Source organism: Pedococcus cremeus (assembly GCF_900111375.1).
GTDB classification, from domain to species: domain Bacteria; phylum Actinomycetota; class Actinomycetes; order Actinomycetales; family Dermatophilaceae; genus Pedococcus_A; species Pedococcus_A cremeus.
Window position 1 is genome coordinate 171515 of record NZ_FOHB01000001.1, and the last position, 227415, is coordinate 398929.

Genomic DNA, 227415 nt, shown 5'->3' on the forward strand with positions numbered 1-227415 from the left:
CGGCGCCCTGCGCGGGTCCGCCAGCACCGCGAGTGCGCCCGGGCCGTCATGACGGCGGACCGCCACGCCGGGCTCGAAGGTGCGCAGCCGCAGCGCGTCGACGTCCACGAGGCAGCGCACCGCCGGGTAGGCCGGGTTGACCAGCTGGAACCCGATGTCGCAGCGGAAGCCGTCGACCAGCTCGGTGCGCACCCGGCCCCCGACCTCCGGCGCGGACTCGAGGACGACCACCGCCAGCCCGGCCCGCTCCAGCGTCCGTGCGCAGGCCAGCCCCGCCAGGCCGGCCCCCACGACCACGACGTCGGCGTCGTCCGCGCTCACCGGTGTCTCTCCCGCACGCACCTACGGTGACACGGCGCCGCCCACGGCGCGCTGCAGGTTGGGGGCGGTTGGGCTCGGCCGGGCGGGCGCGAACCCGCCGCGTGTCGTCAGAGCGGTGCGAGGGGCGTCACCGTGGTCCAGTCGGGGCAGGCTCCCAGTGCACGGCCTTGAGCAGCTGGAACTCCCCCAGCAGGTCGGGCCCGTACCCGCGGCCCTGGCCGCTGGCCCGGCGCGGGTCCGCCGACCCTCCCGGCGCCCCGCCGAAGACCGCGTTGACCTTCACCGTGCCGACCTCGAGCTCCTCCACGGCCTGCAGGGCGTGGCGCTGGTCAGGGGTGAGCACGGTGGCGGCCAACCCGTAGGCCCCGCTGTCGGCTGCGCGCAGCGCCTGCTCCCAGCTCGGCACCACGACGACCGGCACCACCGGCCCGAAGGTCTCCTCCGTCATGACCGGCAGGTCGGCCGCGACGTCGACGAGCACCGTGGGCGCGTAGAAGGCCCCCGGCAGGTCGAGCCGGTGACCACCGGTGAGGCAGCGGGCCCCTCGCGCGAGGGCGTCGTCGACGTGCGACTCGACCACGGCGAGCTGGCGCTCGTCGACGAGCCGGCACAAGGTGGTCTGCTCGTCGCGCGGGTCGCCGGCGCACAAGGCCTCTGCCCGCTGAACCAGCTCGCGCAGCAGCGCGTCGGCGACCGCCTCGTGGACGTAGACGCGCTCGACGCCGGTGCACAGCTGGCCGGCGTTGGTGAACGCGCCGATGGCGACCTGCTCCGCGGCCCACGCCGGGTCGACCCCCGCGTCCACCACCAGGGCGTCCTTGCCACCGTTCTCCACCAGCGCCTTCGCACCGCGGGCGCCGCAGGCCGTCGTGATGGCTCGACCGCCGGTGCTGCTGCCGACGTGCGCGACGACGCGCACCCGTTCGTCGGCGACGAGACGGGCGCCGACGTCACCGTCACCGGGCAGCACCTCGAGCACCCCGGGCGGCAGGCACTCCTGAACGATCTCCGCGAGCCGGATTCCCGGCGCCAGGCTGCGCTCGGAAGGCTTGTGCACCACCGTGTTTCCCGTGACGAGGGCAGCGGCGAGCAGGCCCGCAGCGGCGGGGTACGGGTCGTTCCACGGAGTCAGGACGGCCACCACGCCGTAGGGCTCGGCACGCACCCAGTCGGCGCTGCCGGCAGACCCGGCGAGGGTGCGGCCTGCGACGCCGAGACCACTGACGGCCGCCTCGTCGAGCAGGTCGGCGGCCACCTGCGCCGACGCGACCGACTCACCGTGCAGCCGTCCGGTCGTGTCGCACAGCAGGTCGCCGAGCTCGGCCGCAGCCGCTCGTACCGCGGAGGCGGCCCGGCGCAGCGCTGCGGCCCGGTCCCCGGGTGACGTGCGACGCCACGACGCGAACGCCTGGTGCGCGGCTCCGACGGCACGCTCCACGTCCGCGCCTGACGCGAACGGCACTTCTCCCGGGGAGGGCCGACCGGACGGGCCGGTCGAGGTGTGGGCAGGGCTGACCATCGGCGCCTGTGTCGTCGTCATGGCTGCGTGGTGCCCGATCCTGCGACGGTGAAACATGCCCCGGCGATCACCCATCTCACGAACACCCCGACCAGAGGCCGATTTCCGTGCTCAGGGAGAAGCGGTTCTCGGAGAACCGGAATAGAAGCGCTTCTCCCGGGTAGGCACTTCGCATGCGAGTCCTGGGAGTCAACGCACTGTTCCACGACCCGTCGGCCGCCCTGGTTGTCGACGGGCAGGTCGTGGCCGCCGCCGAGGAGGAGCGCTTCAGCAGGCGCAAGCACGGCAAGCGACCCGTGCCGTTCGCGGCGTGGGAGCTGCCGGAGCAGGCGATGCGCTGGTGCCTGTCGGAGGCCGGCCTGCGACCGCAGGACCTCGACGCGGTCGGCTACTCCTTCGACCCCGCCCTGGCCAAACCCGCCGAGGACATGGGGCTCGACGACCCCTGGGACCACCTGCGACGGGTCTACGCCGAGTCGGCCCCCGGCTTCCTGACGACCGCGCTGCCGGGCCTGGACAGTGAGCAGGTGCGTTTCGTGCCGCACCACGTCGCCCACGCCGCCTCTGCCGCGCTGGCCGCCCCGGTCGACACCGACGAGCGCGCCACGAGCGTGCTGGTGCTCGACGGCCGCGGTGAGCAGGCCTCGCACCTCGCCGGTCGCTACCGTGGCGGCCGTCTGGAAGTGCTTGCGGCACAGGCACTCCCGGACTCCCTCGGGCTGCTCTACGAGTCGCTCACCGAGCACCTGGGGTTCCTGCGCTCCAGCGACGAGTTCAAGGTCATGGCGCTGGCGTCCTACGGCGAGCCGGCGCACCTCGAGCAGCTCCGCGAGACGATCCGCGTGACCGGTGACGGCGGGTTCACCGCCCCCATCCCCGACTGGTCGACGTTCGCGCCCCGGCGCTCCGGTGGCGAGAACGACTGGCCCAAGGAGTACGCCGACCTCGCGTGCTCGGTGCAGGCGCGCCTGGAGGAGGTGCTGGTCGAGCTGGCTCGTTGGCTGCACGAGCAGACCGGCGACCGTCACCTCACCATGGCGGGCGGCACAGCGCTGAACTGCGTTGCGAACAGCCGCATCTGGCGCGAGACGCCCTTCGAGCACGTGTGGGTGCAGCCCGCTGCCGGGGACGCCGGCACCGCGTTGGGAGCCGCGCTCCAGCTGAGCGCCGACGGCGGCGAGCTGGCCGAGCCGATGACCACCGCTGGCCTCGGTCGCCAGTGGAGCGACGACGACCTCGCCGCCTGGCTGCGCCGGGCCGCAGTGCCGTTCACGACTCCGGACGACCTGGCCGGCGAGGTGGCCGACGTGCTGGCCGCCGACGGCGTGGTCGCGTGGTTCGACGGCCGCAGCGAGTTCGGTCCGAGGGCACTCGGGCACCGCTCGCTCATGGCCCACCCCGGTCGGGCCGAGAACCTCGAGCGCCTCAACGACGTCAAGGGCCGCGAGCAGTTCCGTCCCGTCGCACCGATGGTGCTCGCCGAACGCGCCGCCGAGATCTTCCTCGACGGACCGCTGCCCAGCCCGTACATGCTGTTCGTCCACCGGGTGGCACCGCAGTGGCGCGAGCGGATCCCCGCCGTCGTGCACGTCGACGGCACGGCCCGCATCCAGACCATCGACGACGCGGCGACGCCGAACGTGGCGGCGCTGCTGCGCGCGTTCGAGGCCCGCACCGGCCTGCCGGTGGTGGTGAACACCAGTCTCAACACGGCCGGGCGGCCGATGGTCGACGACCCACGGGACGCGCTCGAGCTGTTCGGGTCCGCCCCCGTCGACGTGCTCGTCGTCGGGCCGCACCTGGTGCGGCGCGCCGAGTTCTTCGGGGGCCGCCGGTGACGGCCGCACCCGGGCGCTCGGAGGCGTATGCCGTCGTGGTGCCGACCGTGGGACGGCCGAGCCTCGACGTGCTGCTGAGCTCGCTGGTGTCACACCCCGGCCCGTTGCCCGACGAGGTCGTCGTCGTCGACGACCGGCGCGACCCGGTGCCGCCGCTGGACCCCTCCAGCGCCCTGATCGGTCGCGTCCCGGTGCGCGTGGTGCAGGGCTGGGGTCGCGGTCCTGCTGCCGCGCGCAACCTCGGCTGGCGGCTGGTGTCGGCGCCGTGGGTCGCCTTCCTCGACGACGACGTGGTGCTCCCCGAGGGCTGGACGGAGGGGCTGCAGGCCGACCTCCGCGCGGCTGGACCGGAGGTCGGGGCGACCCAGGGCCGCCTCGTGGTCCCGCTCCCCCGCGACCGCCGCCCCACCGACTGGGAGCGCTCCACAGCGGGGCTCGAGACGGCCCGGTGGGCCACCGCAGACATGGCCTACCGCCGCGAGTGCCTCCTGGCGGTCGACGGCTTCGACGAGCGCTTCCCGCGGGCCTACCGTGAGGACGCCGACCTCGCCCTGCGCGCCCGGCGTGCCGGTTGGCAGCTGGTGCGCGGCGGCCGCACGGCGGTGCACCCCGTCCGCCCCGCCGACGACGGCATCAGCCTGCGGGTGCAGCGTGGCAACGCCGACGACGCGCTCATGCGTCGCCTGCACGGGCGACACTGGCGGACCCTCGCCGAGACCGGGAGGGGCCGACTGCCGTGGCACCTCGCGACCGCCACCGCTGCCGTCCTGGCCGCTGCGGGTGCCGCCGCCTCCAGCCGACGGCCGGGCCGGCTCGTAACGGCCACGTCCGCCATCGGGTGGGGCGCCCTCACCGCGGAGTTCGCCTGGCGCCGCATCGCATCGGGCCCACGGGACCGCGACGAGGTGGTGCGGATGCTGTGGACCAGCGCGGCGATCCCCCCAGCGGCCGTGTGGCACCGGGCGCGCGGCTGGTGGCTCCACCGCCGTGCCGAGGCCTGGCCGCCCCGTGTCAGGGCCGTCCTCTTCGACCGTGACGGCACCCTCGTCCACGACGTGCCCTACAACGGAGACCCCGAGCAGGTGCGGCCCGTCGAGGGAGCTGCCGACTCGGTGGCCCGGCTGCGCGCCCACGGCCTGCGCGTCGGGGTGGTGAGCAACCAGTCGGGGGTCGCCCGGGGGCTGCTCACCACCGACCAGGTGGGAGCCGTCAACGCCGAGGTCGACGGCCGGGTCGGGCCGTTCGACACGTGGCAGGTCTGCCCCCACGGCCCCGAGGACGGCTGCGGATGCCGCAAGCCCCGACCGGGCCTGGTGCGGGCCGCCGCCCGTGCGTTGGGCGTGCGCCCCGAGGAGTGCGTGGTGGTCGGTGACATCGGCGCCGACGTCGAAGCGGCGCGGGCCGCCGGCGCACGCAGCGTCCTGGTGCCCAACGGCAGCACGCGCGCGCAGGAGGTGGCGGACGCCCCGCTCGTGGCCACCGACCTCGCGGAGGCGGTCGACCTCATCGTCGGAGGCGGCCGTGGCTGACCGCCCACCCACGACCCTCGCGGTGCGCCTCGACAGCGACGGCGACGTGCTGCTCACCGGTCCCGCCCTCCGGGCCCTCGCCGCCGGCAGCCGACGCCTCGACCTGTTGGCCTCACCGGCCGGGCACGCCGCGGCGGAGCTGCTGCCCGGCGTCGACGAGGTGCTCCTGGTCGACCCGCCGTGGTCGGGCTACCAGCCGCCGCCGGTCGACCCGGATGCGCTGGAGTGGCTGCTCCACCTGCTGCGGCAGCGCGCCTACGACCTCGTGGTCGTCTTCACCTCGTTCCACCAGAGCGCGCTGCCGGTGGCCCTGCTCGCCAAGTGGGCAGGCGTGCCACGGGTGGTGGCGGCGAGCGAGGACTACCCCGGGTCGCTGCTCGACGTCCGGGTGCGGCGGATGCCGGGTGGGGCGCCTGACGACGGTGGTCCGAGCGGTGGCCACGAGGTGGAGGCCGCCCTCGCCGTCACCGAGGCCGCGGGATTCGCGCTGCCCCCCGGCGACGACGGCCGGCTCCGGATCCGCCCCGTGCCTCCTCGGGGGCCGGATCTTCCCGGCCCGTACGTCGTGCTGCACCCGGCCGCCTCGGTGCCCAGCCGCTCGATGCCGCTCGACCACGCGGCGGCGGTCGCCGCCGCGCTGCAGGACGCCGGCTGGCACGTCGTGGTCACCGGTGGACCCGGGCAGGAGGAGGTCGGTCGACACGTCACCCCTCCGGCCGGGCACGACCTCACGGGGCGCACCAGCCTCGCCGAGCTGGCCTCGGTGCTGGCGGGCGCCTCGTGCGTCGTGGTGGGCAACACGGGCCCCGCCCACCTGGCCGCCGCGGTGGGCACCCCTGTCGTCAGCCTGTTCTCGCCTGTCGTGCCGGCCGAGCGCTGGGCGCCCTGGGGCGTCCCCCACGTGCTGCTCGGCGACCAGGGCGCCGCGTGCCGGCTCAGCCGCTCCCGCGAGTGCCCCGTGCCCGGTCACCCCTGCATCGCAGGTGTGTCCCCGCGCGAGGTGACCGTCGCGGTGGGCCGGCTGACCGGCATACCGGCGGTGCCCGTGCCCGCGCCGGCCCCCGCGGTGGGAGGTGCGCGGTGAGGGTCCTCATCTGGCACGTGCACGGGTCCTGGGCGACCAGCTTCGTCGCGGGCGAGCACGAGTACGTCATCCCCGTCACCGACGACCGCGGACCCGACGGGCGCGGCCGGGCGCAGTCGTGGGACTGGCCGCAGGGCGCCGTCGAGGTGCCGTTGGAGCGGCTGGCCGAGCAGGACATCGACGTCGTGGTGCTCCAGCGACCCCACGAGGCCGCGCTCGTGCGACGGTGGGCCGGGCTGCGCGTGGGCGTCGACGTGCCTGCCGTCTACGTCGAGCACAACGCCCCCACCGAGCACGCCGTGCGCAGCGTGCACCCGGTCGTCGAGCAGCCCGAGCTCGCCGGCTTGCCGGTCGTGCACGTGACGCGCTTCAACCAGATGGCCTGGGACTGTGGTGACGCGTCCACCGAGGTAGTCGACCACGGCATCCACGACCCCGGTCCGCTCTACACCGGCGAGGACGCCAGCGTCGCCGTGGCGGTGAACGAGCCGGTGCGCCGCTGGCGGGTCGCCGGCACCGACCTCGTCATCGACCTCGGGCGGCACCTTCCGGTGCACGTCTACGGCATGGGCACCGACCAGCTGCCCGACGTCGCGCGGGCGCGCGGCGTCGTCGGGTTCGAGGACCGGGTGCACGACCTGCCGCAGCACGAGCTGCACCAGGCCATGGCGCGGCACCGCGCCTACTTCCACCCCTACCGGTGGACCAGCCTCGGCCTGTCGCTCCTCGAGGCCATGACGCTTGGTATGCCGGTGCTGGCCCTCTCGACGACGGAGGCACCGGAGGCGGTGCCCCCCGAGGCGGGGCTGGTCACCAACGACGTCTCGGCGCTGCGCCGCACGGCGCACCGCTGGCTGGCGGACCCGGCCGAGGCGCGCGAGCGCGGCCTCGCCGCTCGCGAGCACGCACTCCAGCACTACGGCCTGAACCGGTTCCTGACCGACTGGGACCGCATCCTCAAGGAGGTGGCAGCACGATGAAGATCGCGATGATCTCCGAGCACGCGAGCCCGCTTGCGGCCCTGGGCGGGGTCGACGCAGGTGGACAGAACGTCCACGTCGACGCCCTCGCGCGCGGGCTGGCGCGGCTCGGACACGAGGTCGACGTCTACACGCGGCGTGACGACCCCCACCTCCCCGAGCGGGTGCCGCTCGAGAAGGGCGCCACCGTCGTGCACGTGCCCGTGGGGCCGGACCACCCGGTGCCCAAGGACGACCTCTTCCCGCTCATGGACGACTTCGCCGACTGGGTCGAGCTGGACTGGGCGCGGCGGGGCGACCCGGCCGTCGTGCACGCGCACTTCTGGATGTCGGGGCTGGCCGCACTGCGTGCCGGACGGGCGCGCGGCGTGCCCGTGGTGCAGACGTTCCACGCGCTCGGCAGCGTCAAGCGCCGGTTCCAGGGAGCGGCCGACACCAGCCCGACCGAACGAGTCGGCTTGGAGCGCAGGCTTGCTCGCGATGTCGACCTCGTGATCGCGACGTGCGCCGACGAGGTCGCCGAGCTGGAGCGCATGCACAGCGGGACCGACCACGTGCGGGTCATCCCGTGCGGCGTCGACACGGTGCACTTCACTCCCCACGGGCCGACGGACACCGGGCCGACGGGCTCGACGGAGCGGCCACGCCTGCTCCTGGTGGGGCGCATGGTGGAGCGCAAGGGCTTCGACGTCGCCATCCGGGCCCTGGCCGACCTCCCGGGCGTGGAGCTCGTCATCGCGGGCGGACCGCCCGTCGAGTCGCTGGACGACGACCCCGAGGCCCGCCGCCTGCGCGCGGTCGCGGAGGAGGTCGGTGTCGCGGACCGGGTGATCATGACAGGGCAGCTCGCCCACGAGGACATGCCGGCCGTCTACCGCTCGGCCGACGTCGTGCTCGCCACGCCGTGGTACGAGCCGTTCGGCATCACGCCGCTCGAGGCGGCAGCGGCAGGACGCCCCCTCGTGGGCAGCGCGGTCGGCGGGCTGCTGGACTCGGTGGCCGACGGGGTCACCGGACGGCTCGTCCCGCCGCGCGACGTGCCTGCGCTGGTCCGTGGCGTGCGCGAGCTGCTCGACGACCCGGAGAAGGGCCGCCGCTGGGGCGCCGCCGCCCGCGCCCGGGCCGTGACGCACTTCGACTGGGGCGTGGTCACCGCCCAGACCGAGCGCGCGCTGCTCGAGGTCGCGCGACGACGTGACGACGGCGCCGACACGGTCGACACCACGGCGGCCTGGCTCGACGCGCACGCCCGGGAGTTCCAGGACGGCATGGCCTCGCTGATGGGCCAGAGCGACGTCGTCCGGTCCTGGGGAGAGCAGCTGGCCACCTGCCTCGTCGGCGGCGCCCGGCTCCTCGCCGCCGGCAACGGCGGCAGCGCCGCCGAGGCGCAGCACCTCACGGCCGAGCTGGTCGGACGCTTCTGCGGCGAGCGTCGCCCGCTGTCGGCGATCTCGCTGTGCGCGGAGAGCTCCAGCGTGACGGCGATCCTCAACGACTACGGGCCCGACGAGGTCTTCGCCCGTCAGGTGGAGGCCCACGGCCGCGCCGGCGACGTGCTCGTCGTGCTCTCCACCAGCGGCACGAGCAGCAACGTCGTGCACGCGGCCAAGCGCGGCCACGAGGTGGGGATGCGGGTCTGGGCCCTGACCGGACCGGCCCCCAACCCCTTGGCATCCATCGCCGACGAGGCGCTCACCATCAGCGCCGGTTCGACCGCCGCGGTGCAGGAGGTGCAGCTCGTGGCGGTGCACGCCATCTGCGCGGCGCTCGACGCCGCGCTGCGGGCCCGTGGCCGGCTCCACGCCCCGACCTCGGAGGTGGTGACCGCGTGACCGCCGAGCGCAGCATCGTGGTCGTCGGCGACGCCGTGCTCGACCGCGACGTGGTGGGCCGCACCGAGCGCATCTGCCCCGACGCCCCGGTTCCGGTGCTCGATGTCGAGGCGGCGACGAGCGGTCCGGGTGGTGCCGGGCTGGCGGCCCTGCTGTGCCGGGCGCCCGGCACCGCGGTGACGTTGGTGACGCCGCTCGGCGACGACGAGCCGGGCCACGAGCTGCGGACCGCCCTCGAGGCCGCCGGCGTCTCGGTCGTGCCGCTGCGGCAGGCTGGCCCGACCCGGCGCAAGACGCGGGTGCGCAGCCTCGGCCAGTCGCTGCTCCGCATCGACGACGGAGGCCCGGGCACGCCCCTCGGACCGCTTCCAGCCGAGGCGCTCACCGCCATCGACGAGGCCGACGTCGTGCTGGTGTCCTGCTACGGCGCCGGCACCACCGCGCACCAGCAGCTGCGCGAACACCTGACTGCGCGGGCCACGGGCCGCCCCGTGCTCTGGGACCCCCACCCGCGCGGTGGGGCGCCGGTGCCCGGCTGCACCTTGGTCAGCCCCAACCTTGCCGAGGCGCGGGCCGAGACCGGTATGCCGGACGGTTCCGGCGACCAGGTCGCGCGCCGCCTGCGCGAGCACTGGTCCGCCGCCGCCGTCTGCGTGACGGCCGGTGCCTCCGGCGCCTGGCTGGCAGCCTCGGCCGGCGAGCCGGTGTACGTGCCCGCGGTGCCTGCCGAGGGCGATCCCTGCGGAGCGGGTGACCGGTTCATCGCCGCAGCGGCCAACGCCGTCGCCCACGGCCGCACCACCAGCGAGGCGGTCGCGGCAGCGGTCGAGAGCGCGAGCGCCTTCGTCGCAGCGGGCGGCGCCTCGGGGTTCCGCCGTCGACACGAGCAGCCCAACCCGTCGCCGGCGGGGGCTCGCGAGACCGGCGCCGTCGCCGCAGGCGCCGAGGGCGCTGTCGTCGACCGGGTGCGCGCCACCGGGGGCTCAGTGGTCGCCACCGGAGGCTGCTTCGACATCCTGCACGCCGGACACGTCAGCTGCCTCGAGGCGGCCCGCAGCCTCGGCGACGCCCTGGTGGTGCTGCTCAACTCCGACGCGTCGGTGCGCCGGCTCAAGGGCCCCGGACGGCCCGTGCAGCCGGCGGCCGACCGGGCCAGGGTCTTGCAGGGCCTCTCCTGCGTCGACGCCGTCCTGGTGTTCGACGAGGACACCCCCGAGCGGGCGCTCGCCGAGCTGCGACCGGACGTGTGGGTCAAGGGCGGCGACTACGAAGGGGCCGAGCTCGCCGAGGCCGAGCTGGTCCGCGGCTGGGGCGGTCGCGTGGTGCTCCTGCCCTACCTGTCGGGCCGCTCCACCACCGCGATCCTCGCCGACGTCCGCTGAGGTCCGCTGACGGCGTTTGACCTCCCCGACAACCGAAGACAACCAAAGACAACCGAGTCCCCCACCAGACCGAGGAGAACCACATGACCCGCGAACGCGACCTGGGAGTCGTCTACGTCACCGGCGGTGCCAGCGGCCTGGGAGCCGCCGTCGTCGAGGCCGTCGCCAAGGCCGGCGGAACACCGGCGGTGATCGACATCGCGCCACCGCCGGACGAGGGCGTGGCCCACGCCATGGCCGACCTGTCGGACTCGTCCGCCGCCGAGGCGGCGGTCGCCGACCTGGTGAGCCGGGTGGGCCCGCCGCAGGCCGTCGTCACGGCCGCCGGCACCGACGCCTGCGGCCCGTTGGCCGAGATCGACACGCAGACGTGGGAACGCGTCGTGCGCGTCAACCTCTTCGGCACCGCCGCTGTCGTGCGCGCCTGCCTGCCGCACCTCGAGGAGGTGCGCGGCACCGTCGTCACGGTCGCCTCCACGCTGGGGCTGCGCCCGGCCGGCGACGCCACGGCATACTGCGCCTCGAAGTTCGGCGTCGTCGGCTTCACCCGCGCGCTGGCCATGGAGCTGGCCGGCCGGGTCGGGGTGACCCTGCTCGTGCCCGGCGGGATGCGCACACACTTCTTCGACGGCCGCACCGAGCAGTACAAGCCTGGGCCCGACGCCGAGCTGAACGACCCCGCCGACGTGGCCCAGACCGTGCTCATGGCCCTGCGCCAGCCGGTCGGGTGTGAGGTGCGCGAGATGGTCGTCGCGACCTCCACGGAGCCGTCGTGGCCGTAGGAACCGCTGCGTGACAACGGTTCTCGCACTCAGGGCACTGGGACTCGGTGACGCACTGACCGGCATACCGGCCCTGCGGGGCCTGCGTCGCGCGCACCCGGACGCCCGGCTGGTGCTGGCCGCACCGGCCGGGGTCGGGGGCTTCCTCGCGTCGTTCGGCATCGCCGACGAGGTGCTCGACACCGCCGGCCTGCAGCCGTTGCGCTGGACCGGCGAGCCTCCCGACGTCGCGGTCAACCTGCACGGCCGCGGTCCGCAGAGCCAGCGGCTGCTCCAGCAGGTGCGGCCTCGCCGCACGGTCGCCTTCGCGTGCCCGGAGGCCGGCCACCGCGACGGGCCGCCCTGGCCGATCCACGCGCACGAGGTGGACCGCTGGTGCGGCCTCGTCCAATGGGCCGGCGGCGACTGCTCGCCCGACGACCTCCGCCTCCCCGGCCGTCGCGAGGAGTCGCACGTGGTGCTGCACCCCGGTGCGGCGTCCGGCTCCCGCCGGTGGCCCGTGGACCGGTGGGCCGCCGTCGCAGCCGGCCTCGCGGGCCGGGGTCGCGAGGTGGTGGTCACCGGGGTGCCGGCGGAGGCCGACCTGTGCGCCCGCGTCGCGGCCGCCCACCCGGGAGTGCGCAACGCGTGTGGCGCCTCGTCCCTCGCGGAGCTCGCCGACCTGGTCGCCTCTGCCGCGCTGGTGCTGTGCGGAGACACCGGGATCGCCCACGTCGCAACGGCATTCGGCACGCCGTCCGTGCTCCTGTTCGGCCCCGTGTCACCGGACCACTGGGGACCGCGCATCGACGCCGACCGTCACCGGGTGCTCTGGCACCCCCACGTCGGTGACCCCGCCGGTGACCCGCACGCGGACCGGACCGACCTGCGGCTGGTGCGCGTGCAGGTCGACGAGGTGCTCGCCGCCGCGGAGGCACAGCTCGCGGTCGCTTCGGTGGGCTGAGCCCACCTCAGCCGCCGTCGGCGGGGCGCAGTGCCCCTTGCGGTCAGCTCGCCTCGAGCTCCACGGTCCTGAACCAGCCGACCGTGCGCTCCAGGCCCTGTTCCCACTCCACCGCGGGCTGCCATCCCAGCAGCTGCTGCGCGCGCGTCGTGTCGGGCCGGCGGACCTTGGGGTCGTCGACGGGCAGGTCGACCAGCTTGATCTCGGAGCCGGACTCCGTTGCGGCGACGACGTCCTCGGCGATCTGCAGAACCGACATCTCGTCGGGGTTGCCGATGTTGACCGGCCCGGGGTCGCTCGTGGCGGCGAACGCCAGGATGCCTGCCACGAGGTCGTCGACGTAGCAGACCGACCGCGTCTGCGAGCCGTCGCCGGCCACGGTGATCGGCTGCTGCAGCAGCGCCTGGCGGATGAAGGTGGGGATGGCGCGGCCGTCGTAGGGCCGCATGCGGGGGCCGTAGGTGTTGAAGATCCGCACGATGCCCGTGTCGACGCCCTCGCTCTCGCGGTAGGCGGTGGTGAGGGCCTCGCCGTAGCGCTTGCCCTCGTCGTAGACGCCGCGCGGGCCGATGGGGTTCACGTGGCCCCAGTAGTCCTCGGACTGCGGGTGCACCTGCGGATCGCCGTAGACCTCGGAGGTCGAGGCGAGGATGAGGCGAGCGCCCTTCTCCTTGGCGATGCCGAGGGCGTGCCACGTGCCGATGGAGCCCACCTTCAGCGTGTGGATCGGCAGCTTGAGGTAGTCGACGGGCGATGCGGGAGAGGCGAAGTGCAGCACCAGGTCGACGTCGCCGGGCACGTGCACGAAGTCGGTGAGGTCACAGGGCACGACGCGGAACGCCTTGTGGTGCATGAGGTGCGCGACGTTGTCCGGGCTACCCGTGAGGAAGTTGTCGAGGCAAACCACCTCGTCGCCCCGCGCGAGCAGTGCCTCGCAGAGATGGCTGCCCAGGAATCCCGCTCCTCCGGTGACCACAGCGCGCACGTCCGTCCTCCTCGGTGTCGACGTATCCCTGCCACGTAGCGACTACCCGGTGGAGGGCGGTGCAAACCCGGCACCGCAGCGCCGCCGCGCCGATCTGCCCGTCCCTACCGGGCGAGGTGCTCGTCCAGCACCGGCTGCACGAGCCGGGCGGCCTTCGTCGGCTGGACCTGCACGACGCGGTACTCGGCGACCCCGCCGCGGACGAACGGGTCCTGAGCGACGACCGCCTCCATCGACGAGCGGTCCTCGCAGGCCGCGAGGATGAAACCGCCCTCGCGCGGAACCTGCCGCCCCGACATCAGGAACGTGCCCTCGGCGTAGAACCGCTCCAGGAAGCGGACGTGGTCCTCCAACAGGGCGTCGACCTCGGGAAGCGGCGCGACGTAGTCCACGATCAGCGCGAACAGCTCGCGCCCACCCCGCTGTGCATCCGTCATCTGGCTCCTCCGTGTCGGGCTCCTCGGGTCCTTGCCGACCGACGACCCCGGGTGAGCATGCCACCACCCACCCGCCGGCCGGGGCGCGGCGCGGCCACGCGGCATACGGTGGAGCACATGGCCAACCGTCTCTCGGCGTCCACCTCCCCCTACCTGCTCCAGCACGCGGGGAACCCGGTCGACTGGTGGGAGTGGTGCCCGGAGGCGTTCGAGGAGGCCCGTCGCCGCGACGTGCCCGTCCTGCTCTCGGTGGGGTATGCCGCGTGCCACTGGTGCCACGTCATGGCCCACGAGTCGTTCGAGGACGAGGACGTCGCGCAGGCGCTGAACCGCGACTTCGTGTCGGTGAAGGTCGACCGTGAGGAGCGGCCCGACATCGACGCGGTCTACATGCAGGCGACCACCGCGCTGACCGGGCACGGCGGCTGGCCGATGACCTGCTTCCTCACCCCCGACGGCGAGCCGTTCTTCTGCGGCACCTACTTCCCGCGCGACCACTTCCTCCAGCTGTTGCAGGCGGTGCACGACACCTGGCGCACCCAGCGCGACCGGGTGCTCGAGACCAGCGGCTCCATCGTCGCCCGCCTGCAGGAGGTCGGTGGGGCCCTGCCTGCCCGCCCGGTCGGCGAGGACGTGCTCGCCGGCGCGGTGGCCCGGTTGCTCGGGCAGTTCGACGACGAGCGCGGCGGGTTCGGCGGCGCGCCGAAGTTCCCTCCGTCGATGGTGCTCGAGTTCCTGCTTCGTCACCACGGCCGCACCGGCTCGCGCGACGCGCTCTACATGGCGGAGCGCACCTGTGAGGCGATGGCGCGGGGCGGCATGTACGACCAGCTCGGTGGAGGGTTCGCCCGCTACTCCGTCGACGCCGACTGGGTGGTGCCGCACTTCGAGAAGATGCTCTACGACAACGCCCAGCTGCTGCGGGTCTACGCCCACCTGCACCGGTCCACCGGTTCCGCGCTCGCGCGCCGGGTGGCGCTCGAGACGGCGGATTTCATGCTGCGCGACCTGGGCACCGAGCAGGGCGCCTTCGCCTCGGCCCTCGACGCCGACACCGAGGGGGTGGAGGGCCTGACCTACGCGTGGACGCCCGACCAGCTCGTCGAGGTGCTCGGCCCCGACGACGGCCCCCGGGCCGCGGACCTGCTGGGTGTCACCGGGCACGGCACCTTCGAGCACGGCAGCTCGACGCTGCAGCTGCGCCGTGACCCCGACGACGCGCAGTGGTGGCACGAGGTCCGCGAGCGCCTGTTCGAGGCCCGGCAGCAGCGTCCGCAGCCGGCGCGCGACGACAAGGTGGTGACCTCGTGGAACGGCCTGGCCATCGCCGGCCTCAGCGACGCCGGGGTGCTGCTCGATGAGCACCGTCTCGTGGAGGCTGCGGCTCGGTGCGCCGAGCACGTGCTCGGGTCGCACCTCGTCGACGACCGGCTGCGCCGGGCCTCCCGCGGCGGCCGGGTCGGGGCGGCTGCGGGGGTGCTCGACGACTACGGCAACCTCGCCGAGGGCCTGCTCGCCCTCCACCAGGCGACGGGCGAGCCACGCTGGCTGGAGGCGGCCGGGCGCCTGCTCGAGGTGGCGCAGGAGCGGTTCGGCGACGCCAGCGGCAGCTTCCACGACACCGCCGACGACGCCGAGACCCTCTTCACCCGTCCCCGCGGTCAGGGAGACAACGCCGAGCCGTCCGGGCAGTCGGCCGTGGCCGGCGCCCTCCTCACGTACGCCGCCCTCACCGGCAGCAGTGAGCACCGTCGTGCCGCCGACGCCGCTCTGGCCGCCTCGGGCCTGCTCGCCGCGCGCGACCCGCGCTTCGCGGGCTGGACCCTCGCGGCCGCCGAGGCGGCGGCCGCCGGTCCGCTCCAGGTGGCCGTGGTCCACGACGCGGCACAGGGGAAGGCGGCACAGGAGGATGCGGCGCAGCGCTTGCTCGACCTCACCCGGCGTTCCCTCTCGCCGGGGCTCGTGCTCGCCCACGGCGAGCCGGACGCCCCCGGCGTCCCCCTGCTCGAGGGCCGGCCGCTCGTCGGCGGCCACCCGACGGCATACGTCTGCCGCGGCTTCGTGTGCGACGCCCCGGTGACCGAGCCGCAGGCGCTGGGGGCGGCGCTGGCCCGGGCGGCCGTCACCTCCTAAGGGCAGGAGCCGGAAGGCGCGGAGCCGACCGGCCGACCGGGGGCCCGGAGACGAACCGGCGGCCAGGAACGAACCGGCGGCCAGGAACGGAGCCGCCAAGCCCCTAGACGGCGACGAGGTCGGAGACCTGCTCCCACGTCCAGTGCGGGCTCACGCCCGGGCAGTCGAGCAGGTAGTCGACGAGGTGCTCGTCGGGGTGCTCGTGGGTCTCCCGCAGGCCCTGAGCCACCATCGCGAGGTACGCCTCCGACGGCGGGTTGTGCGGCAGGTCGGCGTCGTCCGGGCTGGTGAAGGTCAGCACCGGGTGGCCCTCGAGGTCACCGAGGAGGTGCAGCGACTCGTAGCGTCCCGGCCCGAGACTGTGCTTCCGCTCCTCGAGCACGGTGCTGAGGTCGAGGTCCTCCCCCGGGTCGCGATGCATCTCCTGGGCCGCCACGTCGGCGAACTGCCCCTCGGTGATGAGGTAGGCCCGCGCCAGCGCCCCGCCGGTCGACGACGCGTCGTAGAACGCCACGCCGCCGTCCCACGTCGGGGAGTGCCAGCCGAAGAAGACCTGGCCGGGCAGCTCGATCGGCGCGTCGCCGAGGGGGTGGCTCTGGTCGCGGGCGCCGGGGTAGGTGCGGGTGGCACCCTGCGGGCGGCCGCCCCTCAGGTAGCAGAGGAAGCGGTCGCGGGCGAGGTTCGAGCCGTAGCTGGCGTACCAGACATGCATCGCTCCCCACTGTGCCAAATGATCAGGGGGTAGTTCCAGCTGACCATGGACATCTGGCCCGTCCGGGCCATGATTTCGTCCTATAGGACGAGGCCGACGAGCTCCGGTCGAGCTCACGTCGAGCTCACGGTCCAGTTCCTGGTCGAGGTCAGAGGACGAGGCAACGGTATGCCGGTGCGGCGCCTTCCAGCGCCGCCCGCCCCTGCTCGGGGTCGACGAAGAGCGCCGTCGCCCAGACGTCGGCCCACAGCAGCGAGGGGCCGGTCACGGTGGCCGAGCCCGCTCGGTCGACCGGTGAACCGGTGCGCGGGTCGACGATGTGGGCGCCCCGGGCGGCCGAACCCGAGGTGGCCACCGCACCCACCGTGAGCTCGACGGTGGCGGCGACGAGGCTGCGGTCGCGCGGGTCCTCGATGCCGACCCGCCACGCCTCGAGGTCGCCGGCGTCGCGGCCGGCCCCCGCGATGATGTCGCCACCGGCGTTGACGCAGAAGGAGATGCGCGGCACGAGGGCCAGGTGCCGGGCCGCACCCTCGACCGCCCAGCCCTTCACGAGCCCGGTCGGGTCCCAGACGTCCGCCCCGCCGTCGGGGGCGGGCAGCGTCGCCCGGAACAGGCCGCCGGTGCGCTGCTCGGCCTCGCTGCACAGCGCCCGCACCTCACCGACCCACGGGTGGGCGTCGGCCTCGGAGAGCTCGCCCCGGCGCATCCGCATGAGGTCGCTGTCGTCGCGCCAGGCGCTGAAGACGCGGTCGACCCGCCGCAGGTGCGCGAACGCCTGCGCCACCGCGGTCTCCACCTCGCCGACCGGCGCGCGCTCGGTGCCACGGACGTGGATCGAGATCGGCAGGCCCATGACCTGCTCGACCCACACCCGCCGGGGCGGTCGCTCCGCGTCAGCGTTCATCGTGGCCTGCCCGGCCGTGGAGGTTTCGGGAGTGGTCACCACGGCGCTCACAGCCCCGCCTTGTCGAACGCGGACTGCACCGACTGAAGGTAGCCGTCCGAGGTAACCGTCGCACCCGAGATCATGTCGATGTTCGCGCTCTGCGCGGCCACGACCTCTTGGTTGAGGACCGGCACGGCGTAGGAGTTGATCTCCTGGTCGCGGTTGTTCCCGCTCGGCACCTGCAGCGCGGTGGCGCGGGTGACCTTGCCGCCCGCCACGGTGATCTGCACCTGGACCGGCCCCCACTGCGTCATGGCCGTGTCGCCGCTGAAGGTCTTCGTCGAGGACGAGGAGCCCGAACCCGAGGACGAGCCGGACGAGCCTGATCCCGAGGCGGAGCCGGAGCCGTTCGAGGCCGCACCGGCCTGGGCGACGATCGGCGCCGCCGAGGCCCCCTGGCTCGAGGTGGAGGTGTGGTAGCTGAACAGCAGGACGAGCGTGGTGATGGTGCTGAGCGCCCAGAGGGTGATGCGTCGCATGGTCAGGTCCTTGTCGGTGTCGCGCAGGTCGGCAGGGTCGGCAGGGTCGGCAGGGGCGGCAGGGTGGGATCTAGAAGGCGAAGCGCTCGGTGTGGATGTGCTCCTCCGGCACGCCGCACGCGAGGGCGGCGTCGCGGGCGGCGTCCATCCACTCGGGGGCGCCGCAGAGGAAGACGTCGTGGTCGGCCACGTCGGGCACGAGCTGGCGCAGGGCCTGGGCGTCGGTGAGGTGGGCCGCCTGGGCGGGGAGCCAGGTGCGTCGGCCGCGGACCCGGTGCCCCTCCACCACGATGTGGCGGGCACCCCGGGCCACCGCGAGGTCGCGGATCTCGTCGGCCAGCACCAGCCCGTGGCGCGAGCTCCCCCGCTGGATGACGGTGACGTCACCCGGGCGCTGGGGCAGCTCCTCGAGGATCGCCTTCAGCGGGGTGATGCCGATCCCGGCGCCCATGAGAAGCACCTTGCGGCGGGTCCGCACCCCGGCGTGGAGCCGACCGTAGGGGCCCTCCACGAGCACCGGGGTGCCGCGCTTCAGCTCGGTCAGGGCGGCGCTGCCGTCGCCGAGGTGGGCAGCGGTGAACTGCAGGCTGTGGCCGTCGGGCGCCGCGGACAGCGAGTAGGGGTGGCCACGGGTCCAGCCCTGGCCGGACAGGAAGCGCCAGGTGAAGAACTGGCCGGCCTGCACCGGGAGGTGGTGCACACCGCGGCCGGAGACCGTCACGGTCGTGGCCGACGGGCCCTCCGCCCGCACGTCGGAGACCACCAGCTTGGCGCGCAGGGACCGCCTCAGCGGCAGCCCGACCCGGTAGACGAGCACGGCACCGGCCGCCACGGCATACAGGGTCCACCAGAACGCGGTGGCGACGGGCGAGCTGAGGAACTCCTTGCCGGTCCACAGCTGGTGCGGCAGGGCCAGCCCGGCGCCGAGGTAGCCATAGAGGTGGATCAGGTGCCAGGACTCGTAGCGCAGCTTCGCGCGGGCCTTCTTGACCGAGGTGACGACCACCATGACGAGGGCCGCGGTGCCGGCCACCGCCAGCAGCATCCCGGGGTAGTTGACGACGAAGTCGACGAGCGTGCCCCAGAAGCCCTGCGGTGACGCTGCGGCGTAACCGACGGTGATGAGCACGATGTGCGCCCACATGAGGTTGAAGGAGGTGAACCCCACGGTGCGGTGGAGGCGGGCGAGGCCGTCCTGGCCCCACGCCTGCTCGAACCACGGGACCCGCGCCATGAGGAACACCTGCACCAGCAGCAGGGCCGAGGCGACCAGCCCGGTGAGCCGGCCGGTGCTCGTGAAGAAGCCCGACAGCGAGGCCAGGTCGGTGACGCCCCCGCCGCCGACCCAGAGGGCGGTGACCCACAGCAGCACACCCCATAGCGCGGCGCCCGAGGCGTCACGCCACCACGTGGGCACGTGCCGGGGTCGGCGGGGAGCGCGGGCCGCGGCGTGGCTGCGCCGCGAGGACAGGGAGCCGGCGAGGTCTGCGGTGGTCATGCAAGCAGGTTCCGCCCGGAACCTAGGTGCTTGCTGTGAACGCTCTGCGCTCGCGCCATGAGCCTGTGCGACCTGGTGTGCGGCCCCGTGTGCGGCCTCCTTCTCGACCTCCGGTGCGACTTTCCCGACGCGGCGTGGCCAACCGGCATACGGTGGTCGCACGCCGACCGGGGAGAAGGTGTGGACGCCATCAGGTCACGACGGGTGCGAGCGCTCGCTGCCTGCGCGTTGGCGGCGGCGTGGCTGCCGCTGGCCGCAACGCCGTCACCGGCCGCTGTCGCAGGCACCTTCGCCGGCACCTTCGCCGGCACGGCCACGGGGTGGCCACCCGCTGCGGTGGCCCAGGGCTGGCGCGCGGACGCGCCGTTCGACGTGACCTCCCAGATCACCGACCGTGCCGGAGTGCTCACCGGCCAGGTCGACTCCCTGCAGAAGGATCTCGACACGCTGCGCAGCGAGCACAACCTCCAGCTCTACGTCGTCTACGTCAAGAGCTTCAACGGCGCCAGTGGCCAGACGTGGGCCCAGCAGACCTTCGAGCGGTCCGGGCTCGGGGGCAACGACGTGCTGATGGCCGTCGCCGTCGACGACCGCCGCTACGGCACCTGGACCACGCAGGAGTCGGGCCTGACGCCCGAGGAGGACAACGCCGTCCGGACCGACTACATCGAGCCGCGGCTCGCGAAGGACGACTGGGCCGGCGCCGTCCGTGCCGCAGCTGACGGCTACGGCAAGGCCGCGGCCGGCGACCTCTCGGGGTCCGGTGGCGGCACCACGAGCGGTGGGTCCGGTGGCAACGCGCTGCCGTGGCTGCTCCTCATCCCTGTCGTCGGCGTGGCCCTGTATGCCGTGGCACGGCGCCGTTCCCGCCGCCAGCAGGAGCAGGCCGGCGGCTGGCCGCCGGGACAGGGCCCCGCGGCGGCACCCGTGCCGACCGAGGAGCTGCGCCGCCGGGCCGCGGCTGCGCTGGTCGACGTCGACGACGCGATCCGCTCCTCCGCGGACGAGCTGTCGTTCGCGGAGGCCCAGTTCGGCGTGCAGGCGACGCGGCCGTTCAAGGAGGCACTCGAGTCCGCGAAGTCCAGTGCCGCCGAGGCCTTCCGGCTCCAGCGCGAGCTGCAGGACCAGGAGGCTGCCGGGAAGGTGGCCGAGGCGGAGGTGCGCGCCCGGCTGGAGCGGATCATCGAGCTCGCAGGCGGCGCCGACCAGCGGCTGGACGCGCAGGAGGCCGAGTTCACCCGGCTGCGGAACCTCGAGGCCACCATCCCCCAGTTCCTCGGTGAGCTCCGGGGTCGCCTCGGAGAGGTGCGTCGTCGTCTGCCGGTGGCGGAGCAGGAGCTGGCCGGGCTGGCTGCCCAGTACCCACCCGAGTCGCTGCGGACGGTGTCGGGCAACGTCACCCAGGCCACCCGGCTGCTCGACTCGGCCGAGCACTTCGTCGAGACCGGCGAACAGCACCTCAAGGAGCGTGACGACCGTCCGGCGGCCGTGGCAGCGGCCCGGGCGGCGGAGGAGGCCGTCGGCCAGGCCGACGTGCTGCTCACCTCGGTGGGCAACGCCCGTCAGGAGCTGGCCGGTGCCGCGGCCCGCATCGACGCCGCCCTGGCCTCGATCTCCTCCGACGTGGCAGACGCCGAGCGGCTCCACGCCGACGACCAGCTCACTCAGACCGCGCTCGTCGCGGCGCGCTCAGCGATCGCCCAGGGCACGGCGGCCCGCGACGGCGGCGACCCGCTCGAGGCGCTGCGGGTGCTCGCCCGGGCCGAGAAGGACCTCGACAACGCCCTGGCCCGCTACCGCGAGGAGGAGCAGCGGCGCGAGCGCAGCCGGCAGCTCCTCGAGCAGCGGATGGCCCAGGTGCGCGCCCGCCTGGCGAGCATCGACGACTGGATCCAGAGCCGCCGCGGCGGCGTCGGGCACGAGGCGAGGGCCCTCATCGCCAACGCCCTGCGGCTCTACGACGAGGCCACCGCACGGGCCGACGCCGACGCCCAGCAGGCGGGCGAGCTGCTCGACCAGGCGGAGGCCGAGGGCGAGCAGGCCCTGCGCGCCGCCCAGGACGACGTCGACTCGTGGGGCCCGCCGGGCGGGAACATGTGGGGCACCCCCACCGGCCGCGGGCGGCGTGGCCTCGACCCGACGTCGCTCATCCTCGGCGGCATCCTCAGCGGCGGCTTCGGCGGCGGGTGGGGTGGTGGCCGAGGTGGCGGCTGGGGCGGCTCGCAGGGCGGCTTCGGCGGTGGCGGGGGCTTCGGCGGCGGGGGCGGCGGTGGCGGCTTCGGCGGGGGTGGTGGCTTCTGAGAGACCCGACCGCCCACTACGACCAGACCCACCACGACCAGACCGACCGCGACCAGACCGACCGCGCTCGACACGAGCAGCAGCACGACCAGGACAGACACGGCGGAGACGCCGGGAGGAGAAGCAGATGACCCAGAAGACCACGATCCTCGGACGCATCAGCCAGCTGGCCAAGGCCAACATCAACGCGATGCTGGACCGTGCCGAGGACCCCGAGAAGATGATCAACCAGCTCGTCGCCGACTTCACGAACTCGATCGCCGAGGCGGAGGAGGCGGTGGCCCAGACCATCGCGAACACCCGTATGGCCGAGCAGGACCTGAAGATCGACCAGGACGCCGCGCAGGAGTGGGGTGGCAAGGCGGCGGCCGCCTCGCGCAAGGCGGACGAGCTGAGGACGGCCGGTGACACCGCCGGGGCCGACAAGTTCGACAACCTGGCCAAGGTGGCCCTGTCGCGCCAGATCGGTTTCGAGCGTGAGGTGAAGGAGGCCGAGCCCCGCATCGCCCAGATGAACGCGACGGTCGACCAGCTCAAGGCCGGCCTGACGATGATGCGCACCAAGCTCGAGGACCTGCAGAACCGGCGTTCGCAGCTGGTGGCGCGCGCCCGGGCCGCCGAGGCGCAGGCCCAGGTGCAGGAGTCGATGGCGTCGATCGACGTCATGGACCCGACCAGCGAGCTGTCCCGCTTCGAGGACAAGATCCGCACGCAGGAGGCGATGGTCCAGGGCCGTGAGGAGGCCCGGGCGACGACGCTTGAGGACCAGTTCGCCGAGCTCGAGGACCACGAGGACGACGCCGAGGTCGAGGCCCGGCTCGCCGCCCTCAAGGGCGGCGGGGCCTAGCGCGCGCTGACGACGCGGCCGTCGACGAGCAGGACGTCGGCCTGGCCGCCGGTCGGGGCCACCAGGCGCGCGTTGGCCTCGTCGGAGCGGTGCACCCACTCCGCGGCGTCCTCGGCGTCCCGGCCAGCCTCGACGTGGCGGGCGACCAGGCGCTCGCGTCGCACGTCGTCACCGAGGCCGCAGAACCAGACCTCGTCGAGCAGCGCCCGCACCGCCCGCCAGGGACCCTCGTCGAGCAGCAGGTAGTTGCCCTCGGTCAGCACGATGTCGGCCGACGCGGGCACGACCAGCGCGTCGGGCACGGGCTCCCCCACCGCGTGGTCGAAGCTCGGGGCGGTGACCACGGGGCGGGCCGGGTCGCGGACCGCGGCGAGCACCGCGGCATACGCCGGTGCGTCGAAGGTGTCGGGTGCCCCCTTGCGGTCGCGCCGCCCGAGCCGGTCGAGCTCGGCGTTCGTCAGGTGGAAGCCGTCCATGGGCACGTGCGCGAGCCGGCCGGCGAGCGCAGGCCGGCGCGCGGCCGCAGCCAGCACGGCGAGGACGAGTGAGGTCTTGCCGGCTCCGGGCGAACCGGCGACGCCGAGCACGACCCGGCGGTCGTGCGCCTCGCGCAGCCTCTCGAGGCGGTCGAGGAGCAGCCCGACGTCAGGCACCTGGTGCAAGGCGTCGTCGCTGTTCATGGGACGGCTCGTGGGGCGGTTCATGGGCGCCGGTGCTCCTCTCGAGTCGATGTCGTGGTCAGGACCAGAGGCCGAGGACGGAACCGCCGATGCGGACGATGAACGCCACCAGCACGACGATGAACACGACGCGCACGAAGGCGCTGCCCCTGGCCACGGCGGTGCGGGCGCCGGTGTAGCCACCGGCGAGGTTCATCGCGGCCATCAGCGCCCCGACCTTCCACATCACGTGGCCGCCGGGGATGAAGATGACGAGCGCGCCGAGGTTGGTGGCGAAGTTGGCGATCTTCGCCTTGGCGCTGGCCTCGAGGAACGCGTAGCCCATCAGGCCCACGAGCGCGAAGACCATGAACGAGCCGGTGCCCGGGCCCAGCGCACCGTCGTAGACGCCGATGCAGAATCCGGTGAGCATCGCGACGATCGTGTGCTTGTGGCCGTCGAAGCGCAGCGCGGTCTCGTGGCCCATCCGGGGCCGGGCGACCGTGTAGCCACCGACGACGACGAGCATGACGAGGATGATCGGGTTGAACGCGCTCTTGGGGATGTGCAGGCCGATCAGCGCACCGCCGAGGGCACCCAGGAACGCCACCCCGGCCATGGGCAGGGCGGTGCGCAGGTCGGGTCTCACCCGCCGCACGTAGGTCAGCGAGCTGGTGGCGGTGCCGAAGATCGAGCCGAACTTGTTGGTGGCCAGCAGCTGCGCGGGGGTGGCGCCCGGGAAGCCGAGCAGCAGGGCAGGCAGCTGGATGAGGCCGCCGCCACCGACGACGGCGTCGATCCAGCCGGCGCTGAAGGCCGCGACGGCCATCAGCGCCAGGGTGGTCAGGTCGGGGTCGGCCACGCTGCTACCGGGCCACCTCGGCGAGCCACCCGTCGACGATGTCGAGGATGTCGAGCAGCTCGTGCGCCTTCGCGTCGGGCGTGGCGTCGACCGCCACCTGCTGGTCGAGCGGGATGTCGGAGTGCGGCACCCAGATCGCGCGCATGCCGACCTGCTGCGGGCCGTGCACGTCCTCGAAGAGCCGGTCGCCGACGTAGATCGAGCGCTCGGGGCGGGCGCCGACCGCCGCGCAGGCCGCGAGGAACGACTCCGGGTGCGGCTTCACGACGTGGATCTCGGAGGAGTAGACGTCGCCGTCGAGCAGGTGCAGCACGCCGTCGCGCTGGAAGACCTCGCGGTGGTAGGCGCGGGTCCAGATGGTGTTGGAGAGCACGCCCACGCGGATGCCGCGGTCGCGCAGCCCCTCCCAGAGGGGCCGCACCTGCGGGTCGGTGTGGGTGTGCGGCTCCCAGAACCGACGGTATGCCGCGAGCGCCAGGTGGTGCCGGTCGTGGGCCGGGTCGACGCCGGCCTCCTCGAGGATGGCGGCGATCGAGGCGCTCTCGTGGGTGGAGCGCCCCCGCTTCCACGCCCGTTCCTCCGCCTCGTGGATGCGCAGCGCGAGCGAGTCCGCCTCGGCGAGGTCCTCGGCGGGCATCTCGCTGTCCTCGACCGGCAGGCCGTGCACCTCACGGGCGAAGACCCGCCACTGCGCGGGCAGGTCGACCTCGTGCCAGGGCGTCAGCGTGCCGCCCCAGTCGAAGATGACCGCCTCGACGGTCGGGGTCTGCTCGCTCACTCCCCCGCTCCGGCGGGGCCGGCCGCGGCGTCGCCGGTCGCGCCGGTCGTGGCCACACCACCGCGGACGGCGGCGGTGACGGCAGCCACGACGTCGTCGACCGCAACCTCGGTGCGCTCCCCGGAGCGACGGTCCTTGACCTCGACCTTGCCCTCGGCGAGGCCGCGACCGACCACGACGATGGTGGGCACGCCGATGAGCTCGGAGTCCTTGAACTTCACGCCCGGGCTGACGCCCTTGCGGTCGTCGAAGATGACCTCGAGCCCCTCGGCTTCCAGGGCACGGGCGATGTCGGCGCCCTTGGCGAAGACCTCGTCGTCCTTGCCGGTGGCCACGAGGTGCACGTCGGCCGGGCTGATCTCGCGCGGCCACACCAGTCCGAGGTCGTCGTGGTTGCCCTCGGCCACGGCCGCCACGGCACGCGAGACGCCGACGCCGTAGGAGCCCATGGTGACGGTGACGAGCTTGCCGTTCTGGTCCAGCACCTTGAGGTCGAGGGCCTCGGCGTACTTCTTGCCCAGCTGGAAGATGTGGCCCATCTCGATGCCGCGGGCGGTCTCGAGCACGTGGCCGCAGCTCGGGCACTCGTCGCCGGCGCGCACCTCGGCCGCCTCGATGGTGCCGTCGGCGGTGAAGTCACGGCCCACCACGAGGTCGATGACGTGCCTGCCCGGCTCGTTGGCGCCGGTGACCCAGCGGGTGCCCTCCACGACGCGGGGGTCGAGCAGGTAGCGGATCTTGGCGGTGCCCTGCTCGCCGAGCGCGCCGGGGCCGATGTAGCCCTTGACCAGCGCGGGGTTCTCCGCGAACGCCTTCTCGTCGAACGCCTCGACCTCGGCGGGGGCCACCTGGGCCTCGAGCCGCTTCTCGTCGATCTCGCGGTCGCCCGGCACGCCGATCGCGAGCGGCTCGCGGTGGCCGTCGGGGTAGGCCAGCGTCACGATGACGTTCTTGAGCGTGTCGGCCGCGGTCCAGGGCCGGTCCTCGCGGGCGTGGCGCTCGTTGAGGTGGTCGACGAGCGTCTCGATGGTCGGGGTGTCGGGGGTGTCCTCGACGTGCGCGGCGGGCGCGCCGTCGAAGGGCACCGGGTCGGGCACCGGGACCCGCACGGCCTCGACGTTCGCGGCATACCCGCAGCTGGAGCAGCGCACGTAGGTGTCCTCGCCGTGCTCGGCGGTGGCGAGGAACTCCTCGGACTTGCTGCCGCCCATGGCCCCGGCCATCGCCTCGACGATGACGTAGTGGAAGCCGAGCCGGTTGAAGATGCGGACGTAGGCCTCGCGGTGGAGCTGGTAGGCCTTGTCCAGCCCGGCCTCGTCGATGTCGAAGGAGTAGGAGTCCTTCATGACGAACTCGCGACCGCGCAGGAGGCCCGCGCGCGGACGCGCCTCGTCGCGGTACTTGGTCTGGATCTGGTAGAGCGCCAGCGGGAGGTCCTTGTAGGACGAGTACAGGTCCTTGACCGTGAGGGTGAACATCTCCTCGTGCGTGGGACCGAGGAGGTAGTCGGCGTCCTTGCGGTCCTTGAGGCGGAAGATGTTGTCGCCGTACTCCTCCCAGCGGCCGGTCGCCTCGAAGGGCTCCTTCGGCAGCAGCGCCGGGAAGAGCAGCTCCTGGGCGCCGATCGCGTCCATCTCCTCGCGGACGATGCGCTCGACGTTGCGCAGCACCTTCAGGCCCAGCGGCAGCCAGGTGTAGATGCCGGGGCTGACGCGGCGGATGTAGCCCGCCCGGACGAGCAGCCTGTGGCTCGGCAGCTCGGCATCGGCCGGGTCCTCGCGAAGGGTTCGCAGGAACAGGGCGGACATGCGCAGAACCACAGGAGTCTCCTCAAAGGGTGTGGGAACCCCCCGAGGATATCGGTCAGGGGTGCCTGACCCGCACCACGGCGGCGTGCTGGTGCTCGGTGTAGCGGGCGCGGGTGCCGAAGACGGTGAAGCCCAGGTGCTCGTAGAGCTCGCGGGCGGCGGGGTTGTCGACGTTGACGCAGAGCCAGGCCTGGTCGGCGCCCTCGGCGGCGATCGCCGTGAGGCTGCGTGCGGTCAGGTGCGCGCCGAGCCCTCGGCCCCGCCACTGCGGCACGACTCCCACCTGGTCGATCCAGCTGTCCGAGATCGTCACGAAGCCCACGGGCTCCCCCTCGTCGGTGAGGGCGACCCTCGACAGGTCGGGGCGGAAGTCGCGGTCCTCGCGAAGGAAGCCGACCCACTCCGACTCCGTGGGCTCGGGGAACCCCGGGCGGTCGGCGAAGGACCTCACGTATGCCGTGTAGAAGTCGTGCGCGGTGTCGTCGCCGAAGGCGATGGTCCGCACCCCTCCCGGGATCTTGACCCGCGGGATGTCCGACAGGTCGTGGCGCATCACCGTCTCGGCGAACGTCTGCACCATGCCGTTCTCGCGCAGGAGGTCGTCGGCACTCTCTGTGAGGTCTTCCACCACGATGCGCACCGGGCGCCCGTCGAGCTGCTCGCGCGCCCACCTGACGAGCTGTCCGCCGATGCCGAGGCGGCGAAAGGACGGGTGGACCAGACCCAGTGCCGTCATGCCCCCGTCCGGGTCATGGACCAAGCCTGCCGCGGCAACCACCTCGCCGAGCTCGTCGCGGGCGGCGATGCCGGGGCCGGCCAGCAGCCGTGAGCGCAATGTCTCGTCCTGCATGAGCAGCGGCAGCCCGCCGTCCTCGGCGAGACACGCCTGGGCCAGGCGCCGCAGGCCCGGCAGGTCCGCCTCGGTGAGTGGCGCCCAGACGAGGCCTGGCACGTCAGAGCCGTCCTGCCGCGCGCAGGGCGGTGCGGATGAGCGGGACCTGCACCGGCAGCCGGGCCACGGTGGCCACGAAGGTGGCCCGCGACGTCGTGTCCTGGCGACGGACCGCCCGCTTCCCGTGGCTGACGCTCATCTGCACGTTGCCGGGGAACACCGCCAGCAGCAAGGCCGCGCTCGCCCAGCCGGCGACCCGACGAGTGCGCGGGCGCAGCAGCCCGACGGCGCAGACCAGCTCGGCCACCCCTGAGGCGTAGACCAGCCTGCGTGGGGTCGGCAGGGCGCGCGGGACCAACGGCTCGAAGAACTCCGGCTTGACCAGGTGGGTCGTGCCCGAGACGAGGAAGAGCGCGGCCAGCCCGACGATGTCCCGGGTCAGCTCCGGTGGCTGGTCTCCGGTGAGGGTGGCCGGGGCGGCGGGCGCGGTCGTCATGTCGCCATCCTGACAGCGCCGGGAGGCGGGGACGCGGCGATTGGCCGCCCCGACGGCATACCGGCCTGTGCCGGTGGTCACAGGGTCGGCGCGGTCACACCGGGGCGGGGGCAGCAGGTGGCGGGGCGGTCAGAGGAGGACCGTGGTGAAGGAACCGACGTCCTCGAAGCCCACGCGCGCGTAGGTGGCACGGGCGCTGGCGTTGAAGTCGTTGACGTAGAGCGTGACCCACGGGGCGCGGGCGTCCATCACCTGCTCGACGACGGCCGCCATGGCGGGCACCGCCAGGCCGTGTCCGCGCAGGTGAGGGGCGAGCCAGACGCCCTGGATCTGTGCGCAGCCGAGGGCGACCGAGCCGATGTCGGCCTTGAAGATCACCTCTCCGTCCTCGACCACGACGTAGGTGTGCTGGCGGTCGATGAGGGCGAGCAGGGCCATCCGGTAGGCGTGGCCGCTGCCGGTGTAGGGCGCGTAGCCGATCTCGCCGGTGAACATGTGGGCCGCGGCCGGCATGACGAGGTCGACCTCGTCGGCGGTGGCGGGGCGCACCCGGGGGTCGAGCTCGAGGCCGAGCTCGGACGGGCGCTGCATGGTGCTCATGAGGGGCTGGTGCGGTCGCACGGTGCGGGCGGGGCCCCACGAGGGCGACAGCAGCCGCCAGAGCTCGCTCACCTGCTCGGTCGGCCCGAGGATCGAGGCGCAGTGGCGGCGCCAGCGGCGGACGCGCTCCGCGAAGGCCGGGATGCTCTGGGCGTCGGCCTCGACGGGCACGAGGTTGGCGCTGGCCCAGCACATCGACTGGAGGCGGCCCTCCTCCCGGTAGCCGAGGAGGGTGCCGGGCTGGCTGCTCAGCACGCCCTCGAGGATGCGGGCGGCGACGAAGACGTTGGAGGCGAGGTCGCGGCTGCAGAGCTCGAGCGCGTCGTCGCGGTCGGCTGTGGTCAGCGCCTGCACAGGCGACTTGGTGCGCAGCACGTGGTCAGCCTAGGGGCTGAGGCGTGTGGCGGTCGCGTCATTGTGCGCAACCTGGGGTGCATCGTTACCGTCACAGGCATGCGCATCGGCAGGAACCTGGAGATCCGTCCCCTCGGTGGGGCGCCCGGCTGCCTCGCCATGATCCTCGTCTCGGTCGCACTGTCGATCCTGCTGACGGTGCTGCTCAACCTGCTCATCCGCTGACCGTCGTCCACAGGCGGCGGTATGCCGTCACACCGTCCACAGGTGGTGGGGTCCGGGTTGCGGTCGAGCTTCCTGTATGCCGCGAAAACACTTGTCACGCAATGGTTTCCGTTCGCTGTTGCTTGCGACGGGTTGTCGGTGGTCGCCCCTACTGTTGTGGTCATGGAGGGGAACCACAGCCACAGCTTCGGGTCCACGTCGGGTCCGAACGCGGGTGCGTGCCGCGCGAAGATCTCGCAGGCCCGCGATGCGATGGCGGCGCTGCGCGAGGTGCTGTGGCAGGTCCCCTCCGGCGGCGGTGAGGACGGCCTGGCTGGCCTGATGACGGAGGTCGACGCCCTGGGCATGGCGTGTGACGCCGTCCGGGTGGCGGTACTGCGGGAGGCGATGAACCGCGGCGAGTCCGACGGCGGGTCGGCGGCGCTGACCACCGCCCAGTGGGTCCGCCACCACGCGCCGTCGACCATCGCCGGTGGCGCGGCGGCGATCGTGTCGGTGGCCACCGCGTTCGGCAAGCGCGTCAACGCCCCGGTGAAGGAGGCAGTGGAGTCCGGCCGCCTGCCGGTGAAGTCCGCGGCGGTGGTGGTGTCCGAGGCCGACAAGCTGCGCCCCCTCCTGGCGGACGGCGCCGAGCCGCACGTGCTCGAGGGGCTGATCGGGATGGCCGAGCAGCACGGCCCGTCCGGGTGCCGGCTGCTGCGCGACGGGCTGATCGCCAAGTACGGGCGCCAGGACGTGCTCCAGGACCAGCAGACCATGGGCAAGTCCTTCATCCGCCTCTCCCAGCCCGCCGACACGGGAGCGAACACCTTCGAGTACCGGCTCACCCTCGACGCCGAGGGCAAAGCGGTCCTCGAGGCGGCCCTCGGGCCGCTGTCCGCACCGAAGCCCGTCGACGGGGAACGCGACCTCCGACCCTCGGACCGGCGCCGCGGCGATGCGCTCGTCACGCTCGTCCGTCGGGCGGTGGCGGCCGGGGACGAGGTCGGCAAGACCAACAAGACGACCCTGCTGCTGACCATGAGCTACGACGACCTGAAAGACCGGCTCGGGGCCGCCACGACCCTGGGTGGCCTGGATGCGGGCACGCACCTGGCGCCCGAGACGGTGCGGCGGCTGTGCTGCGACGGCTCCGTCATCCCGGTCGTGCTCGGCGCCGGCGGGGAGGTCCTCGACTGGGGCCTGGAGAAGCGCTTCTTCACCGACGCCCAGACCAAACGGTTGTGGCTCCGCGACGGCGGCTGCACCTACCCCGGCTGCGGGGCCCCGCCACAGTGGACGGACGCGCACCACCTGGTGCACTGGGCCGACCTCGGACCCTCCGACCTGACCAACGGGGCCCTGCTCTGCGAGCGGCACCACACCATCGTCCACACCCGCCGCCTGGCCGGCCGGGTTGTGAAGGGGCCCTTCGGGGAACGGGTCGAGTGGGACCTCACCCGAGGCTCCTACGACGAGCTCCTCGCCCGCCGCGCGGCGCAGGGACCAGCGTGACCCCGCCCCACACCCCGCCCACCACCGGCGGCGCCGCAGGCATGTCCCGGGCGCAGCTCAGGCGTGTGTCGCGCGACCAGCCTCGATGCGGGCCAGCTCAGCCGACGGTGACGCTGGGAGCGCCGGCGCTGTCCTCGTCGACCGGCTCGCCCATCTCCTCGGCGATGCGCATGGCCTCCTCGATGAGGGTCTCGACGATCTGCGACTCGGGCACGGTCTTGATGACCTCGCCCTTGACGAAGATCTGGCCCTTGCCGTTGCCGGAGGCGACACCCAGGTCGGCCTCGCGGGCCTCCCCCGGCCCGTTGACGACGCAGCCCATGACGGCGACGCGCAGGGGCACGGTCATGCCCTCCAGACCGGCGGTGACCTCGTCGGCGAGCTTGTAGACGTCGACCTGGGCGCGGCCGCACGACGGGCAGGAGACGATCTCGAGCTTGCGCGGCTTGAGGTTGAGCGACTGGAGGATCTGGTTGCCGACCTTGACCTCCTCGACCGGAGGAGCCGACAGCGAGACGCGGATCGTGTCGCCGATCCCCTTCGAGAGCAGCGCACCGAACGCGGTGGCCGACTTGATCGTGCCCTGGAACGCCGGGCCGGCCTCGGTGACCCCGAGGTGCAGCGGCCAGTCACCCCGCTCGGAGAGCATCTCGTACGCGCGGACCATCACGACCGGGTCGTTGTGCTTGACCGAGATCTTGAAGTCGTGGAAGTCGTGCTCCTCGAACAGGCTCGCCTCCCACACGGCCGACTCGACGAGCGCCTCGGCGGTCGGCTTGCCGTACTTCTCCAGCAGTCGACGGTCGAGGGAGCCCGCGTTGACGCCGATGCGCAGGGACACGCCGGCGTCCTTGGCGGCCTGCGCGATCTCCTTGACCTGGTCGTCGAACTTGCGGATGTTGCCGGGGTTGACGCGCACCGCCGCGCAGCCGGCGTCGATCGCCGCGAAGACGTACTTCGGCTGGAAGTGGATGTCGGCGATGACCGGGATCTGCGACTTCCTCGCGATGGCCGGCAGCGCGTCGGCGTCGTCCTGGCTGGGGCACGCGACCCGCACGATGTCGCAGCCCGCGGCGGTCAGCTCCGCGATCTGCTGCAGCGTCGCGTTGATGTCCGTGGTCGGCGTCGTGCACATGGACTGCACCGAGATGGGGGCGTCGCCGCCGACCTCGACCTTCCCCACCCGGATCTTGCGGGTCTTGCGGCGCGGAGCCAGCACGGGGGCGGGTGCGGAGGGCATGCCAAGCGAAACGGTCATGGAGGAAGTATCCCCTAGGTGTGGTGAAGGGCGGTCAGCCGCCGAGGCGGACGGGGTTGACGATGTCGGCGTAGATGAGCAGGACGGACATGACGATGAGGAGGGACGACACGGCATACGCCACCGGCAGGGCCTTGGCGACGTCGACGTAGCCGGGGTCCGGGCGCCCGCGCAGGCGGGCGACCTGTCGCTTCAGGCCCTCCCACAGCGCACCCGCGACATGGCCGCCGTCGAGCGGCAGCAGCGGGATGAGGTTGAAGACGAACAGCGCCAGGTTCAGCGAGGCGATCAGGCCGATGAGCGTGACGAACTTCGCAGCGGCGCCCCCGTCGATGCGGGAGGTGTCGGTGCTGGCCACCTCACCGGCGACCCGGCCGACTCCGACCACGGAGATCGGGCCCTCGGGGTCGCGGGCGCCCGAGCCGAAGGCCGCCTTGGCCACGCCGACCATCTTCTCGGGGATCTTGAGCACGACACCGGCCGTGCGGGCCACCTGCTCGCCGATGAGCCCCGGGACGGCCGTGACCGGCTGCTTGACGATCTCGGGCGTGCCGCTGGTGCCGAGGAACCCGGCGCGCTCGGTCACGACCTTGCCGGAGGCGTCGGTCTGCGGTCGGCCCTGGGCGTCGTAGACGGGCAGGTCGAGCACGAGCGGCTTGGCCGTGACGGTCTGCTCCTTGCCGCCCCGCTCGAAGACGATGGTCATCGGCTTGTCGAGGTTGCCGCGGATCGCCACGCGCACGTCATCCCAGGTCGACACCTTCTTGCCGGCCACGGAGACCAGGACGTCGCCCGGCTTGAGGCCGGCGGCGTTGGCCGGGGCGACCGGCATGGCGGAGGTGCACTGCTCGGAGCTGTTCTGCCCGGCCTTCTTGATGTCGACGCACTGGCTCACGCTGGAGAGCTTCGGCGTGACCTCGGGCAGGCCGTAGAGGGTGAAGATGCCGCCGAACAGCACGGTGGCGATGATGAGGTTCATCACCGGGCCGCCGAGCATGACGACCAGCTTCTTGGGCACGGCCAGGCGGTAGAAGACCCGCTTCTCGTCGCCCGGCTGCACCTCCTCGAGACTCTGCTGGCGGGCCTCGTCCATGAGCTGGGAGAACCGGCCGGTGCTCGAGACCCGGAGCTTGGTCGGGTCGTCGCCCGGCTTGGGCGGGAACATGCCGATCATCCGGATGTAGCCACCGAGCGGGACGGCCTTGATGCCGTACTCGGTCTCCCCGCGACGGCGTGACCACACGGTGGGCCCGAAGCCGACCATGTACTGGGTCACCTTGACGCCGAACTTCTTGGCCGGCACCAGGTGGCCGATCTCGTGCAGGCCGATCGACGCGCCGATCCCGAAGGCGACGACGAGGACGCCGAGGAGGTACATCACGTGGCGGCCCCAGCGGTGTGGCTGGAAGCGGCGTGCATGTCCGGCAAACCCAACACCTTCCGTGCGCGTGCGCGGGCCCAGGCATCGGCCCGCATCACGTCGTCAACGCTCAAGGCCCCCGAATCACTCCCGAGGGCCGATCCGTGGTCGTCGACGCCGTGCTCCTCCACGACCCGCGAGACCGTGTCGACGATGTCGACGAAGCCGATGGCGCCGTCGTGGAACGCGTCGACCGCCACCTCGTTGGCGGCGTTGTACACGGCAGGGTACGTCCCACCCGCCGCGCCGACCTGCCGGGCGAGCCGGACGGCCGGGAAGGCGTCATCGTCGAGGGGAAAGAAGTCCCAGCTCTGCGCCTGCGTCCAGTCGCACGGCACGTCGACGTCGGCCAGCCGCTCCGGCCACGACAGGCCCAGCGCGATCGGCACCAGCATGCGGGGCGGCCCCATCTGCGCGACCGTCGAGCCGTCGTGGAACTCGACCATCGAGTGGATCATCTGCTGCGGGTGCACCACCACGTCGATCCGCTCGAACGGGATGTCGAACAGCAGGTGCGCCTCGATGACCTCGAGGCCCTTGTTGACCAGCGTCGCCGAGTTTGTGGTGATCACCCGGCCCATGGCGAAGTTGGGGTGGGCCAACGCCTCGGTAGGCGTGACGTCGCGCAGCTGCTCACGGGTGCGGCCGCGGAAGGGTCCCCCGCTCGCCGTGACGACCAGCCGCCGCACCTCCTCGGCGCGGCCGCCGCGCAGGCTCTGCGCGATCGCCGAGTGCTCGGAGTCGACCGGCACGATCTGGCCGGGGCGTGCGAGGGCCTTCACGATCGGTCCGCCGATGATCAGCGACTCCTTGTTCGCCAGCGCCAGCACGGAGCCGGCCTCGAGCGCGGCGATGGTCGGCCGCAGGCCGATGGAGCCGGTGATCCCGTTGAGCACGACGTCGGCGCCGCAGCGGGCGGCGAGCACGCTCGCCTCCTCCCCGACCACCACCTCGGGCCGGTATGCCGCGTGGCCGGCCTCCGCGGCATACCCGGCGACGGCGTCGGTCACCTGCTCGCGGGTGGCACTGGCGACGGCCACCAGGGGCGCCCGGGTGGCGACGGCCTGCTGCGCCACGAGGTCGACGTTGCCGCCCGCGCTCAGCGCGGCGACGGTGAAGCGGTCGGGGTTGCGGGCGATGACGTCGAGGGCCTGGGTGCCGATCGAGCCCGTGGACCCGAGCACGGCGACAGAGCGGGATGAAGTCACTGCCTCATTCTCCCCCATCAACCACACCCTGCCGGACGGGCGTGGTCCCCGTCCGGCAGGGCGGGCTCAGTCGACGAAGATCCGCTCCTCGATGAGCTGCTCCTGCACGATGCGGCCCTCACGCTCGAAGCGCCCCTGCTCGAACCGCTTCTGGAACTCGAGCTCGACCTTGTCGATGCCTCCGCGGTTCTTCTCGATGGTCAGGACCACCCACTGCCGGAACCGCTCGGCCATGTCGAGGTGGTACATCAGGTGGTGCCGGGCCACGATGTCGTACTTGTCGTTGAGGATGAACACGACGTCGGCCTCGTAGGCCAGCGCCGAGGAGCCCCGCAGGTCGTGCACGCGCATGCGCTTGCCGGCGACCAGGCTGGCCTTCTCGGCGGCGACGATGGCCAGCACCGGCGACTCGACGGTGAGGGCGATGTCCTTGAGCTGCTCGACGACGTGGGTGATGCGCTCCTCGTCACCGAGACCCGCACCGGGCACCGGCACCTTCTGCAGGTAGTCGACGAGGACGAACGGCGCCTGGCCGTGCTCCTCCGCCACCGCCTGCACGGCAGCGCGGATCTGGTCGATGCCGGTGTGCATGCCGCTCGAGGCGTGGATGTGCAGCCGGTCGGAGTAGCGCGCGAGCGCCCGCACGGCGTGGGCGCCGCCCCGGGTGTTGGCGAACTGCTCCTCCAGCGAGGTGGCGCGCGTGTGCCGTGACTCGAAGACCTGCCGGATCGTGTTGAGCGTCAAGGCTTCCGAGCCGCCGAGGTCGGCCGCCTCGATGGCGATGAGTCGCTCGAGAACGGCGTGGGCGTCGTGCTCGTAGGAGAAGAAGATCGCCGGCCGGGTGCCGGTGACGATGGCCCGGCGCAGCATCTGCAGCGCCATGGTCGTCTTGCCCAGGCCCTGCGGGCCGCCCATGAGGATGAGCTCGCCGGACCGCAGGCCGCCGGCGAGGGCGGTGTCGAGGGCGTCGAAGCCGGTCGGCCACACGCGGGCCCCGGCCGAGCGTCCCTGCTGGATCTTCGCGGTGGTGTCGGCGAGCACCGTCGTGAGCGACTTCAGGCGGGGGTCATGCGCGGGCGCCGAGGGGCTCGACCCGTCGACGACGACGAGGCCCCCCTGGTCCGCGGTGGAGACCGTGGCTGTCATGGCGCCCATTCGAGCCATACCGGGCACCCGCTGGAAGACGTGTGGGCGAAATCTGCCCGAACGGCCCATCCGCAAAACGGGCGAAGTGGACGAACCGTGCACGACCGGTCCGGGCCGCGCTAGTCCTGCTCCGCGTCCTGCCCGGGCTCCGGTTCGGCATCCCGCCTGGGGAAGCTGATGCCGCTGCTGAGCACGCGGAGCGCGGTGCCGATGTAGATGAGGTTGACGAGCATCTGGACGGTCACGAGCAGGCGGGCGAAGGTGCCGCTCGCGTGGATGTCACCGAAGCCCACCGTGGCCGTGGTGGTCACCGAGAAGTAGAGGGCGTCGGTGCGGGTGGTCATGCCGCTGAACTGGTCCGGGGCGACCGTTCCCGTGATCGCGTAGAGCAAGGCGAAGCTGAGGACCAGCAGGTAGAGGGCGCTCAGCAGCCGTTGGATCCGCACGTACTCGGCGGGCAGGCGCTCGTGGCTGCGGCGGGTCGCCACGCGGAGGAAGACCAGCAGCATCCCCCATGCGACCAGCGAGCCCACCACCCGGCCACCGGCGACCGCCCCCGACCCGGTCATGCGCAGCGGCATCAGGTAGTAGCCGACCGTGAGCAGGACGAGGACCACCGTGGTGTGCCACAGCAGCGCCACCAGCGGCTGGTTCCTCCCCCGCAACGGCACGACTCTTCCGCCTCTCCCCCGCGCCCCGGTCAGGGGGCGATGCCGACGTACTTGGTCTCGAGGTACTCCTCGATGCCCTCGAAGCCGCCCTCACGCCCGAACCCGGAGGCCTTGACGCCGCCGAACGGCGCCGCGGGGTTGGAGACGATGCCCTGGTTGAAGCCGATCATGCCGAACTCCAGCGCCTCGCTGACCCGGATCATCCGCGACAGGTCCTTGGTGAAGACGTAGGCGACCAGGCCGTACTCGGTGCTGTTCGCCAGCTCGAGCACCTCCTCCTCGGTGGAGAACGACGCGATCGGGGCGACCGGGCCGAAGATCTCCTCGGTCATGACCCGGGCGTCCTTGGGCACCCCGGTGACGACCGTCGGCTCGAAGAAGTAGCCCTTGCCCTCGGCGGCCTTGCCGCCCAGCACGATCTCGGCGCCCTTGTCACGGGCGTCCTGCACGAGCTCGGCGACGCCGTCGCGTGCCTTGGCGTCGATGAGGGGACCGACATCGACACCCTCTTCGGTGCCGCGGCCGACCGTGAGCGCCTTCATCCGCTCGGCGAACCGGCTGCCGAACTCGTCCATCAGGCTCTCGTGCACGTAGAACCGGTTGGCCGCGGTGCACGCCTCACCGATGTTGCGCATCTTCGCGAGCATCGCGCCCTCGACGGCCCGGTCGAGGTCCGCGTCCTCGAAGACGATGAACGGGGCGTTGCCGCCGAGCTCCATCGAGACGCGCAGGAGCTGCTCGGCCGACTGCTCGACGAGCTTGCGGCCCACCGGCGTCGAGCCGGTGAAGGTGAGCTTGCGCAGCCGAGGATCACGGATGATCGGCTCCATCACGTCGCCGGTGCGCGAGGTGGTGACGACGTTGAGCACGCCCTTGGGAAGGCCGCACTCCTCGAGCAGCTGGGCCAGGGCCAGCATGGTCAGCGGCGTCTGGCCGGCCGGCTTGACCACCATGGTGCAACCGGCGGCGATGGCCGGGCCGATCTTGCGGGTGCCCATGGCCAGCGGGAAGTTCCACGGCGTGATCATCAGCGTCGGCCCCACGGGGGCCTTCATGGTGACCAGGCGGGTCGCGCCGTTGGGCGACGTCGAGTAGCGGCCGTGGATGCGCACGGCCTCCTCGGCGAACCAGCGGAAGAACTCGGCGCCGTAGGTGACCTCGCCCTTGGACTCGGCCAGCGTCTTGCCCATCTCGAGGGTCATGAGCATGGCGAAGTCGTCGGCGCGGGCGGTGATCTTCTCGAACGCCGCGCGCAGGATCTCGCCGCGGTCGCGCGGCGCCGTGGCGGCCCACTCCCGCTGTGCCGCAACGGCGGCGTCGAGCGCCGCCTTGCCGTCCTCGACGCTGGCGTCGGCGACCTCGGTGAGCACCTCACCGGTGGAGGGGTCCTCGACCTTGATGGTCGCCCCGTCGGAGCTGTCCCGCCAGGTGCCGCCGATGAGCAGGCCGGTGGGGACGGAGTCGATCAGGTCCTTCTGCGACAGGGTCATCAGGAGCTCTCCTCGTTCTTCTCAGGGGTCTCGTCGGTGGTCTCGTCGTGCGCCGTGTCGTCGTGCGCGTATGCCGCGGGCGCTCCCTTGGCGGGCCACGTCTCGTTGTCGTCGTGTGACAGCGCCGTGCTGTGGTGGTGTCCGTGCGCGTGCGGCGTGCTGCCGAACGGCTGGGTGGGCTCGGGAACCCGGCCGGCCAGCAGCGGCTGGGCGGGGTCCCACCGAGTGCCTTCGCGCTCGTCGCGACGCTTGCGCGCGATGGCCGAGAGAGCCTCCAGCACAACGCGGTTCGCGAGGGCGGCGGTGATGTCGGCGTGGTCGTAGGGCGGGCTGACCTCCACGACGTCGATGCCGACCACGGGCAGCTCGAGACAGATGCGGCGCACCGAGTCGAGCAGCTCACGGGCCGACAGGCCACCGGGCTCGGGCGTGCCGGTGCCGGGTGCGTGGCCGGGGTCGCACACGTCGATGTCGACGGAGAGGAAGACACCGTCGCACTCGTCGGTGGCGATGGCGAACGCCTCGGTGAGGCAGTCCTGCAGGCCGCGGTGCACGATCTCGGTCATCTCGAACGAGCGCATGCGCTGTCCGGCCATCCAGTCCAGCGTCTCCGGCGGCGGCCAGTAGCCGCGCAGCCCGACCTGCAGGAACCGGTCGCCGCGCAGGGCCCCTGACTCGATGAGCCGGCGCATGGGCTGGCCGTGACCCCACAGCGAGCCGAACTCGATGTCACCGGTGTCGGCGTGGGCGTCGAAGTGGATCATCGAGACGCGGCCGTGGCCGAGTACGTTGGCCACGCCCTTGGCGTCGGGGAAGGCGATCGAGTGGTCACCGCCGAGCACCACGGGGATCGCGCCGGCCCGCGCCACCTTCTCCACCGCCGCCTCGAGGGCGGGCAGGGCGACCTCGATGTCCCCGGAGTACATCTCGACGTCACCCGCGTCGACCACCCTGAGGTCGACGAGCCCGTCGGTGCGTAGCGCCAGCGACGGCCGCGAGCCGTCGTGTGGCAGGTAGTCGGTCATCCGGATCGCCTGCGGCCCGAAGCGGGTTCCCGGGCGGTGGGAGGTGCCTCCGTCGAAGGGTGCGCCGAGCACGACGACGTCGGCGCCGGCATACGACTCCGGCTCGTCGAGGTCGCACGGCGGCACGCCGAGGAACGTGATGTCGGGCCCGAACTGGGCGCCGTAGCGGGTCATGGCTCGACCCTAGTCCCCGGTCGCGACGGCCGCCGGGCGGTCCTCCATGCCCCACGGGGAGCCGTAGCCCTCCGGCTTGGGAGCCTTCAGCAGGTCGAGGAAGGGGACGGCGTCGAAGGCCTCGGGAGCCAGCACGCCGCTGCCCGACCAGGCACCCGTCGCGAGCAGCTCGAGGGCGACGACCGGGTTGACGGCGGTCTGCCACACGACGCACTGGGCGCCGTAGTCGCGCATCGTCTGCTCGTTGTCGGCGACGTGGTACAGGTACGTGCCGCGCGGCTGCCCGTCCTTGCCGGTGCCGGTGACCCAGAGGCCGGCGCAGGTCTTGCCGGTCATGCGCGGACCGATCGTGGCCGGGTCGGGCAGGCACGCGGCGACGACGTCGCGGGGTGAGACCTCCACTCCCCCGACCCGCACCTTCTCCGTGCGGTCGAGCCCGAGGGTGTTGAGCGTCTTCAGCACGCCGATGAACTCGTCACCGAGGCCGTACTTGAAGGTGACCCGCTTGGCGTCGAGCCAGCGCGGCATGAGGAGGACCTCCTCGTGCTCGACGTTGACGCACTCCACCGGGCCGATGCCCTCGGGGAACTCGAAGACCTCCGGCTCGGAGAACGCCGGAGTGGTGAACCAGCCACGGTCCTTCTCCCACACCACAGGCGGGTTGAGGCACTCCTCGATGGTCGTCCAGATCGAGAAGCTCGGCGCGAACACCTCGTTGCCGTGCTCGTCGTGCACCGCGAGGTTGGCGCCGTCGCGGGTGCCGAGCTCGTCGATCTCCGAGAACAGGTGGTCGGAGGCGTAGCGCGCGAACACGTCCGACAGTCCCGGCTCGACACCGATGCCCACCAGCGCGAGCCGGCCGGCCGCCTCCCACTCCTGGGCGAGCGCGAACTGCTCGTCGCCCAGCTTGACGCCGGTCTCGGCGTAGGGCTGCTCGGGGTGGCGCTGCGACAGGCTCATCGCCATGTCGAGGTAGTCGGCGCCGGCCGCGAACGCCCCGCGGAAGATCGGCATGACGAACCGCGGGTCGACGGCGTTGAGGACGTGGGTGGCCCCGTGCTCGCGGACGAGCGCCTCGACCGCCTCGGCGCTGGACGCGTCGACCTGTGCCGCCACCAGTCGACCCTCCCCGGGGCGGCGGGCGGTGGCCGCCTCGACGGTGGCCTTGGCGCGGGCCTCGTCGTAGTCGGCGACGACGAGCAGCTCGAAGAAGTCGCGTTCGACGGCGATGCGGGCGACGGCGTCACCGACGCCGCCGGAGCCGACCAGGAGGATGCGCACGAGCTATCAGGCTGCTTTCTGTCGTCGGCTGGAGTAGGCCTGTCCGCCCACGACCACGACGAGCGCGATGAGGAACATGATCGTGCCGATCACGTTGATCTGCACCGGTGTTCCGCGGGTGGAGGCGCCCCAGACGTACATGGGGAAGGTGATCGAGCTCGGGCTGGCGTTGAAGTTGGTGATGATGTAGTCGTCGAAGCTGAGCGAGAAGGCCAGCAGCGCGCCGGCGGCGATGCCGGGCGCCGCGAGCGGCAGGGTCACCCGCAGGAACGTCTGCACGGCGTTGGCCCCGAGGTCGGCGGCCGCCTCCTCCAGTCGCGGGTCGAGCGAGGCCACCCTCGCCTTCACCGCCACCACGACGAACGAGAGGCAGAACATGATGTGGGCGATGAGGATCGCCTCGCTGCCGGAGGGCACGCCCATCATCACGAACAGCGTCAGCAGGCTCGAGCCCATGACGACCTCGGGGGTGGCCATCGGCATGAAGACGAGCAGGTTCGTGCCCGCCCGGCCCCGGAACCGGTGGCGGCCGAGGGCGAAGGCCACCATGGTGCCGAGCACCGTCGCGACGAACGAGGCGGTGATGCCGATCCGCAGCGACAGCCCGAGGGACTCACAGATCCCCGGTGTGCCACAGGGGTGCTGCCACGCCTCGGTGGAGAACTCGGTCCACTGGTAGTTGTAGCGACCCCTGGGCTTGTTGAAGGAGAAGATCGCCACCACGACGTTCGGGATGAGCATGTAGAACAGCACGGCCAGGGCCGCGAAGGCCAACAGGTGGCGCTTGACCCACCTCATGTCACACCAGCTCCTCGGTGCCGGCCTTGCGGACGTAGGCCATGACCAGGGCGAGGATCAGCACGAGCAGGACGAACGACAGCGCGGCCGCCAACGGATAGTTGAGCACCCGCAGGAACTGCGCGTCGATGACCTGGCCGATCATCACCGTCTGCGTGTTGCCCAGCAGCTTCGAGTTGATGAAGTCACCGGCCGCCGGGATGAACGTCAGCAGCGTCCCCGCCACGACACCGGGCAGCGACAACGGCCAGGTGACGAACCGGAAGCCCTGTGCCGGCGAGGCGTAGAGGTCGCCGGCCGCCTCCACCAGGCGCGGGTCGAGGCGCTCCAGCGAGGCGTACAACGGCAGGATCATGAACGGCAGGAAGTTGTAGGTCAGGCCGCAGATGACGGCGAACTTGCTCGCCATGAGGTTGTCGTTGGAGGTGAGCCCCACCGCCTGCAGCAGGTTGGTGAGCCCGATGCTGCGGGCGAAGGAGGTGACCGGGCCCACGTCGCTGAGGATCGTCTGCCACGCCAGGGTGCGGATCAGGAAGCTGGTGAAGAACGGGGCGATGACGAGCACCAGGAGCACGTTCTTCCAGCGTCCCGCCTTCAGCGCCATGAAGTACGCCAGCGGGTAGCCCAGCAGGAGGGCGAGCACCGTGGCCGACGCGGCATACCCGATGGAGCGCAGCAGCTGCGGGAAGTAGCTCTGCAGCGCCTCGGCGTAGATGCCGACGTTGCCCGTGAAGGTGTAGCCCTCGTCGATCGAGCCCTCCTGGAGCGACTGCGAGAAGAGGGTGATCATCGGCACGACGAAGAACACGAACAGCCACAGCAGGCCCGGGAGCAGCAGGGCGTAGGGCACCCAGTTGCTGCGCCGGCGCTCCGGCGGCGCCGACGCGCCGGTCGACAGAGCCGGCGCAGTGCCGGTGACGCTGGCCACGTCAGTCCTCCGTGTCCACGCCGGCGTCGGCGTCCTGGTGGGCGTCGAGTGCGAACCCGTGCTCGGCCGCCCACGAGATGGTGACGTTCTCGCCCACCACCGCCCGGGCGGACCCGTCGTTCTGCTGCACGACCGTCAGCTCGCGGCCCCACGGCATCCGCACGAGGTACTGCGTGGCCACCCCCGTGAACGACACGTCGCTGACGGTGCCCTTGAGCTGGTTCGGGCCACCGCCGGTGCCGAGGCGCAGCTTCTCGGGGCGCATCCCGAGGAAGATCTCGCGTATGCCGTCGGGCAGGTGCGCGCGGGAGACCTCGAGGTCGGTGTCGTGGCTGCGGACCACGACGGTGCCGTCCGAGCCGGGCTCGCCGGTCACGGTGGCCCGCAAGAGGTTCGACTGGCCGAGGAAGTTCGCGACGAAGGTCGACCGTGGCGACTCGTACAGAGTCGCCGGGTCGCCGAGCTGCTCGATGCGGCCGCCGTTCATCACCGCGATGGTGTCGGCCATCGTCATGGCCTCCTCCTGGTCGTGGGTGACGTGGACGAAGGTGATCCCCACCTCGGACTGGATGCGCTTGAGCTCGATCTGCATCTGCCGCCGCAGCTTCAGGTCGAGCGCGCCCAGCGGCTCGTCGAGCAGCAGCACGTCGGGCCGGTTGACGATGGCGCGGGCCAGCGCGACGCGCTGCTGCATGCCGCCGGAGAGCTGGACCGGCTTCTTCCGGCCCACCTCCGCGAGCTGCACCAGCTCTAGCGCCTCCTCGGCCTTGCGCTTGGCGTCCTTGTCCCCACGGCGCTTGAGACCGAACGCGACGTTGTCGAGCACCGTCATGTGCGGGAACAGCGCGTAGGACTGGAACACCGTGTTGACGTTGCGCTGGTACGCCTTCGTCGAGGTGATGTCCTTGTCACCGATGAGGATCTGGCCGCCGCTGGGGTCCTCGAGGCCCGCGATCATGCGGAGCGTGGTCGTCTTGCCGCAGCCGGAGGGACCGAGCAGGGCGAAGAAGGAGCCCTGCGAGATGGTCAGGTCGGTCGGTTGCACGGCGGTGAACTGCTCGAAGGACTTCGTGAGCCCGACGAGGCGCAGGTCGCCGGAGAGCTGCTCTGCCATCAGCTCGCGGTCAGCTCTGCCCACTTGGCGGAGTACTTCGTCTCCTCCGCCGGGGTGAGCCCACGGAAGACGTGGGCCCGGGACAGGGTCTGCGGGTCGGGGAAGATCAGCTGGTTCTTCGCCACTGACGGGTCCTCCTTCACCAGGACCTCCTTCGACCCCTTCACGGGCGCGATGTAGTTGACGTAGTCGACGACCTGCGCCATCACCTTGGGGTCGTAGTAGTAGTTGATGAGGGTCTCGGCGTTCTTCTTGTGCTTGGCCATGGCCGGGATCACGAAGTTGTCCGACCAGAGGGTGCACCCGGTCTGCGGCAGCACGTAGCCCAGCGACGGGTTCTCGGCCTGCAGCTGCACCACGTCGCCGGTCCAGGCGATGCACGCGGCGATGTCACCGGCAGCCAGCGGCTTGGTGTACTCGTTGCCGGTGAAGCCGCGCAGCTGGCCGGCGTCCTTGGCCTTCTTGATCTCGTCGATGGCCGCGTTGAAGTCGGCGTCGGTGAACTTCGTGATGTCCTTGCCCATGGCGAGCATCACCAGGCCGACCGAGTCACGCATCTCCGACAGCAGCGTGACCTTGCCCTTCAGGGACGGGTCGGTCAGCAGCTGGTCGACGGTCTCGACCTTCTTGCCACCGGTCGCCTTGGGGTTGTAGGCGATTCCCGCGAAGCCGCTCTGCCACGGGAGGGAGTACACGCGGCCCGGGTCGAACTCGACGTTCTTGAGGGAGTCCTCGACGTTGCCGTGGTTGGGGATGTTGGCCAGATCGAGCTTCTGCACGTAGCCCTGGCGGATCAGGCGGGCGACCATCCAGTCGGTGCTGCACCACACGTCGCGCCCGGTGTCGTTGCCGGCCGCGAGGAGGGGCCTGACCTTGGCGTAGAACTCGTCGTTGTCGTTGTAGTCCTCGGTGTAGTTGACCTTGATCCCGGTCTGCTTCGTGAACGCCTCCAGCGTCGGGCGCTTCTGGGTCTTGTCGTCGACGTCGATGTACTCCGGCCAGTTCGACCAGTTCACCAGCTTCTCGGAAGCGGACATGTCCTGCGCCGACTTGGCACTGGCGCTCGTGCCCCCGGACGCGGAGGGGCTGCGGCCCTTCGACCCGCAGGCGGCCAGCGTCGTGACGCCGAGCCCGGCGGCACCGATCATGAGCGTGCGACGGGAGAGCAGCCCTCGAGCCAGTGAGACGCTGAGGGTGGGAGGGATCTGGTCGTTCATGGGGCGTTTCTCCTGAGAGGGGCGGCAGGGGCGTCGGTGCGCGTGGGGGAAGGGATGCGCGTGGAGGGGGGGCGGGTTGGCCTGGTGGGGGCGTCAGCTCTCGATGTTGGCCATGACGTGCTTGATGCGGGTGTAGTCCTCGAAGCCGTACATGGACAGGTCCTTGCCGTAGCCGCTCCGCTTGAAGCCGCCGTGGGGCATCTCGGCCACGATCGGGATGTGGGTGTTGATCCAGACCGCGCCGAAGTCGAGCCGCTTGGACATCCGCATGGCCCGGCCGAAGTCCCTGGTCCACACGCTGGAGGCCAGGCCGTAGTCGACACCGTTGGCCCAGCGCACCGCCTCGTCCTCGTCGGTGAACTGCTGCACGGTGATGACGGGGCCGAAGATCTCGTTCTGGATCGCCTCGTCGTCCTGCCGCAGGCCCGAGAGCACGGTCGGCTCGAGGAAGAAGCCGTCGCCGAGCGAGGCCACCCGGTGGCCGCCGGCTGCGACGGTCGCGTGGTCGGGAAGCCGCTCGAGGAAGCCCTGCACCCGCTGGAGCTGGTTGGCGTTGTTGACCGGGCCGAAGGCGGCGTCCTCGTCCTCGGGCATGCCGACCTTGGTGGAGGTCCGGGCGAACTCCGCGAGGGCGGAGACGAAGTCATCGTGGATGCGCGGGGCCGCGAGCACCCGGGTGGCGGCGGTGCAGTCCTGGCCGGCGTTGAAGTAGCCGGCGCCGGCGATGCCCTCGACGGCCGCCTCGATGTCGGCGTCGTCGAACACCACGACCGGCGCCTTGCCACCGAGCTCGAGGTGCACGCGCTTGACGTCGTGCGAGGCGCTCTCGGCGACCTGCATGCCGGCCCGGACCGAGCCGGTGATGGCGACGAGCGCCGGGGTCTTGTGGGCGACCACGGCGCGGCCGGTGCTGTGGTCACCGGTCACGACGTTGAAGGTGCCCGGCGGGAGGAACTCGGCGGCGATCTCCGCCATGAGCAGGGTCGTCTCAGGCGTGGTGTCCGAGGGCTTGAGCACGATGGTGTTGCCCGCGGCGAGGGCCGGCCCGATCTTCCAGACCGCCATCATCATCGGGTAGTTCCACGGGGTCACCTGGCCGACGACGCCGATCGGCTCCCGGCGGACCCACGAGGTGTGGCCCTTCATGTACTCGCCGGCCGACTTGCCCTCGAGCACGCGGGCCGCACCGGCGAAGAACCGCAGCTGGTCCACCATCGGCGGGACCTCCTCGCTGGCGGTCAGCGCGTGCGGCTTGCCGGTGTTCTCGGCCTCGAGGCGCACGAACTCGTCGGCGCGCCGCTCGATCGCGTCGGCGAAGCCGAGCAGCGCCTTCTGGCGCTCGCTCGGCGTGGCCTGGCCCCACTCCGCGAAGGCGGCGTCAGCGGCGGCATACGCCTTGTCGACGTCAGCCTGCGACGACACCGGGGCCTTGGCGACGACCTGCGCCGTTGCCGGGTTGACGATGTCGGTCGTGGCGTCGGTCTCCGCGTCGACGTACTCGCCGTTGATGAAGTTGCGCAGGACGCGAGGCGTGGCGGTCAAGGGGCTCTCCCGGTGGCTCGGTGGGTCGCTCGGTCAGGGGCTGGGTCTGGGGCTCGGTGGCGGGCAGGTACGGATTCCGGTGTTTGGAACTGTAGCCAGAAGAACCGCGATTTCAATAGGTTCCGGCGACCAGATCGCAGAAATCAACATGGAATTAACACGAGGACGACGGATTCCGTCGTCTGGGTACTTGCGTCGCCGATGCGGAGACGGCACAGTGGCGGGCGTGACCCGGTCCCCCAACAACCACCACGAGGCGCGCCTCGACGACGTCTCCAAGGCGATCATCGAGCACCTCCAGGAGGACGGACGGCAGTCGTACGCGACGATCGCCAAGTCCGTGGGGCTGTCGGAGGCCGCGGTGCGCCAGCGCGTGCAGCGGCTCCTCGACAGCGGCGTCATGCAGATCGTCGCGGTCACCGATCCCCTGCAGGTGGGCTTCCGCCGGCAGGCCATGATCGGCATCCGCGTCGACGGTGACCTCACTGCCGTGGGGGACGCGCTGACCGAGATGCCCGAGGTCGACTACGTCGTCACGACGGCCGGGAGCTTCGACCTGCTGGCCGAGGTCGTCTGCGAGGACGACGACCAGCTCCTCGAGCTCCTCACCAAGCGCGTGCGGACCCTGCCCGGGGTCCAGTCCACCGAGACCTTCGTGTACCTGAAACTCAACAAGCAGCACTACAACTGGGGTACGAGATGACCACCGAACCGTCCACCGTCTTCGAACCGTCGAGCGACACCCACACGCCGCGCGGCACGCTGCACAGCGAGGCCGCCCGCGACCACCTGTGGATGCACTTCACCCGGCACTCCGTGTTCGAGGACCACGGGGAGGGCGGCCTGGGCCACTCGGTGCCGATCATCACCCGCGGCGAGGGCCACAAGATCTGGGACGACCGTGGCAACGAGTACATCGACGGCCTCTCCGGGCTGTTCGTCGTGCAGGTCGGCCACGGCCGCGAGGAGCTCGCCGAGGCGGCCGCCAAGCAGGCCAAGGAGCTGGCCTTCTTCCCGCTGTGGTCCTACGCCCACCCGCGCGCGATCGAGCTCGCCGAGCGGCTGGCCGCCGGCGCCCCCGGCGACCTCAACCGCGTCTTCTTCACCACCGGTGGCGGCGAGGCCGTCGAGACCGCGTGGAAGCTCGCGAAGCAGTACTACAAGCTGACGGGCAAGCCGACCAAGCACAAGGTCATCAGCCGGGCCGTCGCCTACCACGGCACCCCGCAGGGAGCGCTGTCGATCACCGGCATCCCGGCCGCCAAGGAGATGTTCGAGCCCCTGGTGCCGGGTGCCTTCAAGGTCCCCAACACCAACCACTACCGCGCGCCCGAGCACCTGCGCGACGACGAGAAGGCGTTCGGCCGCTGGGCCGCCGACCGCATCGCCGAGGCCATCGAGTTCGAGGGCCCCGACACCGTCGCGGCCGTGTTCCTCGAGCCGGTGCAGAACTCCGGTGGCTGCTTCCCGCCGCCGCCCGGGTACTTCGAGCGGGTCCGCGAGATCTGCGACGAGTACGACGTGCTGCTCGTCTCCGACGAGGTGATCTGCTCGTTCGGTCGCATCGGGTCGATGTTCGCGTGCGACGACTTCAACTACGTGCCCGACATCATCACCTGCGCCAAGGGCATGACCTCCGGCTACTCCCCCATCGGCGCCATGATCGCCAGCGACCGGCTGTTCGAGCCCTTCAAGAAGGGCACGACCTACTTCCCGCACGGCTACACCTTCGGTGGCCACCCGGTGAGCGCCGCCGTCGCCATGGCCAACCTCGACATCTTCGAGCGCGAGGGCCTGAACCAGCACGTCATGGACAACGGGCCGAAGTTCCGCGACACCCTCGAGCGGCTGCTCGACCTGCCCATCGTGGGCGACGTGCGCGGCGCCGGGTACTTCTACGGCATCGAGCTCGTCAAGGACAAGAACACTCGCGAGACCTTCAACGACGACGAGTGCGAGCGCCTGCTCCGCGGCTACCTCTCCAAGGCGCTCTTCGACGCGGGCCTCTACTGCCGTGCCGACGACCGCGGCGACCCGGTCATCCAGCTCGCGCCGCCGCTCATCATCGGCCAGCCGGAGTTCGACGACATCGAGTCGCGGCTGCGCTCGGTGCTCAAGGACGCCGAGAAGCACCTCTGACGGGTATGCAGCCGCGCCCCCTCTGGTGGGAGGGTGCCCGGGCCAGCGCCGACCCCGACTCGGCGCTGACCGGTGACACCACCGCCGACGTCGTCATCGTCGGCGGTGGCTTCACCGGGCTGTGGACCGCCTACTACCTGCTGCGCCAGGACCCGTCGCTCGACGTGCTCGTGCTCGAGGCCGAGCACGTCGGCTTCGGCGCCAGCGGCCGCAACGGCGGCTGGGTCTCCGCGCTGTGGCCGGTCGGGCCGGAGACCATCGCCCGCACCCACGGTGCCGAGCAGGCCCGGGCCATGGTGCGAGCGCTGCAGGACACCGTCGTCGAGGTCGGTGACGCCGCCCGCGACGAGGGCATCGACTGTGGTTTCGCCCAGGGCGGCACCGTCGTGCTCGCCCGCAGCCGTGCCCAGGCCACCCGCGCGCAGGCCGAGGTCGAGGCAGGCGAGCGGTGGGGTGACGGGACCCAGTGGCTCGACGCCGCGGAGGCGCGCGAGCGCCTCGCCGCCACGGAGGTGCACGGCGGCACCTGGAACCCGCACTGCGCCCGGGTGCACCCCCGGCGGCTGGTCGACGGCCTCGCCGCGGCGGTGTGCCGGCGCGGCGGCCGGGTCGCCGAACGCACACCGGTGGCCTCGGTGGCGCCGGGGACGGTGCTCACTGCGGCCGGCCACAGGGTCACGGCCCGGCACGTCATCCGGGCCACCGAGGCGTGGACCGCGCGGATGCCCGGGCGGCGTCGCACCGTCGCGCCCGTCTACTCGCTCATGGTCGCGACCGAGCCGCTGAGCGCCGCCCAGTGGAGCGACATCGGGCTGGCGTCGCGCGAGGTCTTCGCCGACCACCGCCACGTGGTCATCTACGGGCAGCGCACCGTCGACGACCGCATCGCGTTCGGCGGCCGGGGCGCGCCCTACCACTGGGGCTCGCAGATCCGGCCGGCCTTCGACGAGCACCAGCGCGTGTTCGCCGACCTGCGGGCGACCCTGCAGCAGATGCTCCCCCAGCTCGAGGGCGTGACGTTCACCCACGCCTGGGGTGGCCCGCTCGGCATCGCCCGCGACTGGCACCCGAGCGTGGGACTCGACCCCGAGACCCGCCTCGGCTGGGCCGGCGGCTACGTCGGCGACGGCGTCGCAGCCAGCAACCTCGCGGGCCGCACCCTTGCCGACCTCGTGCTCGGGCGGGACACCGCCCTGACCTCGCTCCCCTGGGTCGGGCACCGGTCGCGTGCCTGGGAGCCGGAGCCGCTGCGGTGGCTGGGCGTCAACGCCGGGCTCCGTATCGCCGAGGCGGCCGACCGCGAGGAGGCCCGCACCGGGCGCCCCGCCGTGCAGGCCCGGCTGCTCACCGCGCTCACCGGGCACTGAGCCCGCACACTGTCGCCGTGGCCCTCGACCCCGCTGACCTCTCCCCCGCCGCTCTCGACTTCCTCACCACCCGGCACCTCGCGACGCTGACCACGCTGCGCCCCGACGGCACGCCGCACGTCGTGCCCGTCGGCTTCACCTGGGACCCCGAGCACCGGCTGGCACGCGTCATCAGCAGCGGCTCGAGCCGCAAGGCGCGCAACGCCGCCGCCGGCTGCCGCGCCGTGCTCTGCCAGGTCGACGGCCGCCACTGGCTGGCCCTCGAGGGGCAGGCCCGCGTGCTCACCGCACCCGACGAGGTGCGGGAGGCGGAGCAACGGTATGCCGCCCGCTACCGCCAGCCGCGGGACAACCCCGAGCGGGTGGTCATCGCCGTGGCCGTCGACCGCGTGCTCGGCAACCTGTGACGGCACACCTGTGACCGCCGACCGGGAGATCGAGACGCTCCACGACCTCGAGCGGACCCTCGCCCTGGGGTTGCCGCTCTGCGGGCTGCGCCTGCAGGACCTCGACCTGACCCGTCACGAGCCGGAGCTCCTGGCGCGCACCGACGTCGAGGGCCTGGTGGTGCTCGGTGGCCGGCTCTCCCCCGAGCTCGAGTCGCACCTGCGGGCCCACCACGCCCTGATCTTCCCCACGGACCCGCATGCCCCGGTGAACCCCTACCGGGCCACGTTGTACCAGCCGAACGAGCTCTACGCGGGGCTGGCCGGGGACGGCTACGACGCCACCCCCGACGCGCTGGCCTACCACTGGTCGCGCGACGCGCAGCTGCGCCACGACGCCTTCGTCACGCTGCTGCGCGCCATCCACGACGACTCCATGAGCGACGCGCTCACCGAGTTCGTCGGCACCCGGCCGGTCGTGGGGGTCATGGGCGGCCACGCGCTCGCGCGGGGCACCCAGGGGTATGCCGCGGCCGCCCGGCTCGGGCACACCCTCGCCTCCCAGGGCCTGGTCGTCGCCACCGGCGGCGGTCCCGGTGCGATGGAGGCTGCCAACCTCGGTGCCTTCTGCGCCGAGCCGGCCCAGCTCGAGGACGCGCTGCAGCGGCTCGCCGCCGTGCCCTCGTTCCGGCCCGACATCGCACCGTGGGCAAGGCTGGCCCTCGTCCTCCACGACGAGGTCATGGGAGCCGGCCGGCCCCGCCGGGTCAGCAGCGTCGGCATCCCCACCTGGTTCTACGGCCACGAGCCCCCGAACGTCTTCTGCGACGGGATCGCCAAGTACTTCTCCAACGCCATCCGCGAGGACGGCCTGCTGGCCCGCTGCACCGCGGGCCTGGTGGTGCTCGAGGGCGCCGCCGGCACCGTGCAGGAGGTCTTCCAGGCGGCCACCCGGCTCTACTACGCCGCCGAGGGCAGCGACCTGCCGCCCATGGTGCTGGTGGGCGCCCGCCACTGGACGGAGGTCCTGCCGGTGTGGCCGGCCCTGCAGGCGCTCGCCCACGGGCACGGCATGGCCGGCGCGCTGCACCTCGTCGACGACGTCGGCGAGGTTGCTGCCCTGCTGCGCACCTGACGCGAGCCCGCACCCGCGGCGGGTCGAACGCGCCCGGGGCTCGAACCTGCCCGGGGCTCGAACCTGCCCGGGTCTCGAACCCGGCCCCGCGGTCAGTCGAAGACGATGGTGCGCCGGCCGCGCAGGATGACCCGGTGCTCGACGTGCCAGCGCACGGCCCGGGCCAGGGCCATCGCCTCCAGCTCCTGCCCGACGCGGGCGAGCTCGCCGGGGCTCATCCGGTGGTCGACCCGGCGGAAGTCCTGCTCGATGATCGGTCCCTCGTCGAGGTCGGCCGTGACGTAGTGGGCCGTGGCGCCGATGACCTTCACCCCACGGTCGTGGGCCTGGGTGTAGGGCTTGGCGCCCTTGAAGCTCGGCAGCAGCGAGTGGTGGATGTTGATGACCCGGCCGGCGAAGTCGGCGCACAGGTCGGCCGAGAGGATCTGCATGTAGCGCGCCAGCACGATCGTGTCGGCCCGGTGCTCCTCGACCAGGCGGCGCAGCTCCGCCTCGGCCGCCGGCTTCGTCGCGGCCGTGACCGGCACGTGGTGGAACGGGATGTCGTGCCACTGCGCGAGGCCGCGGAAGTCCTCGTGGTTGGAGACGATGGCGGGGATCTCGACGTTGAGCGACCCTGTCTCGGCCCGGAAGAGCAGGTCGTTGAGGCAGTGGCCCTGCTGGCTCACCATCACCAGCAGCCGGTGGCACACCGACAGGTCGTGCACGGCCCACTGCATGGCGAACTCGGTGGCGACCGGCTCCAGTGCGGCCCGCAGCGCCTCGACCTCGAGCGGGGTGCCTTCGCGCACCAGGTGCATGCGCAGGTGGAACTCGCCCGACGACGGGTCGCCGAACTGCTGGGCGTCGGCGATGGTCAGGCCCTGCTCGAGGGCCACCCCGGTGACGGCGTGGACGATGCCGCGGCGGTCGGGGCACGACACGGTGAGGACGAACTCGCGACCGGCCTCCGGGGTCGGGGTGGTCTGGCCGTGCACGGCTGCTCCTCGCTCAGGTGGGGGTGGTCCGGGGAGCCGTCACCCTACCGAGCCACTCGTCGAGAAGTTCGCGCGTGACCAGCACTAGGGACGGGTGACCATGACGATGCCGAGGCACATCTCGTCGGTAGTGCCCTCGCCCCAGACGACGTAGCGCTCGGGCTGTCCGGCGAAGGCGGGCAGGACGTCGCGGAGAGCCTGGTCGTGCCGGCACTCCACCGTCAGGGTGTCGCCCGGCTTCACGTGCACCGCGGGGGTGACGGCACGGCTGCCCTGGTCGTCGAAGTCCCAGACGGGGATGTCGAGCACCCGGCGCTCGTCGGGCCGCCCGCGGTTCACCGTGATGCTGATCGAGCGGCCCAGCAGGTGCATGTGCCCCGCGACGGCCCGGATCGTGGCCTTCTCGGTGACCGGGCGGGTGCACCGCTGGGTCGGCGAGGGGCCGACGCCCTTGCAGATCATGTTCAGGAAGTTGCCGGTCACTCCGGCGATCGTTCCGAAGCGCTTCGTGACGTCGGCGACCGAGGCCTCGCGGTTGCACAGCGGGCCGGTGTGCCCGAGCCGGCAGGGCAGCTCCACCGGCGCGGGCAGCAGCACCGTCTGCAGGGTCTTCCGTGAGCCGTCGGCCGGCGCCAGCCGCAGGCGCGCCGCGGTCGTGTCCGGACCTCGCCCGGCGAGCAGGTTGTAGTGCACCTGCATGACGACGCGCGAGCCCTTCTCGAGCGGCATACCGATGTCCTTGGCGAGCACGCGCTCACCGCCGCCCGGTGCCCACGCGCCGAGCCAGGGTGCGGCGTCGAGGCTGTCGCCCTGGCCCTCGACGCCGGAACCGCCGAAGCAGGTCCACCCCTGGCCCGGCTGGGCGGCGTCGAGCGCCTGCGCCCGCGCGACCTGCGCCGGCGGCACCCGGAAGAGGATGACGTGGTGCACGACCTTGGGGTTGCCGGGCAGCACGTCGACGCCGGTCACCATCGCGTCGCGGGACAACCGGGGGTCGAGCAGGAAGCACCGGTAGTCGTCGGTGCCGGTCGACGGCGGTGAGGGCCGGTACGCCGCGGGCACCCGCAGGGTGAGGAACCGCTCGCCCGCGCGCAGGGGCGTGCGCGTCGGCGAGGCCTTCGGCGTGGCGGACGTCCCGTGGGCGTGCGCCGCCGTCGCGGTGGACGGTGTCGCCGGGCTCGAGGAGGTGGCTCGCGCAGAACCGGACGAGCCGGCTGCCGCGCCTGCTGCGCCGGTGGCACCGCCGGACGGCTCCGCGGGACCGGCGCACGCCGCGACGGCGAGCAGCAGCGCACCGCCCCAGGCGGCGGCGCTGCTGCTCAGGCGGACTCGCACGCAGCGAGTCTAGGTGGGCCGCCGCGTCGGCGACCGACTTTCGCTCAGGCGGTGGAGGCGGCCAGCTGGCCGCACGCGCCGTCGATGTCCTGGCCCCGGGTGTCGCGGATGGTGGTCGGGACGCCATGCGCGCGGAGCCGCTCGACGAACTGCTGCTCCACCCCGGGGCGCGAGGCGGTCCACTTCGACCCCGGTGTCGGGTTGAGCGGGATCGGGTTGACGTGCACCCACCCACGGCCGCGTGCGTTGAGCTTGTCGCCCAGCAGGTCGGCCCGCCACGCCTGGTCGTTGATGTCGCGGATCAGCGCGTACTCGATGCTGACCCGGCGCCCCGTGGCGTCGAAGTAGCGCCGCGCGGCGTCGAGGGCCTCGTCGACGCTCCAGCGGGTGTTGATCGGCACCAGCTCGTTGCGCAGCTCGTCGTCGGGGGCGTGCAGCGACAGCGCGAGGGTCACCGGGATGCCCTCGCCGGCGAGCTTGTCGATGGCGGGCACGAGCCCGACGGTCGACATCGTGATGCCGCGGGCCGACATGCCGAGGCCGTCGGGCGCGGGGTCGGTGAGCCGGCGGATGGCGCCGATGGCCGACTTGTAGTTGGCCAGCGCCTCGCCCATGCCCATGAAGACCACGTTGGAGATGCGCGTCGGGCCGGTGACCTCGGGGGCACCGTCCTCGTCGCCGAGCTCGGCGCCCTCGGAGGTGCCGACGCTGGGAGCGAGGTCGCCGCGGCGCAGCTGCCGCGCGGCATACACGACCTGCTCCACGATCTCTGCGGCCGACATGTTGCGGGTGAGGCCGGCCTGGCCGGTGGCGCAGAACGGGCAGTTCATGCCGCAGCCGGCCTGCGAGGAGATGCAGATGGTGACCCGGTTGGGGTAGCGCATCAGCACCGACTCGACGATCGCGCCGTCGTGCAGGCGCCAGGCCGACTTGATGGTCGCCCCGTCGTCGGCGGTGCGCTGCACGTGCGGCGTGAGCAGCGGCGGCAGCAGGTCGCGCACCAGGTCGTCGCGGATGGCCTTGGGCAGGTCGGTCATCTCGTCGGGCAACTCGACGAGCCGCTCGAAGTAGTGCGTCGACAGCTGCTTGGCGCGGAACCCCTTGTGCCCGAGGGACTCGACGGCCTCCTTGCGCTCGGCGGGCGTGAGGTCGGCCAGGTGGCGCGGCGGCTTGCCGCGCCGCGGTGCGGTGAAGGTGAGCTGCCCCGGCCGCGGCTTCTCGGACGACGGCGCGGGCAGGGCCACGGGGGCGGGGTTCTCGGACATCCCCACCAGTGTCTCAGCCCCGGCGCCCCAGCGGAAACGACGGCTGCCGGCCGCGCCTACTGGATGGGGACGAACACCATGAGCAGGGCCCAGCTGAGCGGGGCGGTGACGAGCAGCGAGTCGAGCCGGTCCATGACCCCGCCGTGGCCGGGGAGGATGTGGCTCATGTCCTTGATGCCGAGGTCGCGCTTGATGGTCGACTCGGTTAGGTCGCCGACGGTGGCGCCGATGGCGACCGCCGCGCCCATGAGCAGACCCGCCCACCACGGGCCGTGGAGCCCGAGCGAGATCCCGAGGGAGGCGCCGAGCATGCAGGCCAGGACCGAACCGGCGAAGCCCTCCCACGACTTCTTCGGGCTCACCGACGGGGCCATCGGGTGGCGGCCCCACAGCACGCCGAAGACGTAGCCGCCGATGTCGCTGAGCACGGTGACGAGGATGAAGACGATGACGCGGGCCACGCCGTCGTCGGCCGCGAGCAGCAGCGCGGCGAACCCCGCGAGGAACGAGGGGTACAGCGCGACGAACATGCCGCCGGCGACGTCGCGCACGGCGTCCTTGACCCCGTCGGCCACCCGCCACAGCAGCACGCCGACACAGGTCAGGCCGAAGGTGACCGCGAGCGCCTGGGCGCCGCCCCAGAAGGCCGAGCCCAGCATGCTGACCATGCCCACCATCGAGGGCACGAGCGGCACGTGGATGCCCGCCTGGGCGAGCGCCTTGCGCAGCTCCCACACGCCGAAGCCGACCGCCACGGCCACGATGCCGAGGAAGAGCTCCTTGGCCACGACCAGCGACACGATGACGAGCGCGCCGAGCGTGACGCCCACCGCGATGGCGGCGGGCAGGTTGCGCCCGGCGCGGGACGTCTTGGCTGCCGGGGCGCCGCGGCGGCGGTCGGTGCCCCCGCCCGAGGAGTCGTCGGCGACTGCGGTGGAGCCGGCAGCCCGGCTCTCCCGCAGCTCACGACGGGTGGGGTACGGCGAGGTCATGGCAGACGAGGTGGGTGGCGCGCTGTCGAGGTCCTCAGACCTCGGACAGCTCGGCCTCCTTGTGACGCATGAGCTCGTCGACGCTGTCGACGTACTTCTTCGTGGTCGCGTCGAGGTCCTTCTCCGCGCGCTTGCCCTCGTCCTCGCCGACCTCGCCGTCCTTGACGAGCCGGTCGAGCTGGTCCTTGGCGTGGCGGCGGATGTTGCGGATCGACACCTTGGCGTCCTCGCCCTTGTGGCGGGCGAGCTTGATGTAGTCCCTGCGACGCTCCTCGGTGAGGGCCGGCAGCACGCAGCGGATGACGTTGCCGTCGTTGCTCGGGTTCACGCCTAGGTCGGAGTCGCGCAGGGTCTTCTCGATCGACGACATGGCCGACTTGTCGAAGGGGGTGATGAGGATGGTGCGGGCCTCGGGCGTCTGGAAGGAGGCGAGCTGCTGCAGCGGGGTCGGAGCACCGTAGTAGTCGACGACGAGCTTGTTGAACATGCCCGGGGTCGCTCGGCCGGTCCGGATGCCCGCGAAGTCCTCCTTGGCGACCTCGACGGCCTTCTCCATCTTCTCCTCGGCCTCGAGCAGGGTCTCGTCAATCATGTCGGCTCCTTCGGGCCGTGGGTGCCGGCCTCATCGGTCGTGTCGCGGGGTGGTGCAGGTGTCACGGGGTGGTGCAAGTGTCACGGGTGGTGCAAGTGGTGCGGTCGTCCGGGCGCATCGCCGGCCGACGGGTCGTTCGGGGGTCAGTCGGCGGTGACGAGCGTGCCGATCTTCTCACCGCGGATGGCGCGGACCACGTTGCCCTCGCCCTCCATGCCGAAGACCACCATGGGGAGCTTGTTGTCCCTGCAGAGGCTGAAGGCCGCTGCGTCGACCACGCGCAGGCCCTGCTGGATGGCCTCGCCGTAGGTGATCTCGTCGAGCTTCTTCGCGTCGGGGTTCGTGCGCGGGTCGGAGTCGTAGACGCCGTCGACGCCGCTCTTGCTCATGAGCACCGCGTCGCACTTGATCTCCAGCGCCCGCTGGGCGGAGACGGTGTCGGTGGAGAAGAACGGCATACCGGCTCCCGCACCGAAGATGACCACACGGCCCTTCTCGAGGTGGCGGATGGCGCGGCGCGGGATGTAGGGCTCGGCGACCTGGCCCATCGCGATGGCGGTCTGGACGCGGGTCTCGATCCCCTCCTTCTCCAGAAAGTCCTGGAGGGCCAGGCAGTTCATGACCGTGCCGAGCATGCCCATGTAGTCGGCGCGGGTGCGGTCCATGCCCTGCTGCTGCAGCTCGGCGCCGCGGAAGAAGTTGCCCCCGCCGACCACGACGGCGACCTGGCTTCCCGCCCGGACGGCCTTGGCGATCTGCTGGGCGACGCCTCGGACGACGTCGGGGGCCAGACCCACCTTGCCGCCGCCGAAGACCTCCCCCGACAGCTTCAGCAGCACCCGGCGGTACGAGCGGCTCTCGGTGACGTCGGCTCCGTCAGTGGTCACGTGGCTTCCTCCATGAGGGCTCTCGGGGGCTCGCTGCGGTCGCTCGATCTTTCCACACGATGCGCCCTCGGTTCGACCCGGGCACGTCGCCGGGCGGGAGCGGTCCCCCACATCTGGGAGAATCGTTCGGCCATGCCCGATCCCACCGCCACCGTGCCCCAGAACACCGGACCGCACCCGGTCACCGTCGCCATCACCCGTCGCGTGCGCCCCGAGGACGAGCTGCTCATGCAGGCCTGGGTGCACGCCGGCACCTCGCTCGCCGAGCGGTTCCCCGGCTTCCTGGGCACCGGCTGGGTGCGCCCGGCTGCCGACTCGACCGACTGGCACATGCTCTACCGGTTCGACTCCCCCCAGAGCCTGCAGCACTGGGAGCGCTCGACCGAGCGCACGCGGTGGCTGCGCTCGGCGCAGGACCTCGTCGAGCACACCCGGGTGGAGCACCGCACGGGCATCGAGGGCTGGTTCGACGAGCCGGCAGAGCGCTCGGTCAGCGAGGTGCCGCCGCCCGCTCCGCCGCGTTGGAAGCAGGCCGTGGTGATCTGGGTGGCCTTCTTCCCGACGAACCTGCTCTTCACGTGGCTGCTGACCCCGCTGCTGGGGCACTGGCCACTGGCGCTGCGAGTGCTCGTGTCGACCCTGCTGCTGACACCGCTGATGACCTACCTGGTGCTGCCGCGCGTGACCGCCCTGCTGCAGCCGTGGCTGACCGGTCGGCGCCGAAGGGCCTAGAAACCCCTGGAAGTCCTCGAACGCCTGGGGGCTCTGGAACCGTGGGACCCCCTCTGGAGCCCCCGTGTGAGGCGCCTCAGAACCCGGCGTTCCTGAGCACGAACTCGGTCTCGGTGTCGCGGCCGCCCTGCGGGTCGGGCGCCGGGTCGACCTCCTGCGTGGTCACCGTGTCGGCGATCCGCACGGGTTCCGGCAGGTGCGTGAAGTCCGGCAGCGCGTGCTGCCTCCGCGCCTGGCCTGCGCGGCGTTCGTGCCGCCCCCTCCTGCGCCCCATGACGGCAGTATGCCGCGTGCGCGCGGCGAGCGGGCGGCATACGGTCCCGGGGACGGCGAGAGGCCCGCCCCCGGAAGGGGACGGGCCTCGCGACGTGCGTGCGTCAGGCGTGAGCCAGAGGAGCTCGCTCAGGAGCCGACGCGGAAGCGGGCGAAGGACTGCGCGTTGGCGCCGGCCTCCTCCAGGACCTTGCCGACGGTCTTCTTGGCGTCCTTGGCGAACGGCTGCTCGAGCAGCACGTTCTCCTTGAAGTAGCCGTTGACGCGACCCTCGACGATGCGCGGCAGGGCAGCCTCGGGCTTGCCCTCCTCCTTGGCGGTGGCCTCGGCGACACGGCGCTCGTTCTCCACCGTCTCGGCGTCGACCTCGTCACGGGTCAGCACGGTCGGGCTGAACGCGGCGATGTGCATCGCGACGTCACGGCCGACCTGCTCGTCGCCGCCCTCGAGCGCCACCAGGACACCGATCTGCGCGGGCAGGTCGGGGCTGGTCTTGTGCAGGTAGGACACGACGTTGCCGCCCTCGAGGCGCGCAACCCGCTTGACCTCGATCTTCTCGCCGATGGTGGCGTTGGCCTCGTCGAGCAGGTCCTGCACCGTGCGGCCGTCGCCCAGGGTGCTCTTCAGCAGGGCGTCGGCGTCAGCCGCGCCGGAGGCGACGGCCTGGTCGAGCACCTGCTGGGCCAGCTCGCCGAACTTCTCGCTCTTGGCGACGAAGTCGGTCTCGCAGAGGACCTCGACGAGGGTGCCCACGCCGTTCTCGACCCTGGCGGCGACCAGGCCGTTGGAGGTGGTGCGGCCCTCGCGCTTGGTGACGCCCTTCAGGCCCTTGACGCGCAGGATCTCGGTGGCCTTGGCGCGGTCGCCGTCGGCCTCGTCGAGCGCCTTCTTGACGTCGAGCATGCCGGCGCCGGTCTGCTCGCGCAGCGCCTTGATGTCAGCGGCGGTGTAGTTCGCCATAGATGTTGTCTCGCTTCTCGTCGTTGCGGTTCGGTGCGGGCGGGCTCAGGCCTTGGCGTCGGCGTCGGCGTCGGTCGCGGCCTCGGGGGCAGCGGCCTCCGCCTCGGCGGCGGGAGCCTCGGCAGCGGGAGCTTCGGCAGCGGCAGCCTCGGCAGCGGGAGCCTCGGCGGCGGCCGGAGCGTCGGCGGCGGCGGTCTCGCCGGCCTCCGGGGCGGCGGCGTCGGCAGCCTGGGCAGCCTCGCCACCGAGGAGCTCGCGCTCCCACTCGGCCAGGGGCTCGTCACCGGCGACACCGGCGTCCTCACCGGTCTTGGCACCGGAGCGGGCGATGAGGCCCTCGGCCACGGCGTCGGCGATCACGCGGGTCAGCAGGGTGACCGAGCGGATGGCGTCGTCGTTGCCCGGGATCTTGTAGTCGACCTCGTCGGGGTCGCAGTTGGTGTCGAGGATCGCGATGACGGGCAGGCCGAGCTTGCGCGCCTCGTCGACAGCCAGGTGCTCCTTCTTGGTGTCCACGATCCACACGGCCGAGGGGACCTTGGCCATGTCGCGGATGCCGCCGAGGGTCTTGTCGAGCTTGCCCCGCTCACGGTTCAGGATGAGGAGCTCCTTCTTCGTGCGGCCCGAGCCGGCCACGTCGTCGAAGTCGATCTCCTCGAGCTCCTTGAGGCGCGTGAGGCGCTTGGAGATCGTCTGGAAGTTGGTGAGCATGCCACCGAGCCAGCGCTGGTTGACGTACGGCATGCCGACGCGGGTCGCCTGCTCGGCGATCGGCTCCTGGGCCTGCTTCTTGGTGCCGACGAAGAGGATGGTGCCGCCGTGGGCGACGGTCTCCTTGACGAACTCGTAGGCGTTGTTGATGTACGTCAGCGACTGCTGCAGGTCGATGATGTAGATGCCGTTGCGCTCGGTCATGATGAAGCGCTTCATCTTGGGGTTCCAGCGACGGGTCTGGTGCCCGAAGTGGACGCCGCTCTCGAGGAGCTGGCGCATGGTGACGACGGCCATGCCGTGTTCTCCCTTGTGTCGTTGTCAGTTGCGTCGGTAGACCCGGGTGGTCCCGGCTACCTGCCTGGCGCCTGCACGCACCCCGCCGCACGGTCGTGCGGTGCGGGCCATGAGGCCCGGCCGCACGGCATACGGACTGCCGTGGTGCGCCCCGGTTCGGAAGGTTCCCTCGTCACCGGCGGAAGACGCGCGAATTGTCGGACCGTGCGCATGGGCACACGAGACCGGCTCCCATCGTACGGCCTGCGCGCCTCGGGCGGAAAATCGCGTGCTCAGCCGCCGCAGCCGCGGGTAGGGTCGCGACCTTGTGACCGCCCTGCCCCGCCTGCTCGACCGCGCCACGGAGTGGGCGGTGCCGGCCCGGATGGGCACGGCGTTCCGCTGGAACCTCGCTTCGTCGTGGGTGGGCCAGCTCGGGGACGGGATCGCCCTGGCCGCCGGTCCCCTGCTGGTCGCCTCCCTCACCCGCGACCCCACCCTCATCGCCGCGGCCGCGATGGTGCAGAACGTGCCGACCCTGCTTCTCGGCCTGTATGCCGGCGCCGTCGCCGACCGGGTCGACCGCCGCCGCCTCGTGCTCGCCGCCAACCTGGTGCGGGTCGCGGTACTCGCGGTGCTGGTGTCCACCATCGTCACGGGCACGGTGTCGATCGGGTTGCTGCTCGCGACGCTGTTCGCGGTCGGCGTGGCCGAGCTGTTCGCCGACACCGGATGGCGGGCGGTGCTGCCGATGATCGTGCCGAAGGCCGACCTCGGGATCGGCAACGCCCGGCAGATGTCCGGGTTCCTCGTGGCCAACCAGTTCGTCGGACCGGCCGTCGGGGCGAGCCTGTTCGCCCTCGGGTCCGCCGTCCCCTTCGGGGTGCAGGGTGCGGCCCTGCTGCTGGCGGCAGGACTGTTCGCCAAGGTGCGGCTGCCGCAGGAGGAGGACCCCCAGCGTCCGGAGCAGCACATCGGCCACGACATCCTCGACGGGCTGCGGTGGATCGCGGGCAACGCGCCGATCCGCACCCTCACCCTGGTGATCTTCATCTTCAACATCACCTGGGGAGCCCCGTGGGGCGTCCTCGTCTACTGGGCCCAGGAGCGCCTGCACGTCGGTGCGGTCGGCTTCGGCCTGCTCACGACGTGCTCCGCGGTCGGCGGCGTGGCGTCGGTGCTGCTGTACGACCGGCTCGAGCGGCGGGTGCCACTGGCCCGGCTGATGAGGATCTGTCTGTCGCTGGAGGTGCTGACCCACCTCGCCCTGGCGCTGACCACCGTGCCCTGGTTCGCGATGGCGGTCATGGTGGTGTTCGGCGCGTACGCGTTCGTGTGGGGGTCGCTGTCGTCGGCGGTGCGCCAGCGGGCGACGCCGAACGAGTACCAGGGGCGGGTCGGCAGTGTCTACTGGGTCGGGCTCATCGTCGGGCTGCTCGTGGGGCAGTTCCTCGGCGGCCAGATCGCCGACCGGTTCGGCGCGGCGGCACCGTTCTGGTTCGCCTTTGCGGGGGCCGGCCTCACCCTGGTGGTCGTCTGGCGTCAGCTGGACAACATCGCCCACGCCGACGCGTCGGACCAGACGGACGCCGACGCGCCTGCGGGGGCGGGCGCCGGCGCACCGGACGGAGCCGGCACCGGGGCCTGAGGCGGGGCCGCCGCCGACGCACCCCACGGAGCCGTCGCAGGGGCCGGAGGCTGAGGTCGCCGCGGGCCCGGATCAGTGCCCGGAGCCCAGGCCCTCCCCCGCACCGCGGTCGGACGCCTGCTGGTACAGCTGCTCGAAGAGGTCGACGTACTGCGTCAGGTGGCGGTCGCCGAGGTAGAGGTCGCGCACCCGCGAGCGCGCGGCGGTGCCGAGCCGGCGGGCGTACTCCTCGTCGACGAGCACGTCCTGCAGCCGCTTGGCGAAGCTGTCGAGGTCGGTGGGGTCCCGCAGCAGCAGGCCGCTCTCGCCGTCGATGATCTGGTCCTGGATGCCCCCCACGGCCGAGGCGACGACCGGCTTGGCCTTCCACATCGGTTCGGTGACCGTGAGCCCGAAGCCCTCGACGAGGCTCTTCTGCACCACCACCGCAGCCCGCCGCTGCAGGCAGTTGACCAGGTGGGCGTTCTCGTCGATGTCGTCCATGGGCAGACAGGCGAGGTGCACCCGCGAGCGGCGCCGCGCCGGCAGGGCCTGCCACAGGCCGCGCACCTCGGCGAGCACCTCCGCCCCTTCCGGGTCGTCGCTGACGCCCTGCACGTCAGGCCCGACGAGCATGAGGTGCACGTCCGGGGGGAGGTCGTCGACGTGCTCCGCGAAACCCCTGAGCACCCCTCCCATGTCCTTGAGGCGGTCCCACCGGCTCACCTGGAGCACGAGCCGGGCACCACGGGTCACGGGAGCACCGTCGAGCACCAGCCGCCGGTGCCCGCGCACCGTGCCGGGGGCGCCGTTGCGGCGGGTGAACCGCAGGCTTCCGTGGTCCTGGCTTGTGTTGACCAGCGACGCCTCGCGCAGGGCGGCGTCGACGTCGGCGGGGCTCAGCTCGGTGTTCTTGGCGCTGAACGGGTCCAGCGAGGGCGGGATCACCCAGAGCCGGTCGTCGGGCAGCCATGCCGGCGCGTAGGCACGGCGGGAGAAGATGAACGCGTCGGCGGCCTCGAGGTGCGGCCGCAGGAAGGTCCAGCCGATCTCGGTCAGCTCGGTCGGCTCGTCGCGGCCGATGTGGCAGCGCCAGACGAGGTGCGCGCCGGTGCCGCGCAGCATCCCGGCCAGCCCCGCCGTCTGGGGGTCGTGCAGCAGGACGATGTCGCCGGGGCGGACCATCGACTCGAGCCGGTCGTGGTTGCGGGTGAGCACCTCGCTGTAGTGACGCTGCTCCGCCACCCCGAGCGGGCCACCGTCGCCGGCCATGCCGTGCAGCAGGTTGTGCAGGCGCTTGGTGATCGCGAAGAAGGCCGGGTCACCGTCGAGGACGAGCCAGCGGGTCTCGACGCCGGCGCCCTTGGTGTAGGCCAGCAGGAACTGGAGCATCTCGGCCACCCCGCCGCCCTGGGCGGTCGCGTTGACGTTCCAGACCGTCCGCCCGGCGAGGAGCTCGCGGGCACGCTCGACGTACCGGGCCAGGCGCGCGGCACGCTCCGGCGCCAGCAAGCTGCCCAGCCGGTCGAGGGAGACGGCGTCGATGTCGACTTCCCGCATGACCCTCATGCTGTCACGACCCGGCGACACCGTGCCTGTCTTCGCCCTCTTTGCCCGGCTAGCCTCGGTGCATGGTTGACGGCTCGGGCTCGCCCCTGGTGGCGCGCATGCACGGCTTCGGCACCACGATCTTCGCCGAGATGTCGGCGCTCGCCGCCGAGACCGGCGCGATCAACCTCGGTCAGGGGTTCCCCGACACCGACGGGCCGCGCGAGATGCTCGAGGCGGCGAAGGCCGCCATCGACGCCGGACGCAACCAGTACCCGCCCGGTCCCGGCGTGCCCGAGCTGCTCGAGGCCGTCGCGGCGCACCAGGAACGCTTCTACGGCCTGCGCGTCGACCCGCGCTCGGAGGTGCTCGTCACCGTCGGCGCCACCGAGGCGATCGCCGCCACGGTGCTCGCGCTGTGCGAGCCCGGTGACGAGGTGGTCACCTTCGAGCCCTACTACGACTCGTATGCCGCGACCATCGCCCTCGCGGGCGCCGTGCGCCGCACGTCGGTGCTCCGCTTCCCCGACTTCGCCGTCGACGAGGCCTCGCTGCGGGCGGCGTTCTCCGACCGCACCCGGCTGGTGCTGCTCAACACGCCGCACAACCCCACCGGCAAGGTCTTCACGCGCACCGAGCTCGAGCTCATCTGTTCCCTGGCCCGCGAGCACGACGCCTGGGTGGTCACCGACGAGGTCTACGAGCACCTCGTCTTCGACGGGCTGGAGCACGTCCCCGTGGCCACCCTCCCGGGGATGGCGGAGCGCACGCTGACGATCTCCTCGGCGGGCAAGACGTTCTCGGCCACCGGCTGGAAGGTCGGCTGGGTGACCGGGCCCGCCGACGCGGTGGCGGCGGTGCGGACCGTCAAGCAGTTCCTCACCTTCGTCGGCTCCGGACCGTTCCAGCCCGCGGTGGCCGTCGCCCTCGGGCTGGGTGACGACGTGTATGCCGGGCTGGCCGACTCACTGCAGGCCAAGCGCGACCTGCTGGTCGCCGGCCTGCGCTCGGCCGGGCTGGAGGTCGCGGTGCCCTCGGGCACCTACTTCGTCATCGCCGACACGGCGCCGCTCGGCGCGACCGACGGCCCGGCCTTCTGCCGGCGGCTGCCGTCGGTCGCCGGGGTGGTCGGCGTGCCGGTGTCCGTCTTCCACGACGATGTCGAGGCCGCGCGGACGCTGGTGCGGTTCGCGTTCTGCAAGCGGGACGAGGTGCTGCGGGAGGCGGTGGCGCGGCTGTCCCGGGCCGGCGCCGAGATCAACCGCTGACCCGGACCACCCACCCTCAGCCCACTGACCGTCAGGCACTGACTCTTCGGCCACTGACTCTAAGGCCACTGACTCTCAGGCCACTGACTCTCAGGCCACGCTGCGGGCATGGTCCTCCCGCACCGCCACGGCCACGTCCCACAGCAGGACAGCGGCGTCGCAGACGGTGCAGCAGTACTCGCCCGTGTCGTCGACGGGCATGAGGATCTGCTCGCTGGCACAGTCGCCACAGCGGGCCAGCACTCCGGTCACGAGCATCAGGTCGGCTGTCGTCTCCATGCCCATCACGGTGCCACGAGGCACTGACAACGCCCGCCTGCCACGCCGGGGCGGCCGTCCACAGGCAGGCTCCGGCAGTCCCGTGCTCCACAGCCACGCCCGTCCCCACTGTGCGGCTGGCTCAGGTGGGTCGAGGCTCACCGGCATGGTCAGCCTCGCCCCTGCGCTGCTACCCGTCGCCGCCCTCACCCTCGGCGTCACGGCGATGTCACCGCCCACGCCCGACCCGGTCTCGCCCTCGTCGGCGCCGGCAACCGCCGCCCCTGTCCCTCCTTCCACCCGCACTCCCACCCCACCGGCCATCTCATCCCCTGCTGCAGGCGGCGCCGCACGGTCCGTGGACGTGCTGCGGCAGCGATGGCAGTGGCCCCTCGCGCCCGAGCCCACCGTGGCGAGGCGCTTCGAGCGGCCGGCCAGCACCTGGGGGCCGGGGCACCGTGGCGTCGACCTCTCGGCCACCTCCGGCCAACCGGTGCTGGCAGTCGCGGCCGGACGGGTCGTCCACGTCGGTGTCATCGCCGGACGGGGCACCGTCTCCGTGCTCCACGCCGGGGGTGTGCGCACGACCTACGAACCGCTGACCCCGCGGGTTCACCGGGGCCAGGTGGTGCGCGCGGGCCAGGTCATCGGGCTGGTCGACGGCAGCGCCGCCTCGCACTGCGCCGGCTGCCTGCACCTGGGAGCGCTGCGGGGGCGGGTCTACCTCGACCCGTTGGCGCTGCTGCGCCCGGGGCACGTGGTCCTGCTGCCCCTCGGCACCGGTTGAGCCCTTCTCAGGCGCCGGTGGGGTACGGCCGGCTCAGGCGCCGGTGGGGTACGGCCAGGCCTTGCAGCCCTGCAGGTCGAGGGTCTGCTGGACCATGACCGGCGCCCTCTGCCCCTTCGCGGGGCAGGAACGGTGCTGGTGGCCGAGGCCGTGGCCCACCTCGTGGTTCACCTGGTAGATGCGGTAGCGCTCGACGTCGTCGCCGTAGCTGTCGTCACCGAGCTGCCAGCGGCGCAGGTTGAGCACCGAACGCCCGTTGTTCCAGCAGGAGACCTGCGACAACGTCCTCAGGGGCGCGCAGAGCCGGTCGGTGAGTCCCGGGCTGGCCAGGGTGACCCGGATGTCGACGGCGGCTCCAGCCTTCTCCTCACCGGGGCTCACGTTGACGAACCGGATGCCGTCCTTGCCCTGCCACCCGCGCTCGTGGAGCAGCACCTCGCGGACCGTGCGGGCCACCTTGGTCTCGTCGACCCCCAGGCCCTTCTCGACCTCGACGGTGTAGCGGACGACCCTCCCGCTGGCCGTCGACTGGGGGCCGGGGACCGTGACGACCCGGATCGTGCCGGTGCCGTTCTGGGGCACCTCCACCGTCTCGGTGCGAGGGGCCTCGGTCGTGGTCGAGCCGTCCTCGCTGTCGCCGGTCGGGGTGGCCGACGGCGCCGCCGCCGAACCGCTGGCCGCAGGGCTGGCCTGGATGCCCGGCAGCTGGTCGGCGACCGTGGCCGCCACGTCGGAGGCCTCGTCGCGAGAGACCAGCCGCACCGTGGTGACCACGACCAGGGCGAGGACGACCGCAGCCAGCAGGGTCCGACGCAGGCGGACGCGTCGACTGACCGCACGGCGGCGGTGTCGAGCGGGTGAGCGGTTCACGCGGTCCTCGTGGTCGGGGGGCCGGGTCGGGGCGCCCCATCTTCCCCTGATGGGCGGCACGCGGGCGAGCCGCCTCGCCCATGCACGACCGAATTCCGCCCGCGGCTCAGGCCCGGGGGTGCGCCTGGCGGTAGGACTGCTTGAGCCGGTCGACCGAGACGTGCGTGTAGATCTGCGTGGTCGCCAACGAGGCGTGGCCGAGCATCTCCTGCACCAGGCGCAGGTCGGCGCCGCCCTCGAGGAGGTGCGTGGCGGCGCTGTGCCGGAGGCCGTGCGGTCCGAGGTCGGGGGCGTCGGGCACGTGTGCCAGCAGACGGTGGACGGAGGTCCGCACCTGGCGCGGGTCGACCCGCCGACCCCGGCGGCCGAGGAAGACGGCTGGTCCGCTGTCGCCGGTCACCACCTGGGGGCGTCCGCGGCTGAGCCAGGCGATGAGCGCCTCGCGGGCGGGGGCGCCGAACGGCACCGTGCGCTCCTTGGAGCCCTTGCCCATCACTCGGACCACCCCGGCGGCGAGGTCGATGTCGTCCACGTCCAACGCCGCCAGCTCACCGACGCGGATACCGCTGGCGTACAGGAGCTCCAGGGCCGCTCGGTCGCGCAGGTGCATCGCGTCCTCGTCGTCGGCGGCGACGGCGGCCACGTCGAGCAGCGCGCTGGCCTCCCCCTGCTTCAACACGCCGGGGAGGTGGCGCTGGCGCTTGGGGGCGACGAGCCGCACCGAGGGGTCGGTGGGGATCCGGCCGGTTCGTGCCGCCCAGCCCAGGAACGTGCGCGCCGCAGCGGACCGGCGGGCGATGGTGGCACGAGCCGCTCCCGAGGCGGCCAGCTGGGCCAGCCACGCACGCAGGTCGCGCAAGGTGATGTCCGCGAGGTCGGTGACTCCGCACTCGGACTCGAGGAACCCGAGCAGGCTGCGCACGTCGCCGAGGTAGGCCCGAGCGGTGTGCTCGGAGCGCCCGCGCTCGGCCCGCAGGTGGCGGGAGAACGCCTCCACCGCCTCGGCCGTCGTGTCGCTCACGTTAGGCACCGTCGCAAAGCGGAGACCGGCCTTCAAGCAGCCTCGCCGGGAGGGTCACCACGCATATGACTGGCGTGTCTACTGCTGGTGTGTCGCGGCCCGGGCGCGCGCGTCAGGCCGGTCGGCGCGGTGGACGTCGCCATCCCTCGCCGTCGTGGGCGGCAAGGCCCTTGAGCTGGAGCCGACCGAGGCACCCGAGCACCTCACGCTCGGCGAGGGCCGTGTGCACCGCCAGTGAGGCCACACCCGTCGCGGACCGCACCGGCAGGGCCGCCCACACCACCTTCTCGACCTCGCCGAGGTCGTCCTCCGGGCGGACCTCCCCCCGCTTCACCGGCGCCAGGTCTGCCCCGAGGTAGCCCAGCAGCTCGGCCACCTCGTCGGCGTCGGTCACCAGCTCAGCCTCCCCGCGGCGGATGAGCTCGTGGCACCCTGCGGACACCATCGACGTGACCGGCCCGGGGACCGCTGCGACGACGCGAGCCAGCTTCGTCGCCTCGCGAGCAGTGCTGCGGGACCCCGACCGCAGGCCGGCCTCGACCACCACGGTGCCCCGGGTCATGGCCGCGATCAGCCGGTTGCGCTTCAGGAACCGCCACCGGGTGGGGGCGCAACCGGGCGGCACCTCACTGACGACCGCACCGGTCGCGACGATCCTCTCGAGAAGGCCGCGGTGGGCGTCGGGGTAGGGCCGCTCGACCCCGCCTGCGAGCACCGCGACGGTCAGCCCGTCCACGGCCAGGGCGCCACGGTGGGCCGCACCGTCGATGCCGAAGGCTGCGCCGGACACGACCGTGAAGCGCCGCTCGCAGAGCCCCGCGGCGATCTCGCCCGCGGTCGACTCGCCGTACGGCGTGGCGCTGCGGGCGCCCACCACCGCAGCACTGCGCTCGCACGCCCCGCGGAGATCCTCCGGTCCACGCACCCACAGGCAGTGGGGCGGCACCTCGAGGTCGTCCACGCCGTCGGGCCACTCGTCGTCACCCGGCACCAGCACCCGGGCCCGCAGCCGGGAGACCACCCGGAGGTCCTGCTCGATGTCGAGGGTCTCGACCCGCGGCAGGTACCGTGCCGCGCCTTCGGCCGAGCCGTCCAGAACCGCCGCGAGCGCCTCCTCCGCTCCGTGCTCCCGCACCAGCTTCAGGGCGCGGGCGTCCTCCGGCTCGCTGATGCGGCTCCACGCCATCCGGGCCTCGCGCTCCCCGCGCGGCATACGGCCCCTCATGCCGCCACCGGACCACGGTTGCGCAGCGTGAGGGCCAGCCCGAGGTCGTCACGGTCCGGGCTGTCATGGCCGGCGAGGTCGGCGACCGTCCACCCCAGCCGCAGGATCCTGTCGTAGCCGCGGAGGGTGATCTGCCCGCGGTCGAGGGCGCGGTCGAGGTCGGCGGTGACCCCGCGGGCCAGGCGGAACGTGCCCCGCCGCAGCGTGCTGCCCGAGGCGTGGCCGTTGAGGGTCCACGGCTGCCCGGACCACCGGGCGGCCTGCACCTCCCGGGCCTCAGCAACCCTGGCCGCGACGACGTCGCTGCTCTCGCCGGAGCTCTCCCCCAGGGCGGCGAGGTTGATGGCGGGCATGGCCACCTGCAGGTCGACCCGGTCGAGGAGGGGGCCGCCCAGCTTGGTCATGTAGGCCCGCTTGGCCTGCGGGCGGCACGAGCACTCGGCTCCCTTGCCGAACCCGAGCCCGCAGGGGCACGGGTTGGCGGCCATCACGAGCTGGAAGCGGGCCGGGAAGCGCACGGACGACCGGGCCCGCGAGACCCACACCTCCCCCGACTCCAGCGGCTGCCGCAGCGCCTGCAGCGTGGTCACCTTGAACTCCGGCGCCTCGTCGAGGAACAGCACCCCGTGGTGGGCCTGGGAGACCGCCCCGGGTCGGATCGCACCGCTCCCGCCGCCGACGATGGCCGCGGTGGACGCGCTGTGGTGCGGCGCCACGAAGGGCGGCGTCGCCTCCGCCGCGAGGGCGTCTGGCACCGGGCCCAGCAGCGAGCGCACCGCCAGCACCTCCAGCGACTGCTGGGGCTCCAGCCGGGGCAGCACCGACACGAGCCTTTCAGCCAGCATCGTCTTGCCGGCCCCCGGCGGCCCCATGAGGAACAGGTGGTGGCCACCGGCGGCAGCGAGCTCGACCGCCAGGCGAGCCTCCGGCTGGCCGACGACGTCGGCGAGGTCCTTGGCGCCCCGGTCGGACGCGGTGTCGCGTTCGGCCGCGGGCAGCGGCACCTCCGGCAGCCGCCCCGCCTTCGCCTGGGCATACCGGTGGTGGAGGGTCGCCAGGTCGGGAACGGCGTGCACCCGCACCCCGGGGACCAAGGCGGCCTCCCTCGCGTTGGCGAGCGGCACGACGACGTCGCGGACCCCCTGGGCCGCTGCGGCGAGCACGCTCGGGAGCACGCCGCGCACCGGTCGGATGGTGCCGTCGAGGCCGACCTCCCCGAGGTGCACGACGTCCTCGGCCACCTCGGCCGGCAGCACCTGGGCACCCACCAGGGCCGCGACGGCGATGGCGAGGTCGAACGCCGTGCCCGCCTTCGGGATGGAGGCCGGCGAGAGGTTGACCGTGATGCGCCGCTGCGGCAGCGGCAGCCCGCTGTTGCTGGTGCCGGCCTTGACCCGGTCGGTGGACTGCAGGCACGCGGTGTCGGGAAGACCGCTCACCGCGAAGTGCGGGAGGCCCTGCGCGATGTCGGCCTCGACCTGCACCAGGGCACCGTCGAGCCCGGTCAGCGCCACGGAACGGGTGCGCCCGAAGCCCATCAGCCGACTCCCCGCACGTGGCGCAGGGACGCGGGTCCGGCGTCAGGCCGGAGGATGCCGACCACATCGATCCGCACGCCGGCCGGACGCAGCTCGTGGTCGGCGAGCCAGGCCGACGCCAGCCTGCGCAACCGGGCCGCCTTGCGCCACGTCACGGCCTCCACCGGCTCGCCGAACGCGGTGCTGCGGCGGGTCTTCACCTCGCACACCACGAGGCAGTCGCCGTCGAGCGCGACGAGGTCGATCTCCCCGTGCTCACACCGCCAGTTGCGGTCGAGCACCTCCATGCCGCGCTCGCCGAGGTAGCGCGCGGCGAGGTCCTCTCCGTACCGACCCAGGGTGCGGGTCGGCGACTCCTGTTCCCGGTCTGCCATGCCCCGACCCTGCCGGGGAGGCGACCGGGCCGTCAGCAGTCCCCGCGCCGCCTGTGGACGGTGTGACCCGCGCGGAACCGCTGTGGACGACTAGAAGCCGTTGCCCTTCGGCATCTCGAGCTCGGACTTGGCCAGCTCCTCGACGTTGACGTCCTTGAACGTCACGACGCGCACGTTCTTGGCGAACCGGGCCGGCCGGTAGATGTCCCAGACCCAGGCGTCCTGCATGGTGACGTCGAAGTAGACCTCGCCGCCCTCGCTGCGCACCTTCACGTCCACCGAGTTGCAGAGGTAGAAGCGCCGCTCGGTCTCCACGACGTGGGTGAACAGCCCCACCACATCGCGGTACTCGCGGTAGAGGGCGAGCTCCATCTCGCTCTCGTACTTCTCGAGGTCCTCCGAGCTCATGCCCTATCCCGCGTCTCTCTCGTCCAGAGCGCCACGGTGGCGCCCTTCACCCAGCGTCTCGTCCAGCGCTTCGTACCGCACCTCGGCAAGCTCGTCGTCCCGCACGCCGTCAAGCTCTTCGTCCCGCATGTCGCCACGCTCTTCGTCCCGGATTTCGCCCGGCGTCCCGTCCCGCAGGTTCGGCTCGTCCGCCTCGCCCATCCCATCTTCCACCATGGTCCCGGGGAGACGCCACGAACGCCGGTGGAGGACGCAGGGGCCCTCGGCCTCGAGGGCCGCGACGTGCTCCGGCGCGGCATACCCCTTGTTCTCGGCCCACCCGTAGATCGGGTGCTCGTGGGCTGCCTCGACCATGATGCCGTCGCGCTCCACCTTGGCGAGCACGCTGGCGGCGGCCACCGACGAGCACTTCAGGTCGGCCTTGATCATGGTCGTGACCGGCGGGGTGGCGGGACCGGACCCGGCGAAGGCGAACAGCCCCACCTCCTCCGGAGCGGTGAGCCAGTCGTGGTTGCCGTCGAGGATGACGAGGTCGGGCTCGCTGCCGACCGCCTCCAGCGCCCGCATCCCGGCCAGCCGCAGGGCGGCCATGATGCCGATGCGGTCGATCTCGTCGGCGGAGGCGTGTCCCACGGCGTACCCGAGGCACCACCGCTGGATCTTGGGCACCATCGCCTGCCGCGCGGCGGGCGTCAGCAGCTTGGAGTCACGGACGCCCACGGGCGCGCTGCGACACGTCTCGTCGATGAGCACCACGCCGACCGTGACCGGGCCCGCGAGGGCGCCACGACCGACCTCGTCCATGCCTGCCAGGACGCGGTGCCCGGCACGCTGCAGCGCTCGCTCCACCCGCAGGCTGGGCTTGCGGGTGCGAGGTGGTGCGGCCGGCATCGGTCAGCCGCCACCCGTGGTCGTCGAGTGCGCGGGCTTCTTCTGCTCGCTGCCCGGCGCCGGCACCTTGGCGAAGGTCGCCTTGGGGTTCGACAGCCAGGTCAGGTGGTCCAGCGGCCACACGAGGGCCACGGCACGGCCCACGATGAGGCTCTCGGCCACCGACCCCGTCTTCCCGGTGCCGTTGTCGTGGAAGCGCGAGTCGGAGGAGTCGGAGCGGTGGTCGCCCATGACCCACACCGACCCCTTCGGCACGGTGATGTCGAAGTCCATGGCGGAGGGCGCGTCCCCGGGCTTGATGTACGGCTCGACGAGCGGCACGCCGTTGACGGTCAGGCGCTCCCCCTCGTCGCAGCAGACGACGTGGTCACCGGGGAGGCCGATGACACGCTTGATGAGGTGGTCCTCGGAGTCGTTGGGCAGCAGCCCGACGAACATCAGCCCCTTGCGGATCGTGGTGACGACCTCGCCGTGCGGCGCCTGCGGCAGCGGGTCGACCCAGTTGCCCGGGTCGGAGAACACGATGATGTCGCCGCGCTTGAGCTCGAAGGCCCCGGGCGTGAGCTTGCTGACGATGACCCGGTCGTTGAGGACGAGGGTGTCCTCCATCGACCCCGACGGGATGTAGAACGCCTGCAGCAGCCAGGTCTTGACCACGAACGACAGCACGAGCGCCATGCCGATGACGATGACGAACTCCTTCGTCGCCGCCTTCAGCATCGACCCGACCCCGCCTCCGTCGCGCCCCTCGGCGGAGCGGGAGGCCGCGCGGTCACCCTCGTCGGAGGCCCCGTCGCCGTCCCAACCGCCGTCCGGGTCACGGTCGGCCTCGTCGTCGTGCCGGTATGCCGCCGGCTCGCCGTCGCCGGCGTCCGCACCACCGCGCGGGGCCGGCTCGGTGCCTGCCGCCCCGAGGGGCGTCCCGGGCTGCGGGTCCTCGGCAGGGTCGGCCGGGTTGGCAGGGTCGCCAGAGTCGGCAGGGTCGTGGCGCAGCCAGCCGTCGTCCGGCTCCGTGCCCGACCGCGGGGACTCCCCGTTCGCGGGGGCGTCACCGGCGTCCGTCTCGTCGCCGAAGTCGTGGCGCAGCCAGGCCGGGTCGGCCTCGTGGCCGGCTCCGGCGCGACCGCGCCCCTGGTCCTCGCTCATCGTGTCCCTTCTGCCGCCGGAATCGAACTGAGTGCCGGCGGTGTCGCGAATTCCCCGAGCCGGTTGAGCGGCCAGTAGGTCGCCGAGGCTCGCCCGACGACGTCGCTGGTCCGCACCATGCCGCCTCCCGGGTCACCGAGGTGGGCCCGTGAGTCGGCGGAGTTGCTGCGATTGTCTCCCATGAGCCAGAGCCGCCCCGCAGGGACCGTGACATCGAACGTCGTGTCGCTCGGCCGGGTTCCCGCCGGGAGGTAGCTCTCGTCGACTGGGGTGCCGTTCACGCTGAGTCGGCCCTGCGCGTCGCAGCAGACCACGTGGTCTCCGGGAAGGCCGACGATGCGCTTGACGAAGTCCTGCTCGCCGAGGTCGATACCGAAGAGGGAGGCGGCCCCGCCGAGCGCACGCCCCACCAGTCCCTGCGCCTGGGCGGGGGTGCGGTCGGCCACCGCGAAGGAACGCGTGCCGTCGAACACCACGACGTCCCCTCGCCGGAGGTCGTCGGCGCCCACCGTCTTGTCGACGAGGATGCGGTCGCCGGGCCGGATCGCCGGCTCCATCGAAGCCGACGGCACGTAGAAGGACTGCACCAGGAACGCCCGGACAAGCATCATCACGAGCAGGGCGATGCCCGCGAGCAGCAGCCACGAGGGTCCGCGCGACGCAGAGTCACGCGACGCCGCGTCACGCGAGGTAGGCCCCTGCGCCGTCGGCTCCTCCGCTGACGACGACGCGGCCGCCGCGTCTGCCGAGGCAGACGCGGCGGCCGAGTTCGACTGTGGGGGCTGGGGTCCGGAGCTCATCGAGTCCGGAGCCTAGTCCTCGCAGCTGTGCTGCGAGCGCACCAGGGCACCACGGGCAACAGGAGTGGGATCCGCTGCCGCTCAGCTGGCGGGCGTCTCGCGCTTCTCCTTGATCTTGGCGGCCTTGCCGCGCAGCTCGCGCAGGTAGTACAGCTTCGCGCGGCGGACGTCACCGCGGGTGACGACCTCGATCTTGTCGATGATCGGGGTGTGCAGCGGGAAGGTGCGCTCCACGCCGACACCGAAGGAGACCTTGCGGACGGTGAAGGTCTCGCCGATGCCGCCACCGTGGCGACGGATCACGACGCCCTTGAAGACCTGGACGCGGGAGCGGGTGCCCTCGATGACCTTGACGTGCACGTTGACGGTGTCACCGGCGCGGAACTCCGGGACGTCGTCGCGGAGGGAGGCCTTGTCGATCTCGTCGAAACGCTGCATGGCTGGTTCGCTTTCTCGCAGGTGCCACAGGTCACCAACGGTGTTCGATGGTTCATCGTGATGGGGTGCGCGGTCGCTGGGGCCACGTGCTCCGACGGTGCGGAGCCACTCCCCCTGTGGCAGGGGCCGGGGTTCCAGCGGGCGCGAAGAGCCATTCTGCCACGGTGGCCGCCCCGGCCCGAAATCCGCTGCGCGAGGCTGACGACCTCAGGGCACAGGAGGCACGTTCAGCGCACAGGGGACGTGGGGCGCAGCCAGTATGCCGTGCCACCGCCACTACCGTTGCGGCCGTGACCATCAACCCCGGCTGGCCCGTCGCGGCGGCGCTGCTCCTGCTGATGGCCACCACGCTGACCGCCCACCGGGTGGCGGGATTCGGGCTGGGTCGCTCCGCGCTCGTCGCGGGCCTGCGGGCGTGCCTGCAGCTCGGCGTGGCGGCGGTGGTGATCACCTCGGTCATCGGCAGCCTCCCGCTGTCGATCGCGCTGGCCGTCGTCATGTTCGCCATGGCGGTGCTGACGACCTGCCGCCGTGTCGAGGCGTCGAGCTCCTGGCCGTGGGCCGCCGCCGCCATGGCGGGCGGGGTCCTGCCGGTGCTGGCCGTCGTCCTCGCCACCGGCACCGTGCCGTTCACGGGCCTGGCCATCATCCCCATCGCCGGCATCGTCATCGGCAACGCCATGACCGCCCACACCCTGGCCGGACGCCGCACCTTCGCCGCCCTGCGCGAGGAGCACGCGCAGTACGAGGCCTGCCTGTCCATCGGCCTGCTGCCGGCCCAGGGCATCCTCGAGGTGATCCACCGCCGGACCCCGGAGGCCCTCCTGCCGGGCCTCGACCAGGTCAAGACCACGGGGGTGGTGACGCTGCCCGGCGCGTTCATCGGCGTCATGCTCGGTGGCGGGACGCCGGTGCAGGCGGCCACGGCCCAGGTGCTGGTGCTGTTCGGCATCATGGCCGCCCAGACCGTGACAGCCGGGCTGGCGGAGCGGCTCATCTCCCAGCGCCGGCTGCTCCCCCAGGACCTGCAGCGGGCGCTGGTCGACTGAGCGGCGCCGGCACGGGCGCCGCGTCCGAGCCGGGAGAGGGAGGCGCAGACGGCCCACCGGACCCTGACCGCCCTGCTCGAGGACGCCGCTACGACGGCTGGCTGAGCTCGTCGAGCACCTGGCGGTCGCGGGCGTCGAGGTCCTGCTCGTCGAGGGTGGCCAGCATGTCGGGACGACGCCCGGCGGTGCGCCGCAGCCGTTCGTCGCGACGCCAGCGCGCGATGGCCGCGTGGTGGCCGGACAGCAGCACCTCCGGCACCTCGCGCGCCCGCCAGACGGGCGGCTTGGTGTAGACGGGGTACTCGAGCAGGCCGTCCTCGTGCGACTCCTCCACGAGCGAGAGCGCGTTGCCGATGACGCCCGGGATGAGGCGGGCGATCGCCTCGACCATGGCGAGCACGGCGACCTCGCCGCCGTTGAGCACGTAGTCGCCGAGCGAGACCACCGAGACCGGCATGTGCTCGCGCGCCTCGTCGTAGACCCGCTCGTCGATGCCCTCGTAGCGCCCGCAGGCGAAGGCCAGCCACGGCTGCTGGGCCAGGTCGCGGGCCATCGCCTGGGTGAACGGCACGCCCCCCGGGCCCGGCACGATGAGGTGCGGCGGCGCGTCCGCGGGGCCCTGCGCCAGCACGTGGTCGAGCGCCTCACCCCACGGCTCGGGGCGCATCACCATGCCCGCTCCCCCGCCGTAGGGGGTGTCATCGACCGTGCGGTGCCGATCGTGGGTGAAGTCGCGCAGGTCGTGGACCTGCAGGTCGATCAGGCCCTTGCGCCGGGCGGTGCCGATGAGCGAGAGGTCGAGCGGCGCGAGGTAGTCGGGGAAGATCGAGACGACGTCGAGCCGCACGGTCACTCGCCGCCCTGCTCGCTGTTCCGGTCGGGGTCCTGGTCGGCGTTCTCGTCGGGGTTCTGCTCGAGGTTGAGCTCGAGCAGGCCCGGCGGTGGCGTGAGCACCACCCGGCCGCCCTCGACGTCGACCTCGGGCACGATCTCTTCGACGAAGGGCACGTAGGCCGTGCCGCCGCCGGGCAGCGTCAGCACCAGGAGGTCCTGGGCCGGGCCGACCTCGAGTCCGCTGACCGTGCCGAGCTCGGCGCCGTCAGGGTCCACGGCCCGCAGGCCCACGAGCTCGTCCTCGTACCAGCCCTCCTCGTCGTCCTCGTCCTCGACGACCTCGGCATCGACCAGCAGCCGGGTGCCGCGCAGCCCCTCTGCGCCGGTGCGGTCCGGGATGCCCTCGAAGGCGAGCAGCCAGGTGCCGTTGTGCAGCCGGGCGCTGTGCAGCGTCAGCTCGCGGGGGACGCCGGACCCCGGAGCGGCCTCGGTGATGAACGTGGCGCCGGGCACGAAACGGGCCTGCGGGTCGTCGGTGTGCACCTGCACGGTGACCTCACCGCGGAGGCTGTGCGGCTTGCCGATCCGCGCGACGAGGTACTGCTGGGGGTCGGGCATGGTCGTGATCCTCTCAGGTCCGCGCTCAGTGGCCGTCAGAGGCCTGCGCCAGCCTCCGGACCGCCTCCAGGACGCAACCCGGACGTTCGTGCCAGGGGTAGTGGCCCGCGCCTGGCACCATCGAGCTCCAGGCTCCAGGGACCCGCTCGGCGGTCGCGATCCCGCCCTCCCGCGGCGGTATTGGGCTGTGCTCACCGACCAGGACGCCGAGCGGCACGGCGACCCGCGGGAGCGAGTCCTCCAGCTGCGGCAGCCGTCGCTGGATGTCCGCGAACAGCCCGTCCGCGGCCGGCGCGCTCTGCGCCAACCGCAGGAAAGGCGGCGCGGCTTCGGGGTCGGCGAAGTACCCCGGCCACGCGAGTGCATAGGCCTCGGCGCGCTCCTCCACCGTCAAGGGACGTTCCTGCTCGCGAGCCTCGAGCTCCGCCACCCTTGCCCTCGAGTCGGGCGAGATCCTCGCCATCAACTCGGCCTCGAACTGCGCCATCCCGCCGTCGCCCACCGCACCGAGGGGGTCGACCGACAGCGCGCCACGAAGGCGGCCGGGCGCCGTCACTGCGAAGTGGAAGGCCAGGTGTCCTCCCCACGAGTGCCCGACCACCCACGCCTGCTCCCACCCGAGGTGGTCCAACACGGCCTCGACATCGGCGACTGCCTGGTCGATCGTGAAAGGGCCTTCCTCGGTCGAGGGCGGGAGGCCGCGCTGCTGGAACGTCGCCACCTCGAAGGCCACGGCAAGCTCGTCAGCCACGACGTCGAGGTAGGTGCCCTCCAGACCCGGGCCGCCGTGCAGCAGGAGCACGGGCTCACCGGCGCCCGTGCACCAGCCAGCGAGCGAGCCGTGCGGCGTGGGCGCGAGGAAGGTTCTCCGCTCCATGCTCGGACGATACGCCGCGCATCGCCATGCCCAGGGCTATTGGTGACGGCAGCAGACGGCGGCGTCCGGCATGCCGCGGGGCCGGCCACGCGGCATACGGCTCTTGGGGTGGGCACGCGAAGGGCCGCCGGGAACGTGTCCCGGCGGCCCTTCGACGGCGGTCGCCTGCTAGTGGGTGCGGTCGGTGTCGACGATGTCGATCCGGACGTTGTGCCCGCCGGCCAGGGCGCCCATCACGGTGCGCAGCGCACTGGCGGTGCGACCCGAGCGGCCGATGACGCGCCCGAGGTCGTCCGGGTGCACCCGGACCTCGAGGACCTCACCGCGACGCAGGTCCTTGCGCCGCACGGCGACGTCGTCCTTGTGGTCGACGATGCCCTTGACGAGGTGCTCGAGCGCCTCCTCCAGCACGGTCAGGCCTCGCTCTTCTCAGCCTCGGTGGCCTCGGTGGCCCCGGTGGCCTCGGCGGCGGGAGCCTCGTCAGCCTTGGGCTCCTCGGCCTTCTTCTCGGCCTTCTTCCTGGGGGTGGTCGCGGTGTCCTTGACGGCCTCGGCCTTGCCCGCGGCGGCGACGGCAGCCTCGTACAGGTCCTTCTTGGACGTCTTGGGCTCCTTGACCTTCAGGGTCCCCTCGGCGCCCGGCAGGCCCTTGAACTTCTGCCAGTCACCGGTCACCTTGAGCAGGGCCTCGACAGCCTCGGTCGGCTGCGCGCCCTGGCCGAGCCAGTACTGCGCGCGCTCGGAGTCGATGTCGATGACCGAGGGCTCCTCGGTGGGGTGGTACTTGCCGATCTCCTCGATGGCACGGCCATCGCGCTTGGTGCGCGAGTCCATGACGACGACGCGGTAGAACGGTGCACGGATCTTGCCCATGCGCTTCAGACGGATCTTGACGGCCACTGGTGTGGTCACTCCTGTTTCTGTGTTGTGAGCGCGGCGAGACCGGGTGGGGAACACGCGGGGAGCCGGGAGCTCGGTGTAGGCGTCCAACCCAGCCGAGAGGGTGCTGCGGCCGGACGGGTACAGCTGCCCATTCTGCCAGACCCGTCGGGGTGCTCCTGAACGGCAGCGGTGTCCGTTCACCTTCCAGCATTCAAGACATAACGCCGTGTTAGTTGACCCATAAGCATCCAACCGGTGAACTCCTCCTATTCCAGTCGGAGTTCCTGGCCTCGTTCCTGGCCACGCCGGACGGCCGGCTGGATCTCCCCCCACCGGAACAGGAGCACGTCGTGCGCAAACTCATCCTGCTGGCGATCGTCGGCCTCGGGGCCCAGCTCGTCGACGGCAGCCTCGGCATGGCCTACGGCGTCACCTCCACCACCCTGCTGCTGGCCATCGGCACCAACCCGGCCGCCGCGTCGGCCACGGTGCACCTGGCCGAGATCGGCACGACGCTGGTCTCCGGGGCCTCGCACTGGCGCTTCGGCAACGTCGACTGGCCGGTGGTGCTGAAGATCGGGCTGCCCGGCGCGGTCGGCGCGTTCGCCGGTGCAACCTTCCTGGCCGGCCTCGACACCTCCGTCGCGGCCCCGGTGATGTCGCTGATCCTGCTGGCCCTCGGCGTCTACGTGCTGACCCGCTTCACCGTGCGTGGCCTGCGCACCGACCGGCTCGGCCACCCGCTGCGCAAGCGGTTCCTCGGCCCGCTCGGGCTCTTCGCCGGCTTCGTCGACGCCACCGGTGGCGGCGGCTGGGGCCCGGTGGGCACCCCCGCCATCCTGGCCAGCGGACGGCTCGAGCCGCGCAAGGTCATCGGCTCCATCGACACCAGCGAGTTCCTCGTCTCGGCCTCCGCCAGCCTGGCCTTCCTGCTCGCGCTCGGCTCGCAGGGCGTCAACTTCGCGTGGGTGCTCGCGCTCCTGCTCGGCGGTGCGGTCGCCGCGCCCATCGCGGCCTGGCTGGTGCGGCACATCCCGCCGCGCGTCCTCGGCTCCGCCGTCGGGGGCATCATCATCCTGACCAACACCCGCACGCTGCTGCGCAGCGACTGGGTCGGCGCCCCCGACCAGACCCGGTATGCCGTGTACGCGGCGCTGTTCGTCCTCTGGGGCGCCGCGGTGGCCTACTCCACCCGGGCCCACCTGGCCGAGCGCCAGCTCACCGGGGGCAGCACCCGGACGCCCGTGGAGCAGCCCGAACCGGCGTCCGAGCCGGCCTGAGGTCCGCGGCGCCGCTCGACCGTCAGCCGGGGAGCTGGGGTTTGCCTGCTGCCCCAGTGCGCGCACATCTCAGGAGACGGTGCGGCCCCGCAGCACGATCTGCTGCGGGTGGCCCAGCACCCCGATGTCCCGGCGGGGGTCCTCGGCGTAGACGACGAGGTCGGCGTCCGCGCCCTCCTCGAGGCCCGGGCGGCCGAGCCACTCCCGCGCACCCCACACCCCGGCATACAGCGCCTCGGAGGGCGTGAGCCCGGCGGTGACCAGCTCGGCGGCCTCCTGTGCGACGAGGCCGTGCGGCAGCGAGCCGCCGGCATCGGTGCCGACGTAGACCGGGATGCCGGCCTCGTGGGCGGCGCGCACGGTCTCGTGGCGCCGCGCGTGGAGCGACAGCATGTGCCGGTGGTAGTCGGGGAACTTCTCGCGCGCCGCCTCGGCGATGGCCGAGAAGGTGGCGATGTTGACCAGCGTCGGCACGATGGCGATCTGCTGCGAGGCGAACTGCTGGATGGTCGCCGGCTCCAGGCCCGTCGCGTGCTCGATGCAGTCGGTGCCGGCGGCGGCGAAGTCGTAGAGCGACGCCTCGCCGAAGCAGTGGGCCGTCACGCGGGCGCCCTCCTCGTGGGCGGCGGCGATGGCCTCCTTGAGCACGTCGGCCGGCCAGCAGGGGGTGAGGTCGCCGGCCTCGCGGTCGATCCAGTCGCCCACCAGCTTCACCCAGCCGTCGCCCGCGCGGGCCTCGAGCCGCACCCGCTCGACGAGCTGGTCGGGCTCGACCTCGTGGGCGTAGTTGCGGATGTAGCGACGGGTGCGGGCGATGTGCCGACCGGCGCGGATCACCTTGGGCAGGTCGTCGCGCTCGTCGATCCAGCGCGTGTCCGACGGCGAGCCGGCGTCGCGGATGAGCAGCGTCCCGGCTGCCCGGTCGCCCAGCGCCTGCTGCTCGGCCGTCTCGCGGTCGACCGCGCCGTGGGCGTCGAGCCCGACGTGGCAGTGGGCGTCGACGAGGCCGGGCAGCACCCAGCCGCGCACGGACTGCACGTCGGCGCCGGCGGCGCCGGGGCGCTCGAAGGTGACCTTCCCGCCGACCACCCACGCCTCGGGTCGCTCGTCGTCCGGGCCCACCAGGACCGGTCCCTGCAGGTGCAGCACCGTCGCCGTCATGCGGCCGACCCTACCGAGCACCTGCGCGCTCCGACCGTCAGGCCGATCCGCGCGGGCGGTGGTCGCGCCGAGCTGACGCCGCGCCGGTCAGGCCGAGCCGCGGAGCCGGGTCTCGAGGGCGATGCCCCAGCGGACGAAGGCCCCCCGCTCCACCGGGAAGGACCCCGGCAGGCCGTCGGCCCGTCGCAGCGCCTCGGCGGCCAGCAGGGTGGCCTGGGCCGGCACGTGCCGGAGCTCGACGTGCAGGCGCCAGGCCTCCGCCGGCTCCTGGGCATGCCACGGCAGCATCGCCACGAGCCCGTCGAGCAGCATGACCACCCGGCCGATGTCGTCGGCCGCGGCACGAGGCACCAGGCTGCCCTGGTAGTCCTCCCAGCCGCTCGGTCCGTCGGGGTCGGGACGGCGGGTGATGCTGTCGAGGGCCGCCACGACCTCCGGTGGGGCTCCGACGTCGCGGGCCCGGTGCAGGAGCAGCGGTCCGAGCCCGCGCTCCTCGTCGTCGTCATGGAGGGCTGCCACCACCTGGTATGCCGGGCCGTAGCCCGCCGCCTCCGCCAGCCGTCGCACGGCATACCGGCGGTCACCGCCACGGCGGTGTCCCAGTTCGACGGCCCCCCGATGCGCGCTGTCGGCCAGCGCGATCGCCTCGTCGAGAGTGAAGCTCACGCCGTGACGCTAGAACGACCCTCGCGCGGCCGAGTTCGCTGCCGGCCGATCGGTCCGAACGGCTGAGCCGATCCGTCCCCTTGACCCCGCTTTGTCGCCGCGACACGGCTGGGCAACGTTCTCCGTGCACCTGGGTCGGCTGTCCCACTGCGGGCGGCGCGGCCGGCTCGCAGCAGGGGCCTGCGCCGGCTGGACCGCGATGACTTTCCAGCCCGGCGCGGGTCTGCAGCGTCATGAGCGTCGAGCGAATCGTCTCCGTCAACGGGGTTGAGCTGTGCACCAACGCCTTCGGCGAGTCCCGCGACCCGGCGCTCCTGCTGGTCGCTGGAATGTCGAGCCCCATGGACTGGTGGGAGGACGGCTTCTGCGAGCGTCTCGCTGCCGGACGGCGCCACGTCGTCCGCTACGACCTTCGTGACACCGGCCGCTCCACCACGTACCCCCCAGGGGAGCCCGGCTACACCGGTGCCGACCTGCGCCAGGACGTCATCGCCCTGCTCGACGCCCTCGGGATCCAGGAGGCCCACCTCGTCGGGGTCTCGATGGGCGCGGCCATGGCGCAGTGCGTCGCCGTCGAGCACCCCGACCGCGTCAGCTCCCTGACCCTGATCGACACGACCGCGGCACTGCCCGGCTCACCCGAGGGACTGCCGGGCATGGACCCTGAGCTGTCGGACTACCTCGCAGCGGCCCATGCGCGAGCCGAGCCGGACTGGTCCGATCGCGAGGCCGTGGTCGAGTGGTTGGTTCAGGAGCAGCGTGCGTTCATGCGAGGCGGCTTCGACGAGCCCCGAGTGCGCAGGGTCGCCACGCAGATCGTGGACCGCAGCGTCGACATGGCGGCGATCCTCAACCACGCGCACCTTGATCCCGGCCCTGACCCGGAGGGTAACCTCGCCGACGTCGTCGCGCCGACGTTGGTGGTGCACGGGACTGCCGATCCGCTGTTCCCCCTGCCGCACGGCGAGGCGCTGGCGCGGGCGATCCCGAACGCCGCCCTGCTCCCCCTGGAGGGCGTGGGCCACGAGCTGCCGCCACCCGCGCACTGGGACCGCGTCGTCGCGGCGCTGCTGCAGCACACGTCTGGCGACCACGAGCCTGCGGAGCTGCCGTGCCTGACCGACGCCGCGGGCAGCAGCGACGGCGCAGGGTAGCCCCGCGGCACCTCGCGCGCTGGTCCCCCGAGACCCACCCAGGCCAGCGACCAGTGGGTCTCGTGGGTGGTTGTCGTGGGGCCGGCCCGGGTGCAGCTCCTGGTTCCAGCCTCCCCCGCGCAGCCGCCGTGCGTCAGCGGCCGAGGAACTTCTCGAAGCCCTTGGGCAGGTTCGCCGGGTCGAAGTCGGCCGGCATGCCGCCGTCGCCGTCCCCGGGTGCCCCGAACGCTCCGGCACCGGAGGTCTTGGCCGTCTTCGCCTTCTCGACCGCGGCACGCTCCTCGGCGGCCCGCTTGGCGGGGTTGCCCGACTTCGACTTCTTGCGCTGCGGCTGCTGCTTGCCCTTGCGGCCGCCGCCCATGCCGGGCATGCCCGGCATACCGGGGATGCCACCGCCACGGGCGAGCTGCTTCATCATCTTCTGCGCGTCGGTGAACCGCTCGAGCAGCGAGTTGACCTCGGAGACCTGCACGCCCGAGCCCTTGGCGATGCGGGCGCGGCGTGAGCCGTTGATCTGCTTGGGGTGCGTCCGCTCGAACGGCGTCATCGAGCGCACCATCGCCTCGACGCGGTCGAACTCGCGCTCGTCGAGGTTGTCGAGCTGGGCGCGCATCTGGCCCATGCCCGGCATCATCCCGAGCATCGACTTCAGCGACCCCATCTTCTTGATGGCGGCCATCTGGTTGAGGAAGTCGTCGAAGGTGAAGTCCTCCTCGGCGAGGAACTTCCGCTGCATCTCGGCGGCCTGGGCGCGGTCGAACGCCTTCTCCGCCTGCTCGATGAGGGTGAGCACGTCGCCCATGTCGAGGATGCGCGAGGCCATCCGGTCGGGGTGGAAGACCTCGAAGTCCTTCACGCTCTCGCCGATGGATGAGAACATGATCGGCCGCCCGGTGATGGAGGCCACCGACAGGGCGGCACCACCGCGGGCGTCGCCGTCGAGCTTGGAGAGCACGACACCGGTGAAGTCGACGCCCTCCTGGAAGGCCTGGGCGGTCTCGACCGCGGCCTGGCCGATCATCGCGTCGATGACGAACAGGACCTCGTCGGGCGAGATGGCCGCACGGATGTCGGCGGCCTGCTGCATGAGGTTGGCGTCGACGGCGAGGCGGCCGGCGGTGTCGACGATGACGACGTCGTGCTGACGGGCCCGGGCCTGCTCGATGCCCTGGCGGGAGACCGCGACGGGGTCGCCGAACGAGCGGGTGCCCTCACCGGACTCGAGCACGGCGTCGTGGCCGCCCATGTTGCCGCGCTCCGGGGCGTAGACCGGCACGCCGGCGCGCTCACCCACGACCTCGAGCTGGGTGACGGCGTTCGGGCGCTGGAGGTCCGCCGCGACGAGGAGCGGGGTGTGGCCCTGGTCCTTGAGCCACTTGCCGAGCTTGCCGGCGAGCGTGGTCTTACCGGAGCCCTGGAGGCCGGCGAGCATGATGACCGTCGGCGGGTTCTTCGCCAGCTGCAGCGAGCGCGTCTGGCCACCGAGGATGGCGACGAGCTCCTCGTTGACGATCTTGACGACCTGCTGCGCCGGGTTGAGCGCCTGCGACACCTCCGCCCCGAGCGCACGCTCGCGGATGGCCGAGGTGAACTGCTTCACCACGGGCAGCGCGACGTCGGCATCGAGCAGCGCGAGCCGGATGTCCCGGATCGTGGCGTTGATGTCGGACTCGGTGAGCCGCCCCTTGTGACGAAGGTTCTTGAAGGTGGCGGTCAGGCGGTCGGAAAGGCTGGCGAACACGGGTCACAGCCTAACGGCCGCGGCGGGGCCGCTCTGACCACCGACCCCGCCGCGGCTGTTCCGTTTCCCCAGCAGGGAGCCTCCCTGTGACGGCGGCGGGCTACTCCGCACCGCCGTCACAGGTGTCGATGATCGCCGCCACCGTCTGGGCCACCTTGGCCGGCGACAGCAGCCGGCCACCGAACTCGGTGAGGTAGAAGGTGTCCAGCGTCTGGCCGGCATACGTGGCGATGTGCGCGGAGCGCACCGACAGCCCGGCCTTGGCGAACGCCATGCCCAGCTCGTGAAGCAGGCCGGGGCGGTCCTGGGCGCGGACCTCGAGCACCGTCGCCTCCTCCGACGCGTGCGGCACCACGAGGGCGCGCGCCTGACCGGGGTTGCCCGACCCCGACTGGGCGCTGGTGGGCCCGGCGAACTGGCGGCGCCGGTCGAGCAGCGACAGGGGCGCGCGGTCCCCCTGCGAGAGCCGCGCCAGTCCCCGGGTGATCCGCTCGGCGTCCGGCTCGTCGCCGCTCGGCGACTCCACGTGCCACTCGTCGGCGGCGACCCCGTCGAGCGTGCGCAGGATCGCGGTGCGGACCAGCAGCCCGTATGCCGCGAGCAGGCCCGCGGTGTCGGCGAACAGTCCCAGCCGGTCGCGGTCGAAGATGTCGATGCGGTAGGCGCCACCCTGCGGGCGGACGATGACGCGCGGCTCCCCCGCCGCCACCGCCTGGAGGTCGTCGACGGTGACCTGGGCGCTCTGGACCGCGGGAGCCGTCGCCGCACCCGCGTCGCCGCCCTGGTGCCAGCCGCCCGCGACGGCCTCGGCGAGCTGCCGCAGCAGGGTCGCCCGCCAGTCGGTCCACGCGAGCGGGCCGGCCGCGCAGGCGTCGGCCTCGGTGAGCGCGAGCAGCAGGTCGAACACCTCGCGTGACCCACCGGTGGCGGCTCGCGCAGCGGCGGCCGTGCGCGGGTCCTGGTGGTCGCGACGGGTCGCAAGGTCGATGAGCGTCAGGTGCTCACGCACCAGGGTGGTCACCACCTCCACGTCGGAGGTGGGGTACCCCATCCGGGTCGCGACGGCGGTGGCGACCGGCGCACCGCTCGAGGAGTGGTCGTGGGCGCCCCGCACCTTGCCGATGTCGTGGAGCAGCGCACCGAGCAGCAGCAGGTCGGCTCGGGCGACGCGTCGCACCAGCCCACTGGCGTGCACCACCGTCTCGACGAGGTGGCGGTCGACGGTGTGCCGGTGCACCGCGTTGCGCTGCGGGCGCGAGCGGACGGCCGCCCACTCCGGCAGCCACGCGTCGACGACGCCGGCCTGGTCGAGGCCCTCCCAGACCTGCACCAGCCCGGGCCCGGTGGCCAGCAGGTCGGCGAAGAGGTCACGGGCCGCCTCCGGCCACGGCGTCGGCAGCGTCGGTGCGGTGCGGGCCAGGTTGGCCAGCGTGGTGGGGGCGATGGGCAGGTTGTGCCGCGCCGCGACGACGGCGGCCCGCAGCGGCAGCAGCGGGTCGGTGGCCACCGCGCTGCGCGGGCCAAGCACCACCTCACCGTCGTGCTCGAAGAGCCCGTACCCGAGCGGGTTGAGCCGCGGACGACGGGGACCCACCCGGAGGGTGCGGGCGCGCTGCGCCTGGCCCGCGCGGCGGACGGTGCCGTCGAGGGCGTAGGCGACCGTGCGCGAGGCGTTCGACACGGAGGTCAGGAGGTCGTCGGCGTCGCGGTGCCCGAGGAGCGCCGCCACGGCGTCGTGGTCCTCGCGGCCGAGGCGGTCGCGGCCCCGGCCGGTCACCACGTGCACGGCGTCGCGCACGTCGAGCAGCACCCGGTATGCCTCGTCGACGGCGCCGTGCGGGCGGTCGGCCAGCCAGGCCTCGGCCAGGGCGCGCAGCACCGTCATGTCGCGCAGGCCGCCGCGGGCCTCCTTCAGGTCGGGCTCGAGCGACTGTGCGAGGTCGCCGTGCCGGGTGTGGCGCAGGTGGAGGCTGTCGACGAGCTGCGGCAGCCGCTTGCGGGCCGAGGCCCGCAAGTCGTGGGCGATCACCGAGCGGGTCGAGGCCACCACGTCTGGGTCGCCGGCGATGCCGGTCAGGTCGAGCAGCCCCACGGCGGCGCTGAGGTCACCGGAGGCGACGGTGCGGCACTGGTTGACCGTGCGCACGCTGTGGTCGAGACGCACCCCGGCGTCCCAGATGGGGTACCAGAGGCGGTCGGCCACCTCACCGATGTCCTCACCGCCGAGCGACCGGCCGTTGTGCAGCAGCACGAGGTCGAGGTCGCTGAGCGGGCCGGAGTCACCCCGCGCGAGGCTGCCGACCGCGGCGAGCGCGATGCCTTCCTGCGGCCGCCCGGCCAGCGCCTCGTCCCAGACCGAGACGAGCCACTCCCGCGTCAGCTGTCCCATCCCCTGCCGTCGCGCCGGACCGGCGCCCGGGGCGTCGAAGCCCCGGGCGCCGGCCAGGTCGAGTCGCAGGGCTGCCAGTGCGCCGAGCCCAGTCGTCATACGGCTCAGAGCGCCTCTGCGCCGTGCTCGCCGGTGCGGACCCGCACGACGTCCTCGACGGGCACCGTCCAGATCTTCCCGTCGCCGATGCGGCCGGTCTGGGCCGTCTTGAGGATGACGTCGACGACGCTGCTCGCGTCGATGTCGTCGACGAGCACCTCCAGGCGCACCTTGGGCACGAAATCCACGGTGTACTCAGCACCGCGGTAGACCTCGCTGTGGCCCCGCTGGCGGCCGTAGCCGGACGCCTCGCTGACAGTCATGCCCGAGATGCCGTAGGCCTCGAGGGCCTCCTTCACCGCGTCGAGCTGGTGGGGCTTGATGATGGCCGTGACGAGCTTCATGCCGTTGCTCCCTCAGGGGTCTTGGCGCCGTGCGCCGTGGTCGGGACTGCTCCGCCGCTGCCGAACCGGCCGCCGGAGACCCCGCTGATGTCGTAGGCGGTCTCGCCGTGGACGGCCGCGTCGATGCCGTCGGACTCGACGTCGCGGCTGACCCGCCAGCCCAGGGTGGCCTTCAGCGCCAGCCCGATGACCGTGGTGCCGACACCGCTGATGAGCACCGAGACCAGGGCGATGATGGTCTGGATGGCCAGCTGCTTCACGCCGCCGCCGTAGAACAGGCCGGTCGAGGTGGCCAGCAGGCCGGCGCCGATGGTGCCCCACAGGCCGGCCACGAGGTGCACGCCGACGACGTCGAGCGAGTCGTCGTAGCCGAGGCGGTACTTCAGCCCGACCGCGAGCGCGGCCAGCGCACCGGCGACGACGCCCAGGACGAGCGAGCCCACCGGGGAGAGCGCCCCACAGGCCGGGGTGATGGCGACCAGGCCGGCCACCACGCCGGAGGCGGCACCGACCGAGGTGGCGTGGCCGTCACGGAAGCGCTCCACCACGAGCCAGCCGAGCATGGCCGCGCAGGTGGCCGCGGTCGTGTTGAGCCACACGGTCGAGGCCAGTCCGTCGGCCGCCAGCTCCGAGCCGGCGTTGAAGCCGAACCAGCCGAACCACAGCAGGCCCGCGCCGAGCATGACGATCGGCACGTTCTGCGGCCGCATCGCCTGCGTGCCGAAGCCGAACCGCTTGCCGACGAGGAGGGCGAGCACGAGGCCGGCCATGCCGGCGTTGATGTGGACGACCGTGCCACCGGCGAAGTCGATCGGCAGCACGTTGGCCACCCCGTCGGTCGCGCCGAAGAGCTTGGCCGAGAGGCCGTTCGCGGCGCCGGAGAGCAGGCCGCCGCCCCAGACCATGTGGGCCAGCGGGAAGTACACGAGGGTCACCCAGATGCCGGCGAACACCATCCAGGTACCGAACTTCACCCGGTCGGCGATGGCGCCGCTGATCAGCGCCACGGTGATGACCGCGAAGGTCAGCTGGAAGCCGACGTAAATGGTCTCGGGGATGAAAACGCCCACGCCGAACGGGTCGACCAGGCGGGTGCCGTCCTGGCCGAAGAGGCCGCTCAGGCCGAAGAGGTGGAACGGGTTGGCGAACACGCCGCCGACGTCGGACGAGCCGTCCTGCAGGTTCCCGAAGGACATCGAGTAGCCCCACAGGATGTAGATGACGCCGACGACGCCCATGGCGCCGAACGACATCATGATCATGTTGAGGACGGACTTGGCCCGTGTCATGCCGCCGTAGAACAGCGCGAGCCCGGGGGTCATGAGGAGCACCATCGAGGCGGCGACCAGCATGAACGCCGTCGCCGCCTCGTTGATCTTTGGCGTCTCTGCCGCGAGGGGCAGGAGTGCTGCTGTAGTCATGGCGAACACTGTCGGCCGCCGCGGTTTCAGTCCGTGCGGCTGCGTGTTACAGCCGTGTTAGCGCGGCTGACGTTGGGTAAGCATCAGGTAACCGATCCGGGGTGGTCCCGCATCGTGGGACGCGCGCCGCCGTGAGCGGCACGAGCGACGCTATGCCGGGTGGCCGGCTCAGGTGCCGGCTCACCGGCGGTGCGGCACCCCTCAGAACGCGGAGATGCCGTTCTCAGCGCGCTGGGGGCGGGCCAGGGCACGCACCAGCGCGGTCTGGCCGTGCCGGCGCGCGGCGACGCCGCCGAGCAGCCCGAGCACGGGTGTGATGACGTCCTCGGCGTAGGTCGGGGTGGGCACGCCCACGCTGCTCGCGAGGTCGTCGCCGTGGACGACCATCTCCATCATCCGCGTGGTGAGGAAGTCGTCGGTGGACAGCGACCACCCCTGCCACGGGATGAAGATGATGTCGGGGTCGCGTGGAGCGGCGAGCAGCTCGGGCAGGGCGTCGATGTGCTCGCGGGCGGCAGCCAGCACGACGTCCGGGCCGGCGAGGGCACTTGCGTTGTCGGTGTCGCGGATCTTGGCGTTGACCTCGTCGTGGGGTCCTGCCTCCACCCACGCCGCCCCCGCGTAGTGCTCGAGCAGGGCGATGGGTTCCGGGCTGCCCGCGGGGTCGGCACGCAGCGCCCGGGCGGTGTTGACCCCTTGGTTGAGCAGGTGGTGGGTCAGCCCGCCCACCGTCATCCCGGCGCAGGAGCTCTCCCGGCCCCACGCAGCGAGCACCTCAGGGGTCGTTGCGAGGTCCCAGGACTGGTGGACGGCCGAGAGGAAGGCTGCGGCGTGGCGCGTGGTCGCCATGGCTCAGTCGATGAGGGCGTCGACGAAGGCCTCGGCGTCGAAGGGGGCCAGGTCGTCCGGCCCCTCACCAAGTCCGACGAGCTTGACCGGGACGCCGAGCTTGCGCTGCACCGAGACGACGATGCCGCCCTTGGCGGTGCCGTCCATCTTGGTGAGCACGATGCCGGTCACGTCGACGGCCTCGCCGAACACCTCGGCCTGGCGCAGGCCGTTCTGGCCGGTGGTGGCGTCGAGCACGAGGAGCACCTCGTCGATCGGCGACTGCTTCTCGATGACGCGCTTGACCTTGCCGAGCTCGTCCATGAGCCCGACCTTGTTGTGCAGCCGCCCGGCGGTGTCGATGAGCACCACGTCGGCCTCCATCTCGGCGCCGGCCTTGACAGCGTCGAAGGCCACCGAGGCGGGGTCGGCCCCGTCGCGGTCGGACCGGATGGTCGGCACCCCGACCCGTCCGCCCCAGGTCTCGAGCTGGTCGGCGGCCGCCGCCCGGAAGGTGTCGGCGGCGCCGAGCACGACGTCCTTGTCCTGGGCGACGAGCACCCGCGCGAGCTTGCCGACCGTGGTGGTCTTGCCGGTGCCGTTGACGCCCACGACGAGCACGACGGCGGGCCGGCCCGCGACCCGGCTGGAGGCGATCGAGCGGTCCATCGACGGGTCGACCAGGGCCAGCAGGTCCTCGCGCAGCCAGCCGCGCACGGTGGCCTCGTCGGTGGCGCCCTCGACCTTCACCTTGGAGCGCAGCGACTCGACGAGCTCGGTGGTCGCCTCCACGCCGAGGTCGGAGGCGAGCAGGGTGTCCTCGACGTCCTCCCACGCCTCCTCGTCGAGGCCGCCGCGGCTCAGCAGGCTGAGCAGGGCCTTGCCCAGCGCCGTGTTCGAGCGGGCCAGGCGGGCGCGCAGGCGCTGCAGCCGGCCGGCGGGCGCCTCGGGGCGTTCGATCGTCGGGGTGGGCGCAGGCTCGGCCAGCACCTCCGGCTCCGCGGGCGGCAGCGTGTCGACGCCGCCGCGGTCCTCGATCGTCCGTGTGGGGGTGTCCCGTGGTTCCTCGGCGTCGTCACCGACGCCGGGCAGGACCTCCTTCTCCCGGGGCGGCGCCGTCGGGGCGCTCTTGGTGCGCCCCCCTCGGCCACGCAGCAGCCCGAACAGCACCCCGCCGAGAATGACGAGGATGCCGACGGCGATGGCGATGTACTCCCACAGCTGATCGATCACACGCGCCATCCTCTCAGAGCAACCCGGTCCGGGCATGACCGAGGCCGCCCGGACGGGGCGGCCTCGAGGTCAGATGTGTCCCGGGTATGCCGGGTGGCCGGCACCGCGTGCGCGGCGCCCGAGCCTCAGCTGGCCCGGCGCTCGGGGGTGTCGCCCGCGGCCCGGCCGGCCGGGGTGGCCGCGGAGCTCGACGGTGAGGTCGAGGTGGCGGTTGGGGCGGAGGACGCGGAACCGGCCTCGGGTGCGGTGGCCGGCTCCTTGGAGGCGGCGTTCACGATCGACTCGCTGACCTTGTCCTTGGTCGCCACGAGCGCCTCGCCGGTCTTGTCAAGGGCGTCCTGGGTGCGCTCCTTGGCCATCGCGACGATCTCCTCGCCCTCGGCGGTGAGCACCTCGCGGCCCTCGCGTCGTGCGGGGATGGCGACCAGCGCCACGACCGCAAGGGCCAGAACGACGCACAGCAGCATTCCCACGATGAGCACGACCATGGTTTCAAGAGTGGCCGACCTGGCGGACATCCTCAAATCGACCCGCCGCGCAGGTGGGCAGTGTCACGTCGCCGTGACCGACTCAGGCGCTCTGCGCCGCGACGTCGCGGATGCGCTGCGAGACCACCGTGGTCACGCCGTCGCCCCGCATGGTCACGCCGTAGAGGGCGTCCGCGACCTCCATGGTGCGCTTCTGGTGGGTGATGACGATGAGCTGGCTGGAACCGCGCAGCTCCTCGAAGAGGGTGATGAGGCGGCCGAGGTTGGCGTCGTCGAGTGCCGCCTCGACCTCGTCCATGATGTAGAACGGGCTGGGCCGGGCCTTGAAGATCGAGACCAGCAGGGCCACGGCCACCAGTGAGCGCTCGCCACCGGAGAGCAGCGAGAGCCGCTTGATCTTCTTGCCCGGCGGGCGGGCCTCCACCTCGATGCCGGTGGTGAGCATGTTCGAGGGGTCGGTGAGCAGCAGGCGCCCCTCTCCCCCGGGGAAGAGCCGGCCGAACACCTGCTCGAACTGCGCCGCCGTGTCGTGGAACGCCTCGGTGAAGACCCGCTCGACGCGCTCGTCGACCTCGCGGACGATGTCGAGCAGGTCGCGCTTGGAGCTCTTGAGGTCCTCGAGCTGCTCGGTGAGGAACTTGTGCCGCTCCTCGAGCGCGGCGAACTCCTCGAGGGCGAGCGGGTTGACCCGGCCGAGGGCGTTCATGGCCCGCTCGGCCTTGCGCAGCCGCTTCTCCTGCACCTCTCGGACGTAGGGGGCCGGCTCGGGGAGGTTGTCAGGGTCGTCGTCCGGCCCGGGTACGTGGGGCACCAGCTGGTGCGGGCCGAAGTCCTCGACCAGCACCTCGGGGTCGGTGCCGAGCTCCTCGACGGCCTTGGCCTGTAGCTGCTCGATGCGCAGGCGCTGCTGGGTGCGGGCCACCTCGTCGCGGTGCACGCTGTCCGTGAGCTCGCGCAGCTCGTCCTGCAGCGTCGACATGCTGCGCCGCACCTGGGTCAGCGCCTGCTCGCGCTCGGCGCGCTCCTGCTCGGCCCGGGTGCGCTGGGCCTCTGCCAGCTCGACGGCCGAGGCGAGGTGGGCCGCCGCGTGTGCGGCACCCTTGCGCACGGCCTCGGCGACGCTGGCCTCCCGCTTGCGGCGCTCCTGTCGCGCGGCGAGGCGCTGGCGGGCGGCCAGCTCGTTGCGGGCGGCACCCTCGAGCGAGTCGGCCCGGCCGTGCAGCGCCCGGGCCCGCTCCTCGCGGGTGCGCAGCGTCAGGCGGAGCTCCGTCTCGGCGGTGCGCGACTGGCTGGCGACGAGCTCGAGCCGGTCGCGCTCGTCGGTGGAGGGGTCCGTCGACTCGTCCGGCTGCGCCTGGGCCTCCTCGAGCCGCTCCTCGAGGCCGGCGAGCTCCTCGCGGTCCTTGTCGAGGGTGCCGGTGGCGGCCGCGATGGCCTTCTCGGTGCGCTCGGCCTCGGCCCGGGCGGACCGGACCGTGGCTCCGAGCTGGCCGAGCTTCTCGGCGACGGCCGACATGCGCGCGTCGGACTCGTGCAGTGCCTCGAGGGCCTCCTCGACGCGCTCGCGAGCCTCCCGCGCCTTCTCCTGAGCGGCCGCGAGGGCGAAGCGGGCCTGCTCGCCGCGCCGGGTGGCGTCGGCGACGCGCTCACGGGTCTCGTCGACGGCGGACTGGACCTCGATGAGGCTCGGCGCCGAGCTGCTGCCACCGCGGACCCAGCCCGGGGCGAAGACGTCGCCCTCGGCCGTGACGGCGGTGACGCCGTGCCCACGCCTGACCAGCTCGGCCGCCTGCTCGGCGGTCTCGACGATGGCGACCCGGTCGAGCAGCTGCTCGACGGCGGGCCGTACCGAGGCCGGGGCCTCGACGACGTCACGGGCCCACACGGCATACGGCTCGAGGGCCGGCCACTGGGACGCGTCAGCCACGACCGCGGTCTGGCCGACGAGCAGGGCGGCACGCCCGGCGTCCTCGTCACGCAGGGTGGTCAGCGCACGGGCCGCGTGGTCGACCGACTCGACCGCGAGCGCATCGGCGGCCCAGCCGAGCGCAGCGGCGACCGCGCTCTCGTGGCCGCCCGTGACCTGCAGCAGCGAGGCGACCGACCCGACGATGCCGTGGTCGGCACCCTCCTCGGCCGCGGCGAGCAGGGCGGCCGCGCCGTCCTTGCGCGACAGGCTCAGCTCGAGCGCCTCGAGACGGGCGGTGCCCGAGGTGCGGTCGCGCTCAGCGGTGCGCTCCTCCTCGCGCAGGCGCTCGACCTCGGCCTCGACGGCCTGCATCGCGGCCTCGGCGGTCTCGTAGGCCGAGTCCAGCCCCTCCTCGCCCTCCTCCTCGACGGCCACGGAGGCCTCGAGGGTGGCGAACTCCTTCTCGGCGGCGGCGGCGCGGGCGAGCGACTGCTCGATGCTGCCGCGAAGCCGGCCGACCTCGGCCTCCCCGGCCTCGATGCGGCTGCGGCGGGCGGCGACCTGGCCCTGCAGCTTGGCCAGGCCCTCGCGGCGGTCGGCGGCGGCCCGGGCCAGGCGCTGGAGGCGCTGCTGCTCCTCCTGGAACGCCTTCTCGGCCGCGGCGCGGCGCTCGATCGCGGCCTGCAGCTCGTCCTTGGCCTTCTGGACCTCGGCGAGCAGCGCCTCCTCCTGCTTGCGCGCCTCCGCGGCCTGCCGGCGCAGCTCCTCGGGGTCGCGGCCGGAGGTCGTCTCGTCCTGGGTGTCCTGGCTGAGCAGGCGCACCCGCTCGGCCGCCAGCGACTGGGTGGACGTCAGCTTGTCGCGCAGCGACTGCAGGGCGAACCACCGTTCCTGCGCGCGGGTCGCCCGGGGACGGGCCTCCTCCGCCTCCCGCTCGAGGGCGGTCAGTCGCTCCCGGACCGCGGCGAGGTTCTCCTCCACCTCGGTGCGGCGGGCGATGAGGGCGGTCTCGTCGGCCACCTCCTGCTCGAGGGTGGTGGTCAGCTGGACGAGGTCGTCGGCGAGCAGCCGCAGCCGCGCATCGCGGGCGTCGGCCTGGATGACCGCGGCCTTGCGGGCCGCTTCGGCCTGCCGGCCGAGGGGGCCGAGCTGACGCCGGATCTCCCCGGTGAGGTCGGTGACCCGGGTGAGGTTGGCCTCCATCTGGTCGAGCTTGCGCAGCGCGCGCTCCTTGCGCTTGCGGTGCTTCAGGACGCCCGCCGCCTCCTCGATGAACCCGCGGCGCTCCTCGGGGGTGGCCCGCAGCACGGTGTCGAGCTGGCCCTGGCCGACGATGACGTGCATCTCGCGGCCGATGCCGGAGTCGGACAACAGCTCCTGCACGTCGAGCAGGCGGCACGGGGTGCCGTTGATGGCGTACTCGGAGCCGCCGTTGCGGAACATGGTCCGCGCGATGGTGACCTCGGTGTAGTCGATCGGCAGGGCGCCGTCGGTGTTGTCGATGGTCAGCGCCACCTCGGCGCGGCCGAGCGGCGCGCGCCCGGCGGTGCCGGCGAAGATGACGTCCTCCATCTTGCCGCCGCGCAGGCTCTTGGCCCCCTGCTCGCCCATCACCCACGCGAGGGCATCGACGACGTTGGACTTCCCGGAGCCGTTGGGGCCGACGATGCAGGTGATGCCGGGCTCGAGGCGCAGGGTGGTCGCCGAGGCGAAGGACTTGAAGCCCCTCAGGGTCAGGCTCTTGACGTACACGAGCGGGTCGGCTCCTCGACTGGCGGCGGCTGCGGATCGCCCGTCACTGTACCTGCGGGGTGGGAGCGCTCCGGGGACGCGCGGGGCGGCACACCGCAGGCTGGGGCTGCAGTGACCCGAGTGACAGCAGCGGCGTCACGGCAGGGCGAGCGCGTCGAAGTCAGGCCGTCAAGGGTCAGAACCGGGGCGACGAGGTCACTGCTGGGTCGAGCGGCCGTCGGCCAGGGCCTCGTGGTGGTGGATGACCTCTTCGATGATGAAGTTGAGGAACTTCTCGGCGAAGTGAGGGTCGAGACCGGCCTCGTCGGCGAGCGCCCGCAGCCGGGCGATCTGCTTCTCCTCGCGAGCCGGGTCGGCCGGCGGCAGGCCACGACTGGCCTTCAGCTCACCCACCTGCTGGGTGCACTTGAACCGCTCGGCCAGCAGGTGCACGAGCGCGGCGTCGATGTTGTCGATGCTGGCACGCAGGCGCAGCAGCTCGGCCGGTGTCTCAGCGGGGACGTCTGAGGCGGGTGAGGTCACCCGACAATCGTAGGCACGGGCGCCGCAGCGGCGTCCGCCCGTCTCAGATCCTCTCGCAGCTCCTCGTCCAGATCCTGACGAAGGCGGTCGTTGTCCCGCTGCAGGCGGTCGACGAGTCCTTCGAGGTCCCGGACCCTGCGCCGCAGCTCGACGGTCTCGAGCATCAAGCGCTGGTCAGGTGCCGTGCGGTAACCCAGCAGGGCCTTGGCCATGGTCTCTCCTTGGTCCGGGGCGCGACGATTCGCCCGCGGCGATGCCCGATCGGGGCACTTCTCAGAGTGACAGCCCGGTGACGGATCGGTCAATGCGGGCCACCGCCTGATGGCCCACACGGGCTGGCCTCCCGACCCGCCGCTGTCACTTCTCGATGAAGTCCTCGAGCCCGTCGCGCGGAGGACCCCACGTGGTCACACAGGTGGTGACCTCGCCGGGACGGAGCCGGGTCGACGGCTTCTCCTCGAGCAGGGCCACCAGCTCCTCGACGCGCTCCTTGGGGCCCTGGGCGAGCACCTCGACGCGCCCCCCGTCGGCGTTGCGGGCGTGCCCGACCAGGCCGAGCTCGAGAGCCCGGGCGCGGGTCCACCAGCGGAACCCGACGCCGTGCACCCTGCCGTGCACCCAGATGACCGCCCTCGCAGGTTCGTCCGGATCCATGTGCGCCACCTCCACCTGTCTCGCACGTCCCTCTTCGGGACGGTTGTCATCCCACTCCTCAGTTGTACCGTGCCCGGACACGCGACGACCACCGCCGAAGACCCCCGACAACGTGACGAATGCCGTAGCGTCCACGGGTCGCACGGGGCGCGCAGGGCGCCTCGGGCTGGGCGCCTGGGGGGCGCCGGGGGGAGAAGAAACCATGACTCGTCGCATCGTCAGCACCGCCGTGGCCACGTCGGTCTGCGGCCTCGTCGCCTCGGGGGCGCTGCTCAGCAGTCCCGCGTATGCCGCGGCCACCGCGGGTGCCACGGCCTACGCAGGGCACCTCGCCTCGTCCACCACCGCCTCGTCCATCACTGCATCGCGTGCGGCGACGGGCCCGGCAGCGAGCGCGTCGGCCACCACGACCCGCCGCCTTGCCGGGGCGAACCGCTACGAGACCGCGGTCGAGGTCTCGAAGGCCTCGTTCCCCGCCCCTGTGGCGGCGGTGTTCGTCGCCTCGGGCGGCGACTTCGCCGACGCGCTCGCAGCCGGGCCGGCAGGAGGCAGCCTCGGCGGCCCCGTGCTACTCGTGCCACCCACGGGCACGCTGCCCACCGCGGTCGCCCGCGAGCTCGACCGTCTCGACCCCTCCGACATCTACCTCGTCGGGGGCACCGGCGCGGTCAGCACGCCGATGGCCGCACAGGTCGCCACGCACGGGCGCGTCACCCGCATCGCCGGTGCGGACCGGTTCGTCACTGCCGCGAAGCTGGTGCCGTTCCACGTCTACACCGACGGCGCCGACGGTGGCACCGAGGGCCCGGCCACGGCGGTCATCGCCAACGGGCTCTCCCTGGCCGACGGGGTCACCGCGGGTGCCCTGGCATCGCACCGCCGCAGCCCCGTCCTCGCCTCCCCGCTGCTGCTCACGACGGCGACGTCGCTCCCCGCGTCCACCCGCGAGGCCTTGAAGGGGTTCCAGGAGGTCATCATCGTCGGCGGCACGGGGGCGGTCTCCTCAGCGGTCGAGCGTGAGGTCCGCGCGGTGGTGCCCAAGGCCCGGTTCACGCGCCTGTCCGGGGCCGACCGCTACGCGACCGCCGCCGCCGTCTCCCGGTTCTCGCTCCCGCAGACCCCGGCCCAGGACATCTTCCTCACCAGCGGCACCAGCCTCTCGGACTCCCTCACCGTGGCGCCCGTGGTCTCGCCCGCGAGCGTGCGGTACGCCCTGCTCCCGACGAGGAAGGACTGCGTGCCCGCGGTCATCCTCGCCGAGGTGAACCGGCTCCAGTCGCCGCGTCGCACCGCCGTCGGTGGCACCGGCGTCGTGTCCGACGCGGCCCTCGCGCTCAAGCCCTGCTGAGGGCAGTCAGCGACCGAGCGTGCGAGGTCGTGGCTGGCAGCGGGGGCAGGAGAAGCTCGAGCGGTTCATGAACGACTCGCGCCGGATGAGCGTGCCGCAGCGCCGGCAGGGCCGCCCCTCCTGGCCGTAGGCGTTGAGGGACCGGTCGAAGTAGCCCGACGCGCCGTTCACGTTGACGTACAACGCGTCGAAGCTCGTGCCGCCCTGCCCGAGCGCCTCGAGCATGACCTCGCGGGCGTGGTCGAGCACGCGGTGCAGGGTCGGCTTGGTCAGGGTCGAGCACAGCCGCTCGCCGTGGACCTGGGCGCGCCAGAGCGCCTCGTCGGCGTAGATGTTGCCGATGCCGGAGACGAGGTCCTGGTCGAGCAGCGCGCGCTTGACCGCGCTGTGCCGCTTCTTCATGGCGGCCACGACGGCCTTGGCGTCGAAGGCGGCCTCGAGCGGGTCGGGCGCGATGTGCTCGATGGCCTCGGGCACCCCGTCGTCGTCAAGGTCGGACAGCGCCATGCCCCCGAAGGTGCGCTGGTCGACGAAGCGGAGCTCGGGCCCCTCGTCGTCGAACGTGAACCGGGCGTGCAGGTGCTTCTCATCGGGTGCGCCCGGGTCCTCGACGAGGAGCTGGCCGCTCATGCCGAGGTGGGTGATCAGGCCGTGGCGCGAGCCGTCCGGGGTGTCGAGCACCATCCAGAGGTACTTGCCGCGGCGCCGTGCCTCGGCGACGTGGTTGCCGCCCAGCTGCTCTGCCAGGTGGTGCGCCCCGGGCAGGTGCCGCCGGGCGACGCGGGTGCCGTAGAACTCGGCGCGCGCCAGGGTGCGGCCGACGACGTGGTCTTGCAGGCCGCGGCGGACGACCTCGACCTCGGGGAGCTCGGGCACGGGAGGCCGGCTCCGCTCAGGCCGGGGTGGCCGGTGCCGAGGCGCCGACCGATGCGCTGGCTGAGGTGCCGGCCGAGGTGCTGGCCTGCGCGCTTCGTACGCTGAGGTGCTTCCAGGCCTCCTCGGCGGCGCGCTGCTCGGCCTCCTTCTTGGAGCGGCCCACGCCCTGGCCGAGCACCGTCGCGCCGACCACGGCCGAGGCGGTGAAGGTCTTCTCGTGGTCGGGGCCTTCCTCCACCACGCGGTACTCGGGAACGCCGAGGGAGTCGGCCGCCGCGAGCTCCTGGAGGCTGGTCTTCCAGTCGAGGCCGGCGCCGAGCCGGGCGCTGTGCGCCATCAGCGGGTCCAGCAGGTGGTGCACGAGGGCGGCGGCGTGCTCGAGGCCGCACGACAGGTAGACCGTGCCGATCACGGCCTCCATGGTGTCCGCGAGGATCGACGCCTTGTCGCGGCCTCCGGTGGCCTCCTCGCCGCGGCCGAGCAGAAGGTGGTCGCCGAGGCCCAGGGTGCGCGCGACGTCGGCGAGGGCGCGCATGTTGACCACGGCCGCCCGCAGCTTCGCGAGCTGCCCCTCGGGCAGCTCGGGGTGCGCGGCATACAGGGTGTCGGTGACCACCAGGCCCAGCACCGAGTCGCCGAGGAACTCGAGGCGCTCGTTGTGGGGCAGCCCGCCGTTCTCGTAGGCGTAGCTGCGGTGCGTCAGCGCACGCAGAAGCAGCGACTCGTCGACGGGGGCCCCGACCACCTCGTGGAGGAGGCCGGCGAACTCGTCGACGGGCCGCTGCTGTGCGCGTCCGCCGTCAGAAGAGGGCGTGCTCACGCGGTTGGGACTCAGCCCTGGTGCTCGGTGCGCTCGGCAGCGTCGTAGTGGCGACCCTTGTAGGTGCCGCAGGACGGGCAGGCGACGTGCGGCTGGGTCGGCGCCTTGCACTGCGGGCACGTCGTCAGCACGGTCGCGGTCGTCTTCCAGTTGGCGCGACGCGAGCGGGTGTTGGAGCGCGACATCTTCCGCTTCGGGACAGCCACGTCAGTTCCTCTTCTCTTCGGTGTTGCTCGGGGTGTCGGTGGTCAGCGCCTGCAGCGCGGACCATCGCGGGTCGATCACTTCGTGGTGGTGGTCCGGGTCGTCGGCCAGGTGTGCTCCACACTCGGAGCACAACCCGGGACAGTCCTCCCGGCATACCGGCTGGAACGGCAGCGATGGCACCACCGCGTCCCGGAGCACCGGCTCGAGGTCGAACAGGTCGTCCACCAGCTGGTGCTCCTCGGCCTCGTCGTTGCTGTCCCCCACCTCGCGGTGGTGGGCCGCGCGGTCGGCGTAGGCGAACAGCTCCTGGAACCGCACGTCGACGGGGTAGTCGACGGGGTCCAGGCACCGCACGCAGGCGCCGGTCGCGGTGGCGGTGGCCGAGCCGGTCACCAGCACGCCCTCCATGACGGACTCGAGCCGGAGGTCCAGCCTGACCGGCTGACCCTCCTGCACCGCGATGACGTCCGTGCCGAGGTGTGCAGGCGCCTCGACGGTGCGCTGGACCTCTGCCATGGAACCGGGTCGGCGTCCGAGGCTCTTGGTGTCGAACACCAGCGGCGATCGGGCGTTGAGGTGGTTCATGGCTCCAGTACGTGTCGAGGGACTCGGCCGTCGTCACAGCAGGGACGTAGACCGACCGCTCAGGTTACCGGAGCGCCTGCCACCTTCCCAAATGCGCTCGGGTCAGCGTCTCTCCCTGGTCATGACCGCCTCGAGCTGGCGGGCGATCTGCGGGCCCAGTGTCGCGGCATACGTGGCGGTGATGTGGTCGCCCGCGCGGTGGATGACGACGTGGCCGATCGCGACGGGGCACCGCTCGACGGGGCAGATCCAGGGGGTGAGGTCGATGAGCTCGACGCCGGGCGCCTTGAGCGCGGCGGCACGCTGGGCGTCGAGCCCGGTGTTGGCCAGCGCCGTCTCGCGGTCGAAGGCGCAGCGGGTCAGGTGCCGCGGGTTGCGGGCCATGCAGCTGTCGAGGTCGGACGGCGAGCCGGGGTTGTCGCCGATGACGGCCACGGGCACGCCGGCCCGCTGCAGGCCCTTCCAGCGGCGGGCGAGGTAGTCGACCAGCGCCGACCGGCTGACCTTGTCGCCCCGCAGGGCGGCGTCGGCCTGGGTCGAGGTGACGACGAGGTCCGGGGGGTCGGCGACCAGCTGGCGGATCACCGCCTCGTTCCAGTCGTCGCAGGACTGGTAGTGCGCCCGCGACAGCTCGGTCGTTCCCGCAGCGAAGGCGCACGAGCTCTTGCCGTAGGTGATGATCCGCCAGCCCTGGCCGGGGGCGGCCCGCTCCAGCGCCGGCAGCCACTGCAGGGCCTTAGAGTCACCCACCAGCGCGATGGTCAGCGGGCCGTCCTTGACGCCGAACTCGCAGCGCACCGGTGTGGAGGTGCGCTCGTCGACCTGGCAGCGGTCGACGTCGGCAGACGGCCGGTCCTCCCCCGCCCGCTCCGGGTCCGGGGTGAGCCAGCCCCAGTCGTCGACGGCGTAGTCGGCCGGGTCGGCGCTGGGGGTCTCGCCCAGGGTGCCGGCGCCCAGCTGCTCCAGGGGCGGCAGGGCGCCGGTGGGCGGCTTGGTCTGGAACACCGCCGGAGCGGTGATGAGGGGTATGCCGGCGAGCACGCCCACCAGCGACAGCGAGGCTCCCAGCGTGAGCGAGCGCCGGGTGCTGCGCGCCAGCCGGGGGGTGTGGTGCACCGGGCGCTCGACGAGGCGGTAACCGAGGTAGGCGGGCACCACGCTCAGCAGCACCGCCCAGGCGCGGGCGGTCCCACCCGGCCAGAGCTCGTCGGCGAACACCCGCAGGGGCCAGTGCCAGAGGTAGAGCGAGTACGACAGGCCCCCGACCCAGACCAGCGGTCGCAGGCTGAGCAGGCGGCCCGGCCCCTGCGACCCTTCCCCCCAGCCGGAGAGGATCACGGCCGCCGTGCCGAGGGTGGGCAGCAGCGCCCAGGCGCCGGGCCAGCCGGCCGTGTCGGGCAGCAGGAAGGCGGTGCCGACGACGACGGCGAGGCCCACCCAGCCGAGCACACCCCCGAAGCGCACGCGGTGGGGGTGCTGGTCGACGGCCCAGATCGCCAGCGCCGCCCCCACGCCGAGCTCCCACACCCGGGTGGTGGTGGCGAAGTACGCGTGGGCCGGCACGGTGATGGTGTGCCAGACCGAGTACGCCAGGGAGGGCACGGCGATCGCGGCCAGCAGGACCCCGACCGCCCGCAGGCTGGGGCTGTGGCCCGGGCCGCGGGCGAGCACGCGGGGGCGGAAGCGCCGCAGGACGAACACCAGGAGCACGAGGCAGAGCGGCCAGATGACGTAGAACTGCTCCTCGACCGCCAGCGACCAGTAGTGCTGCACCGGCGAGGGCTGGGTGTCCTTGGCGAGGTAGTCGACCGAGCGGCCGGCCAGCACCCAGTTCACGACGTACAGCGCGGCCCCGACGATGTCGCCGCCGATCTCGCGGCCGCGGCGGCCCGGGATCAGCAGCCAGGTGGTGGTGGCGATGAAGACCAGCACGAGCATCGCCGCGGGGAGCAACCGGCGAGCCCGCCGGGCGAGGAACTGCGGCCACGAGATGTGTCCGGTGGCCGCGAGCTCGCGCAGCAGCAGGCTGGTGATGAGGTAGCCGGAGATGACGAAGAAGACGTCGACGCCGAGGTAGCCGTGCGGGAGGAAGGGCAGGCCGGCGTGGTAGACCATCACCAGCAGGACGGCCACCGCCCGCAGGCCCTCGATGTCGGGCCGGAAACCCTCCGGCCGAGGCGGGCGCGCCAGGGTCAGCTCTCCGTCTGCAGGCGCGCCAGCAGCGCGTCACGGACCCCGTCGCCGACGAGGCCCGAGATGTCGCCGCCGAGGCGGGCGACCTCCTTGATGAGCGAGCTCGAGATGTGCGCGAAGCGCGGGTCACCGGGCAGGAACACCGTCTCGATGCCGGTGAGGTGCCGGTTCATCAGCGCCATCGGCAGCTCGTAGGCGAAGTCGGTGTCGCCGCGCAGCCCCTTGATGATGGCCTCGGCGCCGACCTCGGTGCACACGTCGACGAGCAGCCGGTTCGCGAACACCTCGACCCGCACGTTCGGGAGGTGCCCGACGGCGTCCTCGAGCAGCTTCCGGCGCTCCTCCGGGCTGAACATCCCGGCCTTCGCAGGGTTGTGCAGCACGGCGACCACGACCTCGTCCCAGAGGCGTGCGGCGCGCTCGATGACGTCGGCGTGGCCGAGCGTCACCGGGTCGTAGGAGCCGGGGCACACACACCGTCTGGTCACAGGCGGCAACCTAGCAGCGGAGGACGGGTGGGCCCCGGCCCGGTGAACCCGCTCCTGGGGTCGCCCGAGGAGCCGCTCAGCTCTCGTCCTCGTCGTCGGCGGGGAGCAGGCCCTCCTCGTGGGCCTCCTCGACGATCCGGCGCACGTTCTCGACCGAGCCGCAGCCCTCGTCGAGGAGCCGGTTGCGCATGGCGGCCCACCTCTCGCCGAGGTCCTGGCGCGCCTGCTCGGAGACCTCGGTGCGGGCCGGGTTGAGGATGGTCTGCTCCTCCTCGCCGATGTGGTGGTTGAGGGCCTCGGCGAGCTCCTCCACCGCGTCGTCGAACTTCTGCGTGTCGGTGCCCTTGCACTCCAGCAGCGCGAGCAGCTTCTCGTTGCCCTCGGCGTGCTCCTCCTCGCCGTGCTCGGCCTCGTGGTCGCTGATGGCGTCCTTCGTCCTCAGCTTGGGGTAGACCTCGGTCTCCTCGGCCTCGCCGTGGGCGATCAGCACGTTCGACAGGGCCTCGCGCGCAGCCTCGCGGTCGGCGGTGGCGTCACGCAGCTCGCGCAGCAGCGACTCGAACAGCCGGTGGTCCTCGACGATGAGCTCGACGACGTCGCCGGACGTGGGTCGGGGGATCTCGATCTGCGTCATGGGCACATCCTGCGACAGGCCCACGGACGCCGCGCGTCCAGCGCCGGTGACGACGACAACAGCATGTGAGGACATCAGTGCAGGTCAGCGCGGTGCACGCGACGGCCCCGTCCGCTGGGTGGACAGCGTGGACCGGATTCTTGTGTCAGGACAGGCGATTCGAGACGGTGGAGTCTCGTGTCCTCAATCGAGTAAGGGAGCGACGTGCTCACCCTGACCGACAACGCCAGCAACATCGTCAAGGCCATCGTGGAGCAGAACGGCGGCAGCGAGGACGCCGGTCTGCGCTTCTCGGCCGAGCCCGCCGAGGGAGCCCCCCAGGGCGCCCTCGCGGTCACCACCGTCGAAGCCGGCGAGCCCGGCGACCAGGTCGTCGACAAGGACGGCGCCAAGGTCTACCTCGAGGAGACCGCCGCGGTCGCCCTGGGCGACCAGGTGCTCGACGCCAGCGTCGACCAGTCGGGCGCCGTGCAGTTCAGCATCGCGCCGTCCGCCTGACGGCCCGCACCACCGACGAGGCCCCCACCCCGGACCACCGGGATGGGGGTCTCGTCGCATCCTCGGCGAATCCGTCGCGCCGCGCTGTCAGGCGACTCCGTCGGGCCGCGCTGTCAGGCGACTCCGTCGGCCTCCGGCACGCCGGCGAACCAGACGCGCGTCTCCCCGTAGCGTCGCTCCCCCTCGCGCTCCAGCCCGGAGGGCCAGCGCGGCTCGGGCGACCGTGACGAGCGCTCCACCACGACGAGGGCGTCGTCGGAGAGCCACTTCTGCTCGACCAGCGCGGTCAGCACGTGCTCGAGCACGTCCTCACCGATGTCGTAGGGCGGGTCGATGAACACCACGTCGACAGGCTCGGCGGGGGCGGTGGCGAGGGTGCGCTCGACCGTCGCCGCCCGCACGGCGATGCCCGGTATGCCGGTCTGCGCGGCGTTGCGGCGCGCGACCGCCGCGGCCGTGCGGTCCGACTCGACCAGCACCACCGAGGTGGCGCCGCGGCTCGCAGCCTCCAGGCCCAGGGCGCCGGAGCCGGCGTAGAGGTCGAGCACCGCTGCCCCGGCGAGCACGTCGAGGTGCTCCAGCCGGGAGAAGAGCGCCTCGCGCACCCGGTCGCTGGTCGGCCGGGTGCCACTGCCCGGCGGGGTCTGCAGCCGCAGGCCACCGGCGCGGCCGCTGATGATGCGGGTCATGCTGCGGGTCCTTGGCTCATGCGCGCCTCATCCGCGCTCCAGGAACGCGGCCTGCTCCTCGTCGACCCACTCGCGCACCGCCGCCTGCAGCTCGGGGTGGTCGGCGAGGTCGGGGTCGCGTGCCACGAGGGCGCTGGCGTCGTCGCGGGCCTGGAGGATGACCTCCTCGTCGCGGACCAGCGAGAGGAACCGGAAGCTGCCCCGTCCCATGCCCCGGCTGGAGCGACCGCCGCCGCTCTGGCGGGCGCTCAGCACGTCGCCCGTGCCCCGCAGCTCGAGGTCGAGCCGGGCGAGCTCGAAGCCGTCGGTCGTGCCGGCGACGGCGTCGAGCCGCTCGAGGGCCCCCTCGGCGTCGGTGGCCGTCATGAGCAGGCACAGCCCGGGGTGCTGCCCGCGCCCGACCCGGCCGCGGAGCTGGTGGAGCTGCGAGACGCCGAAGCGGTCGGCGTCCATGACCACCATCACGGTCGCGTTCGGCACGTCGACACCCACCTCGATGACGGTCGTCGAGACCAGCACCTCGACCTCACCGCGGTTGAACGAGGCCATGACCGCGTCCTTGTCCTCCGGCGCCATCCGCCCGTGCAGCACCCCGATGGTGAGCCCCTCGAGGGCGGGGTTCTCGCGCAGCAGCGCCTCCACGGCATACACGCCGGCCATCGGCCGCGGAGCCGCCTCCTCACCCTCCGCCGCCTCGGCGTCGGCGAGCTCCTCGTCGTCGGGTGAGCCGGAAGGCGCGGGGCCGTCGTCACCGATCCGCGGGCACACGACGTAGGCCTGGCGCCCGGAGCGCACCTCCTCCGCGATCCGCTCCCAGGTGCGCTGCACCCAGGCCGGCTTGTCCGCGGGCACGACGTGGGTGGTGATCGGTGAGCGGCCCTTCGGCAGCTCGGTGAGGGTGGAGGTCTCCATGTCGCCGAAGACGGTCATCGTGACCGTGCGCGGGATCGGGGTGGCCGTCATGACGAGCACGTGCGGCGGCTGGGCTCCCTTGCCGCGCAGGGCGTCGCGCTGCTCGACGCCGAACCGGTGCTGCTCGTCGACGACGACGAGGGCGAGGTCCTGGAACTGCACGTGCTCCTGGATCAGGGCATGCGTGCCGACGACGATGCCGGCGTCACCGCTGGCGGCGTCGAGCAGGTTCCGCCGGCGCGCTGGCGCCGACTGGCTGCCCGTCAGCAGCGCGACGCGGGTGCCGATCTCGCTGCCGCCGAGCATGCCGCCCTGGGCGAGGTCGCCCAGCATCGTGGTGATCGACCGGTGGTGCTGCGCGGCGAGCACCTCGGTCGGGGCGAGCAGCGCGGCCTGTCCCCCGGCGTCGACGGCCGCGAGCATGGCGCGCAGCGCGATCACCGTCTTGCCCGAGCCGACCTCGCCCTGCAGCAGCCGGTGCATCGGCACGTCGCGGGCCAGCTCCTCCGCGAGGGTCTCGCCCACCGCTCGCTGGCCGGCGGTGAGCTCGAAGGGCAGCCGGGCGTCGAAGGCGGCGAGCAGGCCGCCCTCCCTCGGGGAGCGCGCCCGGGTGCGCTCGGCCGCCTGCCGGGCCCGTCGCTGTGCCAGGAGCGTCTGGAAGACGAAGGCCTCCTCGTAGCGCAGGCGGTGGCGGGCCCGCTGCACCTGGGCGAAGTCGGTCGGCACGTGGATGCCCTTGAGCGCGTCGAGCCGTCCCGGCAGGCCGTGCCGCAGGCGCACCTTCGCGGGCAGCGTCTCGGGCACACCCTCGTCGTCGAGGTGGTCGAGCACGATGCGCACGCACTCGGCCACCGCCCAGTTCTGCATGCCCTTCACCTGTAGGTAGACCGGGATGGGTCCGCGGTCGGTGCCGTGCGGCCCCAGGCCGCCCTCCATGAGCTGGTATGCCGGGTGGGCCAGCTGCCATCGCCCCTTGTAGATCCCGACGGTGCCGGCGAAGAGCGCTGTGACCCCCGGCAGCAGGACGTCGCGGTGCCCGTACGGCCTGAAGAACGCGAGGTCGAGGTCGTTGCTGCCATCCGTGATGGTGGCCTCGAACATCTCCTTGCCGTTGCGCGTCCGGCGGGTGCCGGAGGTCTTCACCCTCGCGACCACGACGACGTACATGCCGACGTGCAGGTTGGACAGGTCGGCCGAGTGCTCGAGGTAGCGCCGCGGCCAGAACTCGAGCAGGTCGCCCACCGTGTGCAGGTCTCGGGCGCGCTCGAGCGGCCCGGCGGACCGCGCACCGAGCAGCTTCGAGAGCTTGGTGGACTCGTCGACCACGCCGGACACCGGGCTCACTCGACCCCCAGCAGCAGCGGGTAGTGCGGCTGCCCACCGTCGATGAGCGAGACCTCCGCGTCACGGTGGCCGCCCTCCACCCAGCGGGCGAGGTCGTCGGCGAGGCCGTGCGGGGCGTCCTCGCCGGCCACGATGGTCACGAGCTCGCCGCCGCTGGAGAGCAGCCGGCGCATGACCTCACGGGCCACCTCGAGCAGGTCCTGCCCGACCACCGCGACGTCGCCCCCGACGATGCCGAGAACGTCGCCGCGCCGGCACTCACCCGCGCTCGTCAGCGCGTCCTTGCTGGCGATGGTGACCGCCCCGTGGCGGGTCGCGGAGGCCGAGCTGATCATCTCGGGGAGGTTGCGCTGGGCGGACAGCGTGGGGTCGAAGACGGCCATGGCGGCCAGCCCCTGCACGGCGGTGCGCGAGCGCACGACGGCGATGTCGATGCCCTCCTGCTCCCCGGCCGAGGCGGCGGCCTGGGCGGCGAGCAGGGTGTCGCGGTCGTTGGGCAGCAGGATCACCGAGAGCGCGTGGGCGTCGCGGGCCGCCTCGAGCAGCTGCCCGGCCGACGCCCTGCGGCCCGGCCCGCTCTCGACGACGTGGGCCCCGGCGTCGGTGAAGACCGCCGCCAGGCCGGGACCGGCGGCGCACGCCACGACCGCCACGTCGCTGGCCGGGCGCCGGCCCGCCTGGTCGCCGAAGTGGGTGACCCTCACGCGGTAGGGGCGGCCGGCGTGGATGCCCGCCTCGATCGCGGCCCCGGCGTCGTCGACGTGGACGTGCACGTTCCACAGGTCGGGGCCGCCCACGACGAGGAGCGAGTCGCCGAGGGCGTCGAGGGTGTGCTTCAGCGTCTCGATGCGGTCCTCGTCGCTGTCCGCGAGGAGGTACATCACCTCGTAGGCCGGGCCACCGGCCCCACCGAGGGTCTCGCCCCGCGCCGTGGCGCCCTCGCCCTCGGTCGGTTGCACGACCGCGCCATGGGCTGCCCAGTCGGGACGGCGGCGCAGCGACGACTCGTCACCGAACGCGACGGCTCCCGTCGGCAGCGCCGGACCGTCCTCGTGGGCCACCCGGGCGAGCGCCTCGAGCAACAGGACGTAGCCGGCCCCACCGGCGTCGACCACCCCCGCGGCCTCGAGCACCGGGAGCTGTGCAGGCGTCAGGGCGAGCGCCTCCGAGGCCCCCCGCAGGGCCGCCTCGGTGACCTCACCGAGGCCGGTGAGGCCCGCTGCGGCCTCGGCGGCGGCCCGCGACACCGACAGGATGGTGCCCTCGACCGGGTGCGTGACCGCCTTCCACGCGCGCTCGCTGGCGCGGGCCAGCGCCTCGGCGACGAGCACGCCGTCGGCGGACTCGGCGCCGCTCTCGGCGACGGCCTCGGCGAAGCCGCGCACGAGCTGGCTCAGGATGACCCCCGAGTTGCCCCGCGCCGTGAGCAGCATGGCCTCGCCGAGGGAGGTGCACTCCTGCTCGAGGGTGGCCTCTCCGAGGATGCCGCGCTGCTCCTGCCGGGAGCGCACGGCGTCGAGGGCGGCGTCGAAGGTGAGGTAGAGGTTGGTGCCGGTGTCGCCGTCGGGCACGGGGAAGACGTTGAGCGCGTCGATCTCCGCGCGACGGGCCGCGAACGCCGCTCGGGCCACGACCGCCCAGCGGCGGACGTCGGCGGCGGTGAGGCGTTCCAGCACGGTGGCAGGCTAGTGCCTGACCCCGTCAGGGCCGTGGGCATTGCCGCCGTTTTGGTCGAGGCGCCCGCTCTCGGCTACTCTTGACCGGTTCCCATGGGCTGCCCTCATTCGAGGCTGCCCGGGATCCCACCGAGTTTGTTCGTATCGAAATCAGGAGATCACCCGTGGCTGCCAACTGCGACGTCTGCGGCAAGGGACCGGGCTTCGGTCACAACATCTCGCACTCGCACCGCCGCACCAAGCGTCGCTGGAACCCCAACATCCAGCGCGTGAAGGCTCTGGTGGGCGACGCGGGTGTGACCCCGAAGCGTCTCAACGTCTGCACCTCGTGCCTCAAGGCCGGCAAGGTCAAGCGCTGACCAGCCGACCCGCACACCGCTGAAGGCCGGTCTCCCCTCGGGGAGACCGGCCTTTCGCATGTCCCTGCTTCCGCATGTCCCTGCTCCCAGGTCCCTGGTTGCTCGCAGGTCACTGGTGGAAGTGGTCCCATCCCCGCGGCTGCTGGGGCTCCCCGTCGATGGTGACCCCCGAACCGGGCGCCACGGCGCCGAGCACCTGCCAGCCCGCGGGCACCGACCCGGCCGGGAAGGTGGCGAGCAGGCTGTGCTCCTCGCCGCCGCTCAGTACGCACTCGCGCGCGGCGGCGTCGCCGACCGCCGGCACCAGCGCCTCGACGTGCGGGCGCAGGGCGGCACCCGAGAGGGCGACGCACACACCGCTGGCCCGCGCGACGCGGTCGGCGTCGCGCAGGAGCCCGTCCGAGATGTCGATCATGGCGGTCGCCCCCACGGCCGCTGCCTGGACTCCCGCGGCCAGGGGCGCGGTCGGCCGCCGGTGGTGGTCGAGGCACTGCTGCTGTATGCCGCTCGGCGGGCCGACGGCGTCACCGCCCCGCTGCAGCAGGGCCAGGCCTGCGCCCGAGCGCCCGAGGGTGCCGCGCACGGCGACCGTGTCGCCGACGTGGGCGCCGTTGCGCAGCACGGGCTGGCGCCCGGCGAGGTCGCCCAGCGCGGTGATCGAGACGACCAGCACCTCGGCCGGGGCCGACGACAGGTCTCCCCCGGCGACGGCCACGCCCGCCCGGGCTGCGCCCTCGCCGATGCTGCGGGCGAGGTCGCGGGCCCAGGCCACCGGGGTGGCGGGGTCGGCCATCAGCGTCACCAGCACCGCGGTCGGGGTGCCGCCCATGGCCGCCACGTCGGCGAGGTTCTGGGTGAGGAGCTTGGCGCCCACATCGGCGGCGCTCGACCACTCGTCGAGCCAGTCGCGGCCTCGGACCATCGAGTCGGTCGTGGCCACCACCCGACCCGAGGTCGCGAGCACGGCGGCATCGTCGCCGGGCCCGACCAGCAGGCCGGGCTGGAGGGTGAAGAAGGGGAAGATCGAGCGCAGCAGGCCCTCCTCCGACACCTCACCGAGGGTCTGGGCCTCTGTGACCATCACTTCACCTTCCTTGGGGAGACGGGCGGTCCACCGAGACGGTAGCGTCTGGCGTGGCCGGGCCCCCGCCCGGCTGGTTCCCCGTGGGACCTGCTCGTCGAGGGCCCACGTCCAACCCGACTGCAGTGAGGTGTCCCGTGGTGGTGCAGGCCTACATCCTGATCCAGACCGAAGTCGGCAAGGCGGCGACCGTCGCCGAGTCCATCGCCGGCATCCAAGGTGTGGTCCTGGCCGAGGACGTCACCGGCCCCTACGACGTGATCGCCCGCGTCGAGGCCAACACGGTCGACGAGCTGGGCAAGCTCGTGATCGCCAAGATCCAGGACGTCTCGGGCATCACCCGCACCCTGACCTGCACGGTCGTCCACGTCTGAGCGCACTCCTGGGTGCCCAGCGCGCACCGCGGCCGCGTGCCGCGCGTGCCCCACGTCCCACGGCCACCGGTCGCTTCCTCGGAGCGGCCGGTGGCTTCGTTCGTCCTGCCCGCGCCGTGGCGCTGCTCGCCGGGCTGGGCGTGGTCCTGCTGACCGGCTGCTCCTCGGCCGTCGAGGTGACGGCGCCACCGCAGGCCGGGTCGCCCGCCTGCACCGCGGCCGCCAGCCACTGGCCGACGACGGTGTCGGGCCAGGACAGGGTGGAGACCACGGCCGGCAGCGACGCCGTGGCGGCGTGGGGCGACCCGCCCGTCATCGCCCGCTGCGGCCTGAGCGCCCTCGCCCCGACCACCGAGCAGTGCCTCGACGTCAACGGGGTCGACTGGGTGGTCCGCAAGGCCAGTGACGGTGCGGTGTTCACGACGTTCGGGCGCGACCCGGCCATCGAGGTCCTGGTGCCCAACGCCTACGCGCCGGAGCCGTTGCTGCTGCCCGCGTTCGGGGCCGCGGCCAAGGCGCTGCCCGCCAACGGCCACAGCTGCAAGTGACCCGGTCAGGTCGTCAGCGACCGGGTCGAGGCGTCAGCGCAGGCCGGTCCGGCGCGCGAGCGCGAGCTGGATGAGCTCGTCGATCAGCTCGGGGTACGACAGGCCCGACGCGGCCCACATCTGCGGGTACATCGAGTGCGGCGTGAAGCCCGGCATGGTGTTGATCTCGTTGATGACGACCTCGCCGCGGTCGGTGTAGAAGCAGTCGACCCGGGCCAGGCCCTCGCAGCCGAGCGCCTCGAACGCCGCGGCCGCCAGCCGCTGCACCTCGGCAGCCACCTCGTCGGGCACCTTGGCCGGGCAGCTGAGCGTGACGCCCTGCTCCTCGAGGTACTTCGCCTCGAAGTCGTAGAAGTCGTGGCCGCCGTCGTGGTCGACCTCGATCTCGCCGACCTGGGAGGTCCGCGGGGGCTGGTGGTCGCGGCCCTGCAGCACCGCGCACTCGATCTCGCGGCCGACGATCGCGGCCTCGACGACGACCTTCGGGTCGTGCTCGCGGGCGGCCTCGATGGCCGCCTCGAGGTCCTGCGGGTCGCTCACCTTGGTGATCCCCATGCTGGAGCCGGCCCGCGCGGGCTTGACGAAAACAGGGAAGCCGAGCGAGGCGACCGCGTCCATGGCGGCCGCCTTGTCGCGCTGCCACTGGGCGTCGGTCACGACAGCATAAGGCCCCACCGGGAGCCCGGCCCCCTGGAAGACCACCTTCATGTAGTGCTTGTCCATGCCCGCGGCGGAGGCGAGGACGCCGGAGCCGACGTAGCGGATGTCGGCGAGCTCGAGCAGCCCCTGGATGGTGCCGTCCTCGCCGAACGGGCCGTGTAGCAGCGGGAAGACGACGTCGACCTCACCCAGGCTGTCCGGCACCCGGCCGGGCTCCTGCACCGTCAGCGTCCGCTGCGTGCTGCCGAGCGGCACGACGACACCGGCCTCGGTCGGCTGCACCTCCGGCGTGTGGCCGGCGGTGAGCTCGAGCTGGGCGGGGTCGCCGTCCATGAGCACCCAGTGGCCGTCGCGGGCGATGCCGATCGGGATCACGTCGTAGGCGTCGCGGTCGATGGCGCGCATGACGCCGGCCGCGGTCGAGCACGACACGGCGTGCTCCGAGGAGCGGCCGCCGAAGACGAGCGCGACACGGGTCTTGCGGGGGGCGTCAGGCTGGGAGGTCATCGCCCGAGAGCGTAGCGCCCACACTCCGGTGCGCCCGACCCGGCGCGCGCTGCCTCTCCTACTCTGGCCCGGTGACCGCCAACCACTCGTCCGGGCCGGCAGCCGAGCAGCTCGCCGCCGCCACCCGCCTCGTCGCCCTCGGCCGCCAGGAGCGCCGGCCGGGCGCGGGCGTCAACGCCCCGCTGGAGCTCTCCTCCACCTACATCGCCGACGGCCCGGTCAACTACGCCCGCGGCGGCAACCCCACCTGGTCGGCCTTCGAGGAGGCGCTCGGCTCCCTCGAGGGCGGCGAGGCGCTGGTCTTCGGCTCCGGCATGGCCGCGGTGGCCGCTGCAGTCGGCCTCGTGCCGCACGGCGGCACCGTGGTCGTGCCCGCCCACGCCTACAACGGCACGACGGCGCTGCTCGACGAGCTCGCCGGGAGCGGCGCCGTGGTGGTGCGACGCCTGTATGCCGACGAGGTCGGGGCGGTGGGCGAGCTCCTGGACGGTGCCGCGATGCTGTGGGTCGAGTCGCCGACCAACCCGATGCTCGAGGTCTTCGACGTCGAGGCGCTGTGTGCCGCGGCCCGCGAGCGCGGCGTGCTCACGGTGTGCGACAACACCTTCGCCACCCCTCTCGTGCAGCAGCCGCTCTCTCTCGGCGCCGACGTGGTGCTGCACTCGGTGACGAAGTACCTCGCCGGGCACTCCGACGTGATCCTCGGCGCGCTGGTGACGGCACCGACCGAGTCGGGCAGAGCCCTGCACGCGCGGCTGTCGCGGTACCGGTTGCTGCACGGGGCGATCGCGGGCCCGATGGAGACCTGGCTCGCCCTGCGCGGCCTGCGCACCCTGCACCTGCGGGTCGAGCGCGCCACGGCCAACGCGCGCGAGCTGGCGGCCCGGCTGGACGGCCACCCGAGCCTGGACCGGGTGCGCTATCCCGGCTTCGGGGCGATTCTCGGCATCGAGGTGAGCGGCGGTGCGGAGGCGGCCGAACGCGTGGCCTCGGCCACCGCGCTCTGGACCCACTCGACCAGCCTCGGCGGCGTCGAGTCGCAGGTGGAGCGGCGCCGCCGCCACGCCGGGGAGCCCGACACCGTGCCGGAGGGGCTGCTCCGCCTCTCGGTCGGCGTCGAGGACGTCGAGGACCTCTGGCGTGACCTCGACCAGGCCCTGCGGGGCTGAGCGACCCAGCCTGACGGCTGCTGTCGTGGCGGAACGGGTCGACATGCCGCCGGCGGCGCGCCGGACCGGCGCTACTCGAGCTCGTGCTTGCGGGCCCGCGACAGCAGTGACTCCACGACCTGCTGGGGCGTGCGGCCCTCGTGCACGACGGCGGCGACCTGCTCGATGATCGGCACGTAGACGTCGTGCTCGCGGGCCAGCTGGAGGATCGAGTCGCAGGACTTCACGCCCTCGGCGGTCTGCTTCGTGACCGCTTCGACCTCCTTGACGGCCATGCCGTGCCCGAGGTTGACCCCGAAGGTGCGGTTGCGCGACAGCGGTGAGGAGCAGGTGGCCACGAGGTCGCCGACCCCGGCCAGGCCCGCGAAGGTGGCCGGGTCGCCGCCGAGCGCGACGCCGAGCCGGGTGGTCTCCGCCAGCCCGCGGGTGATGAGCGAGGCCTTGGAGTTGTCGCCCATGCCCATGCCCTCGGCCATGCCGACCGCGAGCGCCACGACGTTCTTCACGGCGCCACCGATCTCGCAGCCGACGACGTCGGTGAGGGTGTAGGGCCGGAAGTAGGTGGACCAGCAGGCGTCCGCGACCCGCTCCGCCGTGGCGTGGTCGGTGCAGGCCACGACGCTGGCGGCCGGTTGCTTGAGCGCGATCTCCCCGGCGAGGTTCGGGCCGGAGACCACGACGATGCGCTCGGACTCGACGCCGCCGACTTCCGCGATCACCTCGCTCATCCGCTTGGTGGTGCCGAGCTCGACGCCCTTCATCAAGGAGACGACGGCGGCATCACGCGGGAGGTGGTGCGCCCAGCGCTCGAGGTTGTGCCGCAACGTCTGCGACGGCACCGCCAGCACGACGATGTCGGCGCCCTCGGCGGCCTCCGCGGGGTCGGTGGTCGCCCTGATGCCCTCGGGAAGGCGGATCCCGGGCAGGTAGTCCTCGTTGCTGCCGGCGTTGATCTGGTCGACCAGCTCGGGCCGCCGGCCCCACATGCGCACCGACGTGCCGCTGTCGGCGAGCACGGCGGAGAACGCCGTGCCCCAGCTGCCCGTGCCGAACACCGCAGCAGTGGTCACGGACGGCCCCCCTTCTTGCGGAAGTTGCCGGTGGGCGGCAGGCCCAGGGCGCGGGCGTCGAACCGCACCGCCGGGGCCTGCTCGCCACGCAGCTGCTCGAGCTGGGTGGTGATGGCGGCCATGATCCGCGCCGTCGCCTCGCGGAGGACCTCGGCGTCCTGCGGCCGGTCGTAGAGGTCGGACAGGTCCACCGGCGGGCCGGCGAGCACGTGGATGGTCTTGCGCGGCAACAGGTGCGGCCTCTTGGAGTAGGGCGCCAGGATCTCCTGGGGGCCCCACTGCGCGACCGGCACCACGGGACACCGGGTGGCCAGCGCGATCCGTGCGGCTCCGGTCTTCCCGACCATGGGCCACAGGCCCGGGTCGCGGGTCAGCGTCGCCTCGGGGTAGACGCCGACGCACTTGCCCTCCTCGACCGCGGCCACGGCGGCGCGGTAGGCGTCGACGGCCCGACCGGTGTTGCGGTAGACCGGGATCTGCTGGGCGCCACGCACGATCGCGCCCACCACCGGCACCCGGAAGACCGACTCCTTGCCGAGGAAGTAGGCGGGCCGGCCGTTGTCGAGCATGAAGTGCGCGAAGGTCAGCGGGTCGACGTGCGAGATGTGGTTGGGCGTCACGACGAAGCCACCCGACGTCGGGAGGTGCTCGGCACCCCGCCAGTCCCGCTTGGTGAGGGCCATCAGCAGCGGCCTGAGGATCCACACGGCCAGTCGGTACGCGAAAGGCAGGGGACGTCTGCCGCTTGGGGTCACCACTACTCCACTCTTGACGGGGTCGAGACTGCATCTTCGCGGGTGGCAGGGCCGGTGTCGAGCGACCTGCGGGTGCTTGCGACGATCGTGTCGATGACCACTTCCGCGCTCGAGGTGTCCTGGCGACTCGTGGTGCCCGTCAAGGGCGGCACCCGGGCCAAGTCGCGCCTGCACCCGCCGGCCGGTGTGCCACGGGCCGCGCTGGCGTGGGCCATCGCCCGCGACTGCCTCGACGCCGTCACCTCCGCGCTCCCACCGGCGTGCGTCCACGTCGTCACCGCCGACGACGGCGTGGCCCGGTATGCCGCGGGGCTCGGAGCCGTGGTCGTGCACGACCCGGGCCGTGGGCTGAACGAAGCGGTGCGAGCCGGTGTCCGGGCCGCCTCGACCGCCGCCGCCCACCAGGGCGCGGCGCTGTTGCGGCCGACCGGGAGGCAGGCCACCCGCGAGGGTGTCGGGGTGCTCCTGGGCGACCTGCCGGCCCTGCGTCCTGCCGACCTCCTGAGCGGCCTGAAGGCAGCGGCCGCCCACCCCCTCGCGGTCGTCCCCGACGCCGACGGCACCGGCACGGTGCTCCTCACCTCCCTGGACGGTCACCTCGAACCGGCGTTCGGCGCGGGCTCGGCCGCACGGCATACCGCGGCCGGTCACCACCGGCTCGAGCTCGACCTCCCCCGGCTGCGCACCGACGTCGACGACGACGGGTCCCTGCGGGCCGCGCAGCGGCTCGGGGTGGGGGCCGCGACGACGGCGGTGCTGGCCGGCCCGGGCGCTACGCTGCCGGACATGCAGGCCAGCGTGCACACCTTCGACGAGGCGACCGGTGCCGGCACCGCCCTGCTCGACGACGGTCGCGAGGTCTCGTTCTCCGCCGAGGTGTTCGGCCGCAGCTCCCTGCGGCACCTGCGGCCGGGTCAGCGGGTGAGCATCGACCTCGCCGACGGCAGGACGACCGTCGAGAGGCTCTGGATCGTCGGCATCGGCGACGACCAGCGCATCGGTTAGCCGACGTCGTAGGAGGCGCCGAGGGCGTCGAGCTTGTCGGAGAACCGCTCGTAGCCGCGGTAGATCAGGTCGATGCCGTGCACCTTCGACTGTCCCTCCGCCGCGAGCGCGGCGATGAGGTAGCTGAAGCCGCCGCGCAGGTCGGGCACGGTGATCTCGGCTCCGCGCAGCGGCGTCGGGCCGGAGATCACCGCCGAGTGGCGGAAGTTGGCCCGGCCGAAGCGACACGGTGAGCCGCCCAGGCACTCGCGGTAGAGCTGGATGACGGCACCCATCTCCGCCAGCGCCTCGGTGAAGCCGAGCCGGTTCTCGTAGACCGTCTCGTGCACGATCGACAGCCCGCTGGTCTGGGTCAGGGCCACCACGAGGGGCTGCTGCCAGTCCGTCATGAAGCCGGGGTGCACGTCGGTCTCGAGGGCGAGGGACTCCAGTCGGCCACCCGGGTGCCAGAAGCGGATGCCCTCGTCGTCGATGTCGAAGGCGCCGCCGACCTTCCGGAAGACGTTGAGGAACGGCATCATCGGCTGCTGCTGGGCGCCGCGCACGTAGACGTCGCCGCGGGTGGCCAGGGCGGCGCAGGCCCAGGAACCGGCCTCGATGCGGTCCGGGATGGCCCGGTGGTCGAAGCCGCCGAGCCGTTCGACGCCCTCGATCTTGATGACCCGGTCGGTCTCGACGCTGATGATGGCGCCCATCTTCTGCAGCACGCAGATGAGGTCGATGATCTCGGGCTCGACCGCGGCGTTGCTCAGCTCGGTGACGCCCTGGGCCCGCACCGCGGTCAGCAGGACCTGCTCGGTGGCGCCGACGCTGGGGTACGGCAGGTGCACCTTGGCGCCGCGCAGGCCACCTGGGGCGGTCAGCCGCAGGCCCTCGGGGCGCTTCTGCACGTCGGCACCGAACTGCCGCAGCACGTCGAGGTGGTAGTTGATCGGCCGCTCGCCGATGCGGCAGCCGCCGAGGTCGGGGATGAACGCCTCCCCCAGCCGGTGGAGCAGGGGGCCGCAGAGCAGCACCGGCACCCGTGAGGAACCGGCGTGCGCGTCGATGTCGGCGACGTGCGCCTGCTCGACGTTGGTCGGGTCGAGCAGCAGCTCGCCGTCACGGTCGGTCGAGTCGATCCGCACGCCGTGCAGCTCGAGGAGGCCGGAGACGATCTTCACGTCGGAGATCTCCGGGACGTTGCGCAGTCGGCAGCGGTCCTCGGCGAGCAGGGCGGCCACCATCGCCTTGGAGACGAGGTTCTTGGCCCCGCGGACCTCGAGGTCACCGACCAGGGGTGCGCCACCGTTGACCGTGAGGACGTCAGTCATGCCCCACAGCATGGCAAACGGCGAGGGAGGCCGACACCCGTGGGCGCCGGCCTCCCTCGCCGTCAGTCGGTGCGAGCAGCCCGCGGGTCAGGCCTTCTTCGCAGCGCGCTTGGTCGTCGTCTTCTTGGCGGCGGTCTTGGCCGGTGCGGACTTCTTGGCCGTGGTCTTCTTGGCCGTGGTCCTGCTCGCAGCGGTCTTGGCCGGAGCCGACTTCTTCGCGGTCGACCGGCTCGCCGTCGCCTTGCTGGCGGTCGACTTCTTGGCCGCGGTCTTGGTGGCGGTCTTGGTGGCGGTCTTGGTGGCGGCGGCGGTCTTGGTGGCGGCCGTCTTCCTGGCCGGAGCGGCCTTGGTGGTCTTCTTGGCCGCCGTCGACGTCTTCTTCGCCGTGGTGCCGGTGGTGGCCGCGGCCCTCTTGGCCGGAGCCGCCTTCTTGGTGGTGGCCTTCTTGGCCGCACCCGTGGCGGTGGCGGCCGCGCGGCCCGCGGTGCCGACCGCGACGCCGGCAGCGCTGCCGGCCGCGGCACGAGCGCCTGCCACAGCAGCCTTCGGCAGCTTCTTGGGGTTGGCGACGACGTCCTTGAAGCCGGCGCCGGCGCGGAACTTGGGGACGTTCGTCTTGCGGATCCGCACGGTCTCACCGGTGCGCGGGTTGCGGCCGGTGCGGGCGGCGCGGGCCGACTTCTCGAAGGTGCCGAAGCCGGTGATCGCGACCTTGCCGCCCTTGGCGACCTCGCGGATGATCACGTCCACGACGTGGGTCAGCGCGTCGTTGGCGGCCTTGCGGCTACCCAGGCGCGACTCCAGCTCCTTGACCAGTTCTGCCTTGTTCACGTTGTCCCCTCCACAGGGTCCGGCGCTGGACCAGCGGCCCAGCGAAGGTGGTGAGCGGCCGGGCTGGAGCCCGACATGGTGCTGACGTTATGGCCCAGCACCCGCCGCGTCCACCACAACGATCGGCCGATCCATTGTGTCGCAACGGCATTCGTCCCCTTCTGGGGACCGCCTGACGTCGTCCGGGTAGCCGCTGACGGGGCCAGCGAGACCTCTGCGGTGACGGCGACAGTCCGGGCGTCCCGCAGCGAGATCCCTTGCGCTTCAACCCAGTTCGTGCGGCGGCCGCTCTCAGCTGGGTACTGCGACGGCAACGGAACGGCCCCGGACGGCGGGTCGCGCCGTCCGGGGCCGGGTCCCCGAGGAGGTCTGTCGAAAATTCTTTGGCGGACACGCCGCTGGAGAGGGCAATCCCGCCGTGAGGCCGTGTGGCAGTGGCCTCTCAGGCCCCGATCGTCGTGGGCTTGTAGGACGGTCGACGGCCCTCGAAGTCGGTGACGTCCTGCTCGTGGCGCAGCGTGAGGCTGATGTCGTCCAGGCCCTCCAGCAGGCGCCAGCGGGTGTAGTCGTCGACCTCGAAGGGGGCCACGATGTCGCCGGCAGTGACGGTGCGAGAGACCAGGTCCACGGTCACCGAGGCGCCGGGCTCGTTCTCGAGGTACTTCCAGATCAGCTCGACGTCACCCTGGTCGACCTGGGCCGTCAGGAGGCCCTGCTTCCCGCTGTTGCCGCGGAAGATGTCGGCGAACCGGCTGGAGATGACGACCCGGAACCCGTAGTTCATGAGCGCCCAGACGGCGTGCTCGCGGGACGAGCCGGTCCCGAAGTCCGGCCCCGCCACGAGCACCGAGCCCGCGGCATACGCGTCGTTGTTGAGGACGAAGGTCTCGTCCTTGCGCCAGGCCGCGAACAGGCCGTCCTCGAACCCGGTGCGGGTCACCCGCTTGAGATAGACCGCGGGGATGATCTGGTCGGTGTCGACGTTGCTGCGTCGCAGCGGGACGCCGATGCCGGTGTGGGTGGTGAACGACTCCATCAGTGGCTCCCCTCGGTGGCCGCCGCGGCGGCGACGGGCGCGTCGGCATCCCTGTCGAGCAGGTCGGCCGGGCTGGACAGCGTGCCCCGCAGCGCGGTGGCGGCGGCGACCAGCGGGCTCACCAGGTGGGTGCGGCCGCCCTTGCCCTGCCGCCCTTCGAAGTTGCGGTTGGACGTCGAGGCGCTGCGCTCCCCCGGTGCCAGTTGGTCCGGGTTCATGCCGAGGCACATGGAGCACCCGGGCAGGCGCCACTCGGCCCCGGCCTCGGTGAAGACCGCGTCGAGGCCCTCCTGCTCGGCCTGGAGCCGCACGCGCGCCGAGCCGGGCACCACGAGCATGCGCACGCCGTCGGCGACCTTGCGGCCCTTGACGACCGAGGCGGCCGCGCGGAGGTCCTCGATGCGGCCGTTGGTGCACGAGCCGACGAAGACGGTGTCGACGCGGATGTCGCGCAGCGGGGTGCCGGCCTCGAGCCCCATGTACTCCAGGGCGCGCTGGGCAGCCGCCTTCTCGTTCTCGTCGGCGATCGTCTCGGGGTCGGGCACCGACTCGGCCAGGGGCAGGCCCTGGCCGGGGTTCGTGCCCCAGGTGACGAACGGCGTCAGCGCGCTGGCGTCGAGGTCGACGACCGCGTCGAAGACGGCGTCGTCGTCGGTGCGCAGCTGCTTCCACTCCTCGACAGCCGTGTCCCAGGCGTCACCGGTCGGGGCGTGGTCACGGCCCTTGAGGTAGTCGAAGGTGGTCTCGTCGGGGGCGATCATGCCGGCGCGGGCGCCCGCCTCGATCGACATGTTGCAGATGGTCATCCGCGACTCCATCGACAGGCTGCGGATGGCGCTGCCGCGGTACTCGAGCACGTAGCCCTGGCCGCCGCCGGTGCCGATCTTGGCGATGACGGCGAGCACGATGTCCTTGGCGGTGACGCCCGGCTGAAGCTCACCCTCGACGTTGATCGCCATGGTCCTGAACGGCTTGAGCGGCAGCGTCTGGGTCGCCAGCACGTGCTCGACCTCGGAGGTGCCGATGCCGAAGGCCAGCGCGCCGAACGCGCCGTGGGTGGAGGTGTGGCTGTCACCGCAGACGATCGTCATGCCCGGCTGGGTCAGGCCCAGCTGGGGGCCGACGACGTGCACGATGCCCTGCTCGGCGTCGCCCATCGGGAAGAGCCGGACACCGAACTCCTCGCAGTTGCGACGCAGCGTCTCGACCTGGGTGCGGCTGACGAGGTCGGTGATCGGACCCGGCGTCGTGGGGACGTTGTGGTCCTCGGTGGCCAGGGTGAGGTCCGGGCGGCGGACCTTGCGCCCCGCGAGGCGGAGGCCGTCGAAGGCCTGGGGGCTGGTCACCTCGTGGAGCAGGTGGAGGTCGATGTAGAGCAGGTCGGGCTCCCCCTCGCTGCGTCGCACCACGTGGGCGTCCCACACCTTTTCGGCCAGTGTTCCTGACACGTTCCCTCTCCTCGACCGGGGTCTGTAAGAAACGGCGCCCCTGCGCGCCGTACTGGGAGGTTCGCACCGCGACACACGTGCGTGAACTTGCGTCTCAGGCAATGAGACGTCAATATCAATGCATGGACAACACTAGCGGGGTCGGCGTCCTCGACAAGGCCGCCGTCGTTCTCGGCGCCCTCGAGGCAGGGCCCTCCACCCTGGCGCAGCTCGTCACGGCCACCGGCCTGGCCCGCCCGACCGCCCACCGTCTGGCCGTCGCGCTCGAGCACCACCGTCTCGTCACCCGTGACATGCAGGGCCGGTTCGTGCTCGGCCCCCGCCTCGCGGAGCTCGCCGCCGCCGCCGGCGAGGACAAGCTGCTCGCCGCCGCGGGCCCGGTGCTCGGGGCACTGCGCGACCACACCAACGAGAGCGCCCAGCTCTTCCGCCGCCAGGGCGACCACCGAATCTGCGTCTCGGCCGCCGAGCGCCCGGTCGGCCTGCGCGACTCGATCCCCGTCGGCGCGACGCTGTCCATGCTGGCCGGTTCTGCCGCCCAGGTGCTGCTCGCCTGGGAGGAGCCCGACCGCCTGCACCGCGGGCTGCACGGCGCCAAGTTCACCGCCACCACGCTCTCGGGCGTGCGCCGCCGCGGCTGGGCGCAGAGCGTCGGCGAGCGCGAGGCCGGCGTGGCGTCGGTGTCGGCGCCGGTGCGCGGCCCGTCGGGCCGGGTCGTCGCCGCGGTCTCGATCTCGGGCCCCATCGAGCGGCTCTCCCGCCAGCCGGGTCGGCTGCACGCCGCGACCGTGGTCGCCGGCGCCAACAAGCTGACCGAGGTGCTGGCGCGCCACCACGCGCAGCAACAGCAGCAGAACGCCTGACCCACGGGCCGGTATGCCGCGTGCCTGGCCACGCGGCATACCGGCGGCTCCCCGGTCAGCACGTCGGAAGCATCGGGTCGGCGGGACGTTGGACTCAGGCGGGGCTGGCCACCCTGGGTGACGCTGGTCGCATGACGGAGCACCAGACCCTCACCCGCGAAGGCACCCAGACCAGCCACTACCTCGACACGTGGTGGTCGCGTGAGCTGATCGGGCTTCCGCTCGCCCTCTGGCGGCTGGGGTTCGGGCCGCTGACGGGGCGGGTGTGGATGGTCGTCACGACGAGGGGGCGCTCGACCGGGCTGCCGCGGCACGTCGCCGTCTACCCCCACGTCATCGGCGACCGCATCTACCTGTGGTGCCCGTACGGCGGGCGCTCCCAGTGGTACCGGAACATCGTGGCCAACCCGGTCGCGACCGTGCAGTGGCGCGGCGGGACACAGGTGGTCCGCGCGGTGCCGCTCGAGGACGAGGCCGAGGCGATGGAGGTCGTGGGGGCCCTGCGCCGCTTCGCTGCCTCCTGGTTCGGCCTCTACCTCGCCTCCCAGGGCCTGCACGACACCGACGAGGACATCGCCGCGAACTGGCAGCGCCTGCACCTGCGGCGGCTCGAGCCCACCACGGAGAAGGGCCCGGCACCCCTGACGTCCGACCTGGCGTGGGTGTGGCTGGTGCCGGCCTCCGCCCTGTGGTTCCGGTGGTTCGTCCGGGAGCACAGCGCCTGAGCGAGGCACCGGCCCGACATGCGAAGAGCCCCCGTCCGCTGGACGGGGGCTCTGGGCGCGTAGCCCCGACGGGATTCGAACCCGCGCTACCGCCTTGAGAGGGCGGCGTGCTAGGCCGCTACACAACGGGGCCCTAGCTGGTGCCTGATTCGCCTTCCAACGCTTCAGGCAGCGGAGAGAACCATACCGGCTGGTGTGGATTTCTCCGAATCGGCCTCTGGTCTCGCGACCGGAGGACACGCGCTGGGGTACCAGGACTCGAACCTAGACTAACTGAACCAGAATCAGTCGTGCTGCCAATTACACCATACCCCAAGGGGGTATCACTGCCGAGGCCTCGGAGGTCCGGCGGTGAACCGAGAGGAGACTCTACCGGCCGCACCGACGCTCGCCCAAATCGGGTCGCAGTGCCGTGAAGCTGGGCTCGACAGGCGGCCTGCTGGGGGTTCAACAGGCGGTTCAGCAGGCGGTTCAGCAGGCGGTTCAGCAGGTGGCGTTGGCCTCGGCGTCGAGGGCGCGGATCCGGGCGCACAGGCCCTTGAGCAGCGAGCGCCGCAGGGAGGCGTGCCGGTCGACCAGCGGCCAGAACGTCAGGGGTGAGATGGCGAACGTCTCCACCCCGTCCTCCCCCGCGGCGAGGGTCGCCGAGCGGCCACCGCCGTCGATGACCGAGATCTCCCCGAAGTAGTCGCCCGGGCCGAGCTCGCCGGGACGCCGGACACCGCCCACCTCGACGACCACCGTGCCGTCGAGGACGACCTGGAGGCCGGCGTCCTCGTCTCCTTGCGTCACGACAGGGTGGCCGGCCGGGGTCCGGAGGGTGGAGCCGGAGGCCACCAGGTCGGCGATGACCGGTTCGGGGAGCCCGGCGAACAGGTCGATCCGCGCGAGCAGGTCGGGCAGGGCCGAGCGCGTCAGGTGCGACATCCGCCCAGTGTGGCGCTCACCCCGGGCCGCTGCCTCGTCCGGAAAACGTAGGCGGCCGCGGCAGACGAGCCCGCGTCAGACGAGCCAGCGTCAGACGGGCCCCGGCCGACCGCCACAGACGAGCCCGCGTCAGACGAGCTCGTCGTGCAGGCGCTGGAGGCGGGCGAGCGTCGAGGTCTTGCCCAGGATCTCCATCGACTCGAACAGCGGCGGCGAGATGCGCTGGCCGGAGACGGCCGTGCGGAGCGGGCCGAACGCGAGCTTCGGCTTGATGCCCAGTCCCTCGACGATGGCCTCGCGCAGGGCCGCCTCGATGGCCGGGGCGTTCCAGCCGCTCTCGGAGCCGAGCACCCCGGTGCCCGTGTCGTCGATTCCACCGAGCACCCGCAGCGCCGTTGCGAGCACCTCCTGGGCGCCGTCCTTGAGCTGGCCGCGGGCGTCGTCGGCGATCTCGAGCGCGTCGTCCGCGACGTAGAACGGCGCGACGAGGGCGGTGGCCTCCGACAGCAGCGCCATCCGGGTCTGGATGAGCTCGGTGATCGACTTCAGCCGGGCCAGCTCGCCCAGGCTCGGGTTGCCGGACAGCACGCCGTCACGCTGGAGGAACGGCAGCAGCCGGCTGGCGAGGTCGCCCACCTCGAGCTCACGGATGTAGACGCCGTTGAGCCACTCCAGCTTCTTGAGGTCGAAGATCGGCCCCACCGGGTTGACCTTGGTCCAGTCGAAGTCCTTGGCGAAGTCGGCGAACGAGAAGACCTCGACGTCGTTGCCCTCGGCGTCCTGCTTCGGCGGGTAGGCCAGCAGCGCGAGGAAGTTCACCAGGGCCTCGGGCAGGTAGCCCTGCTCCTGGAACCAGGTGAGCCGGGCGGCCGGGTTCTTCCGCTTGGAGATCTTGGACTTGTCGTTGTTGCGCAGCAGGGGCATGTGCGCGAATTTCGGTGCCTCCAGGCCGAGCCAGCGGTAGAGCAGGATGTGCTTGGGGGTGCTGCTGATCCACTCCTCGCCGCGCACCACGTGGGTGATGCCCATCTCGTGGTCGTCCACGACGACCGCGAGGTGGTAGGTCGGGAAGCCGTCGGCCTTGAGGATCACCTGGTCGTCGGGCCTCGGCGCCGAGACCCGGCCGCGGATGAGGTCGTCGAAGTGCAGCTCGACGTCGTCGGGCACGAGCATGCGCACCACGGGGGTCTCGTTGAAGCCGGGCAGCTCCGCCCGCTGCTCGCGGGTCTTGCCGAGGCAGAGCCGGTCGTAGCCGGTCGGCAGCTTGAGCTTCTGCTGCTTGTCGCGCATCTCGGCGAGGCGCTCCGTCGAGCACCAGCACTGGTAGGCGTGCCCCTCCTCCAGCAGGCGCTGCACGTAGGGCTGGTAAGTGTCGAGCCGCTCCGACTGCCGGTACGGCGCGTACGGCCCGCCCACATCGGGTCCCTCGTCCCAGGTCAGACCCAGCCAGTGCAGGGTGTCGAACACCTGCTGCTCGCTGTCGGCGCGGAACCGCGCCCGGTCGGTGTCCTCGATGCGCAGGACGAACCGGCCGCCCTGCTGCCGCGCGAACGCCAGGTTGAACAGGGACATGTATGCCGTGCCGACGTGGGGGTCGCCGGTCGGCGAGGGGGCGACGCGCAGCCGGACGGGGGCGGAGGAGGTTTCGCTCATGGTGGGTCCGATTCTAGGGGCGCCGCCGTGGCGCCCTTCCCGCACCGGTCGGCCACCCCGCCCGCCGCTGGGGCGGGGCCGTCAGTCCTTGTCGACGAAGGGGTTCGAGAGCACGCCGATGCCGTCGATCTCGACCTCGACGCGCTGGCCGGCCACGACCGGTCCGACACCGGCCGGCGTGCCGGTCAGGATGAGGTCGCCGGGCAGCAGCGTGAACGCCTTGGAGGCGTGCGAGACCAGCGTGGCGACGTCGTGGACCATGTCGGCGGTGGTGCCGTCCTGCACCACCTCGCCGTCGCGGCGGGTGACGAGGGACAGGTCGCTGGTGTCGAGGTCGGTCTCGATCCAGGGGCCGATGGGGCAGAACGTGTCCAGGCCCTTGGCCCGGGCCCATTGCCCGTCGCCGCGCTGGAGGTCGCGCGCGGTGACGTCGTTGGCGCAGGTGTAGCCGAAGACGACCTTCGCGACGTCCTGCGGCTCGACGTCCTTGCAGAGCCGGCCGATCACGACGGCGAGCTCGCCCTCGTAGTGCACCTCGGAGGTGAGGTCCGTCGGGATGATCACCGGCTCGCCGGGCCCGACGACCGCGGTGTTGGGGATCAGGAACATGAGCGGCTCGGCCGGCGCCTCACCGCCCATCTCCTTGGCGTGGTCGGCGTAGTTCTTGCCGATGCCGATCACCTTGCTGCGCGGGATGACCGGCGCCAGCAGCCGCACGTCGGCGACCTCGTGGGTGTCACCAGTCAGCTCGATCTTCGTGTACAGCGGGTCGCCGGTGATCTCGGCGATCTTCTCCCCTGCTCCGTCGACCAGGCCGAACTTCGGGTCGTCTCCTGTCGTGAACCTCGCGATACGCACGAGCCGAGCCTAACGACGGCCAACCCGCACCGCCTGCGGGGGACTCCCTGCGGACTCTCCGGGACCCACGCGCGACCGGAGGGCTCCTGGCGGGCCCCGCTCCCAGGATGGGTGCCTCGTTGCGCCCGACCCCACACCTGACTGCACCGTCCCACCGCGAGACCAGGTGCCGCAAGAGGCGATCTACGCTTGGTGCCCGTGCCGGCACGCGTCATGGACAGGAGTGGGTGGGAGGCCCTCGAGGCGGCCCACCACGCCCGCGTCGACGCCGCCACGGCCGCCCACCTGCGCCGCCGCGGCGACGGGCGCAAGCACCCGGTCGAGGACTTCCTGTTCACCTACTACTCGCACCGCCCGGCGCAGCTGCGCCGCTGGCACCCCGGCCCCGGCGTGCGGCTCGCCGATGCCGCGGGCCTGCCCCGCGCGACGTGGAAGCACTACCGCGTCGAGGGTGACGACGTGGTGCTCGACGCAGCGGCCTTTCTCGAGGCGCGCCGGGAGACCGTCGAGCTCGCGTCACGCCTGGTCGCCTCCACCCTCGGCCGGCAGGCGCAGTTCGGCTGCTTCGGCCTGCACGAGTGGGCGATGGTCTACCGGCTCGGCGACGACGAGGTGCGTCACGCCGGCTGGCCGCTGCGGCTGGGCAGCGCCGGCACCGACGAGGTGGTCGAGGCGCACCAGATCCGCTGCTCGCACTACGACGCGTTCCGCTTCTACACCCCGCCGGCCCGGTCGCTGAACCTGCTCCAACCCACCCGCGAGAGCCAGCCCGACCTCGAGCAGCCGGGCTGCCTGCACGCCGGCATGGACCTCTACAAGCTCGCCTACAAGCTCTCCCCCGCCGTGCCGAGCGACCTCATCATGGACTGCTTCGACGTCGCCCGCGAGATCCGCGAGCTCGACATGCGCGCCTCCCCCTACGACCTCACCGCGCTCGGCTACGAGCCGGTGCCCATCGAGACGCCTGCCGGCAAGGCCGCGTATGCCGCCGCGCAGCGCGGCTTCTCGGCGCGCGGCCAAGTGCTGCGGCAGCGGCTGCTCGACGCGGTGGAGGTCCTGCGGGCCGCTGCCGACGAGGAGACCACGACTCGAACGCGGTGAGTGGGCCGCCGCGGCGCCCCGTAGGCTTGGCTCTCGTGTCCAAGGTCCTCACATCACTCCCCGTCGGCGAGAAGGTCGGCATCGCGTTCTCCGGTGGTCTCGACACCTCGGTGGCCGTTGCCTGGATGCGTGAGCACGGTGCCGTGCCCTGCACCTACACCGCCGACCTCGGCCAGTACGACGAGCCCCACATCGACTCGGTGCCCGGCCGCGCCGGTGCCTACGGTGCCGAGCTAGCCCGCCTCGTCGACTGCCGCGCCGCCCTGGTCGAGGAAGGCTTGTCCGCGATCGCCTGCGGCGCCTTCCACATCCGCAGCGGCGGCCGCACCTACTTCAACACCACGCCGCTCGGCCGCGCGGTGACCGGCACGCTGCTGGTGCGCGCGATGCACGCGGACGGCGTCGACATCTGGGGCGACGGCTCGACCTTCAAGGGCAACGACATCGAGCGGTTCTACCGCTACGGCCTGCTGGCCAACCCGGCGCTGCGGATCTACAAGCCGTGGCTCGACGCCGACTTCGTCACCGAGCTCGGCGGCCGCACGGAGATGTCGGAGTGGCTCAAGGCCCGCGACCTCCCCTACCGCGCGAGCACCGAGAAGGCGTACTCCACCGACGCCAACATCTGGGGCGCGACGCACGAGGCCAAGAAGCTCGAGTACCTCGACGCCTCGATGGAGATCGTCGAGCCGATCATGGGCGTCGCCTTCTGGGACGAGTCCGCGCAGATCGCGACCGAGGACGTCACGGTCCGCTTCGAGCAGGGCCGCCCGGTTGCCATCAACGGCCAGGAGTTCACCGACCCGGTCGCCCTCGTCAACGAGGCCAACACGATCGGTGGGCGCCACGGGCTCGGCATGTCCGACCAGATCGAGAACCGCATCATCGAGGCCAAGAGCCGCGGCATCTACGAGGCCCCGGGACTGGCGCTGCTGCACATCACGTACGAGCGCCTGCTCAACGCGGTGCACAACGAGGACACCATCGCGAACTACCACGCGGAGGGTCGCCGGCTCGGCCGGCTGCTCTACGAGGGCCGGTGGCTCGACCCGCAGTCGCTGATGCTGCGCGAGTCGCTGCAGCGCTGGGTCGCGTCGGCCGTCACCGGCGAGGTCACGCTGCGGCTGCGCCGCGGCGAGGACTACTCGATCCTCGACACCAAGGGCACCGGCTTCAGCTACCACCCGGAGAAGCTGTCCATGGAGCGCACCGAGGACGCCGCCTTCGGCCCCGTCGACCGCATCGGCCAGCTCACCATGCGCAACCTCGACATCGCGGACTCCCGGGCCAAGCTCGAGGGGTATGCCGCCGCCGGCCTCCTCGGCGTGCGTCACCAGGAGCTCGTGGGCGAGCTCGAGCCGGGCGGTGCCCGGGCCATCTCCGCCAATCCGGCGGCTGCGAACGTCGACCTCGAGGACGACGCCCTCGACCGCGCCGCGATGGAGTCCGGCACCGACTGACGCGCACCGGCTGGACGCGCACCGAGGCCCGCGCACCGTCTGACGCGCTCCGGTGGTCCGCGGGCACGCGGCATACCGGTGGACACGCCGAAGGCCCCGCTCCTGGTGGAGTGGGGCCGTCGCGTTGCGGCGGGGGGCGCCGGTGTCAGCGGACGGGCACGCCCGCTCGCACGAGGCCGTAGGTAACGCCGTCGACGAGGGCCTGCCACGAGGCCTCGATGATGTTGCCCGCGACCCCGACGGTCTCCCACGAGGTGGAGCCGTCGGAGGTCTCGATGAGCACGCGGGTGACGGCGTCGGTGCCGTGCGCCGCGTCGAGGATGCGGACCCGGAAGTCGATGAGCTCGAGCTTGTCGAGCTCGGGGTAGGCGGGCGAGAGGGCCTGGCGCAGCGCGTGGTCGAGCGCGTTGACGGGGCCGTTGCCCTCGCCGGTCGCGACGACGCGCTCTCCCCCGGCGACCACCTTCACCGTCGCCTCGGAGAGGGCGTTCTCGTCGCCGCGGGCGTCGGTGATGACCCGCCACGACTCGACCTCGAAGTACTCGTGCGCCGCCTCGCCCACGACCTCACGGCGCAGCAGCAGCTCGAACGAGGCGTCGGCGGCGTCGAAGGTGTAGCCGCGCAGCTCGAGGTCCTTGACCTTGGTCAGCACCCGCGTGAGCAGCTCGGTGTCACCGGCGAGGTCGAAGCCGAGCTCTCGGCCCTTGAGCTCGATGCTGGCGCGGCCGGCCATGTCGGAGACGAGCATGCGCATGTCGTTGCCGACCAACGTCGGGTCGGTGTGCTGGTAGAGGTCGGGGTCGACCTTGATGGCGCTCGCGTGCAGGCCCGCCTTGTGCGCGAACGCGCTCGCGCCGACGTAGGGCTGGCGGCTGTAGGGCGGGACGTTGGTGATCTCGCTGATCGAGTGGGCGATCCGGGTGGCCTCGCGCAGGCGCGGCTCCTCCACCAGGGCCAGGCCGCGCTTGATCTGCAGGTTGCTCACCACGGTCAGCAGGTCGGCGTTGCCGGTGCGCTCGCCGTAGCCGTTGACGGTGCCCTGCACGTGGGTGGCGCCGGCGTCGACCGCGGCCATCGAGTTGGCCACCGCGCAGCCGGTGTCGTTGTGGCAGTGGATGCCCAGGCGGGCCGAGGTGGCGTCGAGCACGTCGGCGACGACGTCGGCCACCTGGTTCGGCAGCATCCCGCCGTTGGTGTCGCAGAGGGCCACGACCTCGGCGCCGGCCTCGACCGCCGCCCGGACGGCTTCGAGCGCGTAGGCGCGGTCCACGGCATACCCGTCGAAGAAGTGCTCGGCGTCGAGGAAGACGCGCCGCCCCTCGCCCCGCAGGAAGGAGACGGTGTCGCGGATCATCTCGAGGTTCTCGGCGAGCGTCGTGCGCAGCGCCCGCTCGACGTGGCCGGCGTGCGACTTCGCGACCAGGGTCACGACCGAGGCGCCGGAGTCGACGAGGGCGCGCACCAGGGGGTCGTCGGCCGCGTTACCGCCGACCCTCCTGGTCGCGCCGAAGGCCGCGAGGGTGGCGTTCTGCAGCCGCAGCTCGTGCTGGGCGCGGGCGAAGAACTCGGTGTCCTTCGGGTTCGCGCCCGGCCAGCCACCCTCGATGTAGCCGACGCCGAGCTCGTCGAGGTGCGCCGCGATGGCGAGCTTGTCGGACACGGAGAGGTTCAGCCCCTCCTGCTGCGCGCCGTCGCGCAGGGTGGTGTCGTAGACGTGCAGGTCGGTCATCAGGGGTTCCTCAGGTGGTGCGGCAGGGATCGAGCTCGGTCTCGTCGCGTCAGTCCCGGTGGTCATTCTCTCCCTGCGCGCCCGCGGTCGGCCCTGGGTGGTGGCCGGCCCCGCCTCGTCTCGTCGAGCTCCCCGACAAAACAAAAGACCCCCCGGGTGTGGGAGGTCTGCGCGACGAGGAGTTCTCGTCGCGCTAGTCGATAATCACCGTGGCGGTAGCCAGCGTCCAGGACGTCACGGGATGAATGTCGCACACCGCGTCCGACCAGCGGAACCCCGGTCCGCATGGTGGTCAGCACGCGACCTGCCCCATGTGCCGTGTTCGGTTCTTGCAGCGGAGGACGAACCTTCCGTGCACCGTGCAAGAACCAGACAACCGTCACGAGGCGAGCCGGGTCCTCGCCATGGCCTGCCGCACCGGTCGTGCCACACGTTCCGGCGCACGCAAGTCCGCCCAGGTGAGCCGCACGACCTCATACCCGGCTGCGCGCAGCCGGTCCTCCCGCCGTTTCTCCCTGGCCAGGGCCTCGCGGCCGCCGGCACCCTCGTACTTCACGAGCCCGTCGAACTCCACCACGACGCGCTCGCCAACGAGGAAGTCGACCCTTCCGACGAAGCCCGCGGCGTCGTAGATGTCGACCTGGCTGCTGACGGGCCAGCCGAGGCCGGTCAGCAGCAGCCTGCTGAGTGACTCACCAGGAGACTCTGCGCGCGCATCCACCACGCTCAGCAGGGCTTCGAGCTGCCGCGACTGCTTCTTTCCGGGAGCGGTCCTGACGCCGGCAGCCGACAGTGCTTCCGAGCTGACGAGACCGGAGTGCAGGGCCGCATCGGCAGCCACCACCCCAGCCCTGAGGCCACTCAGGAAGGTGGTCTGGACGATGGCCAGCTCTGTCGACACACACCGGGCACCGTCGACCACCAGACACGGCTCGAGGTCCGGCAGCACATGGGACACGAGGCCGCTCCTGCGGAACGAGCGCTTGATCTCGGCACAGACATCGAAGCGGGCGAGGTCAACACCCACAAGGGGCAGACCCGCGATGGCAAGCGCGGCATGGTGTGACAGCCAGGTCAGCGGTGGCCGGGTCAGCAGGATCGCCCGGGCGGAACGGGCGTAGCGCTGCTCGGGCGTCAACGCCTCCACTGCCGCAGCAAGCAGGTATGCCGCCTGCCTGACCCGGACCAGCTCACCCTTCAAGGTGAGCCGGCTGAGGGTGAGGTCGTCGACGCCGAGACGGTGCGCCTGCGCAGAGGAGAAGGCTCCGTGCTGGGCGCGCGCGAGGTCGACGAGAGCGGGTTCAAAGGCGCGCATGGGCCGACCCTCGCCCTCGGGACCTGCGAGGCACCACCTGTTCGTCCTCGGCTGTGGACGCAGCGAGGGACGGTCCGGCACTGTGGACGAGCCGTCAGTGTTCGGCTTCCTCCGGTGGCGACTGAACCTTCAGTCCCCGATGGAAGAACCGAACACCGCCTGCGCCTGCCTGTCAGACGAGGCGGTGCATCCAGCCGTGGGTGTCCTCGGTGCGGCCGTACTGGATGTCGAGCAGGGTGGAGCGGATCCGCTCGGTCACCGCGCCGACCTCGCCACCGTTCATGACGACCTCCCCGCCGTCCCAGGCGAGCCGGCCGACCGGGGTGACCACGGCCGCGGTGCCGCAGGCGAAGACCTCGGCGATGTCGCCCGACGCCACGCCCTCGCGCCACTCGTCGATGGAGATGCGCCGCTCGGTGACGTCGTGGCCGAGCTCCTTGGCGAGCTCGACGATCGAGTCGCGCGTGATGCCCTCGAGGATCGTGCCGGTCAGCTCGGGCGTGACGATGCTTCCGTCGCGGCGCACGAAGAACAGGTTCATGCCGCCGAGCTCCTCGACCCACTTGTGCTCGAGGCCGTCGAGGAAGACGACCTGGTCGCACTGGTGCTCGGAGGCCTCGACCTGGGCGGCCAGGCTCGCGGCGTAGTTGCCGCCGCACTTGGCCGCGCCGGTGCCACCGGGTGCCGCGCGCACGTACTCGCTGGAGACCCAGATGCTCACCGGCTTCAGGCCGCCGCTGAAGTAGGGGCCGGCCGGCGAGGCGATGACGCTGTAGGTGACCTTGGCGGCCGGGCGGACCCCGAGGAACGCCTCCGAGGCGAACATGAACGGCCGCAGGTACAGGCTGGCCTCGCCGTGCTCCGTGCCCGGCACCCACGCCTGGTCGACGTCGACCAGCACCCGCAGCGACTCGACGAACGCCTCGGTGGGCAGCGCCGGCAGCGCCAGCCGGCGGGCGCTGCGCACGAACCGTGCGGCGTTCTGCTCGGGCCGGAAGGTCCACACCGACCCGTCGGCGTGCCGGTAGGCCTTCATGCCCTCGAAGATCTCCTGGGCGTAGTGCAGGACGGCCGCCGACGGCTCGAGGGTGAGGGGCCCGTATGCCGTGACGCGGGCGTCGTGCCACCCGTCACCGGGGGTCCACGTGGCCAGGACCATGTGGTCGGTGAAGGTCTTGCCGAAGCCGGGGTTGGCCAGTACCGCCTCGCGCTGCTCGTCGGGGAGCGGGTCCGTGCGCCGCTCGATCGCGAACGTCAGCGTGGGCTCGGACAGTGCCGGGGCCTCGGTCATCAGTGCCTCCAAACGTCTCTGCAGACTCAGCGTCGGGTCTCCCCTGCAGGCTACCGCTGCCCCGGCGCCGGTCGGGCGGGGGCCGACGCTGAGCGCGTGCCTACAGGCGGGCGGTGATCGCGTCGCCGATCTCGGTGGTGGTGCGGGTGGCGGCCCCGCGCTCGGCGAGGTCGGCCGCCACCGCCTGCTCGACCCGGGCGGCCTCCTCGGTGCGCCCGAGGTGCTCGAGCAGCATCGAGACCGACAGGATCGTGGCGGTCGGGTCGGCCTTGCCCTGGCCGGCGATGTCGGGCGCCGACCCGTGCACCGGTTCGAACATGCTCGGCGTGGTGCGCTCCGGGTTGATGTTGCCGCTGGCGGCCAGGCCGATCCCACCGGCGATCGCGGCGGCGATGTCGGTGATGATGTCGCCGAACAGGTTGTCGGTGACGATGACGTCGAACCGGCCCGGGTCGGTGGTCAGGAAGATCGTGGCGGCGTCGACGTGCAGGTAGTCGGTGCTCACCTGCGGGAACTCGGCACCCACCTCCTCGACGGTGCGGCGCCACAGGTGCCCGGCGTGGGTGAGCACGTTGTGCTTGTGCACCAGCGTGAGGTGCTTGCGCTCCCGGGCGGCGGCCCGGCTGAAGGCGTCACGGACGACGCGCTCGACGCCGAAGCGGGTGTTGACGCTGACCTCGGTCGCGATCTCGTGCGGGGTGCCGACGCGCAGGCCACCGCCGTTGCCGACGTACGGGCCCTCGGTGCCCTCACGGACGACGACGAAGTCGATGCCGTTCGGCGCCACCCGCTCGACGGCCAGCGGGCTCGTCGCGCCGGCGTAGAGCCGGGCCGGACGGAGGTTCACGTAGTGGTCGAGGGCGAAGCGCAGCGGCAGCAGCACCCCACGCTCAAGCACGCCGCTCGGCACCGTAGGGTCGCCGATGGCGCCGAGCAGGATGGCGTCGTGGCCGCGCAGCTCCTCGAGCACCGAGTCCGGGAGGGTCTCGCCGGTGGCGTGCCAGCGCCGGGCGCCGAGGTCGTACTCGGTGGTGCTCACCTTGGGGCCGGCCGAACCGGTGGCCGCCGACAGGACCTTCAGGCCCTCGGCCACGACCTCGGGGCCGATGCCGTCGCCGCCGATGACGGCGATGTTCAGGGAGTCTGCGTTCCGGGCGTCGGTGACCATGAGCCCACCCTAGGGACGGTCTTGCAATCTGATATCGATGTCTCACATGACGAACGGCCCCGCGGCAGCTGCCGTGGGGCCATTCCGTCCGTCGCGGGCGACGGTCAGTCGCTGGTGTGGCGACCGTCAGTCGTCGGTGTGTCCCTGCTCCCGCAGGTCCATCGACTCCTGCAGTGCCTGACGTGCCTTCTTGGCCTCTTCGCTCATCTGAATCATTCCTTTGCCGATCCCCTTGTCGCGCAAGGGAAGTCGCTTGTGGTGGGGAGTTCTGTGTGGTGGGGAGTTCTGCGGGGCCTCGTCCGGTATTCCGGGGGGCCTGCCAGCCGTGCAACGCGGGATCTCCGCGGCGAAGGGGCTGGCTACCGGAACTCGCCGCGGCGGTGAATGAGTACGACCTGCCGCGTCATGTCCTCCACGGTACGAGGACGTCCAACTATCCGACAGCGCTTTCCCACAAAGTGAGACGGCAATCTCAGGATTCACTCCTCCGCGAGGAGCCACCGATGTGCCACCCACGCGGCGGTGGGTCAGCCCTCGAGGTCGACGACGCGGACCTCGGCCTCGATCTCCGCGGCAATGGCGGACACCACGTCGGCGGGGATGGCGCTGTCGACGGTGAGGGCCACCAGGGCACGACCGCCCTTGGTGTCGCGGGCGACCTGCATGCCCCCGATGTTGACGTCGGCCTCCCCCAGCAGGCGGCCGACGGCGCCCACGATGCCGGGGCGGTCGCCGTAGGTGAAGAAGGCCATGTGCTCCGAGAGGGGCACCTCGAGGTCGAAGCCGTTGATGCCGACGATCTTCTCGACCATGCGCGGGCCGGTGAGGGTGCCCGAGACGCTGACGACCGTGCCGTCGGCCAGGGTGCCGCGCAGGGTGGTGACGTTGCGGAAGTCCTGCGACGCCGGGTCGGTGAGCAGGCGGGCCTCGACCCCGCGCTGCTCGGCCAGCAGCGGCGCGTTGACGTAGGTGACCGGGTCCTCGGTGAGGTCGGTGAACAGGCCCTTGAGGGCCGAGAGCTTCCAGACGCTGACGTCGTGCTCGGTGATCTCACCGTGCACGTCGACGTCGAGCTGCACCGGCACCGCACCGGCGACGGCGGTGAAGATGCGGCCGAGCTTCTCCACGAGGGCGATGCCGGGGCGGACCTCCTCGGCGATGACGCCGCCGGAGACGTTGACCGCGTCGGGGACGAGGTCGCCACCGAGGGCCAGGCGCACCGACTTGGCGACCGCGACGCCGGCCTTCTCCTGGGCCTCCTCCGTCGACGCGCCGAGGTGCGGCGTCACGACGACCGACTCGAACTCGAAGAGCGGGCTCTCGGTGGTCGGCTCCTTGGCGAAGACGTCGATGCCGGCGCCGGCGACGCGCCCCTCACGCAGGGCCTCGGCGAGGGCCTCCTCGTCGACGATGCCGCCGCGGGCCGCGTTGATGATGCGCACGGTCGGCTTGACCTTGCCCAGTGCCTCCTTGCCGATGAGGCCGAGGGTCTCCGGCGTCTTGGGCAGGTGCACGGTGATGAAGTCGCTCTCGGCGAGGAGCTCGTCGAGCGGGACCAGGCGCGCCCCGAGCTGGCCGGCCTTCTGCGCCGAGACGTAGGGGTCGTAGGCGAGGACCTCCATGCCGAAGCCCTTCAGGCGCTCGGCGACGAGCTGGCCGATGCGGCCGAAACCGACGACGCCGACCTTCTTCTCGAGCAGCTCGACGCCGCCGTACTTGCTGCGCTTCCAGGCGCCGTTCTTGAGGGCCTCGTTGGCCGGGGCGATGTTGCGCGCGGTGGCGAGCAGCAGGCCGACCGCGAGCTCGGCGGCCGAGGTGATGTTGGAGGTCGGCGCGTTGACGACCATGACGCCGGCCTGCGTGGCCGAGGGCACGTCGACGTTGTCGAGGCCGACGCCGGCGCGCGCGATGACCTTGAGGTTCTTGGCCGCGGCGATGGCCTCGGCATCCATCTTCGTCGCGGACCGCACGAGCACCGCGTCGACGTCGGCGAGAGCCGGGAGCAGCTCGTCGCGGTTCGCGCCGTCGCAGTTGCGGATCTCGAAGTCCGGACCGAGGGCGTCGATGGTGGCGGGCGAGAGTTCCTCGGCGATCAGCACGATGGGCTTGGTCACGTGTCAGTCCTTCGTCGGTGGAGTCACGGGGAGGGGTGCGGCCCCCGGGCCCGTCACCGGGTGTGCGGCACGGCGGCGACACATCCGCGGGGACGGGTGGGCGGGGCACCGCGCTGTGCCTCGGTCAGCATACGACCGCGCTCACCATGTGGATGGGCGGTCCCGACATGTGGTCAACACCCCGGTTCGGGCTACTTGAGGATGACGAGCCCGTCCACGTAGGCGCTCCGTGACGACGCCGGCCGTACCACCACGGTTCCCGAGCGCGTGCTGGACGACAGCGGGAGCCAGACCACCTGCCGGTAGCGGGTCGTCGAGCTGTAGGTGCTGACGCGCCCCCACTTCACGCCACCGACCCACACGTCGAGCGGCGCGCACGTGCTGCACGTGGCCACCACGAGCCCCAGGCGTCGGCCCTTGACGCTGGTGCGACTGAGGTACTGGGGCGTCCCGGTCAACCGGGTGTAGGTGCCGGAGAGGTACCGGCTGTTCGTGCTCCGCGTACCGCCGTGGTTCGACAGCGCGCGGTCGTCGAGCGCGACACTCGTGCACCGCTCCGGTGTGAAGGCGCCGAGGTTGCCGACCTTGTCCCTGGCCCGCACCGAGAAGCAGTAGCTGTAGCCGGCGGACAGCTTCAGGGCCAGTGACGACGAGGTCCGCTTCTGCCAGGTCGAGGGATAGACGTATGCCGTGTAGCCGCCGGACGGCGACGCGTACCGTTCGCGCACGTCGTAGGACTCGACGACGCTGCCGCCGGAGTCCTTGGCCGACCAGGCCAGGCTGAGGCTGGACCCGAGGAGCGCGGTGGGCAGCGCGGTCAGCGACACGGAGGGGGCGGCGCGGTCGACCGTCCACGTCGCGGAGACCGGCGCACTGCGCTGGCCGGAGGGGTCGGTGGCGACTGCCGTGACGGTGTGGCTGCCGGCAGCGAGATCGCTCAGCGCCCAGGTGGGGCCACAGGCCTTCCACGCGCCGGCGTCGAGCCGGCACGAGAACGTGAGCCCACCCACCGCGTCGTCGGCGTCCACTCCGCCGAGCCGAACCTGCGCCGAGGCGGACGTGACGGCCGGCACCGAGACGGTCGTCGTCGGCACTGATCGGCTCGTCGTCGTCCAGGCCGGGTCCTGGCCGCTCCAGCTCAAGAGCCGACGCCAGCTGGTCGCAGCTCCTGAGGCAGGCACCCGCACGGCAATCGTGCCCTTGCCCGCGACGCACGACGCACCGCCGACGCCCACGGCGACCTCGGTGCCGGTCGGCGAGAACCTCGGCTCGTTGAGGGAACAGCCCGCGGGAGCCCACAGCACCGAGGCCGTGCCACCTGCCGCGGGAACTCGGTACAGGGCCTTGCCTCCGGTCGACGCCGGCCCGACCCACGCGATCTCCCCGGTGCGGGAGACCGTCACCGACGTCGACACCGTGAAGTTGTCGTCAGGGACTGCTGAGGTTCCGGTGACGCTGGTCCAGGACTCTCCGGCCACCTTCACCCATCGCAGGCCGGCCGGGTGCTCGTTGATGGGCGTCTCGCCACCTGCCATCAGCAGGGCGGTCCCGTCCGGCGACCAGCCGTACGGGACACCCTGGCTGCGTACGGCGGACAGCGCACCCGTCGCGACGTCCACGATGGACACGGTCTCGCCGACGCCGTACCCGTCGACGTACGCGATGCGGCGGCCGTCCGGCGAGAAGCGGAGGCGCTTGAACTCGTGGGCGTAGTTGTTCGAGGTGAGCAGCCGACCGTTGGAGCCGCTGAGGTCGGTGAGGTACAGGCGCGCCGTGTTCGCTCCGTCCTCGTAGGTCGCGACGGCGAGGTGCTGGCGGTCCGGGGAGGCTCCCATGCCGGTCACGATGCCGTCGGAGGGCGGCCTCAGGGACACCCACTCCGGGTCGTCCGGGTCCGATCCGCCGCGGAGGCCGGAGTTGCCCGAGACGACGGCCTCGCTGGGCACCACGCCGCTCAGCTCACTGGAGGGGTTCGACTGCTCGCCGTTCTGCGCCACCGTCGTGACACGGTAGGTCACTGCTGCGCCCGACGGCGCCGACCAGTCGGTCCAGTCCAGACTCGTTCCCTCCGGGCGGGCCACTGTTGACCAGGCCCCCGACCCCACCCGGCGTTCGATGAGGAAGCCCGACAGTGGCTGCATCTCCTGGGCCTGCGGCAGCTCGATCCGCAAGGCCACGGCGCTCGTCGTGCGCCCGAGCCACCGAACCGTCGGAGCAGCGAGCTCCCGGTAGACCTTGAGCCTCGGGTCGGCACTCACTCCGGGCTGGCCATCGACCGTCGCGCTGAGCTGAAGCGGGTATCCGTCCGGAGCCGGCGCCACGTCGTTCGTCGTGCTGACCGTGACCGTCGCGTCGCAGGAGGCGCCGGGCTCCAGCACCACGCCGTCGCACGCCGACGAGGTGCTGGGCTCGATGCCGCTGTAGCCGGACCGGGCAGCGAGCCGTCCGATCGTTGCCGGCGCGTCACCGGTGTTGCGCAGGTGCCACACCGTCTGCACCGAACCGCCTCGCACCACGGAGGGATTGGTTCCCGGACCTTCGAAGGGGACCTCGGCCAACGGCGTCGCCGAGTTGAACCGGACGTGGTTGCGCTGCACGGGGCCGTCGCCGCACGACCAGGCGAAGTCGGCGCCGAGCTGCAGAGGCACTCCGGACGCCCCGTAGACCACGTCGTGCACGTCGACAACCCCACGAGGGGGACCGGACTGGCAGTAGGTTCGAAATCGGATCTCGCCGTCCTGGGGCTCACTCGCCAGGACGTAGCGGCCCGGCCCGGGGAGTCGCCCGAAGGCGAGACCCAACCCCCAGCCCAGGGCCACCGATCCGTCCCAGTCCAGGGTGGGGTCCAGCGTCTGGCTGCGCCCGGGGAGGGGGACGCCATCCGGATCCTCCGGGCCGCTCAACACGAGCGTCCTGGCTCCTGCAGGCGCCGACGAGCCCTCGGGGTCCCTGGCCCCCGTCGCCGGGACAGACTCCGGTCCTGTCCCCGAACCGTCGACAGCAGCGACCGTGTAGGTCGCCGACTGGCCGGGAAGGAGGTTCGTGTCGCTGTACCGCTGGCCTGACCAGCTGAACGTGCTCGTGCTGCCGTCCACGGTGCGGGTGACCCGCCACGAGCGGTTGTACCCGTCCTGCGGCGTCCACTGCACGAAGACACCATCCGGGGCTCCGTAGGCGGTGACGGTCGCCACGAGGGGCTCGGCAGCTGTGGCGACGGTTGCCGCGCCGGATGCGGCTCCGCCCGCGACGAGTGCGGCAGACACCGCGGCTACCAGCACACGACGGCCCCAGGCCCTGATCATCCGACTTCCCCTTGCTGCATCCCCGCACCAGACGTCGGGCCGCGCACGAGGGTAGGCGACCGCTGGGCACAACGGTGCCCCGGTGTCCGTTTTCCACCCGTTCGGACGACGCCCGGGCCCGACACGCCCTCGCCCGCGCCTCCGGTCTGCGGGAGGCGCGGGCGAGGGTCTGGCAGGGCGAGGCGGCTAGGCCCGCTCGACCGCCTCGGAGTGCATGTCCTCGAGCTCCTTGCCGCGGGTCTCCTCGACCCACTTCCAGACGAAGACCAGCGAGAGCAGGGCGCACACGGCGTAGAACCCGTAGGCCAGGCCGAGCGAGACGTCCTTGAGCGAGGGGAACGAGACGGTGATGACCCAGTTCGCCACCCACTGCGCGGCGGCGGCCAGGGAGAGGGCGGCGGCGCGGATGCGGTTGGGGAACTTCTCGCCCAGCAGCACCCAGACCATCGGGCCCCAGGACATGCCGAACGCGACGACGAACAGGTTTGCCGCGATGAGCGCGATCGGGCCCTGCGCGCCGGTGAGCTGGGGGGTGACCGAGCCGTCGGGACCGGTCACCGTGTTGGCGGTGCCGAAGACGAACGCCATCGTCGCCAGGGTCACGGTCATCCCGACCGAGCCGATGAGGAGCAGCGGCTTGCGGCCGTAGCGGTCGACGGAGGCGATCGCGATGAGCGTGGTGGCGATGTTCACCACCGAGGTGATGACGGTGATCTTGAACGAGTCGGCCTCGCTGAAGCCGACCGCCTCCCACAGCACGTTGGAGTAGTAGAAGATCACGTTGATCCCGACGAACTGCTGGAAGACCGACAGGCCGATGCCGACCCACACGATCGGCAGCAGGCCGAGGGCCGGACCGCGCAGGTCGCGCCACGACGGCTTGGTCTCGTGCCGGAGCGTCTCCTTGATCCGCTCGATGCGCAGGTCGACCCCGTCGGTGCCGATCAGGCGGCGGAGCACCTTGCGGGCCTCGCTGTCCTGGTGGTTCGCCACGAGGTAGCGCGGGGACTCCGGGATGGTCATCGACAGTCCGCCGTAGAGGACTGCCGGAACCACCATGGCGATGAACATCCAGCGCCAGGCCTCCAGCCCCATCCACAGCACGTCCTTGGACGAACCCGCCGCCCCGGCGAGCAGGTAGTCGACCAGCAGCGACATGAAGATGCCGGTGACGATGGCGAGCTGTTGCAGCGAACCGAGGCGGCCGCGCACGTGTGCCGGGGAGACCTCGGCGATGTAGGCCGGCGCGATCACGGAGGCGACGCCCACTCCGATGCCGCCGACGATGCGGAAGAGCACGAGCACCTCGAGGTTGCCGGAGAGTCCGGTGCCGATGGCGCTGACGAGGAACAGCACGGCGGCCACCCGCATCACGAACAGGCGGCCGTAGCGGTCGGCGATGCGACCGGCCACCACGGCGCCGAGCGCGGCACCGAGCAGCGCGGAGGCCACCGCGAACCCGAGCGGGCCGGGCGCCACGTCGAATTGGTCCTGGATGGCCGAGACGGCACCGTTGATGACGGCGCTGTCGTAGCCGAACAGGAAGCCGCCGAGCGCGGCGACGCCCGCGATCGAGACCACCCTTCCGCTGCTGACGGTGCCCTCGTCCTCGGCCTCCGGGCCAGTCGCTGTCAACGGTTGATGATCCACGGTGGGTCCTTCCTTCTCTGCAGCCGCCTCAGCCAGTCTCGTGCCACTCTCGGCCGGGCGCATCCGCAGGACCCTAGGCGCAAAGGGCCCCCTCCCACCAAACTGGGCCCCATGCGCGTACTGGTCACCGGTGGCTCCGGGTCGCTCGGCTCCGAGGTGCTGGCCGAGCTGGGCGCGCGGGGCCACGAGGCGCGGCCGGCGAGCCGGCGCACCGGCGTCGACCTCAGCACCGGTGTGGGTCTCGCCGAGGTCGTGGCGGGCGTCGACGCGGTCATCCACTGCGCCACGGCGACCCAGAGCCCGCGTCGCGTCGACGTCGACGGCACGGGCCGGCTCGTCGCGGAGCTGGCACGCCAGCCGTCTCCGCCGCACCTCGTCTACGTGTCCATCGTGGGCTGCGACCGCAGTCCTTTCCCCTACTACCGCGCCAAGACCGAGGTGGAGCAGCGACTCGCCCGGTGGGGCGGCCCGGCCACGGTGGTGCGGGCCACCCAGTTCCACCCGTTCGCCGCCGCCGTGGCGCAGCTGCTCATGGTGGGGCGAGTGGCGTTCTCCATCGGCGACATGGCCGTACAGCCAGCCGACACCGCCTGGGTGGCCGGACACCTGGTCGACGTCGCAACCGGCCCCGTACCTCGAGGCTTCACGCGCACGACCGACCTTGCCGGCCCCGACGTGCTCGCCATGGGCGAGGTCGCCATGATGCTGCGACAGCACGCGGGCCAGGGCTCCCCGCGGGTCGTCCGAGTCCCGCCGGTCGGCGGCGTGCTGCGCTCGTTCAGCGACCGGGTCAACGTGCCCTCGGGCGACGTCGAGACCGGCGGCCGCTCCTTCGCGGCCTGGCTGGAGACCCAGCCGCAACGACTGCCGTCCCTGCGACGCTAGCCCTGCACGCTGCGCCGGCCGTCCGGTGCAGCGCGCCGCTCGGAGTGGCCGTCCGCCGACCGGCCCGCACGGCGCGCCACCAGGGCCGTCGCTCCCCAGAGCGTCGCCACGAGGCCGAGCCCGAGGAGCAGCCAGGGGCTGGCCGCCCCGGTCACCCATGCCTCGACGACCGCGAAGCCGATCGTGGTGTAGACGACCGCCCACACGGCGGAGCCCGCCACCGCGGCGGGCAGGAACCGGCTCAAGGGCATCCGGAGCGCCCCCGAGGCGGCGATGACGGCCGTCTGGAACCCCACCGTGAGGAACGAGAGCGTGACCGCCGGGGCGCCCACGCGCCGCACGAACCGCTCGGCCGCCACCACCGCCGGACGGTCGAGGTGCCGGGAGTGGCGGGTGCGCTCTCCCCCGGCACGCAGGCCGCGGCCGGCCCAGTAGGTGGCGTTGGAGCGCACCAGGGCGCTGGCGAAGAAGAATGCGAGCGTCGCGGCATACGGCCAGGACTCGAAGGCGTCCGTCACTTCGCCGCTCCTGACCTCACGGCTCCAGCCTAGGGACCTCACGACGCGGTATGCCGGTGGGTCGCCTCGGGGAGGCGGCCCACCGGCATACGCGGTGGTGCAGGTGAGAGAGCGGCGTCAGCGGGCGGCAGAGCCCTCGGTGTAGTCGCTGTCGGCGTCCTTGATCCACGACATGAGCTTGCGCAGCTCCTTGCCGGTGGCCTCGATCGGGTGCTGCGCACCCTTCTCGCGCAGCTCCTTGAACTCCGGTGCGCCGGCGTCCTGGTCGTCGATGAAGCGCTTGGCGAAGGCACCGTTGCGGATGTCGCCGAGCACCGCCTGCATGTTCTCCTTCACACGCGGGTCGATGACGCGCGGACCCGAGACGTAGTCGCCGTACTCGGCGGTGTCGGAGATCGACCAGCGCTGCTTGGCGATGCCGCCCTCGACCATGAGGTCGACGATGAGCTTGAGCTCGTGCAGGCACTCGAAGTAGGCGACCTCGGGCTGGTAGCCCGCCTCGACGAGGGTCTCGAAGCCGTACTGGATCAGCTGGCTCGCGCCACCGCAGAGCACCGCCTGCTCACCGAACAGGTCGGTCTCGGTCTCCTCGGTGAAGGTGGTCTTGATGCCGCCTGCGCGCAGTCCGCCGATGGCCTTGGCGTACGACTTCACGAGGTCCCAGGCGTGGCCGGAGGCGTCCTGCTCCACTGCGAGGAGCACCGGCACCCCGCGGCCGTCGACGTACTCGCGTCGCACCAGGTGGCCCGGGCCCTTGGGGGCGACCATGACGACGTCCGAACCCGCCTCGGGCTTGATGTAGCCGAAGCGGATGTTGAAGCCGTGGCCGAAGAGGAGCGCGGCGCCCTCCTTGAGGTTCGGCTGGATGTCGTTGGAGTAGACCGTCCGCTGGACCTGGTCGGGGGTGAGGATGACGACGAGGTCGGCCTCCTTCACGGCGTCGGCGACCGACTTCACCGTCAGGCCCTCGGCCTCGGCCTTGGCCTTGGACTTGCTGCCCTCGGCCAGGCCGACCCGCACGTCGACGCCCGAGTCGCGCAGGTTCAGCGCGTGCGCGTGCCCCTGGCTGCCGTAGCCGATGACGGCCACCTTCCTGCCCTGGATCACACTCAGGTCTGCGTCGTCGTCGTAGAACATCTCGGCCACGTCGGCCACTCCTTCTGGTTGGGCGTCCTGGTTGGGACTGTGTTGGGTTCGTGTGCTGGGTTCGTGCGCTGGTTCGTGCGTCGGTTTCGTGGGTGGTGGGAAAGAGCCGGTATGCCGCGTGGCTCAGGCGGTGCGCAGAGCCCGGTCCGTGATGGAGCGGGAACCGCGGCCGATGGCCACCATCCCCGACTGCACGAGCTCCTTGATGCCGAACGGCTCGAGCACCTCGAGGAAGGCGCTCAGCTTGTCGCGGTTGCCGGTGACCTCGATGGTGAGGGCGTCGCCGGCGACGTCGACGACCTTGGCGCGGAACAGCTGCACCGTCTCCAGGACGTGGCTGCGGCTCTGCAGGTCGGTGCGCACCTTCACGAGGAGGATCTCGCGCTGCACCGAGGCGGCCGGCTCGAGCTCGACGACCTTGAGCACCTCGACGAGCTTGTTCAGCTGCTTGGTGACCTGCTCGAGCGGCAGCGCCTCGAGCTCGACGGTCACCGTCATCCGCGAGATCTCGGGGTGCTCGGTCGGCCCCACGGCGAGCGAGTCGATGTTGAAGCCGCGCCGCGAGAACAGCGCTGCGATCCGGGTCAGCACGCCGGGCTTGTTCTCCACCAGCACCGACAGGGTGTGCTTGGTCATCGGTTGTCCCTCACTCCTCGCGGTCCCAGGTCGGCGTCATGTTGCGCGCGATCTGGATGTCGTCGTTGCTCACGCCGGCCGGCACCATCGGCCAGACCATCGCGTCGCGGTGCACCACGAAGTCGACGACCACCGGCACGTCGTTGATCTCCATGGCCTTCTGGATGGTCGCGTCCACGTCCTCCGGCCGCTCGCACCGCAGGCCCACACAGCCGTAGGCGTCCGCGAGCTTCACGAAGTCCGGGATGCGCCGGCCGACCGAGGTGTGCAGGTCGGTGTTGGAGTAGCGCTCGTTGTAGAAGAGCGACTGCCACTGCCGGACCATGCCCAGGCTGGAGTTGTTGATCACCGCGACCTTGATCGGGATGTCGTTGATGACGCAGGTGGCCAGCTCCTGGTTCGTCATCTGGAAGCAGCCGTCTCCGTCGATGGCCCAGACGGTGCGCCCGGGCTCGGCGACCTTGGCCCCCATGGCTGCCGGCACCGCGAAGCCCATCGTGCCGAGGCCGCCGGAGTTGACCCATGAGTTCGGCCGCTCGTACTGCACGAACTGGGCCGCCCACATCTGGTGCTGGCCGACACCGGCGACGAACACCGACTCGGGGCCGCTGATGACGCCGATCCGCTCGATGACGTGCTGGGGCGCGACCTCGGTGTCGTCCTCAGGAGCGCTGTAGCCCAGCGGGTAGGTCGCCTTCCACTGCGCCGTCTCCTGGCGCCACGCGTCGTAGTCGCCACGACGGCCCGCCTCGTGGTCGGCGCGCACGGCGTCGATGAGGTCGGTGACGACGTCCTTGCAGTCACCCACGATCGGCACGTCGGCGACCCGGTTCTTCGAGATCTCCGCGGGGTCGATGTCGGCGTGGATCACCTTGGCGTACGGGGCGAACGTCGCCAGCTGGCCGGTGACGCGGTCGTCGAACCGCGCGCCCAGCGTGATCAGCAGGTCGGCCTTCTGCAGCGCGGTGACGGCGGCCACCGAGCCGTGCATGCCCGGCATGCCCAGGTGCAGCGGGTGGCTGTCGGGAACCGCGCCGCGAGCCATGAGCGTGGTGACGACCGGGATCTGGGTCAGCTCCACGAGGCCCCGCAGCTCGTCCGACGCACGACCGCGGATGACGCCGCCGCCGACGTACAGGACGGGGCGCCGGGCCTCGGCGATGAGCCGGGCCGCCTCGCGGATCTGCTTGCCGTGCGGGCGCGCCACCGGGCGGTAGCCGGGCAGCTCGAACTTCGGCGGCCAGGAGAAGGTCGTGCGGGACTGCAGCGCGTCCTTGCTGATGTCGACCAGCACCGGCCCGGGCCGTCCGGTCGAGGCGATGTGGAAGGCCTCGGCGATCACGCGGGGGATCTCGGCAGCGTCGGTGACGAGGTAGTTGTGCTTGGTGATCGGCATCGTGATGCCGCGGATGTCGGCCTCCTGGAAGGCATCCGTGCCGATGGAGGCGGAGCTCACCTGGCCGGTGATGGCCACCATGGGCACCGAGTCCATGTAGGCGTCCGCGAGCGGGGTGACGAGGTTGGTGGCACCCGGCCCGGAGGTCGCCATGCAGACGCCGACCCGACCGGTGGCGCTGGCGTAGCCCTCGGCGGCGTGCCCGGCGCCCTGCTCGTGCCGGACGAGGATGTGGCGCACCTTGACCGAGTCGAGCAGCGGGTCGTAGGCCGGGAGGATCGCACCGCCGGGGATGCCGAACACGGTGTCGACGTCCATCGCCTCGAGGGAGAGCACCAGGCTCTGCGCGCCGGTGACCTCGACGGGGGTCTTGGCACGGGCCTGCTGGGCCAGCTGGGCCGGGGATGGTGCTGCCGGCTTGGCGTCGCTCACTTCGTCACCGATCGCTTTCTCCGAGGGCCACCGACGGGTGTCGATGGTGTTGCTCTGGCACAAAAAAACCCTTCGCCCGCAAGGGGACAGAAGGGGTGGCGCGTTCGCTCGGTCGAGCGGACGCGCTAGGTGAGTACGAGAATTCGTGACACACCTGCACTGTCCCCCACGCCCCATTGCGTGTCAATGGATGAGACTGCCGGTCTCGGGATCCGGACCTGTGGTCTCAGTCACTGGCGGGTCGGCCGACCCGTCACGAGCAGACCGCCCCGCCGCTCGCGCTGCCGACGAGGCGGCGGTACTTCGCGAGCACCCCGCGTGTGTACTTGGGCTCGGGGTGCGTGACGCCCTCGGCGCGACGGCGCTGCATCTCCTCCTCGTCGACGACGAGGTCGAGGGTGCCGTTCGCGACGTCGAGGCGGATGCGGTCGCCGTCACGGACGAACGCGATGGGCCCCTCGTCGACGGCCTCGGGCGCGACGTGCCCGACACACAGGCCGGTCGTGCCGCCGGAGAAGCGACCGTCGGTGAGCAGCAGGACGTCCTTGCCCAGCCCGGCCCCCTTGATGGCGCCGGTGACGGCGAGCATCTCGCGCATGCCGGGGCCACCCTTGGGGCCCTCGTACCGGATGACGACCACGTCACCCGGCTGGAGCGAGCCGTCCTCGACAGCATCCATGGCAGCGCGCTCGCCGTTGAACACGCGGGCTGTGCCCTCGAAGACCTCCTCGTCGAAGCCGGCCGACTTCACGACCGCACCCTCGGGAGCCAGCGACCCGGTGAGGATGGTCAGGCCACCGGTCTTGTGGATCGGCCGGTCCATCTCGCGGATCACCCGGCCGTCGATGTGCGGCGGCTTGAGCTCGTCGAGGTTCTCGGCGACGGTCTTGCCCGTCACGGTGAGGCAGTCGCCGTGCAGCAGGTCGGCGTCGAGCAGCGTCTTCATGACCACCGGGATGCCGCCGATGTGGTCGATGTCCTTCATGACGAACTTGCCGAACGGCTTGACGTCGGCCAGGTGCGGCACCTTCCTGCCGATGCGCTGGAAGTCGCCGATGGTCAGGTCCACCTCGGCCTCGTGCGCGATGGCGAGCAGGTGCAGCACCGCGTTGGTCGAGCCGCCGAAGGCCATGACCACGGCGATGGCGTTCTCGAACGCCTCCTTGGTCATGATGTCGCGGGCGGTGATGCCGCGACGCAGCAGGTTGACCACGGCCTCGCCGGACTTGCGCGCGTAGGCGTCGCGGCGGCGGTCGGTCGCCGGCGGCGCGGCGGAGCCGGGCACCGACATGCCGATCGCCTCGGCGACCGCGGCCATGGTGTTGGCGGTGTAGAAGCCACCGCAGGCACCCTCGCCCGGGCAGATCGCACGCTCGATGGCGTCGACGTCCTCACGCGACATCTTGCCCGCCGCGCAGGCACCGACCGCCTCGAAGGCGTCGATGATCGTGACCTCCTTCTCGGTGCCGTCCGAGAGCTTGGCGATCCCCGGGAGGATGGTGCCGGCATACAGGAACACGGAGGCGAGGTCGAGGCGCGCGGCGGCCATGAGCATGCCCGGCAGCGACTTGTCACAGCCGGCGAGCAGGACCGAGCCGTCAAGGCGCTCGGCGCTCATCACGGTCTCGACCGAGTCCGCGATGATCTCGCGGCTGACCAGCGAGAAGTGCATGCCCTCGTGGCCCATCGAGATGCCGTCGGAGACGGAGATGGTGCCGAACTCGAGGGGGTACCCGCCACCCGCGTGCACACCGTCCTTGACCGCCTTGGCGAGCCGGTCGAGCGAGAGGTTGCACGGGGTGATCTCGTTCCACGAGCTGGCCACGCCGATCTGCGGCTTGGCGAAGTCGTCGTCGCCGAGCCCGACCGCCCGCAGCATCCCTCGCGCGGCCGTCTTCTCGAGGCCGTCGGTGACGTCGCGGCTGCGCGGTTTGATGTCGACGCCGTCGAAGGTGCGGGGATCCGTGGTCGTCATGGCCGCAGTCTAGGACCGGCGTCCAGCACGTGGGACAGCGGTCTCGCTTCGTGGTCGCCAGCGGACACCTCAGCCCCTGCTGACGTGGCACCTCAGCAGCGACGCCGAACCCAAGGCCAGGTCGTGCCAGGGCCCTGCGTAGCCGATGACGGCGACCGCCGAGGTCGGGAAACCGGCGGCGAGGCACTCGTGCGCCGCCGTCGAGCCGTCGCCCTCGGTGAGCCCGCTCGCGAGCGTCGCCATGGTGGGGTTGTGGCCCACGACGAGCACCACCTGGGCCTCTCCCCCGGACTCCCGCACCACCTGCAGGGCACCACTGGCGCCACCGGAGTAGAGCCGGCCGTCGTAGTCGACCTGCTCGCCGCAGGCACCGCCGTCCGCGGCGGCCTCCCACGTCTGGCGGGTGCGTACCGCCGGCGAGCAGAGCACCAGCTCGGGGCCGAAACCGTTGTCGCGCAGCCACTGCCCGGCCGCGGCGGCGTCGCGCCGGCCGCGGTGGGTGAGCTCGCGGTCGCGGTCGGGCTTGCCCGGGGCCTGCTCTGCCTTGGCGTGACGGAAGAGGATCAGCACCTTGTCATCGCCGGCGAAGGTCATGCCCGCAAGGATGCCCGTCTCGAGCCCGAGGTGCCAGACCGCAGCGTCTTCTCAGCCGCCCGAGACGGCGTTGATGACGTGGACGGTCGAGGCCGGGCCCACCGGCGTCTGCACCCCTTGCGCGCGCTTGGCGTCCGCGCCGTCGACGAAGACGTTGACGTGTCGGCGGATGTCTCCGCGCTCGTCGCGGATGCGCGAGTTGAGGATGGGCCACGGCTCGAAGGCGCCGTCGAGCACCTCGCCCAGCGACACGGGCTCGGTCAGGTCGACGGTGAGCTCGTGGGCGCCACCCGCGAGGTCGCGGAGCACTCCCGGGATCACCACACGAGCGGACATGCCGGTCATGCCACCGTGAGGGCGCGCACGCAGTAGACGTCGGGCAGCTGGGTGGCCAGCAGGGAGAACGACTCTCCCCCGTCGGTGCTGGCGTAGACCTCGCCGTTGCGGGTGCCGACGTAGAGGCCGGGCTCGTCGGGGTCGCCGTCGGTGCAGGCGGCGTCGCGCAGCACGTTGGTCCACGTGTGCGGCAGCCCGTTCGCCTGGGTGCGCCAGGTGCGACCGCCGTCGTCGGAGCGCTGCACCTGCAGCTGGGCGTCCGGCGGCACGTGCTGGTAGTCGGAGGTGATCGGCACCAGCCAGAGCGTCTCGCCCCGGCGCGGGTGGGCCACCACGGTCATGCCGAAGTTGGTCGGCAGACCCTCCTCGATCGACTGCCACGTGACGCCGTCGTCCTCCGACCGGTAGACGCCCCGGTGGTTCTGGCAGTACAGCCGGCTCGGCACCTCCGGGTCGCGGGCGACCTTGTGCACGCACTGGCCGAACTCGGGCCACTCGTCGTGCGGCATGAAGTAGGCGTGGATGCCCTTGTTGCCGGGGTTCCAGGAGGTCCCGCCGTCGCGGGTGTTGTAGACGCCGCCGGTGCTCATCGCGACGAGCATCGACTGCCGGTCGACCGGGCTGGGCAGCACGGTGTGGATCGCGCCTCCACCGGCGCCCTCGCCCCACTCGGGTCGGTGCGGGTGGTCCCAGAGCCCGCGGTTCAGGGTGAACGTCTCCCCGGCGTCCTCGCTGCGCCACAGTCCCTGCGGCTCGGTGCCGGCCCAGACCACCTGGTCGTCGTGGGGATCGGCGACCAGCTGCCAGGTCGCCTTCAGGGCCGTGTCGGTGTCCTCCGGGAACCGGATCGAGCCCTCCGGGTGCTCCACCCACGTGCGACCGAGGTCGTCGCTGTGCTGCAGCGACGGGCCCCAGTGCGAGGAGCGGAAACCCACGAGGAGCCGGTTGCGGCCGGCCCGGGTGTCGAACAGGAGCGAGAGCACCTCGCTCATCAGGAAGTGGGGCCCCTCGAGCTGCCAGCTGACGCGGTCGGTGCTGCGCGCGAGCCAGAGGCCCTTGCGGGTACCGATGCCGACGATGGTCTCGGTCATCCCGCCAGCATGGCACCGCGCGGTGCACGTGACACCCGGTTTTCGTGTCTGGTGCGCGCCCCGCCGCGGGGAGCACACTGCAGCCATGGACCAGCCTCCGTCGGGTCTCGACGCGCTCGACCACGCGCACCGGCACGCCCTGGCCTGGCTCGCCTCGCTCGAGCGCCGCCCGGTGCCGCCGCAGGCGTCGATCGAGGACGTGGTCCAGGCGCTCGGGGCTGAGCTCCCCGAGCAGGGGGCGGACCCCGCCGAGGTCGTCGACCTGCTCGCCAAGGCCTGCGACGCAGGCCTGACCGGTATGCCGTCGGGCCGGTTCTTCGGGTTCGTGATCGGCGGCACGCACCCGGCCGCGCTGGCCGCCGACTGGCTGGTGAGCGCCTGGGACCAGAACTCCGGGCTGCGCCGGGTGACCCCGGCCCACAGCGCGGTCGAGGACGTCACGAGCGCCTGGCTGGTCGACCTGCTCGGGCTGCCGGCCGGCAGCGCCGTCGGGTTCGTCACCGGCGCCACCATGGCCAACTTCACCGGCCTGGCCGCCGGTCGCGACACCGTGCTGCGCCGGGTCGGGTGGGACGTCGCCGGGCGGGGCCTGCAAGGTGCCCCCAGGGTGCGGGTGCTCGTCGGTGCCGAGCGGCACGACACCGTCGACCTCGCGCTGCGCTACCTCGGGCTCGGCGCACCGCACGCCGTACCGGTCGACGAGCAGGGTCGGCTGCGGGCCGACGCCCTGCACGAGGCGCTGGCCGGCACGCCGGCGGGGCCGACGGTCGTGGTGCTGCAGGCGGGCAACGTCCACTCGGGCGCCTTCGACCCCTTCCCCGACGCGATGGCCGCGGCGCGCGAGCACGGCGCGTGGGTGCACGTCGACGGCGCCTTCGGCCTCTGGGCGGGGGCCACGGCCTCGCACCGTCACCTCGTCGCGGGGGTCGACGGCGCCGACTCGTGGGCCACCGATGCGCACAAGACCCTCAACGTGCCCTACGACAGCGGCCTGGCCATCGTGCGCGACCCGGCCGCGGTGCGGGCCTCGATGGGCATGCACGGCGCCTACCTCGTGCACGACGAGGCCGGCGAACCCTTCGACAAGGTGCCGGAGATCTCCCGGCGTGGCCGCGCCTTCCCGGTGTGGGCGGTGCTGCGGTCCCTCGGCCGCTCGGGTGTGGACGAGCTCGTCGACCGGTTGTGCCGCCACGCCACGGCGTTCGCCGAGGGGTTGCGCGCGATCCCCACCGCGGAGGTGCTGAACGACGTGGTGTTCACGCAGGTGTGCGCGGCGTTCGGCGACGACGAGCGCACCCAGGAGGTCGGCCGCCGGCTGCTCGCCGACGGCACCGCCTGGATGACCGGCTCCACCTGGCACGGACGCAGTGTCCTGCGCATCTCGGTGAGCAACTGGTCGACGACGAGCAGCGACGTCGAGCGCAGCCTCGACGCCGTGCGCCGGGCTGTGGAAGGGCTGTAGGGGCCGGCCCTCAGCCCGGGTGCACGACGTTGCGCAGCGGCTGCCCCGCGGCATACGCCTCGAGCTGGTCGCGCACGAGGCGCACCGCACGCGGCCGGAAGGCCGACGTCGCACCGCCGACGTGCGGGGAGATGAGAACGCCGGGTGAGGTCCACAGCGGGTGGTCGGGCGGCAGCGGCTCGGGGTCGGTCACGTCGAGGGCCGCCAGCAGCCGCCCGCTCGAGGTCTCGGCCAGCAGCGCGTCGGTGTCGACGACCGGGCCGCGGGCGACGTTGACGAGCAGCGCACCGTCGGGCATCGCGGCGAGGAACTCGGCGTCGACCAGGCCGCGCGTGGCGTCCGAGAGCGGCACGATGACGACCACCACGTCGTGGCGCGGGAGCAGGGCGGGCAGCTCGTCGACGCCGTGCACGGTGTCGACGAGGTCGTCGCCCTCCCGCTTCCGGCTGGCCACCGCGGTCACCACGACCTCGAAGGGCAGCAGCCGCTGCACCACCGCGCGCCCGATCGAGCCGTAGCCCAGGACCAGCACGCGTTTGTCGGCCAGCGCCGGCAACAGGCCCGGCGAGGTCCACCGGCCCTCGCGCTGCGCGAGGACGAAGCCGGGTATGCCGCGCAGGGACGCCAGCGCCAGCCCGACCGCGAGCTCCGCGGTCGAGGCGTCGTGCACCCCTCCGGCGTTGGCGAGCCCCACGCCGTCGGGCAGCTGCGCGAGCACGTCGTCGTAGCCGGCGCTGAGCAGCTGCACGAACTCGACAGCGGGGGCGTGGGCCAGCGCGCCGATCCGCTTCCCGGCACCCATGTAGGGCGGCACGACGAAACGGATCTCGTCGGCCCGGTCCTCGGGCGGCCCGTCCATCGACCATGGGACCAGCTCGAGCCCCTCCACGGGCCCCACGTCGTCGATCCAGTCCTGCCCGGGCAGCGACACCACTGTCATGTCCCGAGACGCTATCCCGACGTCAGTGAGGGAGCAGCCGGGGGGCTGCCCTGCCGCTCCCCCGACCGGCGCAGGGCACAGGCGGGCCTCAGCAGCGCGGGCGCACAATGGGACATGCGCACGACACCCGTCGCCCTGGCCACACTGGTGGCCTCCGCACTGGCCGCGGGCGCCTGCTCCTCGGGTGCCGGAGGAGATGGCGGTGTCGCCGCGCCGTCACTCGCCACCGCCTCGTCGGCACCGGCCCCCACCGGGGCCGCGAGCCCGAGCGGGACAGCCACCTCCCCAGCCGGCAGCGCGTCGCCCACGGCGGCGAGGGGTGGGCCCGCCAGGAGCGTGCCGACCGTCCGTCGCACGTTGGCGACACACCTCGACGTGCCGTGGTCCGTGGCGTTCCTCCCCGACGGCTCAGCCCTGGTCACCTTGCGCGACAAGGCCCACTTGCTGCAGGTGCGCGAGGGCTCTCGTGCCGTCGACCTCGGTCGGGTGCCCGGCGTCGAGCCCAGCGGTGAGGGCGGGTTGCTGGGCGTCGCCGTCTCCCCGCACTTCGCCCGCGACCACACGATCTTCCTGTACCTCACCGCGGCCAACGACAACCGCGTGGTGCGGATGCGCTTCACGAGCGGCAAGGCGAGCCGCCCTGAGCCGATCCTGACCGGCATACCCAAGGCGGGCAACCACAACGGCGGCCGCCTGAAGTTCGGTCCTGACGGCTACCTCTACGTGACGACCGGCGACGCGGGAAACCGTCCGAACGCGCAGGACAAGAGATCCCTCGGCGGCAAGATCCTGCGGGTCACCGAGAACGGGAAGCCCGCGCCGGGCAACCCCTTCAAGGGCTCGCCGGTCTGGTCCTACGGCCACCGCAACGTGCAGGGCATCGCCTGGGACCGGGCGGGACGCATGTTCGCCAGCGAGTTCGGGCAGAACACCTGGGACGAGCTCAACCTCATCAGGCCCGGCGCCAACTACGGCTGGCCGGTGGTGGAAGGCCGAGCCGGGCGCAGCGGCTTCGTCGACCCGCTGCGGCAGTGGCCGACCGACGACGCGTCGCCCAGCGGCATCGCCATCACCGCCGACGGCACCGTCTGGATGGCCGCCCTGCGCGGGGAGTCGCTCTGGCGCATCCCGACCCGGAACGGCGTCGCAGGCCAGCCGCAGCGACTGCTCCACGGCGAGTACGGCCGGCTGCGCGACGTGGTCGTCGGCCCCGACGGTCGCCTGTGGGTGCTGACCAACAACACCGCGCGCGGCAACCCCCGACCCGGTGACGACAAGCTCATCGTCATCCCGGTCTCGACCCTGCGCTGAGCCCGGTATGCCGGTGGCCCGGCACCCGCGGTGAGGTCACCGCCGGTGCCGGCCCACGCGGCACACAAGTTCTCGAGGAGAGGTCAGCCGACCCCGAGGCGGGAGAGGATGATCTGGCGGGCCTTGCCGGCGTCGGCCTGGCCCTTCATCTCCTTCATGACCTGGCCGATGAGGGCACCGGCGGCCTGCACCTTGCCACTGCGGACCTTCTCCGCCACATCGGGGTTCGCCTCGATGACCTTGTCGACGGCGGCCTCGAGGGCGTCGTCGTCCTGCACCAGCTCGAGCCCGCGGGCGTCGGCGACCTCCACCGGCGAGCCCTCGCCCGCGATGACCCCGTCGAGCACCTGGCGGGCCATCGAGTCGTTGAGGCGGCCGTCCTTGACCGTCCGGTCGAGCTCCGCGACGTGCTCGGGCGTGACGCCGAACTCGTCGACGCCCTTGCCCTCGGCGTTGGCGCGGCGGGCCAGCTCACCGGTCCACCACTTGCGCGCACCGGCCGGCGTGGCACCGGCCTCGACCGAGAGCTCGATGAGCTCGACGGCGCCGGCGTTGACGACGTCGCGCATCTCGAGGTCGGAGTAGCCCCAGTCCGCCTGGAGACGCTTGCGGCGCTGGGCCGGCGGCTCGGGCAGGGTCGTGCGCAGCTCGTCGACCGTCTCGCGGGCCGGGGCGACCGGCACGAGGTCCGGCTCGGGGAAGTAGCGGTAGTCCTCGGCGTCGGACTTCTCGCGACCACTGGTGGTCACGCCGGTGTCCTCGTGCCAGTGGCGGGTCTCCTGGGTGACCTTGTCGCCGCCATCGAGGATCGCCGCCTGGCGGCAGATCTCGTACCGTACCGCCCGCTCGACCGAGCGCAGCGAGTTGACGTTCTTGGTCTCGGTGCGGGTGCCGAGCGGCACGTCGTCCTGCGCCTGGCCGTCGGCCGCCTTGGCGCGCAGCGAGAGGTTGGCGTCGCAGCGCAGCGACCCCTGCTCCATGCGGACGTCGGAGACGTGCAGGGCGCGCAGCAGGTCGCGCAGCGTGGCGACGTAGGCCTTGGCGACCTCCGGTGCCCGCTCGCCGGCGCCCCTGAGCGGCTTGGTGACGATCTCGATCAGCGGGATGCCGGCACGGTTGTAGTCGACGAGCGAGTACTCGGCGCCGTGGATGCGACCGGTGGAGCCGCCGACGTGCAGCGACTTGCCGGTGTCCTCCTCCATGTGGGCGCGCTCGATCTCGACACGGAAGACCTCGGTGCCGTCCCCCGAGGCGGCGGGGATCTCCACGTCGAGCCAGCCGTTGAAGGCGATCGGCTCGTCGTACTGCGAGGTCTGGAAGTTCTTCGGCATGTCCGGGTAGAAGTAGTTCTTCCGGGCGAAGCGGCACCACTCGGCGATCTCGCAGTTGAGTGCCAGGCCGATGCGGATGGCCGACTCCACGGCCTTCTCGTTCACCACCGGCAGGGCGCCGGGCAGGCCGAGGCAGACCGGGCAGACCTGGGTGTTGGGCTCGGCCCCGAACTCGGTGGCGCAGCCGCAGAACATCTTGGTCTTCGTGTTGAGCTCGACGTGGACCTCGAGGCCCATCACGGGGTCGAACTTCTCGAGCGCCTCGTCGTAGGACAGGACGGGCTCGGTGGTGGCGGTGCTCATGCCGCTCACGCTCCCTTCGCGGTCAGCTCGGGTGCCGTCGCCAGCAGCGGACCGCCCCACTGGTCGACGAGCAGCTTCTCCAGCACGGCGCCGACCCGGTAGAGGCGGGCGTCCTCGGTGGCCGGGGCCAGGATCTGGATGCCGGTGGGCAGGCCGTCCTCCTCGGCGACGCCGCTCGGCAGCGACATGCCGGGCACGCCGGCGAGGTTGGCCGGGATGGTGGCGATGTCGTTGAGGTACATGGCCATCGGGTCGTCGAGCTTCTCGCCGAGCCGGAACGCCGTCGTCGGCGCGGTGGGGCTGACGAGCACGTCGACCTTGTCGAACGCCGCGGAGAAGTCGCGCGAGATGAGCGTGCGCACCTTCTGGGCCTGGCCGTAGTAGGCGTCGTAGTAGCCGGAGCTCAGCGCGTAGGTGCCGAGGATGATGCGGCGCTTGACCTCGTCGCCGAAGCCGGCGTCGCGGGTGGCGGCCATGACCTGCTCGGCGCTCGGGTCGTCGACGCCCTCGGGCAGCACCCGCAGGCCGTAGCGCATCGCGTCGAACTTGGCGAGGTTCGACGACGCCTCGCTGGGGAGGATCAGGTAGTAGGCAGCGAGCGCGAAGTCGAAGCTCGGGCAGGAGACCTCGACGACCTCCGCGCCGGCGTCGACGAGCAGCTGCACCGACTCCTCGAAGCGGGCGCGCACGCCGGGCTGGTAGCCCTCGCCCCCGAGCTCCTTGACCACGCCGATGCGCATGCCCTTGACGTCGCCGCGGCGGGCCGCCTCGACGACCGGCGGGGCGGGCGCGTCGATGGAGGTCGAGTCCATCGGGTCGTGACCGCCGATCACCGAGTGGAGCAGCGCGGCATCCAGCACGGTGCGCGAGCAGGGGCCGGCCTGGTCGAGGCTGGAGGCGAGCGCGACGAGGCCGTAGCGGGAGACGCCGCCGTAGGTGGGCTTGGTGCCGACGGTGCCGGTGACCGCGGCGGGCTGCCGGATCGAGCCACCCGTGTCGGTGCCGATGGCCAGCGGCGCCTCGAAGGCCGCGACGGCGGCGGACGACCCGCCCCCGGAGCCGCCGGGGATGCGCTCGAGGTCCCACGGGTTGCGGGTGGGGCCGTAGGCGGAGTGCTCGGTGGAGGACCCCATGGCGAACTCGTCCATGTTGGTCTTGCCCAGGATGGGCATGCCGGCCGCGCGCAGGCGGCTGACGAGCGTGGCGTCGTAGGGCGGGATCCAGCCCTCGAGGATCTTGGAGCCGCAGGTGGTCGGCAGGCCCTTGGTGGCCATGACGTCCTTGACGGCGATCGGCACGCCCGCCATGACGTGCAGCTCCTCGCCGGCGGCGCGGCGGTCGTCGACCGCACGGGCCGCGGCGAGCGCGCCCTCGGCGTCGACGTGGAGGAAGGCGTGGACGTCGCCGTCGACGGCGGCGATCCGGTCGAGGTGGGCCGAGGTGACCTCGACGGAGCTGACCTCGCGTCGGGCGAGCGCGTCAGCGATCTCGGCCGCGCTGGAGCGGATGATGTCGGTGCTCACGGGTGGTGGTGTCCTGTCGGTGCGGAGGTCAGTCTTCGGCGAGGATGCGCGGCACGGAGAAGCGCTGCAGCTCCGAGGCGGGGGCCATCGCGAGCGCGGCGTCGGCCCCGAGGGAGGGTCGCACCTCGTCGGGCCGCGTCACGTTGGTCAGCGGCATCGGGTGCGACATCGGCGGCGCGTCCTCGGCGCCGGCCTGCTGCACCTTGGCGACCGACTCGAGGATCACCGAGAGCTCGCCGACCATCTTGTCGAGCTCCGCGTCGGAGAGGTCAATGCGGGCGAGGCCGGCGAGGTGCGCGACGTCATCCCTGGACAGTGAAGACATGGGTGCCAGTCTATGGGCTGGCTCACAGGTCACCGGCCCGCGGTCCCGCCCGCCTCTAGGCTGCGCGCATGACTGCCGTCCCGACCCCGTTGTTCACCGCCATCGACCATGTCGGCGTCGCCGTGGCCGACCTCGACGAGGCCATCGCGTTCTACCGCGACACCTACGGCATGACGCTGGCCCACGAGGAGGTCAACGAGGAGCAGGGTGTCCGCGAGGCCATGATGGCCGTGGGCGACTCGGGCTCCTGCATCCAGCTGCTGGCCCCGCTCTCGCCGGAGTCGACCATCGCGAAGTTCCTCGACCGCTCCGGCCCGGGCATCCAGCAGATGGCCTACCGGGTCGAGGACGTCGACGCCGTCAGCGCGGTGCTGCGCGAGCGGGGCGTGCGCCTGCTCTACCCCGAGGCCAAGCGGGGCACGTCGGACTCGCGGATCAACTTCATCCACCCCAAGGACGCGGGAGGCATCCTCGTCGAGCTGGTCGAGCCGGCCGGGGACGCGGCCCACTAGACCAAGCGCTCGGCCCACTAGACCAAGCGCTCGGCCGACCGGCCCCGAGGGATCGGCCCACAGCTCGTCAGCTCAGGTCCCCGCGACCTCGGCGCTCGGGGGCGCGTCATCGGCCTCGGCCAGCGCCAGAACCACGAGCGCGGCGGTCCAGGCCAGCGGTCCCGGCCCGGCGGGCTTCCCCCGCGCCGTCACCTTCTCGGGCAGGCTGCCCCACGGCGTGCGGTGGTCGTCGAGCCAGTCGAGCCAGTATGCCGCGGTGCCCTCACGCCCCGACGCTGCCGCGGTGTAGGCGACGAGGGCCGTCTCCGGGGTCCACGAGACCCCGTCCTGCTTCCACGAGGTGCCGGGCGCCAGGCCTCCGGCGGTCCGCAGCGCCTCGACCTGGTAGCGGGTCCAGGCCGTGACGACCCCGTGGCGCTCCGGCACGAACGGCGGCATGAGCATGGCCACCGCCGCGTCGAGCCCGCCGCTGCCGCCGTACCGCTGGTACCCCGACCCGAAGTGGCGGTCCACCTGACGGGCCAGCCGCGTCGCGGCCGCTCGCACCCGGTCACCGCGCTGCGCGAGGCCGCGCGCGGCATACAGGTCGGCGCTGTGGCCGAGGCCGGAGAGCACGGGCGCCGCCGTGCCGAGCGTCGTGCGCCACTCGCTCACCTCCCAGTAGTCCGGCGAGTCGGGGGGCAGCCGGCGGCCGTCGTCAGTGACCGCGAGCAGGTGGTCGGTGCAGCGGTCCTGCAGACCTGCGAAGGAGTCGGCGAGGGAGCGGTCACCGGCGGCGTGCACGCGCTCGAGGGCCCAGAGCACCCAGCCGCAGCCGTCGAGCTGGGGCTCGCGGTCGTCGGGTGGCCCCGACCCGTCGAGGCGGTAGCGGGCCTCGAAGCCGCTCTCGGGGTCGAGCGGCAGCCGGTCGAGGAAGCCGAGCACCCGCTGCGCCTCCTCGGGGTGTCCGGTCTCGGCGAGGGCGACCGCGACGAACGCGCTGTCCCGGGGCCAGACGTACTGCCACCGGTCGGCCGCCCCTGCGAGCACCGCACCGTTCGAGCGCACCAGCTCGCGCAGGTCGGACAGCGCCCGGCGCGACATGCCCTCCCAGCGGGTCCCGCGGCCGGGGACCCGGCCGGCCGCGAGCCACGCGTCGGTGGCGGCGGAGGCGGCTGCCCCGGCACGGGTGGCGGTGTCCGGTACCCAGGACGACGGCGTGATGAGGATCGGGTCGACGGCGAGCTCCGACGGGCCGAAGGCCAGCGAACCGGTGCCGAGCACCGCTGCGGCGGCCACGACGGCGCCTGCAGCCCTGACTGCTCTGCGCACCCGTCACCACCGCCCGTCTCGTGCTGCCCATGATCGGACGCTTCTGCCCGAGGCCCCCGATTATGGGTGGCGCGACGCCCCAGCCGGCCGGAGTTGCCCGACAAACCTGCTGCGTTCACCGAAAAGCCTGCGGCGCGGGCCGTTCCGGGTGTCACGTGAGACAGGTCACCGCGTGACCGCCGTCTCAAACGCCGCTCCGCCACGAGGAGGCCGCACTAGGTTCGGCGCAACCTGTCCGCTCCATCAACGCCGAGGAGTTCCCCGTGATGCAGGAGATCCGCGACGCCATCCTCTCGGGCGACCGCACGAAGGAGACGTATGCCGGTCTGGCCGTCCCCGAGACCTACCGCGCCGTCACCGTCCACAAGGACGAGGTGGACATGTTCGAGGGCCTGGCCAGCCGCGACAAGGACCCCCGAAAGTCACTGCACGTCGACGAGGTGCCGGTGCCCGAGCTGGCGCCCGGTGAGGCGCTCGTGGCCGTGATGGCCAGCGCCATCAACTACAACACGGTCTGGACCTCGATCTTCGAGCCGGTCTCCACCTTCGGCTTCCTCGAGCGCTACGGCCGCACCTCCGAGTACGCCAAGCGCCACGACCTGCCCTACCACGTCGTCGGCTCCGACCTCGCCGGCGTCGTGCTGCGCACCGGCCCCGGCGTGCACAAGTGGAAGCCGGGGCAGGAGGTCGTGGCCCACTGCCTCTCCGTCGAGCTCGAGAGCGCCGACGGCCACAACGACACGATGCTCGACCCGGAGCAGCGCATCTGGGGCTTCGAGACCAACTTCGGCGGCCTCGCCGAGCTCGCGATCGTCAAGACCAACCAGCTGATGCCCAAGCCCGACCACCTGACGTGGGAGGAGGCCGCCTCCCCGGGCCTGGTGAACAGCACGGCATACCGCCAGCTCATCTCGCGCAACGGCGCGGGCATGAAGCTCGGTGACACGGTGCTGATCTGGGGCGCCTCCGGCGGCCTCGGCTCCTACGCGACCCAGATGGCCCTCGCCGGCGGCGCGACACCGGTGTGCGTCGTCTCCTCCCCCGACAAGGCGGAGATCTGCCGCGCGATGGGCGCCGAGCTGGTCATCGACCGCAATGCCGAGGGCTACAAGTTCTGGAAGGACGAGACGACCCAGGACCCCAAGGAGTGGAAGCGCCTCGGTGCCCGGATCCGTGAGCTCACCGGGGGCAAGGACGTCGACATCGTCTTCGAGCACCCCGGCCGCGAGACCTTCGGCGCCTCGGTCTACGTCGCCCGCAAGGGCGGCACCATCGTCACCTGCGCCTCGACCAGCGGCTACATGCACGAGTACGACAACCGCTACCTCTGGATGAGCCTCAAGCGGGTCATCGGCTCCCACTTCGCCAACTACCGCGAGGCGTGGGAGGCCAACGACCTCATCAGCCGCGGGCTGATCCACCCGACCCTGTCGAAGACCTACACGATGGAGGACGTCGGGCAGGCCGCCTACGACGTCCACCGGAACCTGCACCAGGGCAAGGTGGGCGTGCTCACCCTCTCTCCGGAGGCCGGGTTGGGCGTCACCAACGAGGCCAAGCGCCAGCAGCACCTCGGCGCGATCAACCGCTTCCGCAACGCCTGACGAGCAGGACCCGCGCGTCTCGCGGGTCCTCCCGTGACGGACCTCCCGTGGCACTAGGCTCGCCGCGGGAGGTCCGTCATATGTGGGATCGGTGGAGGGAGTTCCGGCGCCGCCAGCGCGAGGCACTCCGGGAGAGCAACCGGCCGTGGGGTGAGGTACCCGGACAGGTCGGCGAGGAGGACGTGCGCCTGCAGCGCGACCTGCTCTCCACGGTGCTGCCCCCGGTGGAGGGTGCCAACAGGCCCGCGCCGGCGCCGGCACCCGAGGGCGAGGCCGCCGGGCCGCCCGCTCCCGCTGAGGGAGCGGAGGAGGTCGCTACCCCGGAGGTCGCCGCCGACGAGCGCCGCTTCGGCCGGGCCGGTCGCCCGCTGAACCGCCAGTCGCCGTTCTACGTCGGCTTCGTCGGCGCGTTCGGCGTCATCGTCGCGCTCGGGCTCTGGCACCTCATCGGCCGGCTCGGCACCGTCATCACGCTGGTCGTGGTGGCGATGTTCCTCACCCTCGCGCTCGACCCGATCGTGTCGTTCCTGACCCGTCGTGACATCAAGCGCCCGGCCGCCGTGGCCATCGTCTTCGCCGGGGTCGTCGTGATCTTCACGCTGCTCGGCCTGCTCGTCGTGCCGCCCGTCGTCGACCAGGGCACCCAGCTGGTGCAGGAGGCGCCGAGCTACGTCAACCACGTCCTCGACAGCCGAGTCGTGCGTCAGGTCGACCGCGACTACCACCTGGTCGACAAGATCTCCCAGGAGTTCAACAAGCGCATCACCGACAGCACGTTCCTCAGCCAGGTCTTCGGCGGCGTGCTGGGCGCCGGGCGCGCGGTCCTCACCGGCGTCTTCCAGTTCTTCACCGTGCTCATCCTGACGCTGTTCTTCCTCGCGAACCTGCCCAAGGTCAAGGGCGCCGCCTACGGCATGGTGCCCGCGTCCCGCCGCCCGCGCGTGATCTCCCTGTCGGAGGAGATCATGCGGCGCACCGGCTCCTACGCCATCGGACAGGTCGCCGTGGCGACCATCAACGCCTGCTTCAGCTGGCTGATGATGACCATCGTCGGCATCCCGTATGCCGCGGTGCTGGCGGTGCTCGTCGGCGTCCTCGGGCTCGTGCCCATGGTGGGTGCCTCGCTCGGCGCCGGGCTGGTGTGCACGGTCGCCCTCTTCGACGAGCCGCGCAAGGCGATCATCGCCCTCATCTACTACATCGTCTACCAGCAGGTCGAGAACTACCTGGTGGTGCCGCGCATCATGCAGCGCACCGTCTCGGTGCCCGGTGCGGTCACGGTCGTCGCGGCCCTCGCCGGCGGCACGCTCCTCGGCATCCTCGGCGCCCTGCTCGCCATCCCGATCGCGGCCGGGCTGCTGCTGCTCTACGAAGAGGTGCTGCTCCCCCGCCAGCACCGCCACTGACCGTGTGCAGCCGCGGATGCGGACTCACCTCGCGGCGTGGGCGTTCTCGCTCGGGCGACGGAACAGCTCGTGCCAGCGGACCCGGTGGCCGGTGATCACGAGCGCCCGCTGGTAGACGGCCGACCCGGCATACACCAGCAGCACCGCCGTGCCGGCGGTGAGCGCCATGGCGGTCACCAGCTGCCAGACCGGCACCTCGCCCCCGGACCACCGGATGGGCATCGCCATCGGCGCGCTCAGCGGGAACATCGAGATCACGGTGCCCCAGGCGCTCGAGGGGTCGCCCATCACGACGATGATGCTCAGCATGTAGCCGATCACCAGCACGGTGGTCACCGGCGCGACGGCCGCACTCGCCTCGGTGACCTTGTCGACCAGCGCTGCCGACGCGGCGAACAGGAAGGCGTAGACCGCGAACCCCAGCACGAACCACACCACGGCGAGCGCGAGGTCGCCGCTGGCCACGGACGGCAGGCCGACGTAGCCGAGCCGCACGGCGACCGCGAGTGGCACCCCGAGCACGAGCAGCTGCGCCAGCGTGGCGGCACCGACGGCGGAGACCGTGCCGACGAGCACCTGGCTGGGGCGCAGCACCGCGAGCAGCACCTCCGAGACACGGGTCGACTTCTCGACCGCGACGGCTGTCGAGATCGCGCTGCCCGCGAAGGTGAGGGCGAGGTAGAGGGCGATGCCGACCCCGAACCCGACGGCTGCCCGCTCGCTGCTGGCCACCCGGCGCACGGTCACCTGCTGTGGCGGCCGCACGGACGCGAGCGAGGCGATCTGCTCAGGGGTCAGCCCCGCTGCGCGCAGGCGGGCCGCCGACTCGAGGGTCACCACCGCCTGCGACACGAGGCCGGGGAAGGTCTGGTCGACCTCGCTCGCGGTGAAGAGGGTGCTGTCGGCGAGGCCCGCCGTGGCGTCGCCGTCGCGCACGGCCTGCCGGACGGCCGGGGCGTCGGCACGGGCGGTGTACTCGACCGTGAAGTCACCCCGCCTGGCGGCCGACTCCAGGGCGGCCCGCAGCGGCTGGGGCGCCTCCCCCACCGTGGCCAGGGTGTAGGTCGTGGGCTGGTCGAGGACGAGCCGCGGCACCACGACCGCCGCGGCCGAGGCGAGCAGCAGCAGGGCGGTGATGATCCGGTAGGTGCGTGAGCGGAAGGTCTCCAACAGGCTGCGCTGGGCCACCAGTCCGGTGCCTCGCCACCACGTCATCGGTGCACCTCCTCCGGCACGGGTTCGGCTGACACGGCCGCCAGGAACAGCTCCGAGAGGGTGGGCAGCTCGAGGCCGAAGTCGAGGACGCGACCACTCGAGCGCGCGGCGTCGAGCACGGCGAGCGGGTCGACGTCTGGCGGAACCGTCAGCCGCAGGTCGTCGGTGTGGTCGCTGACCACCCGCACCCCGTCGCCGGGCTGCTCGAACGGGCGCAGCCAACCGCGATCGGGCGACTCCACGTGGAGCCGCAGCCGGCGCTGGCCCGAGGCGGCCCGCAGCTCCGAGACCGAGCCGGCGAGCACGGTGCGGCCGTGGTCGACCATGACGATGTCCTCGCACAGGTCCTGCACGAGGTCGAGCTGGTGGCTCGAGAAGAGCACCAGGCAGCCGTCGGCCGCCCGCTGCCGCAGCATGGCCGACAGCTGCTCGACGGCCACCGGGTCTAGACCGGCGAAGGGCTCGTCGAGCACGACGACCCCGGGCGCGTGCACCAGCGCGGTCGCCAGCTGCAGCCGCTGCTGCATGCCGCCCGACAGCCGGTCGCTGCGCTCCTCCCACCGATCGCCGAGCTCGAGCTCGTCGAGCAGCGCGTGGGCACGAGCGGTGGCCTCGGTGCGCGAGAGCCCGTGCAGCCGGCCGAAGTGCACCACCTGCGCGCCGGCCGTCATCGCGGGATACAGACCACGCTCCTGGGGCATGTAGCCCCAGGACCGGCGGTCGTGCACGTCCTGAAGCCTCTGCGCGTCGAGCCAGACCTCCCCGCCGTCGGGGGTGAGCACGCCGAGCAGGATCCGCATGAGCGTGGTCTTCCCGGCTCCGTTGGGCCCGAGCAGTCCCGTCAGGCGCCCCGGCGGCACCGCGCAGGAGACGCCGTCGAGCGCCACCCGCTCCCCGAAGGCGTGCACCACGCGGTCGACCCGCAGCCCCGCTGTACCCACTGGCACGCGTCCACCGTCGCCCGGCCCCAGGGGTCGTCGACAGGGCCGAAGGTCTCGGCCCCGTCAAGTGCAGGTGTCGATGCGCGTTTGGGCAGGCTGCTCCTACGAGGAGAGGCGCGACCGGTCCTCGGCACGGACGAAGCGGCGCAGCACCTCGAGGAAGATCTCGGGTTGTTCGGAGTGCACCCAGTGGCCGGCGCCCTTGACCGTCACGCGCCGCACCCGGGGGAAGTACCGCTCCATCGCGGGGGCGAACTCGTCGCTGATGTAGGGCGACGTCTCCCCGGCCACCCAGAGCACCGGCCCCTCGTAGGGCGACGTACCGGCGAGGTCGTCCTCCGGCCAGCCACCGAGCTCGGCGAGGTCGCGGCCCAGGACCTCGAGGTTGGCCTGCCAGCGCCAGCCGTCGCCGTCGCGGCGCAGGTTCTGGAGCAGGAAGCTGCGCACGGTGGTGTTCGGCACGGCGTCGAGGAGCGCAGCGTCCGCCTCCGCGCGGGTCGTGATGGCATCGAGGTCCATGCCCTGCATCGCGTCGATGTAGCGCCGGAACTCACCCGCGTGGCCGCCGTAGTCGACCGGCGACATGTCCACGACGCACAGCCGCGCGACCAGCTCCGGGTGCCGCAGCGCGAGCACCATGGCGGCCTTGCCGCCCATGGAGTGCCCGACCAGGGTCACCGGGTCGTCGGCGTCGAGCAGCTGCGCCACCCGGTCGGCGACGTCGACGTAGTCGAACTCCTCCGGCCACGACGACCGGCCGTGGTGCGGCATGTCGACCAAGGTCACCCGGTGGTCGGCGGCGAGCTGCTTGCCGACCTGGGTCCAGTTCTTCCCCTGGCCGAACAGCCCGTGGCAGAAGACGACTCGTGACCCGTGGTCGCCGAGGTCGGTGGTGTGCAGGCTCATCGGATCGATCCCCGGGTGTGGCGCCGGTCCCTCGCGGACCAGCACGGTGAGTGCCAGTGGCGGCGGTCGTCGAGACCGCCCATCCCGTCGGCCGGCCACACCACGACGTGGGGCGTGCCCAGCGCGATGGTGTGCTGGCAGCCCGGGCACAGGTAGGCCTTGGTGGACCCCGCCCCGGTGACGCGGCGCACGAACCACTCGCCGCCGGCATACCCCTCGCGCCTCGTGAGCCCGCCGATCGCGCGGTCGACGTTCAGGGGAACGTCGTCGCGGCGGCGACGGTTCGCGCGGGGCATGTTCGCAATTCTCGCAAAGACATGGGTATGCCGCGTGGTCGGCTGCCGTGCGCTGGCCTCAGGCCCGCTTTGCTGCCACCTCCACCGCAGGCTCGGACGGCACCGGCGCCAGGGCCTCGCGCAGGGTGCCCATGGCCCGGTGTGCGGCGACCCGCACCGAGACCGCCGAGCAGCCGAGCACCTCGGCGATCTGGGCGTCGGGCAGGTCGTCGTAGTAGCGAAGGACGAGCACGGCCCGCTGGCGCGGCGGCAGCGTAGCCAGCAGCTGCCACATGTGGTCACGAGCCGCGAGGTCGGTGTCGTGCCCCTCGCCTCCCTGCCCGCGGCCGCGCCATTCGGCCGTCACGACGTCGTGCGAGACCACCTCGGTCGACGACTTCCGGCGCTTGCCCGAGATGAAGGTGTTGACCATGGCCCGGCGCACGTAGGCGTCCGGGCTGTCGGCGTGGTTGACGCTGCTCCACTTGAGGATCACCTTGGCCAGCGTCTCCTGGAGCAGGTCCTCGGCGTCCTGGCGGTGGCCGGCCAGCGACAGCGCAGCGCCCATGAGCCGCGGCAGCGCGGCGTCGATCCAGGCCGCCGCGTCGACGGGCTCCTGCCGCTCCCCGCACAGCCCCACGGCTACTTCCCCTCCGCCGCGGGGAGGCCGGAGTCGCGCACCTTGCCGGCAACCAGGTCCGACAGCCGGATGGCCTCCGCCCTGGCCGTCGCCTCGGGCATCCCCATCACGACCACCGAGACGATGACGTCGCCCACGCGCTGCGACGCCAGGTGCACCGCCACCTGCCCGGGGGCCGAGCGCGAGAGCCAGGTGCGTGACGGGTCCGCGCCCGGCCAGGCGACCCTGGACTGCTCCGGCATCCACACGCAGAAGCCCTGGTCCTCCTGGAGGTCCCTGAACCTCGCTGCGCCAGTTCCCTTCTTCCACCCCGTGACGCTGATGGTCACGTTCGGGTCGTTGGCACCGCCCCCGCCCGACCAGGCGGAGTTCTGCGTTCCCGCAATGGGCAGCGGGCTGGTGTCGGCTGTCTCGCCCTTGGCCTCGGCGACAGCGGTCGAGTCGCAGATCTGGGCACCGGAGGCGGCCGGCGTGCGCGGGCCGGTGATGGGGGCCCCGCCCTTGTAGCTCACGCCATGGCCGAGCTGCTCGACGGTCGGGTAGACGTCGCCGAAGTCGTAGGCGTTCGCCCAGCCGTTGAGCTCCTTGGTGACCACGCCGGGCGCGGAGGCCGCGTTGGGCGGCTCGGTGCTGGTCCCCAGGGCCGCCCCCTCGGCCGGTGGGAAGCCTCTCAACCCCGCGGCCGCGCGCTCTGCAAGGTCCGTGGCTGTGGCACGGGCCCGCGCCACCGAGTCGGCGTGGGCGAAGGCGCTCACGAGCAGGTCCCCGGTCTGGATGACGGCCAGAGCGCGCGGACGCAGGAGCTGGTCGCCGTCGCCGACCCGCGAGGAAGCCAGCAGGTGCCCGTTGTCGGGCTTGCCCGGCCAGGCCACCGGCTCCACCCCGTCGCCGAGCTGGCACTCGAGCCGGTGGTCGAGCAGCTCCTTCATGGCCTGCTCACCGGTGCCGGTCGTGAAACCGGCGATGCTCAGACCGGCCAGCCACCCGCTGTCCTTGGCGTCGGTGAGCTGCCACTCGCGTCCGGCCACCGGCTTGCGCACATCGCCGGTCCAGTTGCACCCGCCGAGGTTGCCCATCAGCTCGGGTTCGCTCGTCGGCATCGCACCGGTCATGTCCCTCAACCCCGACGGCAGCGGGGTCGGCAGGACATCGGGGATCTCATAGGCACTGCCGTCGGGAGCAGGCGTGGCGGACGACGTGGCACCGGCCCCGTTCGACACGGACGACACCGGTGCGGGCGCGCCGGTGACCGCGGGCCGGCTCTCGGTGGCCGATCGGGTCGGGCCGGCCGGTCGCAGCCGCGAGGTCGTCGGACCGGTGGCGCCCGACACCAGCACCACTGCCGCGACGACCGTGGCCGCGACCAGGGCACCACCCGCTCCCCCGAGCGTGACCCGCTGGCGGTGGCGGCGACGGAGCCGCGCAGCCTCCGCGGTGGCGGCGGCATGCACCCCGGTGAGGTCACGACGCCCCTCGCGTCGCGCCTCCTCGAACACCTGCCGCAGCAGGTCCTCCAGCTCGTTCTCGTGGTGGTCGCTCTGCACGACGCCGCCCCCTGTCCGTTTCCTCCCGCTCCGCGCGGCTCCACCCTCCCAGACGCGACGGAGGCGGTGGTCCGTTACAGGACCACCGCCTCAGGTGCCGCTCCCCGGTGTGCCGCGTGGGCGGCATACCGGGGTCAGCCCGGGTAACCGGGGTTGCTGCGGTCAGGCGTAGGTGCGGAAGCCGCGCCCGGTCTTGCGGCCGAGGTAGCCCGCCGTCACGAGGTGCTCGAGCAGCGGCGCGGGGGCGAAGCCGGGCTCGCGGAACTCGAGGTAGAGCTGGCGCTGGATCGCGAGGGCGACGTCGAGGCCGACGACGTCGAGCAGCTCGAACGGGCCCATCGGCAGGCCACAGCCGGTCTTCATGGCGGTGTCGATGGCATCGGCGGTGGCGTAGTTGGCCTCGAGCATCTTCACGGCGTCGTTGAGGTACGGGAAGAGCAGGGCGTTGACGATGAAGCCCGAGCGGTCACCACAGGTCACCGCGTGCTTGCCGACCTTCGCGCACAGGTCCTGCACGGTGGCGACGACCTCGGGTGCGGTCGAGACGGTGGAGACCACCTCGACGAGCTTCATGACCTGGGCCGGGTTGAAGAAGTGCATGCCCACGACGTCCTGCGGCCGCTTCGTGACGGCGGCGCACTCGACCACCGGCAGCGAGGAGGTCGTGGTAGCCAGGATGGCGCCGGGCTTGCAGATCTCGTCGAGGTTCTCGAAGAGGGCGCGCTTGACGCCGAGGTCCTCGACGACGGCCTCGACCACGAGGTCGACGTCGCGCAGGTCGTCGAGCTGGGCCGTGCCGCTGACGTGGCGCAGCGCCTCGTCGCGGGCCTCCTCGGTGAGCTTGCCGCGCTGCACGGCCTTCTCGAGGCTCTTGGTGAGCGCCGCCTGCACGGCCTCGACCTTGGTCTCGGAGCGGGCGACGAAGACGACGTCGTAGCCGGCCTTGGCGAAGACCTCGACGATGCCGGTGGCCATGGTGCCTGAGCCGACCACGCCCACCCGGCTCACCGTGCGCTTCTCGACGCCGTCCTCACCGTCGGGGCGGGGGGTCAGCTGGTCGGTCGCGACCTGCGAGGAGTCGGGCTCGGCGTAGGTGTAGAAGCCGCGGCCGCTCTTGCGACCCTTGAGCCCGGCGCTGACCATCTGCTTGATGATCGGGCTGGGGGCGTGCAGGCGGTCGCGGCCCTGCTTGTACATCGTGTCGAGGATCTCGTAGGCGGTGTCGAGGCCGATGAGGTCCATCAGCGCCAGCGGACCCATGGGGTAGCCGCAGCCGAGGCGCATGGCCGCGTCGATGTCCTCACGGCTGGCGTACCTCGACTCGAACATCGAGACGGCGTGGTTGAGGTAGCCGAAGAGCAGGGCGTTGGCGATGAAGCCGGCCTTGTCGCCCACGACCACCGGCTGCTTGCCGAGGCGCTGCGCGAGGCCCGTGACGTCCTCGAAGACCTCGTCCTCGGTGACGACGGTGCGCACGACCTCGACGAACTTCAGCACCGGAGCCGGGTTGAAGAAGTGCATGCCGACGACGCGCTTGGGGTTGTTGGTGGCCACCGCGATCTCGGTGACCGGCAGGCTCGAGGTGTTGGTGGCCAGCACGGCGTCGGGCGCCACGATGCCGTCGACCTTGGCGAAGATCTCCTTCTTGAGGTCGAGCTGCTCGGGCACTGCCTCGACGACCAGCTGGCAGTCCTTGAGGTCGCCGAGGTCGGAGGTGAAGGTGGCCCGGCCGATCAGGGCGGCCTGGTCCTCGGGCGTGAGCTTGCCGCGGCTGACCGCGCGGTCGGTGGAGTGCTGGAGGTGGGTGCGGCCGCGCTCGACCGCCGCGTCGTCCACGTCGACGGCGATGACGTCGAACCCGTTGCGGGCGAACACCTCCACGATGCCGGCGCCCATGGTGCCGAGTCCGATCACGCCGACAGTGCTGAAGTCACGAGCCATGCGGCGAGTGTGTCAGAGCCGGTATGCCGCGGGGAGACCCCCTCGGCGTGACCCTCCCCACCCCTCCGGTGTCGGCGGGGACGCTCACCAGGTGAAGCCGGCGGCGAGCAGCGAGGACTCGGCGGTGAAGCGCTGGTCGCTGGTCAGCGGGGTGTTCACCGGGTCGCTCTTGTCGGGCACCGGCACCTCGAGGCTGCGGCAGCACTCGAGCAGGACGTAGTCGTAGGCCGCCGTGGTGGCCCGCAGCCGCATCGCCTTGGCCGGCAGGTCGCTGGCGTCGATCCGCTGCATCTCGGCGCCGAGCCGGCGCAGCTCGAGGCCGAGCAGCACGGGCGGGATGGGCTCGTGGAGCGGGAGCCGGCGCTCCCTGGCGGCCTCGAGGCGGCGGGCCAGGCTGACGAAGGGCCACTTCGCCCGGCCGGTCACGCCCCAGAACAGCGCCGAGGCAGCCGTGTAGAACACGGTCACTGCGACCGTGGACCCGACCACGTACTCAGCGAAGGGCGCCATCGACCTCTCCTTTTCCCCGTCAGTGTCCCCTCGGGTGGTCGAGCCGTGCAACGGGCCCTCTGGCCCGGGTTAGGGTGTGCGACTGTGCGTCTGGTGATTGCGAAGTGCAGCGTCGACTACGACGGGCGGCTGAGCGCCCACCTCCCGCTGGCGACCCGGTTGCTGCTGGTCAAGGCCGACGGGTCGGTGCTGGTGCACAGCGACGGCGGCTCGTACAAGCCGCTGAACTGGATGTCGCCGCCGTGCGCGATGGCCGAGCTGTCGCCCGAGGAGCACGAGGCCGCCGACGGCGTCTCGCTCGTGTGGCAGGTGCAGCACGCCAAGTCCGACGACCGGCTCCGCGTGCTCATCCACGAGGTGCTGCACGACAGCTCCCACGAGCTCGGCGTCGACCCCGGGCTCATCAAGGACGGCGTCGAGGCGCACCTGCAGAAGCTGCTCGCCGAGCACATCCACACCCTCGGCGACGGCTGGACCCTGGTCCGGCGCGAGTACATGACTGCCATCGGCCCGGTCGACATCCTGTGCAAGGACCACCTCGGCGGCTCGGTGGCCGTGGAGATCAAGCGCCGCGGCGACATCGACGGCGTCGAGCAGCTCACCCGCTACCTCGAGCTGATGAACCGCGACCCGCACCTCGCCCCGGTCACCGGCATCTTCGCCGCCCAGGAGATCAAGCCGCAGGCGCGCACGCTGGCCCAGGACCGCGGCATCCGGTGCGTCACCCTCGACTACGACGCCCTGCGCGGCATCGACGACACCACCACCAGGCTGTTCTAGCCTCCCCTCCGCCTCCACGGTCGAGGTAACAGCGCGCGGGATCCCCGGCGCGTTCACCTCGACCCGGTGGAGGTCAGCGGAGGGCGACGAGCTCGAGGAGCCTCGCCGCCTCGGCCTGAACGGCGTCGCGGGCCGGCCCGAGGTACTTGCGGGTGTCGACCAGGCGCGGGTCGGCGCCGAGCCGCTCGCGCACCGCCGCCGTGAAGACCGCGTTGAGGTGGGTGGCGATGTTGATCTTCGTCATGCCTGCCCGCACGGCCGCCGCGATGCCGTCGTCGGGCACTCCTGACGAGCCGTGCAGCACCAGCGGCACGTCCACCTGGCCGCGGATCTCGCCGATCAGCGCGAGGTCGAGCTCGGCGGTGCGCTCGGTCATGGCGTGCGAGCTGCCCACGGCCACCGCGAGCGCGTCGACGCCGGTGTCGCGCGCGAAGGCGGCCGCCTCGTCGGGGCGGGTGCGCACCCCCGGTGCGTGCACGCCGTCCTTGCCGCCGATCTCGCCCAGCTCGGCCTCCACGCTGACGCCGGCGGCGTGACAGCGCTCGACCACCGAGCGGGTCACCGCACGGTTCCGGGCGTCGTCGAGCTTCGAGCCGTCGAACATCACCGAGGTGAAGCCCAGCCCGAGGGCCTCGTCGACCAGCGGCTCGCTGACGGCGTGGTCGAGGTGCAGCACCACGGGCACGCCGGCGCGCTCGGCGAGCACGCGGGTGGCGCCGGCGATGGGGGCCAGCGACCCGTGGAATGCCACGGTGTTCTCGCTGACCTGCAGGACAACCGGCAGCCCGACCTGCTCGGCAGCGCGGGTCAGCGCCTCGGCGTGCTCGAGGTGGATGACGTTGAAGGCCGCCACACCCCGGCCCTCGGCACGAGCGTTCTCCAGCACGTCATGGAGCGGGGTGAGCACGGTGGTCCTCCTGGTGCGGTGCGGCGGTCGATGTGGTGGTCTCTGTCGTGGTCTGCTGCTCGACGCGGAGCCGGGTGCGCAACCCGTCGACGTCGTCGGGACGCACATGGCCGGCGAGCGGGTGCAGCACGGCGGCGGCTGACCACGCCACCGCGTCTGCGAGCGCATCGCGGGTGCTCCGGCCGTCCGCGAGGCTCGCTGCGAGGGCGGCCACGGCGGCGTCACCGGCACCGGTGGGGTTCCCGGTGAGGGCGCAGTCGAGGTGGGCCCGCCACACGTCGCCGTCGGCGGTGACGTCGAGGAGCCCCTCGGCCCCGGCGGAGACCACGACCTCACGCGCCCCCCGCTCGAGGAGCATGCGGGCGCCGGCCACCGGGTCCGGCTCGCCGGTGACCTCGACCAGCTCGTCGCGGTTGGGCTTCACCAGGTCGGGGGCTGCGGGCAGCGCCGACAACAGGGCGTCGGCAGAGGTGTCGACGATCGTGCGGGCGCCCGCCTCCCGCGCGAGGCGCACCACCGCGGCATACGCGTCGGTGGGTATGCCGGGTGGCAGGCTTCCCGAGGCGACGACCACCTCGGGGCGCACCTCCGCCAGCAGCGCGCGGAGGTCGGCGAGGAAGCCACGCCACTCCGCCTCGGTGACGGTGGGGCCGGGCTCGTTGAAGACGGTGGCGTCGCCGTCCGCCTCGGAGACCACGGCGACGGATCGACGCGTCTCCCCAGCCATGGGCGAGAAGCGGTGGACCAGGCCGCGGGCGTCGAGGTCAGCCCGCACCAGGTCGCCGGTCGTGCCACCGAGGAGCCCGGTCGCGACCACCGGCCGGCCCTGCTGGACGAGCACCGAGGCGACGTTCAGGCCCTTGCCCCCGCCCACCTGTGAGACCGAGCTGACCCGGTGGCTGGTGTGCAGCTCGACCCGCGGCACGAGGTAGGTGACGTCGAGAGCGGCGTTGAGGGTGACGGTGACGATCACGTGAGGTCCCAGGCGAGGCAGGCGGCGCCCAGGCAGCCGGCCCGGTCGCCGAGGGCGGCACGCGCGAGGGTCGGGGGCCGCTGGAAGGTCAGTGCCCCCGCGACCTCGCGTCGCAGGGGGTCGAGCAGCAGGTCGCCACTCTGGGCGAGTCCGCCACCGAGCAGCACCAGCTCGACCCCGGTGAGCGAGACCGCCATCACGACGGCCCGCCCGAGCGCGGAGACGGCGTGCTCCCACACCGCGGTGGCGACCGGGTCGCCCCGCGCCACCAGGGCTGCGATCCGCTCAGCGGTCACGCGGTCGGCGGGTGCTTCCTCGGAGGTGAGCCGCGCGGCATACGCCCGCTCTATCGCGGAGGCCGAGGCGACCGCCTCGAGGCAGCCCCTCGCCCCGCAGCCGCAGACCGGGCCGCCGGGCTCGACGACGACGTGGCCGAGCTCGCCGGCGTAGCCACCGGCCTGGAGAACCTGGCCGTCAACCATGAGCGCGCCGGCGATGCCGGTGCCGAGCGGCACGAACATGACGTTGTCCGAGCCCTGGGCCCCGCCCCACCGCGCCTCGGCCAGCAGGCCGGCCCGCACGTCGTGGCCCAGACCCACCGGTACGCCGAGGGCGGTCTCGAGCGGTGTCACGAGGTCGAGGTCGCGCCAGCCGAGGTTGGCCGAGTAGAGCGCCACCCCATGGGTGTCGTCGACGAGGCCCGGCACGACGACCCCGCAGGCACCCACCGTGACGGTGAGCCCCTGCTCGGCCGCCGCACGCTTCAGCTCGTGGACGGTGGCGGTCACCGCCTCCACCAACGCTGCGGCGGCACCGAGGTCTGCAGGAGTGGCGGTCGTCGTCGACACCAGCTCGCGCCCCTGGCGGTCGACGAGCGCAGCCTTGACGCGGGTGCCCCCGACGTCGACCGCGGCGACGGCCTCGCCCGCCGCCTGGGCAGCCGCCGTGGCGTCAGCCTCGACCCCGGCCCCGTGGCCGGGTGTGCGCTGCTCCCCCACCGTCAGACCTGCTCCACCGTGACTCCGGCGGCTCGCAGCGCGCGCACCTCGTCCTCGGGCGCGCCCTTGTCGGTGACGAGCACGTCGATCCGAGCGGTCTGGCAGATGCGCGCGAACGCGCGCCGGCCCACCTTCTCACCCGTCGCGACGACGACCACCCGGTCGGCACGCTGCACCATGAGCGCGTTGATCCCGGCCTCGCCCTCGTGCCGGCACGTCGCGCCCGCCTGGGCCGAGACCGCGTCGACGCCGAGGAAGACGGTGTCGAGCCACAGCTCGTTCAGCACCATCGAGGCGAGCGGGCCGGAGAGCTCGTAGGACTCCTGACGGGCGACACCGCCCAGGGAGACGCAGCGGATGAACGGTCGCAGCACCATCTCGGTGGCGATGTTCAGGGCATTGGTGACCACAGTGATCGCCGGGCGCTCGGAGGAGCTCGCGAGGTCGGAACGGGCCGCGAGCCGACGCGCGGTCGCGCTCGTGGTGGTGCCGCCGTTGAAACCGACCACGGAGCCGGCGACCGCGAGCTCGGCTGCGACGGACGCGATCCGGTCCTTCGCGGTGTCACCTGAGGCCTGCTTGTAGCGGGCCGGCAGGTCGTAGGCGACGGCCGTCGCGACGACGCCGCCGTGGGTGCGCGTGACCAGCTGCTGCGCCGCGAGCTCGCCGAAGTCGCGGCGCACGGTCGCCTCCGAGACGCCGAGCTCCTCGACCACCTGGGCCACGGTGAGGCGCCCGTGCTCGGCCAGCAGGCCGAGCAGGGCGCTCCACCGGGCACCGCGGTCGAGGGGCCGCCCACGCTCGGGCGGGGGGTCGGGGTGGCCGGCCTCGCCGGCCGGGTCGCCGACGGCGTCGAGGGCGTTCACTTCACCGACCCGGCCGTCAGCCCGCCCACGAGGTGCTTCTCGATCACCGCGAACAGCACCACCACGGGCACGATGGCCACGATCGCGGCCGCGAAGAGCTGGTCCCAGTGCTGCTCGTAACCGGTCACGTAGGACGTGATGCCCACGGTGAGCGGCTTCTTCGACTCGTCGAGCATGAGGGTCAGGGCCACGACGTACTCGTTCCACGCGGCGATGAAGGTGAAGATCACCGCGGTCACGATGCCCGGCATGGTCAGCGGCAGCATCACCCGGCGCAGCGTGCCGAACCGGCTGCAGCCGTCGAGGTTCGCGGCCTCCTCGACCTCCTTGGGGATGGAGGCGAAGAACCCGTGCAGGATCCACACGGCGAACGCCAGGTTGAACGCCGCGTTGGTGAGGATCAGCGCGGCATACGTGTTGACCATGTTGAAGTTGAACCACTCGCGGTAGATGCCGACGACCAGCGCGGTCGGCGAGAACATCTGCGTGACGAGCACCAGCAGCAGGAACGCCATCCGGCCCGGGAAGCGGAAGCGCGCGGTGTAGTAGGCCGCCGGGATCGAGACGAGGATGACGATCAGGGTCGAGGAACCCGCCACGATCACCGAGGTCTTCAGCCAGTTGAGGAACCGCTCGTCGGTGAGGATCTGCGAGTAGGTGGACAGCTGCCACTCGCGCGGGAAGAACGTCGGCGGGGTCTGCACGACGTCACTGCTCGGGCGCAGCGAGTTGAGCAGCATGACGATGTAGGGCGCGAGGAACACCAGCGCCAGGGCGGCGCCCGCCACGGGCAGCACCCACGAGCGGTGCCGCTGCCAGCCGCTGCGTCGCGAACCACCCTGCGGCGCGACCGAGCTGTTGCCCCGCGACGTCGAGCCGGTACCGGTCTCTGTGACGGTGCTCATGCCGTCTCCTCCCGCCAGCGGGTGAACCTCAGGTAGACCATCACCACGACCAGGATGAGCAGGACGTTGAAGACGCCCGCAGCCGCCGACATGCCCACGTCCTTCTCCGCGCTCTTGAAGGCCAGCTTGTACATGAAGGTGATCGTCGTGTCGTGCGAGAAGCCGGGGTTGCGGTCGTTGAGGGTGTAGATGATCGGGAACGAGTTGAACACGTAGATGATGTTGAGCACCGCGGCCACGAGCAGCGCAGGACGCAGCAGCGGCAGGGTGATCCGCCACCACACCTGGAACGGGCTCGCGCCGTCGACCCGCGCGGCCTCATAGACGTCGCGCGGGATCGCGCCCAGCCCGGCCACGAACACGTAGGCCGTGAAGGGGATCGACACGAACACGCCGACCAGGATCATCGACGGCATGATCCAGGTGTCGCTGCCGAGGAAGTCGACCGGGCCGAGGCCGAACTTCGAGAGCAGCAGGTTGGCCGTCCCGTAGTAGAAGTCGTAGATCATCACGAACGTCTTGGCCGTGATGACCAGCGAGGCGGCCCACGGCACGATGATCGCCCAGCGCACCAGCTTGCGGCCGCGGAAGTCCTTGGTGAGGAACTGCGCCACGCCCAGGCTGATGACGATGGTCAGGGCGACGACCGCGACCACCCAGACGATGGTGTTGACCAGCACCGTGGGGAGCAGCGGGTGGTCGAGCACGTTGGTGTAGTTGGTCCAGCCGGCGTCGCCGAGGCGCAGGCCGGTGATCGAGAACTTGCTCATCGACGCGCGCACCAGCTCGATGGCCGGGTAGACCACGACGCCGGCGATGAGGAGCAGGGCGGGGCCCAGCCAGAGCAGGGCGGAGCCGAGCGAGGCTCGGTCACCTCGTGCGCCGCCCCGGCCCCGGGTTCGGACCCCGGAGCCGCGCGACGGCGTCCCTGCACCGTCGGCGCCACCTGCGGTGGTGGCCGCGGGCGAACCCGCGGCCACCACTGACGACTGCTGGTCGGGCACGGTCAGCTGCCGCTCTCGGCCTGCTTCTGCAGGTCGTCGAGGACCTTCTTCGGGTCGCCGCCGCTACCCACGGCGCCGCCGAGGTTCTGCTGCACGGCGAGCTTGACCTTGTCCCAGGTCGGGTCGTCGGTCGGGGTGAGGTGGGCGTTGGGCAGCGTGTCGAGGTAGACCTTCAGCTTCGGGTCGTCCTTGAAGAACTCGATGCCGCTCTTGGTGACGGGGAGGAAGCCCTCGGCCTTGATGAACTGGTTGACCTGGTCCTTCTGGTAGTACAGGTCGTAGAAGGCCTTGACCGCCTCCTGGTTGCCCGGCTTCTTGAACGCCATCAGGTAGTCGGTGACGCCGAAGGTCTGCGGCTCACTCATCTTGGTCGGCATCGGGGCGACGCCGTAGTCGACCTTCTTCTCCTCGTCGAGCTGTCCGGCGAGCGGCGAGAAGCCGACGACCATGCCGACCTTGCCGGACTTGAAGAGGTTGAACGCGTCGGCGCGGTTCGTCTTGCCGGGGTTGTTCTGGGTGAGCTTCTCGTCGGTGAGCTTCTTGAGGAAGGTCAGTGCCTCGGTGTTCTCAGGCGAGTTGATGGTCCACTTGCCGTCCTTCTTCCAGTCGCCGCTGTTGTTGAACAGCCACATGGAGAACTCGCCCTGGGACTCCTCGGGTCCGAGCGGGAGGGCGTAGGGGATGGTGTCGCCGCCGAGGGACTTGATCTTCTTGGCGTCGGCCTCGAACTCGTCCCAGGTCTTCGGCGGGGCGGCGATGCCGGCCTTCTTGAAGATCGCCTTGTTGTAGAAGAACGCCCGCGCCGACGACAGGTCCGGGAAGCCGTAGAGCTTGTCCTGGTAGGTGCCGCTCTTGACGAACGCGTCGAGGATGTCGCTCTTGGCCGACGCCGGGAGCACCTCGTCGGCGTTGTAGAGCAGGCCGTCCTTGGCGTAGGACGCGTAGGCGTTGAGGTTGAGGATGTCGGGGGCGTTGTTGTTCTGGATCATCGTGCTCGACGTCTGGTCGATCGAGTCCCAGCTCACGACCTGCACCTCGAGCTCGGTGCCGGTCTTCGCCTTGTACTTGTCGGCGAACTGCTTCCAGAACGCCGCCGTGTGGTCCTTGGAGTACTCCGCGGCGACCAGCTTGATCTTCTTGACCTTCTGGCCCGAGTCGCTGGCGCCACCGCCGCCCGCGCTGCCGGCGCCGGAACCCCCACTGCACGCGGCCAGGGCGAGGCCCCCCGCCAGCGCCACCGCGGCAACGCGCACCGCGCCCATGTGTCGAGACGTCATTGTCTGCTTTCCCATCTGTTGTCGACTGACCGTGATCGGTTCGTGTCGTTTCGCTGCCGCTTCGCTCAGAACCGGCGGTGATGAGCGACAGCGTGGACCGCGATTCCGGCCTCCGTCAAGCATTTCCGGCAGATTTCCCGGTCACAGTCCGGCAAACTGGACCAACCGCTTGACTGATCGATTCTGACTGGTCGACAATCTGGGCGATCCGAACCACTCACAGAACGGACGCCGATGACCGCCTACACCAGCCACCTCGCCTCCGAGATCGCCACGCAGCCCGACGACTGGGCCGCGGTCCTGGACCGGGTCGAGGAGGCCCGCGCCGTGCTCCCGCGACCGGGCGAGTCGGTCGCCGTCGTCGGCTGCGGCACCTCCTACTTCATGGCCCAGGCGTATGCCGTGCTGCGCGAGCAGGCGGGCGAGCTCGGCGGCCGCACGGAGGCGCACGCCGCGAGCGAGTTCCCCGCCGGGCGCAGCTATGACCACGTCGTGGCCATCTCGCGCTCCGGCACCACGACCGAGGTCATCGAGCTGCTGACCACCCTGCGCCAGCGGGGCCAGCGCACCACGGCCATCGTGGCCACCGAGGGCACCGCGATCCCGGAGCTCGCCACGCACGCACTGCTGCTGCCGGAGGTCGACGAGCAGTCGGTCGTGCAGACCCGCTTCGCCACCACGGCTCTCGTGCTGCTGCGCGCCACGCTAGGCGAGGACGTCAGCGCCACCATCGCCGACGCCCGCGCGGTGCTCGCCGAGGACGAGGACACCGCCCTCGCCGGTGTGGCCGATGCCGAGCAGCTCACCTTCGTCGGTCGCGGCTGGACCGTGGGCCTGGCCAACGAGGCCGCGCTGAAGCTGCGCGAGTCGGCCCAGTTCTGGACCGAGGCCTACCCCGCCATGGAGTACCGCCACGGCCCGATCAGCATCGCCACCACCGGTCGCGCCACCTGGGCCTTCGGCGAGGTGCCCGAGGGGCTGGCCGACGACGTGCGAGCCACCGGTGCCCACTTCGAGCACCGCGACATCGACCCGCTCGCCGACCTCGTGCGGCTGCACCGGCTCTGCCTGGTGAAGGCGGCACGCGCGGGAGTCGACCCCGACCAGCCGCGCCACCTGTCACGGTCCATCATCTTGTCGTGACCTCGACGCCGCAGGGCCCCACCGACAGGACCGGCACCGACCGCGCCAGCACCACCCTCCTCACGGGACGGGTGGTGCTGCCGTCGGAGACCGTCGCCGACGGCGCCGTCGTCGTGGCCGGCGAGCAGGTCCTGTATGCCGGTCCGCGCGCCTCCCTGCCTCCCGAGCACTCCGGCGCCACCGAGCCGGCCGGATGGGCGCCGGGGCTGACGCTGCTGCCGGGCCTGGTCGACCTGCACTGCCACGGCGGCAGCGGCGGTGAGTTCGGCACCGACACCGAGGGCGCGCGCACCGCGGCGGCGCACCACCACCGTGCCGGCAGCACCACGGTCGTCGGCTCCCTCGTCTCGGCGAGCGCGGAGCGCCTGCTGACGGGGGTACGCGCCTGCGCGCCGCTGGTCCGCGACGGCGACCTCGCCGGCATACACCTCGAAGGACCGTTCCTCTCCACGGCGCGGTGTGGCGCACAGAACCCCGCTGCCCTCGTCGCACCCGACCTCAAGCTGCTCGAGGAGCTGGTGCTCGAGGCCGGTCCGGGCGTCATCGCGCAGATGACGTGGGCGCCCGAGCTGCCGGGGGCCGACCAGCTGCCGGCCGAGCTGGCCCGCCTCGGCATCCTCGGCGCGGTCGGCCACACCGACGCCGACGTGCGCACCGCGCGAGCGGCCCTGGCCGCACTCGTCGAGCACCCGGTGCGCGGCGGCCAGGCGCTGGTGACCCACCTCTTCAACGGGATGCCGCCGATGCTCTCGCGCCAGCCCGGGCCGGTGGCGGCCGCCCTCTCGGCTGCCGGACGCGGCGAGGCCGTGCTGGAGGTCATCGCCGACGGCGTGCACCTCGACAGCGGCACCGTGCAGATGCTCTTCGACACCGTCGGCCCCGACCAGGTCGCCCTCGTCAGCGACTGCATGGCCGCGGCCGGCCTGCCCGAGGGCGACTACACCCTCGGCGGCCTGCACGTGCGGGTGCAGGGCCGCGACGTGCGCCTCGTCGGCTCCGGCAGCCTCGCCGGCGGGGTCTCCTGCCTGCTCGACCAGGTGCGCTGGTGCGTCACCGACCTCGGCGTGCCACTCCCCGACGCCGTGCGAGCCGCCTCGACGACCCCGGCCCGGGCGCTGGCCCTCGACGGGGTCGGCGCCCTGGCGGCCGGTCTTCGCGCCGACGTGCTCGTCGTCGACGACGCCCTGGTGGCGCATCGGGTGATGCGGCGGGGCGCCTGGCTCGCAGCGCGCTGACGCCGCCGGGCCGCTTCGGGTTGCGGTCTCCGGGGGGCGACGGAGACTCGAGGAATGGCTTCCTCCCACACCACCAGCCTGCCCACCCGCGTGCTCGGCAGCTCTGACGCCGGCACCGCCCTCACCGTCTCGGCCCTCGGCCTCGGCTGCATGGGGATGTCGGAGTTCTACGGCACGCCCGACGAGTCCGCCGGCATCGACACGATCCGCCGGGCCCTCGACCTCGGCGTCACCTTCCTCGACACCGCCGACATGTACGGCCCCTTCACCAACGAGAAGCTGGTCGGCCGCGCCATCGCGGACCGGCGCGACGAGGTCGTGCTGGCGACCAAGTTCGGCAACGAGCGGGCACCCGACGGCGCCCGGCTCGGCGTCAACGGCTCACCGGAGTACGTCCGCAAGGCCTGTGACGCCAGCCTCGAGCGCCTCGGCGTCGACCACATCGACCTCTACTACCAGCACCGGGTCGACCAGCGGGTGCCCATCGAGGACACCGTCGGCGCGATGGCCGAGCTCGTGCAGGCCGGCAAGGTGCGACACCTCGGCCTGTCGGAGGCGTCGCCCGCCACGATCCGGCGCGCTCACGGCACCCACCCGGTCACGGCCCTGCAGACGGAGTACTCGCTGTTCACCCGCGACCTCGAGGACGAGATCCTGCCGTTGCTGCGCGAGCTGGGCATCGGCCTGGTGCCCTACTCCCCGCTCGGCCGTGGCCTGCTCACCGGCGCCATCGACCGGGAGGCCACCGCGCTCTCCGAGAACGACTCCCGGCGTTCGCCGTACTTCCCGCGGTTCCAGGGCGAGGCGCTCGAGCACAACCTCCAGCTCGTCGACCAGGTCAGGGAGCTCGCCGACACCAAGGGCTGCACCCCCGGCCAGCTCGCCCTGGCGTGGGTCCTCGCCCAGGGCGACGACATCGTGCCGATCCCGGGCACCAAGCGGGTGAAGTACCTCGAGGAGAACGTCGGCGCCCTCGACGTCACCCTGACCGACGACGACCTCGCCGCGCTCGAGCAGGCCGTGCCGCGGGGCGCCGTGGCCGGCGAGCGCTACGGCGACATGTCCAGCATCGACCGCTGACGCCGACGACGCGACGGCCCGGTCACTGTCCGGACGCGGCTGCGACCGGGTCACCGGCATACTCGTGCAACCCCGCGAGATTGGGCTGGGCCGGGTGCGCAGCCCCCGCGGGACCGGCCGCGAACGCGAGCAGGAGGTTGCTGAGCATGCCTCCGACGACGCGGGCAGTCACTCCGGTCGCCCCCGCCTCGGGCAGCCCGCGCGCGAACCAGTTGCTGCCCGAGGCGAACACCCCGGCGCCCGAGGGCACGTCGTACCACGCGCTGTCGGAGAAGCTGGGTACTCCCCGGCACCGCACGGGTGAGTGGCTGAGCACCTCGATGCGCCGTGGCGTGGGCACGCCGGGGTTCACGCGGTCGTACTCCGGACCGACGAGGTGCGGCAGCCGCAGCCCCGCGCCTGCACCCGTGCCGGCGAACAGCCAGCTCCCGGGATCGGTGACGACGAGTGGGGCGTCGACCGGGTTGCACTCGTAGAAGACGCCGGTCAGCTCGCTCTCGGGCCGCGGGACCGGGGGCTCCCGCCAGTCGGTCGTCACCTCCGCGTCGTCGACTCCGACGAGCGGGTCGTTGAGCCGCTTGTAGTTCACCTCCAGCCGGTCGGGTCCGTACCGGGTGCGGGCGAGCCGGATGTGCCGGAACACCGCGTTGGCACCGAGGAACGCGACGTTGACCCCGGTGTCCCGGGCACGGGTCACCGCCAGCCGCATCGCGCTCGACCAGTACTCGTCGTGCGCCAGCGTGACCACCGCCCGCGCCCCCACGAGCACGGTCGGGTCCATGTGCAGGTCGATGTCCGTGACGTAGGCCAGGGGGACGCCGAGCCGCTCGGCATGGGCAATCGTCGGCAGGTCCAGCGTGAGGAGCTGCCCGGAGCCGTCGCCGTCGTAGGGCCGGTCGAACGACACCGCGGTCGAGCGGTGTGCGAAGTCTGCCTTGCCAGCCGGCCCCTGGTAGAGGCTGTAGCCGCCCCATGCGTTGTAGGCCTGCCAGGTCGTCACCCCGTCGACCAGCACGACGCGCCCGGCCGTCTCGGGTGACCGCACGGTGAGGGGGACGAACCGCTGGCCCGACGGGCTGTCCAGCCGCAGCAGGTATGCGCCCGGCGGCCACTGCCCCGTCGGCAGCAGGAGGCTCGTGGGCCACTGGGTGCGCACCGTCGACGTCGGGCCGTCGTGCCGCGCGGGCGGCTGTCGGGTGCCGCGCAGCCCGGCACGGTGCCAGACCAGGGCGCCGCCCACGGCGCCGTACCACCCCATCCGGTAGGCGGTGACCTCCCACGTCGCCGCGGTGGTCGAGACGTGCAGTCCCACCCGCTCCCCGGGCCGCACGCTCGTGTGGTCCGCCCAGCCCTCGATGGCGTGGTCGGGTCCGCGGTGCGTGATCCGCCAGTGCGGGTCGAGCCGGAGCTGGACGGGTCCTGCTTGCGCCCGGCTGCTGCGCACCCGGTCCGTCGACGAGGTGCGTGGTGCGGCTGAGGTGGGCCCGGCTGACGTGGTGCCGGCCACCCGCGGGGCGGCCCGCATGGCGGGCGCCTGGCTGGCGCCGCAGACCGCCAGGGACGCCAGCGAGCCGATCACGGCCCCCCAGGCTCCCCGCACCATCACCCGACGCTACGACCCGCCCTCGGGGCCGGTCTTCGGCCGTTCGGCTGAGGAGGACGGGCGGGTGCCGGTCGAGCTGGGTTCAGGTGTGCCGCGAGGCGGCCTCCAGAGGTCAGGCCGGGATGGTCTCGGCCCCGCTCGGGGTCGAGAGCCCACGGGAACGCCGGATCTCGTCGACCATCTCGCCCATGATCTGGGTGAGGCCGAAGTCCTTGGGGGTGAAGATCGCCGCCACGCCCTGCTGGCGCAGCGCCCGCGCGTCGGAGTCGGGGATGATCCCGCCGACGACAACCGGCACGTCGCCGGCGCCGGCCTCCCGCAGCCCGCGCAGGATCTCGGGCACGAGCTCCATGTGCGAGCCGGAGAGGATCGAGATGCCGACGAGGTGGACGTCCTCGGCGACTGCCGCAGCCACGATCTGCTCCGGGGTGAGCCGGATGCCCTGGTAGACCACCTCGAACCCGGCGTCACGAGCCCGCACGGCGACCTGCTCGGCGCCGTTGCTGTGCCCGTCGAGGCCGGGCTTGGCGACCAGGATGCGCAGCCGCTCGCCGAGCTCGTCACCGGTGGCCCGCACCCGCTCACGCACCCGGCCGAGCTCGGAGTCGGCCGCCGCGGCCTCGCCGGTGACCCCGACGGAGCCGGAGACGCCGGTGGGCGCGCGGTACTCGCCGAAGACCTCGCGCAGCGTGCCGGCCCACTCCCCCGTGGTGACGCCGGCGCGCGCGCACTCCAGGCTCGCGGGCATGAGGTTCGTGCCGCTGCGCGCGTCGTCACGCAGCCGGTCGAGGGCCTCCTCGACGCGGCGACGGCCCGCCTCGTCGGCGTCACGCTCCTCGCGCCAGCGGCGCACGGCCTCGGCGGCCTTGGCCTCGACGTCGTGGTCGATGGTCTGGATGGCGGTGTCGAGGTCTGCGGTCAGCGGGTTGGGCTCGGTGGTCTCGAACCGGTTGACGCCGACGACGACGTCCTCGCCCGCCTCGATGCGCTGGCGGCGCAGGGCGTGCGAGGCGACCAGCGCCGACTTCATGTAGCCGCTCTCGACGGCGGCCACGGCCCCGCCCAGCTGCTGCACCCGGTCGATCTCGGCGCGAGCAGCCTCGACGAGCTCGGCGACCTTGGCCTCGACGACACGGGAGCCGGCGAACAGGTCGTCGTACTCGAGCAGGTCGGACTCGAAGGCCAGCACCTGCTGCATGCGCAGCGACCACTGCTGGTCCCACGGGCGCGGCAGGCCGAGCGCCTCGTTCCAGGCCGGTAGCTGCACCGCACGGGCGCGGGCGTCCTTGCTCAGCGTGACCGCCAGCATCTCGAGCACGATGCGCTGCACGTTGTTCTCGGGCTGCGCCTCGGTGAGGCCGAGCGAGTTGACCTGCACGCCGTAGCGGAAGCGGCGCTGCTTGGGGTCCTGCACGCCGTAGCGCTCACGGGTCAGCTCGTCCCAGAGCTGCACGAAGGCGCGCATCTTGCACATCTCCTCGACGAAGCGCACGCCGGCGTTGACGAAGAAGGAGATGCGGCCGACGACCTCGCCGAACCGCTCCGCCGGCACCTGGCCCGAGTCCCGCACGGCGTCGAGCACGGCGATGGCGGTGCTCATCGCGTAGGCGATCTCCTGCACCGGCGTCGCCCCGGCCTCCTGCAGGTGGTAGCTGCAGATGTTGGTCGGGTTCCACTTCGGGATGTCCGCCACCGTGTAGGCGACCATGTCGGTGATGAGGCGCAGCGACGGGCCGGGTGGGAAGACGTAGGTCCCGCGGGAGAGGTACTCCTTGATGATGTCGTTCTGCGTGGTGCCGGCGAGCGCCCGGACGGCGGCGGCCGGGTCCTCACCGGCTGCTTCCGCCTGCTCCTCGGCGACCACCTGGTAGAGCGCGAGCAGCCACATGGCCGTCGCGTTGATGGTCATGGAGGTGTTCATCTGCGACAGCGGGATCTGGTCGAACAGCGCGCGCATGTCGCCGATGTGCGAGACCGGCACACCGACCTTGCCCACCTCACCGCGGGCGAGGGCGTGGTCCGGGTCGTAGCCGGTCTGGGTCGGCAGGTCGAAGGCGACCGAGAGCCCGGTCTGCCCCTTGGCCAGGTTGCGCCGGTACAGCGCGTTGCTGGCAGCGGCACTGGTGTGGCCGGCATACGTGCGCATCACCCACGGACGGTCGCGCTCGGGGCGGGCGGCCCGGGCGGCGGGAGTCGGCGTCTTCGCGGTCTCGGCCATGGGGGGAAGGTACCGGCGGCCGCGGCGGGGCCGGGAGGCCTTCAGGCGGTGAGAGGCGCCACAGTGGCGGCGGTGGGGGCACCCGAGGCGCTATCCCCCGCAGGGCGGTGCACCAGGGCGCGCTCGAGGCGTGACGCACGCAACAGCCGCTCGGTGCGGTCCGTCATGTCGACGACGGCGAGGCGGCGGCCGGCCCGGCGGGCCCGGTTGAAGGCCTCCACCAGCACCCCGAGCCCGGTCGCGTCACCGATCTCGGCGTCGGCGAGGTTGAGCAGGACGTCACCGGTCCCTGTGTCGATCACCTCGTGCAGCAGCAGCCGCACATCGGGCACCGAGCGCACGTCGATCCGACCGCTGATCTCCACTTCCTGCCCCGAGGCATGCTCGCGGACCTCGAAAGGAAGGACCCCCACACCGCTCACCGTCATCCGAACCCCCTCGTTCGTGCTGGTATTCACCCACACATACGCACCCGGGGGCACTTACGGTTGTCACGAAACAGATCAAGATCTGGTAAAGGCCGCTCGGCCGGGGCTGGGCGGGCGGTAGAAGGCACGGCCGGAGGGCGGCAGGAAGCCGGGCCGGCAGCCGCGGGAAGGGTGGCGGGAGGGCCCTAGAAGGCGAACTCCTCGTCGGGCTCGCGCGTGACGTCGGCCCCGAGGCCCTGCAGGTCCTCGGCGAAGTGGGCGTACCCGCGGTCGATGTGCTGGGCCCCGCTGACGGTGGTCACGCCCTCGGCGACCAGCCCGGCGATGACCAGCGCGGCACCGGCCCGGATGTCGCTCGCCTCCACGGGTGCGCCGGACAGCCGCTCGACCCCGTGGACCATCACGTGGTGTCCGTCGATGCGCGTCTCGGCGCCGAGGCGGCCGAGCTCCTGCACGGTGCGGAAGCGCGCCTCGAACAGGTTCTCGGTGATCATGGCCGAGCCGTCCGCGACTGCGTTGCAGGCGATCGCGAAGGGCTGCAGGTCGGTCGGGAAGCCCGGGTAGGGCAGCGTGGCGACGTCGAACGAGCGAGGCCGGCGCCCACCGGAGTCGACCCGGAAGCCGCGGTCGGTGCGCGTGACCGTCGCACCGCTCTCCTCCACGAGGGACAGCGCAGCGGTGAGGTGCTCGGCGACCCCACCCACCACCTCGATGTCGCCGCGGGTGGCTGCCGCCGCGAAGGCCCAGGTGCCGGCGGCGATCCGGTCGGACACCACGGCGTGCTCCACCGGCTCGAGACGGTCGACGCCCTCGACCTCGATGACCGACGTGCCGGCGCCGGTGATCCGTGCGCCCATCTCGCAGAGCAGGGCGACGATGTCGACGATCTCCGGCTCGCGTGCGGCGTTCTCCAGCCGGGTGGTGCCGCGGGCCAGCACCGCGGCGGTCAGCACGTTCTCGGTGGCTCCGACGCTGGGGAAGTCGAGCCGGATCTCCGCGCCGTGGAGGCCGCCCGGCGCCTCGGCGACGAGGAAGCCGTGGGTGACGTGCACGGTGGCGCCGAGCGCCTCGAGGCCGGCGGCGTGCAGGTCCAGCCCCCGCGACCCGATGGCGTCGCCCCCGGGGATGGCCACGTCGGCGGCGCCGCACCGGGCCACCAGCGGGCCGAGCACCGCGGTCGAGGCCCGCAGCGCGCGCACGAGGTCGTAGTCGGCGCGGTGGCCGATCTCGTCGGGCACGTCGATGTCGGCCACCCCGGCGGCAGGGTCGTAGTCGACGGTGCAGCCGAGCCGGCGCAGCAGCTCGGCCATGATGGTCACGTCGAGGATCGCCGGCACGTTGGTCAGCCGGGTGCGGCCCCGCGCGAGGAGCGCGACGGCCATGAGCTTCAGGGCGCTGTTCTTCGCACCAGCGACCCTGACCTCACCGTGCAGGGCGGTGCCACCGACGACCCGGAACCTCTCAGCCATCCGTGCAGCGTAGCGACGGCCCGACGGCAACGCCGTGCCGCGGGTCTGGGAGGCTGTCGCCATGGTCAACCTCACCCGCATCTACACGCGCACCGGCGACGACGGCACGACGCACCTCGGTGACATGAGCCGGACGAGCAAGACCGACGTGCGCCTGCAGGCCTACGCCGACGCCAACGAGGCCAACGCCGCCATCGGGGTGGCCCTGGCTGCCGGCGACCTGCGCGACGACGTGAGGGCGACGCTGCTGCGCATCCAGAACGACCTCTTCGACGTGGGCGCCGACCTGTGCACCCCGCTGCAGGAGACCTACGACTACCCGCCGCTGCGCGTGCAGCAGGAGTGGGTCGACGAGCTCGAGGCCGACTGCGACCGCTACCTCGGCGAGCTCGAGAAGCTGCGCTCCTTCATCCTGCCCGGCGGCACGCCGGGCGCGGCCTACCTCCACGTCGCCACCACGGTGGCCCGTAGGGCCGAGCGGCAGGCGTGGGCCGCCATCGCGGCATACGGGCGCGAGCCGGGCAGCGCCAAGGGCGAGGGCGGCGTCAACGTGCTGACGGCGACCTACCTCAACCGGCTGTCCGACCTGCTGTTCGTGCTGGCCCGGGTGGCGAACCTGCCGATCGGCGGCGACGTGCTGTGGCAGCCCGGGGGCGGCCGGGCGGCGGCTCCCCGGAAGAAGGGTGCCGGAACGACGAAGCCCCCCGCAGCTGCGGAGGACTGACCGGTTCCGTCGCCCAGGGCGACTGTGCTCGGAAGCCGCTAGGCGACGTTGACGTTGAAGCCCGGCGGGGCGCTCTCGAGCCAGGAGCGCACGGCGGTGTAGGACGTGGGGGCCAGGGCCAGCTGGAACGTGTCGCCGGCGTAGTGACAGGTGACCTCCACGGCGTCCGGCATGCCGGCCACCACCTCGTGCGGGGCGCTGGGCGAGTCGAGCTGGAGGCGCGCCCGCTCCCACTCGCGACGCGGCCGCATCGACGGGCCGACCAGGGAGAACCACTGGAGCCGCCCGCCGCCGAAGCGCAGCAGGCCGAGCCGGTAGCCGTGCCCGGTGTGGCGGACGGCCGCCACCATGAGCGGCCGTCCGGCGGCGAGCGTCCGGCGCCGGATGAAGATGAACGCCAGCACGCTCACCGCGAGCAGCACGAGCATGCCTGCCACGATCTCGGCGGTGACGAGAGGCGACATGCTCGCGGCCCGCGGCTAGGCGGTGATCTTGGAGGCGTCTACGGCCTCGGCGACGATGATGACGCGGTCGCGGTCGACGGAGAGGAAGCCCCCGTCGATGGACGCGGTCTGGGTGCCGCCGGCGGCACGGATCTGCACCTCGCCCTCGACGAGGACGCCGAGCAGCGGGGTGTGTCCCGGCAGGACGCCCAGGTCCCCGTCCACGGTGCGGGCGATGACCATGTCGGCCTCGCCCTCCCAGACCTTGCGGTCCGCGGCGACGAGTTCAACCTGCAGCTGGCTCACGATGGGTCCTCCAGAGGTGACGGGGGTGTGACCAGTCTATCGGCATGCCAGCGGTGGTCATGACCAGGACCAGCGGTGGTCATGACCAGGACCAGCGGTGGTCATGACCGGGACGGGACCCGCTGCGACCTCGAAGGTGTGACGTCCGGGGGCGGTGGGTACAGCCACCACTGACAGAGCAGGAGGACGAACCAGCCGCACCGGTCGCCGGGGTCGGTGCGGCGAGATGGGGGAACCCATGGCACACGGCACCCTGGCGGCCTACCGCAGGCACAAGCACGCCGGCGAGGCACCGTGCGACGACTGCGTCGCCGGCGCCCGTCGGCAGTGGCGGGCCAAGGCCCGACGGCGGATGGAGCTGCGGCGCGAGGAGGTGCTGGCGGCGGGCCGGCGCAGCCACGCCCGGGCGGTGCGCTGCGTGGTCTGCGGGCGCGTGGTGCCGCCCGTCCAGCTTGTCGGCGTGGAACCCGCCCGCGCCCCCCGCGACCGGGCACTCCCCTGCCACGCCGACTGCGCGGTGCGCGACGGGCGCCGTGTCGTGGCCTGAGCCTCAGTCCTCGTTCGGCATGAGGATCCACAGCACCGGGTAGATGATGATCTGGCTCCCGGGCAGGAGCATCAGGACCAGCACGAACAACAGGCGTGCGGTCCACGGCGAGACACCGAAGCGGCGGCCCAGGCCGGCGCACACCCCCGCGATGACCCGCCCCTGGCGCGGTCGGACGAGGCCCTGCCGGGCGAAGCTGGACTTGATCTGGCTCATGGCCCCAGTCTCGTCGGACTCCGGGCCGACGGCCATCAGGGTCACCACCCATCCGGCCCCCACCGACCCCGACCGACCCCGACTCGACTTCGTACCCGCGCAGCCGCGCAACCGGGCGCAGGACCGCGCGATGGGCGGCACGCGGCATACGGAGTCGGAAGACGACAGCCGGGTATGCCGCGGGGCCGGCTTCCGTGTGGAAGCCGGCCCCGGGGTGGTGCTGGTCGTGCTGAGCGAGAGGAGAGCTCAGAGGTTCTTCTGGATCTCCGCCCACTGGCGCTCGACGTCGTCGAGGCCACCGCACATGAAGAACGCCTGCTCGGCGACGTGGTCGTACTCACCGTCGGCGATCTTGGTGAACGCCTCGATGGTGTCGACCAGCGGAACCGTCGAGCCCTCGATGCCGGTGAACTGCTTGGCGACGTAGGTGTTCTGCGACAGGAACCGCTGGATGCGACGAGCGCGGTTGACGAGGATCTTGTCCTCCTCGGAGAGCTCGTCGATACCGAGGATCGCGATGATGTCCTGCAGCTCCTTGTTGCGCTGGAGGATCTGCTTGACGCGCACCGCGGTGGTGTAGTGCTCCTCGGTGATGTAGCGGCGGTCGAGGATGCGGCTGGTCGAGGTCAGCGGGTCCACGGCCGGGTAGATACCGAGGGAGGCGATCTCACGCGAGAGCTCGGTGGTCGCGTCCAGGTGGGCGAACGTGGTCGCCGGCGCCGGGTCGGTGTAGTCGTCGGCCGGCACGTAGATCGCCTGCATCGAGGTGATCGAGTGGCCACGGGTCGAGGTGATGCGCTCCTGGAGCACACCCATCTCGTCGGCCAGGGTCGGCTGGTAGCCCACCGCGGACGGCATGCGGCCGAGCAGCGTGGAGACCTCGGAGCCCGCCTGGGTGAAGCGGAAGATGTTGTCGATGAAGAGGAGCACGTCCTGCTTCTGCACGTCGCGGAAGTACTCCGCCATCGTCAGCGCCGACAGGGCGACGCGCAGGCGGGTGCCCGGCGGCTCGTCCATCTGGCCGAAGACCAGGGCGGTCTGGCCGAGGACGCCGGCCTCCTCCATCTCGACCATGAGGTCGTTGCCCTCACGGGTGCGCTCACCGACACCGGCGAACACCGACACACCACCGTGGTCGCGCGCGACGCGGGCGATCATCTCCTGGATGAGCACCGTCTTGCCGACACCCGCACCACCGAAGAGGCCGATCTTGCCACCCTGCACGTAGGGGGTCAGCAGGTCGATGACCTTGATGCCGGTCTCGAACATCTGGGTCTTGGACTCGAGCTGGTCGAACGCGGGTGCCTTGCGGTGGATGCCCCAGCGCTCGGTCACCTCGAGGCGCTCGCCCTCCTCGAGGTTGAGCACGTCACCGGTGGCGTTGAAGACGTGGCCGAGCGTGACGTCGCCAACGGGGACGCTGATCGGGCCGCCGGTGTCCTGCACGGCCGAGCCGCGGACCAGGCCGTCGGTGGGCTGCAGCGAGATGGCGCGCACCATGTTGTCGCCGATGTGCTGGGCGACCTCGAGGTTGATGTTCTTCTTCTCACCCGAGAGCTCGACCTCGGTCGTGAGCAGGTTGTACTGCTCCGGCATGGCCTCGACGGGGAACTCCACGTCGACGACCGGGCCGATGATGCGGGCGATCCGGCCAACGCCACCGGGCGTGGTGGCCTGGGTCTCTGCGGTCACAGTGGCAGTCATGTGTTCTCTCTACCTTCTCAACTGGCGTCGGCGAGGGCGCTGGCGCCGCCCACGATCTCGCTGATCTCTTGGGTGATCTCGGCCTGACGGGCCTGGTTGGCCAGCCGGGTGTACTTCTTGATGAGCTCTTCGGCGTTGTCCGTGGCCGACTTCATCGCCTTCTGGCGCGACGCCAGCTCGGAGGCGGCGGCCTGCAGCAGGCAGTTGTAGAGCCGGGCCGCGACGTACTTCGGCAGCAGCGCGTCGAGGACGTCCTCGGCGCTGGGCTCGAACTCGTACAGGGGCAGTACCTCGTCCTCCGAGGGCGGCTCCTCCCCCTCGACGACCTCGAGCGGCAGCATGCGGATGACCTCGGGCTCCTGGGTCACCATGTTGACGAACCGGGTGAAGACCACGTGGAACTCGTCGACGCCGCCCTCGTCGAACTCGCGGGTGAAGTCGGCGACGACGCGCTCGCCGATCTCCCGGGCGATGTCGAAGGTCGGCTGGTCGGTGAAGCCGGTCCACTCGGCGGCGAACTCGCGCCGGCGGAACTTGTAGAAGCCCACCGCCTTGCGGCCGACGAGGTAGGGGACGACTTCCTTGCCCTCGTCACGGAGCTCACCGATGAGGCGCTCGCTCTCCTTGATGACCGACGAGCTGTAGGCGCCCGCCAGGCCTCGGTCGGAGGTGACGATGAGCACCGCCGCGCGGCGCACGTGCTCGTGCTCCTTGGTCAGCGGGTGGTCGACGTCGGAGTACGTCGCCACCGCCGAGACCGCGCGGGTGATCGCGCGCGCGTACGGGGAGGACTCCCGGACCCGCTGCTGCGCCTTCACCACACGCGAGGCGGCGATGAGCTCCATCGCCCGCGTGATCTTCTTGGTCGCCTGGACGGACCGGATGCGCTGGCGGTAGACCCGCATCTGCGCTCCCATATGTTTCCGCCTCTCCTCGTTCGTTCGGTGCGGCCGTGGCCGCGACGTCTAAAGCTGGTATGCCGCTGTCGTTCCAGTGGCGCTGTCGTTCCGGTCGCCGTGGTGCCCGAGGCGCCGTCGGTGCCGGGTGCGCGCGGTGGCGCGCACCCGGCATACCGTCAGCGCTTCTGGCGGACGATCTTCTCCTGCTCGATCTCGGTCTCGAGCTCACCGGCGTCGGGCTCGTGGCCGAGCGGCAGGTTCTCCTCGCCGGAGGCCATGAACTGCTGCTTGAACGCCTTGACGGCGTCCTCGAGGCCCGAGCGGGTCTCGTCGGCGAACTTCTTCGACTCGCGGATCGCCGCCAGCAGGCCGGACTTCTCGCGGCGCAGGTAGTCGAGGAACTCGACCTCGAAGCGCGCGACGTCCTCGACCGCGACGGAGTCGAGCTGGCCGCTGGTGCCGGCCCAGATCGAGACGACCTGCTCCTCGACCGGGTACGGGTTCGCCTGCTTCTGCTTGAGGAGCTCGACGAGTCGGGCACCCTTGGCCAGCTGCGCACGCGACGCCGGGTCGAGGTCGGAGGCGAACATCGCGAAGGCCTCCATCGCGCGGAACTGCGCGAGGTCGAGCTTCAGGCGACCGGAGACGTCCTTCATCGCCTTGATCTGCGCGGCGCCACCGACGCGGGAGACGGAGACACCCACGTCGATCGCCGGGCGGACGTTGGCGTTGAACAGGTCGGCCTGGAGGTAGATCTGGCCGTCGGTGATGGAGATGACGTTGGTCGGGATGTACGCCGAGACGTCACCGGCCTTGGTCTCGATGATCGGCAGACCGGTCATCGAGCCGGCGCCGAGCTCGTCGGAGAGCTTCGCGCAGCGCTCGAGCAGCCGGCTGTGCAGGTAGAAGACGTCACCGGGGTACGCCTCGCGGCCCGGCGGGCGGCGCAGCAGCAGCGACACGGCGCGGTAGGCCTCGGCCTGCTTGGACAGGTCGTCGAACACGATGAGGACGTGCTTGCCCTGGTACATCCAGTGCTGGCCGATGGCCGAGCCGGTGTAGGGGGCGAGGTACTTGAAGCCGGCCGAGTCGGACGCGGGGGCGGCGACGATGGTGGTGTACTCCAGCGCGCCGGCCTCCTCGAGGGCGCCGCGGACACCGGCGATCGTCGAGCCCTTCTGGCCGATGGCGACGTAGATGCAGCGGACCTGCTGCTCGGGGTCGCCGGTCTCCCAGTTCTGCTTCTGGTTGATGATCGTGTCGATCGCGACCGCGGACTTGCCGGTCTGGCGGTCGCCGATGATGAGCTGGCGCTGGCCGCGACCGATCGGGGTCATGGCGTCGACGGCCTTGAGGCCGGTCTGGAGCGGCTCGTGCACCGACTTGCGCTGCACCACCGAAGGGGCCTGCAGCTCGAGGGCGCGACGCTGGTTGGTCGTGATCTCGCCCAGGCCGTCGATGGCCTGGCCGAGCGGGTTGACCACGCGGCCGAGGAACTCGTCGCCCACGGGGACCGAGAGGACCTCGCCGGTCCGCTTGACCTCCTGGCCCTCCTCGATCCCGGAGAACTCACCGAGGATGACGACGCCGATCTGGTGGACGTCGAGGTTCAGCGCGAGGCCGAGCGTGCCGTCCTCGAACTGGAGCAGCTCGTTCGTCATGCACGAGGGCAGGCCCTCGACGTGGGCGATGCCGTCACCGGCGTCGCTGACGCGGCCGACCTCTTCGCGGGAGGCCGCGCCGGGCTCGTATGACTGAACGAAGTTGTCCAGCGCGTCCCGGATCTCCTCCGGACGGATCGAAAGCTCCGTCATCTGATCTCTTCTCCCTTTGGTGGTGCGGCTGCCGGCTTTGGTTGGACCGGAAGTCTGTGGTGTGTCTTGTGGGTGGTGCTTGGTGCCGTGGGGTCGGGGTCAGCCGGCGATGTGCCTGCGCGCGCTCTCCAGCCTGCGCAGGATGGTGCCGTCCACAACCTCGTCACCGACCTGGACGCGGATCCCCCCGACGACCTTGGGCTCGATGACGACCTGGAGCTGGATCGGCTTGCCGTACAGCCGCTGGAGCGCGACGGCCAGCCGGTTGCGCTGCACGTCGTCGAGGTCGACCGCCGCCGTGACCACCGCGGTGACCTGCTGACGACGCTTGGCCGCGAGGTCGAGGTAGTCGCGGAAGATCCGGTCGAACTTGCGGCCACGCGGGGCGATGACCGCCTGGCGCGCGAGCCGGGCCGTCTCGGCCGCGACCTTGCCCTGGAGGAGCTGGCCCACGAGGGTCGCCTGGGCGTCGCGGTCGGCGTTGCGGTCCGTCAGCGCGTCGCGCAGCCCCGGGTTGCCGGCCACGATGCGCTCGAAACGGAAGAGCTCGTCCTCGACCTGGTCGCCACGGCCACCGGCTTCCGCCAGGGCGAGCACGGTCTCGACCGCGAGGCTCTCCACGGTGTCGGTCAGGTCGCGCTCGGAGGACCAGCGCTGCGCGACCAGCTGGGACACGAGGTCCACCGCGGCCTGCGAGACCTTGCCGCCGAACAGCTGCCCCACCAGCCGCCGCTTGGCGTCGGCGTCACGGGACGGGTCGCCCACGGCGCGACGCAGGGTCGCGTTGCCGTCGAGGACCGTGGTGATGCCGAACAGGTCCTCGGCCAGGGTGCCCCAGTCCGCGCCGGAGGCCAGCGCGGACTGGAAGGCACGCTGGCCTGCGGCTGCTGCGGCGCGCGAGGAACCGCGCATCAGGCGTCCCGACCGTCAGCCGTGCCGAGGTCAAGCTCACCCTGGGCGTGGGTGTTCTCGCCGGTGGCGCCGGCACCGACCTTCTCGGGCTGGATCTGGCCGGCCTCGAGCTCGGCGAGGAAGCGGTCCACGATGCCCTTCTGACGGGTCTCCTCGTGCAGCGACTCGCCCACGATCCGGCTCGCCAGATCGGTGGACAGGCGCCCGACCTCGGAGCGCAGCGAGACGATCGCCTGCTGGCGCTCGGCCTCGATCTGCTTCTGCGCAGCCTCGGTGATGCGGGTCGCCTCGGCCTGGGCCTGACCGCGCATCTCGGCGACGATCGAGGCGCCCTGCTCGCGGGCCTCCTCACGGATGCGAGCAGCCTCGGCGCGGGCCTCGGTGAGCTGCGCCTGGTACTGCTCGAGCGCCGCCTGGGCCTGCTGCTGAGCCTCTTCGGCCTGCTGCATGCCGCCCTCGATGGCGGCGGTGCGCTCGGCATACGCCTTCTCGAGGTTCGGCACGACCTTCTTGGTGACGACCCAGAGGAGGATCGCGAAGGCAATGAGGCCGAAAATCAGCTCACCCCAAAGGGGCAGGATCGGCAGCCGCTGGCCGGTGGTGTCCTCGGCGGCCGCCAGGCCCACCACCTGCGTGATGCCGGTGAAGTGCTGCACGGGGTTCTCCTAGTGCTGTGGTGCCAGAAGGGGCTTCGCTGGTGTGGTCGCCGGTTTACTTGAAGACGAAGGCAAGCACCAGACCGAAGATGGCCAGCGCCTCGGCAAGGGCGAAGCCGAGGATCGCGATGCCCTGGAGCATGCCGCGGGCCTCGGGCTGGCGGGCGACACCGTTGATGTAGGCGGCGAAGATCAGGCCAATGCCGACACCGGGGCCGATCGCAGACAGGCCGTAGCCCAGGATCGCAATGTTGCCAGTCATCTGATGGTCCTCTTTCGTTCTTCAGTGATCCGTGCGGCACTGCGCCGCCCGGAAGTGTGAGTGGTCGTATTCAGTTGTGGGTCAGGTGGTCGTGCACCGCTCCCCGGTCGCGGGGAACGGCCGTCTCAGTGCTCGTCGGCCAGGGAGCCGGCGATGTAGGTCGCCGCGAGCAGCGTGAAGATGTAGGCCTGCAGGAACTCGATCAGCCCCTCGAAGGCGGTCAGCACGAGCGCCAGGAGGAAGGAGCCGATGCCGGCGATCTTCAGGCCGAAGGCGCCGTGGATGAGCATGTACTCGCCGCCGAGGATGAAGAGCAGCAGGAGCATGTGCCCGGCGAACATGTTGCCGAAGAGTCGCAGGGCCAGCGTGAGCGGCCGGGTGATGAAGTAGGTGATGAGCTCGAGCGGGATGATCAGCACGTAGATCGGCTTCGGCAGACCCGGCGGGATCATGTGCTTGATGTGGCCGCCGAAGCCGTTCTTGCGGATGCCGACGGCGTGGTAGACGACGAAGACCACGAGCGTGAGCGCGATCGGGACGCCGATGCGGCTCATCGTCGGGTACTGCACCGGCGGGATGATCCCGAAGAGGTTGTTGACGAGGATCATCGTGAACAGGGCGAAGAGCAGCGGGACGAAGCGCAGGAAGTCGCGGCTGCCGATGATGTCGCGCGCCAGACCGTTGCGGACCATGCCGTAGATGCCCTCGGTCACCCACTGGCCCTTGCTCGGCACGATCGCGGCCTTGCGGGTCGTGGCGACGAGGAACCAGGAGATGAGCGCCACCGAGATGAACAGGACGACGATCGGGCGCGTGATCGCCCAGTCGCCCTGACCGATGAGCGGCTGGTAGAACTCCGCCGGCGTGGGGGCTTGGAAGCCGCTCCCCTCGCCACCCTCGGCTGCCAGGATGCTGGCACCCAGCACGTTCAGACTCACGTGTTCTCCTCGAGCTTTTTGGTCGGACCATTCCGCAAGGCGCTGAAGGCCTCCGGGCGCGTCGTGGCACCGGCAGAGGCCGGTCGCAGCCGACGCGCAGAAGTCACTGCGTACCGTACCGGAACCACACGAGGTACAGCGACAGGGCCATACCGCCCACGATCCCGACGGCAACGAGCCAGGTCGTGCCCAGCCACGCGTCCAGCCCCCACCCGATGAGACCGAACATCGCCGGCCCCGTGATGAGGTACGAGACGACGTTCCACATGCGCGCCTCCTCCAGCCGCTGGTGGCCGTCGTCGGCCTTCTGCAGCGGAGTCTGGCGCGACGTCTGCCCTGAAGTCTGACCGGGCGTCTGTCCCGGAGTCTGACCCGCATGGGGCCGCGGCTCCTCGGGCGTGGACGGGCCGGGCGCGGTCGGGTCGGACGGGCCTGTCATCGCGGCCTCCTGCGGTGGTCATGAGGGGTCCTGCCCATCCTGCCCCCAGCGGCAGGCGCGTCGAAGACGGGGCGCCTCGAGCGCACGAAGGCGACCACCTGGAAGACCTGCCAGACCAGTGCGACGGCGAGGGCGGTGAGGCCGAAGGCGGTGCCGTCGAGCCAGGATGCGTCCTTGAGCGCGACGATCACCAGCAGCAGGAAGATCATCTGCCCCAGGAAGACGGCCATGGCGCTGGCCAGGAACCGCAGCGGGTCCGCGGCGCTGTTCAGGCGGCTCATGACCACCATGCCGAGGGCGAAGAACGCGATCGCGACCACGAAGCCGAGCCCCGCGCTCCAGGCGGCCTTGCCTCCCCCGGCCAGCCAAGCGACCAAGACCGCGATCGGCCCCACGACGAGGGTGGGGAGGAACGCGCCACGCAGCATGGCCGCGAAGGGGTCGGAACCCTCTCGAGCGGGAGTGTGCGTCATGGTGTTGCCTGCCTGGATTCGTCGGGGCGGACGGCGAATTCGGGTGCTCGGTGGCCCTTACCACGGCCACCTGGGATGCTTGTGAAAACTATCACGAGCGCCCCGAGGCCTCCTAATCCGTCTCGCGGGCCCGCTCCCGTCGCGCCCGCAGCTCGCGACCTGCGTCGACCGCCTTGGCACGCATGCCCTGGCGCACCGTCTGCATCACGAAGACGACGACGGCGATCACCGCGCCCTCCGCCAGCGCCCCCAGGACGGTGTCGGGACCCCGCGCCCCCGGCAGGGCCCAGCCGGCCAGGGGTATGGCGAACCCGATGACGACGGCGATGACGGCCCGTCGTCCGGTGCTCATGCCCATCGCGGCAGTCAACCCCACATCCGCCGGCCCCGCCAGACGAGGACGGTCGCGGTCAGCGACCGCCGAACACCCGCTTCACCGCCGACGCCAGCTTCTGGAGCCCACCCTCAGGCCCGGGCACCACCACGCCGGCACGCAGCGCGGCGGCCGACTGGGCCGCCTCGGTGCAGGCCTCTGCCGTCGGCAGCGGCGCGGCCGAGTGCAGCGGAGCGCCTCGCAGCGGGGTGCCGGTGACCCAGGAGACCTCCTGGGCCCGCTCGCTGATGCTGGGCTGGTCCCCTGCAGCCGGCTGGTCCGTCACGTTCGTCGTCCCCCTCGGGTCAGGCCGGCAGCACGCCGGCGATCTCGTCGCAGGTCCGGTCGGCAGGGCGACCGTAACGGAGGAAAGCACCGCAGGAGGGGCGAACGCCGTCGATTTCCGCCGTTTGTATGCTCTGGCCGTGCCAGCCACCCCGCCCACGGGCAAGCCCCTCGTCGGCCGCTTCGTCCGCCTCGACCCCGTGCAGCCCGACGACGCCGAGGGCCTGCACGCGGTCCTCACCGACCCAGCGGTCTACACCCAGGGCTCCATCATGCGACCGCCGCCGGCCGACCTCGCCGAGACGCGGTCCCGCGTCGCGAAGGACGTCGCCGCGCGCGCGTCCGGCCGCACGGCATACACGGTGCGCCTGGTCGGGCACGGTCCGCTCGGTGAGGAGGGCACGGTGGTGGGCACGTCGTCGCTCGGCGACGTCGACCTCGTCAACGAGCGCGTGCACCTCGGCTGGACGATGTACGGCTCGCGCTGGTGGGGCACCGAGGTCAACCCGGAGGCCAAGCTGCTCCTGCTGGCGCACGCGTTCGAGGACTGTGGTTTCGGGCGGGTGAAGATCCAGACCGACGCGGTGAACCAGCGGTCGCAGGCCGCGATCGCCAAGCTCGGCGCGACCCGGGAGGGTGTGCTGCGCCGGCACACCCGGCGGGCGGACGGCACCTTCCGCGACACGGTCGTCTTCAGCGTCCTGCGTGACGAGTGGCCGTCGGTGCGGGCCGGCCTCGAGGCGCGCCTCGGCTGAGGCCGGCCGGCCCTGCGGCGCGGCTGGCCCCTGGACTCAGCTGAGCACGCGCGGCTGGCGCGTCCTCGACCAGCGCGGCAGCCACACCGTCAGCACGACGGCCACCACGACCACCCCCACCACGGCCGCCGCTGCCACGCCGGCCTGCAGGAAGACGAAGCTGACCGAGCCCAGCGCGGCGACGGCCGCCCACAGCCACAGCAGCATCACCGCGCGGCGGTGGCCGTGGCCGATCTGCAGCATCCGGTGGTGCAGGTGCTTGGCGTCCGGCTGCCACGGCCGCTGCCCGGCCCGGGTGCGGCGCACGATGGCGAGGACGACGTCGACCAGCGGCAGCAGGATGATCGCGGTCGGCACGACGAGGGGCAGCAGCGTGGCGGTCAGCTCGTTGGTGCTGACGTCGGTGGGCGTGACGCTGCCGGTGGTCGAGATGGTCGCGGCCGCCAGCAGCAGGCCGAGCAGCAGCGCCCCGGAGTCGCCCATGAACAGGCGAGCCGGGTGGAAGTTGTGCGGCAGGAAGCCGAGGCAGCACCCGATCAGCGCCGCGGAGATGAACGTGGCGGAGGAGAACACGTTCGGGGGGTCGTAGTTGCGCGAGATCAGGTAGCTGTAGACGAAGAAGGACGCCGCCGCGATCCCGACGACCCCCGCGGCGAGCCCGTCGAGGCCGTCGATGAAGTTGACCGCGTTGGTCATGACGAGCACCGTCAGCACGGTCAGCGCCACCATGACCGGCGCCGGCAGCACGGTCACCCCGCCGAGCGGCAGCGAGAACAGCTGCACGCCCTGGAACGCCATGAAGCCGGCCGCGATCATCTGGCCGCCGAGCTTGGTCAGCGGGTCGAGCTCATGGATGTCGTCGACGGCCCCGAGCAGGCAGACCAGGGCCGCGCCCCACAGCACGCCCTTGAGCTCGGGGCCGGTCTCGAAGACCTGGCCCAGCCGCGGCAGGTGGCTCGCCGCCAGCATCGACGCGGCGAACCCCAGGAAGATCGCCACCCCGCCGAGGCGCGGGATCGGCGCGCTGTGCACGTCGCGGTCGCGCACCGGCGTGAAGGCACCCGTCTTGACCGCGATGGCGCGCAGCAGGGGCGTCGCCGCGTAGGTGATCACCGCGGCCACCATCAGGACGAGGAGGTACTCCCTCAACTACGGCGCGCCTTTGCGTGGGTGGGCAGGGTCAACTGGGTGGACAGGGTCAGGTGGGTCGGCAGGGTCAGCGGGGGTATGCCGGGAAGCGCGTCACGAGGTCCGTCACCTGGGCGCGGACCTCCTTGGAGACCGCGTGGTCGGGGTCGGCGTCGCCCTTGGTGACCGCGGTGGCGATGAGCTCACCAATGGTCTTCATCTCCTCGGTGCCCATGCCCTGGGTGGTGACCGACGGCGTGCCGACCCGGATTCCCGAGGCGATGTTCGGCTTCTGCGGGTCGAACGGGATCGCGTTCTTGTTGAGCACGATGCCGGCGGCGTCGGCCCGGGCCTCGGCGTCCTTGCCCGTCACGCCGACGCCCTGGAGGTCGTGCAGGCTCAGGTGGGTGTCGGTGCCGCCGGTGGTCGGGCGGATCCCGTTCTCCCCCAGCGTCGCGGCGAGCTGCTGGGCGTTGGCGATCACCTGCTTGGCGTAGGCGGCGTACTCCGGGGTGGCGCACTCCTTGAAGTTCACGGCCTTGGCCGCGATGGTGTGCATCTGCGGGCCACCCTGCATCATCGGGAAGACCGCCTTGTCGATCTTCGCGGCGTGCTCCTCCTTGCACACGATGGCGCCTGAGCGCGGGCCGCGCAGCACCTTGTGCGTCGTGAAGGAGACGACGTCGGCCCACGGCACGGGGCTCGGGATCGCCTTGCCGGCGACGAGGCCGATGAAGTGCGCGGCGTCGACCCAGAAGATCGCCCCGACCTCGTCGGCGAGGTTGCGGAAGAACTCGAAGTCGATCAGGCGCGGGATCGCGGACCCGCCGGCGAGGATGACCTTGGGCCGGTGCTCGCGGGCGAGCTCGGCGACCTGGTCGTAGTCGATGTCCTCGGTCTCGTTGTCGACGCCGTAGTGCACGGCGTTGAACCACTTGCCGGAGAACGAGACCTTGGTGCCGTGGGTGAGGTGGCCACCGTGCGGCAGGCTCATCGCGAGGATGGTCTCGCCCGGCTGCATGAACGCGCCATAGACGGCCTGGTTGGCGCTGGCGCCCGAGTGCGGCTGCACGTTGGCGTGGTCGGCGTCGAAGAGGGCCTTGCACCTGTCGATCGCGATCTGCTCGGCCTTGTCGACCTCCGAGCACCCGCCGTAGTAGCGCCGTCCCGGGTAGCCCTCGGCGTACTTGTTCGACAGCGTCGAGCCGAGCGCGGTGAGCACGGCCGGGCTGGAGAGGTTCTCGCTGGCGATGAGCTGCAGGCCACTGCGGATGCGGTCGAGCTCCGAGAGCAGGACCCCGGCGATGTCGGGGTCGAAGGACTGCAGGGCCCCGAAGTCGGAGCCGTAGAAGGTGTCGTCGCTCGGTGGGGTCATGACTGCTGCTCTCCTGCCGGTCGGGTCGAGTCCGCAGGCAACTGTATGCCGTCGGGCTGGGTGCCCCCGGTGGTGTCCACGTGGGCTGTCGCCGCCGGCTCGGCCGGGCTGGTGACGGGCTGGTCCTCGCCGGTCGTGTGGGTGGGCGCGGCCGGCTCGTCCTCGCCCGTGGTGTAGGTGGGCGCAGCCGGCTCGTCCTCGCCCGTGGTGTAGGTCGGGTAGGGCGGCTCGTCGGCCTCAGGCGGGAAGTGTGTGGCGAGCACCTCGTCGAGCTGCTCCTCGCTGAGCGCGCCGACCCGCAGCACCTCGGGCCGCTCGCCGGTGCAGTCGACGATGGTCGAGGGGATGTTGGCCGCACGCTGCCCACCGTCGAGGTAGACCTTCACCGCGGCGCCGAGCTGGGCGGCCGCGTCGGTGACCGTGGTGGCAGCCGGCTGGCCGGTGAGGTTGGCGCTGGTCACGGCCATCGGGCCCACCTCGGCCAGCACCTCGAGGGCGATGTCGTCCTGCGGCATCCGCAGGGCCACTGTGCCGTTGGTCTCGCCGAGGTCCCACATGAGCGAGCTCTGCGCCTTGAACACCAGGGTGAGCGGGCCAGGCCAGAACGCCTTGATCAGGTCGCGCGCCCACGCGGGCACGTCGGTGGCGAGGCCGTCGACCGTGCGGATGTTGGGCACCAGCACCGGCGGGGGCATGTCGCGCCCGCGGCCCTTGGCGGCCAGGACGGCCGCGACGGCGTCCTGGTTGAACGCGTCGGCGCCGATGCCGTAGACGGTGTCGGTGGGGATGACGACGACCTCGCCGCCCCGCACCGCCTCGACCGCCTTGGCCACGCCCTCGGCGCGGCCGGACTCGGAGGTGCAGTCGTAGACCGGACTCATGCGGCCCAGCCTATTCCGGCCCCCTCAGCGTCCGAGGTCGGGTCAGCGGACGATCTTGAAGTTGAAGGAGCTGGTGCCGAGCGCCTGCATCAGCCGCAGCCACACCGGCATCATCATCTCGGCGCCGCGGGCGGTGCTGATGTCGCCGAGGTCGATGACGTCGGTGTGCCCGAAGTCCTCCAGCAGCCCTCGCACCGTGGCTTTCGCCGCGGCGTCGTCACCCGACATGAAGACGGTGCTCTCCTCCCCGAGCACCTGGGGGTTGACCATGAGGTGGGCGGTCAGCGTGTTCAGCGTCTTGACCACCCTGGCCCGTGGGTGCGCGCGCTGGATCTGCTCGCCGAGCGAGTCGGTGTCCTTGACGAACATGGTGGGCGGGAAGCCCTGCGAGAAGTCGAGGGCGTTGGAGACGTCGACGAGCACCTTGCCGGCGAGGTTGTCGTCGCCCGCCAGGCGCAGCACGTCGAGGGAGACGCTGCCGCTGGTGGCGTTGACGACCACCTCGCCGAACGCCGCGGCCCGGGCGAAGGGCTCGAGCCCCACCTCCGGGTGCTCGGCCGCCCAGGCCGCGAAGGGCGGGTCCTCGGGGCCGTGGCCGCCGCGGGCCATGGTCTCCTCCGGGTCTCGGGTGCCGATGCGCACCTCGTGATCCCGTCGCGCGAAGGCGGCGGCCAGGTGCTTGCCGACCATCCCGGTGCCCAGCACTGCGATCCTCATGGCCCCCATGCTGGCATCCCGCTGCTCGGTCAGGTGCCGGTCTCGCCCGAGGACCCGGCCCCAGCCGCGTCGGCGAGGCCCACGAGCTGCGCGGAGAGGTCCCACAGGCGTGCGGCGGCCGCGGCGTCGTAGGACGCCCGCGACGACCGCGTGGGCTTGCGGTCGACGAAGTACTGGCCCGACACACCCTCCACCGCGGGCGAGGACGCGAGGTAGACGGAGGTCTCGGCACCCTTCTCCGGGCTCCTCATGAACGGTCGCGCCAACGGCAACCCGAGGCCCATCAACCGGCCCGAGTCCTCGCGGGCGAAGGCGGTCCGCACGACGCCGGGGTGGAGCACGGTCGCGGTGACGCCGGTGCCCTCGAGCCGCCGAGCCAGCTCGTAGGTGAAGAGCACGTTGGCGAGCTTGGACTGGTTGTAGGCCCGCTGGCCGCGGTAGTCCCGCTGCCCCTGGAGGTCGTCGAAGTCGATGCGGCCCATGGCCTGCGCCCCCGACGACACCGTGACGACCCGGGCCGGAGCGGTCTCGCGCAGCCGGTCGAGCAGCAGGTTGGTCAGGAGGAACGGCGCGAGGTGGTTGACCGCGAAGGTGCGCTCCAGCCCGTCCTCCGTGGTGTGCCGGTGGGCCCAGTAGCCGCCCACGTTGTTCACGAGGACGTCCAGACGGGGGTATGCCGCGAGCACCTCGTCGGCGAGCCGGCGCACCTCCCGCTGCGCCGAGACGTCGGCCACGAAGACGTCAGCCTGGCCGCCGTCCGCGCGGATGTGCCCGGCGGCCGCCTCGGCTCGGCCGCGGTCGCGGCCGACGACGCCCACTCGCGCCCCGAGGGCGGCGAGACCGGTGGCGGTGGCGCCACCGATCCCGCCGGTCCCGCCGGTGACGAGCACGGTCCGGCCCGCCATCGGCTGGGCAGCGGTGGTCATGGTCAGCGCACGACCTTGAAGTTGAACGCCGGCGTGCCCAGGGCGCCCATGAGCCGCAGCCAGACCGGGAGCAGCATCTCCGTGCCGCGCGCGGTGCTGATGTCGCCGAGGTCGATGACGTCGGTGTGGCCGAAGCTCTCCAGCAGCTCGGTGACCGTGGCCTTGGCGGCCGCGTCGTCGCCCGAGACGAAGACCGACGACTCCTGGCCGAGGTCCTTGGGGTGGATCATCAGTGAGGCGTTGAGGGTGTTGAGGGTCTTGACGACCCGCGCCTGCGGGAAGGCCCGCTGCACCTGCTCACCCAGCGAGTCCGTGTCCTTCACGAACAGGGTGGGAGGGAAGCCGGCCGAGAAGTCGAGCGGGTTGGAGATGTCGAGGACGACCTTGCCGGCGAGGTTGTCGGCGCCGGCCTGCTCGAGGGCCGGGATGGCGCCGGAACCGCTCGTCGCGTTGACGACCAGCTCCGCGCCGGCTGCGGCGTCGGCGAAGGTCACCAGGCCGACGCCCTGGTGGTCCTGGAGCCAGGCCGAGAAGGGCGGGTTGCCCATCCCGTCGGGCTCGGTGCGGGCGAGGGTGGCCTGCGGGTCGCGGGTGCCGACGACGACGTCGTGGCCCAGCTCGTCGAGGCGGCCGGCGAGCGCCTGGCCGACCATGCCGGTGCCGAGGACTGCGATCTTCATGAGGACTCCTGGGTCGAGCGTAGAGATGAGGGAGCGGAAAGCACGAGTGGTAGACAGGTCTGTCTATCCCGATGCCGCGAACCTAACAGACAGATCTGTCTACCTGCAAGGTATGCTGGGCGCGTGACGACGACAGCCCGGCCGAGCGCAGCCCGTGAGCGCATCCTCGAGACGGCGTTCGCGCTCTTCTACGCCCGCGGCATACGGGCGGTGGGGGTCGACCTGATCATCGCCGAGTCCGGCGTCGCGAAGGCGACGTTCTACAAGCACTTCCCCGCCAAGGACGACCTCGTGGTGGCCTACCTCGACAAGGTCGACGGCGTGTGGACCGGACAGCTCGAGGCGGCGGCCGAGGCGGCCGGACCGGACCCGGCCGACCAGCTCGTCGGCCTCTTCGACGCCCTCGGCACCGCCTGCCGCCGCGAGGGCTACCGGGGCTGCGCGTTCATCAACGCCGCAGCCGAGTCGCAGCCCGGCACCGCGGTGCACGACCGCACCGTGGCGCACAAGACGGCGGTGCTCGACTGGGTGCGCACGCTGGCCGAGCGGGCCGGTGCGCGCGACCCCGAGTCGCTCGCCCGCTCGCTCACCCTGCTGCTCGACGGCGGGCTCGCGAGCGGTTCCCTCGACGCGAGCCCCGACGCACCGAAGGCCGCGAAGGCCTCGGCGCAGGCCCTCGTCGAAGCCGCCACCGCCGCCTGACGAACGGAAGCCGGGGTCAGGCGCGGACGGCGACCGTCGCCCGCGGCCGGGCCGTGAGGTCCTCGTGGTCCTCGATGTCGCGCCAGGCGCCGGCGCGGGCCAGCGCCGCGGGCAGTGACTCGCCCTGGGTGTCGGCGTGCTCCATGACCAGCACCCCACCGGGCTTCAGCAGCGAGGCAGCACGGGCCGCGACGGCCAGCGGGATGGCCAGGCCGTCGTCGCTGCCGCCGTAGAGCGCAAGTTCTGGGTCGTGGTCGCGCACCTCGGGGTCGATGGGCACCATCCCGAGAGGGATGTACGGCGGGTTGGAGACCACGACGTCCACCGTGCCGTCGAGCTCCGGGAACGCCGTGGTCGCGTCGCCGTGCACGAGGGTGATGTCGAGCCCGGTGGCTTCCGTGTTCTGCGCCGCCCAGGCGTGCGCGTCCTCCCCCAGCTCCACGGCATACACGTGCGCCGCCGGCACCTCGTCCTTGACGGCGAGCGCGATGGCCCCGGAACCGGTACACAGGTCGACCACCACCGGCGCCTCGCCCGCGGCGCGGGCCGCGTCGATGGCGAGGCCGGCGACGAGCTCGGTCTCGGGCCGCGGCACGAAGACGCCCGGCCCCACGCGCAGCTCGAGACGACGGAAGCCCGCGCGGCCGGTGAGGTGCTGCAGGGGCACCCGGGCCGCGCGCTCCTCCACCAGCGAGTCGTATGCCGCGGGCGCCGTTGCGCCGAGCACCATCGCCTTGCGGACCTCCGCGGCGGAGGTGCCCATCGCGTGGGCGGCGAGGAGCACCGCGTCGGTCTCGGCCGAGGGGACGCCGGCCTCGGCGAGCCGCCGCGTCGCAGCCCGGACGGCCGCGCGGAGGTCGGTCACGAGCCCTCGGCGACGGCGGCCATGCGCGCCTGCTCGTCGGCGTCGACGGCCGACTGCACGACCGGGTCGAGGTCACCGTCGAGCACGACGTCGAGGTTGTAGGACTTGTAGCCGGTGCGGTGGTCGCTGATCCGGTTCTCGGGGAAGTTGTAGGTGCGGATCCGCTCGGAGCGGTCGACGGTGCGCACCTGCGAGCGCCGGGCCGCGTTGGTCTCGGCGTCGGCCGCCTCCTTGGCGATCGCGTGGAGGCGGGCACGCAGCACCCGCAGCGCCGACTCCTTGTTCTGGAGCTGGCTCTTCTCGTTCTGGCAGGAGACGACGGTGCCGGTCGGCAGGTGCGTGATGCGCACGGCCGAGTCGGTGGTGTTGACGCTCTGCCCACCCGGGCCCGAGGAGCGGTAGACGTCGATCTTGAGGTCGTTGGGGTCGATGGTCACCTCGACCTCCTCCGCCTCGGGCATGACCAGCACGCCGGCGGCCGAGGTGTGGATGCGGCCCTGGCTCTCGGTGACGGGCACGCGCTGCACGCGGTGCACCCCGCCCTCGTACTTCAGCCTCGCCCAGGGGGCGTCACCCGGCTCGGGTGTGCCCTTGGCCTTGATGGCGACCTGCACGTCCTTGTAGCCACCGAGGTCGGACTCGGTGGCGTCGATGAGCTCGGTCTTCCAGCCGCGGCGCTCCGCGTAGCGCAGGTACATCCGCAGCAGGTCGCCTGCGAACAGGGCCGACTCGTCGCCGCCCTCGCCGGCCTTGACCTCGAGGATGATGTCGCGGTCGTCGTCGGGGTCGCGGGGCACGAGCAGCCGGCGCAGCTTCTCCTCCGCCGCGGCCAGGGTCTGCTCCATCGCGGGGACCTCCTCGGCGAACGAGGCGTCCTCCTTGCCCAGCTCCCGGGCGGCGGCCAGGTCGTCCTGGGCCGCGTGCCACGCGTGGTAGGCCGCGACGGTCGGCGCCAGCGCGGCATACCGCTTGTTCAGCTTCCGCACCTTGTCCTGGTCGCCGAACACCGCAGGGTCGGCGAGCTGCTTCTCGAGCTCGGCGTGCTCCTGCACCAGAGCGGCTGCGGACTCCAGCATGGGTTCTTCCTCGGTTCTGCGTGGTGAGGCGGGAGGATCTGGCGGGAAACGCAATGCGCCGGCCCTGACCGTGGTGGTCAGGACCGGCGCAGTGGCAAAGCTACTTGGCGGCCTTCTTGCCGTAGCGGGCCTCGAAGCGGGCCACGCGGCCACCGGTGTCGAGGATCTTCTGCTTGCCGGTGTAGAAGGGGTGGCACTGCGAGCACACGTCGGCGTGGATCTTGCCGGACGTCGCGGTGCTGCGGGTGGTGAACGTGTTGCCGCAGGTGCAGGTGACCTCGGTCTCCACGTACTGCGGGTGGATGTCCTTCTTCAACGTGTGCTCCTTGAGTCGATGCGGCCGGGTCGGCGGGAGTGGCGGTACGTTCCGCGGTCCCTGTACGCCGTGAACCGGTCAGCGGTCAAGTGTGCCAGATCAGGCACTGTGGACCTAAACGGCATCGACCCCCTCCGCATTCCCGGCGGCTCGGTGCTGGGTGGCCCGGCCCCTGGTGCGACTCTGCCCGCCAGCCGTCACTTCGCCCACCGTGCGCGGCGGGCAGGGCGACGAACGGTGGGCAGGGTGGCACGGCAGCCCGTGGGTTGCGCTCTGGTCACGGTCGGCCGGGTATGCCGCGTGGCCGGCCCCGCGGCCGTGGGAGCCTGAGCGCGTGTGGGGGGTTCGGTGGTGTGGGGTTCGCTGGGGTGTCGGCGTCGCGGTGGTGTCGGCGCTGCTGCTGTCGGGGTGCGTCGGGAACGAGTGCGACTTCGACCCCTGCCCACCCGGCAAGGGCTGGGTGAGCGCCGTCGACGCCAAGGGCACGGAACGGTGGCGGACGGAGGTGGCCGACCGCTCCGACACCGCCCCGCTCGTCACCGGCGACCACGTGGTCGTCACCGGGTGCAAGGGCGTGCACGTGCTCGACGCCGCGACCGGCCGCGTGGTGCTCAGCACCAAGGAGCTCGAGGACGCCGTCGGGGTCGCGGGCGGCAAGGTCTGGGGCAGGGGGGCCGCCCACCCGGGCCGCGATGTGCGCGGGGTGACGCTCGACAGGGGCCCGGGCGGGCAGATCATCGGGCAGGACAGCGGCGGCAACGGCGAGGCCGGTGACTTCGGCCGCACCGTCGCCGTCTCGGGCGACCGGCTCGTCGGCAGCCGCGGCGACATCCTGTCGGTCTACCCCGCCAGTGGCGGACCCGACCAGTGGATCCAGCTGCCGGTGCGGCCGACCACCCGGTTCGTGCCGGTGGGTGAGGACCGGGCCGTGACCGCCTCGCGCGACGGGTCGGTGCTCGGTGTCGACCTCGCCGGCCCGCGCTTGGTGTGGCGGCTGGTGACGCAGCAGGTGGCCACGTCGTTCGATGTCCACATCGAGGTGGCCGGAGACACCGTGGTCGCCTCCGCGTCCGGTCTCGCCGCCGCCGATGGCAGCGCCTCCCCGCCCGGCCAGAACCCCATCGGACGGGTGGATGAGGTGTTCGCCGCCCGCGCCGCGGACGGCCACCTGCTGTGGCGACGGCCAGGGGCTTCCCTCAGCTCCATGGGTGACGGCGTCGCGGTGCTCTCCGCGGACCGCGGAACGCTGGTTGTCGTCGACCTGACGAACGGGCGGGAGCTGTGGTCACTGGCCAGCGGCAGCACGACCGCTGGCCGGTTGGGCCTCGCCACGGTCCTCGGCCCCCCGAGCACTCGCGTCGTCGCGGACGGGACGGTCGCGCTCAGCGGCTCCGACCTGCAGGGCAGCCAGGTGACGGTGGGAGTGGACGCCCGCACCGGCCGCGAGCGCTGGCGCCTCGAGGGACTGCGCCGACCGGTGGCCCTCGACGGGGTGTTCGGCGTCGACACGTGGGACCCCATGACCGCGAAGAGCTCAGCCAGCCACTTGGGCGTGCTGGACGCGCGGACCGGCCGCCAGAGGTGGCAGGTCGAGCTGCGCGCCGAGCACTTCGGCGCCGACGCCCCCGAGACCCACCTCGTGGCCGACCCGCGGCGGGCCCAGACGGTCGTGGCCGACCTGCCGTCGATGCCCCACGGCGGCTGCTACTAGGGCCCGCTGCGCCTGCGCGGAGTCACTGCGCGCAGCTGGCTCCTCGAGCGGGCACCTGAGACGTATGCCGTGGAGCGCCGGGGTGGGCCGAGTCACCTCGCGTTGGCGGCGGCGTCCCCGACCTCTGGCCCCGCCGACGCGACGGCCGCCGGGAGGAAGAGCCGCACCGTGGTGCCCTCTCCCTCGGCGGACGCCACGAACATCTGGCCGCCGTGGCCCTCGACGATGGTGCGCACGATCGCCAGGCCGAGTCCCGTGCCCGGGATCGCCTGCGCGGTGGCGTTGCTCGCCCGGAAGAAGCGGTCGCCGAGCCGGGTGAGGTCGTCGTGCGGGATGCCGATTCCGGTGTCGGTGACCGAGATCGCGATCCGGTCGCCGGAGCGCTCTGCGCTGAGGCCGACCCGCCCCCCAGCCGGGGTGAACTTCACGGCGTTGGAGCCGAGGTTGATGAGGGCGCGTTCGAGCTGGGCACGGTCGACGTGGACGCACAGGTCGGCGGCGGGCGGCTCCGCGACGAGCTCCACCTTGCCGTTGGCGGCGGTCGGCCCGAGCACCTCGACCACCGCAGACACGATGTCGGAGACCGCGACGTTCTCCGGCTGCGAGTGCAGGCCGGACGTCTCGATCTTGTTGAGCACCAGCAGGTCCTCGATGAGGCCCCGCAGGCGCACCGTGTTGCGCTCGATGACCCCCAGGGCGCTGAGCTGCGGACCGGTCAGCTGGCCGTAGTCGCCGTCCTCGAGCAGCTCGAGGTAGCCGCTGATCGACGTCAAGGGGGTACGCAGCTCGTGGCTGACGGTCGCCATGAAGTCCGTCTTCTGGCGGTCGAGGGCGGTGAGGCGGGCCACCTGCTCCTCCTGCATGTGCGCCAGCCGGGAGGCGACGACACCCTGCGCCACGTAGGAGACGCACTGCTGCACGCCCTGGATCTCGTAGCGCCGCCAGCGCCGCGGCAGGTCGACCGTCATGAGCGAGAGGAGGCCCAGGCCCTTCTCCCCCACGCCGATCGGCACCATGAGCAGCGAGCGGGCGCCCGTCGCCCGGTGGAACGCCGCCACCCGCGGCTCGTCGCGCACCTCGGGCGCCAGCAGGTCGGGCAGGCGGAAGACGGTGGCCTCGCGGCGCAGCTCGTCGTTGACCGCGGCCACCTGCCCCATGAGCGACGGCGGCAGCGGCGGCAGGGACGGCAGGTCGGCGCGGTGGAACTGGGCCATGCCCTCGACGGCCCCGTCGTCCTCGACCGTGTAGAGCAGCACCCGGTCGACGCCCAGGCCCTGGCCGAGTGAGGAGCACACGAACTCCAGCGCCTCGTCGATGTGCTCGACCGCCCGGACCCGGCGAGCCACGTCGAGGGTGACCCGGTGGATCTCCAGCATCCGGCCCTGCTCCTCCTGCAGCAGGTGGCGGCTGCGGACCAGCTCGTTGTAGTCGGCGGCCAGGCCGCGGATCTCCGCAGAGCCGTGGTGCTCGTCGGCCCGCACGACGACCTCGCCGGCGCGCTGGCGCTGCACCACGGAGCGCAGTCGCTCCAACGGCAGGAGCATCGACGCCCGCACCATGCGCCCGGCCAGCAGCACCAGCAGCACGGCACCGGCCGCGCCGAGGCCCACGACCCCGAGGACGATGCCGATGGACTTGCGGGCCGACGCGCGCACGGCGTCACGCTGGTGGCCGACGAGCGCGCTGAGCTCGCTGTTGGCCTGGCGGAAGGCGATGAACCGCTCGAAGGCCAGCGCCCGAGCCGGGTCGCGCTGTGCCGCGGGGCGGTCGCTCAGGCTCTCCGCCGCGCGCGCCGCCTGGAACCACGCGGTGACGGCGCTGCGCTGGCGCTCGACCAGCGCGGCATACCGCTGACGGTCGCTCGTGTCGATCTCCTTGCGGCCGAGGGCGGTCGCGACGCGGTGGAGCGTGGCCGCGACGTCCGGCTCGACGGCCTCGTAGCGCCCGGCCGGGGCCGACCCATCCATGGCCTCGCTCCAGTCGGCCTGCGCCTGGGTCATCTGGAGCAGGGTGTCCTTGTTGAACTGCGCCCCCGGGCCGGTGGCGAGCGTCAGGTTCCGCACGGTCTGCTGCTGCTCCCGGGCGGTCACCAGGGCCCCGACCACCAGGCCGGAGATCAGGACCAGGAGCACCGCGATGAGGATCTGCAGCTGGCGCGCGGCCGAGAGCTGCAGGAGGCGTCCCCACTGGCGCCTCACGAGACGTCCCCGCTGCCGGTGCGCGCCCTCACGAGGCCTCCTCGTTGAACCCCGTGCGCGTCATGACGCCCCAGACCTGCTTCTTCCCCCGCAGGCTGGCCCACCAGCCCTCGAGCCGCCACCACACGGTCAGCTGGCGGAAGCCGAAGTTCTCCAGCACCGAGCAGACCAGCCCCACGCCGAGGTCGCGCCACCTGCTGTGCCGGTGGAAGGCCCACTCCTCCAAGGTCATCGCCGCCAGCGTCACGAAGATCGCGTAGCCGTAGGCCAGCGCCAGGAACAGCAGCGCGAAGGGGACGTTGATCGCGTCGAGCACCAGCGCGATGGGCACGATGACGATGCCGTAGAGCTCGAGCAGCGGGGCGACGAGCTCGAAGAGCCAGTAGTACGGCAGCGCCACGAGCCCGACCTTGCCGTAGCGGGGCCGGAAGAGCATGCCGCGGTACTGCCACAGCGTCTCCCAGAGCCCGCGGTGCCAGCGGCGGCGCTGGTTGCGCAGCACCTTGAAGGTCGAGGGCACCTCGGTCCACGACACCGGCTCGGGCACGAACTCCACCCGGTAGTCGGCCTTGGCCTCGCGCATCAGCTTGTGCATGCGGAGCACGAGCTCGAAGTCCTCGCCGATGCTGTCGGGGTCGAGGCCGCCCGCCTCCACGAAGGTGTCGCGCCGGTAGAGCCCGAAGGCTCCGCTGATGAGGATGAGGCCGCCGAACCGCGACCACCCGGTGCGGCCCACGAGGAAGGCCCGGAGGTACTCGACGACCTGGATGCGCGGCATCCACGGGCGCGGCATACCGACCGAGACGATCCGGCCGGCGACGACGCGGCACCCGTTGACGGGGCGGATCGTCCCGCCGGTGGCGATGACGCGCGTCGGGTCGTCGGCGAACGGCTTGGCGACGCGGAGCAGCGCATCGGGCTCCAGGATCGAGTCGGCGTCGATCATGGCCACCAGGGGCTCGGTGGCGGCGTTGACGCCGACGTTGCTGGCCTCGGAACGCCCGGAGTTCTCCTTGCGCACCACGATGAGGCGGGTGCGGCCGTCACGGGGCACGTACTGCCCGAGCACCCTCGCCCGGACCGGGATGTCCTGCGGCACGTCGCGCGGCAGCTCCACGAGGTCGAACGCCTCCCGCAGCCGCGCGAACGTGGCGTCGGTGCTGCCGTCGTCGACGACCACGACCTCGTGCCCCGGGTAGCGCAGCGACAGCAGCGCCTTCACCGAGGTGACGATGCCCGCCTCCTCGTTGTGCGCCGGCACGATCACCGAGACGCCCGGCGTCAGCTCACCGCCGAGGGTGTCGACGACCGTCTTGCGGCCGCGCAGGTAGGAGCGGAAGTCCAGTGCCCCCAACAGGATCAGCACCAGGTAGGAGGTGTTGATGAGGACGAAGTAGGCCAGGACCGGGACCGCGGTGACGTCCATGAGCCAGACGACGACACCGCGCAGCGGCTCGAGCAGCTCCCTCACCGCAGCACTCCCTGCAGGGACGCCACGGTCAGCGCGCTCTGCACCGGGCGCTCGTCGCTGGCGGCGTCGAGAGCGGCCCGCCCGCACGGTCCGAGCCGCACGAGCGACGTCGCGGCGATCTCGGCAAGCCGCGGGTCGGGGCCTCGCAGCAGGGCGGCCAGGGTGGACACGGCGGCATCCTCCCCGAGCTGGCCGAGGGCCTCGGCGCAGACGCGCCGCAGCGGCAACGGCTGCGAAGCCTCGGTATGCCGCGCGAGCACCTCCACGTCGTCGGCGCGCCCGATGCTGCCGAGCGCCTGCGCGCAGGTCTCGCGGACGGTGAGGTCGGGGTCGAGGGCCAGCCGCTCCCGAAGGCACGGGAGCGCCCGGGTGAAGCTGCCGATGCCGCAGACGTGGGCGGCGACGGTGCGGGTGCGGGGGTCGGGGTCGGAGAGCGCGTCGCCGAGGGCGCCGGAGATGCCGACGCCCATCCCGAGCAGGGCATCGGCCGCGAGCCCGGCGGGCAGCCCCGCCCCGGGCGCCCCGACCGCGGCCAGCAGGGGGGCGGCGGCGCGCGGGTCGCCGATCAGGCCGAGGGCGTAGGCGGCGCTGGACCGGACCTCGCCCGCCTTGTCCTGCAGGGCAACCACCAGGGAGTCGACCGCGTCGGGAACCCGGCTCACGCCCAGCAGCTGGGCGGCCTGCGCGCGCCGGACCGGTGAGGAGTGCCGCAGGTCGGCCATGGCCGACTCGAGCGCGCCGTGGCGGTCGAGGACTTCGACCAGGTGCTCCGCGGGCAGGCCGCGCACCTTGCCCAGCAGGTCGGCGATGGCCCCGGTGACGGCACGGCGCGACGGCCCCTCGGCGGCGACGAGGGTCGATCGCGCCGGCCCCTCGTCCTCCCCGGCGGACACCGCGATGAGGTGGGGACGCAGCGGCGCGACGAGGGCGGCCCTGCGGCGGCGCCGGGTCTCACGCCCGACCTTGGTCAGCACGAGCACGACGGCGAGCGCCAGGCACGCAGCGAAGACGAGGGTGGCGGCGAGAAGGGTGACAGGGGCGCCGGTCACGCCCGGGCCCGGGACAGCATGGTGTTGACCCGGTGAAGTAGCTCTCGAGGGCTGAACGGCTTGATGACGTAGTCATCGGCGCCGATGGCGAAACCGGTGTCGACGTCGCTGTCGCGCGACTTGGCGCTCAGCATGAGCACCGGCACACGGGGGTGGTCGCTCTCGCGGATCTTCCGCAGGACGTCGAAGCCGGACAGCCCGGGCATCATCACGTCGAGGACGGCGAGCTGCGGAGGGTTGGCCTCGAACGCCTCCCACGCCGCGAGGCCGTCCGGAACCGCCTGCACGGCATACCCCGCTTGCGAGAGCTTGAACTCCACCAGCTCGCGGATGTCGGCGTCGTCGTCGGCGACGAGGACCCGGGTCCCCTCCGGTGTGGACACTTCCATTGCCTCTCGTTCGCCCCGGCTTGCGTGGGCACACGTGCTGAGAGCACATGTGCTTGAAAGCAAAAGTAAACGAACAAACCGGGAAATTCGCGGCAACAGGCCTGCTCTTTACCTTCTGGACGAACGGGTGAGGCCGTGCCCACCTTTCGGTGGGCACGGCCTCAGGCGCTGTTGGGGTGGACCGTCAGCGGCGGGTGTCCTCGTCCTCGATGTGGATCGAGGAGGTCTGCTGGACCTGCATGAGGAACTCGATGTTGCTCTTGGTCTTCTTCAGACGGTCGATGAGCAGCTCGATGCCCTGCTGCTGGTCGAGCGCGGCGAGCACCCGTCGCAGCTTCCACATGATCTTCAGCTCCTCGCCGGAGAGGAGGATCTCCTCCCGGCGGGTGCCCGAGGCGTTGACGTCGACGGCCGGGAAGATCCGGCGGTTCGCCAGGCCACGGTCGAGCTTGAGCTCCATGTTCCCGGTGCCCTTGAACTCCTCGAAGATGACCTCGTCCATGCGGGAGCCGGTCTCGACGAGCGCGGTCGCGAGGATGGTCAGCGAGCCGCCGTCCTCGATGTTGCGGGCGGCACCGAAGAACTTCTTCGGCGGGTACAGCGCGGCGCTGTCGACGCCACCGGAGAGGATGCGGCCGCTCGGCGGCGCCGACAGGTTGTAGGCACGGCCGAGCTTGGTGATCGAGTCGAGCAGCACGACGACGTCGTGGCCCATCTCGACCAGGCGCTTGGCCCGCTCGATGGCCAGCTCGGCGACCGTGGTGTGGTCGTCGGCCGGGCGGTCGAACGTCGAGGAGATGACCTCACCCTTGACCGCGCGCTGCATGTCGGTGACCTCCTCGGGACGCTCGTCCACGAGGACGACCATGAGGTGGCACTCCGGGTTGTTGGTCGTGATGGCGTTGGCGATCGCCTGCATGACCATGGTCTTGCCGGCCTTGGCCGGGGCGACGATGAGGCCGCGCTGGCCCTTGCCGATCGGCGCGACGAGGTCGATGATCCGCGTCGTCAGCTGGGTCGGGTCGGTCTCGAGGCGCAGGCGCTGCTGCGGGTACAGCGGCGTCAGCTTGCCGAACTCGACGCGCTTCTTGGCGTCCTCCGGGGTCATCCCGTTGACGGTGTCGAGGCGCACCAGCGCGTTGAACTTCTGGCGCGAGTTCTGCTGCTGCTCCTCGCTCTGCGCCTTCACGGCGCCGGTGACGGCGTCACCCTTGCGCAGGCCGTTCTTCTTGACCAGGCCGAGCGGCACGTAGACGTCGCTCGGGCCGGGCAGGTAGCCGGAGGTGCGGACGAAGGCGTAGTTCTCGAGGACGTCGAGGATGCCGGCGACCGGCACGAGGATGTCGTCCTCGGCCACCATCGGCTCGTTCTCGTAGTCCTCGCGGCCACCACGGCGCTTGTCACGACCGCGGTTCCGGCTGCGGCTGCGACGACGACCCCGGCCGTCGCCCTCGTCCTCGTCACCACGGTTGTCGCGGGTGTTGTGGTCGTCGCGGGTGTTGTGGTCATCGCGGTTGGCGCGGTCATCGCGGGTGGTGCGGGTGTCGGCACGCTCGTCGCGGTCCTGGCGGTTCCGGTTGTCGCTGCGGTCGGTGCGGTCGCTGCGGTCCTCGCGCTCCGGACGGCTGCGGTCGCCGCCACGCTCCTCGCGGTCCTGGCGGCTGCGCTCGCCACGGTCCTGGCGGGCGCGGTCACCGCGCTCCTCGCGCGGGGCACGGTCGTCGCGCTCGCGGCGGCCCTCGCGGGCCTGCTCGCCGTGGGCGGCCTCACCGCGGTCCTGGCGCTCCTCGCGCTGCGGGCGGTCCTCACGCTGCTGGCGGGCGTCGCGCTGGCGGGGCTGACGCTCGCCGCCTTCCGCACGCTGGGCGCGGGCCTGCTCTGCGCCCTCGTGGGCGGCGGGGCGCTCCCCGCCCTGCTGGCGCACCGCGCCCTGCTGGCGCTCCTGGCGCGCGGTGGCGTCCGGAGCGGTCTTCTCCTGGGTCGCCTGGTCCTGGGTCGCCTGGTCCTGGGCGGCCCGGTCCCGGGCGCCGTCGTTCTGAGCGCGCTCGACGCGCGGGGCCCCGGCCTCGGCCTTGGTGGCGGGCGCGGCGGCCGGCGCGGAGCCGGACTGGCGGGCCTTGATGGCGGTGATCAGGTCACCCTTGCGCATCTTGGCGGTGCCCGTGATCCCCATGCTGGAGGCCAGGCCCTGGAGCTCGGCCAGGCGCATGGCGCTCAGCGCGCCGGATCGACGGGGCTTCTCGGTGCCACCGGGCTGGGCGGCGTCGAGAGTGGTGGTGTCTGTCACGAAGGATCCTTCCCCCTCGTATGCGGTCCGGACTGAGAGCCGGACCGGGGCTTGGGCCAAGAACTGGCCAGTGGAAGTCACGCAAGGGCACGAGAAGCCAAGGGGCAACGATCGAGTTGCCTTCGCGTGGGGGTGCACGTGTCGCGAGATATCGAGGAGCTCAGCTGAGGAGCTCTCCCATCCACTGCGTGCGTCCTCAATGTAACACTCCGCCGTACTCGTCCGTGACAAGGCTCCACCGAACGGCGGTCAGGTTGTGACCTCTCGGACGATGACCCCTTCCCCGGGCACGCCTGGGGCCAGGGCCTTCCACGACGACGGCTCGCCCGGCGCCCCCGCGTGGTCGAGCACCGCGTCGGCGGTGGTCGTGGTCGCCAACACGAGCACCGACGGGCCCGCACCTGAGATGACGGCGGCGTGCCCCTCGCGGCGCAGCGCGTCGACGAGCTCCATGGAGTGCGGGTACGACGGGCGGCGCGCCTCCTGGTGCAGCCGCTCCTGCGTCGCGGACAGCAGGTGCTCGGGTGCGTGCCGCATGGCGTGCACCAGCAGCGCTGCACGCGCCGAGTTGTATGCCGCGTCGGCGAGCCGCACGTGGGAGGGCAGCACCGAGCGGGCCTTGGCCGTGGAGAGCGTCTCGGAGGGGATGAAGACGACCGGCACGACGTCGGGGTGCAGCGGCACCCGGACCGTGGTGGTGGCGGCCTTCGCGGTCTCCCCCGGGTCGTCGCTCCACGACAGGGTCATGCCGCCGTGGACGCTGGCCGACGCGTTGTCGGGGTGGCCCTCGACCATCGAGGCGATGTCGTTGGTGAACGCGAGGTCGAACGGCCGGTCGTCGCGCTCAGAGGCTCGGGAGAGCCCCTGTGCCGCAGCGATGCCCGTGACGATGGCGGTGGCGGAGGAACCGAGCCCCCGCCCGTGGGGCACGACGTTGCGACACCGCAGGTGCAGGCCGCGGGGCACCTCCACCGCGTCGGCCGGGTCGAGGTGGTCCCAGGCGGTGAGCATCGACCGGTAGACCAGGTGGCGCTCGTCGAGCGGCACGTCACCCGCCCCCTGGCCCTCCACCTCGATGACCAGGCCCGGGTCGTCCGTGACGGTCGCGGTGCACTCGTCCCAGATGCCGAGCGCGAGCCCGATCGAGTCGAAGCCGGGGCCGAGGTTGGCGCTGCTGGCCGGCACGCGCACGTGCACCGAGGTGCCTGGGGCCAGCCGGTGCGCCGCGCGCTGGGTCATCAGCCCTCCAGCCCGAGCGCCTGTGCTGCCGTGTAGGCGTCGACGGGGACCCGGGTCGGCGTGACGTCCGCGCCGTCGGCGCCCTTGAGCGCCCACTGCGGGTCCTTCAGGCCATGCCCGGTCACGGTGCAGACCACCGTGGCACCGGCCGGTACCTGGCCGGCCTCGTGGGCCATGAGCAGTCCGGCGACGCTGGCCGCCGAGGCGGGCTCGACGAAGATGCCCTCGCGGGCGGACAGCAGCCGGTGCGCGGCGAGGATCTGCTCGTCGGTGACCGCGTCGATGCGCCCGCCCGAGGTGTCACGCGCCTCTTCGGCCTGCTTCCACGAGGCGGGGTTGCCGATGCGGATGGCGGTGGCGATGGTCTCGGGCTGGTCCACCGGGTGGCCGAGCACGATGGGGGCGGCGCCGGCGGCCTGGAAGCCCCACATCCGGGGCAGCTTCGTGGCCACCCCGTCGGGCACGCCCTCGATCCCGTGCCCCGCGGCATACTCGCGGTAGCCCCTCCAGTAGGCCGTGATGTTGCCGGCGTTGCCGACGGGCAGGCAGTGGATGTCGGGGGCGTCGCCGAGCGCGTCGACGACCTCGAAGGAAGCGGTCTTCTGGCCCTCGATGCGGGCCGGGTTCACCGAGTTGACCAGCTCGACGGGGTAGGCCTCGGCGAGCTTGCGCGCCAAGGTGAGGCAGTCGTCGAAGTTGCCGTCGACCTGCAGCAGCGTCGCCCCGTGGGCGATGGCCTGGCTCAGCTTGCCCATGGCGATCTTGCCGTCGGGCACCAGCACACCGCAGGCCATGCCGGCCTTGGTGGCGTAGGCCGCCGCGGAGGCCGAGGTGTTGCCGGTGGAAGCGCAGATGACCGCCTTGGCCCCGTGCTTGGCGGCCATCGACATCGCGGTCGTCATGCCCCGGTCCTTGAACGAGCCGGTCGGGTTGAGGCCCTCGTACTTGACGAAGACCTGCGCGCCGGTGAGCTCGGAGAGGTGCTCGGCCGGGATGAGCGGCGTGCCGCCCTCCTGCAGGGTGATGACCGGGGCGCCCTCGAGCATGGGCAGCCGCTCGGCGTACTCGCGGATCACGCCGCGCCACAGGTGCGCCATCAGGAGCCCTCCACCCGCATCACCGAGGTGACCTCGTCGACGGTCGGCAGGTCGGCCAGCGCGTCGACGGTCGCCGACAGCGCGGAGTCCGGCGCCATGTGGGTGACGACGATGAGGTTGGCCCGGGCCGCACCGGTCTCGTCGTCACGGACGATCTGCTGGCGCACGGTCTCGATCGAGACGCCGTGCTCGGCGAACGCGGTGGCCACCTGGGCGAGCACGCCCGGGCGGTCGGCCACGTCGAGGCTGATGTGGTACCTCGTCAGGGCCCTGCCGATGTCGAGCACCGGCAGGTCGGCGTAGGCGGACTCCCCCGGCCCCTTGGCGCCGCCGACCCGGTGGCGGGCCACCGCGACGACGTCGCCGAGCACCGCGCTGGCGGTCGGGTCGCCGCCGGCGCCCTTGCCGTAGAACATGAGCTCGCCGGCAGCGGCGGCCTCGACGAAGACGGCGTTGTAGGCGTCGCGCACCGAGCCGAGCGGGTGGCTGCGCGGGATCATCGCCGGGTAGACGCGCACGCTGATGCCGAGGTCGTGACCCTGCTCGTCGCGGGTGCGCTCGCAGATGGCGAGCAGCTTGACGACGCAGTCCATCTCCTTGGCGGCCTGCACGTCGGCGGCGGTCACCTCGGTGATGCCCTCGCGGTGCACGTCGTCGCTCGAGACCCGGGTGTGGAAGGCCAGGCTCGCCAGGATCGCGGCCTTGGCGGCGGCGTCGAAGCCCTCGACGTCGGCGGTGGGGTCGGCCTCGGCGTACCCGAGGGCTTGGGCCTGCTCGACGGCCTCGGCGAAGCCCTGGCCGGTGGTGTCCATCTTGTCGAGCACGTAGTTGGTGGTGCCGTTGACGATGCCGAGGACCTTGCGCACCTCGTCACCGGCGAGCGACTCGCGGATCGGACGCAGGATCGGGATCGCTCCGGCGACGGCGGCCTCGTAGTAGAGGTCGACGCCGCAGCGGTCGGCCGCGGCATACAGGTTGGGGCCGTCCTCGGCGAGCAGCGCCTTGTTGGCGCTCACGACGGAGGCACCGTGCTCCATCGCCTTGAGGATGAGGCTGCGGGCCGGCTCGATGCCGCCGATCACCTCGATCACGATGTCGGCCTTCGTGACGAGGGAGTCGGCGTCGGTGGTGAACAGGCTGGGGTCGACCGGCAGGTCGGAGCGGTCACGGCCGGCGCGGCGCACCGCGATGCCGATCAGCTCGAGGGGGCGGCCGACGCGGGCAGTGAGGTCGCCGGCCTGCTGGGTGAGCATCCGGGCCACCGAGGACCCGACCACGCCACACCCGAGGAGGGCCACCTTCAGGGGCTCTCCTGCTGCCTTGCCTTCGACTTCGCTCACCGTCTGCTCCTCCAAGCCCTGTAGGGCCTTTCCCGGTCCCTGACATCGTGCCGGTGACCACGTTGTGGACGCTCATTGTTCCGGCATCCGGACCGGTTCGGCGTGGATTCTCCTCAGCCGACGTCGAGCGCGAGGAGGTCGTCCACCGTCTCCCGGCGCACGATCACCCGGGCCTCGCCAGCGCGGACGGCGACGACCGGCGGCCGCGGCACGTGGTTGTACTGGCTCGACAGGCTGCGGCAGTAGGCACCCGTGCCCGGGACCGCGACGAGGTCGCCCGAGGTGATGTCGTCGGGCAGGTACTCGTCCATGACCACGATGTCGCCGCTCTCGCAGTGCTTGCCGACGACGCGCGACAGGCGCGGCACCGCCTCGGAGCGCCGGCTCGCGAGGGTGCAGGAGTAGTCGGCGTCGTAGAGGGCGGTGCGCACGTTGTCGCTCATGCCGCCGTCGACCGAGACGTAGGTGCGCTTGGCGCCGTGGCCGAGGTCGACGTCCTTGACGGTGCCGACCTCGTAGAGGGTGAACGTGCTCGGGCCGACGATGGCGCGGCCCGGCTCGATCGAGATGCGCGGCACGGAGACGTCGTCGCCGGCTTCGCTCCCCCCGTTGAGGGCGGCGAACTCGCGGCGCACCAGCTCGGCCATCTGCTTGCCGAGGTCGGCTGGGGTCAGCGGCGTGTGCTCGGAGGTGTAGGCGATGCCGTAGCCGCCGCCGAGGTCCATCTCGGGCATGTGCACTCCGTGCCGCTGCGCCACCTCCGCGTGCAGGCCGATGAGCCGGCGGGCCGAGACCTCGAAGCCGGAGGTGTCGAAGATCTGGCTGCCGATGTGCGAGTGCAGGCCGCGCAGGTCGAGCACGTCGCTGCGCTCGAGGATGCGGTCGATGGCCTCCTGGGCGCGGCCCCCGGCCAGGGAGAAGCCGAACTTCTGGTCCTCGTGGGCGGTCGCGATGAACTCGTGGGTGTGCGCCTCGACGCCGACCGTGACGCGCACCATCACCGGCGCACGGACGCCGAGCTCGGTGGCGACGGCGGCGATCCGCTCGATCTCCTCGAAGGAGTCGACGATGATCCGGCCCACTCCGTAGTCGAGAGCCTGCTGGATCTCGGCGAGGCTCTTGTTGTTGCCGTGCATGCCGATCCGCTCGGCGGGGAAGCCGGCTCGCTGGGCGACCGCGAGCTCGCCGCCGGAGGCGACGTCGAGGCTCAGCCCCTCCTCCGCCACCCAGCGGGCGACCGTGGTGCAGAGGAACGCCTTGCCGGCGTAGTAGACGTCGACGCCGCCGCACACCGGCTCGAACGGCGCGGCGAAGTCGTCGCGGAAGGCCCGCGCGCGGCTGCGGAAGTCCTCCTCGTCGATGACGTATGCCGCGGTGCCGTACTCGCGCGCCAGCGTCACCACGTCGACGCCCCCGACCTCGAGCCGGCCGTCGGCGTCACGACGGACGGTCTGCGGCCACAGCTGTGGCAGCAGCTCCATGACGTCGGTGGGCCAGGGCAGCCAGTGGGGCGGGCCGCCGTAGCCCTCGGCGTGGAGGGCGCCTGCCTCGTGCGCGCGCATCCGGCTACATCCGCTCCGGGGCGGAGACCCCCAGCAGGTCAAGGCCGTTGGCGAGCACCTGGCGGGTGGCGTCGTTGAGCCACAGGCGCGTGCGGTGCAGGTCGGTGACCTCCTCGTCGCGGTTCGCCGGGCGGACGCGGCAGGTGTCGTACCACTTGTGGAACCGGCCGGCGAGGTCCTCGAGGTAGCGGGCGACCCGGTGCGGCTCGCGCAGCTTCGCGGCCTGGGCCACCACCCGCGGGAAGTCGCCGAGGATCGCGAGCAGCGCTGCCTCGGTGGGGTCGGTGAGCAGCGACGGGTCGAACCCGTCCTCGGGTCGCACGCCGTCCTCGACCGCGAGCTTGTGCACGTTGGAGGTGCGGGCGTGGGCGTACTGCACGTAGAAGACGGGGTTCTCGTTGGTCTGCTTGCGCAGCTCCTCGCCCTCGATCGACAGCGGGCTGTCGGCCGGGTAGCGGGCCAGCGAGTAGCGGATGGCGTCGGTGCCGATCCAGTTGATGAGGTCGCGCAGCTCAATGATGTTGCCGGCGCGCTTGGAGAGCTTGGCCCCGTTGAGGTCGACCAGCTGCCCGATCCTCACCTCGATGTTGTGCTCGGGGTCGTCGCCCGCGCAGGCTGCGATGGCCTTGAGCCGGTTGATGTAGCCGTGGTGGTCGGCGCCGAGCAGGTAGATCTTCTCGTCGAAGCCGCGGTCCTTTTTCGACAGGTAGTAGGCCGCGTCGGCGGCGAAGTAGGTGGGCTCGCCGTTGGCGCGGATCAGGACACGGTCCTTGTCGTCGCCGAAGTCGCTGGTGCGCAGCCAGACCGCGCCGTCGAGGTCGTAGACGTGGCCCTGCTCGCGCAGCCGGTCGACGGCCTGCTCGACGGCGCCCTCCTCGTGCAGCTTCTTCTCGGAGAACCAGACGTCGAAGCCCACGCCGAAGTCCTCCAGCGTCGACTGGATGTCGGCGAGCTGGGCGCGGTAGCCGAGCTCGCGGGCCAGCGGCAGGGCCTCGCCCTCGGGGAGGGTCACGAGGTCGGGGCGCTGCTCGAGCACGGCCTTGGCGAGGTCGTCGACGTAGGCGCCCGGGTAGCCGTTCTCCGGAGTGGGCTCGCCCTTCGCGCGGGCCAGGACGCTTCGGCCGAAGTTGTCCATCTGCGCGCCGGCGTCGTTGATGTAGTACTCGGCCGTGATGTCGGCGCCCGACGCCTTCAGCAGGCGCTTCATCGCGTCGCCGAGCGCTGCCCAGCGGGTGTGGCCGAGGTGCAGGGGGCCGGTCGGGTTCGCCGAGATGAACTCGAGGTTGATGACCTGGCCCTTGGCGGCGTCGTTGTGCCCGTAGGTCGCTCCCGCCTCGACGATGCTGCGGGCGAGCTCACCGGCCGACGCGGCGTCGAGCCTGATGTTGAGGAACCCCGGCCCCGCCACGTCGACGGCCTTGATGCCGGGGACCTGGCCGAGGCGCTCGGCGAGCGTCGTCGCGAGCTGCCGCGGCGGCATACCGGCGCCCTTGGCGAGCTGGAGGGCGATGTTGGTCGACCAGTCCCCGTGCTCCCGGTTCTTCGGTCGCTCCACGCGCACGTCGGCCGGCACGGCGACGGTGAGGTCACCGGCGTCCACGGCCCGGGTCAGGACGGTGCGGATGGCGAGCGAGAGTTCTTCGGGAGTCACCCGCGCAAGTCTAGGGCGCGGGCTCGTGCTGCCTGCCCTCGGCCATGAAGCCCTGGACCAGCTCGACGAGGTAGTCGGGGTCGAACGGCTTGGGCACGAACGCGTCGAGCCCGGCCGCCGCGGCCTGCACCCGGTCGTGCTGCTGCACCGACGCCGTGACCATGAGGCAGGGGATGTGGATCAGCCGCGGGTCGGCGCGGATCTGGGTGATCGCCCACCAGCCGTCGCGCGGCTCCATCTGCGCGTCGAGGACGATGACGCCCGGCAGCTCGGCGGTCTCGTCCTGGAGACGGGCCAGCAGGGCCTCGCCGTCGCAGACCTCCTCGACGCGGTAGTCGTCGAGCTCGAGGTTCACGCGGATGAGGCGCCTGATGGGCTCGGTGTCGTCGCACACGAGCACCAGTCCCCCTCCGCGTTCCATGTTTCCCACCCTAGGCTGCTACTGTCCTCCGGGCGCACCTTGGTGCGCCTGAAGTTGGCCCCCGTAGCTCAGGGGATAGAGCACCGCCCTCCGGAGGCGGGAGCGCAGGTTCGAATCCTGCCGGGGGCACTTTTTTGTGCCACAGGACCACTTCCCGCGTCGACACGCTGGGAAACGGCCCTTCGCCTCGTCTCCGGGGGCTCTTTCCCCGCCGATCGAAGGACGGTTTCCCACCCCTTCGACGGTATGCCGCGGACGGAAGCGAGCCGCACAGTCGTCGCATGAGGGTCTACGAGATCGACCGCTCGGTCGCGATCCGGCGTCCGCCCGATGCGGTCTTCGCCCTGCTGGCCGACGTCCAGGACGTCGAGCCGATCCCGCGCCGGGCGCCCGTCGAGATGGTGAAGGAGCCACTGGGTGCGACGCGGATCGGCACCCGGTGGCACGAGCGCGTCCGCCTGCTGCCGGGCTGGTGGCTCCGCATCGAGAGCGTGGTCACCGAGCTGCGGGAGCCGAACCTGCTGGGCATGGACTTCCGCAGCCGCCCCTGGTCCGGCCACCTGACCTACGAGATCAGCACGGACGGCGACCGCGGCAGCGTGCTGCACCACCACGAGATCCTGCGGGTGCACCGACCGCTCTCCGCCCTGACCAGGCCGATCGGACGGGCCTTGGAGCGTCACATCCGGGAGCGACTCGCTGACCTCAGGCTCGTGCTGGAAGAGGGTGCCCCGACGTGACTGCGTCACTGCTCCGCTGGCAGGAGCAGTGACGCAGTGCCTGGCGGGAACAGCCCGCCTCAGTGCTGGCTCTCAGTGCTGGCTCTCAGCCCTGGCTCAGCGCTGGCTGGCGTCGGTGACCTCGCCGACCAGCTCCTCGAGCACGTCCTCGAGGAAGACCACCCCGAGGTCGCGGCCCTGCTCGTCGACGACGCGGGCGAGGTGGGCGCCCGTCAGCTGCATGGTCGCGAGCACGTCCTCGACCTCGTCCTGCGGCCGCACGGTGGCGAGCTTGCGCACCCGCTTCACCGGCACGGGCAGGTCGCGCTCCATCTCGTCGGCGTAGAGCACGTCCTTCAGGTGCAGGTAACCCGTCAAGGCACCCGAGGCGTCGACCATCGGGTAGCGCGAGAAGCCCTTCTTGGCGACCAGGCGCTCGACGTCGTCGGGCGTCGCGGTCAGGGGCAGCGTCACGAGCGAGTCGAGCGGCACGGCGACGTCGATCGCGTCCTTGTCGCTGAACTCCAGCGCCGCCCCGACCAGGCCGTGCTGCTCCTCCTCGATCAGGCCCTCGCGGCGTGACTCGGCGACGATGTGCTGCACCTCCTCGGCCGTGAAGGCGGACGTGAGCTCGTTCTTCGGCTCGACCCCGAAGAGCCGCACCAGCCCCTTGGCCAGCGACTCCATCACCCGGATGAGCGGGCGCAGCGCCCGGGTGATCCACAGCAGCACGGGCACCAGCACCAGCGCCGCCCGCTCGGGGCCGGCGAGCGCGAGGTTCTTGGGGATCATCTCGCCGACGACCACGTGGAGGTAGACGACGATGAGCAGCGCCAGCGCGAGCGCCGACCCCTCCGCGAGCGCCTCCGGCACTCCGAGGTGCTCGAGTACGGGCACGAAGAAGTGGTGCAGCGCCGCCTCAGAAATGGCACCGAGGAGCACGGAGCAGACCGTGATGCCGAGCTGCGCGCACGCCAGCAGCGACCCCATCTGCTCCAGGGCGTCGAGGCAGACCTTCGCGCGACGCGACCCGCCCGCCGCGAGCGGCTCGAGCTGCGAGCGCCGGGCGGCCATCGCCGCGAACTCGGCTCCGACGAAGAACGCGTTGAGCAGCAGCAGGAGGATCGTGATCCACAGGGCGATGCCCATCAGCGCTCCTCCCCCTCGTCGGTCAAGGAGCCCGTCGAGGAGCCCTCGGCGTCGACAGCCTGCGCTGCCGCGTCGTGGTGGGCAGCGGCCTGCTCGGCTGCCTCCGGGCCCACCGGCGAGAAGCGGAGCCGGTCGACGCGCATGCCGTCCATGGCGACCACGGTGACGTGCCAGCCGTCGAGGTCGAGGGCGTCGCCGACAACGGGCACGCGGCCGAGCTCGGCCATGACCCAGCCGCCCGTGGTCTCGTATGCCGGTCCCTCCGGCACCGGGGCACCGCACCGTTCGCGCACCTCGTCCGGGCGCCACAGGCCGGGCACCGTCCAGGAGCCGTCGGTCATCTCGCGCCCGGTGGTGCGCGCACGGTCGTGCTCGTCGCTGACGTCGCCGACGATCTCCTCGACGACGTCCTCGAGGGTGACGACCCCCGCGGTGCCGCCGTACTCGTCGACGACGACGGCCAGCTGCAGGCCCGACTCGCGCAGCAGGAGCAGCAGCGGGTCGAGCCGGATCGTCTCGGGCACCAGCAGCGGCGGCACCATCAGCGCCGACACGGGCACGTCGGGCCGGCGGTCGTGCGGCACGGCGATGGCGCGCTTGACGTGCACGATGCCGTCGATGTCGTCCCAGTCCTCGCCCGTCACGGGGAAGCGCGAGTGGCCGGTGCTGCGGGCGAGGCGCAGCACGTCCTCGGCGTTGGCGGTCCGCTCGATCGAGGTGGCCCTGGCCCGGGGGCTCATGACGTCGGCGGCCGTCTGCTCGCCGAAGCCAAGCGACCGGGTCACCAGGCGGGCCGTCCCGATGTCGAGCGTGCCCACCTCGGCCGAGCGCCGCACCAGTGAGGCGAGCTCCTGCGGCGTGCGCGCGCCCGACAGCTCCTCCTGCGGCGTGATGCCCACGCCCCGCAGCACGAGGTTGGCCGATCCGTTGAGCACGGCGATCAGCGGCTTGGCCACGACCGCGAAGACCCGCACCGGCCCGGCGACGACCTTGGCGGTGCCGAGCGGCGCGGAGATGCCGAGGAACTGCGGCAGGAGCTCACCGAACACCATGGAGAACACGGTGGCGATGACGAGGGCGATGATCGCAGCGACCGAGGTCAGGGTCCCGCCGGTCAGCCCCATCGCCGACAGCGGCGTCTGGAGCAGCTTGCCGATGCTCGGGGTGGCGAGGTAGCCCAGGACCAGCGTCGTCAGGGTGATGCCGACCTGAGCGGCCGACAGCTGAGTCGACAGCCGCCGCAGCGAGCCGAGCACGACGTGGGCGCCCTGGTCGCCGGAGTCGATGGCCCGCTGCACGGTGGGCCGGTCCAGCGCCACGAGCGAGAACTCGGCAGCCACGAAGACGGCGGTGCCGGCAGTCAGGAGGACGCCGGCAAGGACGAGTAACCACTCGGTCATAGTGCGAGCCATCCTAGGTGTGCGTCCCCATCCTGCCGCGCGCTCACTGCGAGCGGGTATGCCGCCGGGCCGGCTGACGCTCCCGTGGCACCAACCCGGCTGAAACCCCGTTGACCCTCACGTGAGGTCAGTTGGGAGGATGTGACGCATGAGACGAAGGCCGGGGGACGCATGACGACCACGACGACCACCGCACCGGTGCCTGGCCCGGGCCCGGGTCCGGGCACAGCGACCCAGAGCGCGCGCATCGAGGTGCGCGACCTGACCAAGCGCTTCGGCGACTTCACCGCCGTCGACCACCTCTCCTTCACGGTCGAGCCGGGCCGGATCACCGGCTTCCTCGGCCCCAACGGAGCCGGCAAGACCACGACGCTGCGCATGCTGCTCGGCCTCATCAAGCCGACCGCGGGCACCGCGACGATCGGCGGCCGCCGCTACCACGACATCGAGAAGCCGATGAGCGTTGTCGGCTCCGCGCTCGAGGCGACGAACTTCCACCCCGGCCGCACCGGTCGCGACCACCTCCGCGTGCTCGCCGACACCGCCGGCGTGAGCACGCAGCGCGTCGACGAGATGCTCGAGCTCGTCGGCATCCCGGCCGCCGCCCGCAAGCGCGCCGGCGGCTACTCGATGGGCATGCGCCAGCGCCTCGGCCTGGCCGCGGCCATGCTGGGCGACCCGCAGGTGCTGATCCTCGACGAGCCGGCCAACGGCCTCGACCCCGAG

General features: G+C 72.2%; 217 protein-coding genes and 3 tRNA genes (2 of these 220 only partly in view). 54 read left to right on the forward strand and 166 right to left on the reverse strand.

The genetic code is table 11. The features are described 5' to 3' along the window. Together BMW78_RS00750 and BMW78_RS00755 are read right to left on the reverse strand one after the other, a co-directional pair. A protein-coding gene (locus BMW78_RS00750) for an NAD(P)/FAD-dependent oxidoreductase (RefSeq protein ID WP_091755477.1) crosses the window boundary here: on the reverse strand, positions 1–321 show its start. Its footprint begins 969 nt before the window's first position; only the first 321 of its 1290 coding nucleotides appear in the window; the start codon lies at positions 319–321; its stop codon lies off the left edge, out of view. Positions 322–448: 127 nt separating this feature from the next. Next, complete coding sequence (locus tag BMW78_RS00755; protein ID WP_218144185.1) at positions 449–1861, reverse strand: aldehyde dehydrogenase family protein; 1413 nt, start codon at positions 1859–1861, stop codon at positions 449–451. 152 nt (positions 1862–2013) lie between these two features. Between BMW78_RS00755 and BMW78_RS00760 the strand changes: the two genes are divergently transcribed. The 8 genes from BMW78_RS00760 to BMW78_RS00795 all read left to right on the forward strand — a co-directional run bounded on the left by BMW78_RS00760 (position 2014) and on the right by BMW78_RS00795 (position 12210). Then, the gene (locus tag BMW78_RS00760) at positions 2014–3678 is read left to right on the forward strand and encodes a carbamoyltransferase family protein (protein WP_091755479.1); all 1665 of its coding nucleotides are present in this window, start codon (positions 2014–2016) and stop codon (positions 3676–3678) included. Beyond that, positions 3675–5207: an HAD-IIIA family hydrolase gene (locus BMW78_RS21345; RefSeq protein ID WP_091755481.1), complete on the forward strand. Its 1533-nt coding sequence runs from the start codon at positions 3675–3677 to the stop codon at positions 5205–5207. Before BMW78_RS00760 ends, BMW78_RS21345 begins: the two co-directional genes overlap by 4 nt. Then, positions 5200–6291: a glycosyltransferase family 9 protein gene (locus BMW78_RS00770; RefSeq protein ID WP_091755483.1), complete on the forward strand. Its 1092-nt coding sequence runs from the start codon at positions 5200–5202 to the stop codon at positions 6289–6291. The genes BMW78_RS21345 and BMW78_RS00770 overlap by 8 nt, the downstream gene beginning before the upstream one ends. Beyond that, complete coding sequence (locus tag BMW78_RS00775; protein WP_091755484.1) at positions 6288–7271, forward strand: glycosyltransferase; 984 nt, start codon at positions 6288–6290, stop codon at positions 7269–7271. The genes BMW78_RS00770 and BMW78_RS00775 overlap by 4 nt, the downstream gene beginning before the upstream one ends. Beyond that, entirely contained in the window at positions 7268–9103 is a 1836-nt protein-coding gene (locus BMW78_RS21350; protein WP_091755486.1) for a glycosyltransferase, read from the forward strand. The genes BMW78_RS00775 and BMW78_RS21350 overlap by 4 nt, the downstream gene beginning before the upstream one ends. Next, positions 9100–10485 carry a D-glycero-beta-D-manno-heptose 1-phosphate adenylyltransferase gene (gene rfaE2 / locus BMW78_RS00785; protein WP_091755488.1) on the forward strand — a complete coding sequence of 462 codons (1386 nt, stop codon included), beginning with the start codon at positions 9100–9102 and terminating at the stop codon, positions 10483–10485. The genes BMW78_RS21350 and rfaE2 overlap by 4 nt, the downstream gene beginning before the upstream one ends. 83 nt (positions 10486–10568) lie before the next feature. Further along, the gene (locus BMW78_RS00790; protein ID WP_091755490.1) at positions 10569–11267 is read left to right on the forward strand and encodes an SDR family oxidoreductase; all 699 of its coding nucleotides are present in this window, start codon (positions 10569–10571) and stop codon (positions 11265–11267) included. A gap of 10 nt (positions 11268–11277) precedes the next feature. Then, complete coding sequence (locus BMW78_RS00795; RefSeq protein ID WP_091755492.1) at positions 11278–12210, forward strand: glycosyltransferase family 9 protein; 933 nt, start codon at positions 11278–11280, stop codon at positions 12208–12210. A gap of 43 nt (positions 12211–12253) precedes the next feature. Here the strand turns inward: BMW78_RS00795 and BMW78_RS00800 are convergent, their stop codons facing one another. Both BMW78_RS00800 and BMW78_RS00805 read right to left on the reverse strand, forming a co-directional pair. Continuing rightward, on the reverse strand, positions 12254–13195 hold the full coding sequence (locus BMW78_RS00800) for a UDP-glucuronic acid decarboxylase family protein (RefSeq protein ID WP_091755494.1): 942 nt from the start codon (positions 13193–13195) through the stop codon (positions 12254–12256). A gap of 104 nt (positions 13196–13299) precedes the next feature. Continuing rightward, positions 13300–13632, reverse strand: coding sequence for a YciI family protein (locus tag BMW78_RS00805; RefSeq protein ID WP_091755496.1), 333 nt, complete (start codon positions 13630–13632; stop codon positions 13300–13302). A 117-nt stretch (positions 13633–13749) separates the two neighbouring features. Between BMW78_RS00805 and BMW78_RS00810 the strand changes: the two genes are divergently transcribed. Further along, positions 13750–15765, forward strand: a complete 2016-nt coding sequence (locus BMW78_RS00810) for a thioredoxin domain-containing protein (protein WP_091755498.1) — start codon at positions 13750–13752, stop codon at positions 15763–15765. 103 nt (positions 15766–15868) lie between these two features. Here the strand turns inward: BMW78_RS00810 and BMW78_RS00815 are convergent, their stop codons facing one another. The 4 genes from BMW78_RS00815 to BMW78_RS00830 form a co-directional block, all read right to left on the reverse strand. Next, the gene (locus BMW78_RS00815) at positions 15869–16477 is read right to left on the reverse strand and encodes a histone deacetylase (RefSeq protein ID WP_091755500.1); all 609 of its coding nucleotides are present in this window, start codon (positions 16475–16477) and stop codon (positions 15869–15871) included. Between the two features lie 148 nt (positions 16478–16625). Next, positions 16626–17423, reverse strand: a complete 798-nt coding sequence (locus tag BMW78_RS00820) for an FAD:protein FMN transferase (protein ID WP_245735590.1) — start codon at positions 17421–17423, stop codon at positions 16626–16628. Positions 17424–17431: 8 nt separating this feature from the next. Continuing rightward, complete coding sequence (locus BMW78_RS00825; RefSeq protein ID WP_091755502.1) at positions 17432–17905, reverse strand: FMN-binding protein; 474 nt, start codon at positions 17903–17905, stop codon at positions 17432–17434. 70 nt (positions 17906–17975) lie between these two features. Continuing rightward, a complete protein-coding gene (locus BMW78_RS00830; protein WP_091755504.1) occupies positions 17976–19403 on the reverse strand; it encodes a ferredoxin reductase family protein in 1428 nt (475 codons plus the stop codon). 57 nt (positions 19404–19460) lie between these two features. Between BMW78_RS00830 and BMW78_RS00835 the strand changes: the two genes are divergently transcribed. Then, on the forward strand, positions 19461–21704 hold the full coding sequence (locus tag BMW78_RS00835) for a TPM domain-containing protein (RefSeq protein ID WP_091755506.1): 2244 nt from the start codon (positions 19461–19463) through the stop codon (positions 21702–21704). 127 nt (positions 21705–21831) lie between these two features. Next, on the forward strand, positions 21832–22551 hold the full coding sequence (locus BMW78_RS00840) for a PspA/IM30 family protein (protein WP_091755508.1): 720 nt from the start codon (positions 21832–21834) through the stop codon (positions 22549–22551). Here the strand turns inward: BMW78_RS00840 and BMW78_RS00845 are convergent. The 7 genes from BMW78_RS00845 to BMW78_RS00875 form a co-directional block, all read right to left on the reverse strand. Beyond that, positions 22548–23255 (reverse strand): nucleoside/nucleotide kinase family protein, encoded by a 708-nt coding sequence (locus BMW78_RS00845; protein ID WP_245735591.1) that lies wholly within the window; start codon positions 23253–23255, stop codon positions 22548–22550. The genes BMW78_RS00840 and BMW78_RS00845 overlap by 4 nt on opposite strands. 34 nt (positions 23256–23289) lie before the next feature. Further along, a complete protein-coding gene (locus tag BMW78_RS00850) occupies positions 23290–24039 on the reverse strand; it encodes a TSUP family transporter (RefSeq protein ID WP_091756457.1) in 750 nt (249 codons plus the stop codon). Positions 24040–24076: 37 nt separating this feature from the next. Next, positions 24077–24850 (reverse strand): HAD family hydrolase, encoded by a 774-nt coding sequence (locus BMW78_RS00855; RefSeq protein ID WP_091755512.1) that lies wholly within the window; start codon positions 24848–24850, stop codon positions 24077–24079. Beyond that, complete coding sequence (locus BMW78_RS00860; protein WP_091755514.1) at positions 24847–26670, reverse strand: proline--tRNA ligase; 1824 nt, start codon at positions 26668–26670, stop codon at positions 24847–24849. Before BMW78_RS00860 ends, BMW78_RS00855 begins: the two co-directional genes overlap by 4 nt. Before the next feature lie 43 nt (positions 26671–26713). Continuing rightward, positions 26714–27610 carry a GNAT family N-acetyltransferase gene (locus BMW78_RS00865; protein WP_091755516.1) on the reverse strand — a complete coding sequence of 299 codons (897 nt, stop codon included), beginning with the start codon at positions 27608–27610 and terminating at the stop codon, positions 26714–26716. A 1-nt stretch (position 27611) separates the two neighbouring features. After that, positions 27612–28046 (reverse strand): DoxX family protein, encoded by a 435-nt coding sequence (locus BMW78_RS00870; RefSeq protein WP_091755517.1) that lies wholly within the window; start codon positions 28044–28046, stop codon positions 27612–27614. A 129-nt stretch (positions 28047–28175) separates the two neighbouring features. Further along, on the reverse strand, positions 28176–29021 hold the full coding sequence (locus tag BMW78_RS00875) for a GNAT family N-acetyltransferase (protein WP_091755519.1): 846 nt from the start codon (positions 29019–29021) through the stop codon (positions 28176–28178). Positions 29022–29099: 78 nt separating this feature from the next. Between BMW78_RS00875 and BMW78_RS21295 the strand changes: the two genes are divergently transcribed. Together BMW78_RS21295 and BMW78_RS00880 are read left to right on the forward strand one after the other, a co-directional pair. Then, positions 29100–29225, forward strand: coding sequence for a hypothetical protein (locus BMW78_RS21295; protein WP_281247043.1), 126 nt, complete (start codon positions 29100–29102; stop codon positions 29223–29225). A 162-nt stretch (positions 29226–29387) separates the two neighbouring features. Then, entirely contained in the window at positions 29388–30719 is a 1332-nt protein-coding gene (locus tag BMW78_RS00880; protein WP_177180224.1) for an HNH endonuclease signature motif containing protein, read from the forward strand. A gap of 97 nt (positions 30720–30816) precedes the next feature. Here the strand turns inward: BMW78_RS00880 and ispG are convergent, their stop codons facing one another. From ispG to BMW78_RS00945, 13 genes are all read right to left on the reverse strand, one after another. Next, complete coding sequence (gene ispG / locus BMW78_RS00885; protein ID WP_091755523.1) at positions 30817–31977, reverse strand: flavodoxin-dependent (E)-4-hydroxy-3-methylbut-2-enyl-diphosphate synthase; 1161 nt, start codon at positions 31975–31977, stop codon at positions 30817–30819. A 34-nt stretch (positions 31978–32011) separates the two neighbouring features. Next, entirely contained in the window at positions 32012–33355 is a 1344-nt protein-coding gene (locus tag BMW78_RS00890; RefSeq protein ID WP_091755525.1) for a M50 family metallopeptidase, read from the reverse strand. After that, positions 33355–34623 (reverse strand): 1-deoxy-D-xylulose-5-phosphate reductoisomerase, encoded by a 1269-nt coding sequence (gene dxr / locus BMW78_RS00895; RefSeq protein WP_091755527.1) that lies wholly within the window; start codon positions 34621–34623, stop codon positions 33355–33357. Before dxr ends, BMW78_RS00890 begins: the two co-directional genes overlap by 1 nt. Positions 34624–34671: 48 nt before the next feature. Beyond that, the gene (locus tag BMW78_RS00900) at positions 34672–35751 is read right to left on the reverse strand and encodes a DnaB-like helicase C-terminal domain-containing protein (RefSeq protein ID WP_091756459.1); all 1080 of its coding nucleotides are present in this window, start codon (positions 35749–35751) and stop codon (positions 34672–34674) included. 119 nt (positions 35752–35870) lie between these two features. Beyond that, entirely contained in the window at positions 35871–36422 is a 552-nt protein-coding gene (locus BMW78_RS00905; RefSeq protein WP_218144186.1) for a potassium channel family protein, read from the reverse strand. Positions 36423–36451: 29 nt separating this feature from the next. Then, complete coding sequence (locus tag BMW78_RS00910) at positions 36452–37912, reverse strand: NAD-dependent succinate-semialdehyde dehydrogenase (protein WP_091755530.1); 1461 nt, start codon at positions 37910–37912, stop codon at positions 36452–36454. Continuing rightward, positions 37912–39111: an agmatinase gene (gene speB, locus BMW78_RS00915; protein WP_091755532.1), complete on the reverse strand. Its 1200-nt coding sequence runs from the start codon at positions 39109–39111 to the stop codon at positions 37912–37914. Before speB ends, BMW78_RS00910 begins: the two co-directional genes overlap by 1 nt. Before the next feature lie 9 nt (positions 39112–39120). Continuing rightward, the gene (locus BMW78_RS00920; RefSeq protein ID WP_091755534.1) at positions 39121–40392 is read right to left on the reverse strand and encodes a saccharopine dehydrogenase family protein; all 1272 of its coding nucleotides are present in this window, start codon (positions 40390–40392) and stop codon (positions 39121–39123) included. A 6-nt stretch (positions 40393–40398) separates the two neighbouring features. After that, positions 40399–41190, reverse strand: a complete 792-nt coding sequence (locus BMW78_RS00925) for an ABC transporter permease (RefSeq protein ID WP_091755536.1) — start codon at positions 41188–41190, stop codon at positions 40399–40401. 1 nt (position 41191) lies between these two features. Then, positions 41192–42118, reverse strand: coding sequence for an ABC transporter permease (locus BMW78_RS00930; protein WP_177180225.1), 927 nt, complete (start codon positions 42116–42118; stop codon positions 41192–41194). Between the two features lies 1 nt (position 42119). Beyond that, positions 42120–43232 carry an ABC transporter ATP-binding protein gene (locus tag BMW78_RS00935; protein ID WP_091756463.1) on the reverse strand — a complete coding sequence of 371 codons (1113 nt, stop codon included), beginning with the start codon at positions 43230–43232 and terminating at the stop codon, positions 42120–42122. Next, positions 43232–44449 carry a polyamine ABC transporter substrate-binding protein gene (locus BMW78_RS00940; RefSeq protein ID WP_091755538.1) on the reverse strand — a complete coding sequence of 406 codons (1218 nt, stop codon included), beginning with the start codon at positions 44447–44449 and terminating at the stop codon, positions 43232–43234. The genes BMW78_RS00935 and BMW78_RS00940 overlap by 1 nt, the downstream gene beginning before the upstream one ends. A gap of 93 nt (positions 44450–44542) precedes the next feature. Then, complete coding sequence (locus BMW78_RS00945; RefSeq protein ID WP_091755540.1) at positions 44543–45991, reverse strand: gamma-aminobutyraldehyde dehydrogenase; 1449 nt, start codon at positions 45989–45991, stop codon at positions 44543–44545. Positions 45992–46217: 226 nt separating this feature from the next. Between BMW78_RS00945 and BMW78_RS00950 the strand changes: the two genes are divergently transcribed. The 5 genes from BMW78_RS00950 to BMW78_RS00970 are packed head-to-tail and all read left to right on the forward strand — an operon-like array spanning position 46218 to position 51018. After that, positions 46218–46694, forward strand: coding sequence for an Lrp/AsnC family transcriptional regulator (locus BMW78_RS00950; protein ID WP_245735592.1), 477 nt, complete (start codon positions 46218–46220; stop codon positions 46692–46694). Continuing rightward, the gene (locus tag BMW78_RS00955; RefSeq protein ID WP_091755542.1) at positions 46691–48130 is read left to right on the forward strand and encodes an aspartate aminotransferase family protein; all 1440 of its coding nucleotides are present in this window, start codon (positions 46691–46693) and stop codon (positions 48128–48130) included. Before BMW78_RS00950 ends, BMW78_RS00955 begins: the two co-directional genes overlap by 4 nt. A 5-nt stretch (positions 48131–48135) precedes the next feature. Continuing rightward, entirely contained in the window at positions 48136–49497 is a 1362-nt protein-coding gene (locus BMW78_RS00960) for an NAD(P)/FAD-dependent oxidoreductase (RefSeq protein WP_091755544.1), read from the forward strand. Between the two features lie 17 nt (positions 49498–49514). After that, a complete protein-coding gene (locus BMW78_RS00965) occupies positions 49515–49904 on the forward strand; it encodes a PPOX class F420-dependent oxidoreductase (protein WP_091755546.1) in 390 nt (129 codons plus the stop codon). A 10-nt stretch (positions 49905–49914) separates the two neighbouring features. Continuing rightward, positions 49915–51018 carry an LOG family protein gene (locus BMW78_RS00970; protein WP_091755548.1) on the forward strand — a complete coding sequence of 368 codons (1104 nt, stop codon included), beginning with the start codon at positions 49915–49917 and terminating at the stop codon, positions 51016–51018. 92 nt (positions 51019–51110) lie between these two features. On the opposite strand, the gene purU is transcribed toward BMW78_RS00970, so the two are convergent. The 6 genes from purU to pyrH all read right to left on the reverse strand — a co-directional run bounded on the left by purU (position 51111) and on the right by pyrH (position 57066). Then, the gene (gene purU / locus BMW78_RS00975) at positions 51111–51995 is read right to left on the reverse strand and encodes a formyltetrahydrofolate deformylase (RefSeq protein WP_091755550.1); all 885 of its coding nucleotides are present in this window, start codon (positions 51993–51995) and stop codon (positions 51111–51113) included. A gap of 84 nt (positions 51996–52079) precedes the next feature. Continuing rightward, complete coding sequence (locus BMW78_RS00980; protein WP_245735593.1) at positions 52080–53330, reverse strand: monooxygenase; 1251 nt, start codon at positions 53328–53330, stop codon at positions 52080–52082. 44 nt (positions 53331–53374) lie between these two features. Beyond that, entirely contained in the window at positions 53375–54595 is a 1221-nt protein-coding gene (gene rlmN, locus BMW78_RS00985) for a dual-specificity RNA methyltransferase RlmN (RefSeq protein WP_091755552.1), read from the reverse strand. Positions 54596–54651: 56 nt separating this feature from the next. Then, a complete protein-coding gene (locus tag BMW78_RS00990) occupies positions 54652–55587 on the reverse strand; it encodes a phosphatidate cytidylyltransferase (protein ID WP_091755554.1) in 936 nt (311 codons plus the stop codon). Positions 55588–55621: 34 nt separating this feature from the next. Continuing rightward, positions 55622–56179, reverse strand: a complete 558-nt coding sequence (gene frr, locus BMW78_RS00995; protein WP_091755556.1) for a ribosome recycling factor — start codon at positions 56177–56179, stop codon at positions 55622–55624. Positions 56180–56322: 143 nt separating this feature from the next. Next, the gene (gene pyrH, locus BMW78_RS01000) at positions 56323–57066 is read right to left on the reverse strand and encodes a UMP kinase (protein ID WP_091755558.1); all 744 of its coding nucleotides are present in this window, start codon (positions 57064–57066) and stop codon (positions 56323–56325) included. A 132-nt stretch (positions 57067–57198) separates the two neighbouring features. On the opposite strand from pyrH, the gene BMW78_RS01005 reads away from it, so the two are divergent. After that, the gene (locus tag BMW78_RS01005) at positions 57199–57798 is read left to right on the forward strand and encodes an antibiotic biosynthesis monooxygenase (protein ID WP_091755560.1); all 600 of its coding nucleotides are present in this window, start codon (positions 57199–57201) and stop codon (positions 57796–57798) included. 76 nt (positions 57799–57874) lie between these two features. On the opposite strand, the gene BMW78_RS01010 is transcribed toward BMW78_RS01005, so the two are convergent. The 3 genes from BMW78_RS01010 to rpsB all read right to left on the reverse strand — a co-directional run bounded on the left by BMW78_RS01010 (position 57875) and on the right by rpsB (position 60039). Continuing rightward, a complete protein-coding gene (locus BMW78_RS01010; RefSeq protein ID WP_091755562.1) occupies positions 57875–58072 on the reverse strand; it encodes a hypothetical protein in 198 nt (65 codons plus the stop codon). Between the two features lie 128 nt (positions 58073–58200). Continuing rightward, positions 58201–59031: a translation elongation factor Ts gene (gene tsf / locus BMW78_RS01015; protein ID WP_091755564.1), complete on the reverse strand. Its 831-nt coding sequence runs from the start codon at positions 59029–59031 to the stop codon at positions 58201–58203. A 45-nt stretch (positions 59032–59076) separates the two neighbouring features. After that, entirely contained in the window at positions 59077–60039 is a 963-nt protein-coding gene (rpsB, locus tag BMW78_RS01020; protein ID WP_091755565.1) for a 30S ribosomal protein S2, read from the reverse strand. 307 nt (positions 60040–60346) lie between these two features. Here rpsB and BMW78_RS01025 point away from each other — a divergent pair, with 307 nt between their 5' ends. Then, the gene (locus BMW78_RS01025; RefSeq protein ID WP_245735594.1) at positions 60347–61666 is read left to right on the forward strand and encodes an MFS transporter; all 1320 of its coding nucleotides are present in this window, start codon (positions 60347–60349) and stop codon (positions 61664–61666) included. Between the two features lie 72 nt (positions 61667–61738). On the opposite strand, the gene BMW78_RS01030 is transcribed toward BMW78_RS01025, so the two are convergent. Further along, positions 61739–63205 (reverse strand): glycosyltransferase, encoded by a 1467-nt coding sequence (locus BMW78_RS01030; protein WP_143056101.1) that lies wholly within the window; start codon positions 63203–63205, stop codon positions 61739–61741. 71 nt (positions 63206–63276) lie between these two features. Between BMW78_RS01030 and BMW78_RS01035 the strand changes: the two genes are divergently transcribed. Then, positions 63277–64461, forward strand: a complete 1185-nt coding sequence (locus BMW78_RS01035) for a pyridoxal phosphate-dependent aminotransferase (RefSeq protein ID WP_245735595.1) — start codon at positions 63277–63279, stop codon at positions 64459–64461. Between the two features lie 90 nt (positions 64462–64551). On the opposite strand, the gene BMW78_RS01040 is transcribed toward BMW78_RS01035, so the two are convergent. Continuing rightward, the gene (locus BMW78_RS01040; protein WP_143056102.1) at positions 64552–64740 is read right to left on the reverse strand and encodes a hypothetical protein; all 189 of its coding nucleotides are present in this window, start codon (positions 64738–64740) and stop codon (positions 64552–64554) included. A gap of 343 nt (positions 64741–65083) precedes the next feature. On the opposite strand from BMW78_RS01040, the gene BMW78_RS01045 reads away from it, so the two are divergent. Next, positions 65084–65506, forward strand: coding sequence for a murein hydrolase activator EnvC family protein (locus BMW78_RS01045; RefSeq protein WP_245735596.1), 423 nt, complete (start codon positions 65084–65086; stop codon positions 65504–65506). Between the two features lie 33 nt (positions 65507–65539). On the opposite strand, the gene BMW78_RS01050 is transcribed toward BMW78_RS01045, so the two are convergent. From BMW78_RS01050 to rplS, 10 genes are all read right to left on the reverse strand, one after another. Then, on the reverse strand, positions 65540–66376 hold the full coding sequence (locus BMW78_RS01050) for a DUF3152 domain-containing protein (protein WP_091755571.1): 837 nt from the start codon (positions 66374–66376) through the stop codon (positions 65540–65542). Positions 66377–66482: 106 nt separating this feature from the next. Beyond that, positions 66483–67397 (reverse strand): tyrosine recombinase XerC, encoded by a 915-nt coding sequence (locus BMW78_RS01055; protein ID WP_245735597.1) that lies wholly within the window; start codon positions 67395–67397, stop codon positions 66483–66485. Between the two features lie 112 nt (positions 67398–67509). Then, the gene (gene dprA, locus BMW78_RS01060; RefSeq protein WP_091755575.1) at positions 67510–68610 is read right to left on the reverse strand and encodes a DNA-processing protein DprA; all 1101 of its coding nucleotides are present in this window, start codon (positions 68608–68610) and stop codon (positions 67510–67512) included. Positions 68611–68618: 8 nt separating this feature from the next. After that, on the reverse strand, positions 68619–70160 hold the full coding sequence (locus BMW78_RS01065) for a YifB family Mg chelatase-like AAA ATPase (protein ID WP_091755577.1): 1542 nt from the start codon (positions 70158–70160) through the stop codon (positions 68619–68621). Beyond that, the gene (locus BMW78_RS01070; protein WP_091755579.1) at positions 70160–70534 is read right to left on the reverse strand and encodes a YraN family protein; all 375 of its coding nucleotides are present in this window, start codon (positions 70532–70534) and stop codon (positions 70160–70162) included. The genes BMW78_RS01065 and BMW78_RS01070 overlap by 1 nt, the downstream gene beginning before the upstream one ends. Positions 70535–70624: 90 nt before the next feature. Then, positions 70625–70942 carry a DUF2469 domain-containing protein gene (locus BMW78_RS01075; protein ID WP_091755580.1) on the reverse strand — a complete coding sequence of 106 codons (318 nt, stop codon included), beginning with the start codon at positions 70940–70942 and terminating at the stop codon, positions 70625–70627. 3 nt (positions 70943–70945) lie between these two features. Continuing rightward, entirely contained in the window at positions 70946–71833 is an 888-nt protein-coding gene (locus tag BMW78_RS01080) for a ribonuclease HII (protein ID WP_091755582.1), read from the reverse strand. Between the two features lie 3 nt (positions 71834–71836). Beyond that, complete coding sequence (gene lepB / locus BMW78_RS21115; protein ID WP_245735598.1) at positions 71837–72979, reverse strand: signal peptidase I; 1143 nt, start codon at positions 72977–72979, stop codon at positions 71837–71839. Beyond that, complete coding sequence (gene lepB, locus BMW78_RS01090; protein WP_091755584.1) at positions 72976–73779, reverse strand: signal peptidase I; 804 nt, start codon at positions 73777–73779, stop codon at positions 72976–72978. The genes lepB (BMW78_RS21115) and lepB (BMW78_RS01090) overlap by 4 nt, the downstream gene beginning before the upstream one ends. Positions 73780–73860: 81 nt before the next feature. Further along, entirely contained in the window at positions 73861–74217 is a 357-nt protein-coding gene (rplS, locus tag BMW78_RS01095) for a 50S ribosomal protein L19 (RefSeq protein WP_091755586.1), read from the reverse strand. Positions 74218–74507: 290 nt separating this feature from the next. Here rplS and BMW78_RS01100 point away from each other — a divergent pair, with 290 nt between their 5' ends. Beyond that, positions 74508–75266, forward strand: coding sequence for an ABC transporter permease (locus BMW78_RS01100; RefSeq protein ID WP_091755588.1), 759 nt, complete (start codon positions 74508–74510; stop codon positions 75264–75266). Positions 75267–75354: 88 nt separating this feature from the next. On the opposite strand, the gene trmD is transcribed toward BMW78_RS01100, so the two are convergent. The 5 genes from trmD to rpsP form a co-directional block, all read right to left on the reverse strand. Further along, positions 75355–76119 (reverse strand): tRNA (guanosine(37)-N1)-methyltransferase TrmD, encoded by a 765-nt coding sequence (gene trmD, locus BMW78_RS01105; protein WP_245735599.1) that lies wholly within the window; start codon positions 76117–76119, stop codon positions 75355–75357. Continuing rightward, on the reverse strand, positions 76116–76718 hold the full coding sequence (rimM, locus tag BMW78_RS01110; protein ID WP_091755590.1) for a ribosome maturation factor RimM: 603 nt from the start codon (positions 76716–76718) through the stop codon (positions 76116–76118). The genes trmD and rimM overlap by 4 nt, the downstream gene beginning before the upstream one ends. A gap of 25 nt (positions 76719–76743) precedes the next feature. Continuing rightward, positions 76744–77595 (reverse strand): alpha/beta fold hydrolase, encoded by an 852-nt coding sequence (locus BMW78_RS01115; protein ID WP_091755592.1) that lies wholly within the window; start codon positions 77593–77595, stop codon positions 76744–76746. 168 nt (positions 77596–77763) lie between these two features. Beyond that, positions 77764–78006, reverse strand: a complete 243-nt coding sequence (locus BMW78_RS01120) for an RNA-binding protein (RefSeq protein ID WP_091755594.1) — start codon at positions 78004–78006, stop codon at positions 77764–77766. A 2-nt stretch (positions 78007–78008) separates the two neighbouring features. Next, positions 78009–78494: a 30S ribosomal protein S16 gene (gene rpsP, locus BMW78_RS01125; RefSeq protein WP_091755596.1), complete on the reverse strand. Its 486-nt coding sequence runs from the start codon at positions 78492–78494 to the stop codon at positions 78009–78011. 332 nt (positions 78495–78826) lie between these two features. Here rpsP and BMW78_RS01130 point away from each other — a divergent pair, with 332 nt between their 5' ends. Next, complete coding sequence (locus tag BMW78_RS01130) at positions 78827–79756, forward strand: sulfite exporter TauE/SafE family protein (RefSeq protein WP_091755598.1); 930 nt, start codon at positions 78827–78829, stop codon at positions 79754–79756. Positions 79757–79825: 69 nt separating this feature from the next. On the opposite strand, the gene BMW78_RS01135 is transcribed toward BMW78_RS01130, so the two are convergent. Beyond that, on the reverse strand, positions 79826–80917 hold the full coding sequence (locus tag BMW78_RS01135) for an amidohydrolase family protein (protein WP_091755600.1): 1092 nt from the start codon (positions 80915–80917) through the stop codon (positions 79826–79828). A gap of 87 nt (positions 80918–81004) precedes the next feature. After that, entirely contained in the window at positions 81005–81583 is a 579-nt protein-coding gene (locus BMW78_RS01140; RefSeq protein ID WP_091755602.1) for a hypothetical protein, read from the reverse strand. 233 nt (positions 81584–81816) lie between these two features. Between BMW78_RS01140 and BMW78_RS01145 the strand changes: the two genes are divergently transcribed. Continuing rightward, positions 81817–82737, forward strand: coding sequence for an alpha/beta fold hydrolase (locus BMW78_RS01145; protein ID WP_091755604.1), 921 nt, complete (start codon positions 81817–81819; stop codon positions 82735–82737). A 133-nt stretch (positions 82738–82870) separates the two neighbouring features. On the opposite strand, the gene ffh is transcribed toward BMW78_RS01145, so the two are convergent. From ffh to BMW78_RS01200, 11 genes are all read right to left on the reverse strand, one after another. After that, on the reverse strand, positions 82871–84478 hold the full coding sequence (gene ffh, locus BMW78_RS01150; protein WP_091755606.1) for a signal recognition particle protein: 1608 nt from the start codon (positions 84476–84478) through the stop codon (positions 82871–82873). Between the two features lie 100 nt (positions 84479–84578). Beyond that, positions 84579–86966: a [protein-PII] uridylyltransferase gene (locus BMW78_RS01155; protein ID WP_091755608.1), complete on the reverse strand. Its 2388-nt coding sequence runs from the start codon at positions 86964–86966 to the stop codon at positions 84579–84581. 5 nt (positions 86967–86971) lie between these two features. Further along, a complete protein-coding gene (locus BMW78_RS01160) occupies positions 86972–87310 on the reverse strand; it encodes a P-II family nitrogen regulator (RefSeq protein WP_091755610.1) in 339 nt (112 codons plus the stop codon). Further along, the gene (locus BMW78_RS01165; protein ID WP_425439032.1) at positions 87307–88731 is read right to left on the reverse strand and encodes an ammonium transporter; all 1425 of its coding nucleotides are present in this window, start codon (positions 88729–88731) and stop codon (positions 87307–87309) included. Before BMW78_RS01165 ends, BMW78_RS01160 begins: the two co-directional genes overlap by 4 nt. A 201-nt stretch (positions 88732–88932) precedes the next feature. After that, on the reverse strand, positions 88933–89580 hold the full coding sequence (locus BMW78_RS01170) for a maleylpyruvate isomerase N-terminal domain-containing protein (protein ID WP_091755613.1): 648 nt from the start codon (positions 89578–89580) through the stop codon (positions 88933–88935). A gap of 3 nt (positions 89581–89583) precedes the next feature. Further along, entirely contained in the window at positions 89584–90801 is a 1218-nt protein-coding gene (ftsY, locus tag BMW78_RS01175; protein WP_091755614.1) for a signal recognition particle-docking protein FtsY, read from the reverse strand. Positions 90802–90917: 116 nt separating this feature from the next. Then, complete coding sequence (locus BMW78_RS01180; RefSeq protein ID WP_091755616.1) at positions 90918–91280, reverse strand: hypothetical protein; 363 nt, start codon at positions 91278–91280, stop codon at positions 90918–90920. Between the two features lie 82 nt (positions 91281–91362). After that, positions 91363–94941, reverse strand: coding sequence for a chromosome segregation protein SMC (gene smc / locus BMW78_RS01185; protein WP_091755618.1), 3579 nt, complete (start codon positions 94939–94941; stop codon positions 91363–91365). Between the two features lie 195 nt (positions 94942–95136). Further along, complete coding sequence (locus tag BMW78_RS01190; protein WP_091755620.1) at positions 95137–95463, reverse strand: chorismate mutase; 327 nt, start codon at positions 95461–95463, stop codon at positions 95137–95139. Then, the gene (locus BMW78_RS01195; RefSeq protein ID WP_091755622.1) at positions 95460–95675 is read right to left on the reverse strand and encodes a hypothetical protein; all 216 of its coding nucleotides are present in this window, start codon (positions 95673–95675) and stop codon (positions 95460–95462) included. The genes BMW78_RS01190 and BMW78_RS01195 overlap by 4 nt, the downstream gene beginning before the upstream one ends. 145 nt (positions 95676–95820) lie before the next feature. Next, the gene (locus BMW78_RS01200; RefSeq protein ID WP_091755624.1) at positions 95821–96117 is read right to left on the reverse strand and encodes an acylphosphatase; all 297 of its coding nucleotides are present in this window, start codon (positions 96115–96117) and stop codon (positions 95821–95823) included. A gap of 202 nt (positions 96118–96319) precedes the next feature. On the opposite strand from BMW78_RS01200, the gene BMW78_RS01205 reads away from it, so the two are divergent. Further along, entirely contained in the window at positions 96320–97465 is a 1146-nt protein-coding gene (locus tag BMW78_RS01205) for a cell wall-binding repeat-containing protein (protein ID WP_177180228.1), read from the forward strand. Between the two features lie 6 nt (positions 97466–97471). On the opposite strand, the gene mutM is transcribed toward BMW78_RS01205, so the two are convergent. The 7 genes from mutM to BMW78_RS01240 form a co-directional block, all read right to left on the reverse strand. Continuing rightward, positions 97472–98341, reverse strand: coding sequence for a bifunctional DNA-formamidopyrimidine glycosylase/DNA-(apurinic or apyrimidinic site) lyase (gene mutM / locus BMW78_RS01210; RefSeq protein ID WP_091755628.1), 870 nt, complete (start codon positions 98339–98341; stop codon positions 97472–97474). A 16-nt stretch (positions 98342–98357) separates the two neighbouring features. Continuing rightward, positions 98358–99161 (reverse strand): ribonuclease III, encoded by an 804-nt coding sequence (rnc, locus tag BMW78_RS01215; RefSeq protein ID WP_091755630.1) that lies wholly within the window; start codon positions 99159–99161, stop codon positions 98358–98360. A gap of 11 nt (positions 99162–99172) precedes the next feature. Then, positions 99173–99367, reverse strand: coding sequence for a 50S ribosomal protein L32 (rpmF, locus tag BMW78_RS01220; protein ID WP_091755632.1), 195 nt, complete (start codon positions 99365–99367; stop codon positions 99173–99175). Between the two features lies 1 nt (position 99368). After that, a complete protein-coding gene (locus BMW78_RS01225) occupies positions 99369–99953 on the reverse strand; it encodes a YceD family protein (RefSeq protein WP_091755634.1) in 585 nt (194 codons plus the stop codon). A 102-nt stretch (positions 99954–100055) separates the two neighbouring features. Next, positions 100056–102149 carry an acyltransferase family protein gene (locus BMW78_RS01230; protein ID WP_342707696.1) on the reverse strand — a complete coding sequence of 698 codons (2094 nt, stop codon included), beginning with the start codon at positions 102147–102149 and terminating at the stop codon, positions 100056–100058. Next, positions 102146–102643, reverse strand: coding sequence for a pantetheine-phosphate adenylyltransferase (coaD, locus tag BMW78_RS01235; protein ID WP_425439033.1), 498 nt, complete (start codon positions 102641–102643; stop codon positions 102146–102148). Before coaD ends, BMW78_RS01230 begins: the two co-directional genes overlap by 4 nt. A gap of 67 nt (positions 102644–102710) precedes the next feature. Further along, positions 102711–103268, reverse strand: a complete 558-nt coding sequence (locus BMW78_RS01240; protein WP_091755640.1) for a hemerythrin domain-containing protein — start codon at positions 103266–103268, stop codon at positions 102711–102713. A gap of 204 nt (positions 103269–103472) precedes the next feature. On the opposite strand from BMW78_RS01240, the gene BMW78_RS01245 reads away from it, so the two are divergent. Beyond that, entirely contained in the window at positions 103473–103766 is a 294-nt protein-coding gene (locus BMW78_RS01245) for an iron-sulfur cluster assembly accessory protein (RefSeq protein WP_091755642.1), read from the forward strand. 113 nt (positions 103767–103879) lie between these two features. On the opposite strand, the gene rsmD is transcribed toward BMW78_RS01245, so the two are convergent. The 3 genes from rsmD to BMW78_RS01260 are packed head-to-tail and all read right to left on the reverse strand — an operon-like array spanning position 103880 to position 108387. Further along, positions 103880–104455, reverse strand: coding sequence for a 16S rRNA (guanine(966)-N(2))-methyltransferase RsmD (gene rsmD, locus BMW78_RS01250; RefSeq protein WP_091755644.1), 576 nt, complete (start codon positions 104453–104455; stop codon positions 103880–103882). A gap of 27 nt (positions 104456–104482) precedes the next feature. Beyond that, positions 104483–106711, reverse strand: a complete 2229-nt coding sequence (locus BMW78_RS01255) for an ATP-dependent DNA helicase RecG (RefSeq protein WP_342707681.1) — start codon at positions 106709–106711, stop codon at positions 104483–104485. Then, positions 106708–108387, reverse strand: a complete 1680-nt coding sequence (locus BMW78_RS01260; protein WP_091755646.1) for a DAK2 domain-containing protein — start codon at positions 108385–108387, stop codon at positions 106708–106710. Before BMW78_RS01260 ends, BMW78_RS01255 begins: the two co-directional genes overlap by 4 nt. Positions 108388–108551: 164 nt before the next feature. On the opposite strand from BMW78_RS01260, the gene rpmB reads away from it, so the two are divergent. Then, on the forward strand, positions 108552–108746 hold the full coding sequence (rpmB, locus tag BMW78_RS01265) for a 50S ribosomal protein L28 (RefSeq protein WP_056922510.1): 195 nt from the start codon (positions 108552–108554) through the stop codon (positions 108744–108746). 109 nt (positions 108747–108855) lie between these two features. On the opposite strand, the gene thiL is transcribed toward rpmB, so the two are convergent. After that, entirely contained in the window at positions 108856–109827 is a 972-nt protein-coding gene (gene thiL / locus BMW78_RS01270; protein ID WP_091755648.1) for a thiamine-phosphate kinase, read from the reverse strand. A gap of 140 nt (positions 109828–109967) precedes the next feature. Between thiL and BMW78_RS01275 the strand changes: the two genes are divergently transcribed. Together BMW78_RS01275 and BMW78_RS01280 are read left to right on the forward strand one after the other, a co-directional pair. Next, positions 109968–110201: an Lrp/AsnC ligand binding domain-containing protein gene (locus BMW78_RS01275; RefSeq protein ID WP_091756479.1), complete on the forward strand. Its 234-nt coding sequence runs from the start codon at positions 109968–109970 to the stop codon at positions 110199–110201. A 116-nt stretch (positions 110202–110317) separates the two neighbouring features. After that, the gene (locus BMW78_RS01280; RefSeq protein WP_245735601.1) at positions 110318–110749 is read left to right on the forward strand and encodes a DUF3515 family protein; all 432 of its coding nucleotides are present in this window, start codon (positions 110318–110320) and stop codon (positions 110747–110749) included. A gap of 33 nt (positions 110750–110782) precedes the next feature. Here the strand turns inward: BMW78_RS01280 and BMW78_RS01285 are convergent, their stop codons facing one another. Continuing rightward, the gene (locus BMW78_RS01285) at positions 110783–111916 is read right to left on the reverse strand and encodes a D-alanine--D-alanine ligase family protein (protein WP_091755650.1); all 1134 of its coding nucleotides are present in this window, start codon (positions 111914–111916) and stop codon (positions 110783–110785) included. 71 nt (positions 111917–111987) lie between these two features. On the opposite strand from BMW78_RS01285, the gene BMW78_RS01290 reads away from it, so the two are divergent. Further along, positions 111988–113085, forward strand: a complete 1098-nt coding sequence (locus tag BMW78_RS01290; RefSeq protein WP_091755652.1) for a trans-sulfuration enzyme family protein — start codon at positions 111988–111990, stop codon at positions 113083–113085. Positions 113086–113156: 71 nt separating this feature from the next. On the opposite strand, the gene BMW78_RS01295 is transcribed toward BMW78_RS01290, so the two are convergent. Together BMW78_RS01295 and BMW78_RS01300 are read right to left on the reverse strand one after the other, a co-directional pair. Further along, entirely contained in the window at positions 113157–114155 is a 999-nt protein-coding gene (locus tag BMW78_RS01295) for an NAD(P)H-dependent glycerol-3-phosphate dehydrogenase (RefSeq protein ID WP_091755654.1), read from the reverse strand. Beyond that, positions 114152–114862, reverse strand: coding sequence for a lysophospholipid acyltransferase family protein (locus BMW78_RS01300; RefSeq protein ID WP_342707682.1), 711 nt, complete (start codon positions 114860–114862; stop codon positions 114152–114154). Before BMW78_RS01300 ends, BMW78_RS01295 begins: the two co-directional genes overlap by 4 nt. Before the next feature lie 141 nt (positions 114863–115003). Between BMW78_RS01300 and cofC the strand changes: the two genes are divergently transcribed. Beyond that, a complete protein-coding gene (cofC, locus tag BMW78_RS01305) occupies positions 115004–115915 on the forward strand; it encodes a 2-phospho-L-lactate guanylyltransferase (RefSeq protein WP_218144187.1) in 912 nt (303 codons plus the stop codon). Here the strand turns inward: cofC and murA (BMW78_RS01310) are convergent. The 4 genes from murA (BMW78_RS01310) to leuC form a co-directional block, all read right to left on the reverse strand. Beyond that, a complete protein-coding gene (gene murA / locus BMW78_RS01310) occupies positions 115912–117228 on the reverse strand; it encodes a UDP-N-acetylglucosamine 1-carboxyvinyltransferase (RefSeq protein WP_091756487.1) in 1317 nt (438 codons plus the stop codon). The two genes, cofC and murA (BMW78_RS01310), sit on opposite strands and share 4 nt — an antisense overlap. Positions 117229–117315: 87 nt before the next feature. After that, a complete protein-coding gene (locus BMW78_RS01315) occupies positions 117316–118059 on the reverse strand; it encodes an HU family DNA-binding protein (protein WP_091755656.1) in 744 nt (247 codons plus the stop codon). A gap of 442 nt (positions 118060–118501) precedes the next feature. Next, positions 118502–119095 carry a 3-isopropylmalate dehydratase small subunit gene (gene leuD, locus BMW78_RS01320; protein WP_091755658.1) on the reverse strand — a complete coding sequence of 198 codons (594 nt, stop codon included), beginning with the start codon at positions 119093–119095 and terminating at the stop codon, positions 118502–118504. Beyond that, positions 119095–120543, reverse strand: coding sequence for a 3-isopropylmalate dehydratase large subunit (gene leuC, locus BMW78_RS01325; protein WP_091755660.1), 1449 nt, complete (start codon positions 120541–120543; stop codon positions 119095–119097). Before leuC ends, leuD begins: the two co-directional genes overlap by 1 nt. A 122-nt stretch (positions 120544–120665) precedes the next feature. Here leuC and BMW78_RS01330 point away from each other — a divergent pair, with 122 nt between their 5' ends. Beyond that, positions 120666–121406, forward strand: coding sequence for an IclR family transcriptional regulator (locus BMW78_RS01330; protein WP_091755662.1), 741 nt, complete (start codon positions 120666–120668; stop codon positions 121404–121406). 131 nt (positions 121407–121537) lie between these two features. Continuing rightward, positions 121538–122131 carry a nitroreductase family deazaflavin-dependent oxidoreductase gene (locus BMW78_RS01335; protein WP_091755664.1) on the forward strand — a complete coding sequence of 198 codons (594 nt, stop codon included), beginning with the start codon at positions 121538–121540 and terminating at the stop codon, positions 122129–122131. 60 nt (positions 122132–122191) lie between these two features. Here BMW78_RS01335 and BMW78_RS01340 read toward each other — a convergent pair. The 5 genes from BMW78_RS01340 to BMW78_RS01360 form a co-directional block, all read right to left on the reverse strand. Continuing rightward, a tRNA-Glu gene (locus BMW78_RS01340) sits at positions 122192–122264 on the reverse strand. A 110-nt stretch (positions 122265–122374) separates the two neighbouring features. Continuing rightward, positions 122375–122446: transfer RNA gene (locus BMW78_RS01345), tRNA-Gln, on the reverse strand. A gap of 168 nt (positions 122447–122614) precedes the next feature. Further along, positions 122615–123058 carry a cyclic nucleotide-binding domain-containing protein gene (locus BMW78_RS01350; protein WP_091755665.1) on the reverse strand — a complete coding sequence of 148 codons (444 nt, stop codon included), beginning with the start codon at positions 123056–123058 and terminating at the stop codon, positions 122615–122617. Between the two features lie 129 nt (positions 123059–123187). After that, a complete protein-coding gene (gene gltX, locus BMW78_RS01355; RefSeq protein WP_091755666.1) occupies positions 123188–124711 on the reverse strand; it encodes a glutamate--tRNA ligase in 1524 nt (507 codons plus the stop codon). An 81-nt stretch (positions 124712–124792) separates the two neighbouring features. Next, positions 124793–125569: a fumarylacetoacetate hydrolase family protein gene (locus BMW78_RS01360; protein ID WP_091755667.1), complete on the reverse strand. Its 777-nt coding sequence runs from the start codon at positions 125567–125569 to the stop codon at positions 124793–124795. A 198-nt stretch (positions 125570–125767) separates the two neighbouring features. Between BMW78_RS01360 and BMW78_RS01365 the strand changes: the two genes are divergently transcribed. Together BMW78_RS01365 and argG are read left to right on the forward strand one after the other, a co-directional pair. After that, positions 125768–126670: a 3-methyladenine DNA glycosylase gene (locus BMW78_RS01365; protein WP_425439034.1), complete on the forward strand. Its 903-nt coding sequence runs from the start codon at positions 125768–125770 to the stop codon at positions 126668–126670. 35 nt (positions 126671–126705) lie between these two features. Continuing rightward, on the forward strand, positions 126706–128130 hold the full coding sequence (argG, locus tag BMW78_RS01370; RefSeq protein WP_091755668.1) for an argininosuccinate synthase: 1425 nt from the start codon (positions 126706–126708) through the stop codon (positions 128128–128130). A gap of 145 nt (positions 128131–128275) precedes the next feature. On the opposite strand, the gene cimA is transcribed toward argG, so the two are convergent. From cimA to BMW78_RS01410, 8 genes are all read right to left on the reverse strand, one after another. Further along, the gene (cimA, locus tag BMW78_RS01375; protein ID WP_091755669.1) at positions 128276–129859 is read right to left on the reverse strand and encodes a citramalate synthase; all 1584 of its coding nucleotides are present in this window, start codon (positions 129857–129859) and stop codon (positions 128276–128278) included. Positions 129860–130238: 379 nt separating this feature from the next. Then, positions 130239–131174, reverse strand: a complete 936-nt coding sequence (locus BMW78_RS01380) for a type IV toxin-antitoxin system AbiEi family antitoxin domain-containing protein (RefSeq protein ID WP_091755670.1) — start codon at positions 131172–131174, stop codon at positions 130239–130241. Between the two features lie 172 nt (positions 131175–131346). Further along, positions 131347–132465: a branched-chain amino acid aminotransferase gene (locus BMW78_RS01385; RefSeq protein WP_091755671.1), complete on the reverse strand. Its 1119-nt coding sequence runs from the start codon at positions 132463–132465 to the stop codon at positions 131347–131349. Positions 132466–132565: 100 nt separating this feature from the next. Further along, positions 132566–133633: a 3-isopropylmalate dehydrogenase gene (locus BMW78_RS01390; RefSeq protein WP_091755672.1), complete on the reverse strand. Its 1068-nt coding sequence runs from the start codon at positions 133631–133633 to the stop codon at positions 132566–132568. A 126-nt stretch (positions 133634–133759) separates the two neighbouring features. Next, on the reverse strand, positions 133760–133849 hold the full coding sequence (locus BMW78_RS01395) for a 3-isopropylmalate dehydrogenase (protein WP_091755673.1): 90 nt from the start codon (positions 133847–133849) through the stop codon (positions 133760–133762). 311 nt (positions 133850–134160) lie between these two features. Next, positions 134161–135747, reverse strand: coding sequence for a phosphoglycerate dehydrogenase (gene serA, locus BMW78_RS01400; RefSeq protein WP_091755674.1), 1587 nt, complete (start codon positions 135745–135747; stop codon positions 134161–134163). Positions 135748–135938: 191 nt separating this feature from the next. After that, positions 135939–139049, reverse strand: coding sequence for a TolB family protein (locus tag BMW78_RS01405; RefSeq protein ID WP_218144188.1), 3111 nt, complete (start codon positions 139047–139049; stop codon positions 135939–135941). Between the two features lie 186 nt (positions 139050–139235). Next, on the reverse strand, positions 139236–140684 hold the full coding sequence (locus tag BMW78_RS01410; RefSeq protein WP_245735602.1) for a sugar porter family MFS transporter: 1449 nt from the start codon (positions 140682–140684) through the stop codon (positions 139236–139238). 126 nt (positions 140685–140810) lie between these two features. Between BMW78_RS01410 and BMW78_RS01415 the strand changes: the two genes are divergently transcribed. Then, entirely contained in the window at positions 140811–141584 is a 774-nt protein-coding gene (locus tag BMW78_RS01415; RefSeq protein WP_091755679.1) for an SDR family oxidoreductase, read from the forward strand. Here BMW78_RS01415 and BMW78_RS01420 read toward each other — a convergent pair. The 8 genes from BMW78_RS01420 to BMW78_RS01455 all read right to left on the reverse strand — a co-directional run bounded on the left by BMW78_RS01420 (position 141581) and on the right by BMW78_RS01455 (position 149708). After that, positions 141581–142102, reverse strand: a complete 522-nt coding sequence (locus BMW78_RS01420; RefSeq protein WP_091755681.1) for a DedA family protein — start codon at positions 142100–142102, stop codon at positions 141581–141583. The two genes, BMW78_RS01415 and BMW78_RS01420, sit on opposite strands and share 4 nt — an antisense overlap. Positions 142103–142219: 117 nt before the next feature. Then, positions 142220–143248 carry a ketol-acid reductoisomerase gene (gene ilvC, locus BMW78_RS01425; RefSeq protein ID WP_091756491.1) on the reverse strand — a complete coding sequence of 343 codons (1029 nt, stop codon included), beginning with the start codon at positions 143246–143248 and terminating at the stop codon, positions 142220–142222. A gap of 123 nt (positions 143249–143371) precedes the next feature. Next, positions 143372–143884, reverse strand: coding sequence for an acetolactate synthase small subunit (gene ilvN / locus BMW78_RS01430; protein WP_091755683.1), 513 nt, complete (start codon positions 143882–143884; stop codon positions 143372–143374). A gap of 10 nt (positions 143885–143894) precedes the next feature. Then, on the reverse strand, positions 143895–145712 hold the full coding sequence (locus BMW78_RS01435; protein WP_091756493.1) for an acetolactate synthase large subunit: 1818 nt from the start codon (positions 145710–145712) through the stop codon (positions 143895–143897). A gap of 253 nt (positions 145713–145965) precedes the next feature. Continuing rightward, entirely contained in the window at positions 145966–147687 is a 1722-nt protein-coding gene (ilvD, locus tag BMW78_RS01440; protein ID WP_091755685.1) for a dihydroxy-acid dehydratase, read from the reverse strand. 69 nt (positions 147688–147756) lie between these two features. Next, positions 147757–148281: a SixA phosphatase family protein gene (locus BMW78_RS01445; RefSeq protein ID WP_091755687.1), complete on the reverse strand. Its 525-nt coding sequence runs from the start codon at positions 148279–148281 to the stop codon at positions 147757–147759. A 51-nt stretch (positions 148282–148332) separates the two neighbouring features. Then, positions 148333–148617 carry a MoaD/ThiS family protein gene (locus BMW78_RS01450; protein WP_245735603.1) on the reverse strand — a complete coding sequence of 95 codons (285 nt, stop codon included), beginning with the start codon at positions 148615–148617 and terminating at the stop codon, positions 148333–148335. A gap of 5 nt (positions 148618–148622) precedes the next feature. After that, positions 148623–149708 carry a WD40/YVTN/BNR-like repeat-containing protein gene (locus BMW78_RS01455; protein WP_091755691.1) on the reverse strand — a complete coding sequence of 362 codons (1086 nt, stop codon included), beginning with the start codon at positions 149706–149708 and terminating at the stop codon, positions 148623–148625. Positions 149709–149793: 85 nt separating this feature from the next. On the opposite strand from BMW78_RS01455, the gene BMW78_RS01460 reads away from it, so the two are divergent. Then, the gene (locus tag BMW78_RS01460) at positions 149794–151170 is read left to right on the forward strand and encodes a pyridoxal phosphate-dependent decarboxylase family protein (protein WP_091755693.1); all 1377 of its coding nucleotides are present in this window, start codon (positions 149794–149796) and stop codon (positions 151168–151170) included. A gap of 10 nt (positions 151171–151180) precedes the next feature. Here BMW78_RS01460 and BMW78_RS01465 read toward each other — a convergent pair whose 3' ends face one another. Beyond that, a complete protein-coding gene (locus tag BMW78_RS01465) occupies positions 151181–152110 on the reverse strand; it encodes a 2-hydroxyacid dehydrogenase (protein WP_091755695.1) in 930 nt (309 codons plus the stop codon). Between the two features lie 114 nt (positions 152111–152224). Here BMW78_RS01465 and BMW78_RS01470 point away from each other — a divergent pair, with 114 nt between their 5' ends. Beyond that, positions 152225–153421, forward strand: a complete 1197-nt coding sequence (locus BMW78_RS01470) for a PQQ-dependent sugar dehydrogenase (protein ID WP_091755697.1) — start codon at positions 152225–152227, stop codon at positions 153419–153421. Positions 153422–153504: 83 nt separating this feature from the next. Here the strand turns inward: BMW78_RS01470 and gatB are convergent, their stop codons facing one another. Genes gatB through gatC form a run of 3 tightly spaced genes read right to left on the reverse strand, consistent with a single transcriptional unit; the run spans position 153505 to position 156903 of the window. Next, positions 153505–155055, reverse strand: a complete 1551-nt coding sequence (gatB, locus tag BMW78_RS01475) for an Asp-tRNA(Asn)/Glu-tRNA(Gln) amidotransferase subunit GatB (protein ID WP_091755699.1) — start codon at positions 155053–155055, stop codon at positions 153505–153507. Positions 155056–155060: 5 nt separating this feature from the next. Further along, complete coding sequence (gene gatA / locus BMW78_RS01480) at positions 155061–156578, reverse strand: Asp-tRNA(Asn)/Glu-tRNA(Gln) amidotransferase subunit GatA (protein WP_091755701.1); 1518 nt, start codon at positions 156576–156578, stop codon at positions 155061–155063. A 28-nt stretch (positions 156579–156606) separates the two neighbouring features. Next, complete coding sequence (gene gatC / locus BMW78_RS01485; protein ID WP_091755703.1) at positions 156607–156903, reverse strand: Asp-tRNA(Asn)/Glu-tRNA(Gln) amidotransferase subunit GatC; 297 nt, start codon at positions 156901–156903, stop codon at positions 156607–156609. Positions 156904–156971: 68 nt separating this feature from the next. Here gatC and mce point away from each other — a divergent pair, with 68 nt between their 5' ends. Continuing rightward, positions 156972–157415: a methylmalonyl-CoA epimerase gene (gene mce, locus BMW78_RS01490; RefSeq protein WP_091755704.1), complete on the forward strand. Its 444-nt coding sequence runs from the start codon at positions 156972–156974 to the stop codon at positions 157413–157415. A gap of 72 nt (positions 157416–157487) precedes the next feature. On the opposite strand, the gene BMW78_RS01495 is transcribed toward mce, so the two are convergent. After that, on the reverse strand, positions 157488–158693 hold the full coding sequence (locus BMW78_RS01495; RefSeq protein WP_091755705.1) for a glycoside hydrolase family 15 protein: 1206 nt from the start codon (positions 158691–158693) through the stop codon (positions 157488–157490). 299 nt (positions 158694–158992) lie between these two features. On the opposite strand from BMW78_RS01495, the gene ccrA reads away from it, so the two are divergent. Then, positions 158993–160330 carry a crotonyl-CoA carboxylase/reductase gene (gene ccrA / locus BMW78_RS01500; protein WP_091756495.1) on the forward strand — a complete coding sequence of 446 codons (1338 nt, stop codon included), beginning with the start codon at positions 158993–158995 and terminating at the stop codon, positions 160328–160330. An 80-nt stretch (positions 160331–160410) separates the two neighbouring features. Then, on the forward strand, positions 160411–161736 hold the full coding sequence (locus BMW78_RS01505; RefSeq protein ID WP_091755706.1) for an AI-2E family transporter: 1326 nt from the start codon (positions 160411–160413) through the stop codon (positions 161734–161736). Positions 161737–161760: 24 nt separating this feature from the next. Here BMW78_RS01505 and BMW78_RS01510 read toward each other — a convergent pair whose 3' ends face one another. From BMW78_RS01510 to BMW78_RS01545, 8 genes are all read right to left on the reverse strand, one after another. Further along, positions 161761–162951, reverse strand: a complete 1191-nt coding sequence (locus BMW78_RS01510; RefSeq protein WP_091755707.1) for an ABC transporter permease — start codon at positions 162949–162951, stop codon at positions 161761–161763. Continuing rightward, positions 162948–163898: an ABC transporter ATP-binding protein gene (locus tag BMW78_RS01515; protein ID WP_218144189.1), complete on the reverse strand. Its 951-nt coding sequence runs from the start codon at positions 163896–163898 to the stop codon at positions 162948–162950. Before BMW78_RS01515 ends, BMW78_RS01510 begins: the two co-directional genes overlap by 4 nt. A 96-nt stretch (positions 163899–163994) precedes the next feature. After that, positions 163995–164798 carry an alpha/beta fold hydrolase gene (locus BMW78_RS01520; protein ID WP_091755710.1) on the reverse strand — a complete coding sequence of 268 codons (804 nt, stop codon included), beginning with the start codon at positions 164796–164798 and terminating at the stop codon, positions 163995–163997. Further along, the gene (locus tag BMW78_RS01525) at positions 164795–165094 is read right to left on the reverse strand and encodes a hypothetical protein (RefSeq protein WP_091755712.1); all 300 of its coding nucleotides are present in this window, start codon (positions 165092–165094) and stop codon (positions 164795–164797) included. Before BMW78_RS01525 ends, BMW78_RS01520 begins: the two co-directional genes overlap by 4 nt. Before the next feature lie 58 nt (positions 165095–165152). Next, positions 165153–165713, reverse strand: a complete 561-nt coding sequence (locus tag BMW78_RS01530; RefSeq protein WP_091755713.1) for a SigE family RNA polymerase sigma factor — start codon at positions 165711–165713, stop codon at positions 165153–165155. Positions 165714–165715: 2 nt separating this feature from the next. Beyond that, positions 165716–167257, reverse strand: a complete 1542-nt coding sequence (locus tag BMW78_RS01535) for a hypothetical protein (protein ID WP_091755714.1) — start codon at positions 167255–167257, stop codon at positions 165716–165718. Positions 167258–167419: 162 nt separating this feature from the next. Next, the gene (locus BMW78_RS01540) at positions 167420–169198 is read right to left on the reverse strand and encodes a 3-hydroxyacyl-CoA dehydrogenase family protein (protein WP_091755715.1); all 1779 of its coding nucleotides are present in this window, start codon (positions 169196–169198) and stop codon (positions 167420–167422) included. 84 nt (positions 169199–169282) lie between these two features. Next, positions 169283–169708: a hypothetical protein gene (locus BMW78_RS01545; protein ID WP_091755716.1), complete on the reverse strand. Its 426-nt coding sequence runs from the start codon at positions 169706–169708 to the stop codon at positions 169283–169285. Positions 169709–169792: 84 nt separating this feature from the next. Between BMW78_RS01545 and nucS the strand changes: the two genes are divergently transcribed. Beyond that, complete coding sequence (gene nucS / locus BMW78_RS01550) at positions 169793–170488, forward strand: endonuclease NucS (RefSeq protein WP_091755717.1); 696 nt, start codon at positions 169793–169795, stop codon at positions 170486–170488. 73 nt (positions 170489–170561) lie between these two features. Here the strand turns inward: nucS and BMW78_RS01555 are convergent, their stop codons facing one another. The 7 genes from BMW78_RS01555 to BMW78_RS01585 are packed head-to-tail and all read right to left on the reverse strand — an operon-like array spanning position 170562 to position 177418. Continuing rightward, positions 170562–171395: a class II fructose-bisphosphate aldolase gene (locus BMW78_RS01555; RefSeq protein WP_177180210.1), complete on the reverse strand. Its 834-nt coding sequence runs from the start codon at positions 171393–171395 to the stop codon at positions 170562–170564. Then, positions 171376–172368 (reverse strand): 1-phosphofructokinase family hexose kinase, encoded by a 993-nt coding sequence (locus BMW78_RS21120; protein ID WP_091755719.1) that lies wholly within the window; start codon positions 172366–172368, stop codon positions 171376–171378. The genes BMW78_RS01555 and BMW78_RS21120 overlap by 20 nt, the downstream gene beginning before the upstream one ends. After that, positions 172365–173366, reverse strand: a complete 1002-nt coding sequence (locus BMW78_RS01565) for an ROK family protein (RefSeq protein WP_091755720.1) — start codon at positions 173364–173366, stop codon at positions 172365–172367. Before BMW78_RS01565 ends, BMW78_RS21120 begins: the two co-directional genes overlap by 4 nt. A gap of 2 nt (positions 173367–173368) precedes the next feature. Continuing rightward, the gene (locus BMW78_RS01570; protein WP_091755724.1) at positions 173369–174232 is read right to left on the reverse strand and encodes a DeoR/GlpR family DNA-binding transcription regulator; all 864 of its coding nucleotides are present in this window, start codon (positions 174230–174232) and stop codon (positions 173369–173371) included. After that, positions 174229–175137, reverse strand: a complete 909-nt coding sequence (locus BMW78_RS01575; protein WP_091755725.1) for a carbohydrate ABC transporter permease — start codon at positions 175135–175137, stop codon at positions 174229–174231. The genes BMW78_RS01570 and BMW78_RS01575 overlap by 4 nt, the downstream gene beginning before the upstream one ends. Further along, on the reverse strand, positions 175134–176141 hold the full coding sequence (locus tag BMW78_RS01580) for a carbohydrate ABC transporter permease (protein WP_245735604.1): 1008 nt from the start codon (positions 176139–176141) through the stop codon (positions 175134–175136). The genes BMW78_RS01575 and BMW78_RS01580 overlap by 4 nt, the downstream gene beginning before the upstream one ends. Before the next feature lie 2 nt (positions 176142–176143). After that, entirely contained in the window at positions 176144–177418 is a 1275-nt protein-coding gene (locus BMW78_RS01585; protein ID WP_245735605.1) for an extracellular solute-binding protein, read from the reverse strand. Positions 177419–177652: 234 nt separating this feature from the next. Between BMW78_RS01585 and BMW78_RS01590 the strand changes: the two genes are divergently transcribed. From BMW78_RS01590 to BMW78_RS01600, 3 genes are all read left to right on the forward strand, one after another. Next, on the forward strand, positions 177653–178561 hold the full coding sequence (locus BMW78_RS01590; protein WP_091755726.1) for an SIS domain-containing protein: 909 nt from the start codon (positions 177653–177655) through the stop codon (positions 178559–178561). Then, entirely contained in the window at positions 178558–179796 is a 1239-nt protein-coding gene (locus BMW78_RS01595) for an N-acetylglucosamine-6-phosphate deacetylase (protein WP_091755731.1), read from the forward strand. Before BMW78_RS01590 ends, BMW78_RS01595 begins: the two co-directional genes overlap by 4 nt. Positions 179797–179874: 78 nt before the next feature. Then, entirely contained in the window at positions 179875–180876 is a 1002-nt protein-coding gene (locus BMW78_RS01600) for an aldo/keto reductase (protein WP_425439037.1), read from the forward strand. Between the two features lie 22 nt (positions 180877–180898). Here BMW78_RS01600 and BMW78_RS01605 read toward each other — a convergent pair whose 3' ends face one another. From BMW78_RS01605 to murA (BMW78_RS01620), 4 genes are all read right to left on the reverse strand, one after another. Beyond that, the gene (locus tag BMW78_RS01605) at positions 180899–182479 is read right to left on the reverse strand and encodes a N,N-dimethylformamidase beta subunit family domain-containing protein (RefSeq protein WP_177180229.1); all 1581 of its coding nucleotides are present in this window, start codon (positions 182477–182479) and stop codon (positions 180899–180901) included. 112 nt (positions 182480–182591) lie between these two features. Continuing rightward, positions 182592–184625, reverse strand: a complete 2034-nt coding sequence (locus BMW78_RS01610; protein WP_245735637.1) for a protein meaA — start codon at positions 184623–184625, stop codon at positions 182592–182594. Positions 184626–184738: 113 nt separating this feature from the next. Further along, on the reverse strand, positions 184739–185125 hold the full coding sequence (locus tag BMW78_RS01615) for an STAS domain-containing protein (protein ID WP_091755738.1): 387 nt from the start codon (positions 185123–185125) through the stop codon (positions 184739–184741). A gap of 185 nt (positions 185126–185310) precedes the next feature. Then, positions 185311–186594 carry a UDP-N-acetylglucosamine 1-carboxyvinyltransferase gene (gene murA, locus BMW78_RS01620; RefSeq protein WP_091756503.1) on the reverse strand — a complete coding sequence of 428 codons (1284 nt, stop codon included), beginning with the start codon at positions 186592–186594 and terminating at the stop codon, positions 185311–185313. 61 nt (positions 186595–186655) lie between these two features. On the opposite strand from murA (BMW78_RS01620), the gene BMW78_RS01625 reads away from it, so the two are divergent. Beyond that, positions 186656–187318 (forward strand): cob(I)yrinic acid a,c-diamide adenosyltransferase, encoded by a 663-nt coding sequence (locus BMW78_RS01625; RefSeq protein ID WP_091755752.1) that lies wholly within the window; start codon positions 186656–186658, stop codon positions 187316–187318. Between the two features lie 38 nt (positions 187319–187356). On the opposite strand, the gene BMW78_RS01630 is transcribed toward BMW78_RS01625, so the two are convergent. Next, positions 187357–187782, reverse strand: coding sequence for a DUF2550 domain-containing protein (locus BMW78_RS01630; RefSeq protein WP_091755754.1), 426 nt, complete (start codon positions 187780–187782; stop codon positions 187357–187359). A 15-nt stretch (positions 187783–187797) separates the two neighbouring features. Next, on the reverse strand, positions 187798–188067 hold the full coding sequence (locus tag BMW78_RS01635) for a F0F1 ATP synthase subunit epsilon (protein WP_091755755.1): 270 nt from the start codon (positions 188065–188067) through the stop codon (positions 187798–187800). A 238-nt stretch (positions 188068–188305) separates the two neighbouring features. Between BMW78_RS01635 and BMW78_RS01640 the strand changes: the two genes are divergently transcribed. After that, complete coding sequence (locus tag BMW78_RS01640) at positions 188306–188614, forward strand: hypothetical protein (protein WP_091755756.1); 309 nt, start codon at positions 188306–188308, stop codon at positions 188612–188614. Positions 188615–188617: 3 nt separating this feature from the next. Here BMW78_RS01640 and BMW78_RS01645 read toward each other — a convergent pair whose 3' ends face one another. The 12 genes from BMW78_RS01645 to BMW78_RS20375 form a co-directional block, all read right to left on the reverse strand. Next, complete coding sequence (locus tag BMW78_RS01645; protein WP_091756505.1) at positions 188618–188830, reverse strand: PspC domain-containing protein; 213 nt, start codon at positions 188828–188830, stop codon at positions 188618–188620. Between the two features lie 246 nt (positions 188831–189076). Next, positions 189077–190534 (reverse strand): F0F1 ATP synthase subunit beta, encoded by a 1458-nt coding sequence (gene atpD, locus BMW78_RS01650; protein WP_091755758.1) that lies wholly within the window; start codon positions 190532–190534, stop codon positions 189077–189079. A 17-nt stretch (positions 190535–190551) separates the two neighbouring features. Then, complete coding sequence (locus BMW78_RS01655) at positions 190552–191451, reverse strand: F0F1 ATP synthase subunit gamma (RefSeq protein WP_091755760.1); 900 nt, start codon at positions 191449–191451, stop codon at positions 190552–190554. Positions 191452–191609: 158 nt separating this feature from the next. Further along, positions 191610–193247: a F0F1 ATP synthase subunit alpha gene (atpA, locus tag BMW78_RS01660; RefSeq protein WP_091755761.1), complete on the reverse strand. Its 1638-nt coding sequence runs from the start codon at positions 193245–193247 to the stop codon at positions 191610–191612. Positions 193248–193346: 99 nt separating this feature from the next. Further along, entirely contained in the window at positions 193347–194159 is an 813-nt protein-coding gene (locus tag BMW78_RS01665; RefSeq protein ID WP_091755763.1) for a F0F1 ATP synthase subunit delta, read from the reverse strand. Then, the gene (locus BMW78_RS01670; RefSeq protein ID WP_091756507.1) at positions 194159–194797 is read right to left on the reverse strand and encodes a F0F1 ATP synthase subunit B; all 639 of its coding nucleotides are present in this window, start codon (positions 194795–194797) and stop codon (positions 194159–194161) included. The genes BMW78_RS01665 and BMW78_RS01670 overlap by 1 nt, the downstream gene beginning before the upstream one ends. 73 nt (positions 194798–194870) lie before the next feature. Then, complete coding sequence (atpE, locus tag BMW78_RS01675; RefSeq protein ID WP_091755765.1) at positions 194871–195077, reverse strand: ATP synthase F0 subunit C; 207 nt, start codon at positions 195075–195077, stop codon at positions 194871–194873. A gap of 125 nt (positions 195078–195202) precedes the next feature. Further along, positions 195203–196015, reverse strand: a complete 813-nt coding sequence (gene atpB / locus BMW78_RS01680; RefSeq protein ID WP_091755767.1) for a F0F1 ATP synthase subunit A — start codon at positions 196013–196015, stop codon at positions 195203–195205. A 103-nt stretch (positions 196016–196118) separates the two neighbouring features. Further along, positions 196119–196454 (reverse strand): AtpZ/AtpI family protein, encoded by a 336-nt coding sequence (locus tag BMW78_RS21125; RefSeq protein WP_091755769.1) that lies wholly within the window; start codon positions 196452–196454, stop codon positions 196119–196121. Further along, positions 196451–196927, reverse strand: coding sequence for a Cg1360 family ATP-synthase-associated protein (locus BMW78_RS01690; protein WP_143056106.1), 477 nt, complete (start codon positions 196925–196927; stop codon positions 196451–196453). Before BMW78_RS01690 ends, BMW78_RS21125 begins: the two co-directional genes overlap by 4 nt. Before the next feature lie 112 nt (positions 196928–197039). Beyond that, the gene (locus BMW78_RS01695; protein ID WP_091755772.1) at positions 197040–197285 is read right to left on the reverse strand and encodes a hypothetical protein; all 246 of its coding nucleotides are present in this window, start codon (positions 197283–197285) and stop codon (positions 197040–197042) included. 52 nt (positions 197286–197337) lie between these two features. Next, on the reverse strand, positions 197338–197586 hold the full coding sequence (locus BMW78_RS20375) for a hypothetical protein (protein WP_143056107.1): 249 nt from the start codon (positions 197584–197586) through the stop codon (positions 197338–197340). 139 nt (positions 197587–197725) lie between these two features. Here BMW78_RS20375 and BMW78_RS01700 point away from each other — a divergent pair, with 139 nt between their 5' ends. After that, positions 197726–198340 carry a GNAT family N-acetyltransferase gene (locus BMW78_RS01700; protein ID WP_245735606.1) on the forward strand — a complete coding sequence of 205 codons (615 nt, stop codon included), beginning with the start codon at positions 197726–197728 and terminating at the stop codon, positions 198338–198340. 36 nt (positions 198341–198376) lie between these two features. On the opposite strand, the gene BMW78_RS01705 is transcribed toward BMW78_RS01700, so the two are convergent. The 6 genes from BMW78_RS01705 to BMW78_RS01730 all read right to left on the reverse strand — a co-directional run bounded on the left by BMW78_RS01705 (position 198377) and on the right by BMW78_RS01730 (position 204047). Further along, a complete protein-coding gene (locus BMW78_RS01705; protein ID WP_091755773.1) occupies positions 198377–199489 on the reverse strand; it encodes a glycosyltransferase family 4 protein in 1113 nt (370 codons plus the stop codon). A 67-nt stretch (positions 199490–199556) separates the two neighbouring features. Then, the gene (locus BMW78_RS01710) at positions 199557–200843 is read right to left on the reverse strand and encodes a serine hydroxymethyltransferase (RefSeq protein ID WP_091755774.1); all 1287 of its coding nucleotides are present in this window, start codon (positions 200841–200843) and stop codon (positions 199557–199559) included. Next, on the reverse strand, positions 200840–201724 hold the full coding sequence (locus BMW78_RS01715; RefSeq protein WP_091755775.1) for an L-threonylcarbamoyladenylate synthase: 885 nt from the start codon (positions 201722–201724) through the stop codon (positions 200840–200842). Before BMW78_RS01715 ends, BMW78_RS01710 begins: the two co-directional genes overlap by 4 nt. 42 nt (positions 201725–201766) lie before the next feature. Continuing rightward, the gene (locus BMW78_RS01720) at positions 201767–202441 is read right to left on the reverse strand and encodes an NADPH-dependent F420 reductase (protein WP_091756511.1); all 675 of its coding nucleotides are present in this window, start codon (positions 202439–202441) and stop codon (positions 201767–201769) included. Between the two features lie 29 nt (positions 202442–202470). Further along, on the reverse strand, positions 202471–203367 hold the full coding sequence (locus BMW78_RS01725; protein ID WP_245735607.1) for an SDR family oxidoreductase: 897 nt from the start codon (positions 203365–203367) through the stop codon (positions 202471–202473). A 2-nt stretch (positions 203368–203369) separates the two neighbouring features. Next, positions 203370–204047, reverse strand: coding sequence for an NADPH-dependent F420 reductase (locus BMW78_RS01730; protein ID WP_091755776.1), 678 nt, complete (start codon positions 204045–204047; stop codon positions 203370–203372). Between the two features lie 123 nt (positions 204048–204170). Here BMW78_RS01730 and BMW78_RS01735 point away from each other — a divergent pair, with 123 nt between their 5' ends. Further along, entirely contained in the window at positions 204171–204749 is a 579-nt protein-coding gene (locus tag BMW78_RS01735) for a TetR/AcrR family transcriptional regulator (RefSeq protein WP_091755777.1), read from the forward strand. Between the two features lie 16 nt (positions 204750–204765). On the opposite strand, the gene prmC is transcribed toward BMW78_RS01735, so the two are convergent. The 3 genes from prmC to rpmE all read right to left on the reverse strand — a co-directional run bounded on the left by prmC (position 204766) and on the right by rpmE (position 207006). After that, positions 204766–205614: a peptide chain release factor N(5)-glutamine methyltransferase gene (gene prmC, locus BMW78_RS01740; RefSeq protein WP_091755778.1), complete on the reverse strand. Its 849-nt coding sequence runs from the start codon at positions 205612–205614 to the stop codon at positions 204766–204768. Continuing rightward, positions 205611–206690: a peptide chain release factor 1 gene (gene prfA / locus BMW78_RS01745; protein WP_091755780.1), complete on the reverse strand. Its 1080-nt coding sequence runs from the start codon at positions 206688–206690 to the stop codon at positions 205611–205613. Before prfA ends, prmC begins: the two co-directional genes overlap by 4 nt. A 100-nt stretch (positions 206691–206790) precedes the next feature. Further along, a complete protein-coding gene (rpmE, locus tag BMW78_RS01750) occupies positions 206791–207006 on the reverse strand; it encodes a 50S ribosomal protein L31 (protein ID WP_091755781.1) in 216 nt (71 codons plus the stop codon). A 334-nt stretch (positions 207007–207340) separates the two neighbouring features. Between rpmE and BMW78_RS01755 the strand changes: the two genes are divergently transcribed. Next, positions 207341–208717 (forward strand): outer membrane protein assembly factor BamB family protein, encoded by a 1377-nt coding sequence (locus BMW78_RS01755; protein ID WP_091755782.1) that lies wholly within the window; start codon positions 207341–207343, stop codon positions 208715–208717. A 92-nt stretch (positions 208718–208809) separates the two neighbouring features. Here the strand turns inward: BMW78_RS01755 and BMW78_RS01760 are convergent, their stop codons facing one another. From BMW78_RS01760 to BMW78_RS01810, 11 genes are all read right to left on the reverse strand, one after another. After that, positions 208810–210915, reverse strand: a complete 2106-nt coding sequence (locus BMW78_RS01760) for a sensor histidine kinase (RefSeq protein ID WP_091755784.1) — start codon at positions 210913–210915, stop codon at positions 208810–208812. A 28-nt stretch (positions 210916–210943) separates the two neighbouring features. Beyond that, a complete protein-coding gene (locus BMW78_RS01765) occupies positions 210944–212386 on the reverse strand; it encodes a glycosyltransferase family 2 protein (RefSeq protein WP_245735608.1) in 1443 nt (480 codons plus the stop codon). Beyond that, a complete protein-coding gene (locus BMW78_RS01770; RefSeq protein WP_091755785.1) occupies positions 212383–213435 on the reverse strand; it encodes a HEAT repeat domain-containing protein in 1053 nt (350 codons plus the stop codon). Before BMW78_RS01770 ends, BMW78_RS01765 begins: the two co-directional genes overlap by 4 nt. Further along, positions 213432–213824, reverse strand: a complete 393-nt coding sequence (locus tag BMW78_RS01775; RefSeq protein ID WP_091755787.1) for a response regulator transcription factor — start codon at positions 213822–213824, stop codon at positions 213432–213434. The genes BMW78_RS01770 and BMW78_RS01775 overlap by 4 nt, the downstream gene beginning before the upstream one ends. A 184-nt stretch (positions 213825–214008) precedes the next feature. Beyond that, positions 214009–216033, reverse strand: coding sequence for a transcription termination factor Rho (rho, locus tag BMW78_RS01780; RefSeq protein WP_218144208.1), 2025 nt, complete (start codon positions 216031–216033; stop codon positions 214009–214011). Between the two features lie 327 nt (positions 216034–216360). Beyond that, entirely contained in the window at positions 216361–217350 is a 990-nt protein-coding gene (thrB, locus tag BMW78_RS01785) for a homoserine kinase (RefSeq protein ID WP_091755791.1), read from the reverse strand. Beyond that, a complete protein-coding gene (gene thrC, locus BMW78_RS01790; protein ID WP_091755793.1) occupies positions 217350–218447 on the reverse strand; it encodes a threonine synthase in 1098 nt (365 codons plus the stop codon). The genes thrB and thrC overlap by 1 nt, the downstream gene beginning before the upstream one ends. Beyond that, entirely contained in the window at positions 218447–219787 is a 1341-nt protein-coding gene (locus tag BMW78_RS01795) for a homoserine dehydrogenase (protein ID WP_091755795.1), read from the reverse strand. The genes thrC and BMW78_RS01795 overlap by 1 nt, the downstream gene beginning before the upstream one ends. A gap of 113 nt (positions 219788–219900) precedes the next feature. After that, positions 219901–221349: a diaminopimelate decarboxylase gene (lysA, locus tag BMW78_RS01800; RefSeq protein ID WP_091755802.1), complete on the reverse strand. Its 1449-nt coding sequence runs from the start codon at positions 221347–221349 to the stop codon at positions 219901–219903. A 4-nt stretch (positions 221350–221353) separates the two neighbouring features. After that, positions 221354–223000: an arginine--tRNA ligase gene (gene argS, locus BMW78_RS01805; protein WP_091755803.1), complete on the reverse strand. Its 1647-nt coding sequence runs from the start codon at positions 222998–223000 to the stop codon at positions 221354–221356. 10 nt (positions 223001–223010) lie between these two features. Then, entirely contained in the window at positions 223011–223421 is a 411-nt protein-coding gene (locus BMW78_RS01810; RefSeq protein WP_091755804.1) for a response regulator, read from the reverse strand. Positions 223422–223478: 57 nt separating this feature from the next. Here BMW78_RS01810 and BMW78_RS01815 point away from each other — a divergent pair. Both BMW78_RS01815 and BMW78_RS01820 read left to right on the forward strand, forming a co-directional pair. Further along, positions 223479–223550: transfer RNA gene (locus BMW78_RS01815), tRNA-Arg, on the forward strand. 152 nt (positions 223551–223702) lie between these two features. Continuing rightward, a complete protein-coding gene (locus tag BMW78_RS01820) occupies positions 223703–224161 on the forward strand; it encodes an SRPBCC family protein (RefSeq protein ID WP_091755805.1) in 459 nt (152 codons plus the stop codon). A 96-nt stretch (positions 224162–224257) separates the two neighbouring features. Here the strand turns inward: BMW78_RS01820 and BMW78_RS01825 are convergent, their stop codons facing one another. Both BMW78_RS01825 and BMW78_RS01830 read right to left on the reverse strand, forming a co-directional pair. Then, the gene (locus BMW78_RS01825) at positions 224258–225289 is read right to left on the reverse strand and encodes a hemolysin family protein (protein ID WP_091755806.1); all 1032 of its coding nucleotides are present in this window, start codon (positions 225287–225289) and stop codon (positions 224258–224260) included. Further along, on the reverse strand, positions 225289–226689 hold the full coding sequence (locus tag BMW78_RS01830; RefSeq protein WP_091755807.1) for a hemolysin family protein: 1401 nt from the start codon (positions 226687–226689) through the stop codon (positions 225289–225291). Before BMW78_RS01830 ends, BMW78_RS01825 begins: the two co-directional genes overlap by 1 nt. Before the next feature lie 171 nt (positions 226690–226860). Between BMW78_RS01830 and BMW78_RS01835 the strand changes: the two genes are divergently transcribed. Then, a protein-coding gene (locus BMW78_RS01835) for an ABC transporter ATP-binding protein (RefSeq protein WP_091755808.1) crosses the window boundary here: on the forward strand, positions 226861–227415 show its 5' portion. 456 nt of this gene lie beyond the right edge of the window; only the first 555 of its 1011 coding nucleotides appear in the window; its start codon is at positions 226861–226863; the stop codon falls past the right edge of the window.

Coding starts and splice junctions, on each gene's coding strand:
- BMW78_RS00755 (WP_218144185.1), bottom strand. CDS start 1,861: ATGACGACGACACAGGCGCCGATGGTCAGCCCTGCCCACACCTCGACC.
- BMW78_RS00760 (WP_091755479.1), top strand. CDS start 2,014: ATGCGAGTCCTGGGAGTCAACGCACTGTTCCACGACCCGTCGGCCGCC.
- BMW78_RS21350 (WP_091755486.1), top strand. CDS start 7,268: ATGAAGATCGCGATGATCTCCGAGCACGCGAGCCCGCTTGCGGCCCTG.
- BMW78_RS00790 (WP_091755490.1), top strand. CDS start 10,569: ATGACCCGCGAACGCGACCTGGGAGTCGTCTACGTCACCGGCGGTGCC.
- BMW78_RS00805 (WP_091755496.1), bottom strand. CDS start 13,632: ATGACGGATGCACAGCGGGGTGGGCGCGAGCTGTTCGCGCTGATCGTG.
- BMW78_RS00810 (WP_091755498.1), top strand. CDS start 13,750: ATGGCCAACCGTCTCTCGGCGTCCACCTCCCCCTACCTGCTCCAGCAC.
- BMW78_RS00815 (WP_091755500.1), bottom strand. CDS start 16,477: ATGCATGTCTGGTACGCCAGCTACGGCTCGAACCTCGCCCGCGACCGC.
- BMW78_RS00825 (WP_091755502.1), bottom strand. CDS start 17,905: ATGCGACGCATCACCCTCTGGGCGCTCAGCACCATCACCACGCTCGTC.
- BMW78_RS00830 (WP_091755504.1), bottom strand. CDS start 19,403: ATGACCACCGCAGACCTCGCCGGCTCCCTGTCCTCGCGGCGCAGCCAC.
- BMW78_RS00835 (WP_091755506.1), top strand. CDS start 19,461: ATGAGCCTGTGCGACCTGGTGTGCGGCCCCGTGTGCGGCCTCCTTCTC.
- BMW78_RS00840 (WP_091755508.1), top strand. CDS start 21,832: ATGACCCAGAAGACCACGATCCTCGGACGCATCAGCCAGCTGGCCAAG.
- BMW78_RS00845 (WP_245735591.1), bottom strand. CDS start 23,255: ATGAACCGCCCCACGAGCCGTCCCATGAACAGCGACGACGCCTTGCAC.
- BMW78_RS00850 (WP_091756457.1), bottom strand. CDS start 24,039: ATGGCCGTCGCGGCCTTCAGCGCCGGCTGGATCGACGCCGTCGTCGGT.
- BMW78_RS00870 (WP_091755517.1), bottom strand. CDS start 28,046: ATGACGACCGCGCCCGCCGCCCCGGCCACCCTCACCGGAGACCAGCCA.
- BMW78_RS21295 (WP_281247043.1), top strand. CDS start 29,100: ATGCGCATCGGCAGGAACCTGGAGATCCGTCCCCTCGGTGGGGCGCCC.
- BMW78_RS00880 (WP_177180224.1), top strand. CDS start 29,388: ATGGAGGGGAACCACAGCCACAGCTTCGGGTCCACGTCGGGTCCGAAC.
- ispG (WP_091755523.1), bottom strand. CDS start 31,977: ATGACCGTTTCGCTTGGCATGCCCTCCGCACCCGCCCCCGTGCTGGCT.
- BMW78_RS00890 (WP_091755525.1), bottom strand. CDS start 33,355: ATGTACCTCCTCGGCGTCCTCGTCGTCGCCTTCGGGATCGGCGCGTCG.
- dxr (WP_091755527.1), bottom strand. CDS start 34,623: ATGGGGGAGAATGAGGCAGTGACTTCATCCCGCTCTGTCGCCGTGCTC.
- BMW78_RS00900 (WP_091756459.1), bottom strand. CDS start 35,751: ATGACAGCCACGGTCTCCACCGCGGACCAGGGGGGCCTCGTCGTCGTC.
- BMW78_RS00910 (WP_091755530.1), bottom strand. CDS start 37,912: ATGACCCTGTCGCAGAAGGACCTGATCGACTCCGTCCCCACCGGCCTG.
- speB (WP_091755532.1), bottom strand. CDS start 39,111: ATGACCCGCTACGGCGCCCAGTTCGGGCCCGACATCACGTTCCTCGGC.
- BMW78_RS00925 (WP_091755536.1), bottom strand. CDS start 41,190: ATGAGGTGGGTCAAGCGCCACCTGTTGGCCTTCGCGGCCCTGGCCGTG.
- BMW78_RS00935 (WP_091756463.1), bottom strand. CDS start 43,232: ATGGCAGAGCAGCTCTCCGGCGACCTGCGCCTCGTCGGGCTCACGAAG.
- BMW78_RS00940 (WP_091755538.1), bottom strand. CDS start 44,449: ATGAACGACCAGATCCCTCCCACCCTCAGCGTCTCACTGGCTCGAGGG.
- BMW78_RS00955 (WP_091755542.1), top strand. CDS start 46,691: ATGACCACCGAACCGTCCACCGTCTTCGAACCGTCGAGCGACACCCAC.
- BMW78_RS00960 (WP_091755544.1), top strand. CDS start 48,136: ATGCAGCCGCGCCCCCTCTGGTGGGAGGGTGCCCGGGCCAGCGCCGAC.
- rlmN (WP_091755552.1), bottom strand. CDS start 54,595: ATGTCCGAGAACCCCGCCCCCGTGGCCCTGCCCGCGCCGTCGTCCGAG.
- BMW78_RS00990 (WP_091755554.1), bottom strand. CDS start 55,587: ATGACCTCGCCGTACCCCACCCGTCGTGAGCTGCGGGAGAGCCGGGCT.
- frr (WP_091755556.1), bottom strand. CDS start 56,179: ATGATTGACGAGACCCTGCTCGAGGCCGAGGAGAAGATGGAGAAGGCC.
- BMW78_RS01005 (WP_091755560.1), top strand. CDS start 57,199: ATGCCCGATCCCACCGCCACCGTGCCCCAGAACACCGGACCGCACCCG.
- BMW78_RS01010 (WP_091755562.1), bottom strand. CDS start 58,072: ATGGGGCGCAGGAGGGGGCGGCACGAACGCCGCGCAGGCCAGGCGCGG.
- tsf (WP_091755564.1), bottom strand. CDS start 59,031: ATGGCGAACTACACCGCCGCTGACATCAAGGCGCTGCGCGAGCAGACC.
- rpsB (WP_091755565.1), bottom strand. CDS start 60,039: ATGGCCGTCGTCACCATGCGCCAGCTCCTCGAGAGCGGCGTCCACTTC.
- BMW78_RS01030 (WP_143056101.1), bottom strand. CDS start 63,205: ATGCGGGAAGTCGACATCGACGCCGTCTCCCTCGACCGGCTGGGCAGC.
- BMW78_RS01035 (WP_245735595.1), top strand. CDS start 63,277: ATGGTTGACGGCTCGGGCTCGCCCCTGGTGGCGCGCATGCACGGCTTC.
- BMW78_RS01040 (WP_143056102.1), bottom strand. CDS start 64,740: ATGGAGACGACAGCCGACCTGATGCTCGTGACCGGAGTGCTGGCCCGC.
- dprA (WP_091755575.1), bottom strand. CDS start 68,610: ATGCCGCGCGGGGAGCGCGAGGCCCGGATGGCGTGGAGCCGCATCAGC.
- BMW78_RS01065 (WP_091755577.1), bottom strand. CDS start 70,160: ATGGGCTTCGGGCGCACCCGTTCCGTGGCGCTGACCGGGCTCGACGGT.
- BMW78_RS01070 (WP_091755579.1), bottom strand. CDS start 70,534: ATGGCAGACCGGGAACAGGAGTCGCCGACCCGCACCCTGGGTCGGTAC.
- BMW78_RS01075 (WP_091755580.1), bottom strand. CDS start 70,942: ATGAGCTCGGAGGACCTCGAGAAGTACGAGAGCGAGATGGAGCTCGCC.
- BMW78_RS01080 (WP_091755582.1), bottom strand. CDS start 71,833: ATGCCGGCCGCACCACCTCGCACCCGCAAGCCCAGCCTGCGGGTGGAG.
- lepB (WP_245735598.1), bottom strand. CDS start 72,979: ATGAGCGAGGACCAGGGGCGCGGTCGCGCCGGAGCCGGCCACGAGGCC.
- lepB (WP_091755584.1), bottom strand. CDS start 73,779: ATGAGCTCCGGACCCCAGCCCCCACAGTCGAACTCGGCCGCCGCGTCT.
- rplS (WP_091755586.1), bottom strand. CDS start 74,217: ATGCAGCGTTTCGACGAGATCGACAAGGCCTCCCTCCGCGACGACGTC.
- rimM (WP_091755590.1), bottom strand. CDS start 76,718: ATGCCCGACCCCCAGCAGTACCTCGTCGCGCGGATCGGCAAGCCGCAC.
- BMW78_RS01115 (WP_091755592.1), bottom strand. CDS start 77,595: ATGGAGCGGAGAACCTTCCTCGCGCCCACGCCGCACGGCTCGCTCGCT.
- BMW78_RS01135 (WP_091755600.1), bottom strand. CDS start 80,917: ATGACGGCGACGGTGCTGCACCTGCAGGGACCGGTCCTGGTGGGCCCG.
- BMW78_RS01145 (WP_091755604.1), top strand. CDS start 81,817: ATGAGCGTCGAGCGAATCGTCTCCGTCAACGGGGTTGAGCTGTGCACC.
- BMW78_RS01155 (WP_091755608.1), bottom strand. CDS start 86,966: ATGACGACTGGGCTCGGCGCACTGGCAGCCCTGCGACTCGACCTGGCC.
- BMW78_RS01160 (WP_091755610.1), bottom strand. CDS start 87,310: ATGAAGCTCGTCACGGCCATCATCAAGCCCCACCAGCTCGACGCGGTG.
- BMW78_RS01165 (WP_425439032.1), bottom strand. CDS start 88,731: ATGACTACAGCAGCACTCCTGCCCCTCGCGGCAGAGACGCCAAAGATC.
- BMW78_RS01170 (WP_091755613.1), bottom strand. CDS start 89,580: ATGGCGACCACGCGCCACGCCGCAGCCTTCCTCTCGGCCGTCCACCAG.
- ftsY (WP_091755614.1), bottom strand. CDS start 90,801: ATGGCGCGTGTGATCGATCAGCTGTGGGAGTACATCGCCATCGCCGTC.
- BMW78_RS01180 (WP_091755616.1), bottom strand. CDS start 91,280: ATGGTCGTGCTCATCGTGGGAATGCTGCTGTGCGTCGTTCTGGCCCTT.
- BMW78_RS01195 (WP_091755622.1), bottom strand. CDS start 95,675: ATGGCCAAGGCCCTGCTGGGTTACCGCACGGCACCTGACCAGCGCTTG.
- BMW78_RS01200 (WP_091755624.1), bottom strand. CDS start 96,117: ATGGATCCGGACGAACCTGCGAGGGCGGTCATCTGGGTGCACGGCAGG.
- BMW78_RS01205 (WP_177180228.1), top strand. CDS start 96,320: ATGACTCGTCGCATCGTCAGCACCGCCGTGGCCACGTCGGTCTGCGGC.
- BMW78_RS01225 (WP_091755634.1), bottom strand. CDS start 99,953: ATGAACCACCTCAACGCCCGATCGCCGCTGGTGTTCGACACCAAGAGC.
- BMW78_RS01240 (WP_091755640.1), bottom strand. CDS start 103,268: ATGACGCAGATCGAGATCCCCCGACCCACGTCCGGCGACGTCGTCGAG.
- rsmD (WP_091755644.1), bottom strand. CDS start 104,455: ATGACCCGCATCATCAGCGGCCGCGCCGGTGGCCTGCGGCTGCAGACC.
- thiL (WP_091755648.1), bottom strand. CDS start 109,827: ATGGTCACAGAGGCCCAGACCCTCGGTGAGGTGTCGGAGGAGGGCCTG.
- BMW78_RS01285 (WP_091755650.1), bottom strand. CDS start 111,916: ATGACCTCCCAGCCTGACGCCCCCCGCAAGACCCGTGTCGCGCTCGTC.
- cofC (WP_218144187.1), top strand. CDS start 115,004: ATGACCACTTCCGCGCTCGAGGTGTCCTGGCGACTCGTGGTGCCCGTC.
- murA (WP_091756487.1), bottom strand. CDS start 117,228: ATGACTGACGTCCTCACGGTCAACGGTGGCGCACCCCTGGTCGGTGAC.
- leuD (WP_091755658.1), bottom strand. CDS start 119,095: ATGGAGTCGTTCACCACCCACACCGGCATCGGCGTCCCGCTGCGACGC.
- BMW78_RS01330 (WP_091755662.1), top strand. CDS start 120,666: ATGGACAACACTAGCGGGGTCGGCGTCCTCGACAAGGCCGCCGTCGTT.
- BMW78_RS01335 (WP_091755664.1), top strand. CDS start 121,538: ATGACGGAGCACCAGACCCTCACCCGCGAAGGCACCCAGACCAGCCAC.
- BMW78_RS01350 (WP_091755665.1), bottom strand. CDS start 123,058: ATGTCGCACCTGACGCGCTCGGCCCTGCCCGACCTGCTCGCGCGGATC.
- gltX (WP_091755666.1), bottom strand. CDS start 124,711: ATGAGCGAAACCTCCTCCGCCCCCGTCCGGCTGCGCGTCGCCCCCTCG.
- cimA (WP_091755669.1), bottom strand. CDS start 129,859: ATGACCGACCTGCACGTCTACGACACCACCCTGCGCGACGGCGCGCAG.
- BMW78_RS01380 (WP_091755670.1), bottom strand. CDS start 131,174: ATGCGCGCCTTTGAACCCGCTCTCGTCGACCTCGCGCGCGCCCAGCAC.
- BMW78_RS01385 (WP_091755671.1), bottom strand. CDS start 132,465: ATGACCGAGGCCCCGGCACTGTCCGAGCCCACGCTGACGTTCGCGATC.
- BMW78_RS01390 (WP_091755672.1), bottom strand. CDS start 133,633: ATGGTCACCGACGCCCGGAACGCAGACTCCCTGAACATCGCCGTCATC.
- BMW78_RS01395 (WP_091755673.1), bottom strand. CDS start 133,849: ATGATTCAGATGAGCGAAGAGGCCAAGAAGGCACGTCAGGCACTGCAG.
- BMW78_RS01405 (WP_218144188.1), bottom strand. CDS start 139,049: ATGATCAGGGCCTGGGGCCGTCGTGTGCTGGTAGCCGCGGTGTCTGCC.
- BMW78_RS01415 (WP_091755679.1), top strand. CDS start 140,811: ATGCGCGTACTGGTCACCGGTGGCTCCGGGTCGCTCGGCTCCGAGGTG.
- ilvN (WP_091755683.1), bottom strand. CDS start 143,884: ATGACCAAGCACACCCTGTCGGTGCTGGTGGAGAACAAGCCCGGCGTG.
- ilvD (WP_091755685.1), bottom strand. CDS start 147,687: ATGACGACCACGGATCCCCGCACCTTCGACGGCGTCGACATCAAACCG.
- BMW78_RS01445 (WP_091755687.1), bottom strand. CDS start 148,281: ATGACCTTCGCCGGCGATGACAAGGTGCTGATCCTCTTCCGTCACGCC.
- BMW78_RS01450 (WP_245735603.1), bottom strand. CDS start 148,617: ATGTCCGCTCGTGTGGTGATCCCGGGAGTGCTCCGCGACCTCGCGGGT.
- BMW78_RS01455 (WP_091755691.1), bottom strand. CDS start 149,708: ATGACCGAGACCATCGTCGGCATCGGTACCCGCAAGGGCCTCTGGCTC.
- BMW78_RS01460 (WP_091755693.1), top strand. CDS start 149,794: ATGGACCAGCCTCCGTCGGGTCTCGACGCGCTCGACCACGCGCACCGG.
- BMW78_RS01465 (WP_091755695.1), bottom strand. CDS start 152,110: ATGACAGTGGTGTCGCTGCCCGGGCAGGACTGGATCGACGACGTGGGG.
- BMW78_RS01470 (WP_091755697.1), top strand. CDS start 152,225: ATGCGCACGACACCCGTCGCCCTGGCCACACTGGTGGCCTCCGCACTG.
- gatB (WP_091755699.1), bottom strand. CDS start 155,055: ATGAGCACCGCCACCACCGAGCCCGTCCTGTCCTACGACGAGGCGCTC.
- gatC (WP_091755703.1), bottom strand. CDS start 156,903: ATGTCTTCACTGTCCAGGGATGACGTCGCGCACCTCGCCGGCCTCGCC.
- mce (WP_091755704.1), top strand. CDS start 156,972: ATGACTGCCGTCCCGACCCCGTTGTTCACCGCCATCGACCATGTCGGC.
- ccrA (WP_091756495.1), top strand. CDS start 158,993: ATGCAGGAGATCCGCGACGCCATCCTCTCGGGCGACCGCACGAAGGAG.
- BMW78_RS01505 (WP_091755706.1), top strand. CDS start 160,411: ATGTGGGATCGGTGGAGGGAGTTCCGGCGCCGCCAGCGCGAGGCACTC.
- BMW78_RS01510 (WP_091755707.1), bottom strand. CDS start 162,951: ATGACGTGGTGGCGAGGCACCGGACTGGTGGCCCAGCGCAGCCTGTTG.
- BMW78_RS01520 (WP_091755710.1), bottom strand. CDS start 164,798: ATGAGCCTGCACACCACCGACCTCGGCGACCACGGGTCACGAGTCGTC.
- BMW78_RS01525 (WP_091755712.1), bottom strand. CDS start 165,094: ATGCCCCGCGCGAACCGTCGCCGCCGCGACGACGTTCCCCTGAACGTC.
- BMW78_RS01540 (WP_091755715.1), bottom strand. CDS start 169,198: ATGGCTCGTGACTTCAGCACTGTCGGCGTGATCGGACTCGGCACCATG.
- BMW78_RS01545 (WP_091755716.1), bottom strand. CDS start 169,708: ATGGCGCCCTTCGCTGAGTACGTGGTCGGGTCCACGGTCGCAGTGACC.
- BMW78_RS01575 (WP_091755725.1), bottom strand. CDS start 175,137: ATGAGCACCGTCACAGAGACCGGTACCGGCTCGACGTCGCGGGGCAAC.
- BMW78_RS01585 (WP_245735605.1), bottom strand. CDS start 177,418: ATGACGTCTCGACACATGGGCGCGGTGCGCGTTGCCGCGGTGGCGCTG.
- BMW78_RS01590 (WP_091755726.1), top strand. CDS start 177,653: ATGACCGCCTACACCAGCCACCTCGCCTCCGAGATCGCCACGCAGCCC.
- BMW78_RS01605 (WP_177180229.1), bottom strand. CDS start 182,479: ATGGTGCGGGGAGCCTGGGGGGCCGTGATCGGCTCGCTGGCGTCCCTG.
- BMW78_RS01610 (WP_245735637.1), bottom strand. CDS start 184,625: ATGCGCACGTATGCCGGCCACACCAGTGCCGCTGCCAGCAACGCGCTG.
- BMW78_RS01615 (WP_091755738.1), bottom strand. CDS start 185,125: ATGACGGTGAGCGGTGTGGGGGTCCTTCCTTTCGAGGTCCGCGAGCAT.
- murA (WP_091756503.1), bottom strand. CDS start 186,594: ATGGCTGAGAGGTTCCGGGTCGTCGGTGGCACCGCCCTGCACGGTGAG.
- BMW78_RS01625 (WP_091755752.1), top strand. CDS start 186,656: ATGGTCAACCTCACCCGCATCTACACGCGCACCGGCGACGACGGCACG.
- BMW78_RS01630 (WP_091755754.1), bottom strand. CDS start 187,782: ATGTCGCCTCTCGTCACCGCCGAGATCGTGGCAGGCATGCTCGTGCTG.
- BMW78_RS01640 (WP_091755756.1), top strand. CDS start 188,306: ATGGCACACGGCACCCTGGCGGCCTACCGCAGGCACAAGCACGCCGGC.
- BMW78_RS01645 (WP_091756505.1), bottom strand. CDS start 188,830: ATGAGCCAGATCAAGTCCAGCTTCGCCCGGCAGGGCCTCGTCCGACCG.
- atpD (WP_091755758.1), bottom strand. CDS start 190,534: ATGACTGCCACTGTGACCGCAGAGACCCAGGCCACCACGCCCGGTGGC.
- BMW78_RS01655 (WP_091755760.1), bottom strand. CDS start 191,451: ATGGGAGCGCAGATGCGGGTCTACCGCCAGCGCATCCGGTCCGTCCAG.
- atpA (WP_091755761.1), bottom strand. CDS start 193,247: ATGACGGAGCTTTCGATCCGTCCGGAGGAGATCCGGGACGCGCTGGAC.
- BMW78_RS01665 (WP_091755763.1), bottom strand. CDS start 194,159: ATGCGCGGTTCCTCGCGCGCCGCAGCAGCCGCAGGCCAGCGTGCCTTC.
- atpE (WP_091755765.1), bottom strand. CDS start 195,077: ATGACTGGCAACATTGCGATCCTGGGCTACGGCCTGTCTGCGATCGGC.
- BMW78_RS21125 (WP_091755769.1), bottom strand. CDS start 196,454: ATGACAGGCCCGTCCGACCCGACCGCGCCCGGCCCGTCCACGCCCGAG.
- BMW78_RS01690 (WP_143056106.1), bottom strand. CDS start 196,927: ATGACGCACACTCCCGCTCGAGAGGGTTCCGACCCCTTCGCGGCCATG.
- BMW78_RS01695 (WP_091755772.1), bottom strand. CDS start 197,285: ATGGGCATGAGCACCGGACGACGGGCCGTCATCGCCGTCGTCATCGGG.
- BMW78_RS01710 (WP_091755774.1), bottom strand. CDS start 200,843: ATGACCCCACCGAGCGACGACACCTTCTACGGCTCCGACTTCGGGGCC.
- BMW78_RS01715 (WP_091755775.1), bottom strand. CDS start 201,724: ATGAGTCCGGTCTACGACTGCACCTCCGAGTCCGGCCGCGCCGAGGGC.
- BMW78_RS01720 (WP_091756511.1), bottom strand. CDS start 202,441: ATGAGGATCGCAGTGCTGGGCACCGGGATGGTCGGCAAGCACCTGGCC.
- BMW78_RS01725 (WP_245735607.1), bottom strand. CDS start 203,367: ATGACCACCGCTGCCCAGCCGATGGCGGGCCGGACCGTGCTCGTCACC.
- BMW78_RS01730 (WP_091755776.1), bottom strand. CDS start 204,047: ATGAAGATCGCAGTCCTCGGCACCGGCATGGTCGGCCAGGCGCTCGCC.
- prfA (WP_091755780.1), bottom strand. CDS start 206,690: ATGCTGGAGTCCGCAGCCGCTCTGGTGCAGGAGCACGCCGAGCTCGAG.
- BMW78_RS01775 (WP_091755787.1), bottom strand. CDS start 213,824: ATGGAAGTGTCCACACCGGAGGGGACCCGGGTCCTCGTCGCCGACGAC.
- rho (WP_218144208.1), bottom strand. CDS start 216,033: ATGCGCCTGGCCGAGCTCCAGGGCCTGGCCTCCAGCATGGGGATCACG.
- thrB (WP_091755791.1), bottom strand. CDS start 217,350: ATGACCCAGCGCGCGGCGCACCGGCTGGCCCCAGGCACCTCGGTGCAC.
- thrC (WP_091755793.1), bottom strand. CDS start 218,447: ATGGCGCACCTGTGGCGCGGCGTGATCCGCGAGTACGCCGAGCGGCTG.
- lysA (WP_091755802.1), bottom strand. CDS start 221,349: ATGCGCGCGCACGAGGCAGGCGCCCTCCACGCCGAGGGCTACGGCGGC.
- BMW78_RS01810 (WP_091755804.1), bottom strand. CDS start 223,421: ATGGAACGCGGAGGGGGACTGGTGCTCGTGTGCGACGACACCGAGCCC.
- BMW78_RS01820 (WP_091755805.1), top strand. CDS start 223,703: ATGAGGGTCTACGAGATCGACCGCTCGGTCGCGATCCGGCGTCCGCCC.
- BMW78_RS01825 (WP_091755806.1), bottom strand. CDS start 225,289: ATGGGCATCGCCCTGTGGATCACGATCCTCCTGCTGCTGCTCAACGCG.
- BMW78_RS01830 (WP_091755807.1), bottom strand. CDS start 226,689: ATGACCGAGTGGTTACTCGTCCTTGCCGGCGTCCTCCTGACTGCCGGC.